Here is a 203,858-nt window from a genome sequence, read left to right on the forward strand (position 1 = left end):
TCTGATCCGAGGATCAGCTCGCTTCCATCAAGCGCCCACACTTATCGGCTGTTAATTTTTAAAGAGCGTTTCTGCGAGGAACTTCGTGTTTCTCAGCAGCGCTGCGTTTTCAGCAGCAGAGAAGCGAAATTATGAACCGTGTTTCGCATTTCGTCAACAACTTTTTTCACTACATCGTTGCGACTGCGGGGCTCAACTTCCAGGCCAGTGGCGCGCTTCAGACTTCAGCACACCGCCAACCTTGCTTCCCTCTTCCGCGCCGTGTTTCCGTTAGCGCGAAAGAGGCGTGATTCTAAGCACCCGCCCCCAACTACGCAAGCCCCTTTGTGAAAATATTTTGAAAAAGCCCCCGTGCGCTACCGCGCACGGGGGCTTGGGGCTCGACAGGCCGGGCAATCACGCCGACAACCGATACCGTTCAGTCGCCGACCGCCACCCAGGCAGCCCGATCAGCGGTGCTTGAATACCGGCTTCCGTTTTTCGACGAATGCCGCCATCCCCTCCTTCTGGTCTTCGGTCGCGAACAGCGAATGGAACAGCCGACGCTCGAAGTGGACACCTTCGGCAAGCGTCGTCTCGTACGCACGATTCACCGACTCCTTGACCATCATGACCGCCGGCAGCGAAAACTCGGCGATCGTCGCCGCAGCGGCAATCGCCTCGTCGAGCAGCGTGTCGGCCGGCAGCACGCGCGACACGAGCCCCGCGCGCTCCGCTTCGGCGGCATCCATGAAGCGGGCCGTCAGGCACATGTCCATCGCCTTCGCCTTCGACACCGCGCGCGGCAGACGCTGCGTGCCGCCCGCACCCGGCATGACACCCAACTTGATTTCCGGCTGGCCGAACTTGGCCGTGTCCGCCGCGAAGATGATGTCGCACATCATGGCCAGTTCACAGCCACCACCCAGCGCAAAGCCCGAAACCGCGGCAATGATCGGCTTGCGGATCTCGCGAACCGTCTCCCAGTTGCGCGTGATGTAGTCGCCCCGGTAGGCATCCATATAGGAGTAGGTCGCCATCATGCCGATGTCAGCGCCGGCCGCGAACGCCTTCTCGCTGCCGGTCACGACGATCGCGCCGATGCCATCGTCCGCATCGAACGCCTTCAGCGCGTCACCCAGTTCATCCATCAGCGCATCGTTCAGCGCATTCAGCGCTTTCGGGCGATTCAGCGTAACCAGCCCGACACGCCCCCGGGTCTCCACCAGGATGTTCTCGTAAGCCATCTATTTCTCCTCGATCAATGAAATGAGAAACGCCTCGCACATGCGAATAGTTTGATGCTACCATTCTCCGACCAACCGGTCGGTTAATTAATCGATCCAACCCCTCTCAACGTCCATCAGGCTGCCGCCATGACCCATGCACTGTTCACGAAGCACGAAGACACGCTGAAGCACGCACTCGCCGCCATCGAGAGCCGCGGGTACTGGAGCCCGTTCGCCGAAATGCCGAGCCCCAAAGTGTACGGGGAAAGCGCGAACGCAGATGGCGAGGCCGCGTTCAAGTCGCACCTCGACCAGACGTTCGCGCTCGATCAGCCGGCGTCCGGGGAAACGGTCGGCGCAGAGCGGTCGCCGTACGGCATTGCACTGGGCATCCGGTATCCGAAGTCGACACCTGACGAACTGATCGCCGCCGCTGCCGCCGCGCAACGCGCGTGGCGCGAAGCCGGCCCGAGCGCCTGGATCGGCGTCAGCCTCGAAATCCTCGCGCGCCTGAATCGCGCAAGCTTCGAGATCGCCTACAGCGTGATGCACACCACGGGGCAGGCATTCATGATGGCGTTCCAGGCCGGCGGCCCGCACGCACAAGATCGTGCGCTCGAGGCAGTCGCCTATGCCTGGGACGAACTGCGCCGCATCCCGGCCGACGCGCACTGGGAAAAGCCGCAAGGCAAGAACCCGCCGCTCGCGATGCACAAGCGCTACACGATCGTCCCGCGCGGCACCGGGCTCGTGCTCGGCTGCTGCACGTTCCCGACCTGGAACGGCTACCCGGGCCTGTTCGCCGATCTGGCAACCGGCAATACCGTGATCGTCAAACCGCATCCGGGCGCGATCCTGCCGCTCGCCATCACCGTCCGGATCGCTCGCGACGTACTGCGCGAAGCCGGTTTCGATCCGAACGTCGTCACGCTCCTCGCGACCGAACCCAACGACGGCGCACTCGTTCAGGATCTCGCGCTGCGCCCCGAGGTCAAGCTGATCGACTTCACCGGCAGCACGCAAAACGGCACGTGGCTCGAACGCCATGCCCATCAGGCACAGGTCTATACCGAGAAGGCCGGCGTCAATCAGATCGTGATCGACTCGACCGACGATTTGAAGGCCGCCGCCAAGAACATTGCATTCTCGCTGGCGCTGTACTCCGGCCAGATGTGCACGGCGCCGCAGAACATCTATGTGCCGCGCGACGGCATCCGGACGGCGGACGGCCATGCGAGCTTCGACGAAGTCGCACAGGCAATCACCGTTGCCGTGCAAAAGCTCACCGGCGACCCGGCACGCTCGGTCGAACTGATCGGCGCAATCCAGAACGAAGGCGTGACCGCACGCATCGACGACGCCCGCCAGCTCGGCCGCGTGCTCGCCGACAGCCTTACCCTCCAGCACCCTGCGTTCCCCGATGCCCGCGTGCGCACGCCGCTCGTGCTGCAACTCGACGTGGCCGATCGCGAGAAATTCACGCAGGAGTGGTTCGGCCCGATCTCGTTCGTGATCGCGACCGACTCGACCGCGCAGTCGCTCGATCTCGCCGGCGAAATCGCGGCGGAACATGGTGCGCTGACGCTCTCCGTTTACAGCACTGACGATGCGATGGTCGACGCCGCCCACGATGCGGCGGTGCGCGGCGGAGTCGCACTGTCGATCAACCTGACGGGCGGTGTGTTCGTGAACCAGTCGGCCGCATTCTCGGATTTCCACGGCACGGGCGCGAACCCGGCAGCCAACGCAGCGCTGGCCGACCCGGCGTTCGTCGCCAACCGGTTCCGCGTGGTGCAAAGCCGCGTCCATGTTGCGCCGAAAGCGGCACCTGCGGAAGCCGGCCAACCGGCATAACCCGATTGGTCGACGTGCAAACGCCGCCACGTTCTCTACCATGAACGAATCCGCCACCCGGCGGGTCCGTTGCTCATCGATACGCTCATGACAGACGCCTATATCTGCGACGCGATTCGCACCCCCATCGGCCGCTACGGCGGCGCCCTGAAAGATGTCCGCGCCGACGACCTCGGTGCGGTACCGCTCAAGGCGCTCGTCGAGCGCAACCGCAACGTCGACTGGACGGCGATCGACGACGTGATCTACGGCTGCGCGAACCAGGCCGGCGAGGACAACCGCAACGTCGCGCGCATGTCAGCGCTGCTCGCAGGCCTGCCGACCGACGTGCCCGGCACGACACTGAACCGGCTGTGCGGCTCCGGGATGGACGCGATCGGCACGGCCGCGCGCGCGATCAAGGCGGGCGAGGCGCGCCTGATGATCGCCGGCGGCGTCGAGAGCATGACGCGTGCGCCGTTCGTGATGGGCAAGGCCACGAGCGCGTTCGCGCGCCAGGCAGACATTTTCGACACGACGATCGGCTGGCGCTTCATCAATCCGCTGATGAAACAGCTGCACGGCGTCGATTCGATGCCCGAGACGGCCGAGAACGTCGCGGTCGACTACAACATCAGCCGCGCCGACCAGGATCTGTTCGCGCTGCGCAGCCAGCAGAAGGCCGCGCGTGCGCAGCAGGACGGCACGCTCGCCGACGAAATCGTCGCGGTCACGATTCCGCAGAAGAAAGGCGATCCGGTGGTCGTCTCGCGCGACGAGCATCCGCGCGAGACGTCGCTCGAAGCGCTTGCGAAGCTCAAGGGTGTCGTGCGTCAGGACGGTTCGGTGACGGCCGGCAACGCATCCGGCGTCAACGACGGTGCGTGCGCGCTACTGCTCGCCAATGCGCAGGCAGTCGACCAGTACGGCTTGCGCCGCCGCGCACGCGTCATCGGCATGGCGACGGCCGGCGTCGCACCGCGCGTGATGGGCATCGGCCCCGCGCCGGCCACGCAGAAACTGCTGCGCCAGCTCGGCATGACCATCGACCAGTTCGACGTGATCGAACTGAACGAGGCGTTCGCCTCGCAAGGCCTCGCGGTACTGCGCATGCTCGGCGTCGCCGACGACGATCCGCGCGTGAACCCGAACGGCGGTGCGATCGCACTGGGCCATCCGCTCGGTGCATCGGGCGCCCGGCTCGTGACCACGGCACTCCACCAACTCGAGCGTACGGGCGGTCGCTTCGCGCTCTGTACGATGTGCATCGGCGTCGGCCAGGGTATCGCGCTCGCGATCGAACGCGTGTAACCCACGCACCGCGCGCCTATAACGAAGTCATGAAGGAGACACTGCATGTCCTATCAGGCGATTCAGTTGGATATCGATCAGGCCTCGAACGTGGCCACGATTACCCTCAACCGCCCCGACAAGCTGAACAGCTTTACGCGGGCGATGCATCGCGAGCTGCAATCGGCACTCGATGATGTCGAGGCGGCCGGCGCACGCGCGCTGATCCTGACAGGTGCGGGGCGCGGCTTCTGCGCAGGCCAGGACCTGGCCGATCTCGACTTCACGCCGGGCGCGTCCACCGACCTCGGCACGCTGATCGACGAGCACTTCAATCCGCTGATCCGCCGCCTGCAGCGTCTGCCGATTCCGGTAATCGCCGCCGTCAACGGCACGGCGGCCGGCGCCGGCGCGAATCTCGCGCTCGCTTGCGATCTCGTGTTCGCCGCCCGCTCGAGCAGTTTCATCCAGGCCTTCGTCAAGATCGGGCTCGTACCCGATTCGGGCGGTACCTGGTTCCTGCCGCAACGCGTCGGGATGGCACGCGCGCTCGGGCTCGCGCTGACCGGCGACAAGCTCGGCGCCGAACAGGCCGAGCAATGGGGCTTGATCTGGCGCGCGGTCGACGACGACGCACTCGTCGCGTCAGCCCGCCAGCTCGCCACCCAGCTCGCGCAGCAGCCGACGCTCGCGATCGCATCGATCAAGCAATCGATGCGCGACGGTGTCACGAACACGCTCGACCAGCAGCTCGACCTGGAACGCGACCTGCAGCGCAAGCTCGGCCAGTCGCACGACTATGCGGAAGGCGTGACGGCATTCATCGAGAAGCGTGCGCCGCGCTTCGAGGGGCGTTGACATGACGAACGCCACTGCCACGCTCGACCCCGATTCGCTGGCCCGCGCCACCGCACGGGCGATGTACGACGCCGACGCATGCAGCCGCGCGTTCGGCATGGAAATCGCCGAAGTACGCGCCGGCTACGCGCGCCTGCAGATGCGCGTGCGGCCCGAATTCCTGAACGGGCACCAGACCTGCCATGGCGGGATCATCTTCACGCTGGCCGATTCGACGTTCGCGTTCGCGTGCAACTCGTACAACGTGAATACCGTCGCGGCCGGTTGCTCGATCGAATTCCTGCGCCCCGTGCACGGCGATGACGTGCTGACGGCCGAGGCGATCGAGCAGGCACGCGCCGGCCGCCAAGGCATCTACGACATCCGCGTCACGAACCAGACCGGCGAAACGGTCGCGATGTTTCGCGGCAAATCCGCCCAGATCAAGGGCACGGTCATCCCGGAAGACCGCTGACGTCGACGGCTCGCACATAACAAACACTGGAGACAGGCATGACTACCCCGCTACCGCTCGAGCCGATCGAGACCGCCTCACGCGACGAGCTGACCGCGCTGCAGCTCGAGCGCCTCAAGTGGTCGCTCCGGCATGCGTATGACCACTCCCCCGTCTATCGTCGCAAGTTCGACGACGCGGGTGTCCACCCGGACGACCTGAAGACGCTCGCCGACCTGTCGCGCTTCCCGTTCACGACGAAGAGCGACTTGCGCGACAGTTACCCGTTCGGGATGTTCGCGGTGCCGCAGGACCAGATCTCGCGCATTCATGCGTCGTCAGGCACGACCGGCAAGCCGACGGTCGTCGGCTATACGGCCGGCGACATCGACACATGGGCGAATCTCGTCGCTCGTTCGATCCGCGCCGCCGGGGCGCGCCGTGGCGACAAGGTGCACGTCAGCTACGGCTACGGCTTGTTCACGGGCGGGCTTGGCGCGCACTACGGCGCCGAACGCGCAGGGTTGACCGTGATCCCGTTCGGCGGCGGCCAGACCGAGAAGCAGGTACAGCTGATTCAGGATTTCCGGCCCGACATCATCATGGTGACGCCGAGCTACATGCTGTCGATCGCCGACGAAATCGAGCGCCAGGGTCTCGATCCCGTGCAGAGTTCGCTGCGCATCGGCATCTTCGGTGCGGAACCCTGGACCAACGACATGCGCGTCGCGATCGAAAAGCGGATGGGCATCGACGCGGTCGACATTTACGGGTTGTCGGAAGTGATGGGCCCCGGCGTCGCGTCCGAATGCGTCGAGACCAAGGACGGCCCGACCATCTGGGAAGACCACTTCTATCCGGAAATCATCGATCCTGAAACCGGTGAAGTGCTTCCGGACGGCGAACTCGGCGAGCTTGTATTCACGTCGCTGACGAAGGAGGCGCTGCCGATCGTCCGTTACCGGACCCGTGACCTCACGCGGCTGTTGCCCGGCACGGCCCGCACGATGCGTCGGATGGAGAAGATCACGGGGCGTTCGGACGACATGATGATCGTGCGCGGCGTCAACGTGTTCCCGACGCAAATCGAGGAACAGTTGCTCAAGCAGCGCGCGCTCGCACCGCACTATCAGATCGTGCTGACGAAGGAAGGCCCGCTCGACGTGCTGACGCTCAACGTCGAGCCTTGCCCCGAGACCGCACCCGATACGGCGGCGATCCATGCGGCAAAACAGGCGCTCGCCTACGACATCAAGTCGCTGATCGGCGTGACGGCCGTGATCATCGTGCTGCCCGTGAACGGGATCGAGCGCTCGGTCGGCAAGGCGCGGCGCGTCGTCGACAAGCGCAAGGGCTGACGACAATCGCTGCGCGTGCATGACGCGCGGTCAATCCGTGGCTGCAAATGAAACAGCCCGATCGGCCAATGCCGATCGGGCTGTTTCATTCCGGGACACCGTTGGGGCCCCCGTCGACGCGACACGCGCATCACGAAGACTGACACCGCACTGGAGCCCTCGCGATCAGCGCGACGTCCCGCAAGCACACCGTCGCACCCACGAATACCGCATCTGATGCATCGGCGGCGACCCGGGCAACCCGGGCCGCCTCATGTCACGAATTCGGGAACAGCAGCCACATCCGGCCGACCTGCTTCATCCGCCCGGCCTGATCGCCTGCGTCGTCGCCGAGCCCCCAGAAATAGTCGGCCCGCACGCCGCCCTTGATCGCGGAGCCCGTATCCTGCGCAAACACGAGCCGGTTCATCGGCGTATTCGTCAGCGGGCGCGTGGTCTGCAGGAACACCGGCGTGCCGAGCGGGATCGACGACGGATCGACGGCGATCGAACGCTCCGGCGTCAGCGGTACGCCGAGCGCGCCGATCGGGCCGTCCGAGCCGCCATGCGGTGCATCTTCCTTGGTGGGCATGTCGCGGAAGAACACGAACCGCGGGTTCGTGTCGAGCAACGCGTCGACGCGGTTCGGGTTCGCCTTCGCCCACGCCTTGATGCCCTGCATCGTCGCCTGAGCCGGCGTCAGCTCGCCGCGATCGAGCAGCCACTTGCCGATCGAGCGATACGGCTGGTTGTTGGTACCGCCGAAGCCGACCCGCATCACCGAACCGTCGTCGAGCAGCACGCGCCCCGAACCCTGCACCTGCAGGAAAAAGGCTTCGATCGGATCGTCGACCCACACGAGTTCGTTGCCGTTCAGGATGCCGGCGCGTTCGAGCTGCGAGCGTGCCGGCAGCGCGGCGCCCGCGCGATAACCGGCCGGCCAGCGGTAGAGCGCGTACTGATACGGACCGCGACGCACGCGCGAACCATGCAGCAGCGGCTCGTAATAGCCGGTCACGAGCCCGTCGAGCGTACCGTCGGTGTTCGCGAGCTGGAACGGCGTGAAATACGTTTCGAAGAACGTACGGGCACTGCTGACGTCGAGCTCGTCGAGCCGGTCGGCAGCCGCGCAAGCGCGCTGCCAGGCCGGCTGGCGCGCGAGCCGCACGCAGTTCTGCCGCAGCGCGGCCGCCGCGCCGATCAGCGAATCGTCCTGCCAGCCCGGTACCTGTTGCCACGCGACCGGCGTGAGCCGCTTCGCGGCGACCTGCCCCGGCACGATCGCCGCGCCGGTCGGCGGCTTCAGCGACGACGTCCGCGTCGGCGCACCGCCGCACGCGGCAAGCAGCGCCGCCGCTGCGGCCGCCGCCACCCACCCGGCCAACCGGGGCCCAAACCACATACAATGTCCGTTCTTGATGGAAACCGCCATGTCAGATTTTCTCGACCAATATCCGATGCTCATCTTCGCGCTCGAAGCCTTCGTAGCGCTTGCCCTGCTGATCTTCATCGTCGTGTGGACGTCGTCGGGCAGAAAGAAGCACGCCCGCAGCAACAACGACCGCCAGCCGCGCTAACGCACTGACGCGCTCCGCACGCTCAATGCAGCGTGCGCGGCATGTGCAGTGCGAACTCGTCGACCGGCGCCTCGAAGCGCTCGCCGTCCTCCGCCACGCAGAAGTACGCGCCACGCATCGTGCCGACCGGCGTCGCGATCACGGCCCAGCTCGTGTACTCGAAGTGCTCGCCCGGCTGCAGCAGCGGCTGGTGCCCGACGACGCCGAGCCCCTTCACTTCCTGCACGTGGTTCTCGCTGTCCGTGATGATCCAGTGACGCGCGATCAGCTGCGCCGCGACCTGTCCCGTGTTGCGGATCGTCAGCGTGTACGCGAATGCGTATTGACGGCGATCGGGGTCGGATTGTTCCGGCAAGTAGCTGGTTTTCACCGAAACGGTGAACTGATACTGACTCATGATGTTTCCGGTGGAAGGTGACTGCCCGTGCCGGCAGGGGCAACGGGGCCGCGGGCGCGCCGCATTGGTTCGGCATTCTATGCGCAATCGGGCCTCGGCCGCACGGCCCGCCGCCGCGCACCGGGTCGCCGGACGGTAGAATGACGGTTTTGCGCCGCAACGTCCCCGCTCCCCTGCCATGACCCAATTCCGTATCGCTCCCAGCATCCTGTCGGCCGATTTCGCACGGCTCGGCGAAGAAGTCCGCAACGTCGTCGCCGCCGGCGCCGACTGGATCCACTTCGACGTGATGGACAACCATTATGTGCCGAACCTGACGATCGGCCCGCTCGTGTGCGAAGCGATCCGCCCGCACGTCCAGGTGCCGATCGACGTGCACCTGATGGTGCGCCCGGTCGACCGGATCGTGCCCGATTTTGCGAAGGCTGGTGCAAACCTGATCAACTTCCACCCGGAAGGCTCCGATCACATCGACCGCACGCTGTCGCTGATCCGCGACCACGGCTGCAAGGCCGGCCTCGTGTTCAACCCGGCCACGCCGCTGAACTACCTCGACCACGTGATGGATCGCCTCGACTTCGTCCTGCTGATGTCGGTCAACCCGGGCTTCGGCGGCCAGTCGTTCATTCCGGAAACGCTGAACAAGCTGCGCGAAGCACGCGCACGCATCGACGCGTACACCGAGCGCACCGGCCGCGAGATCCTGCTCGAAGTCGACGGCGGCGTGAAGACCGACAACATCGCGGAAATCGCGGCGGCCGGTGCCGACACCTTCGTCGCGGGTTCGGCGATCTTCGGCAAGCCCGACTACCGCAAGGTGATCGACGAGATGCGCGCTGCGCTCGCTACCGTCGAGCGGAGCTGACGCCGTGGCCGATTCGTCGCTCGCCGGCCATGCGCCGGCCGGGGCCGCAACGCACGCCGCCCCAATCCGCTTCGCCGCGCCGCGCATCGACGCGGCGCTGATCGATCTCGACGGCACGATGGTCGATACGGCCGACGACTTCACGGCCGGCCTGAACGGGATGCTTGCGCAGCTCGGCGCGCCGGCCACGTCGCGCGACGAGGTGATCGGCTACGTCGGCAAGGGCTCCGAACACCTGATCCAGAGCGTGCTGAAGCCGCGCTTCGCGGCCGACGAAGCGCACGCGCGCTTCGACGACGCGCTGGCGATCTACCAGACCGAATACGCGAAGATCAACGGCCGCCACACGCGCCTCTATCCAGACGTGGCGGCCGGACTCGACGCGCTGCGCGCGGCCGGCATCCGGCTCGCGTGCGTGACGAACAAGCCGCACCGCTTCGCGGTCGAGCTGCTCGAGCAATACGGACTGGCCGATTGCTTCGGCATCGTGCTCGGCGGCGACAGCGTCGCGCGCAAGAAGCCCGATCCGCTGCCGATGCTGACGGCCTGCAACGCGCTCGGCGTCGCACCCGATACGGCGGTCGCAATCGGCGACTCGGAAAACGATGCGCTGGCAGGCCGTGCGGCCGGGATGGCAACGCTGACGGTGCCCTATGGCTACAACCACGGCAAAGCTATACAAACGATAAATTCGGATGGTATAGTCGATTCGTTGCTGGTCGCAGCTCGCGCAATTTCTGCGCACAACGCCGGCCGGCCAACCATCTGATTATTTCTTCCATCCGCATGTTTCTGAATAAAAAACGGAGTCTGAGCAGCATCGACCGGGGAGCCTGGCCCTGGCGTCGCTGGTCGCGCTAACCTCTTCGATGAGGTACGCTGAAGCACGTCTTCAGCGCCGTTTTTTATCTCGCTGCGCATCCGCGCGTCGACCGTCGCACCACCTCGAGTTCTACCGCGTCCGAACGCTTGCGTTCAGGCTCGGCCGCAGGCTCGCGACGTTCACGCCCGGAGTGCCGGCCGGCAACAGGCACTTCTCGATCGACCGCCCTTTCGCCGACGGCAACCCGCGCAGCGTCAAGTGATCCCTGGCGCACGCGCCGCTCGTCCCGAACAGGACCGGAACATGACCGAACTCGAATTTCAATCGCTCGCGAACGAAGGCTACAACCGCATCCCGCTGATCGCGGAAGCCCTCGCCGATCTCGAAACGCCGCTGTCCCTCTACCTGAAGCTGGCCCAGCCCGAACGCTCGGGCGCCAACTCGTTCCTGCTCGAATCGGTGGTCGGCGGCGAACGCTTCGGCCGCTATTCGTTCATCGGCCTGCCCGCCCGTACGCTCGTGCGTACCCGCAACGGCGTGTCGGAAGTCGTGCGCGACGGCCAGGTCGTCGAGACGCATGACGGCGACCCGTTCCAGTTCATCGAATCGTTCCAGGCGCGCTTCAAGGTGGCGCAGCGTCCGGGCCTGCCGCGCTTCTGTGGCGGTCTCGCCGGCTATTTCGGCTACGACGCGGTGCGCTACATCGAGAAGAAGCTCGCGAACACCGCGCCGCGCGACGATCTCGGCCTGCCCGACATCCAGTTGCTGCTGACCGAGGAAGTCGCGGTCATCGACAACCTCGCCGGCAAGCTGTACCTGATCATCTACGCGGACCCGAGCCAGGCCGAAGCCTATACGAAGGCGAAACAGCGCCTGCGCGAACTGAAGCAACGCCTGCGCACGACCGTGCAGCCGCCCGTCACGTCGGCGAGCGTGCGCACCGAGACGTTCCGCGAGTTCAAGAAGGACGACTATCTGGCCGCCGTGCGCCAGGCGAAGGAATACATCGCGGCCGGCGAGCTGATGCAGATCCAGGTCGGCCAGCGCCTGACGAAGCCGTATCGCGACAATCCGCTGTCGCTGTATCGCGCGCTGCGTTCGCTGAACCCGTCGCCGTACATGTATTACTACAACTTCGGCGATTTCCACGTGGTCGGTGCGTCGCCGGAAATCCTCGTGCGCCAGGAAAAGCGCGGCGAAGACCAGATCGTCACGATCCGCCCGCTCGCCGGCACGCGTCCGCGCGGCAACACGCCCGAGCGCGACGCGGAACTCGCGACCGAACTGCTCAACGATCCGAAGGAGATCGCCGAGCACGTGATGCTGATCGACCTCGCGCGCAACGACGTCGGCCGCATCGCGGAAATCGGCTCGGTGCACGTGACCGACCAGATGGTCATCGAGAAATACTCGCACGTGCAGCACATCGTCAGCTCGGTCGAAGGCAAGCTGAAGCCCGGCATGACGAACTACGACGTGCTGCGCGCGACGTTCCCGGCCGGCACGCTGTCCGGCGCGCCGAAGGTCCGTGCGATGGAACTGATCGACGAACTCGAGCCGGTCAAGCGCGGGTTGTACGGCGGTGCCGTCGGCTACCTGTCGTTCTCGGGCGAGATGGATCTCGCGATCGCGATCCGCACGGGCCTGATCCACAACGGCAACCTGTATGTGCAAGCGGCGGCCGGCGTCGTCGCGGATTCGGTGCCCGAATCCGAATGGCAAGAGACCGAGAACAAGGCGCGCGCGGTGCTGCGTGCGGCCGAACAGGTCCAGGACGGCCTCGATAGCGACTTCTGACCGGAGACTGACCATGCTGCTCATGATCGACAACTACGATTCGTTTACCTACAACCTGGTCCAGTACTTCGGCGAACTCGGCGAGGACGTGCGCACCTACCGCAACGACGAAATCACGCTCGACGAGATCGCGCGCCTGAATCCCGACGCGATCTGCCTGTCACCCGGCCCGAGCAACCCACAGCACGCAGGCATCACGCTCGACGTGCTGAAAGAATTCGCGGGCAAGAAGCCGATCCTCGGCGTCTGCCTCGGCCATCAGGCGATCGGCGAGGCGTTCGGCGGCCGCGTCGTGCGTGCGAAGACCATCATGCACGGCAAGGTGAGCAAGATCGAAACCGACTGCCGCGGCGTGTTCGCCGACCTGCCGAAGCACTTCGACGTCACGCGCTATCACTCGCTCGCGGTCGAGCGCGAATCGCTGCCCGACTGCCTCGAGGTTTCCGCGTGGACCGACGACGGCGAAATCATGGGCCTGCGTCACAAGACGCTGCCGATCGAAGGCGTACAGTTCCATCCGGAATCGATCCTGTCCGAGCACGGCCATGCGCTGCTCGAAAACTTCCTGAAGCAGGCCCGCGCGGCCGCGCACGCAGCCTGACGGGAGCCTCACGATGACGATTACCCCGCAGGAAGCGCTGCAGCGCACGATCGAACACCGCGAGATCTTCCACGACGAGATGCTGCACCTGATGCGGCTCATCATGCGCGGCGACATGTCGCCCGTGATGGCGGCCGCGATCATCACCGGGCTGCGTGTGAAGAAGGAGACGATCGGCGAGATCGCCGCCGCCGCGACCGTGATGCGCGAATTCGCGAACCACGTCGAGGTGCAGGACAACTCGAACTTCGTCGACATCGTCGGCACCGGCGGCGACGGCTCGCACACATTCAACATCTCCACCGCGTCGATGTTCGTCACGGCGGCGGCCGGCGCGAAGGTCGCGAAGCACGGCAACCGCGGCGTGTCGAGCAAGTCCGGCAGCGCCGACGTGCTCGAGGCGCTCGGCGTGAACATCGACCTGCAGTCCGACCAGGTTGCCGCGTCGATCGCCGAAACGGGCATGGGCTTCATGTTCGCGCCGAATCATCACCCGGCGATGAAGAACATCGCGGCCGTGCGCCGCGAGCTCGGCGTGCGCACGATCTTCAACATCCTCGGCCCGCTGACCAATCCGGCCGGCGCGCCGAACCAGCTGATGGGCGTGTTCCACGCCGACCTCGTCGGCATCCAGGTGCGCGTGATGCAGCGTCTGGGCGCGCAGCACGTGCTGGTCGTGTACGGCAAGGACGGGATGGACGAGGTATCACTCGGTGCGGCGACGCTCGTCGGCGAACTGCGCGACGGCAAGGTGCATGAATACGAGATCCATCCGGAAGACTTCGGCCTGCAGATGGTGTCGAACCGCACGCTGAAGGTGGAAAATGCCGACGAATCGCGCACGATGCTGCTCGGCGCGCTCGACAACCAGCCGGGCGTCGCGCGCGAGATCGTCACGCTGAACGCGGGCACCGCGCTCTATGCGGCGAACGTCGCCGAATCGATCGCGGACGGCATCCAGCTCGCCCGCGAAGCGATCGCAAGCGGCAAGGCCCGCGCGAAGGTCGACGAACTCGTGCGCTTCACGCAGCAGTTCAAGCGCTGACTCCCCTTACGAATCAAGCAGGAATCCACATGAGCGACATTCTCGACCGAATCATCGCCGTCAAGCGCGAAGAAGTCGCGGCGGCCATGCGCAGCGCGCCGCTCGAGGCACTGAAGCTGGACGCATCCGCGCGCGACCTGCGCGACTTCGTCGGCGCACTGCGTGCGAAGCACGCGGCCGGCCACGCGGCCGTGATTTCCGAAATCAAGAAGGCGAGCCCGTCGAAGGGCGTGCTGCGCGAGCATTTCGTGCCGGCCGACATCGCACGTTCGTATGCGGCGCACGGCGCCGCGTGCCTGTCGGTGCTGACCGACGAGCAGTTCTTCCAGGGCAGCGTCCGCTACCTCGAGGAAGCGCGCGCAGCCTGCACGCTGCCGGTGCTGCGCAAGGACTTCATCGTCGACGCGTACCAGATCGTGGAAGCGCGCGCGATGGGCGCCGACGCGATCCTGCTGATCGCGGCCGCGCTCGACACGCCGCTGATGCAGGATCTCGAAGCGTACGCACACTCGCTCGGCCTCGCGGTGCTGGTCGAAGTACACGACCGCAACGAAATGGAACAGGCGCTGACGCTCAAGACGCCGCTGCTCGGCATCAACAACCGCAACCTGCGCACGTTCGAGACGTCGATCCAGACAACGCTCGACATGCTCGACATGATTCCGGCCGACCGGATCGTCGTGACCGAATCGGGCATCCTGTCGCGTACCGACGTCGACACGATGCGCGCGGCGAACGTGAACACGTTCCTCGTCGGCGAAGCGTTCATGCGCGCCGACCAGCCGGGCGAAGAGCTCGCACGGATGTTCTTCTGATGGCGATCGAAAAGGAAATCAAGCTCGCGCTGCCGGCCGGCCAGGCCGACGCCGCGCGACGCTTCTTCGAGACGCTGACCGGCGAACCCGGGCACGACATTACGCTCGCGAACGTCTACTACGACACGCCCGATCTCGCGCTGGCCCGCTCGAAAAGCGCGGTGCGCGTGCGTCGGGCGCCGCACGGCTGGCTGCAGACGTTCAAGACGGTCGGCAGCGCCGAAGGCGGCCTGCATCGCCGCCACGAATGGGAACTTCCGGTCGCCGGCGACGCGCTCGAGATCGATGCGCTCGTCGCGGCCTGCGACGTGCCGGAAGCCGCCGCCGCGCTGAATGACGCGGCCGGCACGCTGTCCGCACTGTTCCGCACGGATTTTTCGCGTACGCTGTGGCGCATCGCAATCGGCGGCGCAACCGTCGAAGCCGCGGTGGACCTCGGCGAGATCGTCGTCCAGGCGGAACACGAAACGCGCCGCGAACCGATCAGCGAAATCGAACTCGAACTGATCGACGGCCCGGAAGCGGCGCTCGCAACGCTCGCCGCCGAACTGCAGCAGGCGCTGCCGGGCCTCGCTCCCGACAACATCAGCAAGGCGCAGCGCGGCTACCGGCTGCGCGCGCAATAATCACGCATCACGCATGGCAACCCGCAAGACTTCCCGCGCGCCGCAACAGGCGTCGCTGTTCGACGATCTCGTGCCGGAAACGGCACCGGCCGACAATCCATCCCCGCCTTCCGAGCCGCCCGCGGCTGGGCGCAAGCCCGCAAAGAAAACCGCCGCACCGGCTGCGGCCCCGACGGCACCGCAGCCTGTTGCCGCCAACGTTCCGCACCTCGCCGCGCAATTCGACGCGCTGCCGGCCGTCTGGCGCGACGTGCTGAAACCCTTTACCGACAGCGACGCATACGCGCCGCTGTGCCGCTTCGTCGACGACGAGCGCGCGGCCGGCAAGATGGTCTATCCGACCGACGTGTTCCGTGCACTGCGCCTGACGAGCCCGGACGACGTGAAGGTCGTGATCCTCGGCCAGGATCCGTATCACGGCGACGATCGCGGCACGCCGCAGGCGCACGGGCTCGCATTCTCGGTGCCGCCGGCCGTACGCACGCCGCCGTCGCTGCGCAACATCTTCAAGGAAATCGCCGCGAACTTCGGTCATGACACGCCGCGCCACGGCTGCCTCGACACCTGGGCACGCCAGGGCGTGCTGCTGCTCAACACGGTGCTGACGGTCGAGCGCGGCGCCGCTGCAAGCCATGCGAAGCGCGGCTGGGAGCAGTGCACGGACACGCTGATCCGCGAACTCGCCGGCCGCCATCGCGGGCTCGTCTTCATGCTGTGGGGCGCACACGCGCAGGCGAAGCGCGCACTGTTCGACGCAAGCGCGCATTGCGTGCTCGAGGCGCCGCATCCGTCGCCGCTGTCCGCGCACCGCGGCTTCCTCGGTTGCCGCCATTTCGCGCTGGCGAACGACTATCTGGTCGATGCAGGCCGCGAACCGATCGACTGGCGCCTGCCGGAAGTGGCCGAAACGCTCGCCTGACGGCTGCGCCGCCGCTTATTTCGCCACGCCGCCAGGCATGCAAAAACGCCACGCCCCTTTCGGGACGCGGCGTTTTTTTATCGGACGATGCAGCGGGTGCGACGCACCCGCATCGACCTTACGCGGCGGCGATCGCTTCGCGTGCGCTTGCGAGCGAGGCGCTCTGCGCATCCGGCCCGAGGTTCAGGCCTTCCGCGAAGATGAAGCTCACGTCGGTCATGCCGACGAAGCCGAGGAACGTGCGCAGGTACGGGGTCTGGCTGTCGTTCGGCGTACCGGCGTACTTGCCGCCACGGGCCGCCACCACGTGAACCTTCTTGCCCTTGATCAGGCCTTCCGGACCATTCTCGGTGTAGCGGAACGTGACGCCTGCACGTGCGATCCAGTCGAAGTACGTCTTCAGTTGCGACGAGATGCCGAAGTTGTACATCGGTGCGCCGATCACGATGATGTCGGCGGCTTGCAGTTCGGCGATCAGTGCATCGCTCTTCGCGACGATCGCATTCTGTTCCGCGGTGCGCTGGTCGGCCGGCGTGAAGAACGCGCCGAGCACCGATTCGTCGAGGTGCGGCAGTGCATCGGCCAGCAGATCGCGAACCACGACCTTCGCGCCGGGGTTCGATTGTTGCAGCTTTGCCGTCAGTTCATTGGACAGCAGCGTGGATTGCGCACCTTGCGAACGCGCCGCGGAATTGATTTGCAGAATGGTCGTCATGTCAGGCTCCAGTAGGGTTGCGCTTCGGTAGCGCGAGTGACGCCATTGTGCGCGGCCGCATGACCGCGAAAAAGCGGGTTCAGGGCGACGGATTGTTGCAGCAGCAGAACGATCCTCGATCGCGCCCCGATACCCGCTTCAGACGGTTCAACCCTTCAGCCAGGCCTCCCGGGCCTTCGATACCGCAACCGGCTTCGCGGCCGCCGTCAGCCGGTAGCGCGTGACTTCCGGGCCGTCGAGCTTCAGTTTCGCGGTGCGCAGCTCGTCGCGGCGGAACGCGTGCACCTCGACCTTGTCACCCGGCCGGTAGCGCGCGAGCAGTGCGTCGAGGTTGGAGCCCGTGACGCGCAGCCCGTCGATCGCGATCAGCGTGTCGCCGGCCGACAGCCCCGCGCGATGTGCGGCACCGCCTTCGTAGACGGCCGCGAACGTGCAGTCCGCGCCGCCGCGCAGGCGCGCGCCGATCGTCGGCTTCGCGGCCGCGCCGTTCGCGACATCAGGCGTGAGCGTCACGCCGAACGGTGCGAGCAGCTCGGCGAGCGGCAGGTCGCGCGTGCCGTGCACGGCATCGGCGAACAGGCGGCCGAGCGCGACGCCGGTCGCCTCTTCGATCAGTGCCTCGACTTCGTTTTCCTCGACGCCCGCCTGCTTGCCGCGGTAGAAGTCACGGCCATAGCGTTGCCACAGCAGGCGCATCACGTCGTCGAGCGACTTCTTGTTGCGCGTCTGCGCACGGATCGCGAGATCGAAGGCGAGTGCAACGAGCGAACCCTTCGTGTAGTAGCTGACGATCGCGTTGGTCGCGTTCTCGTCCTGGCGGTAGTACTTGATCCACGCGTCGAACGAGCTCTCCGCGACACTTTGCTTGAGCCGGCCCGTGCCGCGCAGCACGCCGGCGACGGTACGGCCGAGCGCCGCGAAATATTCGTCCTGCGACATCAGCCCGCTGCGCACCAGCATCAGGTCGTCGTAATACGACGTGAAGCCTTCGAACAGCCACAGCAGCGACGTGTAGTTTTCCTTCGACAGGTCGTACGGCACGAACGCGGCCGGCTTGATCCGCTTCACGTTCCACGTGTGGAAGTATTCGTGGCTGCAGAGGCCGAGATACGTGCGATAGCCCTCCGTCGTTTCGGGCCGCCCCTTCACCGGCAGGTCGGTGCGGTTGCAGATCAGCGCGGTCGACGCGCGATGCTCGAGGCCGCCGTAGCCGTCGCTGACCGCCAGCGTCATGAACACGTAGCGGTCCATCGGCGCCTTCTTCGATTTCGGCTCGAACAGCGCGATCTGCGCTTCGCACACGCGCTTCAGGTCGGTACGCAGGCGCTCCATGTCGAGCTGTGTCACACGCCCCGCGATCACGATGTCGTGCGGCACGCCGTGAGCATCGAAAGTCGCGAGCGTGAATTCGCCGATCGTCACCGGATGGTCGGAGAGCTCGTCGTAGTTCGACGCGCGGTACGCACCGAACCCGTAGCGCTTCGTGCCGCGCGCCTCGGGCAACGCGGTACCGACGCGCCACGCGCGGAACGCCGCGCCGGCCGGCTTCGCGATGTCGACTTCACACGGCGCGCTTTCGCGGCCGGCGACGCTCAGGAACACGGCCGTCGCGTTGAAGAAGCCGCCCGATTCGTCGAGATACGCAGAGCGCACCGACAGATCCCATGCATACACGTCGTAGCGCAGCGTCAGCGCGCCGTTCACGGGCGCGGCCTGCCACGTGTGCTTGTCGGTCTTCGCGATCCGCACCTTGCGGCCCGCGTCGTTGTATGCGCCGAGCGTCACGATGTTGCGCGCGAACTCGCGCACCAGGTAGCTGCCCGGAATCCACACCGGCAACGAAAAGCGCTGGCCTTCGGGATCGGGATCGGCGACCGTCACCGTTACTTCGAACAGGTGCGCGGCAAGATCTTTCGGGGCAATCGAATAGCGGATCGGCTGGGTCATCGTGGCAATCGGTCGGTCGAATACGGCGGCGGAAACGAAGAGAGGCGCCGGCAGATCACGCGGGCGCCCCTCGCTGGCCGGGCCATGCGGCCCGGCGTGTGGTCGGTTACTTGCTCGAAGCGAGCGCCTGGTTGAGCTGGTCGGCCGACACCGCGCCCGGCAGGCGGCGACCGTCCGGCAGGAAGATCGTCGGCGTGCCCGTGACGTTCATCCCGCGGCCGAGCGCGAGGTTCTTGTCGAGCGCAGTGGTATCGCAGGTACCGGCGCCGGACGGGGCACGATGGTCGAGCATCCAGCCCTGCCACGTTTTCGCGCGGTCGGTCGCACACCAGATCGCCTTCGACTTCGCGGTCGAATCCGGCGACAGAACCGGGTACAGGAACGTGTAGACGGTCACGTTGTCGACCGACTGCAGCGTCGTCTCGAGTTTCTTGCAGTACGGGCAGTTCGGATCGGAGAACACCGCGATCTTGCGGGCGCCGTTGCCCTTGACGACCTTGATCGCATTCGCGAACGGCAGGCTCGCGAAGTCGATCTTGTTGATTTCGGACAGGCGTGCGTCGGTCAGGTTCTTGTGTGTCTTGGCGTCGACGAGATCGCCGAGCAGCACGTAGTCGCCCGCCGCATCGCTATAGATGATCTGCGAGCCGAGGTTGACTTCATAAAGGCCCGCGACCGGCGATTTCGACACGCTCTTGATCGGCGCGTCGTTGCCGAGACGGGCCTGCAGCGTGGCTTTCAGCTTGTCGGTGGTCTGGTCGGCCTGCGCGGTGCAGCCAAGCGTCGCCATCGTGACGGCCAGCGCCAGCGACGCGATGCGGATCGGTTTTTTCATCGAAATCTTCCTTCAGCTCAATCGGTGTGCACGGCACAGTGTACGCCGTAACGGAACCGTGTCCGACCGGCGAAACGGCCGAAGGTTCGATCAGCCAAGCGCGGCCGACACGAGCCAGCGCTTCACGAGCGGCTGCGCGCCGACGAAGGCCATGCCCGCATTGCGCACGGCCTTCGCGAGCGAGCCCGGCACCGCGAACAGCCGCTGCAGCCCGTCGGTTGCGACCATCAACGCGCGGATGTCCTCGCGCCGCGAACGCTCGTAGCGGCGCAGCAGCACCGTATCGCCGAGGTTGCGGAAGCTTTCCTTGCCTGCAATCGCGTCGGCAAGCGCCGCGACGTCGCGCAGCCCGAGGTTCATCCCCTGCCCCGCGAGCGGGTGGATCAGGTGCGCGGCATCGCCGACCAGCGCGACGCGCGGCGCGATCAGCTTGTCGACCGTCTGCAGCGCCAGCGGGAAGCCGGCGGCCGGCGTCACGCAGTCGAGCGTGCCGACCTGGCCATGCGACACGCGCTCGACTTCGGCCGCGAGCTGCGACGGATCGAGGGTGAGCAATTCGTCCGCATGCGCGGTGTGCGCGGACCAGACGAGCGACACATGACCGTCCGGCAGCGGCAGCAGCGCGACGATCTCGCCTTCGTGGAACCACTGGTAGGCCGTCTCGCGATGCGGCAGCGACGCCTTGAAGTTCGCGACGACGCCCGTCTGCCGGTAGTCGCGCCGTTCGACCTTGGCCCCCATTTGCGAGCGCACCCATGAATGCGCGCCGTCCGCGCCGACGACGAGATCGGCTTCCAGCACCTGCCCCGACGACAGCGTGAGCACGGCCGCGTCGTCGCGCACGTCGAAGCCCTGCGCGCGCGCATCGAACCACGTGAGGTTCGGCTGGAACCGCAGCGCGGCGTCGAGCGACGCCTCGACCAGCGACGATTCGGCGATCCACGCGAGTTGCGGCACGGAAGCCTGGTACGCGGAGAAATGCAGTTCCGCGTGCGCATCGCCGTACACGCGCATGTCGTAGACCGGTGCGAGCCGGTCGTGGTCGAGCGCCTGCCAGACCCGCAGCCGCTCGAGCAGGGCCTGCGAACTGGAGGACAGTGCGTAGACGCGCGTGTCGAACGCGAGATCGGCGGGGCGCGGCGTGGCCGGCTGGGCAAGCAAGGCTGTCTTGTAGCCGGACTGGGTCAGCGCGAGCGCGGCCGTCTTGCCGACGAGCCCGCCGCCGACCACGGCGACGTCGAAGGTGTGGTGGGCAGTCATGGCGGGCATTATAGCCGCGGGGCCAAACCCTTACGCGGCCGGACTTTGCGGGAAATCAGCAGAATCGCAGGCCGATGCGGCGGCGCGGCGGCCCGCCGCATCGGCCGTTCGGCGCCAGCCCGGAATCCGGGGCGTCGGCACGGTACAATAGCGTCTTTGACCGTCGGCCCGCCGCGCCCCAAGCGCCGGCCGCCCTTTTTTCCCGCGCCGCCGTGCCCTGTCCGGCCGCGCCGCCTTACCCGTTCGAAGGATTCCATGAGTCTCAAATGCGGCATCGTCGGCTTGCCCAACGTCGGCAAGTCCACCCTGTTCAATGCGCTGACCAAGGCCGGCATCGCCGCCGAGAACTACCCGTTCTGCACGATCGAGCCGAACGTTGGCATCGTCGAAGTGCCCGATACGCGCCTGAAGGCGCTCGCTGAAATCATCAGCCCCGAGCGCATCGTGCCGGCCGTCGTCGAATTCGTCGACATCGCGGGCCTCGTCGCGGGCGCGAGCAAGGGTGAAGGCCTCGGCAACCAGTTCCTCGCGAACATTCGCGAAACCGACGCGATCACGCACGTCGTGCGCTGCTTCGAGGACGAGAACGTCATTCACGTCGCCGGCAAGGTCAGCCCGATCGACGACATCGAAGTGATCAACACCGAACTCGCGCTCGCCGACCTCGGCACCGTCGAGAAGGCGCTCACGCGCTATTCGAAGGCCGCGAAGTCGGGTAACGACAAGGAAGCGGCGAAGCTCGTCGCGGTGCTCGAGAAGGTGCGCGCGCAGCTCGACCAAGGCAAGGCCATTCGCGGCCTCGCGCTGTCGGACGACGAACAGGCGGTGCTCAAGCCGTTCTGCCTGATCACCGCGAAGCCGACCATGTACGTGGCCAACGTGAAGGACGACGGTTTCGAGAACAACCCGCACCTCGACGCGGTACGCAAGTACGCGGAAAGCGAGAATGCGCCGGTGGTCGCCGTGTGTGCGGCGATCGAGGCGGAAATCGCCGATCTCGACGACGCGGACAAGGAAGCGTTCCTCGCCGACATGGGCATGGAAGAGCCGGGCCTCGACCGCGTGATCCGCGCGGGCTTCAAGCTGCTCGGCCTGCAGACCTACTTCACCGCGGGCGTGAAGGAAGTGCGCGCGTGGACGATCCATATCGGCGACACGGCCCCGCAAGCCGCCGGCGTGATTCACACCGACTTCGAGCGCGGCTTCATCCGCGCGCAGACGATCGCGTTCAACGACTTCGTCACGTACAAGGGCGAGCAAGGCGCGAAGGAAGCCGGCAAGATGCGCGCGGAAGGGAAGGAATATGTCGTGCACGACGGCGACGTGATGAACTTCCTGTTCAACGTCTGAGCGTTGCTTCGGCACTTTGATGAAAAAAGCCCGCTTTCGCGGGCTTTTTTTGGTGCGTTTGTCTCGTTACAGCCGGTTCCGCAAGCTCGAATTCAATCCAGTAGCGCTTGTGGCCTTCCGCCCGTTCGACGCCAAACTCATTGCATGGCGCAAATCTATACACCCTCGGTACGGTTGCGCGGATGATATCCCGACCAGACAAACTGACTGAAATAAGTCTCAGCAACCTCCGTCCACGTCCGGAGCCCGTCGTCCTCCTGCAGCACATGCCTGGCGTTGACCAGCAACCACGACATCACCGCCTGGCTGTCACGGCACTTCGCACACTCCCCTGACGTATAACAACGCGCCAGCGAAACGAAGTCGGCACGATACGCATTGAACTTGGGCAATGCGGGCCAACCCGAAGCGAGCCGATCCGCGTTCTGCGGATGATCTTCACTAACGCTCGGGCAGCTTGCGCCATCGAATACTCCCCAAGAGGTCGCCCCGCGCATCAGAGCGGCTAGATAATAGGGATGGCTTGCAATGGTTTCAGGGTATCTCGCCTTCAAATCGAGCAACTCATTCAACAGCCGCTCCTCTCCACGTCGGCGAAGCGGGCCGTCGACGTCGTATGGGCTGTAGTAATTGAACAGCAGCCGGTTTCCGTTGTCCCGAATCTTGCGTACTGTTTCCTCGATATACGCGAGGCCATCCATCGTCACTGCGTAGACGAAACCCGCCCGCTCGTCGTCCCGGTAGTTCGCCAGTGCCTTGTCAAACAAGCCCGTAAACCGCTTGCCGTTCGGACCGATCGCACGCAACTCGTCGTCGAGTGGCCCACCACCAAATACAGAAATAGCGATGGTGATGTCTTCGAAGCCTTCATACGGAATTTTTCGAAGACCATTCGTCGACACGGATACTTTCGGCATGTATTTCCGAAACATCCGTATCCGATCGAGATACAACGCGGGTTCGCCACCAATCAAGAGCGGCGCGTTGATCCCGCGCGCCGCCTCCTCCTTCACGCGTTGCTCGAGACGAAGCGTATCGTTCAGTTCGCGCGACGCCGTATCGAACTCGTTCTCGAAGAACCAGCAGCCCTTGCAGCGCAGATTGCATTGATTCGTGAGGTGGTAAAGCGAAGCACGCGTCTCCTTCGCCTCGTTTCTAACCGCCTTGAAGCGCGCTTTCATGTCGATTGAATCATCCATCGTGGTCTCCTGATACGAGGGCGCCAGCGACACGTACTGTCAGCGCGGCAATCCTCTGATGAGTTCAGGCCACAGCGACGAATGCTCGCGGCGGAACATGCCGACGTGTCCGATTGCTCGGCCGTCGGGGTTTTCTCGATGGATGAAATGGACGCCGTGCTCTGCTCTCGGCAGCAGGCGCAGCCAGTCTTCGACATTGGCCGGCGTGGCGAGCGGATCGTCGGTTGCGGCCACGACGGTGACGGGCGCTGTAAACTTGTCGTAGTAGTGATGCGTCACCCCTGCTCCGAATTCGTTTGCCACATATCCGGGTCGACGACACCACCGAGCCCATTGAAGCCCAACGCGCGGCGGCAAATCATCGCCCCAGCCCAGCACCCGGGCTGGAACGTAGCCGAGCAACCGCGCGGCAATCGGCACGTACGCATTCGCAAGCAGCAATGCCGCGAAACGCTGTGGCCAGCGGATGTTGCCGATATATCCGGACGACGCGGAGACAGCGCACAAAGAGCGAACCGATGCGTGATTCGGCATTAGGCCAATGAGTTGCGCACCTGCGCTATGCCCGATCAAATGTGCGTGGCCCGCGCCGGTCTTGCCGAGGAGCCAATCAAGCGCTGCGGGCATATCGAGTTCCCCCCAGTCCTGTTTCCGCACGCGTGACTGACGAACATGACGCGTATCGAGCGACGCGCCGATTCCCCGATAGTCGAATACGAACGTCGAATAGCCGTCGCGACGCAACCAATCCGCAAACGGGAAATAAAAGGATTGGCGAATCCCTGTTGCGGGACAGATGAGTACGGGGGAACGATCGTCGTTGACTGCCGGGAAATAGGTTCCGCTCAACTGGAATCCGTCGCGGGCGACGAAATCGATGCAGACGCGAGTTGTTGAACGCTCACTCATCGCATCGACCTCAAGACCGTCGATGAACGAGCAGGTGTATCGATCGACCGATTGGACAGAGAGTGCTGCCTGTTAATGTGAAGCAACAACAAAGGAATCCAAATCGATTTATTCATCGATTCACCCCGATAGTCAGAGCGATCAATGTAAGAGCAAATCTTTGTCGATGAAATCAGACAAGTTCGAATATTCCGCGCTAATTGCGCGCTGTTCCTTGTCTCTCGCGATAACCTCCGCGCCCCTCCCAGCAGCCGCGTCCGCCACAAAAAACAAATGGCCTGACCGGCAAACGCCGGTCAGGCCATTTTTCGTGCGGGGTTTTCCCGTCATCCGGCAGCGAGCGCTTGCCCGCCGCCTCGTTTCACCTTCATCACGTCGCCGACACACGCCGCCCTTCGCTCGCCTGCGCATCGCGACCACGCTTGTTCAGCCACGACGCGAGCAGCACGATCAACGCCAGCACGGCCGTCGCGCCCACTTCCATCCGGTGATCCTCGCTCACGAGCATCACGGTCAGCGTGCCGCAGATGAACAGGATCACCAACCACGTGAGCCACGGGAACAGCCACATCCGCAAAGTCAGGTCCGCGCCGGTCGACTCGAGCGTCTTGCGCATCCGCAGCTGCGAGATCGCGATCACGAGATACACGAGCAGCGCAATCGCGCCCGACGTCGCGAGCAGGAAGCCGAACACCTGCTCCGGCATCAGGTAGTTCGCGATCACGGTCAGGAAGCCGAATGCGGTCGACGCGAGCACGGCCGCGCGCGGCGTGCCGGTCGAATCGGTGCGGTGCAGGAACGCCGGCGCATCCTTGCGCTTCGACAGCGAGAACAGCATCCGCGACGCGGTGTACAGCGCCGAATTCAGGCAACTCGCGACCGACACGAGCACGATCACGTCGATGATCGCCTTCGCATTCGGAATGCCGATCAGCTCCATCGCGCGCTGATACGAGCCGTGCGTCGGCAGCAGCGGATCGTTCCACGGCACGATGGCCGCGACGACGAGAATCGAGCCGAGATAGAACAGCGTGATGCGCCAGATCACCGAGTTGGTCGCACGCACGATCTGGCGTTGCGGGTTGTCCGATTCGGCGGCCGCGATCGTCACGATCTCGGTGCCGAGGAACGAAAACATCGTGGTCAGCATCGCCGCGAGCACCGCGCTCGCGCCGTGCGGCATGAAGCCGCCATGCGCGAACAGGTTCGATACACCCGACACGGCCGGCGCAGGGATGATGCCGACGATCGCCGCCCCGCCGATGCACAGGAACACGACGATCGCGACGACCTTGATCAGCGCGAACCAGAATTCGAATTCGCCGTAGTTCTTGACCGAGAAGAGGTTGGTGACCGTCAGCACCAGCGTGATGCCGAGCGCGAAGATCCAGGTCGCGACGGAGGGGAACCACGCATTCAGGATGGTCGCGGCGGCCGTCGCCTCGATCGGGATCACGAGCACCCAGAACCACCAGTACAGCCAGCCGATCGAGAAACCGGCCCAGTGGCCGATCGCGCGATCGGCATAAGTGGAGAACGAACCGCTGTCCGGATGCGCGACGGCCATCTCGCCGAGCATGCGCATCACCAGCACGACCAGCACGCCCGCGATCGCATACGCGAGGATCGATGCCGGGCCTGCCTCCGCGATCGCGTGGCCTGAACCGACGAACAAGCCCGCGCCGATGACGCCGGCAATCGACATCATCGTCACGTGCCGCTGCTTCAGGCCCGTACCGAGGCCTGTGTTGCTTCCACTCATCTGTCTCTCTCCAAAAAACGGTTCCGGTATGGCCGGGTATCGCGTGAAGGCAGCACGGGGGATTGTGGTTCTTGAGCCGGGCCGGATGCGGCGCCTGCACGGGATGCAGACACGGGACCGGATCGGGGGCCGTTCCGGAACGGTGCGCCATGCAGTCTGCGAAGCTGCGGGTGCGATGCGGCGCGCAGCGCGCCGACGCATCGCGTGCGCCCTTTCCGTCGGCTTTCGTCAGCTGCCTTCGAGCGAAGGAGTGTAAGCATCAAACGGTTCTTCACTAAGAACCAATTGAAGAACTTCGATGGAACCACTTGTTGTATCGACGTCGATCGATGCAACGCTTGTACCATTCGCGGCGTCTCGCGAGCGCGCCTGCAGCGCCCGTCGAGCCGGGCAGCAAGCTGCGGCAACCCGTGCGTCAGCTCGCGCCGCGCGCCATCTCGTCGCGCCATTTCGCGGGAACGACAGCCTGCCATTCTCGCAGAAGCAGGTTTTTCACGGCGTCCGGACGGGCCGCCGACAGCCGCACCAGCACGATCGGCCAGCCGACATAGTGATCCGTCACGTAATACACGTCAGGTTCCGATTCGATCAGCCACGCGCGCTCGTCGGGGCCGACGCCCTTCACGACGAGCGTGTCGCCGTCCTCGCGCAGCCGCGCGAGCATCTTGCCCCTCACCTTGAGTGCGGGCGTGCCGTACGACGTACCTTCCTCCACGCCCCGCCACGCCAGTGCGATCTGCCGGACTTCGTCGAATGTCATCGGGCCTCCCTGCTGCACGCCTTCGTTTGACGATCCGGCCACCCTACCGGAATTCGCGACGACGCGCCGGGCGAAGCACGCCTATCCGCGCGCCGCACGGGTGGCCGTCGCTGCACGCCCTGTCGTCGCGACGATCGCGAAGGCGATCGCATTCGCGGCGGCGCTGGCCAGGATCGGCACGAGATAGCCGCCGCCCGCGTCGTAGATGAAGCCGGCCGCGGTCGGCCCGATCAGCGTGCCGAATGCGATGCTTGTATAGAGCACGCCGATGATTCCGCTCACGTTGCGGCCGCCGAAGGAGTCCATCACGACCGCCGGCAGCACGGCGACCCAGCCGCCGTAGAACACACCGAACACGAGCGCGAACGCGGCGAGCGTCGCGACGGTGCCGGCACCGGCCCACGCGACGAGGGCGACGGCCATGCCGGCGAACATCGCGAGCAGCGATGTGCGGCGGCCGAAGCGGTCGGCGAGGCCGCCGAGGAAGAAGCGGCCGGCCGTGCTGCCGACGCCGATCGCGCCGAGCAGCAGCACGGCCGTCGACGACGCGACGCCATGATCGAGCGCGTACGGCACGAGGTGAACGAACGGGACGAACACGCCGAACGAGCAGATGAGGCATGCCGCGTAGAGGCTCGCGAACGGCCGCGACGTGACGGCTTCGCGCACCGTCGCGCCGGCAGACGCCGAAGCGGCGCCCGGCTTGCGGCCGGCGGCTGCCCCGGACACCGGATGCCCCGCATCGCGCCCGGCGGCTTTCGCGCCGCCGCCTTCGACGGGCTCATGCGCCGCGTCCCCGTCCGGCAGCAGCCCACGCCCGCGCGGGTCGTTCTCGATCAGCAGCGACATCCCCGCGCCGATCACGACCGCGATCACGGCCAGCGTGAAATACGCACCGCGCCAGCCGACATGCGCAATCAACGCGGACGCGAGCGGCGGCATCACCAGCGTGCCGACACCGATCCCCGCGACCGCGAGCCCCGACGCAAAACCGCGCCGGCGCACGAACCAGCGCTGCACCGCGCCGACGGCCGGCACGTACGCGCAGCCGATGCCGAAACCGACACCGAACCCGTACGCGACATAAACCTGCACCAGCGTATGCGCGGCGCCGGCAGCCGCGAGCCCGGCGCCCGTCAGCAGCATCCCGGCGATGGCGAGCCGCCGCGAGCCGAAGCGGTCGGCGAGCGGCCCGCTGATGATGCCGAAACCGAAATACAGGAAACCGGCGAGCGAGAACACGAGTGAGATCTGCCCGCGCGACGCGGCGAAATCCCGCTGCAGCGATTCGACGAACGCGCTGAACGTATACGCGCTGCCGAAACCGACGAACGTGACGGCGAACGCGGCTGCAACCACGTACCAGCCGTAAAAAAGGCGCGATGCGCCCGGGCGGTTCATGACGATGCTCCTCTCAGGTTCCACCGGCCGCCGGCAGCAACCGGATTGCCTCATGGATATAGTTGAACTATGTTGATCGCATCGGCCGCCGACAGGCAGTCGCGAAGCACGCGATCCGATGCGTCAACGGTACTCGCGCGTACGCATCGTCTCAAACGATATTTCATCGGACTTTCGATTTAGAAAAACTCAATGAATCGTTCCCGCTTGCCGCCCCTCAATGCGCTGCGCGCATTCGAAGCGGCCGCCCGCCACCTGTCGGTGAAGGCGGCGGCCGAGGAGCTGTCGGTCACGCCCGGTGCGGTAAGCCAGATGATTCGCACGCTGGAGGCACATCTCGGCGTGCAGCTGTTCGAGCGCGTCAACCGCGGCATCCTGCTCACGGCCGCCGGCCGCGACTACCTGCCGCCGGTGCGCAACGCGTTCAGGCAGATCGCCGACGCGTCGCAGCGCGTGTCCGGCGCCGCCGACAGCGGCGTGCTGACGGTAAGCGTCACGCCGTTCTTCGCATCCGCATGGCTCGTCCCGCGCCTCGCCCGGTTCCGGGAGGCTTGCCCGGACGTCGACCTGCAGGTCAGCACGAGCCATGCACTCGCGGATTTTTCACGTGACGGTGTCGATGTCGCGATCCGTCACGGCCTCGGGCGCTACATCGGCCTGTGCAGCGAACGCCTGCTGACGGTGGAGATCGTCGCGCTCGCGTCGCCCGAACTCGTCACGCGACTCGGCATGCCGGCAACGCCCGCCGATCTCGTCGGTTGGCCGCAGTTGCACGATGCCGAGCGCAAGGGCTGGCACATCTGGTTCGGCGCGCAGCGGATCGACGACTTCGGTCCGCCGCGCGGCCCCGCGTTCGACGACTCGGGCCTGCTGCTGCAGGCGATCGTCGCCGGCCAGGGCGCCGGGCTGCTGCCGGCCGCGATGGTGCGCGGCGAGCTGGCAAGCGGCCGGCTCGTGCAGCTCGCCGACGTCGCGTGGCTCGACGATTTCGCGTACTACCTCGTCTATCCACCGCATCATGCGGAACGGCCGAAGGTCGCCGCTTTTCGCCGGTGGATCCTCGACGCCGCGCAGGCCGACGGCGCGGCGTCGATGTCCGGCGCGGCGTAGCGCCACGCCCCCGCGCGGCGCCGATCCGCGGCCGGTCGGCTAACATGCGGCCCGGCACCGATAACAACAGACCGAGAGAGACCATGCCTGCCCTGCTCCGCCGCGCGACGCGCATCGCGACCCTGTCCGCCGCGTTCTTCGTCGCGTGCGCCGCGCTGCCCCATCCGGCGCACGCGTATCGCGCCCCGCCCGGCTACGGCAACGAAGCCGATCTCGACCGTCACGACACGTACCGCAACCGCGACGGCGAAACCGTGCACGCGCCCGCACATTCGAAATCGGGCCGCGTGCCCGACAGTGCGAGCGCGCGCTGCCGCGACGGCACGTACAGCTTCAGCCGTCACCGGCGCGGCACGTGCTCGGGGCACGGCGGCGTCGCCGCGTGGCTGTGAGCATGGCCCTGGCCAAAAGGCCGGCATCGCGCCAGCGGCAGGCGGCGGCGAAGTACAATAGCCGCTCTCGCCGCCGACACGCGGCGACGCCGCCGCGCCATGCGCGGCACGCTCCGTACCGAATCCCCCGACGCCGCCCCGCCCGCGCGCTGCGCGGCCGTCTCAACCACTTCTGACTTTCACACCCAAATGGCCCAATACGTTTTCACGATGAACCGGGTCGGCAAGATCGTGCCGCCCAAGCGCCAGATCCTGAAGGACATCTCGCTGTCGTTCTTTCCCGGCGCGAAGATCGGCGTGCTCGGCCTGAACGGCTCGGGCAAGTCGACGCTGATCCGCATCATGGCGGGCGTCGACAAGGACATCGAAGGCGAAGCGACGCCGATGCCGAACCTGAACATCGGCTACCTGCCGCAGGAGCCGCAGCTCGACCCGACGAAGACGGTGCGCGAAGCCGTCGAGGACGGCCTCGGCGACCTGTTCCAGGCCAACAAGAAGCTGGAAGAAATCTACGCGGCATACGCGGAGCCGGACGCCGACTTCGACGCGCTCGCAGCCGAGCAGGCGAAGTACGAAGCGATCCTCGCGTCGAGCGACGGCGGCAGCCCCGAGCAGCAGCTCGAAGTGGCCGCCGACGCACTGCGCCTGCCGTCGTGGGACGCAAAGATCGAGCACCTGTCGGGCGGTGAAAAGCGCCGCGTCGCGCTGTGCAAGCTGCTGCTCGAAAAGCCGGACATGCTGCTGCTCGACGAACCGACCAACCACCTCGACGCCGAATCGGTCGACTGGCTCGAGCAGTTCCTGGTGCGCTTCCCGGGCACCGTGGTCGCCGTCACCCACGATCGCTACTTCCTCGACAACGCAGCCGAGTGGATTCTCGAACTCGACCGCGGCCACGGCATTCCGTGGAAGGGCAACTACAGCAGCTGGCTCGACCAGAAGGAAGAGCGCCTGAAGCAGGAAGAAGCATCGGAATCGGCACGCCAGAAGGCGATCAAGAAGGAACTGGAGTGGGTGCGCCAGAACCCGAAGGGCCGTCAGGCGAAGTCGAAGGCCCGTATCGCGCGCTTCGAGGAACTGAACAGCCAGGAATACCAGAAGCGCAACGAAACGCAGGAAATCTTCATTCCGGTCGGCGACCGCCTCGGCAATGAAGTGATCGAGTTCAAGAACGTCAGCAAGGCGTTCGGCGACCGCCTGCTGATCGACAACCTGAACCTGAAGATCCCGGCTGGCGCGATCGTCGGCATCATCGGCCCGAACGGCGCCGGCAAGTCGACGCTGTTCCGGATGCTGACGGGCAAGGAACAGCCGGATTCGGGCGAAGTCGTGATGGGGCCGACCGTGAAGCTCGCGTACGTCGACCAGAGCCGCGACGCGCTCGACGGCTCGAAGACGGTGTTCGAGGAAATCTCGGGCGGCGCCGACGTGCTGACGGTGGGCAAGTACGAAACGCCGTCGCGCGCGTACATCGGCCGCTTCAACTTCAAGGGCGGCGACCAGCAGAAGATCGTCGGCAACCTGTCCGGCGGTGAACGCGGCCGCCTGCACCTCGCGAAGACGCTGATCTCGGGCGGCAACGTGCTGCTGCTCGACGAACCGTCGAACGACCTCGACGTCGAAACGCTGCGCGCGCTGGAAGACGCGCTGCTCGAATTCGCGGGCTCGGTGATGGTGATCTCGCACGATCGCTGGTTCCTCGACCGGATCGCGACGCACATCCTCGCGTTCGAAGGCGATTCGCAGGTCACGTTCTTCGACGGCAACTACCAGGAATACGAAGCCGACAAGCGTGCGCGCCTCGGCGAGGAAGCCGCGAAGCCGAAGCGTCTGCGCTACAAGCCGATCAGCCGCTGACCGGTACGGCCCGGGTGCCCGGCGCTGCGGCAACGCAGGGCCAGGCACCAAGGGTGGCCGCTTCAGGAGCGGCACAACAAAAAAGCGGGCCGCTGGCCCGCTTTTTTTATCTGACGGCTGCTGCTCGCTCGCCGCTTACGCGAGCGCGCCCAGTTCGCGCAGCCGTGCCTCGGTCGCTGCCGCACTCGTGTGATGAACGCCGTGCCAGCCGAGCGCCGTCGCGGCCGCGGCGTTCTTCGCGTTGTCGTCGATGAACACGAGTTCGTGCGGCGCGATGCCCGGCAGGTGCGGCTCGATTCGCGCATGCATCTCGCGATAGATCGCCGGATCGGGCTTCACGAGCTTCACGCGGCCCGACACGACGATCTCCTTGAAACGCCGCAGCACCGGGAAGTTGTCCCACGCATACGGAAACGTCTGCGCGGACCAGTTCGTCAGCCCGAACAGCGGCATCCCCTGTGCCTCCAGCCGGTCGACGAGTGCGGCCCCCTCTTCGAGCACGCCGCCGATCATCTCGTGCCAACGCGCATAGAACGCACGGATCAGCGCCTCATGCTCCGGAAACTTCGCGACGAGCTCGGCCGTCCCCTCTTCGATCGTCTGCCCGCCGTCCTGGCGGATCACCCAGTCCATCGCACACACGTGCGTGAGGAACCAGCGACGCTCCGTGTCGTCGGGAATCAGCTCCCGGTAAAGGTACTCGGGGCTCCAGTCGATCAGCACGCCGCCGAAATCGAACACCACGGCCTTGATCGTCATGCGAACTCCGTTGCCAGGACGTCCACGAGCGGGCGCGGCGTCACCGGATTGCCCGACAGCGTATTGTTTTGCCATACGAAGTGATGGTGCGCGACGATCTGCGCGGCCGACAGGTGCGTGCGCTCGTTCGTCGTGTGCAGGTCGGACACGACGGTCGTCCGGTAGCCGAGCAGCGCCGCGCGGCGTGCGGCCGAATCGACGCAAAACTCGGTCGCATAGCCGCAGATCAGCACCGAACGGATGCCGTGGCGGTCGAGCTGCGCCGCGAGCGGCGTGTCGTGAAACGAATCGCTCACCTGCTTGCGCACGCGCCAGTCGTCGTTCCCGACGACCAGCCCCGCATGCAGTTCCCAGCCCGGCGTGCCGGGCACGATGTCGTCGTCCGCATCGCCGTCGTGCTGCACGAAGCACACGGGCGCGTTCGCCGCGCGCGCCGCCGCCGTCAACCGGTTGATGCCCGACACCACGTCATCGAGCCGGTAAGCGGGCTGCGCCCGCTCCACCAGCCCGCGCTGCATGTCGACCACGATCACTGCGGTGTCCGCCATTGCTTGCCCTCGGTTTTGTCGTTCGGCCGTTGTCCGGCCGTTATCACGTGTTGTTTCAGATCGGCTGCGTGCGCGTGTCGAGCCACGCCTTCGCATCGCCGCTCAAGTGCCGGCCGACGCGCTCGCGCACCGTTGCGTGATACGCGTTCAGCCACGCGCGTTCTTCTTCGTGCAGCATCTCGATCAGCACGCAGCGCGTGTCGATCGGGCACAGCGTGAGCGTCTCGAACGCGAGGAAGTCGCCGAACTCGGTCTGCCCGGCCGCGCGGTTCACGACCAGGTTCTCGATCCGGATGCCCCACTGGCCGGGACGGTACACGCCCGGCTCGATCGACGTGATCATGCCCTCTTCCATCGCCGTGTACGGCTCGGCCGGCGCGTAGTGCGAGATGACCTGCGGGCCTTCGTGCACGTTCAGGAAGTAGCCGACGCCATGCCCCGTGCCGTGGCCGTAGTCGAGCCCGGCCGACCACATCGGCGCACGCGCGATCGCGTCGAGCATCGGCGAACGGATGCCGCGCGGGAAACGGGCGCGCGACAGCGCCATCATCGATTTCAGCACGATCGTGAAATCGCGCCGCTGCAGGTCGCTGACCGTGCCGACCGGCACGACGCGCGTGATGTCGGTCGTGCCCGTCACGTACTGGCCGCCCGAATCGATCAGCAGCAGACCGTCGCCGGCGATCGTCGCATGCGACTCGCGCGTTGCGTGGTAGTGCGGCATCGCACCGTTCGCATTGAAGCCCGCGATCGTCGCGAAACTCGCCGACACGTAACCGGGGCGCCGCGCGCGCGCGGCCGTGAGTTTTTCCTCGATCGTCAGCTCGGTGATCGTCTCGCGGTTCACGGCCTGCTCGAACCAGGTGAAGAATTCCGCGAGCGCGGCGCCGTCGTGTTCCATCGTCACGCGCACGTGCTCGATCTCGGCGGACGTCTTGCGCGACTTCGCGAACGTCGACGGATTCACGGCCTCGACCAGCTTCACGCCGGCCGGCACGGCCTCGAGCGTGCCGAACGTCACGCGGCGCGGGTCGATCAGCAGCGTCGCGCCGTCGGGCAGCGCCGCAAGCGCGGCGCGCGCGGCGTCGTAGGCACGAACGTCGACGCCGTCCTGTGCAAGCGACGCAGCCAATGCCGGCGACACCTTGCCGTCGGCGACGAACAGCGTCGCGCGATCGGCGCCGATCATTGCGTGCGCAACGAATACGGGATTGAAGTTGACGTCGGCGCCGCGCAGGTTGAACAGCCATGCGAGGTCGTCGAGCGTCGACACGAAATGCCACTGTGCGCCCTGCGCACGCATCGCGCGGCGCACTTCGGCCAGCTTGCTCGCGCGCGTCGTGTCGGCCTGCGGCGCCGCGTGCTCGAACACCGCGTCGCCGGGCAGCCCCGGCCGCTCGGGCCAGATCGCGTCGAGCAGGTCGAGGTCGGTGCGCAGCGCGATGCCGCGTGCATTCAGCGCGCCCGTCAGCCCGCGTGCGGCCGCGACGCCGAGCACCGCGCCGTCGACGCCGACCGTCGCACCCGCCGCCACGTTCTGCGCGAGCCAGTCGACGTGCGGCGCGCTCTGCTGCCCGCCCGTCATCTTCATCAGTTGCACGCCCGTGCCGGCCAGTTCGGCGTCGGCCTGCACCCAGTAGCGGCTGTCGACCCACAGCCCCGCGAAATCCGCGGTCACGACCAGCGTGCCGACCGAGCCCGTGAAGCCGGACAGCCAGCGGCGGGCCTGCCAGCGCTCCGGCAGATACTCGGACAGATGGGGATCGGCGGACGGCACGAGATAGGCGGCCAGGTTCTCGCGGGCCATGGCGCCACGCAGCAGCGCGAGGCGGGCCGGCACTGGCGAGACTTCGGGAAGACGGGCATTCATGATTTCACCTGAGAGCATTCAGCGACGGGCCGACAGCGCGACCGTCACGGCTACGGCGAGGAGCGCGACGCCGGTGCAGACCGGCCATTCGAGCGTCTCGCCATCGTAAAACAGTCCCGAGAGATTGCCGGCCATGCGGGCCGCGGCCGCGCCGACGATGCCGGCGAGCACCGCGATCCACCACGCCGGCCGGCCCGTGCGCCGCATCGGATGCAGCCATCGGCCGAACAGCCCGACGGCCGCTCCCAGGACAAGGATTCCAAACCAGTTCATTCGACGCCTTCTATAAATTCAGATTCGTCCCATAGGCGTGAACGTTGCCAGCGGCTAGCATCGATTTATCCATCGAACCCGAGACCAGCCGGGTACCGCGAACATTCGAGTGTAGGGGCCGACTCGACGTTATGGCAAGCGCGCACCGGCTACCGTATTGAAGAAATTCTCATGCGAATCACGCTGATCGATCCGGACGCGCGTCATGCCGCGCTCCTGAACCGTCTGCTCTTTGCGGGCGGTCATGTGTGCCACGCGTTTCCGTCCAGCACGGCATTCTTCGAGTGGCTCGCCGCCGACAACACCTGCGACATGCTGATCACCGGCCACTGGGCCGGCGACCAGCCTGCCGAGGAAGTCATCCCGCGCGCGCAGACGATCCTGCCCGGGCTGCCGGCCATCGCCGTGATGCAGTTGCCGCGCGAAAGCGAAATCGTATCGTGCCTGCACGCGGGCGCCGACGATTGCCTCGTGCGCCCCGTGAGCGGGCCCGAGCTGCTTGCGCGCGTCAACGCGCTGAGCCGGCGCGCCGGCGTGCGCCGGCCGCCGACCCGCTCGCGCGAAATGTATGGCGAATACGCGTTCGACGCGACGCACTGCCTCGTTCGCTTCGGCGACGCAATCGTTTCACTCACGCCGAAGGAGTTCCGGTTCGCGCAGTTGCTGTTCACGAACCTGTCGCGGCCGGTGTCGCGTGCCCATATCCTCGAAACGGTGTGGGCGCGCCGCCGCGACATGAAGTCGCGCACGCTCGATACCCATGCGTCCCGGCTGCGCAGCAAACTGCAGCTGCTTCCGGAGCGCGGCTACCGGCTGCTGCCGCTCTACGGCTACGGCTATCAGCTCGACCGCGTACCGATCGAGCCCCCAAATTCCCGGCCCCGGCACGCTGATGCCCGGTATGCGGCGAGTGAGGAAATCGCTGAAACGCTATAATATGGGGCTAAACGATAGCCCTCGATATGCAACTCCTCACGATCGGAATCAATCACCACACTGCGCCTGTCGCCTTGCGCGAACGCGTGGCGTTTCCGCTCGAGCAGATCAAGCCGGCTCTCGTCACGTTCAAGAACGTGTTTCTCGGCCCCCAGGCGCCCAATACGCCCGAAGCGGCGATCCTCTCCACCTGCAACCGCACCGAACTGTATTGCGCGACCGACGATCGCGCGGCACGCGAAGGTGCGGTCCGCTGGCTGTCTGAGTATCACCGGATTCCGGTCGACGAACTCGCGCCGCACGTCTATGCGCTGCCGCAGTCGGAAGCGGTCCGGCACGCATTTCGCGTCGCATCCGGCCTCGATTCGATGGTGCTCGGCGAAACGCAGATTCTGGGCCAGATGAAGGACGCCGTCCGCACCGCGACGGAAGCCGGCGCGCTCGGCACCTATCTGAACCAGCTGTTCCAGCGCACGTTCGCGGTGGCGAAGGAAGTGCGCGGCACGACCGAAATCGGCACGCAGTCGGTATCGATGGCCGCCGCCGCGGTGCGCCTCGCGCAGCGCATCTTCGAAAAAGTGTCCGATCAGCGCGTGCTGTTCATCGGCGCCGGCGAGATGATCGAATTGTGCGCGACGCACTTCGCCGCGCAAGGCCCGCGCGAACTCGTCGTCGCGAACCGTACGGCCGAACGCGGCCAGCGGCTCGCTGAACGCTTCAACGGCCGTGCGATGCCGCTCGCGGACCTGCCGACTCGCATGCACGAATTCGACATCATCGTGTCGTGTACGGCGTCGACGCTGCCGATCATCGGCCTCGGTGCCGTCGAGCGCGCGGTAAAGGCACGCCGCCACCGGCCGATCTTCATGGTCGACCTCGCGGTACCGCGCGACATCGAGCCCGAAGTCGGCAAGCTGAAGGACGTGTTCCTCTACACCGTCGACGATCTCGGCGCGATCGTGCGCGAAGGCAACGCATCGCGGCAAGCCGCGGTCGCACAGGCCGAAACGATCATCGAGACGCGCGTGCAGAATTTCATGCAATGGCTCGACACGCGCAGCGTCGTGCCGGTGATCCGTCACATGCATACGCAGGCCGACGCGCTGCGCCGGGCCGAAGTCGACAAGGCGCAGAAGCTGCTCGCGCGCGGCGACGATCCGGCCGCCGTGCTCGAAGCGCTGTCGCAGGCGCTGACCAACAAGCTGATCCACGGCCCGACGAGCGCGCTCAACCGCGTGAACGGGGCCGATCGCGATTCGCTGATCGACCTGATGCGCGGCTTCTACCAGCACGCACCGCGCTCGAACGACCAGTCCGGCCACTAGCGCCGGCCGATCGCCCTGCCGCCGGCCGCGCGCCGGCCTATCCTTTCCGAATACCCCTTGCCCGGGAGCGCCGCTCCACACCATGAAGACGAGCATGCAACGCAAGCTCGACCAGCTGTCCACACGGCTGGCCGAACTGAACGACCTGCTGAGCCGCGAAAACGTCACGGCCGACCTCGACCAGTACCGCAAGCTGACGCGTGAACATGCGGAACTCGGCCCCGTGGTCGAACAGTACGCGCTGTGGCGCCAGTCGCGCAGCGACGAGACGGCCGCGCAGGAGCTGCTCGGCGATCTGTCGATGCGCGACTTCGCGGAAGACGAGATCCGCAGCGCGCGCGAGAGCATGACCCGCCTCGAAACCGAGCTGCAGAAGATGCTGCTGCCGAAGGATCCGAACGACGATCGCAACATCTTCCTCGAAATCCGTGCGGGCACGGGCGGCGACGAATCGGCGCTGTTCGCGGGCGACCTGCTGCGCATGTACCTGCGCTTCGCGGAACGCCAGCGCTGGCAGATCGAAATGATGTCGGAAAGCGCGTCGGATCTCGGCGGCTACAAGGAAGTGATCGTGCGGATCGCGGGTCAGGGCGCGTTTTCGCGCCTGAAGTTCGAATCGGGCGGCCATCGCGTGCAGCGTGTGCCCGCGACCGAAACGCAGGGGCGCATCCATACGTCCGCGTGCACGGTCGCGGTGATGCCGGAAGCCGACGAAATCGGCGAGGTCGAGATCAATCCGGCCGACCTGCGGATCGACACGTTCCGCGCGTCCGGCGCAGGCGGCCAGCACATCAACAAGACCGATTCGGCGGTGCGCGTCACACACATCCCGACCGGGATCGTCGTCGAGTGCCAGGACGACCGTTCGCAGCACAAGAACAAGGATCGCGCACTGAAGGTGCTCGCCGCGCGCATCAAGGACAAGCAGTATCACGAGCAGCACGCGAAGGAAGCCGCGACCCGCAAGAGCCTGATCGGCTCGGGCGACCGCTCGGAACGGATCCGCACGTACAACTTCCCGCAAGGCCGGATGACCGACCACCGGATCAACCTGACGCTGTACCGGCTCGAAGCGCTGATGGACGGCGATCTCGACGAACTGATCAGCGCGCTGGTCAGCGAGCATCAGGCCGAGCTGCTCGCGTCGCTCGGCGACGCCGACTGAGGCCGTGATGCCCGACACCACCGCCGACGAACTGCTGCGCGCGTCACCACTCGATCCGGTTGATGCGCGCGTGCTGCTCGCGCATGCGCTCGGCTGGACCCGCACGCAACTGATCACGCGCGGCGACGCGCCGCTCGACGCGGCCGCGGTCGAACGCTACCGTGCGCTCGAGGCGCGCCGCCTGGCCGGCGAGCCCGTCGCGCAGCTCGTCGGGATGCGCGAATTCTTCGGCCGGCCGTTCGACGTAACGCCCGACGTGCTGATCCCGCGCCCCGAAACCGAATTGCTCGTCGAAGCCGCACTCGATGCGATCGACGGACTGCCGCATCCGGCCGTGCTCGATCTCGGCACGGGCAGCGGCGCGATTGCCGTCTCCATCGCTGCCGAGCGGCCCGATGCGCGCGTGTGGGCGCTCGATCGTTCGCCGGCCGCACTCGCAGTCGCGCAACGCAACGCCGGCAAGCTGCTCGACGCGCACCGCCCCGGCGGCCCGCTGCACTGGCTGCAAAGCGACTGGTACGCGGCGCTCGAGCCGTCACTCGCATTCGACACGATCGTCAGCAACCCGCCGTACATCGCGCAGCACGATCCGCACCTCGCGCGAGGCGACCTGCGTTTCGAGCCGCGCGGCGCACTCACCGACGATGCCGACGGCCTCAGCGCGATCCGCACGATCGTCGCGGGCGCCGGCACCTATCTGAAACCGGGCGGCACGCTCTGGATCGAGCACGGCTACGACCAGGCCGAAGCCGTGCGCGCGCTGCTCGCATCGCACGGCTTCGTCGCAGTCGAATCGCTCGCCGATCTGGCTGCGATCGAACGCACGACAGGCGGCCGCCTGCCGGGCTGATGCCCGGCCCGCCCGGTTGAAATCCGCTATCATTTCGATCTAACGCCCCGCAAACACGCAAGGTCAGTCATGGACACCCAACAACGTATCAAGCAAATCGTCGACGAAAACCAGGTCGTGCTCTTCATGAAGGGCAACGCACAATTCCCGATGTGCGGCTTCTCGGGCCGCGCCATCCAGGTGCTGAAAGCCTGCGGCGTCGACCAGTTCAAGACGGTCAACGTGCTCGAAGACGACGAGATCCGCCAGGGCATCAAGGAGTTCTCGAACTGGCCGACCATCCCGCAGCTCTACGTGAAGGGCGAATTCGTCGGCGGCTCGGACATCATGATGGAGATGTACCAGTCGGGCGAACTGCAGCAACTGTTCGCCGCCGCGTAAGCCTCCCCTTTCGATGGCATCTCCCAGCGCGCCGCCACGCCGGCTGATCGTCGCGATCACCGGCGCCACCGGCGCGATCTACGGCGTACGGCTGCTCGACCTGCTGCGCGCCGCCGGCGGCGTCGAAACGCACCTGCTGATTTCGAACGCCGGCTGGCTCAACATCCAGCACGAACTGAAGCTGTCGAAGACCGATGTCGAAAGCCGTGCGGACGTCGTGCACTCGGTGCGCGACGTCGGCGCGACGATCGCATCGGGATCGTTCGCGACCGACGGGATGGTGATCGCACCCTGCTCGATGAAGACGCTCGCCAGCGTCGCGCACGGGCTGTCCGACAACCTGATCACGCGCGCCGCCGACGTCACGTTGAAGGAGCGCCGCCGCCTCGTGCTGATGGTGCGTGAAACGCCGTTCAACCTCGCGCATCTGCGCAACATGACGGCCGTTACCGAAATGGGCGGCATCGTCTTCCCGCCGCTGCCCGCGTTCTACGCGATGCCGAAGACGATCGAGGAACTCGTCGACCAGACCGTCACGCGCGTCCTCGACCTGTTCGCGCTCAACGCCCCGCTGACGACGCCGTGGGCCGGCATCCGGCACGCGCAGTAAGCGCACTCCCGCAGATTCGATCTGCGCGCATCTTCGCGAATTTTCGGCGAAATACATTCGATTTCACAAATACAACGGCCATCAGCCGCGGTGTGCGCCACATCACCCCGATTATCAACAAACAAGCGCCAATCAAATTCCATGGCGTGGATTTATCAATGCGCAGTACGCGCCTATAGTCACTGGCAAATCCCTTTGCAGGCCACCGCCATGAACCGCTTGCCTTCGCTCTACCTGTCCCACGGCGCCCCGACGCTGCCGATCGACCCGACGCTGCCGTCCGGTGCATTCACGTACCTCGCTGCCGAATTGCCGCGCCCGCGCGCGGTGCTGATGCTGTCCGCGCACTGGGGCACGCAGCGGCCCGTCGCCAGCATCGCCGCGCATCCGGACACGATCCACGACTTCTACGGCTTTCCGCAGGCGCTGTACGACATCCGCTACCCGGCGCCCGGCGCGCCTGACGTCGCCGAGCGCGCGGCCGGGCTGCTGAACGCGGCCGGCATCGAGACCACGACGACCGAGCACGGCCTCGACCACGGCGCGTGGGTACCGATGCTGCTGATGTTCCCGGAAGCCGACGTGCCGGTGGCGCAGTTGTCGATCCAGCCTCGCGCGGATGCCGCCCACCACTTCGCGCTCGGCCGCGCGCTGCGACCGCTGCGCGACGAAGGCGTGATGGTGATCGGCTCGGGCCAGATCACGCACAACCTGCGCGCCGCCGATTTCGGTGCGGCACCGGAGGATGCGGATCCGCGCGTCGCTGAATTCACCGACTGGTTCGAGGCAAAGCTGGCCGCGCGCGACATCGACGCCCTGCTCGACTACCGCCGGCAGGCGCCGCACGCGGCGCTGATGCATCCGACCGACGAGCATCTGCTGCCGGTGTTCACGGCGCTCGGCGCGGCGGACGACGACTACCAGCTCGGCATCCAGTCGCTCGGCACGTACCAGCGCGTGCTCGCGATGACGAACTACGTGTTCGCGAGCACGGCCGCCTGAGCGGCACGGCGCCAACCGGCGCGCGGCACCCGCATCAACGAAAAAGCCCGCCCGAGCGATGCTCGGGCGGGCTTTTTCTTGCCTTGGCTGCCGCCGCCGATTCCGGCGGCAGGTCGGGCGTCGTCAGGCACCGACCCCTTCGAGGATCTCGTCGTGCGACTCGCGCTCGTCGAGATACTTGGTGCGGTAGCCGGTGCTCACGCCCCAGAAGTAGAACACCAGCGCGATTGCCGCGACGACCAGCATGTCCCAGCCGTACGGCAGCACGCCGTGACCGCCGAACTCCTTGCTGCCGATCAGCGACAGCACGGCCATCGTCGGCAGGTACGCGACCAGCCACCAGGCGGCCTTCAGGTCGTCACCCCAGCCGGTCCAGCCCGACTTCGCCTGGAAGTAGAAGTACACCGGCAGCGCGACGATCATCAGCAGGATGATCTCGCCCGTCAGCGGCCACTTCGCCCAGTACAGGATCAGCGATGCGCAGACGAATGCGAACGGCGCGATCAGCTTCATCAGCGGAATCGACAGCGGACGCTCGATGTCGGTCGCCGCACGGCGCAGCGCCATCAGGCTGATCGGGCCGGTCAGGTACGAGATCACCGTCGCAACCGAGATCACTGCCGCGAGCGAGCTCCAGCCGCGGAAGAAGAACAGGAAGATGAACGAGACCAGCAGGTTGAACCACATCGCCTGACGCGGCACGCCGTAGAGCGGGTGCACGTTGCCGAACATCTTCGGCATCGTGTTGTTGCGCTCCATCGCGTAGATCATGCGGGTGGTCGTCGCCATGTACGTCGTACCGGTGCCGCTCGGGCTGACGAATGCGTCGACGTACAGCAGGATCGCAAGCCAGTTCAGGTTCAGCGCGATCGCCAGTTCGGCGAACGGCGACTTGAAGTTGAAGTGCGACCAGCCCTGTGCGACGTCGGCCGGATTCACCGAGCCGATATACGCCATCTGCAGCAGCACGTAGATCACGAGCGCGATCAGGATCGACGTGATCACCGCGAACGGCACGCTGCGCGACGGATTGCGCGCTTCGCCCGCGAGGTTCACCGGGCTCTGGAAGCCGTTGAACGCGAACACGATGCCGCTCGTCGCGACCGCGGTCAGCACCGCCGACCAGCCGTACGGCGCGAAAGTCGCGTTCGACGCCGTGCCGAGGTTCTCCGGATGGTAGCTCGTCAGCATCAGGCCGAGGATCGTGAGGCCGGGGATCAGGAACTTGAAGATCGTGATCGTGGTGTTCGCACGGGCAAACGCCTTCACGCCCCAGTAGTTCAACAGGAAGTAGATGACGACCAGCACCGCGGACAGCAGCAGGCCGGGTACCGTCAACTCACCGTTCACGAACAGCGCGTGCGCCCAGGGATACGGCCACGTACTCATGTACTGGATCGACGCTTCAGCCTCGATCGGGATCACGGATACGATCGCAATCCAGTTCGCCCACGCGCTGATGAAGCCGACCAGCGAACCATGCGAGTAGCGCGCGTAGCGCACCATCCCGCCCGACTCGGGGAACATCGCGCCCAATTCCGCGTACGTCAGTGCAATAGCAAGAATCACGACAGCGCCGATGATCCATGCGCAGATCGCCGCCGGACCGGCAATCTTCGCGGCCTTCCAGGCGCCGAACAGCCAGCCCGAGCCGATAATCGAACCCAGCCCCGTCAGCATCAATGCAAACGGGCCGATGTTCCGTTGAATAGAACTCTTCACATCCTCTCCTGTGTCTCAAAAAGCATGGTCGGCCCGCGGTCCGGGATCGGCTCGGACAGCACCGCGCACGCAATTTTGGGGGGGCAAGTCACCCGATCAGGGCAACCCGTCCACGCGGCGCGTAGTTTAACGGTTGCACCTGAAACGTGGCGCCAAAATCGATCGGCCCCTACAAAAAATTCGCGTCGTTTGCAAGCTTTGTAAACCTGATCTACGCAATAACCCTGAGTCAATGGAAATACGGTTGACCACGCGGTTGATAAGCCGTATAAAGGACTTCGCAGGATTTCAAGTGGCGAGTGAATTGGTTCTTTCGTAGTTCGCCCATCAACGGTACTCCGGTTGGTCCTATTACCCCTTCCTTGATTTTCCGCACCCCATGGGCTTCGGCCCCGTTTTATCTTTTTAGGAACAAGTAACATGGCAACCGGTACCGTCAAGTGGTTCAATGACGCAAAGGGCTTCGGCTTCATCACCCCGGAAGGCGGCGGCGACGATCTGTTCGCGCACTTCTCGGAAATCCGCGTCGAAGGCTTCAAGACGCTGCAAGAAAACCAGAAGGTTGAATTCGAAGTGAAGACGGGCCCGAAGGGTCTGCAAGCTGCGAACATCCGTCCGGTCTAAGCTTGGCGCGATTATTCGTGTAAAAAGCCCCGCTTCGGCGGGGCTTTTTGTTTTTCGGCGCCGGTCGCCCGGCATGGCGGCCTTTTAGCCGCTCGCATTCAACCGAATAGTCGCTGCGCGTGAATGCCGAGGCCCGTCGCGACACTCGCGAGGCGGTCGCCGAACACCGGTTGCGCATCCGGGAACGCACCCGCGAGCGCGCCCGACAGGAACGCGAGCCCCGTCGAACCGCCGGTGAAATACAGCGCGCCGACGTCGCGCGGCGCAACGCCCGCGAGCCGCACCGTCTCGCGCGCGGCGTCGACGATGCGCGCGGTGTCGTCGTGGCTCGCGTCGACGAGGCGGCCGGCATCGAACGCGATCTGCAGATCTTCTTCCACGTCGTTCAGGTCGATCATCGTCTCCCCGCCCGCCGCGACGCCGATCTTCGCTTCTTCCGCACGCGCCATCAGCGCATGTCCGAGCCGCTGTTCGACCACGCTCGTGAGCCGGTCGTATTGCCGCACCTCGCGATACAGGTGCTTCATCAGCTTCAGCTCGCCGAGCCGCTTCGGCGTGTAGACCGTGTTGATCAGGTGCCAGGTGGCGAGATCGAAGTAGATCTTGTTCGGCAGCTCGCGCCCTTCGGGGTCGAGCGAACGGTAGCCGAATGCGGGCAGGATCGCCGCCAGCTCGACACGCCGGTCGTAGTCGGTGCCCGCGACGTGCACGCCGTGGTGGGCCAGCACGTCGTCCTTGCGCTCGAGCCGCGCCATCCGCTCGGGCCCGACGCGTACCAGCGAGAAGTCGGACGTGCCGCCGCCGATGTCGGCGACGAGCACGAGCCGCTCCGCCTGCTGGCGCGATTCGTAGTCGAACGCGGCCGCGATCGGTTCGTACTGGAATTGCACGTCCGCGAAGCCGACCGACCGCGCGGCGGCTTCGAGTTGATCCTGTGCGAGGCGGTCGGCGCGCGGATCGTCGTCGACGAAGAACACGGGCCGGCCGAGCACCGCACGGCCGATCGGCGCCCCCGCGCGGGTTTCGGCCTTGCGCTTCAGGTGCGTCAGGAAGCGCGCGATGATTTCGGTGTACGCGATCGCGCTGCCGTCGCCGAGATCGGTCGTCGTTTCCGCGAGCGGCGAGCCGAGGATGCTCTTCATCGAGCGCATCAGCCGGCCGTCGAAACCGTCGATGTAGGAAGCCAGCGCCGCACGGCCGTATTCGACCGTCTCTTCGTCATTGTTGAAGAAGATCGCGGTGGGCAGCGTCAGGTGGTCGCCCTCGACGGGCGCGAGGCGCATGCCGTCGCCGTCGGGCAGCGCCACGGCGGAATTGGACGTGCCGAAATCGATCGCGCAGTAAGTCATGGGAAGTTGCCGCAGCAGGGCCGGCGCGAAAACGGAAAGGACGGGCTTTTTAACATGAAGCCCGCGGGATCACAACCGGGGCTGGCCATCGGTGCCGCGCAACGAGCCCCGATCGCGACGGCACGCAGCCTGGCGCGCCGGGAGACACGCGGGGCGGGACGCGCGACGCAGCCCGCCCGCCTGGCGGTCAGGCTGCCGCGTCGAAGCCCTTCTTCCACGCGCTCGCATAGACGACCTCGCCGAGCGCATGACGCGTGCGCGGCGCCTTCTCGCGATCGCGCAGCACGGGATCGAGCTTGTCGACGTTGCCGTAGTGGCCGAGCGCGATGATCGCCGGAATCGCGACGTCGGCCGGAATCGCGAACGCGTCGCGGAACGCCTTCGCGTCGAAGCCGCTCATCTGGTGGGCGGCCAGGCCCAGCGCGTGCGCCTGCAGCACCAGCGACATCGCGGCGGCGCCCGCGTCGTACAGCGCGGTCGGCGCCGGTTCGCCCTTCGACGTGAGCGTATGCGCGGTCACCGCGATCAGCACGGGCGCCGGCGCATTCCAGCCCTGGTTGAACGGTACCAGCGTCGCGAACGCGCGCTTGAACGCGTCTTCGTCCTGCGTGCGGTCGAATACGATGAAACGCCACGGCTGCGAGTTGTACGCGGACGGCGCCCAGCGGGCGGCTTCGAATACCGCGTGCAGATCGCCGGCGCTGACGGGTTCATCCGAATACGCGCGCGGGCTCCAGCGGCCCGCGATCAGATCGTGAATCGAAACAGTGGTAGGAGCAGGTTTGACGGACATGCGGATCCTCGCTGACATCGATGAAGGGGCGCGAACGCCTGGCGAACCGCAAGCATACCCGCTTGAGCCGATGCGCGCCCGATCCTCCCGCGCTATGCAAATCTGCGTGCGTGCATTGGCCGGCGGCCCGCGGCGCGGCCAGCCGGGCCACCGGATTGCCGCGCTCAGGCCGCCTGCGCGGCTGCGCGCGACGGGCCGCGGTTGATCCGCAGCACGATCAGCGCGCCGACGATGCACAGCCCGCCCGAGATCATCGACGCGATCGTGTAGGTACCGAGGCTCGCGCGTAGCAGCCCGGCGCCGAGCGCCGCGAACGCCGCGCCGAGCTGGTGGCCGGCGACGATCCAGCCGAACACGACCGGCGCCGCGGCCTTGCCGAACACGTCGGTCGCAAGCCGCACGGTCGGCGGTACGGTCGCGATCCAGTCGAGGCCGTAGAACATCGCGAACAGCGGCAGCCCGAAGAAATCGATCCCGAACGCGTGCGGCAGGTAGATCAGCGACAACCCGCGCAGCCCGTAGTACCAGAACAACAGCACGCGATTGTCGTAACGGTCGGACAGCCAGCCCGACAGCGTCGTGCCGAACAGGTCGAATACGCCCATCGCGGCGAGCAGCGATGCGCCCTGCACTTCCGTCATCCCGTAATCGCTGCACATCGCGATCAGGTGCGTGCCGACGTAACCGTTGGTGCTCGCACCGCAGATGAAGAAGCTGAAGAACAGCAGCCAGAAATCGCGCGAACGGCTCGCCGTCAGCAGCGTACGGAACGCGACCGTGAGCGGGTTCTCCTTCGCCGCCTCGGGCGCGGGCGGCGCATCGGCCGGCTCGCCGTACGGGCGCAGTTGCAAGTCGGCCGGCCGTTCGGGCAACAGGAACGCCACGAGCGGAATCACGATCGCGGCCGCGACCGCGACGACCAGCACGACCGGCCGCCAGCCATGGCGCTGCGCGATCGCCGCGAGCATCGGCAGGAACACGAGCTGGCCGGTGGCCGTGCTCGCGGTCAGGATCCCCATCACGAGGCCGCGCCGCGCATGGAACCAGCGCGTGACGAAGGTTGCGGACAGCGTCAGCGCGACGACGCCCGTCGAGCAGCCGACCATCAGGCCCCAGATCACCACCATCTGCCAGCTCTGCGTCATCATCGACGACAGCGCGACGCCCGCGCTCATCGTCACGAGCGCGACGAGAATCGTCGGGCGCAGCCCGAAGCGCTGCATCGCGGCGGCCGCGAACGGGCCCGTCAGTCCGTACAGCGCGATGTTCACCGAGATTGCCAGCGAGATCGCCGCGCGGCTCCAGCCGAGTTCGCGCTCGAGCGGCACCATCAGCACGCTCGGCGTCGCGCGCGTGCCGGCCGCCGCCAGCAGGATCAGGAATACCACCGCCGCCGCGAGCCATCCATAGTGGAAGCGCCCGCCGATTCGTGTCACCGCCCAGTTCATCTTCGCGTTCTCCTGTTGGCGGCTCCGGCGCATCCGCACCCGTTCCGCCCCGCCCAGCCAGGCCACCTCCGCCGCACGCTGCATCGGCTGACCCGGGCCGACGCTTGGCATTTGTCTGTCGATCCGATCGGCATTGTTACCGACCGGTCACAAGTGTGTTGCGATCGTAGTGACCAATCGGTAACATGTCAAGCAATTCACTATGCAGTCGAGGGTCATCATGTCGAGCATCGAGATCGCCAAACCGCTGGCGCGCCGCACGCGCCGGCCGATCGACGGCGCTACCGCGCAAGAGCACCTGCTGCGCGCCGCCGAGGAGCTGTTTTACAAGGAAGGCGTTCGGACGGTGGGCGTCGAGGCGGTCGTGGAGCGCGCGGGCGTCAACAAGATGAGCCTGTATCGCCAGTTCTCGTCGAAGGACGAGCTGATCCTCGCGTATCTGGAGCGGATGGATGCGTGCTTCTTCGACCGCTTCAATACGAGCGTCGCGAAACACCCGGGCCAGCCGAAAGCGCAGCTGATCCAGTATTTCGTCGATCTCGCCGAGCGCGCAACGCAGAAGGATTACCGCGGCTGCCCGTTCGTCAACGTCGCCGCCGAATTCCCGGATGCGTCGCACCCGGCGCGCGAACGCGTCGCGCAGAACAAGGAACAGCTGATGAAGCGGCTCGTCGCATTGTGCGAAAGCGCCGGCGCGCGGCAGCCGCAGGCGCTCGCCGACTCGCTCGCGCTGGTGATCGAAGGCATCTACGCGGCAAGCCAGACCTATCGGCACGGCGAAACGCCGATCGGCGTCGCCCCCGCACTCGTCACGCAGTTGATCGAAGCCGCCTGCGCGTGACGGCGCGCCCGCTACAATGCGGCCCTCGCCGCCCTTCCGCCCGACTGGTTTCACGATGACCGACACCCGCCCCGAATCGCACGACGACATCCTCGCCGCCACACGGCACTGGCTCGCGCGCGCGGTGATCGGGCTCAATCTGTGCCCGTTCGCGAAAAGCGTCTATGTGAAGGAACAGGTGCGCTACGCGATCAGCGAAGCGACGACGCTGGAAGACGCGCTCGCCGAACTCGAAACGGAGCTGCGCGCGCTCGACGCGGCCGACCCGCAGCAGGTCGACACGACGCTCGTGATCTTCCCGCATGCGTTCGCCGATTTCATCGACTACAACGATGCGCTGTTCTTTGCCGACCGGCTGGTGCGGCAGCTGCGGCTCGACGGCGTGCTGCAGATCGCGAGCTTCCATCCGGACTACCGGTTCGAAGGCAGCGAGCCCGACGACATCGAGAACTACACGAACCGCGCGCCGTATCCGATCCTGCACCTGCTGCGCGAGGACAGCATTGCGCGCGCGGTCGACGCGTTCCCGGACGCGTCCGCGATCTACGAAAAGAATCAGGAAACGCTGCGCCGCCTCGGCCACGATGGCTGGCGCGAATGGATGGACCGGCCGGGCGACGACGTCTGACGCGGCGGGCAACGTGCACCGCGCGACGCATTGACAGCGACGCGGCGCGGCGTGCCCGCCCCCGCGTGTCAGCCTGCGGCCGGTTCGACGGCCTCGCCGCCCGCCGCCGCTTCCGGCACGAAGAAGCGCTCGTTCAGCTCGGCGAGCCCGAACATCCCGAGAATCTCGTTCAACCGCTCGCTGGGCCGCCGGCGCGGCAGGTTCTTGTACTGCGCGATGATCAGCTCGTTCTTCATCGAGTGCTCCCAGCCGACCAGCTCGGTCACGCTGACCTGGTAACCGTGCGCTTCGAGCTGCAGGCAGCGCAGCACGTTGGTGATCTGGCTGCCGAATTCGCGCGTATGGAGCGGATGCCGCCACACTTCCGTCAGCGCGTTCGCGAGCGACTTGCCCTTGTTCTTGCGCAGTACACCCGCGACCTCCGCCTGGCAGCACGGCACCAGCACGATGTGCTGCGCGCGCTTCGCGAGCGCGAAGCGGATCGCGTCGTCGGTCGCCGTGTCGCACGCGTGCAGCGCGGTGACGACGTCGACCGTTTCAGGCAATGCCGGCGACGTGATCGAATCGGCCACCGACAGGTTCAGGAACGACATGCCGCCGAACCCGAGCCGGGCGGCCAGCTCGGCCGAGCGCGTGACCAGCTCCTCGCGGGTCTCGATCCCGTACACGTGCGACGCGAACGCCGGCGTGCCGTGCCCCGGCTGCTGCTTGAAGAACAGGTCGTACAGGATGAAGCCGAGATACGACTTGCCGGCGCCGTGATCGACGAGCGTCACGCTGCCATGGTCGGCCTGCACGCCGGCGAGCAGCGGCTCGATGAACTGGAACAGGTGATAGACCTGTTTCAGCTTGCGGCGGCTGTCCTGGTTCAGCTTGCCGTCGCGGGTGAGGATGTGCAGTTCCTTCAGCAGCTCGACGGACTGCTCCGGGCGGATTTCGTGGGTCTTGTTCGACATCGTGATGCGGCGCCGGGCCACGGTCGGCTGACCACGGCCCGGCGGCGGGAATTCGTGAGGAATGGCGATAGTTTACCGAAAATGCGCGATCAGGCTCGTGCGCCGAGCCGCCAGAGCGACGTGACCTCGGCCTGGCGTGCCGCGTGCAGCGGATCGTCGGCGTCCATCGCCTTCGGGTGCGCGGGGCGGATGTCGTCGCGGCCGAGCACGACGAGGCCCGCTTCGTCGATCCATTGCAGCAGCGTGTCGCGCGGCCGCAGGCCGAGATGCTCGGCGAAATCGGACAGGATCAGCCAGCCTTCGCCGCCAGGCTCGAGGTGCGCGGCGAGCCCCGCGAGGAAGCCACGCAACATGCGGCTGTCCGGATCGTAGACCGCGTATTCGATCGGTGCGCTCGGCCGGGCCGGCACCCACGGCGGGTTGCAGACCACGAGCGGTGCTCGGCCGGCCGGAAACAGGTCGGCTTCGACGATCTCGACGCGATCCGCGTGACCGAGCCGGTCGACGTTCTCGCGCGCACAGGCGAGCGCCCGCGGATCCTGGTCGGTCGCGACGACGCGCGCGACGCCTCGCGACGCCAGCACGGCCGCCAGCACGCCGGTGCCCGTACCGATGTCGAACGCGAGCGACGTCGCCGGCAGCGGCGCGCGCGCGACGAGATCGACGTATTCGCCACGCACCGGCGAGAACACGCCGTAGTGCGGGTGGATCGCCGCGCCGCCGAGCGCCGGGATCGCCACGCCTTTCTTGCGCCATTCATGCGCGCCGACGAGGCCGAGCAGTTCGCGCAGCGACACGACCGACGGCGCGCCGCCAGGCCCGTACGCCTCTTCGCACGCGGCACGCACGTCGGGCGCACGGCGCAGCGGGATCGTGTAGTCGGCATCGAGCGGAATCAGCAGCATCCCGAGCGTGCGGGCGCGCTGCGACTGCGCGAGACGATGCAGGTTGAATGCGTCGACGCCGGCCGCGGCTTTCGCCTTCTTCGGCTTGCGCTCGACACGGCGCGCCATCGCCTGCACGAGCTGGCGCGCATTCTGGAAGTCGCCCTGCCAGACGAGTGCGGTGCCCTCGCAGGCAAGGCGGTAGGCCGCGTCGGCCGTGAGGCGGTCGTCGGCGGGCACCGCGCGCTTCGGCGGTTGCACGCCGGCTTCGGAGCGCCAGCGCACGGCATGATCGGCGCCGTCGGCGTCGGTCCAGTGGAAAACAGGGAAATCGGTCACGCGAACTCGGTTACGGTTGGCTTCAACGGGCGGCGCGACCGTATTTCGGGCGCCGCGCGGCTCACACCATACCGCGCTTTGCCCGCGCGGCAAAGCGCGGGGGCCGGCCCGCGCCGCCCGCCGCCGCGCTCGCCCGGCTCAGCCGCCCCACCCCGGCATCGCGGGCAGGCGCAGCGTACCGGCATCGTTGAAGTGCACGGTGCCGAGCACGCCGCCCGCGAGCCGGCCGCGCAGCGCATACGGCAGCTCGCCGTTCGCGGCCGCGCCGGGCAGGTTCCACGCCTGTCGCGCGGCGGCAAAGGCCGACACGGAAACCGGCACGTCGAGCACGGCCTCGCCGAAACGCGGCACGGTACCCGAGCGATCGCTGACGCCGCTCGCGAACGGCGTGCCGTTCAGGTCGAGCGCGACCGAGATGCCGTCGTATTCGATCGGCGCGTCGTTCGGGTTCTGCACGCGCAGCTTCAGGCTGAAACGCATCTCGAGGCCCTGCCCGACGAGCGGGTCGAGCCCGGCGACCGACACGCGCACGGAATCGCGCGTCAGCCCCGCGCAACCGCCGAGCAGGAGCACGGCGGCGAACAGCATCAGCGCGGCGCGCAGCGGCGCGATACGGAACAGGGCTGGTGACATGGGAGGGCCTCCTCGCGGCAATCAGTAAGCGGATCGTCACTGCATTGTACCGAGCACCCCATACGCCGGGTTTCGTAGTTTTCGCAGCCACGCGAGATCGTTAATAGATTAAAACTACGAAAATACCAGTCAAACGGAAAGCGCATTAATGCTTTCCAGCATTCAATGAAGCGCGCCGAATTCAATAGATGCAATTTCTAAATTTTTCGTTTCCTTTACCTAAAACCATCAAGTATATTTACGCATCCTTCGAGCAAGCCGACAAACCTTGAAGCCGCATGACGGTGATTTTACGGAATGGCGACACGCCTTCCTGCCATCCTGCGGCCAGGCCCGGCCAGCCCCGTAGGTCGTCTGTTCAAGGAGATTGCGCGCCCGCACCAGGCGTGCGGCTCCGTGTCGTGCACGCGAAATCAATTCAGTACAACACGCGCCCGGCCATTTTGAACCGGCAAGTTAACCGACATCCGGAAATCCAGAGGGGGCAGTAAACCATGATTACCTTCACGTAGTCGGCCGCCGTCTTTTCGAATAATCCGTCATTGGCATTTTTATCGCTGTTGATTAACGGCGAGGGGATTGCTTTTGCCGGCGTTTTCGCAGCACTGAACGATTCTTTCAACAATCGAGGTTTCAGTCATGTCGATCGACATTCGCAAGATGCGTTATCTGCCGCTCGTCGCCGCACTCGCGCTCGCCGGGTGCGGCGGTGACGACGGCGGCCCGGGCTCGGCTTCCGCGCTCAGCTCCGCCGGCGCGCCGCAATCGGGCTCGTCGCCCACCGTCACCGCGCCGCCGAGCGCATCCAACGTCGACAAGAGCGTATCGCCTGTCGAGTTGCCGGACACCGTGGTGCCCGTGAACTACCGGCTGTGGTTCCGCCCGAACGAAGCGCTGAACGCGTTCGACGGCCGCGCCGACGTCGAGATCAAGGTGCTGAAGCCGGTCAACAACATCGTGATCGCCGGCCACCGGATCAAGTTCACGAACGGCCGCCTCACGCTGCAGCCGGGCAACATCCAGCTGATCGCGACGCCGCAGGACAAGGGCGACTACTATCAGCTGCGCCCCGTGAGCGGCTCGATCGCGCCGGGCAACTATTCGCTGCACATGGAGTGGTCGGGCATCATCAACTTCAAGTCGTATGACGATCCGGTCGCGAAGACGGGCGGCAGCTGCGGCGACGATCCGTATCCGGGCTGCTCGGCCGCGGAAGGCATCTTCCGCGTCGACCTGAAGGGCACCGACGGCAAGACGAGCGGCGCGATCCTGACGCAAGGCGAAACCAACCTGTCGCGCCAGTGGTTCCCGGGCTGGGACGAGCCGGCGTTCCGCCCGACCTATGAAGTGACGGCCGAAGTGCCGCAGAGCTGGCGTGTCGTGTCGAACGCTGCCGAGAAGCCGTCGACCAACGTCGGCGGCGGCTACAAGCTCGTGCAATTCGACAAGACCCCGCCGATGCCGTCGTACCTGCTGTTCTTCGGCGGCGGCCTGTTCGACACCTACGAGGACGACTTCACGAGCCCGCTGCCGGGCGGCAAGGGCGGCCTGCACCTGCGCGTGTTCACGCCGCCGGGCATGAGCGACTGGGCGAAGCCGGCAATGGACCGCACCAAGCAGGCGCTCGACTTCTACTACCGCTACACGGGCATTGCCCTGCCGCTCACGAAATTCGACACGGTGGCCGCGAACGACGCGTTCAAGGCGCAGAAGGACCTGAACTTCGGCGGGATGGAGAACTGGGGGTCGATCCTCGAGTTCGCCGACGACATCCTGCCGCAGCCGGGCCAGCCGATGTCGCACTACGGCAACGAGGTGCTGACGCACGAAGTCGCGCACCAGTGGTTCGGCGATCTCGTCACGGCCGACTGGTGGGACAACGTGTGGCTCAACGAGTCGTTCGCGACGTTCTTCGAGACGAAGACGACGATCCAGTTCTTCCCCAACGAGTTCAGCTGGCTCGACCAGGTGAAGAACAAGTACCGCGTGATCAATCGTGATATCGGCCCGAACGCGTTCCCGGTCGCACCGAACTTCAACGGCTGGGCGTCGAACGACTTCGTGCTGAGCGCCAGCGCGTTCACGTACGACAAGGGCGGCCACGTGCTGAAGACGCTCGAGAACTATCTCGGCGAACAGACGCTGCGCAAGGGTCTGCAGCAATACCTGGTCGACTACTCGTTCGGCAACGGTACGCCGAAGCGCTTGTGGGATGCGCTGTCGAAGGAAAGCGGCCAGGCAATCGGCCCGATCGGCGACAGCTACGTCCGCCAGACCGGCGTGCCGCTGATCTCGCTCGACACGCAGTGCGACCTGACGAAGAACCAGACGATCGTCACGCTGAAACAGCAGCCGTTCCCGAACAAGAACGCGTATCCGGGCCTGCAGTGGACGGTGCCGATCACGCTCGCGTACGGCCAGGGTCTCGCCAAACGCACGACGCTCGCGCTGAAGGATACGCAGACGCAAACGCGCATCGACGGTTGCACGGGCGTGGTGGCCGACCCGAGCGGGCTCGACTACTACGTCGTGAACTACAGCGACGCGGCCTGGAGCGGGCTGCTCACGCAGATCAACCGCTCGACCGATCCGGTGCTGCTGTCGAACCTGCAGAGCGAGGCCGCGCTGCTCGTCTCGAACAACCTCGCGCCGGCTTCGCGCTCGACGTCGATCGGCTCGGTCGCTTCGCCGGCCGCGATGAAGCTGCGCCAGACGCCGACCTTCGACGGCATCGAGCCGGTGACGAAGGAACGCCCGGCACTGCACTACCAGGGCATCTTCAAGCCGCGCAAGGTAGTGACGCAGTAACGGTGCGCATCCGGCCGGCGCCGCGCAGTCTGCAGCTGCCGGCCGGCGTACCGGCTTCTCCGACCTTTGACGGGCCTCGCATGCGGGGCCCTTTTTTATGCCCGGCGTTTTTATGCCCGGCGCTTATCCGGCCCCGCAACGCGACACCCGCACCCGCCGTCATGCCCACGCGGCATCCCACGCCGGCTGCGCGAACCAGGTCGCGAGGAACGCGACGAGCCGCGCCGCGCGTGCGGTGCCGCGCGCCTGCTGGCGCAACACGTGGATCGTCGCCTGCTCGGGCGCCGCCGCGAACTGCGGCAGCACCGCGCGCAAGCGCCCGTCGCGCAGCGCGTCGCCCGCGAGCCAGGTCGGCAGGTGCGCGAGGCCGAGCCCGTCGATTGCGGCTTCGAGCAACGCTTCCGAATGATTGCTGCGAAACCGCGGCTGCGCCGGCGCGTGGCGGCGCTCGCCGAAGCGCCACGCGCCCGGTGGCGGCGCACCGTGCCAGGCGAGGCAGTCGTGCCCGGCGAGCGCGTCGGGCGACTCGGGCTCGCCGCGCCGCGCCAGATACGCCGCGCTCGCGCACAGCACGCGCCGCTGCGGTGCCAGCACGGTCGCAACGAAGCGCGTGTCCTCGATCGGGCCGATGCGCACCGCGAGATCGACGTCGGAGCCGAGCCGCGCGCCCTGCAGATCGACCATGCTGTCGGTCAGCACCAGGTCGACCTGCAGCGCCGGATGACGCTGCATGAACGCGGCCAGCGCGGCCATCAGGTGCCGCCGGCCGAACGGCGCCGGACAGTCGACGCGCAACAGCCCGCTCGGCTCGTCGTGCTGGCTGTGCAGGTCTTCCTGCAGGCCGCGCAGCTCGGCCAGCATCCGCATCGCGCGCCCGTACAGCAACTGCCCGGCCTCGGTCGGCCGCAGCGCGTGCGTGGTGCGATGCAGCAGACGGATGCCGAGCTGCGTCTCGAGCCGGTCGATGCGCCGCGTGACCGACGACGCGGCGACGCCCAGCCGGCGTGCGGCCGCCGAGAAGCTCTGCTGGTCGACCACGTCGACGAACAGCGCCAGATGCGGGGAAAGGAAATCGTCCATTCAGGGCCCTCGGAGTTGGCTATGCGTCTATCGCAAAACAATCATCCGCCTTTGCGGGTTTCCGCGTCAAACCGGGCCGACTAGACTGCATTCATCCTTTTCACCCGCTGCACGCACCGGCCCGACCGGCCGCGCGGCAGCCAACCGCCACGGAGATCATCATGCGCAGCATCCGCTTCGACGCCCCCGCCGCCGACATCGACTCGCTCGACGCGCGTGTGAGGGAAATCGACACGCCCGTCCCGGCCGACGGCCAGATGCTGATCGAGGTACGCGCGGCCGGCGTGAACCCGAGCGACGTGAAGGCTGCGCTCGGGCGCATGCCGCACGCGGTGTGGCCGCGCACGCCCGGGCGCGACTGGGCCGGCATCGTGCGCAGCGGCCCGGACGACTGGATCGGCGCGCCGGTGTGGGGCTCGGGTGGCGATCTTGGCGTGCATCGCGACGGCTCGCATGCGGAGTGGCTCGTACTCGACGCGTCATGGGTGCGCCGCAAGCCTGCCGTGCTGACGCTCGACGAAGCGGCCGGCGTCGGCGTGCCGTTCGTCACCGCGTACGAAGGCCTGCGCCGCGCCGGCATGCCGACGGCCGGCGACGTCGTGCTCGTGTTCGGCGCGAACGGCAAGGTCGGCCAGGCCGCGATCCAACTCGCGACCGCGCACGGCGCGACCGTGATCGGCGTCGAGCGCAGCCCCGGCGGTTATCGCGGCCATGCATCGGGCGACGTACACATGATCGACGCGTCGAGCCAGTCAGTGGCCGACGCGGTGCGCGCGGCGACCGGCGGCCACGGTGCGGACATCATCTACAACACGGTCGGCAGCCCGTATTTCGAAGCCGCGAACGCGTCGATGGCGATCGGTGCGCGGCAGATCTTCATCTCGACGATCGACCGCAGCGTGCCGTTCGACATCTTCGCGTTCTATCGCGGCCAGCACACGTTCGTGGGCGTCGATTCGCTGCAGCTTGGCGGCGCCGCGGTCGCGCAGATCCTCGACACGCTCGCGCCCGGCTTCGGCAACGGCACGCTGCGCCCGTTCCCGATCGGCGACGACTACGTGTACCCGCTCGAGCGCGCCCACGACGCGTATCGCGCGGTGCTGGCCGGTGCGCGCGAGCGCGTCATCGTCAAACCCTGACGCCGGACCGCACGGGAGACTGCCATGACGGATTATGTGATTTCGCTCGCGGTGGGCCTCGGCGTCGGTGTGCTGTACGCGCTGCTGCACGTGCGCTCGCCGGCCCCGCCGCTCGTCGCGCTGGTGGGCCTGCTCGGGATGGTGATCGGCGAACGCGCGATCGCGCTGCTGCACTGACGGATCGACGCGGCGCCGGCGCTAGCGGTCGTTGCGCCGACGGAACGCCCACCACGCGGCGAGCCCCGTGAAGCCCGCGACGAGCAGCACCATCAGCCAGAAGCCGTGCTTGTTCTCCGAGAACGGCACACCGCCGACGTTCATCCCGAAGAACCCGGCGACGATGTTGATCGGCAGCGCAATCACGGTCACGAGCGTCAGCGTGAACAGCGTCCGGTTGTTCTGCTCCTCGAGACGCGAACCGATCTCTTCCTGCAACAGCTTGATCCGCTCGTTGAGTCCGGCAAGATCGGCGAGTACCAGCGAGAACTCTTCGGTCGACTCCCGCAGCTCCTGCACGTCTTCCACGTGCAGCCAGGCCGGCGGCTTCGCGAGCAGCCGGAAGATCGACCCGGGCTCGGGCGCGAGCATGCGCTGCAGGCGCGTCAGCGTGCGGCGCATCGTGCCGAGCTCGATGCGGCTCGACGTGAGCCGCTGCGACAGGAAGCGATCCTCGATGCGGTCGACGTCGACGCTCGTGCGCCGCATGATCTGGATCAGCAGGTCGGCCTGGTCGCGCAGCAGGTGCACGAGCAGTTCCGCGGGCGACCTGAATTCCTCGCCGTCGCGCACACATGCGCGCAGCGTGTCGACCGAGCGCAGCGGCTTGAGCCGCGCGGTGACCATGATGCGCCGCTCGACGTGGACGAACAGCGTCGCGATCTCCGACGGCGTCAGTTCGAGGTTGAACATCACGTCGTTGACGATCGCGCGCAATGCGCCGTCTTCCTGCTCGATGCGCGTCGAGCGCGACCCTTCGTGGAGGAATGCGAAGAAGCTGTCGGGCAGCCCGAGATGGGTGCGCATCCAGCGCTCGCTCGCGCCGTGCGCGAGATTGAAGTGCAGCCAGACGAAATCGCCCGATCCGGCATCGTGCTCGCGGCACGTGCGCAGCCACGTAGCGGCCGCGTCCGCATCGAGCATCGCGCCGGATCCGCCGGGAACGAAGCGGAATCCGCACACCATGCCGGACGTATCGGCGCCGTAAGTCTGTACGATCAGGTCCATCGTGTAGAAGGTCGTGCGGCGCGCGGCGCGCCGCGCATCGCGGGTCGCGCGCCCGCGCCGGAAAAGGAAAAGAGACGTATGCCCGACGGGCATGACGCGCCGGTGACAACGTCACGCCGCATCATACCGGCACGATTCCGTGCCCTCAAAGCAACGCGCCGCCCAACGGGCGGCGCAGGTGCGGCGGACGGCGTGCACGAGACGTTACTGCCGCGTCTCCGACTGCGCGGCGCTCGGGCACGCAGGATCCTTGCCCCAGTGGCCTTCACAGACGCGCCAACGGCACAGTTGATCCTCGAAGAAACCGCGCTCCGAACACTCCTTCACGCGCGACGCCAGCGAGCCGGTCGTCGCGGCCGTCTTGGTCGGCACGGCCTGCACCTTCTGCGCGGCGAGTTTCTTGTCGGCCGGCTTCGTGCGCGCGACGAGCGCCGCGAGCAGATCCGCATCCGGATCGTCCTTCCCGCCAGCCTTCCCGGTACGGGTCGGCGTGGCGTCGCGATGCTTCTTCGCCTGAGCGAGCTCGGCCTGCTGTTCCTTGTGATGCTTGCGGGCGTCAGCCTTCGCATCGGCCTTCGTGTCGGTCTTCGCATCGGCCTTGCCACGCGCCGCGACCTTCGCGCCCTTCGCGGCGTCGGCCTTCGCGGTCTTGGTCGTCGCAGCGGCAGCAGCAGCGGCCGCACCGGCTGTGGCCGCGCCCGATGCGTCATCGGCGCCATTGGCGAGCGCGCGCGACAGGCGGCTGTTGTCCGCGGCAGACGCGGACGATGCGGACGCAACGGTTCGGGACGCCGCGTCGTCGTTGACGATCGTGGCCGGTTGCACGGCGGATGCAGCGGACGCGGCATTCTGCGCGACCTGCACGGCGGTGTCGCTGGCCGCTGCGACCTTCGCCGGTGCAGCCGCTGCAGGTGCGGCCTCGGCCGCCACGACGGGGGCCTGCTCGCTCGCATGCTGCATGCGCCAAGCGCCCCAGCCGCCAACGGCGACCACCAGGGCCACGACGGCGGCGATCGGCGCCTTCAGCGAACGGCGCGGCGGTTCGGCCGGCGGCGTGACACGTCCTTCCAGATTCGCGAGAATGCGCGACTGCTGAGCTCCGTCGCCTGCCGGTTTGGTATCGGACAGCAGGCTGGGCGGAGATTTCGAATTTGAATTTTCCGGCGCACTCATTCAGCGTCTCATTGAATCCTGGTTTAATTCACCGCGATAATATAGCCCGGCCTCTCGAAGCAGCCTGATTCTAAGAGCAAGCATTGCAAAACACAATCAATTCCAATTTCCGGGGATTTCGTTGATTGCCGTCGCACTCGTCGCCTATTTCGCCCTTGCCGTAGCGGTTGCGGCACTGTTGCTTTTACCGGGTATCCGCGCGACCGTTTTCGAATCCGTCGCCCAGTTTCACGGCCGTCTCACGCGCCGTGCGAACGATCGCGCCACGCGTACGCGAAGTCAGATTGTTAAATCGGCAAGCATTACGCGCGGCGCTTTAAACGACGTGCAAAATTTACTGATTCGGCGGCGCTTGATGATTATGGTATCGGCAGGTATTCTTGCGACGCCGCCATTGGTCGCCATTGCGTTACGCGGCCGGCAATTGTTCCAGTACGACGACACGGCGCGCGTGCCCGACGAGAAGATCGCCGCGCTGCTGCAGGGCGAACAACTCGTGCCGCCCCCGCCGCTGCCGCCGGAAGTCTTCGCCACCAAGGAAGTCGAACAGGTACGCCCGGCGCTGAAGGATGCGAGCCGCGACTGGAACCTGCTGGATCCGGATTTCCGTACGCGTTTGCTGCTGGTCTACAAGATCATGCACGAACAATATGGCTATGAAATGGCGTTGCTGGAAGGTTATCGGAGCCCGGAACGGCAGAACCGGCTCGCGCAGATGGGCGGTAGCGTGACCAACGCGGCGGCCTTCCAGAGTTATCACCAATTCGGGCTGGCGGCCGACAACGCATTCCTGCGCGACGGCAAGCTGGTCATTTCCGAGAAAGATCCGTGGGCGATGCGCGGCTATCAGTTGTACGGCCAGGTCGCCGAACAGGTCGGCCTGACCTGGGGCGGCCGCTGGAAAATGATGGATCTCGGGCACGTGGAATACCATAAACCCGGTTTTAAACTGGGACGCGGCAGCTAGCCAAGGCTGCCGGACAGGAAATAATGAGGGCGGCATGGGGCTTTTTAATATCCCGGCAGGAAACGATATGGGCGGCGCAAAAAATCATGCATTCCGGTGCGCGATTTTTTCCGGCCGCCGCTTCCGTTTTAAATCTCACAGCGTCCTTTCATTAATGCGCGCGCCTTCTCCGATGCCGCGGGCGCATTGATGCCAGCCCCCTTCATCCCGTTTGACAGCATGGCGACACATCGCGGCGCCACCCTTGCCGCTCGGCGCGCCTGCGTCGCCTCACCGAATCGCACCGGAACCTGAACGTCCTATGCAACGCATCCTCAACGTGCTGACTCATCCGCGTACGCTCTCGATCGTCGGGATCGTCGCGCTAGCGGCCATCCTCTTCATCGTCGCGGACATGCTGCAGTTGCCGCTCCTGTGGGCGGCAACCGCATTCGCGACGATCCTCGCGCTGTGGCTCGTCGTCGCGCTGTGGCGCCGCTGGCGCGTGAAGCGCGCGAACCAGCAGCTCGGCCAGGTGCTGGAAGAGCAGGCGGAAACCGGCAAGATCGCCGCGCCCGCCGCCGCCGCACTCGCCCCCGACGCGAAGACGGCCGACCTCGACGTGCTGCGCACGCGCCTGTCGGACGCGGTGAAGACGATCAAGACGTCGAAGATCGGCCAGGTGTCGGGCGGCTCCGCGCTGTACGAACTGCCGTGGTACATCGTGATCGGCAACCCGGCCGCGGGCAAAAGCAGCGCCGTGCTTAATTCCGGCCTGCAGTTCCCGTTCGCGGACAAGAACAGCGCGGTGATCCACGGCATCGGCGGTACGCGTAACTGCGACTGGTTCTTCACGACCGAGGGGATCCTGCTCGACACGGCCGGCCGCTATTCGGTGCACGAGGAAGACCGCAGCGAGTGGCTCGGCTTCCTCGGCCTGCTCAAGCGCTATCGCCCGAAGGCGCCGATCAACGGCATCATCGTCACCGCGAGCATCGCCGAACTCACCGGCAACCGCCCCGAATTTGCGATCAACCTCGCGAAAAACCTCCGCCAGCGCGTTCAGGAGCTGACGGAGAAGCTCGAAGTGTTCGCGCCGGTCTACGTGATGTTCACGAAGGCCGACCTGATCACCGGCTTCACCGAATTCTTCAGCAGCAGCGACAAGCACGAGTACGACCGCGTGTGGGGCGCCACCCTGCCCTACGAGCCCGACGACAAGCGCGACGTCGTCGCGCAGTTCGACACGCACTTCGAGGAACTCTACGAAGGGCTGAAGGAGATCAGCGTCGCGCAATTGTCGCTGTCGCGCGGCAACCAGCTGTCGCCGGGCCAGTTGAGCTTCCCGCTCGAATTCTCGACGATCAAGCCGTCGCTGCGCGCGTTCCTCGCGACACTGTTCGAGAACAACCCGTTCCAGTACAAGCCGATCTTCCGCGGCTTCTACTTCACCAGCGCGCTGCAGGAAGGCGAAACCAACAGCGCGGCCGCGCAGCGCATCGCGCATCGCTTCGGCCTCGACGGCGCTGCGCTGCCGAAGCCGCACAGTGCCTTCTCGAAGAACGGCTTCTTCCTGCGCGACCTGTTCTCGAAGGTGATCTTCGCGGATCGCCAGACGGTGCGCCAGTTCGCGAGCCCGACCAAGACGCGGCTGCGCTACGCAACCTTCTTCGGCTTCGTCGCGGCGCTCGCGCTCGCGCTCGGCGGCTGGACGTGGTCGACGATCGGCAACCAGCAACTCGTCACGAACGTGCAGGCCGACCTCGACAACGTCACGCGCCTGCAGCAGGGCCGCAACGACCTGCAGTCGCGCCTGCAGGCGATGGACATCCTCGAAGACCGGATCGAGCAGCTCGAGCAGTTCCGCCGCGACAAGCCGCTGTCGGTGTCGCTCGGCCTGTACCAGGGTGACCGTCTCGAGCAGCACCTGCTGACCGAGTATTACAACGGCGTGCGCCAGATCCTGCTGGCCCCGGTGTCGCAGAACCTCGCATCGTTCATGAAGGACGTGAACGCGCACCCCGAACAGCTCGTCCCGATGACGCGCCCGCCCGAATCGGGGGCCGTGCAGGGTGGCGCGATGCCGGTCTCGACGAACGCGGCAGGCGCCGCGCCGCTGGCCGGGGCCGCACTGGCCGCGTCCGGCACCGCACCCGTCGCAGCCGCGCAGCAGCCGGCCGCACCGCAGGGCGGCCTCTACAGCGATGCGTCGCCGACCAACGTGCAGGACGCGTACAACGCGCTCAAGACGTACCTGATGCTGTCCGACAAGCGCCACGTCGAGCAGGCGCACCTGACCGACCAGCTCGCCCGCTTCTGGCGCGGCTGGCTCGAGACGAATCGCGGCAACATGCCGCGTGACGAGATGATCAAGAGCGCGGAGCGCATGATCTCGTTCTACCTGTCCCGCGTGAACGACGACGACTGGCCGATGATCGACGCGAACCTCGCGCTCGTCGACCAGACCCGCGAAAACCTGCGCCACGTCGTGCGCGGGATGCCGGCTCGCCAGCGCGTGTACGAGGAAATCAAGGCGCGCGCGTCGACCCGCTTCGCGCCGATGACCATCGCGCGCATCGTCGGCGACGGCAACCAGGGCCTCGTGGCAGGCAGCTACGCGATTCCGGGCACGTTCACGCGCGAAGCGTGGTTCGACTACGTGCAGCCGGCGATCCGCGACGCGGCGACCAAGGAACTGCAGGCGAAGGACTGGGTGCTGAACACGTCGACGCAGGATGACCTGACGCTCGAGGGCAGCCCCGAGCAGATCCAGAAGACGCTCGTCGGCATGTACAAGACCGAGTATGCGCAGCACTGGCAGAAGTTCATGCAGGGCATCGCGGTGCAGGGCTTCAGCAGCTTCGGTCAGGCCGTCGACGGGATGAACCGCCTCGGCGACCCGCAGGATTCGCCGATCCGCAAGATCCTCGAGACCGCGTACGACCAGACCTCGTGGGACAACCCGTCGCTCGCGAACGTGGCGATCAAGAAGGCGCAGACGGGCGTCGTGAACTGGGTCAAGCAACTGTTCTCGCGCTCGCAGGCCGGCCAGGTGGCGGCGGCCAACATCGACATCAACGGCAATCCGGCCGAGGTGCCGATGGGTCCGATCGGCCAGGAGTTCATCGGGCTCGCGCGGATCGTCGCGGTGCATGACGGCACGTCGATGCTCAAGGGCTACATGGATTCGCTGTCGAAGGTCCGCACGCGCTTCAACGTGATCAAGAACCAGGGCGATCCGGGCCCGGGCGCGCGCCAGCTGATGCAGCAGACGCTCGACGGCAACGGTTCGGAACTCGCCGATTCGCTGAAGCTCGTCGACGAGCAGATGCTGACGGGCCTCACCGATTCGCAACGCAAGTCGCTGCGTCCGCTGCTCGTGCGGCCGCTGATGCAGGCGTTCGCGGTCGTGATCCAGCCGGCCAGCGCCGAAGTCAACAAGGTGTGGAACGCGCAGGTCTACCAGCCGTTCCAGAACTCGCTCGCGACGAAGTACCCGTTCGCGGCGAGCGCGAAGGTCGAAGCCGGCGCCGGTGAAATCGCGCAGGTGTTCGGCCCGGACGGTTCGATCGCGAAGTTCGTCGGCACGACGCTCGGGCCGCTCGCGGTGCGCCGCGGCGACACCCTCGCCGCCCGCACGTGGGGCGACATGGGCATCGGCCTCACGCCGGACTTCACGAACGGCTTCGCACGCTGGGTCGCACCGCTCGCCGGCGGGGCGGCAGGCAGCGCCGCCGCGTCGTCCGAGCCGCAGACCGTGTTCCAGATCCTGCCGCAACCGAGCACGGGTACGACGGAATACACGATCGCGATCGACGGCCAGCAACTGCGCTACCGCAACACGCCGCCGCAGTGGACCAACTTCGTGTGGCCGAACCCGCAGGGCTCGCCGGGCGCGACGCTGTCCGCGACGACCTTCGACGGCCGCACGGTGCAGCTCGTCAACGAGCCGGGCCGCTACGGTCTCGAGAAGCTGATCAACTCGGCGCAACGCAAGCGTCGACCGGACGGCACCTTCGACCTGACGTGGGCGCAGGGCAGCGTGAACGTGTCGGTGACGATGCGCATCATCAGCACGTCGCAACCGTCCGCCGGTGGCGGCGACCAGCCGCAGCAGCAGAGCCTGCGCGGCCTGCAGTTGCCGTCGTCGGTCGCCGACGCGAGCGCGGGTGCCGCGCAGAACGCGACCCAGTCCGCCGGCACGGGCACGCCGGCCGCAGCGCCGGCCGTCGCGGCCGCCAACGCAACGAATGCCCAGGGGGCGCAATGACGCAAACCGTCCAGGCGCAAGTCGCCTACTTCGGCAAGATTCCGTCGCGTGGCGACTTCGTGAAGAGCCCGCACAACCCGCAGTTGCTGCAGACGCTCGACCGCTGGATCGCGCAGGCGCTCGAACTGCTCGCGGAAGATCCGCGCTGGAAGCTCGTCTACGAGGAGGCGAAGCCGATGCATTTCGCGTTCCTCGGCTCGCGCAGCAAGCTCGCGATCGCGGGCCACATGGTCGCGAGCCACGACGTGTCGATGCGCCGCTTCCCGTTCCTCGGCGCAACCGCGCTCGAGGTCGACCGGCCGCTCGCGTTCCTCGCGCGCAGCCCGCTCGCGTTCGCGCGGCTGTGGTCGCGCGTCGCCACGCAGATCCCGCCGCTGCTCGGCAAGGACGAGCCGCCCGGCGCGCTGCAGGCGCTCGGCGACACGCAGGTGCCGATCGACGTCGGCGGCCCCGGCACGTCGCATGACGGCACCTTCAACGATTTCGTCGAACACCAGTCGCTGTATGGCCTCCAGGAGATGCTGCTCGAAAGCGGTCATCCCGTGCGGCTGCGCGGCGCGATGCTCGCGCTCGGCTCGCTGCTGCGGCCGGTGATGCAGAGCGGCTCGTCGCACATCGAGCGCGGCCTCACGCTGCCGCTGCCGGTCGATCCGTTCTACCGCAGCCTCGTCGCCGCGTTCTGGCTCGAACTGATCGCGCCGTTCGTCGCGCAAGCCGACTTCGAGCTCGCGATCTTCATCGGCACGATCGCCGAGCGCGAACGGCTCATCATCGGCTTCAACGGCGCGTCGGCGAAGACGCTGCTGAGCGTCGTCGACCCGCAGACCTACGCCGCCCACAACATCGACATCGACGATCCCGAATGGATCGACGCCCATGCGCAAAACGATCACCAGATCAGCAAGCTCGTCAGCTACCTCGACCAACCGCAACTCTCGCTGCGCGTCGCCATCGACGCGTTCCGCGAAGCGTTCATCGGAGGCTGACGGGATGCATCGCACGATTCACGTCCGGCGCACACGCTTTTCGGCCGCGCTCTCGCCCGCCGTCGCCGCCCTCCTCGCTGTCGGGCTCTTCGCCAGTGGCGCGGCGTTCGCGCAGAACACCGGCGCGACCGTCACGCCGGTCGGCAACGGCACGGTCGCGACGACCGCGCTGTCCGCGAACACCGGCGCCGCACCGGGGACGGCCTCCGGTGCCATCGTGCACGGCACGGCCGGCACCGCGAGCACCCTCACGCCGCCGCCCGCGACCGCGACGCCCGGCCAGGTGGTCGTCGGCGGCAAGGTGCCCGACGAGGCGACCAAGGCCGCCGTGCTGCAGAAGCTGCGCGATACCTACGGTGCGACGAACGTCGTCGACCAGATCGAGGTCGGCGACGTTGCAACGCCGCCGAACTGGAGCGCGAACGTGCAGAAGCTGCTCGGCGCGCAGCTCAAGCAGATCAGCAAGGGGCAGTTGAAGATCAACGGCACGCAGATCGAGATGAAGGGCGAAGTGCACAACGAGGCGCAACGCCAGCAGCTCGCGAGCGACATGGCGAACACGCTGAACCCGACGTACACGATCAAGAACGGGCTGCGCGTGTCGGCGTCCGAACAGGGCGTGCTCGACCAGACGCTCGCCAACCGGACGATCGAATTCGAGACCGGCAGCGCGACGCTCACGCCGCAGGGCAAGCAGATCCTCGACCAGATGGCGGCCGCGCTCGCGAAGATGCAGAACCGCACGGTCGACATCATCGGCCACACCGACAACTCGGGGAACCGTACGTCGAACATCGCGCTGAGCCAGGCGCGCGCGGATGCGGTGAAGGGCTACTTGATCACGAAGAGCATTCAGCCGCAGCAGATGACCACGACGGGCGTCGGGCCGGATCAGCCGATCGCGCCGAACGATACGGCGGATGGACGGGCACGGAACCGGCGCATCGAGTTCCGGGTGGGACAGTAACGGACCTCCGCTGCCGCTCCTCCCGGAGCGGCGCGGCAGGCAACAACGGGCGGCAGCAGCGATGCACCGCCCGTTTTGCGTTTACGACTGCTCGTCGGGCCGCACGCCCAGCAGCTCGCGAATATGCGACAGCGAACCGTCGTCCTTGACGACGCTCTCGAGCCACTTGTGCAGCGGCATGTCGGCCCATTCGGCCGCCTTGTCGGCGAGATACGCGACCGGGCTGTGCGGCTCGGTCTGGCGGAAATAGCGGGCGACCGCGCGCAACTGGTCGACGGCCTGCGCACGGTTCTGGATGCCGGCGATCATCTGCGGCACCGGGGCGCGCGGAACGGGCTGCGGCTGCACGTGAGTCTCCTCGGTCTGGATCGGATTGCCGAACACCGGCTCGATGCGTTCGGGCTGCGCCTGCGATGCCGACTGCGAGTGCGGTGCGCTGCCCGTATAGCCCTGCTCGCGCGCAAAGCGCTCGGCGAGCCGGTACACGGTCTCGAACGCGTCGCGCGCCTGCCGGAAGCTCGGCGCCGAATCGCCCGCGCGCTCGACGAGCCGCTCCTCGAACGCATCGAGCGCGAATTCGAACGCCTTCAGGTTCGCGAGCAACGCCGTGTAGAACGCGATCGACGTCACGCGCCGCGACGAATCGATCTGCTCGATCGACGGCTTGCCGCGTGCGATGTCGTCCGCGTGTTCCGGGTCGCGCTTGATCGCCTGCGCGACGTGCTGCGCCACTTCCCAGTCAAGCGTGCTGAACGCGTTCGACGCGCCGTCGGTCATCGGCACCGCGCGCAGCAGCTCGGCCGTGCGGCCGGACAGCCACGCGACGTTGCCGAGCCGGTGCTCGATGTCGTCGTCTTCGGGCAACGGGTGCACGGTGTCCCAAAATTCGCGGCACAGGCCCTCTAGCAGCGCATAGCCTTCGTTGAGGCCGGTGATGCCGTCCTCGAGCGCGAGCGCCTCGGTCAGCCACACGGCGAGCCGCAGGTCCTTCGTGCGTGTGCGCAGCAGTTCGCCCGCATGGTCGACCACGAAGCCCCAGTCGGCCTCCTTGATCTCGGTCACCCACTCGCCCTGGTCGAGCGTCGGATCGTCGTAGCGCCGCGCGTCCTGGATCGCGTCGAATTCGTTCGAAAACAGCAGGTCGTCGCCGCTGGGCGACGCATCGCTGATCGGCGTCAGCAGCTCGGGGAGATTGATCGGCATGGTTCGGTCAGTTCATCAATGCTTGTGTTGCGCGGCCGCGCTCATTCGACGGTGTACGTGAATTCGCCGGCCTCGTCCGCGCGCACCGCGATGCGCGCGATGGCCTCGCCGTCGGCGATCCGGCCGAGCACGTGGCCCGCGATCTCCGGCAGCAGCGTGCCGTTCAGGATATGGTCGACGTTGCGGGCGCCCGAATCGACCTCGGTGCAGCGCGCGAGCACCGCATCGACGAGCGATTCGTCCCATTCGAACGCGGCCTTGTGGTTCGCCTCGATCCGGCGGCGGATCCGCTCGAGCTTCAGCTCGATGATCTCGGCCAGCACGTCGTCGGAAATCGGGTAGTACGGCACGACCTTCATCCGCCCGAGGAACGCGGGCTTGAAGGTCTTGTACAGCTGCGGGCGCAGCGTCTCCGCGAGCGCGTCCGGATCGGGCAGCTCCTCGGCCGGCTTGTTCAGGCACGCCTGCATCACCGCGGCGGAACCGACGTTCGACGTCAGGATGATCAGCGTGTTGCGGAAGTCGATCTCGCGCCCTTCCGCATCGTCCATCGCGCCCTTGTCGAACACCTGGAAGAACATCTCGAGCACGTCCGGGTGCGCCTTCTCGACCTCGTCGAGCAGCACGACGGAATACGGGTTGCGGCGCACGGCCTCGGTCAGCACGCCGCCTTCGCCGTAGCCCACGTAGCCCGGCGGCGAGCCCTTCAGGCCCGACACGCTGTGCGCTTCCTGGTACTCGCTCATGTTGATCGTGACCATCTTGCGCTCGCCGCCGTACAGGATGTCGGCCAGCGCAAGCGCCGTCTCGGTCTTGCCGACGCCCGACGGCCCGACGAACATGAACACGCCGCGCGGCTTGTTCGGATCCTCGAGGTTCGCGGTCGCGGTGCGCACGCGCTGCGCGATCGCGTCGAGCGCATGGTCCTGGCCGATCACGCGCGCGGTGAGCAGCGGCTGCAGGTTCAGCACGGTGTCGATCTCGTCCTTCACCATCCGGCCGAGCGGAATGCCCGTCCACGCGGCGACGATCTCGGCGACGACATGGCCGTCAACCTGCAGCGGCACCATCGGCTCGCCGCCCTGCAACGCATGCAGCGCCGCGACGCGTTCGGCGAGCTTGTCGCGGGTCGCCTGCACGTCGACCGGCTGGCCGTCTTCCGACGGGCCGCGTGCCTTGTCGAGCGCTTCGCGCAGTTCGGTGATCTCGGCGACGATCGCGCGCTCGGCTTCATAGCGCGCTTCGTCCTTCGCAAGCTGTTCGAGCGCCGTGTCGCGCGTGCCGCGCAACTCGCCGAGCCGCTCGTCGTGCGGCGCGCCGCCGGCTGCCTCACGCTCCAGCGACGCGATTTCCGCGTCGATCCGCTCGATGCGCTTCTTCGTGTCGTCGATCGCCGCCGGCGTCGCGCTGTGCGCGAGCGCGACCTTCGCGCACGCGGTGTCGAGCACGCTGATCGCCTTGTCCGGCAGCTGGCGGCCGCTGATGTAGCGGTGCGACAGGCGCACGGCCTCGGTGATCGCGTCGTCGAGGATCCGCACGTTGAAGTGCTTCTCCATCAGGCCGGACATCCCGCGCAGCATCGCGGCCGCGAGCGGCTCGCTCGGCTCCTCGACCTTCACGACCTGGAAGCGCCGCGCCAGCGCCGCATCCTTCTCGAAGTACTTCTTGTATTCGCTCCACGTCGTCGCGGCGATCGTGCGCAGCTCGCCGCGCGCGAGCGCCGGCTTCAGCAGGTTCGCCGCGTCGTTCTGGCCGGCCTGGCCGCCCGCGCCGATGATCGTGTGCGCCTCGTCGATGAACAGGATGATCGGATACGCGCTCTTCTTCACCTCGTCGATCACGCTCTTCAGGCGGTTCTCGAATTCGCCCTTCACGCTCGCGCCGGCCTGCAGCAGCCCCATGTCGAGCACGTGCAGCGCGACGCCGCGCAACGGCGGCGGCACGTCGTCGGCGGCGATGCGCAGCGCGAGGCCCTCGACGACCGCCGTTTTGCCGACGCCGGCCTCGCCGGTCATGATCGGGTTGTTCTGGCGGCGGCGCATCAGGATGTCGATCGCCTGGCGGATCTCGGCTTCGCGGCCGATCACCGGGTCGATCTTGCCGTCGCGTGCGCGCTGCGTGAGGTTGGTCGTGTACGTGTCGAGCGCGGGCGTCTTCGACGGGCCCGCCGCAGGTGCCATGCCGTCGACGGCCGGCGCGACGTCGCTACCCTCGTCGTCCGCCTGACGCGGCTCGGCTTCGCTCGAGCCGGCCATGATCTCGTCGAACTTGTGCTTCAGGTCGGTCACGTTCATTTCCGCAAACTGCGACGACATCCGTTGCGCGAACTGCGCGAGATCGGGCGCAGTCAGCAGCGCGAGCAGCAGGTGCCCCGAACGGATACGGCCAAGCTGCGAGTCGAGCGACGCGATCAGCCATGCCTGTTCGAACAGCGCGATCAGGTGCACGGAAAACACCGGCGTGCGCGTGTTGCCCGTCTTCAGGCGCGTCAGTTCGCGCTCGAGATCGGCATGCAGCGCGTGCGGATCGACGCGGCTCGCGCGCAGTGCGAGCGGCAGGTCGCCCGTCGCTTCGTCGAGCAACGCGAGGAACAGGTGCTCCAGATCGACCTCGTAGTGGCCGCGCGCCAGGCACGCGCTTGCCGCACGCTCGGTCGCGTGGCGGCACAGCGGGTTCAGTTTCGTGATCAGGGTCTTCAGAGGCGTGCTCATGGCGTCGATCTCAGGTTCGAATGCGTGTTTGTTGTCGTTCGGAATCAGTGAATCACGTGCAGTTCGTAACGCGCGTCGGAGCGGTCCTCGATCGCGTCGCGCGTGCACAGGAACGCGTCCCAGCCGAGCCGCGAGCCCGCGCCGAGCACGCTCGCACCCACCTCGGTGCGCTTGAGCACGAGCTTCACCTCGTACTCGAGCGTGACGCCGGCGAGCAGCGTCAGCATCCGCTCCAGTGCGACCGCCTGCGCGCCGCCGGGCAGGAACGCCTCGTAGTCGCGCTTGGACAGCGGACCGATGACGATCCGCGCGCGCATGTCGCGCTGCCACACCCGCTCACCGACGAGCGCCGTCGCACCGAGCACCGCATTGACCTCGCCGAGCACGCTCAGCTGGTCGGGCGGCACGTCGTACCACTTGCCGACGAACTGGTCGATCTTCACCGGCACGCGGAAATAGTCGGACAGCGTGCGCTGCAGGTACGCGGCCGACATCGGCCGGTGCCGCGCGGCCAGCGCATAGCCGGCGACCGCCTCGTCGAGCACGCCGCCCGCGCCGGCCGCGAGGCTGTCGCGCACCTCGTCGCTCGGCACGCCCGCGATCGCGAGCAGCAGCGGCAGGTAGCGCTCGTCGCGGTCGAGCTCGTAATGGAACGGCAGCCGGTATTTCTTCCACGCGGCATAGAACAGCGCGGTCGCGCGGTTCGAGAACACGTCGAAGAATGCGCGCGCCGCATGGTCGCGCTTCAGGTGCTCGCGCGCGACGATCTGCTCGGTGTAATGCAGCGGCAGCGCGCCCTGCCCGCCCAGCAACCCGAAGAACGCGGGCGTCAGCTCGACGTGGCCGAGCTCGCCGGCCGCGAGCGCGGCGCCGCGCTGCTCGCCCGTCTTGAGCTGGGTGCCGTCGTCGTCGAACGAGCGCGCGCCTTCGATTTCGCTCGGCGGAAAGCCGAGCGACAGCGTGTTGCGGAATTCGATGCGCTGCGCGACCACGTCGCCCTGCCGCCACGCGCCGGGCGCATCCGACGCCTGCCGCGCGAACAGCCCTTCGAGCACGCGCACCGCCTGGAAGAACTCGAAGCGGTGCGGTTCGTCGAGCAGCGCGTCGACTACGCCAGGATCGATTCGCCGGTCCGGGGCTTGCATCGGATGATCTCCTCGCCGGTGCGCTTCGACACGACGACTAGTTGAACGAAACTGTTGAGGTGGACGTACAGCCCGAAGAAGCTGTCGAGTACGCGCACGAACGAGGCCAGGCTCGCGCCGACGAAGTGCTCCTCGTCGATCGTCAGGCGGATCTCGATGCCGCGCACGAAGGTCGCGAACGGCTTGCCGGGCAGCCACTGCACCGCGCCGCGCTGCTCGACGCCGGCGAGGCCATCGATCTGGCGCATCGACACGGCGGTGCGCCGCAGGTCGTACAGCGTCAGCATTTCCTTCAGCGGCGCGAGGCCGTGCGCGACCAGCGACACGTGATTGAGCGCGAGGTGCGACACGAGCCGCCAGTGCGCGGCGCGGCCGCGCTCGAAGCGCACGCTCTGGGTCGGGCGGCGCAGCAGCGCGATGCCGCTCGTCTGCGCGCCGCCTTCCTGAAACAGGTCGCCGCCTTCGAGCCCGAACGCGAGCATCGCCGGCAGGTCCCGGTTCGTACAGGTGAGGTCGAGGCTCAGCGTGTCGGTCTGCGGCGACGTCGGCTCGAAATCGATGTCGACGATCGAGATCTCGGTTTCATAGCCGGGGCTCTTCAGCGCGACCCAGTCGTTGCGGCGCGCGAACCAGTAGTGGCCGATCCGCGCCGATTCGCCGTGATGCAGCGAATAGAACGGCCGGAACTCGATCACCGATTCCTCGTGCGCCTGCTGCCGGACGAGCTTCACCGAATCGATCGAATACACCTCGTACGCGAACGCGCGCCGTGCCTCGGCGATCACCGGGTAGGACACCGCGCGGTGCGTGATGCGGATCGGCTCGCCGTGCTGGCGGAACAGGTTGACGATCGGCGTGCAGAACAGCCGGAAGTGGCTCGCCGTCAGCAGTTCGAGCAGCCGCGCGACATGCGAATCGCTGCGCACGTCCTGCAGCACGAGATGCAGCGTCGCGCGCTGGCAGCGGCCGGTCGCGCGCGCGATCGCCGCAAGGTCGAAGTCGACGAAATCGAACTTGTCGGGGAACGCGAAGTATTCGGTAAGCAGGCGATACGCGGGATGCGATTTCGCCGGGTAGTCGATCAGCGCGTCTTCTTCGTCGAAGCCGGCGTGCGCGATCGGCAGCTTGCGCAGCGCGGTCCAGCGGCCGTTGCGTTCGGGCTCGACATACGCGCCGAGCACGTTGACGAACAGGCAGTCGGTCAGCGCGGCGACGAACGACTGTTCGCCGTGCAGGTGCGCGCGCAGCGTCGGCAGCTTCAGCGCGCCGAGATCGAGCTGCGCGGCGAGCGATTCGAACGTGATCGAGATCACGCCCGTCGCGTTCGACGGCAGCACTGTCGCGCTCGGCGCGAGTGCGACCGGCGTGAAGCGGGCTTCCGAGATGCGGATCGGCGCGAGCGTCACGTCGTAGGCCGTGCGGAATCGGCACTGCACGCCGCGGATCGGGCGGCTCTTCAGCTCGGTGCCGCGATCGATCACGACCGGTTCGGTCTGCTGGCCGGGCGACGCCGGCGTGAACTGCGCGATCGAGCACGACGGGAACGGCCGCAGGTAGTGCGGATACAGCACTTCCAGCAGCGCTTCGGTGAATTCGGGGTAATCGTCGTCGAGCTTTTTGTTGATCCGCGCGCCGAGCAGCGCGAACGACTCGATCATCCGCTCGACGTGCGGATCCTCGCAATGCTCGCCCGACAGCGCGAGCCGCGCCGCGATCTTCGGATAGCGTTCCGCGAAATCTCGCGAATAGCGCCGCAAAAACGATAATTCGCGCTCGTAATACGGCAGCAATTCTTCCATCGACGACCCCGAACCTCAATATTTCCTGCCGGACCCTGATCCACCACCGGGCGGTCCGGCCCGCTCGGCGGCATGATTTACTGCATTCTTGCGGCGCGTGCGCGCGTGACCGAATACTGCAGCGTCGACGGCTGCAGCATCGCGTCGAAACTCACCGGCTCCTCGGCCGGGTGCACGACGAGCAGCGCCTGAATCGCGAAGTAGAGCGCGTTGGTGGCCTGCTCGTTCAGCTCGAACGTCACCTGCACCTGCTGCAGCCGCGGCTCGTGACGCGCGATGGCCTGCTGGATCGACTTGCAGATGAACGCGCGATCGTAGTGACTCGCGAGGCTCAATCCCGCGAAATCGTTCAGCCCGTAGGTCAGCACCGACTTCTGGCATTCCGGCAGCGCGGCCAGCTCGATTTCGGTGTGGGCGATACGCGTGTTGAGAATCGCCTCGACGTCGCGGGCGACCGTGTTCTTGAGCTCGTCCAGCGACAATTGCCGCATCGCTGCCGAGGCCGGCAGGTGCGGTTCGTCGTCGAACAGCTTGTCGAGAAAACTGGGTTCGAATCGTTTCATCGGGTCGGTGCGCACAGCGAAAACGGCAACGGGACGCCGCGCGCCCCGTTGCCGCAACCGACCTTAGACCGCGTAGGTCTTGTCGTTCTTCGTCAGACTCCAGGCGCCTTGCGTGTTGCCGCCCTGGTTGCCGCCGATCTTCTGCTGGGTTTGCTTCCACTGCACAGCTGCGTACTTCAGCGAGAACGTCTCGAGCGGCAGACCTTCTTCGCGAACGCTCGGAGCGATGCTCGAGATGATCACGTACTTGAGCTTGACTTCCAGATACTGCACGCGCTTGCCTTCACCGTCAGCGCGCGAGAAATGGACCGTCACCTCGTCGAACGTGGTGCCGCCCGAAGCGTGTTGGTACAGCAGCGGGCTCGACGAATCGATTTCCTTCGTGAAAATCATGTCGCCGTGTTCGCAACGCGTCATCGTGTGACCGCCAGCGGTCGATGCGGTTGCCGAACGCGGCTGAACGATCGAGTGATCCCACGATTTCAGTTCGATCCAGCCCTGGTGGTCCTTGTCCGCGGATTCGCCCTTCACCGCGGGACTACCAAACTGCAAGTGCATATGTAACATGGCCCTTCGACTCCCCAAAGAGGTGGTTTTAACGTCCTACCCAGGCGGCCCGCCCGGGCGATTTACTCGCTTATGAATTTGCCGGTTTGGGCAGATCAGCGACAAGTCGCAGAGAAATCGAGAGTTCGTCGAGCTGAAAGTGCGGGCGCAGGAACGCGACCGAACGATACGAGCCCGGCTTGCCCGGAATCTCCGACACTTGTATGGATGCCTCACGCAGCGGAAATTGCGCTTTCTGTTCCTGCGAGGCGTTATCGTCGAGCAGGACGTACTGCGAAATCCACCGGTTGAGGAAAGTCTCCACGTTCTGCGCCGATGCGAAGCTGCCGATCTTGTCCCGCATCATCGCCTTCAGGTAGTGCGCGACGCGCGATACCGAGAAGATGTACTGAAGCTGGGCGGACAGGACGGCGTTCGCATTCGCGCTGTCGGTGCTGTATTTCTTGGGCTTCTGCACCGACTGCGCAGCGAAGAACGCGGCGTAATCTGAGTTCTTGCAATGGACGAGCGGGATGAAGCCGAGGTCGCTCAGCTCCTTCTCGCGGCGATCGGTGATCGCGATTTCGGTCGGGCACTTCAGCGCGACCTCACCGTCGTCGGTCTTGAACGTGTGGGTCGGCAGGTCCTCGACGAGGCCGCCGCCTTCGACGCCGCGGATCGCCGCGCACCAGCCGAAGTCGTCGAATGCGGCCGTCAGGCGCGCAGCGAACGCCCACGCGGCGTTGCACCACAGGTACTTGTCGTGGTCGGTGCCGTCGACGTCCTCGACGAAGTTGAAGTTCTCCGCGGTCTGGCCGTCCTTCGGATTGAACGGCAGGCGGCCGAGGAAGCGCGGCAGCGTCAGGCCGACGTAGCGCGAATCTTCGGCGTCGCGGAACGACTTCCACTTCGCATATTCGACCGTATCGAACACCTTGCCGAGGTCGCGCGGCTTGCCGAGGTCGGAGAACGACTCGAGGCCGAGCAGCTCGGGCGATGCCGACGCGATGAACGGCGCATGCGCAGCCGCCGCGACGTGCGACATCTGCTCGATGAAGTACATGTCTTCCGGCTGGCGCGAGATCTCGTAATCGCCGATCAGCGCACCGAACGGCGAGCCGCCGAACGTGCCGAACTCTTCTTCGTAGACCTTCTTGAACAGCGCGCTCTGGTCGAACTCGCTCGCGCCCTTGAAATCGCGCACGAGGTCGCGCTTCGGTGCGTGCAGCGCCTTGATCTTGATCGTCTGGCCGGTGTTGCTTTCCTTGACCAGATAGTCCATCCCGCGCCACGTGCTTTCGAGGCGCTGGAATTCCGGCGCGTGCATCACGGCGGAAAGCTGCGTGGAAATCAGGCGGTCGAGTTCCGCGACGCGCGCGTCGATCGTGGCCGACAGGTTGTCCGACACGATCACCGTGCCGTCGAGCACCTGGTGCACGAGTTCGCCGATCAGGTCCTTCGCACGCGCATGCTCGGAATCGGATTTCGCGACCTTGCTCTTCTCGACGATGTCGTCGAGCAGCGAGGTCCCGGCGGCGTAGTCCGCGCCGCTCGCTTGGGCCGCAGCCGTTTGCTGGTTCATCTCAACACTCCGTCGTCATTCGCCGTCTTTGTCGCCGCCCGTGCCCTTCGCGAGCTCCTGCAGCTGCTGCGTGTTCTTCAGCACATCGGACAGCAGATCCTCGAGCTTGTCGTTGCCGGCGAGCTTGTTGCGCAGGTCGGCGAGCTTCGAGCGCGCCTCGAGCAGGCGGCGCAGCGGCTCGACCTGTTCGACGACTTCGTCCGGGCTGAAATCCGACAGCGAACGGAATTTCAGGTCGACCGCGAACTTGCCGCCTTCCGGGCTCAGGCGGTTTTCCACCTGGAACGCGGCACGCGGCTCGATCGCCTTCATCACGTCGTCGAAATTATCGCGATCGATGTTGACGAATTTACGGTCGCGCAGCTTCGGCTGCTCGATTTCGGACTGGCCCGCCAGATCGCCGACGACCCCGACGACGAACGGCAGTTCCTTCACCTCGATCGCATCGCCCTTCTCGACCTCGTAGGTCAGTTGGACGCGCGGCGGCCGTATTTTCTGCAAGCTTTTCTGAATGCTTTCTTTCTTGGCCATCTCGACGGCTCCCAGGTTAGTTGTGGTTATCGCGTCAGTTTGCGGTCAGTTGCGCAGTGCGCCGAACGGGTCACCGCCCTTCGCCCCGCCGCCCGACGACGTGTTCGTCGGCGCCACCGTAGCAGTGGCTTCAGAGGTCTGCGTCTGGCTGGGCTTCTTGTGCACGACCGTGCGGACCCGCTTGGTCCGGACAGTGGCGCGGGCATTCGTCTCCGGCGGGAACAGCGCCGATTCGCCCAGCGTATCGCGCAGCTGCTTCGCGAGCGCCTGCGCGTCGGACTTCGCATCGCCCGCGAGCGACGAATCCTGGCGCAGCTCGCCGAGCGACTGCGTCGCGATTCGCAGGCCGGCCACGGCCAGCACGCTCTTTGCCTGACGATCGGTCGCGTCGCGCTGCAGGGCTTCCTGCGCGGCAACGATTGCCTGACCGTAGTGGTTCTGGGCGAACTGGATTTGCGCGATGCGCGACCACGGCTCCTCGCGCGTCGGATCCGACTTGGCGAGCTGCTGGTACAGGCCGAGTGCCTTGTCCTGGTCACCCGCCTTCGCAACTGCGTCCGCATCGGCCAGCGACTTGTTGAACACCTCGGCAGTCGGCGGCGCGGGAGGCTGGCTCGCACAACCGGCGATCACGCCGCAAGCCACTACTACCCCAGACAGTTTTGCGAAGAGACGGTCTTTCATCGTTATATCCACCGGCGCGTGAGTTTTAAATCGTTGAGAATCTGGTTCTTTTGCTTTGCAAGAAGCGCGCGGGTATAGTACCGATCAATTTTTCATAATTCAATCGTCGTGTGAAGAGTAATTCCTTTTAAAACCGGGCGCTACCCCCTCCAATGGCCTCCCGCTGCGGGCTCGCAGCGATTTTGCTATCGGTCGGAATGGGCAAGTTTTACTGATTGCGCGACGCACCGCCCGAATGGCGGAAAAATTTTCCGGACGCTTGCCACGACGCGGGCGTGCTTAATAGTTGAATGGTGCAATGTCGGGGATACGCAGCGAACGCGGCAATACCCGGCAGATTTGACAGGGATAAAAGGCGGCACGCCGGAAATACGATGAGATCGCTGATGATTCGCTATGCGCTGCCACTGCTTGCCTGCGCGCTTCTGGCCGGATGCGCGGCCGCCCCGCTGCTCGGCTCGGCCGCGAGCGCCGTGATGTCCGCGGCCGGCATCGGCAAGCCCGAGGTACCCGACGCGCAGAAGCCGCCGCGCAACCTCGGCATCACGCTCGCCGCAGCGCCGAACCTGAATGCCGCGACCGACAACAAGCCGCTCGCACTCGTCGTGCGGCTCTATACGCTGAAGGATCCGACCTCGTTCCAGCAGGCGCCGTTCGACGCGTTTACCGACCCGACCAAGGAAAAGGCCGCGCTGGGCGCCGACCTGCTGAACGTGCGTGAAATCACGCTGATTCCGGGCCAGCGCTACACGGCGACCGAGAAGGTTTCGCGCGAAGCGCAGGCATTCGGCATCGTCGCGCTGTTCCGCGATCCCGCACTACAACGATGGAAACTGACGTTCGATCCGGTGAAGTCGGAGAAATCCGGCATAATCATCGGCCTGCATAATTGCGCGATGACGGTCACCGACGGCACTGTCATCGCACCGCAACAGGGTGCGCCTTCGCAACCGCTGAATTTGCTTTCTTCGGTCTCCTGCGGTTAAACAATGACGCACGAATGTCAATTAACAAGAGTTAACAATTGGCGATTTAATTCGGGCACGAACAAATCGATTACATCGCAACGCGACATTAACCGGATTTGACATGAGTTATTCGGCCAAGGTGCTGTGGGGGGAAGGGCTGTTCCTCCGGCCTCAACACTTTCAGCGACAGGACGCGTACCACGAAGCGCGCCTGTTCGAATCGATCCAGGCGATCCAGCCGTACAACTGGGGCGTGCGCTCGGTGCGCATCGACCGCGATGCGCTCGGCAGCAACGTGCTGCGAGTGGCCGAGCTCGCGCTCGTGTTCCAGGACGGCGCACTGTATGCCGCGCCGCAGGCCGACGACCTGCCGCCGCCGATCGCGCTGGACACGCTGCCTGACGGCATCAACGAATTCGTGTTCTATCTCGCGCTGCACCCGCTGCGCGAGAACGCCACCAACTACAGCGACGATCCGGCCGCCGGCTTCATGACGCGTTTCGTCAGCGAGCAGACGAGCGTCGCCGACAACTTCACCGACGCGGCCGAAGCCGACATCACGTTCCTGAAGACGCAGGTCAAGCTGATCGCGCACAGCGAACCGCGTGACCAGCTGCTGTCGGTGCCGCTCGTGCGCGTGCGCCGCACCGCGACGTCCGGTTTCGAGATCGACGACAGCTTCGTGCCGCCGTGCCTCGCGATCGACGCATCGCCGATCCTGCACCAGCGGCTGCGCCAGCTCGTCGACGCGCTGCAGGCGAAGGTGAACGCGCTGTATGGCTTCCACCGCGAGCCGTCGAAGAACATCATCGAGTTCCGCTCGGGCGACATCGCATCGTTCTGGCTGCTGCACACCGCCAACGCCGCGTTCGCGACGCTCGCGCACCTGCACCAGCATGCGGCGCTGCATCCGGAGCGGCTGTTCCAGGAGCTGCTGCGCCTCGCGGGCCAACTGATGACGTTCTCGAAGGGCTATACGCTCGCCGACCTGCCGGTGTACCGCCACGACGATCCGGGCCCGAGCTTTGCGCGTCTCGACCTGATGCTGCGCGAACTGCTCGACACCGTGATCTCGACGCGCTACTTCGCGATCACGCTCGACGAAGTGCGCCCGTCGTTCCACCTCGGCCGCCTCGATTCGGGCAAGATCGACGACAAGACCGAGTTCTACCTCGCAGTGTCCGCGGACATGCCGAGCGTCGAGCTCGTCGATGCGGTGCCGGCCCGCTTCAAGGTCGGCGCACCCGACGACGTCGACAAGCTCGTGCTGTCGGCCATGCCCGGCGTGCGGCTCTCGTACACGCCGCAGGTGCCGCCCGCGATTCCGGTGCGCCCCGGCGCCTGCTACTTCGCGCTCGATTCGCGCGGCGCGCTGTACGAGCGGATGTTGCAGGCCCAGTCCGCGATGATCTACGCGCCGACTGGCATCAATGACCTGAAATTCGAACTGATCGCGGTCACATCATGAGCTACGCGCCTTCCCTGTTCGGCGACAACGCGCCGGCCCCCCTGCATAGCCCGGCGTCGACGGACGCGTCGTTCCAGGCCCGTTCGCTGCTCGACCTGCTGTACGACGGCTTCTTCATGCTGTTCCTGCTCAAGAACGGGCGGGAGCCGGAGAGCGCGGGCGAGTTCAGCACGCGGATCCAGGAATTCCTGTCGGACTTCGAGCGCGGGGCGAAGAAGCTGAATATCGCGGCTGAAGATGTGTACAGCTCGAAGTTCGCGTTCTGCGCGGCCATCGACGAGATGGTGCTGTCGTCGCAGTTCAAGATCCGCACGGACTGGGAACGCCGGCCGCTGCAGCTCGTGCTGTTCGGCGAGCAGCTCGCGGGCGAGAAGTTCTTCCAGTATCTCGAGGAATGCCGCGCGCAGGGCGCGGCGCGGCTGCAGTCGCTCGAGGTGTTTCACATGTGCCTGCTGCTCGGGTTCCAGGGCAAGTATCTGCTCGAAGGGCCGGAGAAGCTGGCCTACCTCACGGCGCGGCTGGGGGACGAGATCGCGCATATGAAGGGCAAGCGGGCGCCGTTCGCACCGCATTGGCCGCTGCCGGACCAGATCGCACACCGGTTGAAGCGCGAGGTGCCGGTTTGGGCGATCGGGGCGGTGTTCGCGCTGGTTGCGCTGCTCGGCTATCTCGGGCTCAACACGTATCTGAAGGACAAGACGCTGCAGGCGCTGGCGCCTTATTCGCAAGTGATCAAGGTCGGGCCGGAATCGGCGAATCTGACGATTTCGTTGCCTTGAGGACGCGTTTTCTGCGCGTCGCTTCACGATAAAAAAGGACCGCCGAGCGGTCCTTTTTCATTGCGGCGCTCCGTTCAGTCATGCTCGCGACTGCATGCCGTTCGGGCCCAGATCGAGAAAGTCGTCGTGGCGATCGAAATGGTTGAGGCAGCGGACGACGTCCTCGATCGATGCGTCCGGTTTCTGGCGATAGGCGAGATCGACGACGTCCTGAAAGTGCTCGCACGAGTACTGGAATACGTAACCCAGCTCGGCGACCCTTTCAGGGTAGATCTCGCGATCCTCGTCGTCGACCTGGACCGTATCGCCGATGTAAATCGTCTGTTGCGGATGCAGCGCTGCGTCGCCGTCCTTTCCGTAAACATCGTATAGCCAAGCGGGATCGTAGTGCTCCTGCCGTTCGGCCTTCGCGCGGACGACGGCGATGAACTCGGCAAGCGTGAAGGTTCTGTGCTTGAAATCTTCCGGGCCGCGAATCTGCAATCCGATGCGCTCGCATTCGATACGCGCCAGCCATTGTTCGGCCTTGTCACGCTCGACCGCCAGCAGGTCGGCATCCGGGTCGCTTGCCGCCGCAAGCGCCCGCTCCAGGAACGGCCGTGCCGATACGCCACGTGAGGTTTCACACAACAGTTCCCCGAGCGCAACGAGCGACTGCACGAGCGCCACGCGATCGCCCTCCTGCTCGGCCTCTGTCTGCGCCAGACACAGCGCGGCTTCGCCACGATCCGTCATGCCTCGATCGAGCAGCATCAATGCCTTGCGGAAGGTTTGCCGCGCACTCACGCCGATGCCTCGTTGTCAGGCAGATCCATCCAGATGTCCTCGTAACCGGTGTCGTCGATGATGAAACGCGCGCCGGCCGGCAGCATCAGATAAGGCAGAACCAGCGGCAGGAACGTAGACAGATGCGTGACATGCAGCGGTTGATAAAAATCGTCCGCATCCGAGTATTCGCCGCAATGAAAAAACCAGCTTACGTTGCGACCTTCGGACAGCATCACGCGCGTGCCGTAGACAGGCGCTTTTCCGAGCGTCGACATCGCGACGGCAACCATGTCCTCGGGTTCGGCTGCTCGCAGACCGTATCGCGCACACACCGCCTCCTGGCGTTCACGCATCGCAACGGGATCATCGGTCACGTTCAATTCGCTCCTTCTCCCGCATGGCCCCGCATCGACAGAAAGGTGGCGAAATCGTCGGCCACGTGTGCCGTCTCGCCCGTCTCGTGCGACCAGAGGACGATGGCCGGCTCCCACGACGCATCGATCCGGTCGTAATCGAAGCAATAGTAGTCACCCGTCCCGAACTCGGCAAACGGCAACAGGTTCGAGAAATCGGCATCCGTGTGGTCGAAGTTGTCTCGCCACTCGCGCCAACCCTCGTTGTAGTGCCGAACGATCGAATTCCACGTCTTGCGCGGATTGCGCGCATCGAAGACGGGGAACACCGGCATTCCGCCGAGCGACCGGCCATTGTTGAGCAGCAGCCATGCCGCGAACGCGTGCGGCAACGCGCGGCCGAGCGCTGCTTCGGCCGCTTCGATTTCCACCGTGGTCGTACCGATGGTTGCTGTTCGGATCATCGATCGGTCTCCGTCAATACTCGCCGCGTTTGTATCGGCGTATCAGCCGGGTTGCCAACATAGCGCGGGATCGGCGCCGCCGCGCGAGACGAAATAAATCGCTGCTTGCACGGCCGTCGCGCGATCCACGCAGTCTCGCGCCCGATAGCTGCCGCGCTGGCCACCCGCGACCAGTTCGATCGTTTCGCCAGCCGGCGCAGTGGGTGCCGTCAGATTCAGCAACGCGGCGTCGACGTGCGAGGCAATGAACACGACATACCGATCGTCACTACCGCCGCCTATCGTCATCAGCATCCCATCGCTCGTCTCGAATGCGACAGTCGAGCGATCGCGCCCGTTCAGCCGTTCGACTGCCGCGATGGCTTGCGCAACGCTGTCGCATTGCGCTTCCGTCACGTGCGAGCGGTTGCCGGTATACGTTTCTTCGATCACCTTCGTGGTTCGCATTCGATGTCCTTCGACGCTGAATCAAACAGACGGGTTACGTTGTCCGAGCGAAGTTCGGCGCTTCACGCTCGACCGGATCCGTTACTCGATACTCGTCACCCAATAGAAATCGGAAGCGGCCAAACCGAGCCGCGTCTTCACGACCTCTACCGCCTGCGCTGTTTTCACCTTCGAATCGACGCTGATGACCACGCCCTTTATCGGTGCGTTGAGGTAATACATGAACTGCATCGGCCCGACCATATCGTCGAGCAGAATGCCCGCAAAGTATTCGTCCAGATCGTCGACACCCTTCTCGAATGGAATCCCGGTCCGCGCCGAGCATTCAGAATGGTCGAATCCGAGCATGCAGACAGGCTTGCCATTTCCACTGGGCCAAACACGGGGCTTGTTCATTGTCGGCGGACCTTCATTACTGTGGTTCGTTACACCCCGGCTCTCGAATCCCGCACAAGCGCCTGCCTGGCATCGATGGTTTGCGGTCACCTTCGGCGAGCAGTACGCGTCGGTATGGCTTCACGACCGGTCGAGCCACCCGTCGAGCAGGTCGTAGTCGTGCAGGTCATGTTCGCCGCGCGTGGGACCGGGTTCCGGTCAACAGCGGGTGTCTGCCAGGCCATCCGTGTCGTGACCGTCCAATCTCATGACATGACACGACTCGCCCGCACTCACCCATCGACCCTCTCCATGAACACCGCCGCTTCCGCATCCGGCAGCGCGTCGCTTATCCGCGACCGGACCTCCGCAACGAATGCCGGCCGGATTTCATCCGTGTCGTCGAAGATATCGCGCGCATGCTTTCCGACGTACAGATCGCACCATATCCACAACGCGTGCGCGAAATGCGTGAGGGATGGCGCGACGCGCAATGGTGTCCAGGCGCCCGCGCCGTGGCGGTCGAACAGCACGTCTCCTTCCGGCACGACGATAACAGGATCGCCGCCCATCTGACCCAACACGATCCAGTCGTCGTGCCATCCGGACAGCCGCCGGCCCGATGCGTCGACGCGATAGCCGGTCTGGCCGATCGCGAGGCTCGCCGGGTTGCCGTATAACAGGAGGTTGTCAGCGGTCCAGGGGATCGACAGATCGACGTTGTCGAGCGCGTTGAACCATGCGGCAATTTCCGCGCTGACCGAGACGGATCTCGCGTGTGCTGGATGATCGGGAGCACGTGCACCGATGCTTGCGCGTGTGCCCACCGTGCCGCGAATCCGGACGATGAACCGATTCAGATCCCGATTGGACATATCGTGCCTCCCGTCGACATTGCGCGTTGCCAAATCGCTTGTGAACGATGCCGGCGGTGCGTCTTTCTGTGTGCCGCCTGCCAACACCTGAGTCAATCCTCGATCCCGGAGATCGACGACGCCATCAGTCGAATTTCAGGTGTCCATCGAGCCACTTCCCGACCGCGTTCCTGCCGAGATCGGACGCGAATTGCTTCAAACGAAGCGCCTCGTCGCGGCTCACCTCAACCCCTCTGCGCAACAACACATTCAGCCCCGCTATCGCGGCGTCTTCCCCGTCAAGGCAATAGAGCGCCTGCCGGATCGGTGTGAGACCGTTTGCCGCCACCGTCGACATGTTGGCACCGGCATCGATCAGTTTCTCCGCTCGCGCGATCAATCCGAATTTCAATGCCGCCGATAGCGCCGTGATACCGCTGCGGTTCGGCTCGTCAAGCAGGCTCCGTGTCGCATACCACGCCACCGTTTTCTCGAAGAGCGCCGCATCGCGATCCAGCGTCGCGCAATGCAGAAACGTATCGCCGGTACGCTCGTTCCTCTGCAGGAAATTCACGTGACTGCCGTCCAGAAAATCGAAGATCGCTCGACTTCTTGCGACATGGAACAGAATGGGCATTCCCTCAAGCACATCCTGTCTTGCAATGTTGGGCAGCAGCCGCTGAATCGGAGCCAGGTCACCCTCCGAGAACGCACCGGCCGCCTCGAAAATATCAACAAGGAATTCTGCATTCATACTCGGTCACCCTCTGGTTCTCGACCCACGTCGCGTCGTGCTCCAATCGATGGCGGGGGGCGGCGGGATCTCACGCGTACTGCACCGCATGGCTGCATCCGGTCGCTGGCGCCTTCCGCACCGGCTAGGCATTCGAAAAGACGACCAACCTGCCCGCGGGATGCCGGCCATCCCAGCCACACGGGAAACCACCGTCGAGATAGGCATGCAGAATACTGTCCCAAATCGGCGGGAAGCAATCGTTGGCGTAGCACTGAAACAGAATGCCGATATCCCGGATCATCAGCTCGATCAGCGGACACGACACCGCATTCGTCCACTTGAGATCCGCGCCGTTGAAGTGCTTGCCTTCGATGCCCCAGTGCTGATTCTTCATCAACCGGGATGCAACCTGGCGGCTCCATTCGAAGCCGGCGGGAAACACCTCCTCCGCGTCACTGACCGACTCCCATTCGTCGAAATCGTCGAACGAATCATCGGTCGCGAAGTGACGTGCGATCGCCGCGTCCCGGACAACGTGATGTGCCACTGGATCGCCGCGATAGGCGGCACCAAAAAATGCGTCCTGCTCGAGAAATCGTACGAGCGGATCGGCTGCAATCAACACGTCATGCCAGGATTTCATGGCGACTCGCGGCGGATCACGGCGTCAGGTCAGAACAGGATGAACGCGTCGTTCTCGACGTAAAAAACGAACGCATCGAGCAACTGAAGCACGCTCGGTTCGTCGACCTGATCGTGGGCGTTGATCACGATGTCCTCGATCGTCGCGCTGTCCAACGTGATCCGCCAGCCGGGTTGATTCGCGGCAGCAGGGACAGCGTCGTCCTCCACATCCCGGGTGTCTTCAAAGAACACGCCTTCGGTATCGAGCGTCCATGGCATGGGCGGCAAGTAGAGCCATCCTGCGAAGTCGCCCGGGCGCTCGAGGATCTGTTTCAGCGATGCTTCAGTCACGGAAGTGGTCAACATGGGTAGTGCGGTTGTAGCTGGGGCAAATGCGTCGGGGGCTGGATCGAGGTGGCGAATCGCCTCCTTCTCCGCCACCTGTTACGTAACGGCCGAACGCGCGTGGTTACTGTCTGCCGCGCTCGTGCTGCGAGCCGTAATTATGCCAATTTCATACCCGCGAGATCATGCCGGCCGCTGTTGCCGGTCGAGTGCTCGCGGTCGAGTGCTCGCGGTCGAATGCCGCGCTTGACGACGCCTGCGGCGATGGTCATGCGACGGACCGCATGCCTCGACCAAAGGAGGCTTATATCGGCTCCCCGAAATACACGAAGTCAAAGACCTCAATCCAGTGCGCGAACTCGGCCGGCACCGCGTCACGCCAATGCCGTGCGGAATCGATGCGCTTGTCGGACGCAAACAAGACTGCGTCTCCCTTTGAGGCAGCGTGAATCGTCAACACGATCAGACCGCCTCCTTCCGCCGCAAAGGCCGCACGTCGACAGGCTCCTGGATCCTCGACGTCGTCGAAAAACACAACGCCGGATCGGGTCAGATCCGCTTCCCGACAGCGGATGTACCCCCAATCCGCGATCCTGTCCGGGAGTGCCTGAAACGCGGCGTCGAGCGAGGAAAAGTGGATCGTCACCAATGTCGAAATCAGGGCTCGTAGCGGATCGTTTCGTAGATCCTGGCATCCCTCCTTGCCCCACGGACTGCGTCGCTGCGTTTTCATTGATGGCCACCGGACTTACCAAACTCGATATCGCGTGCCGCCACAAATCTCCACCTCGACATCAACGAACTGGCCTGCAGCCGACACAACGAATCCAGTTGCAGCTGACGTGATGGCGACAAGAAATTGCAGAGAAATCGAAATTACTTCGCGAGAACTCCGGTGCCACCTCGCAACTACACCTCCTTCAGCACCATCGCCGCGAGTTTCTTCTCGCTCACGAGCCGTCTTATCGATTTTCGATCACCACTCTTCTCAACAAACTCCGTGATACCTGAAAAAGCGTCGAACAAAATCCCCTCCAACCTTGGTGCATCACGCTCTGCAACGCACTTGTCCACCTCAGCCTGGAAATCCCCTCGAACGCCTGGACAACCCCCCATTCTAAAATCAACGTGCGGCCAAACCGAGGCCCCCTTTTTGAATACCATTTTCATTTCAGGCTCGCGAAAATCACCCGCCAACAGCTCCTTATAAAATATCCCAACATTCACATAAAATAATTTACTGTAGGATGACTTTTGGTGATTGATCACGAGCCAGAGATCCGTCAACTCGATAAAACGAGTCACCCCAGCCCCCTGAAATCCGGCAGCCACAGCCGCTTGCCCGAACACCTTTCCCGTTGAAAATTCAGCCTCTTTCATTGCATGCTCTTGCAAAGATACTGCGCAGCATCTGAACAACGACGTCCGGGTTCAGTCCTTCGAACGCGGATTTGTCAGCCTGGATACTGACGCCTCGACCATCGGTGTCCTTGAGCGGATCGTCCGCCGTGATCCGCCACGGGAAGCTCAGGCCGTTGGATTGGAAGCGCTTCAGATGAGCCAAGTCGGGGGCGGCTCCGGCTCTCAGTCGGAAATCATCGGCATATGAGGTTGCTGCGAGCGAGAAAAGACGGACGGGCACGAGAACGGTTCGCATAACGCTGGTGAAACGAGTCTCCATACTTCACATCAGCGCAATCAGCTGAAGTAGAGATGAACCAATTTCCCGTACTCGGGAGAATATTTCCTGAAACTACCCAACGGCTTCTCATCGAGCCGATCCATTGTGGCCTCTATATTCCACGTTATCAATTTTTCATTTCCAACGGATGCATAATCCACCCCCAGGACCGCATACCCCGACCTTACACTTCTTCGGCCGAACCGGATAACAGAACACTTACCCATCAAAATGGCGCCATCTTTTCTGTCATCAGAGAAATAGAGATGGGTATCATCCCTCAGCGAATTGAATTTACGACCACCCAAAATTTTCTTGAGCAAAGCCATCAACCCTACACCCGGGCCAAAATCGACCGAACTTCCAACACAGTCCGCCCCAAGGTAATATAACTTATACAGCGAAGCAATCTCCCTATTCCCATGATTAACATGTATATTTTTTTCACACGCATGAAAATCAGAACCTTCCCCCACAACATCGAAATCCCCATCCTCGAGCAGCCGCTTGCTTTCATCTTCACCGCGAATCAACCTACCTGGATCACCACCATTAAACTGCAGCAGCGCATCAATAATTTCAGGAAACTGGATCACCATCGCTGTTTACTTAGAAATATGAGTCGCACCAGATTCCCCACTATTGCCGAGAATCTCTGCAACCTTTTTGAGTTCTGATACCCGATTTGCATTTGGATATGCATCCGCACCGGCCAGTGCAGCCTTGGCCACCGTCTACACGTTCAACGTCACCCCATCCAGCTACACGGCGGCCATCGCGTGCACCCATAGAGATGCCGTACCTGATGCAACAGTTTCTGCTGTCTTCAGCAAGCTCGCAGTCTTCGGAAAGGCATCCCTCATCTGTTGAACTGCAGCAGGAACAACAACCAGGCAGGACGGAAATCCCTGGGGATTGAGCTTATTTCCGGCTCTTTCAAACGGTGGTTATCGATCGAGTTACCTCCAGCGGCCCCGGGGAAGAGGCTGACCATTCAGCCCAAGCGGATCGATCCACTGCACAGGATTGGGTGCGTACTGGAAGACGTTGCCCCTTCGCGAGTCCGATCGGATCCTTCGACACGCAGCGCCACGACACCGGATCATCGTACCGGTGTCAGTTATCGCGCCGCCCTGTCTATTTCGCTCTCCGGAGCCCGCTTCACGGCACCAGTATGTCGTACAGATACAGCGTCGGCTGTGCCGCGTTGTCCTTCTTTACTCGAAAGATCATGAACGCGTCCGAACGCCCCCCTTCCGAGAAGATGGGTACCTCGATCGATAGCCCGTCCGATTGGTGTCCGCCAATTTCGAATACGTAACCATTCATCAGCGCCTCATCCGGGATCGGACGAACCGCCTCCCCACACAAGCAGGATCTCAGCGCAGCTCGGTACTCCGATGCCGTGCCTGGTGCGGCGAGTCCCTGGCGCACCAGTTCCTCAAAGTGATCATGGATCAATGCGTCGTAGATATGCCTCACTAACGGGGCATGCATCGGATAGTCCACCAATTTACGTTCCACGCTCCCTCCTATCTCCGATTCTTTTCGGTTCGCATTGGCGTCTTTCCATTGAACCCGATGTTTTCGAAATAGGGAACGTGGGGTGGGCAGCCGCCACGCCAGCCGTCCGCCGCATCCATGAAATCGATCTCAATCAGGGCCAATTCGACTTCCAGCGCGGCGCGGTTGCGAGTAGTGTCTACGTGCCCGTATTGCTGCCCGCCGCGCCCGACCGGCGCCCGGCGCTTACCCCACACCCCGCTGACCACTGGAGATCTGCGATGAAACGTTCGAAGTTCCTGCTATCGGGCCTGCTGCTCGCGTCGGCCCTCGGATTCACGGCCGTCGCCGCGCACGCGGACGACCTGCTCGACTCGGTCAAGAAAGCCGGCGTGCTCCGGGTCGGCCTCGAAGGCACCTATCCGCCGTTCAACTCGCGCGGCACGTCGGGCCAGCTCGAGGGCTTCGACGTCGACGTCGCGAACGCTGTCGCCGGCAAGCTCGGCGTGAAGACGCAGTTCGTCCCGACCGAATGGAGCGGCATCATCGCCGGCCTGCAGGCCGGCAAGTTCGACGTGATCGTCAACCAGGTCACGATCACGCCGCAGCGCAAGGAAGCGCTCGATTTCAGCCAGCCGTACACGTACTCGGCCGCGCAGCTGATCCAGCGCAAGGACGACACGCGCAACTTCAAGTCGCTCGACGACTTCAAGGGCAAGAAGCTCGGTGTGACGCTCGGTACCAACTATGACCAGATGGCACGCACCGTGCCGGGCATCGAGGTGCAGACGTATCCGGGCGCGCCGGAGAAGCTGCGCGACCTCGCCGCGGGCCGGATCGAGGCGACGCTCGACGATCGCCTGATGCTGCCGTACATGATCAAGACGTCCAACCTGCCGCTGCGCGCGGGCGCGGTGCTGAACGGCGGCAAGCAGGAAATGGCGATCCCGTTCCGCAAGGGCAACCCGAAGTTCGAGAAGGCGATCAACGACGCGCTCGACTCGCTGCGCAAGGACGGCACGCTGAAGAAGATCTCGATGCACTGGTTCGGCAGCGACGTGACCGTGCCGGTCGCGCAGTAAGCGGCCCGGCACTGCAACGCGTCACGCCCTTCGTCTCGATGAAGGCGTGACGCGTCCCCTCAGGCCGCTTCGTCGAAGCGCGCCAGCAGCATCTGGCCGATCGGCGTCAGCGCCGGGCGCGCCGCCACGGCATTCATGCGCACCTGCGTATCGTCAACCAGCCGCTTCTCGACCAGCACGGCGAAGGCCGGATTCGACGGATCGACGCTGTCCGGCGCACGCGCGACGCGCAACAGCATCGAGAATTCATGCGGACTCAGCATGGTCTCTGTCTCCTGATCGTCCGCGGTCCGGTTCGAGCCGGCGTCGATCGTATTTTCGAATGAAATCGCGCGATGCATGACCACTGCGCCGTCGGGAGCGAGATCCCGATCGGCCCCCGACTGCGACGCGGGCACGTCGTCGCGAGCAGGTTGCGCACGTTCCCGGTCCGGCGGTGCCGCCGCGACGGGAACGTGCAACGTTATGGGCGCACCATGACGTGACCGTGACAGGAAAACGGGGCGCAAATCGATGCGCGTCATATGCCGTTTCGGTTCGATGCCCCTACGATTGACGAAGACGAGCCGCATCGCTTGTCAGGCCGTCAGTTGCCCGCTCGCGCGCCGTTTCGCGCCCTTCATCGCGGATCGACCGAATACGGGAAACCCCCACGCCCCGATCCGTTCGCATGGCGCATGCAGCGCACAACCACGTTCACCGCGCGCCCAAGTGTCATCCCGATGAGCACGCCCCATACCGCGAACGACAGCATCACGAAGCCGCTCGTCGCCGCCCACGGTGCATGCACGGCGACCGCGTAATGGATGCCCGTTTCGGCGACGAACGTCAGCATCAGCGTGACGAGCAGGCTCGCGTCGCCGGGCAGGCGCACGCGCAGGCCCGACGACGCCGGACGGTACTCGAGCCGCCACCGGCCCGCGTGCAGCCAGCCCAGCGCCGCGCCCCCCAGGACGGCTGCCAGTGCGATCGCGTTCGCGTCGATGCCGGCATGCGGGAAGAGTCCGTTCAGGCTGACGATGCCGAGCATGCCGAAAGCGACCGGCGAGATCAGCGGTCGTGCAGCCGGCACCTCGCGCGGGAAACAGCGCTTGATGCCGATATAGAGCAGCACGCAAAACATGACGTACACGTAAGGCTTCAGGTGAAGGAGCGTGGACATGGTCGGAGTCGCCTGATCGAAGTGGACACGGCGACACCGTACTGCCCGGCCCCGACAGGCGGTACGGCTTGCGACGGGAGGCAGGAATTCGCAGACGAGTTGCGCGTCGCGGCGACGATCGTTCAGCGAATCGGGACGACCGATGCGCGCAGCATCCGGCAACCGGCGTCGTCCGGACCGAAGGTCCGCCTTCGCCGGGACAGTCGGCGCGTCGTGCCCGACGCGAAACCGGCAACACCCCGTGTCCTTCCGCGGCCCCTTCCACTACACTCGTGACGGAAACGGGCCAACCGTCGGCGGCCGAAGCACTTCGTCGAAGCCGCGCGCCGTTCGTCGCAATCCGCACGCGGTCGGCCCGACCGGCAGTAAGGTCAGGCCATCGGCGCATCGCGCGCCTTCCCTCACCCGACACCATGCGAGCCACATCCGACCCATCGCCGATTCCGCAGCCACCCGCCGGCGCCCCGCCGCGGCTGCTGCGCGACCCGGCCGCGCTGCTCGCGTTTGCGTGTTTCAACTCGGTCGTCGGGCTGGGGTTCTGGGCCATCCATTTCAACGAACCGCTGCTGCCCTACCTCGTCGTCGCCAACGCGATCGGTTTCTGCGCGCTGCTGTTCAGCTATGCCGCCGACCGGCTGCTGCCGCGCAAGCCCGGGCTCGCATTGAAGACCCTCGTGATCGCGCCGGCCAGCGTGCTTATCGGTTTCGAGATCTCGGCAACGATCGTCGGCGGGAACGTGCCGCACGTGTTCGGGCGCGCCCGCATCGGAACGTGGGACAACTACGGGCCGTCGTTGCTCATCTCGGCGATCCTGTTCGTGTGCGTGTCGCTGTTCCTGCAGTCCATGCGCATGCGTGCGACGCTCGAGACCGAGCGCCGCGAAGCCGCCGAAGCGCGCCAGGCCGAGACGGCCGCGCGCCTGGCGCTGTTGCAGGCGCAGATCGAGCCGCACTTTCTGTTCAATACGCTCGCGAACGTGCAGAGCCTGATCGAGCGCGATCCGGCTCGCGCATCGACGATGCTCGACAGCCTGAACCGCTACCTCCGTGCGAGCCTGCGACGCACGCGCGATGCGACGTCGACACTCGGCGAGGAGCTCGAACTCGTCGAGGCGTTGCTGAAGATCGCGTCGATCCGCCTCGGCGAGCGGCTTTCGTATGCGATCGACGTGCCGGCGGATCTGCACGCGCGGCCGTTCTCGCCGCTGCTGCTGCAACCGCTCGTCGAAAATGCGCTGCTGCACGGAATCGAGCCGTCGATCGACGGCGGCGTGATCGTGATTCGCGGCCGGATGCGCGGCGACCGGCTCGAACTGAACGTGATCGATACGGGTGTCGGCCTCGGCAACGGCGACACGCGCCTGCATGGCGGCGTCGGTCTGGCCAACGTGATGGCGCGCATCCGGACGCTGCACGGCGAGCGCGGCCGCGTCTCCGTCGAGACGAACACCGCCGCCGCGCATGGCGTCACCGCGACCTTGCTGATTCCGATCGACTGACATGCCGACCGCCCTCATCGCCGATGACGAACCGAACCTGTCCGCGTCGCTCGCGCAGCGGCTGGGCACGCTCTGGCCCGAACTGGACATCGTCGCGATGCCGCGCAACGGCATCGAAACGCTGGCCGCGCTGAACGCGTCGCCGCGCCCGGACATCGCGTTTCTCGACATCCGCATGCCCGGCATCGACGGGCTGAAGCTCGCTGCGCTCGTACCCGACGTGCATGTCGTGTTCGTCACGGCCTACGACGAATATGCGGTCGATGCGTTCGATCGTGCCGCGGTCGACTACCTGCTGAAGCCGGTGACGGACGAGCGGCTGCTGCGCTGTATCGCGAAACTGCAGCGCGGCGGGCCGGCGCTCGCGCAAACCGATGCGCTCACGCAGGCGGCGCAAGCGAGAGAAGCGGCGCCGATCCGCTGGCTGACCGTGGGCGTGAAGGATGCGACGCGGCTCGTATCGGTCGATGACGTGTTGTATTTCCAGGCATCGGAGAAATACACCGAAGTCGTCACGGCTGGCGAACGACTCGTGATTCGCACGCCGTTGAAGGAACTGATGCAGCGGCTCGATCCAGAGCGGTTCGCGCAGGTGCATCGCGGCGTGATCGTTGCGTATGCAGCGATCGATCGTGTCGAGCGCGATCTGCTGGGAAGGTTGCGGATTCGCGTGCACGGACAGCGCGAGATGCTGCCGGTCAGTCGGGCGTATGCGGGGTTGTTCAGGCAGATGTGATGCGGGGCGGCTGGCGGCCGGCGCGACAGGATTACGTTCTGACAGATCTTGGACGACGCGTTGGCAAACCGCGCCGCATCCAACACAATCACGCGAACATCCCGCATTCGGCGGCGTGGCATCGCACAAACACGGCGCCCCATCCGGCAGACCCGTCATGAAAACACTACGTGGAATGACAACGTGCGTAGTCGCCGCGCTCGCGAGCGGCTGCGTGACCACGCCGAATCTCGTCGACGAGAGCGTGGCCGGCATCACGCCGACGCACGCGAGCGGGATCCTGATCGTCGTGGACGGCAAGATCTTCGATTCGCCGTCATTCGGCAGCGAGGGCCGCGCCTATCTGGCAGGACTCGGCGAAGGCATCCAGGGCACGCTGACTGACATCCCGACGCAGCTCGTCGAGCTCGACGTGATGAAGTTCGTCGATCCGATACCGCATGCGCTGGACGCGATGCATCCGAGTCACCTGGTTCGCCTGTACACGGCGTCCGACTTGCGCCGCAACGACACGCCCGTGAGTGCGACGTGGCAGATGACCGTATCCGACGTCAAAATGACGCCAGTCGCGCCGACCGACGAAAAGCCGGCAGGGACGCGCTACACGTTCAAGCCGATCTACAAGGCGCGCGCCGATGGCGACACGTGCGTCGATTCCGACAGTCTCGCGAAGCAATGCGGGGCGGCGATGGGAAAGATACTCGGCGATGCACTGCGCGCCGCGCATGTGATGCAGATCGGCGCAGGGACATAGGCGACATGGCTTTCGCCGCTGACGATCACCTTGTCAACCCGGAAGACCGGGCTCCGTCCGAATCACGAGCGTCCCGACGTCGGCAACGATGAAATCAGCGCGGCGCCGCATGAAGTCTTGTGACCTTCGAACGCCGCATGCGCCCCCTCGATGTCGAACTGCCCATCGCCCTCGACGACAACACACGGTCCATGTAACGGGCACGTACAGCGGTCACCGACGCGTGCAGGTGCACGGCCCATGACATCGCTGTTTGACGCCCCCGTCTCGACATAGCCACCGTGACTGTGGACGTCGCCCACTCGAATGATTCCTCGCATGGTCGGTTGTCCGGTCAGTAGGAATAGCCCTGCATGCCGTAATCCGTGTCGTGGCGACGCCCCCACCACGGCAGATACGCATTGTTCTCGCCCCGCGCGCGGAACCAGTCCTTGTCCGGATCGATCGCCGTGACTTTCGACGGCGGCACCACCACCACCGCCGTCGGATGCTGCGCATCCGTCGTCCCCGCCACCAGCACCTTCTCACCGAAGTGATTCGCTCGCCCGATCGCCAGCACCACGTCCGTCAATGCCGTACCGGCTCCCATCGGACCCAGCAGTGCCGGCGTATTGAACGTCTGCTTGCTGAAGTTGTAGTCCGGCAGCACTTCCGTCAACGTCTGCGACAACGCGCCGATCCGCTCCGACGCCGCCTCGCCTCCGCGACCTGCATCGTGCACCACGAAGTTCAGCGACGGCACCGTCACGCCCGCGTTGCGCGCCGCACTGTCGATCGTGGCCTTCCACGCCTGTACCGTACGCGTGGTGCCGGCCTTCGCCTCGTAGTCCTTGACGTTGCCCGTCGCCGCTCGGCCGATCCACGCCAGCGGTTCACGCTCCGTCTTGAAGTTCGGCCCGACGAGAAACAGCACCACCATGTTCTCGTTGATCTGCGCGTCTTTCGGCGGGAAGCTCGGCGCGTCCCAGTTCATCACCCACGCGCTCTTGTCCGGGTTCGCCTGCAGGTAATCCAGTGCGCGGTTCAGCGACGTAAAGCCGGCGTTTGCACCGCCCTTGTTAACGTGGACGTCGGGGGGCGTGTTCTTGCTCCAGAGATCCAGGAAATATTTATTCCCGATGTTGAATTCACTGACGATGCTCTGTTGCAGATAAGCCTGAGCCTCGCCAGCATCCAATCTATCCGGCACGGCAAACTCCACGCGGATACCTGCCAACTCGCGCCAGTCATCCTTATTCCTGGACTTGACCGTGTAGAAATACTTGGCGTTCATCACATAGCGATCACCGAACAACCCAAGCAGCTTACTGACGTATTTGTGGTAGAAACCTTGGAACGTTTCAGCGCCTTGATTGCCATACGCCACACCTGCGACCGACTGTAGCGTCGTAAACGACTTCGGATCCGTCCGAACCATGTCGTCGTTTTTATTGGGTTTAGCGAGCCCCATGGTCCACAAAACCTGCCATTCAGTTGGATAGTCGCGCCGCTGCAATGGATTCAGCCACTCGAGTCCGACAACTTGCGCTACAAACGGCGCAACACCTTCGTTCGTATTCGACACCGCGGCATCTTTCTGCGTTACGGTATCCGCGCGCGCAGGCGTCACCGTCACGATGATCGACACAACAAACGCCAGAACGGCTTCCAGGGTTGGCACTATCAACAGTCGCTTCATCCATTCTCCCGCGCTCAATTCGCCACGAGGCATATGTGCTGCGAAAACACTCCAGCCGCACATGATACCCATCGTGACAATCCACCTGCAGGACAAGACAAATATCGATCTTGATTCATCCACCCGATTTTTATGAATATCTCAGTAGAACCAAGCAATTATTTTAAAGAAATGAGCGCCCGAAAAAACATCGACACGAATATTCACGCGCGCTACCGGACGCGTCCCTAGCAAAGGAAACTTGAATACGACAAAGGGCCATGCATACATTGCGTCGCCCTATGTTTCGGAATATTGCGCGTGAATACAGTCGAACCTCGCGGAGCCGGCAAGATTCGAGCACGAGCGCGCCGCGCCGCGCCCCCGTACGCAATCAGCCGCCCCAAGATCCGTCGACAGGTCCTTCAACCCTGAATTGCAGATCACCGCGGCAATCGTCTTGCCACGCACCTCGTCGGCCAACCGGTGTTGGCTTGCGACCGGGGCAACAGGATCACGTTCCGACAGAACATGGACGGCGCATTTGCAAAGCCGCGCCACACCCAGCACGTTCGCACGAACACGCTGTATCCACCGCCCCGCAGATCAGCCGTCGGAAGCGCCTGACGACACCCGTCAAGCCATCGACGGCCGGGCAAGGCGGCGCGCTAAGTGCGAGGCGCTTGCCCCGGAAGATCGTCGCGCCGATCGTCGTTGCTCCGCGGCCGACGTCCTGGCAGCACCGGCAAGCAACGTTGCAACGCGTCGAACACGTGCAGCAGCCCACGTTTGAGCGGGCCCGCAATGGGCTTCTCGACGACCACGTGCACCAACAGCGCGGCCACGATCGCCGCTACGACCACGGCCCAAAACATCGCGACCGGATCGACAGCCGTGCCCACTCGATTGAACAGCATGTAGCCGACGTGCTGATGAATCAGGTACAGCGGATAGCTGACCGCGCCGAACCAGACCCACCGCGGGCTGGCGAGCATCGGCGTGCGACGCAACGCGAGCACGAGCATCACGACGAAGAACGCGGTCATCACGATCGCCACGATTGCCGGATTCAGCGGATGCTTGAGGTGCTCGCTGAAATACGGCAGGAGTCGGGATTCGTGGTAAAGCGACAGCACCCAGGCCGCACCGACGAGCAGGATGCGCGACGGCGACAGGCCACGCTCGCGGATCAGGAAGATGGCGGCACCCGCGATGAAGAAGCCCGCATAATCCGTGACCAGGAACGCCTGGAGCTTGACGATCTGGTGCCACTCGACCCACACCGTCGCAATCAGCCACGCGAACAGCCAGCGCTCGGCGCGACGGATCTGGCCAATGAGGAGCAGGATCCCGACCAGCCGGTAGAACCGCAGCTCCGCCCCCAGGGACCAATACGCGCCGTCGATCGAGTCGGTGCCGAATCCGCCGCCGAGCATCACCATGTTCACGAGGTATTGCAGCCACGTCGCAACGAAACGATCGCCGCCGATCGCGAGCGTCACGAGAAAGGTGATCGTGCAGCAGGCCCAGAAGGCCGGCAGCAGGCGGGAGGCGCGCGACGCGATGAACCGCTTGATGCTTCCGTCACCCGCCGTCATCAGGATCACGAAACCGCTGATCATGAAAAACAGGTGCACACCGAGGTAGCCGTACTTCGCGACCGGCTCGAGTGCCGGATAGTGCATGGTGGTCATGTCGTCGGCCGCGTATCCCCGGAACGCGTAGTGAAAGAACACGACGGCCACTGCGGCAACGAAGCGAAACAGGTCAAGCTCGGGAATTCGAGAGGACTTCACGGTCGATTCCTGTCGGAATTGTCGTTGCGGAGTGCGCCGGCCCGGCGACGGCTGGTCTTCGCACCGCGACCCATTCGTGCCCGTTCGTAATCGCGAACGAGCTGGCCTGCGAGCACCGCCACGCCGTGCTGGACAGGCGAGCGATGTTCCGGAAACGCGAAGGGGCTACGCAAACATCGCGTAACCCCTTGTCAGATATGGTGCCGGCTGCAGGACTCGAACCCGCCACCTGATGATTACAAATCAACTGCTCTACCAGATGAGCTAAGCCGGCGTAGCGCGAGATTCTACCTCATTTCACAATCTTGAGGCGAGGTCTGTTGCCACCTTTCGAGCCGTCGCCGTCAGTTTTCGGCGGTTCGTCGGCACCTTCGGACGGCTCCTCGTTCGCGCCGCGCTCGGCAACCGGTGTCAGCGTCGACGAAGACTCATCACGCTGCACGTCGTCGGCCTGCGCAGCTTCGTCGTCGAACGCGCCAGAATCCTCGCCTTCGCCCGCGACCGCATCGACCTGGAACGCCATGCCCTGCCCGTTCTCGCGCGCATAGATCGCGAGCACGTTGGCAACCGGAATCTCGATCTTGTGCGCTTTCCCGGAGAACCGGGCCGTGAATTCGATCCACTCGTTGCCCATCTGCAACTGGCTCGTCGCCTCGAAGCTGATGTTGAGCACGATCTCGCCGTCACGCACGAACTGACGCGGCACGCGCGTCGAGTTGTCGACCCTCACCGCGATATGCGGCGTGTAACCGTTATCGGTGCACCACTCGTACAGTGCGCGCAGCAGATAAGGCTTCGTTGAAATCTCTTGCATCACAATCCTCGAACCCGGAGCGGGGGCGCGGCACGCCGCGCCGCCCTCTCCGTCATGCCTGCAACATTAACGACGCATGACCTTTTCGGACGGCGTCAGTGCTTCGATATACGCCGGACGGCTGAAGATCCGTTCCGCGTACTTCATCAGCGGCGCGGCGTTCTTCGACAGCTCGATGCCGTAGTGATCCAGACGCCACAGCAGCGGTGCGATCGCGACGTCGAGCATCGAGAACTCTTCGCCGAGCATGTACTTGTTCTTCACAAAGATCGGCGCGAGTTGCGTCAGGCGATCGCGGATCGCGAGGCGTGCCTTCTCGTGGTTCTTCTCCGCTGCCTTGCCCTTCTCGTTCTCGAGCGTGCTGACGTGGACGAACAGTTCCTTCTCGAAGTTGAGCAGGAACAGGCGTGCACGTGCGCGCTGCACGGGGTCGGCCGGCATCAGTTGCGGATGCGGGAAGCGCTCGTCGATGTACTCGTTGATGATGTTCGATTCGTACAGGATCAGATCGCGCTCGACCAGAATCGGCACCTGACCGTACGGGTTCATCACCGAAATGTCTTCCGGCTTGTTGAACAGGTCGACGTCACGGATTTCGAAGTCCATGCCCTTCTCGAACAGCACCAGCCGGCAACGCTGGGAGAACGGGCAAGTTGTGCCGGAATACAGAACCATCATGTTTGCGTTTCCTCAAAAAAGCCGAGGGCCGGCACGCGGCGAACCCCTTCCGGGGTTCCACCTTGCGCCGGCCCCACGCCGGTCAGGCGTGATTACTTGATATCTTTCCAGTATGCGGCATTGAGCCGCCAGGCCAGGAAAGTCAGGACACCGAGAAAGATCAGCACCCATACGCCGAGGCGTTTGCGGGTCTGCTGAGCCGGCTCGGACATCCAGGTCATGTACGCCACCAAGTCGGCAACCGCAGCATCATAATCCACCGCGGACAGTGTCCCCGGCGTGACCTGCTGGAAGCCGACGAGCGTATGGACCTTCTCGCCCGTCTCCTCGTCCGTCTTGTCTTCGAATTTGGCGGTGCGCTGCCCCTGCATCTGCCACAGGACATGGGGCATGCCGACGTTCTCGAACACCGCGTTGTTCCAGCCGGTCGGCCGTGTATCGTCGCGATAGAAGCTGCGCAGATACGTATACAGCCAGTCGCGGCCGCGCGCCCGCTCCTCGACCGACAGGTCGGGCGGCGAGGTGCCGAGCCAGTTCTTCGCGTCTTCAGGGCGCATCGCGACGGACATCGTGCTCCCGACCTTGTCGGTCGTGAACAGGAGATTCGTTTCGATCTCCTTCTGGGATATGCCCAGATCCGTCAGACGGTTGTAGCGCATCAGGTTCGCGCTGTGGCAGTTCAGGCAATAGTTTACAAACAATTGCGCGCCGTGCTGAAGCGAAACGAGATTTTCCGTGTTATCTGGCGCCCGGTCGAGCGGAAAATTACCTTCCGCCCGAACCGCCGGCGCCACCAGCAGCGCACACGCGGTCGCCCCGATCAGCGCGAGTGTCGAAAGCAGTTTCTTCATGTCGTTCTCTCCTCGCTCACGTTAATGGGGCTTGAAGCGCACCCGCTCCGGCGGCTGCTTGAACGTGCCAAGCGGCGTCCAGACGGGCATGCCGAGGAAGAACGCGAAGTAGATCAGCGCGCAGCCCTGCGCGATCAGCGTCGCGACCGGCGATGGCGGCCGTGTGCCGAGGAACGCGAGGGTCAGGAACGCGGCGACGAAGATCCCGAGGAACACCTTGTGGAACAGCGGCCGGTAGCGGATCGACTTCACCGGGCTGCGGTCGAGCCACGGCAGGAAGAACAGCGTGATCACCGCCGAACCCATCACGACGACACCCCAGAACTTCGACTCCGTCAGGTACATGAATACGACGATCGCCGCGGCCAGCACCGGCAGCCCGGCCTTCCACTTGCCGCGCGCGCGGATCAGCGCGAGCACGCCGAGCAGCGCGATCACGATCATCAGCACGATCTTGAACGGGTCGGTGGTTGCGCGCAGCATCGCGTAGAACGCGGTGAAGTACCAGACCGGCGCGATCTCGGGCGGCGTCTGCAGCGGGTTCGCCGGGACGAAGTTGTTCGCCTCGAGGAAGTAGCCGCCCATCTCCGGCGAGAAGAACACGATCAGCGCGAACACCATCAGGAACACGCACACGCCGAGGAAATCGTGCACCGAGTAGTACGGATGGAACGGAATGCCGTCGAGCGGCACGCCGTTCGCGTCCTTCTTCGCCTTGATCTCGATGCCGTCCGGGTTGTTCGAGCCCACTTCATGCAGCGCGACCAGGTGCGCGATCACAAGGCCGACCAGCACGAGCGGAATCGCGATCACGTGGAACGCGAAGAAGCGGTTCAGCGTGACGTCCGACACCACGTAGTCGCCGCGAATCCACAGCGACAGGTCGGGGCCGACGAACGGGATCGCCGAGAACAGGTTCACGATCACCTGCGCGCCCCAGAACGACATCTGGCCCCACGGCAGCAAGTAGCCGAAGAACGCCTCGGCCATCAGGCACAGGAAGATCGCGCAGCCGAAGATCCACACGAGTTCGCGCGGCTTGCGGTACGACCCGTAAAGCAGCCCGCGGAACATGTGCAGATAGACGACCACGAAGAACATCGACGCGCCCGTGGAGTGCATGTAGCGGATCAGCCAGCCCCACGGCACCTCGCGCATGATGTACTCGACCGACGCAAACGCGAGCGTCGAGTCGGGCTTGTAGTTCATCGTCAGGAAGATGCCCGTGACGATCTGGTTGACGAGCACCAGCAGCGCGAGGGAGCCGAAGAAGTACCAGAAGTTGAAGTTCTTCGGCGCGTAGTACTCGGAAACGTGCTTCTTCCAGGTGGACGTGAGCGGGAAGCGCTGATCGATCCAGCCGGTGAGACCTGTCGTGGAGACTTCCTTGTTGTCGGCCATCACGCTTCTCCTTTCTCGTCCTTGCCGATCACGAGGGTCGTCGCCGACGTGAACATGTAGGGCGGGATGTCGAGATTCTGAGGCGCCGGCTTGTTCTTGAACACACGGCCGGCGAGGTCGTAGGTCGAACCATGGCACGGGCACAGGAAGCCGCCCGGCCAGTCGTCCGGCAGGTTCGGCTGCGGACCCGGCGTGAAGCGTTGGCTTGGCGTGCAGCCGAGGTGCGTACACACGGCCATCACGACGAGAATGTTCTTGCGATCGGCCCGCGAGCGATATTCGTTCGCGCAATACGCGGGCAACGGCATCGTATAGGGCTTTTCGGTGGTCGGATCGGCCACTTCCTTGTCGGCCTTGACCACGTCGGCCAGCATCGCGTCGGTGCGGTTCAGGATCCACACCGGCTTGCCGCGCCACGGCACGGTGACCATTTCACCGGGCTTCAGCCCGCTGATGTCGACTTCGACCGGTGCACCGGCCGCTTTCGCTTTCGCGGACGGCGCAAGCGACGCCGCGAAAGGTATGACGGTGGCTACGCCTCCTACGCCACCTGCTACGGATGTCGCAATCAGCCAGGTACGGCGGCCGCTGTCGACGCGTTTCTCTTCCTTGTCTCGCATCACACGCCCCACTTCTGAGTTGGATTTTCCGTCACGACTTTCCATTCCGCCGCTAGTTTGCTCGAATGGAGTCGCCATTTACAAGGCCCGGAGATGAAAATCCCTTCGAAGTGATTGATAGTTAAGGGTTTTCCCCCACTATCGGAGCGATTAAATCATTTCACTTTTAAGCATCCGCTACATTGCAAAATTTCGATGCGCTGCCGCAAATCCGGCATTCAGACCGGGTTATGGATATCGATAAAAAGGTGTTCGATATCGAATTCTTCGGACAAGTGGGCGCCCAGCGCCTGGATTCCGTAGCGTTCGGTCGCATGGTGCCCTGCCGCAACGAACGCGACGCCGCTCTCGGCGGCCGTATGCGTCACGTATTCGGACACCTCGCCGGTCAGGAACACGTCGGCGCCGGCATCGATCGCCGCATCGAAATAGCTTTGCGCGGCGCCCGTGCACCACGCAATGCGACGCAGCTGCGTGTCCAAATCACCGAGCACGAGCGGCGTGCGGCCGAGCGTGCGCTCGACCTTCGCGACGAAGTGCTCGAGCGTGACGGGCATCGGCAGCGTCGCCATCCAGCCGAGGTCGCCTTCGCCGAAACGCTGCTCGCCGATCAGCCCGAGCCGCTCGCCGAGCTGCGCGTTGTTGCCGAATTCGGGATGCGCGTCGAGCGGCAGGTGGAATGCGAACAGATTCAGGTCGTTCGCGAGCAGCAGCTTCAGCCGCTGGTACTTGCGGCCCGTGATCTGTGGCGGCTCGTTGCGCCAGAAATAGCCGTGATGGACGAGCACGGCATCCGCCCCCCATTCGAGCGCGGCTTCGAGAAACGCGACCGACGCCGTCACGCCGGTGGCGATCTTCTCGATCTTGCGGCGCCCCTCGACCTGGAGGCCATTCGGGCAATAGTCCTTGAAGCGCGCGGTTTCAAGGGTATTGTTCAAGTACAATTCAAGTTCGATCCGATCCATATAAACCTCTAATCCATTCAGATGCTTAGACGCTTCTGGCTGTTCTTCGCGCAGGCGGTTACCGTACTGCTCGCGCTGATGTTCATCGTCGTGACGCTCAAGCCGCAATGGCTGCAACGGCAAGGACAGCTCGGCAAGCAGCTCGCCACGCCGATCGTTGCGCTGCGGGAAGTCGCGCCGGGCATCGGCGGCGCGCCGGCGACCACGTCGTACGCCGAGGCCGCGCAAAAGGCGATGCCGGCCGTCGTCAACGTCTTCTCCAGCAAGGACGGCTCACTGCCGCCCGACCCGCGCGCGAAAGATCCGCTGTTCCGCTACTTCTTCGGCGACCGCAACGCCCGCAAGCAGCAGGACGAACCGGCCGCCAACCTTGGCTCGGGCGTTATCGTGAGCCCTGAAGGTTACATTCTAACGAACCAGCACGTCGTGGACGGCGCCGACCAGATCGAAGTCGCGCTCGCGGACGGCCGCACAGCCACCGCGAAGGTGATCGGCAGCGATCCCGAGACCGATCTCGCGGTGCTGAAGATCAACATGACGAACCTGCCGACGATCACGCTCGGCCGCTCCGACCAGTCGCGCGTCGGCGACGTCGTACTCGCGATCGGCAACCCGTTCGGCGTCGGCCAGACGGTCACGATGGGGATCATCAGCGCGCTGGGCCGCAACCACCTCGGCATCAACACGTTCGAGAACTTCATCCAGACCGACGCGCCAATCAACCCGGGCAACTCGGGCGGCGCGCTGGTCGACGTGAACGGCAACCTGCTCGGCATCAACACGGCGATCTACTCGCGCTCGGGCGGCTCGCTCGGGATCGGCTTCGCCATCCCCGTGTCGACCGCTCGCACGGTGCTCGAAAGCATCATCACGACGGGCTCGGTCACGCGCGGCTGGATCGGCGTCGAGCCACAGGACGTCACACCGGAGATCGCCGAGTCGTTCGGGCTGTCGCAGAAATCGGGCGCGATCGTCGCCGGCGTGCTGCAGGGCGGCCCGGCCGACAAGGCCGGCATCAAGCCGGGCGACATCCTGGTCTCGGTCAACGGCGACGAGATCACCGACACGACGAAGCTGTTGAACACCGTCGCGCAGATCAAGCCGGGCACGCCGACCAAGGTGCACGTCGTACGCAAGGGCAAGGAGTTCGACGTGAACGTCGTGATCGGCAAGCGTCCGCCGCCGCCGAAGCAGACGCTCGACGAGCAGGACAGCGATACCGAATGACGTCGGGCGAGCGGCGCACTGCCGCATGCCGAGCACCGTCGAAAATGAAAAAGGGCAGCCGCTTGGCTGCCCTTTTGTTTTGTATCGAAAGACCTTCGTTGCCGGGAAGGTGGCCTCGCCACGTGCTTTCCAGCTAACCCAGCACCACCGGGCCCGTTCAGGTGCGGCCGGAAGACCGACCCCGCCGCGCACCGCCCCGGCGCGCTGCCGTCAACTCGCGGCTTCGCCGTTCTCCGCGTCGCCCTCTTCGGCCGGCTTCTTCGGCACGAAGAACCGCGCAGCCAGCAGCCCGATCTCGAACAGCACGACCAGCGGCAACGCGAGCATCAGTTGCGAGAACACGTCCGGCGGCGTGACGACCGCCGCGACGATGAATGCGCCGACGATCACGTACGGCCGCATCTCCTTCAGCTTCTTCAGCGACAGCACGCCCATCCGGACGAGCAGCACGACGACGATCGGCACCTCGAACGTGACCCCGAACGCGATGAACATCCCGAGCACGAAGCTCAGGTAGTTGTCGATGTCGGTGGTCATTTCCGCCCCGAGCGGCGCGTTGTAGTGCGCCATCACGCGGAAGATCGTCGGGAACACGAGGAAGTACGCGAACGCCATCCCGCACAGGAACAGCACGTAGCTGCTGCCGACGAGCGGCGCGACGAGCTTCTTCTCGTGCTGGTACAGCCCCGGCGCGACGAACGCCCAGATCTGGTACAGCACGATCGGCAGCGCGATCACGAGCGCGACGAGCATCGTGACCTTCATCGGCACGAAGAACGAGCCGGTGACATCGGTGACGATCATCTTGCCGTCTTTCGGCAGGTTCTGCATCAGCGGCCGCGCGAGCAGCCGGAAGATGTCGGGCGCCCAGTAGACGAGCCCGAGGAACACGACGATCACGGCCGCGCCCGCGCGAATGATGCGATCGCGAAGCTCGACGAGATGGGAAATGAAGGTTTCTTCCGGGGCGTCGCCCGGGTTCTGCTGGGGGTCGCTCACGCCGGCCCTCGGTAGGATTGACGAGCGAGCATGCGCTCGGCTCAGAAGAAGCGCGTCGGCCGGCGCAGGCTGGCCGGCTGGTGGCGCGCAACGCGCGCGGCGCCCGACTGCACGTGCGTGCGGCGCGTGGTCGCGCGCTTGTACCAGACAGGCGCAGCCGCCTGCTTGACGCGCCAGTTGCGGCGCTTCGGCGCGAGCGCGGCCGAACTACCGCGCCAGGACGGCGCCGCGGGCGTGTCGGAACCGGTCGAACCGGCGTCGCCCGCCGCTTCATTGAGACCGCCGACCGCGGAATGCCACGTGTCGTTCAGTTCCTTCTCGTGCTCGCGCAGGTTGTCGTGAATCGTCGTCTCGACATTGCGCGCGGCCGCTTCGAAATCGGTCTTCATCGTCCGCAGCGCGTCGAGTTCGATTTCGCGCGAGACCTCGGCCTTCACGTCATTGATATACCGCTGCGCGCGGCCGAACAGCGCGCCTGCCGTACGCGCAACGCGCGGCAGGCGCTCGGGGCCGAGCACCACGAGCGCGACGACGCCGATCAGCGCCATCTTCGAAAGACCGAGATCCAGCATCGCGAATGCCTGTCAGCGTGCCGGCGTTACGCCTTGTTCGAGTCGGAACGCGTCGTTTCCTTCGCGTTGACGTCGACCGGGCCCGAGCGCGGCAGTTGCTGCGCGTCCGCCGGTGCTTCGCCGTCCTTCATGCCGTCCTTGAAACCCTTCACGGCGCTGCCGAGATCGTTACCGATGTTGCGCAGCTTCTTGGTACCGAAAACCAGCGCGACGATCAGCAGCACGATCAGCCAGTGCCAAATGCTCAATCCACCCATGATGAAACCTCTCCTCAACCACGCCGCGATGCAGCGTAAATCGCCGGCAACGCGCCGGCTTCGACCATCGATGCGGGGATACGCCCCGCGCCGTCAACCCATCCGCTGCCAGGGGCGCGGACCCGCCAGGATATGCGCGTGCAGGTGGTAGACCTCCTGCCCGCCGCCCGGGCCCGTGTTGATCACCGTACGGAAACCGGTTTCGCCACCCGTATAAGCGACGCCGAGCTGGTCGGCCAGACGCGAGACGAGCAGCATCAGCCGGCCGAGCATCGGCGCATCGGTCTCGCTCGCCGCCGACAGCGTCGGCAGATGCTGGCGCGGAATCACCAGCACGTGCGTCTCGGCCGCCGGGCGGATGTCGCGGAACGCGACGAATTCGTCGTCCTCGTGCACCTTCGTGCTCGGGATCTCGCCTGCTGCGATCTTGCAGAACAGGCAATTCGGATCGTGACTCATGTTGCTCCTGCAGACGCCCGCGCGCAGCCGGTCAGAACCAGGCCTGCGGATCGAGCGGCTTGTTGTCGTTCAGGTACAGCCAACCCTTGATGATACGGTACAGCGTCCAGATCCATGTGACAAACATCACTGCGAATCCGACCACCACGAACATCAGCGCGAACCCGATCACGTACGCGATCAGCGCGCGCCAGAACGTGCGGATCTGCCACTCGAAGTGGGCCGCATACGGCGTGCCGGCCACGTCGTCGCGCTTCACGTAGTTGATGATGATCGCGATGATGCCCGTGACGCCGCCCGTCAGCCAATGAAACGCATAGAGGCCGTAGAGCACGTGAGTCAGCGTGCGCAGCCCGTTCAGGCGTTCGGCGTCCGCAGCCCCCGGCACCGCAGGCGTCGGAAACTGGTTCGACGTATCGTTCATGATGCTACCCCCGTTAGATGACAATTCTTACAGCTTACCGCACTGTTGCCACCGCGGCGGGACGCTACATGTCAGCCGCCGTTTTCCTCGCGCTCGCGACGCTTGCGCAGGGCCTTCTCTTCGATACCCGACAGCCCTTCACGGCGCTCGAGCTCGCCGATCACATCGGCCGGGCTCAGGTCGAAATGCGACAGCATCACGAGGCAGTGGAACCACAGGTCGGCCACCTCGCCGACGAGCGCGGTCGGCGCGCCGCCCTGGCGCACGTCCTTCGCGGCCAGCACGACTTCCGTCGCCTCTTCGCCGATCTTCTTGAGCACCGCGTCGTCGCCCTTGTGGAACAGGCGCGATACGTACGATTGATCGGGATCGCCGCCCTTGCGGCTATCGATCACGGCCGCGAGGCGCAGCAGCGTGTCTTCGGTCGATTGCGTCATTTGTAGATGTGTTCGGGATCTTTCAGCACCGGTTCGACCGCGACCCAGTCGCCGCTGTCGACGGTGCCTTCGAATTTCTGGAAGAAGCACGAATGCCGGCCGGTGTGGCACGCGATGCCCGACACCTGCTCGACCTTCAGCAGCACGACGTCCTCGTCGCAGTCGAGCCGCACCTCGTGCACGTGCTGCACGTGGCCCGACTCCTCGCCCTTGAACCACAGGCGCTTGCGCGAACGCGAATAATAGACCGCGCGCTGCGTCTCGATCGTCTTCGCCAGTGCCTCGCGGTTCATCCACGCGAACATCAGCACGTCGTTCGTCGACGCTTCCTGCGCGATCACCGGCACGAGGCCGTTGTCGTCCCAGCGGACTTTATCCAGCCACGCGGGCAATGCATTCGTTTCCGTATTCATCACAGCCTCACCGGGATGCCCTGATTGGCCATGAAGCGCTTCGCCTCGCCAACCGTGTGCTCGCCGTAGTGGAAGATGCTCGCGGCCAGCACCGCATCGGCGCGGCCGTCCTTGATGCCGTCGGCCAGGTGCTGCAGCGAGCCGACACCGCCCGACGCGATCACCGGCACCGGCACCGCGTCCGACACGCCGCGCGTGAGCGCGAGGTCGAAGCCCGACTTGGTGCCGTCGCGGTCCATGCTCGTGAGCAGGATCTCGCCCGCGCCGAGCTCGGCCATCTTGCGCGCCCATTCGATCGCGTCGAGGCCCGTGTTCTTGCGGCCGCCGTGCGTGAAGACTTCCCAGCGCGGCGTCTCGCCGTCGGCCGACACGCGCTTCGCATCGATCGCGACGACGATGCACTGCGAGCCGTACTTGTCGGCCGCATCGCGCACGAGCTGCGGGTTCGCGACCGCCGACGAATTCATGCTGACCTTGTCCGCGCCCGCGTTCAGCAGGCGTCGCACGTCCTCGACGGCGCGCACGCCACCGCCGACGGTCAGCGGAATGAAGACCTGCGACGCAACGGCTTCGATGATCGGCAGGATCAGGTCGCGCTGGTCGGACGTCGCGGTAATGTCGAGGAACGTCAGTTCGTCGGCGCCCTGGTCGTCGTAGCGGCGGGCGATCTCGACGGGGTCGCCGGCGTCGCGCAGCTCGACGAAGTTGACGCCCTTGACGACACGCCCGGCAGTCACGTCCAGGCAGGGGATGATGCGTTTAGCTAGAGCCATGATGTTGCGCCAAATGCCGCGATGGGACGGCCGGTTACGGAAAGCCTCGCGCGAGGCTTCCGGTCGGGGCCGCCTGCTGGCAGCCCCGGCGAGCGGGACAACCGCGGTTACGCGTTGTCGAGTTCGCCGTTCAGTTCGTCCGCGCGCTTTTGCGCGGCCGCGAAATCGAGATCGCCGGAGTAGATCGCACGGCCGCAGATCACGCCTTCGACGCCGTGCTCTTCCACTTCGCACAGATTCTCGATGTCCGTGAGGTTCGACAGGCCGCCGCTGGCGATCACCGGGATGCCGACCGCCTGCGCGAGCTTCACGGTCGCCTCGATGTTGATGCCCTGCAGCATCCCGTCGCGGCCGATGTCCGTGTAGACGATCGATTCGACGCCGTAGTCCTCGAACTTCTGCGCGAGATCGATCACTTCGTGGCCCGTCAGCTTGCTCCAGCCGTCGGTCGCGACCTTACCGTCCTTCGCGTCCAGCCCGACGATGATGCTGCCGGCGAACGCGGTGCACGCATCCTGCAGGAAGCCCGGATCCTTCACGGCCGCGGTGCCGATGATCACGTAGGACAGGCCCGCATCGAGATACTTCTCGATCGTCTCGAGGCTGCGGATGCCGCCGCCGAGCTGTACGGGGATTTCATCGCCGACTTCGTCGAGGATCGCTTCGATCGCCTCGAGATTCTTCGGCTTGCCGGCGAACGCGCCGTTCAGGTCGACGAGATGGAGCCGCCGGGCGCCGAGATCGACCCACTTGCGGGCCATCGCCGCCGGGTCCTCGGAGAAAATCGTGGCCTGGTCCATATCGCCTTGTTTGAGGCGCACACACTGACCGTCTTTGAGATCGATGGCCGGAATCAGCAACATAGCAATCGGGTGTCGTCGTGGAAAAAGAAAAGAATCCGGCGCGTACCGGCCAATCCGGTACCGCGCCGTCTCGCTAGTTTAGTACAACTCTTTCGGTGCTTAGGCGGGCGAGCCCCGTAAGACGGGCCTCTCCGGCCCGCCGACTGTGGCACGCACGCGACGTTCACGGCTTCCAGTGTACGAAGTTGCGATACAGACGCAACCCGACCTCCGCGCTTTTCTCGGGGTGGAATTGGGTCGCGAAGAGATTGTCCCGCGCGACCGCGGACGTAAACGGCGCACCGTAGGCCGTTTCGCCAACCGTATGTGCCGGGTTGTCCGGCGTCACGTAATAGCTGTGCACGAAGTAGAAATACGCGTCGTCGGGCACGCCGTCCCACAGCGGGTGCGGCTGCGACTGACGCACGCGGTTCCAGCCCATCTGCGGCACTTTGAAGCGCGAGCCGTCGTCCTGCAGGCGACCGTCGAGCTCGAAACGCACGACCTTGCCGGGCAGCAGGCCGAGGCCCTTCGTGTCGCCCTCCGCGCTCCAGTCGAACAGCATCTGCTCGCCGACGCACACGCCGAGCAGCGGCTTCGTGCGCGAGGCCTCGATCACGGCCTCCTGCAAGCCCGATTCGCCGAGGGAGCGCATGCAGTCGGGCATCGCGCCCTGGCCTGGCAGCACGACACGGTCGGCCGCGCGGATCGCGGCCGGCGTGTCGACGATCGCCACGTCGGCGGCCGGTTCAGCCTTCTTGAGCGCCTGCGCGACCGAGCGCAGGTTACCCATCCCATAATCCACAATCGCAATCGAAGTTTTCATCTCAGTGCAGGCAGTAGCGCCCTCAGTCCATTGACGATGAATTCCACCGCCAGCGCCGACAGCATCAGACCCATCAGCCGCGTGGCGATGTTGATGCCCGTGCGGCCGATCCAGTTCGCGATCGGCTCGGCGAGCCGCATCGCGACGAAACACAGAAAAGCCAGGACCGCGCCGATCGCGACCAGCCCGGCCCGCTCATACCAGTGATGCGAGTTCGCCGCATAGATGATCACCGTGCTGATCGAGCCGGGGCCCGTGAGCAGCGGAATCGCCAACGGCACGACCGCGATGTTGTCCTTCAGCTCGGCCTCGTGGCGCTCCTCCGGCGTCGATCGCGTGTTGCCGATCTGCGCGTTCAGCATGTTGATCGCCATCAGCAGCATGATGATCCCGCCGCCCACTTCGAGCGACCCGACCGAAATGCCGAAGAAGTTGATGATCTGCTGCCCGAGCAGCGTCGTCACCGTGATCACGCAGAACACCGATACCGACGCGATCCGGATCGTGCGCCGCCGCTCGGCATCCGTCTGCTGCGCCGTCAGGCTCAGGAAGAACGGTACCGCACCGACCGGGTTGATCAGCGCAAGCAGCGAAATGAACGATTTGAGCAGATCCATCGCAAGCCGGCGCCGCGCGCCGAAGCCGTGAGGTTGTCCTTGACGCTCCGGTCAGTTCAGGTTCAGAGGCTGCCCTTCGTCGACGGGATCTGCCCCGCCGCACGCTCGTCCAGCTCCACCGCCGCACGCAGCGCGCGGCCGAATGCCTTGAACACGGTTTCGAGCTGATGGTGCGCGTTGATCCCGCGCAGGTTGTCGATGTGCAGCGTGACGCCCGCGTGGTTCACGAACCCGCGGAAGAACTCGATCGACAGGTCGACGTCGAACGTGCCGATCCGCGCCCGCGTGAACGGCACGTGGAATTCGAGGCCCGGCCGGCCCGAGAAGTCGATCACGACGCGCGACAGCGCTTCGTCGAGCGGCACGTACGAATGGCCGTAGCGGCGGATGCCCTTGCGGTCGCCGATCGCCTTCGCGACGGCCTGCCCGAGCGTGATGCCGACATCCTCGACCGTGTGGTGGTCGTCGATATGCGTATCGCCATGCGCTTCAACCTCGAGATCGACCAGACCGTGTCGAGCGATCTGGTCGAGCATATGGTCGAGGAACGGCACGCCGGTGGCCAGCTTCTGCTGGCCCGTGCCGTCGAGATTGAGCTTCACACGGATCTGCGTTTCGCTGGTATTGCGAACGACTTCCGCCACACGCATGGCAATTCCTTGACTGAGTCGATGTAAATGGGGATTGATCGTTTCGCGCTGCGGCGCCCAGAGGCTCAACCGGGCAGCGCGAGTTTCAAAGCGGCCAGCAGGCGCGCGTTTTCGTCGGGAGAACCGACGGTCAGCCGCACGCATTCAGCCAGCAACGGATGCATTTTACTCACGTTTTTGACCAAAACCCGCTCGGTGAGCAGCGCGTCGAACACGGCAGCCGCGTCCGGCACGCGCACCAGCAGGAAATTGCCGGCACTCGGGAACACCGTCGCGCCCGGCAGCGCGGCCACTTCCTGTGCGAGACGCGTGCGTTCCGTACGCAGATCGGCCGCCTGCGCGTCAAGCACGTCGAGGTGGTCGAGCAGGAAATCGGCGGTCGCCTGGGTCAGCACGTTGATGTTGTACGGCGGGCGCACCTTGTCGAATTCGGTCAGCCACGCGGGCGAACCGACCAGATAGCCGAGGCGGATGCCCGCGAGACCGAGCTTCGACACCGTGCGCATCACGACGACGTTGTCGAACTCGGCGGCGCGCGGCAGCCACGAGCGAACGGCGAACGGCTGGTACGCCTCGTCGATCACGATCAGGCTGTGCCGCGCGGCCGCGATGATCCGTTCGATGTCGGCATCGTCGTACAGCGTGCCGGTCGGGTTGTTCGGGTACGCGAGATAGACGAGCGCCGGACGATGCTCGGCGATCGCCGCAAGCATCGCGTCGACGTCGAGCGTCAGGTCGGCCTTCAGCGGCACGCCGACGAATTCGAGCTGCGCGAGCTTCGCGGACAGTTCGTACATCACGAAGCCCGGCACCGGCGCGAGCACCTTCGCGCCCGGCTTCGCGCAGGCCACCGACATCATGCTGATGATTTCGTCCGAGCCGTTGCCGAGCAGCACGTCGCAGGCGGCCGGCACGCCCATCGCGTGGCGCAGCTTCTCGAGCAGCGCGGCCGGGCGCGGCGCCGGGTAGCGGTTCAGCGCGACCTGCGCGAGACGCTCGCCGAGTGCCGCGGCGAGCGGTTCGGGCAGCGGGTACGGGTTCTCCATCGCGTCGAGCTTCACGAACCCGCTCGCGTCCGGCACCGGGTAGCTCGTCATCGCGAGCACGTCGCGGCGGATGATGTCTTGTGGCGTCGTCATGGTCTCAAGCCGGCGTGCGTCGCGCCGGCGTCAAATGATCGGCAGAGCGGCGGCTGCCGCCCTGCGCAGGTGTCTCCAGCCCCGGCCTTCGGGGGCAGGCCGGGCGGCGCATCGGCGCCAGCCGCGGCCCCAAGCAGCGTACGGTCAGTTCTTCATCCGGAACTCGGCGCTCTTCGCGTGCGCCTGCAGCCCCTCGCCGTACGCGAGCTCGGATGCGATCTCGCCGAGCGTCTGCGCGCCTTCGGCGCTGACCTCGATCACGCTCGAGCGCTTGATGAAGTCGTACACGCCGAGCGGCGACGAGAAGCGCGCGGTACGCGACGTCGGCAGCACGTGGTTCGGGCCTGCGCAGTAGTCGCCGAGGCTCTCGCTCGTGTAGCGGCCGAGGAAGATCGCGCCCGCATGGCGGATCTGCTGGCCCCATTGCTGCGGCTCCAGCGCGGAAATTTCCAGGTGCTCGGGCGCGATGTCGTTCGCGATCCGACAGGCTTCGGCCATGTCGCGCACCTTGATCAGCGCGCCGCGGCCTTCGAGCGACGCGCGGATCACGTCCCGGCGCGGCATCGACGGCAGCAGCTCGTCGATCGCCTTTTCGACGCGCTCGAGGAACGCACCGTCCGGGCACAGCAGGATCGACTGCGCGAGTTCGTCGTGCTCGGCCTGCGAGAACAGGTCCATCGCGACCCAGTTCGGATCGGTCGTGCCGTCGCACAGCACGAGGATTTCCGACGGCCCGGCGATCATGTCGATGCCGACCGTACCGAACACGCGGCGCTTCGCCGACGCGACGTACGCATTGCCGGGGCCGCAGATCTTGTCGACGGCCGGCACCGTCGCCGTGCCGTACGCGAGCGCGCCGACCGCCTGCGCGCCGCCGATCGTGAACACGCGATCGACGCCGCCGAGCAGCGCCGCGGCGAGCACGAGGTCGTTCTTCACGCCGTCCGGCGTCGGCACGACCATCACGATCTCGCCGACGCCCGCGACGCGCGCGGGAATCGCGTTCATCAGCACCGACGACGGATACGCGGCCTTGCCGCCCGGCACGTACAGGCCGACGCGGTCGAGCGGCGTGATCTTCTGGCCGAGCACCGTGCCGTCCGCTTCCGTGTATTGCCAGCTATGCGTGCCGCACTCGATCTTCTGCTTCTCGTGGTACGCGCGCACTCGCGCCGCAGCGGCTTCCAGCGCCGCGCGCGCCTTCGGCGCGAGGCCGTCGAGCGCCGTCTGCAGCGCGTCCTGCGGCAGCTCCAGCGCGGCGACGCTGTTCGCGCTCAGCCGGTCGAAGCGGTTCGTGTACTCGAGCACCGCGGCGTCGCCGCGCGACTTCACGTCGGCGAGGATCTGCGCGACCGATTGCTCGATCGCCGCGTCTTCGCTCGCCTCGAATGCGAGCAGCGCGCGCAGCTCGGCGCCGAAGCCTTCGCTCGTCGAATCGAGCTTGCGGATGGTGATGGACATGGGAGTTCCGTTACGGTGATGCGCTCAACCGCCATTCTGCGACGCGCGTTCGAACGCGTCGAGGATCGGCTTGAGCGCCGTGCGCTTCAACTTCAGCGCAGCCTGGTTCACGACGAGGCGCGACGAGATCGCCATGATCTCCTCGACCTCGACCAGATTGTTCGCCTTCAGCGTGCCGCCCGAGCTGACGAGGTCGACGATCGCGTCGGCCAGCCCGACCAGCGGCGCAAGCTCCATCGAGCCGTACAGCTTGATCAGGTCGACGTGCACGCCCTTCGCGGCGAAGTGTTCACGTGCCGTTTCGACGTACTTCGTCGCGACGCGCAGGCGCGCGCCCTGGCGCACGGCGCTCGCGTAGTCGAAACCGGCCGGCACGGCCACCGACATCCGGCAGCGCGCGATGTTCAGATCGATCGGCTGGTACAGGCCCGAGCCGCCGTGTTCGACCAGCACGTCCTTGCCGGCCACGCCGAAATCGGCCGCGCCGTATTCGACATAGGTCGGCACGTCGCTCGCGCGCACGATGATCACGCGCAGGTCGGGGTTCGTCGTCGGCAGGATCAGCTTGCGCGACGTTTCCGGATCCTCGGTCACCTGCACGCCGGCCGCGGCCAGCAGCGGCAGGGTTTCCTCGAAAATCCGGCCCTTCGACAGGGCGAGGGTCAGCGGCGCGGTCATGCTTGGCTCCCGGAAAGGCGGCGCACGTTCGCGCCGACGGCGGTCAGTTTGGCTTCCATGCGGTCGTAGCCGCGGTCCAGGTGATAGATGCGGTCGACGAGCGTCTCGCCGTCGGCACGCAGCCCGGCGATCACGAGGCTCGCCGACGCACGCAAGTCGGTCGCCATCACGTTCGCGCCCGACAGCTTCTCGACGCCCGTCACGAGCGCGGTGTTGCCGTCGATCGTGATGTTCGCGCCAAGCCGGTTCAGCTCCTGCACGTGCATGAAACGGTTCTCGAAAATGGTTTCGACGACCTGCGCGGTGCCCGTCGCGACCGTATTGAGGGCCATGAACTGCGCCTGCATGTCGGTCGGGAACGCCGGGTATTCCGACGTGCGGATCGTGACCGCCGACGGGCGGCGATCCATCTTCACGCGCAGCCAGCTGTCGCCTTCCTCGATCGACACGCCGGCTTCGCGCAGCTTGTCGATCACCGCGTCGAGGATGTGCGGGCGCACGCCCGTCAGCATCACGTCGCCGCCGGCCGCCGCGACCGCGCACAGGAACGTGCCGGCCTCGATGCGGTCGGGGATCACCGAATGGCGCGCGCCGTGCAGCCGCTCGACGCCCTGGATCACGAGGCGATCGGTGCCGATGCCGTCGATTTTCGCGCCCATCGCGACCAGCAAGTGTGCGAGATCGCTCACTTCCGGCTCGCGCGCGGCGTTTTCGATCACCGTCTCGCCGTCAGCCAGCGTCGCGGCCATCAGCAGGTTCTCGGTGCCCGTCACCGTGATCATGTCGGTCACGATGCGCGCGCCCTTCAGGCGCTTCGCGCGGGCTTCGATGAAGCCGTGCTCGATGCTGATCTCGGCGCCCATCGCCTGCAGACCCTTGATGTGCTGGTCGACCGGACGCGCGCCGATCGCGCAGCCGCCCGGCAGCGACACCTTCGCCTCACCGAAGCGCGCGAGCAGCGGCCCGAGCACGAGGATCGACGCGCGCATCGTCTTCACGAGCTCGTACGGCGCGACGAGGTTGTCGACGCGCGACGCGTCGAGCTGCACGCGGCAGCCGTCCGTCTCGCTCTTCACGCCCATCTGGTTCAGCACCTTCAGCGTGGTACGCACGTCCTTCAGGTTCGGCACGTTGTCGAGATCGACCGGATCGGCAGTGAGCAGCCCCGCGCACAGGATCGGCAGCGCGGCGTTCTTCGCGCCCGACACGACGATCTCGCCCGACAGGCGGTGGCCGCCTTCGATCACGAGCTTGTCCATCCCCTGGCCATGCGATTCCCCGTTGGCGGCCGGGTGTGCCGTGGCGACGCTCTGGACGGCGTCGCGCTCGTTGACGGTGACTTGCACTCAGTGATTTCCGGTTATGCGTTCTGCCATTCGGCGGGCGTCAGCGTCTTCATGCTGAGCGCGTGAATTTCCTGTTTCATGCGATCGCCGAGCGCCGCATAGACCAGCTGGTGCCGCTGGATCGGCCGCTTGCCTTCGAAGGCCGCCGACACGATCGTCGCGAAGAAATGCTGGCCGTCGCCTTCGACTTCCAGATGCGTGCAGGCGAGACCGCCGGCGATGTATTGCTTGACCTGTTCGGGAGTCGGCAACATGGTGTAAGGCTCCTGTCGGCGCGCGCCGCCCCGATGGCGGCCGCTGCCTGTCGATATCAATGACGCAGTTTGTAGCCGGTCGCGAGCAGCCGCATCGCGATCAGCGCGAGCAGCACGAAGAAACCGGTGACAATCGCGAGGCTCGCGAACGGGTTGATGTCGGACGCGCCGAAGAACCCGAAACGGAAGCCGTCGATCATGTAGAAAAACGGATTGAGACGCGAGATCTCGCGCCACACGGGCGGCAGCGAGTGCGTCGAATAGAACACGCCGGACAGGAACGTCAGCGGCATGATCAGGAAGTTCTGGAACGCGGCGAGCTGGTCGAACTTCTCGGCCCAGATCCCGGCGATCAGGCCGAGCGTGCCGAGGATCGCCGAGCCGAGCAGCGCGAACGCAATGATGAACAGCGGCGCCGCGAAATGCATCGGGATAAACCAGATCGTCACGACGAACACGCCGGCGCCGACCGCGAGGCCGCGCACCACGGACGCGAGCACGTACGCGCCGAAGATGTCGCGGTACGACAGCGGCGGCAGCAGCATGAACACGAGGTTGCCGGTGATCTTCGACTGGATCAGCGACGACGAGCTGTTCGCGAACGCGTTCTGCAGCACGCTCATCATCACCAGGCCCGGCACGAGAAAGCTCACGTACTCGACGCCCGGATAGACCTCGACGCGGCCCGACAGCGCGTGGCCGAAGATCGTCAAGTACAGCAACGCCGTGACGATCGGTGCGCACACCGTCTGGAACGACACCTTCCAGAAACGCAGCAGTTCCTTGTAGAACAGCGTTTGAAACCCACTCATGCCAATCCCTCGATGACGTCTGCCCCGTTCATCACCTGGACGAACACATCTTCGAGGTCGGCCTTGCGGACCTCGATCTCGTCGAACGTGCAGCCCGCCGCGCGGCATTGCGCGAGGATGCGTTCGACATCGTCGTAGCTCGTGAGGCGCAGCAGGTGCTCGCCCGGCGCGCGTGCGGCCGGGTCGGACTCCAGCCCGCGCAGCTCGGACGGCAGCGCGCCAGTCGCGAGGCGCAGGTACAGCTGCAGCCCTGCGAAACGGCGCAGCAGCGCGTCGGTGCGATCGAGCGCGACCACTTCGCCACGGCGCAGCATCGCTATGCGGTCGCACAGCGACTCGGCTTCCTCGAGGTAATGGGTGGTCAGCACGATCGTGTGGCCCTCGCGATTCAGCCGCGAGATGAATTTCCACAACGTCTGGCGCAATTCGACGTCGACGCCGGCGGTCGGTTCGTCGAGCACGATCACCGGCGGCCGGTGCACGAGCGCCTGCGCGACCAGCACGCGGCGCTTCATCCCGCCCGACAGCGCGCGCATGTTCGCATCGGCCTTCTCGGTGAGGTCGAGATTGGCCATTACTTCGTCGATCCAGTCGTCGTTGCGGCGCAGCCCGAAATAGCCGGACTGGATCCGCAGCGTCTCGCGGACGGTGAAGAACGGATCGAACACGAGTTCCTGCGGCACGACGCCGAGTGCGCGGCGCGCGCCACGGAAGTCCTTGACGACGTCGTGACCGCGCACCGAGATACTGCCTTCGTCGGCCCGGGCGAGCCCGGCGAGGATACTGATGAGCGTGGTCTTGCCTGCGCCGTTGGGGCCGAGCAGACCGAAAAACTCGCCTTCCTCGACCGACAGGCTGACGCCTTTGAGCGCCTGAAGCGATTTGTAGCGCTTCTTGACGTGACGGATTTCTATGGCTGACATGACTGTGCGCGACGCCAGGGCCGCGACGCCTATTCTGTGCTTGCTGCGAAAGAAAATGGGGGCCGGACGCCGATTGGCTGCCCCGCAAAACGCTTGATTATAGGGCAAACCGGCTGGTGGAGCCGGTGCGGGAGGCACGCGGCCTGAAGCTTGCGCGCGCCGGGCGGCGCGGCAGGCTCCGGTCGGACAGGGTCAATGTCGCCCGGTGCCTTCGATGAGCGCGTCGACGCCGTAGGCGCGCGCGAGGCTGGCGAGCTTCGGGGGGAGATTGAGGATGTCGAGGGTCGCACCGCGCGCTTTGGCGGCACGTTGCCATGCGAGCAGCACGGCGAGCGCGGACGAGTCGAACTGCGTCAGCGCCGCGCAATCGACGGCGGTTGCGCCCGCGCCGATGCGCACAAGACCGTCCGCGAGCGCGGACTTCGCGCTCGCGACGGTCAGCGAGGAGCCGGCTTCGAAGCCGCTCACGACGCTTGCTTGCCAGCGGCAAGTTGCTGGTTGCGCTGCGTGAGGAACTGGATCAGGCCGTCCACGCCGCTTTGCTGGATCTTCTCGTTGAACTGCTGCTGGTACGTCTGGATCAGCCACGCGCCGAGCACGTTCAGGTCATACACCTTCCAGCCGCTCGCCGACTTGTACAGGCGGTAATCGATCTGGACCGGCTGACCGTTGTTCATCGCCACCGTCTTGACCACGACATCGGTATCGGCCGGATCGGCGCGGAACGGCGGGTACTGGATCTGCTGGTCCGGCTTCAGTTGCGCCAGCGCGCCCGAATACGTGCGGATCAGCAGCAGCTTGAACTGCTCCTGAACCTGCTGCTGCTGCTCGGCCGTCGCCGTGCGCCAGTTGCGGCCCATCGCGAGCTGCGTGGTACGGCGGAAATCGGTGTACGGCAGGATGTCCTTGTTGACGATCGTAATGATGCGGTTGGTGTCGCCCTGCTTGATCGTCTGCTGCTTGACTTCGTCGAGCACCTGCTGCGTCGCCGTCTTGATCAGCACCTGCGGGTTCGACTGGTCGACTTGCGCTTGGGCCGCGCTGCCGAACGAGAACAGCGCCGCGAAAACGGGGATCAGGAACAGTTTTTTCATCATGGTGACCTGCATATGAGTCGATGCGTAGGTTGGAGCAGGTAGCTTACGCGCAAGTTCGCGCACGCTACCGACTGAATCGTTTCCGGCTGTAACGAATGTAAATCCGTCAGTGCAGCCGGATGCTCGGGAAGCGGAACCCACCCGGTGACGGCGGCGCCACCTGCATCGGCGGCACGGTCGTTGCGCTGGCCGGGTTCGGCGATTCGGCCGTGCCCGACGCCGGGGCGGCCACCGCCGCGCCCGACGCGCCTGCCGGTGCCGTCGCTCCGCCCGCTGCTGCCGCGCCTGCCGCCGGTGCCGCACCGTCTTCCGGCAGGTCGTACTTCGGCAGCGCATCGTTGCTCGACGTCGCGGCGGCTTCACCGCGCGCGTTGCTGATCAGCATCTGGCGGCGTTGCAGGTACGCGTTACGTACGAACGAATACTTGTCGAGCGCCGCGGCATCCAGCACGTCGCCCGCGCCGAGCAGGTTCGAACGCGTGTTGACGAGGTTGACACCGAACAGGCCCCAGCTCAGGCCGTCCGGCTTCACGTAGGTCAGCGGGTTGCCGACGTAGTCGACGCCCAGGCCGGCCGTGTCGCGCAGCGTGCTCGGGCCGAGCAGCGGCAGCACGAGATACGGGCCCGACGGCATGCCGTAGCGGCCCATCGTGATCCCGAAGTCGGCCGTGTGCTTCGGCAGCTTCGCGATCGTCGCGACGTCGAACAAGCCGCCGACGCCGAACACCGTGTTGATCACGACGCGCATGATGTCGCCGACACCGTCCGCGATCCGCAGCTGCACGATGTTGTTCGCCGCGATGTAGACGTCGCCGATGTTCGAGAAGAAGTTCGTCACGCTGTCGCGCACCGGCTGCGGCACCACGTACTGGTAGCCCTTCGCGACCGGCTTCAGCGCATACGTATCGACCGTGTCGTTGAACTTGTACATCGACCGGTTGAAGCCTTCGAGCGGATCGCCCTTGGTCGGCGTCTGCACGGTCGCGCAGCCGCTCAACGCGGCGACTGCCGCTACCGCCAGTGCGGCGTGCCTGATGCGGATCGTCTGCATGGTCATTACCCTCTGTATTCTCTCGTGTGGTTATTGGGCCGCCGAACCGGACGCGGCGGACACCGCCGACGCCGCCACCGGTGCAGGCGCGGCCGGCGCACCGGCTGCCGGCTTCGCACCGCCCGCGTCGGCGGCCTTGCTGTACAGGAACTGGCCGATCAGGTTCTCGAGCACGATCGCCGATTGCGTCATCGTGATCGTATCGCCCGACTTCAGCATTTCGGTGTCGCCGCCCGGATCGAGGCCGATATATTGCTCGCCGAGCAGGCCCGACGTCAGGATCTTCGCCGACGAATCCTTCGGGAACTGATACTGGCCGTCGACATCGATCGTGACAAGCGCCTGGTACGTATTCGTGTCGAAGCCGATCGACTTCACGCGGCCGACCACGACGCCGGCGCTCTTCACGGCCGCACGCGGCTTCAGCCCGCCGATATTGTCGAATTTCATCCTCACCGAATAGGTCGGCTGAAACGACAGCGAGCTCATGTTGCCGACCTTCAGCGCCAGGAACAGCACCGCGAGGAAGCCCACCACCACGAACAGGCCGACCCAGAAGTCGAGAGCAGTCTTTTTCATCGTCATCCCAAAATTTGGCTTGGCTGAGGCTTAGCTGAACATCAGCGCGGTCAGCAGGAAATCGAGGCCGAGTACGGCGAGCGATGCGAACACGACCGTCTTGGTGGTCGCGCGCGACACGCCTTCGGGCGTGGGCTTCGCTTCATACCCCTGATACAGCGCAATGAAGGTCACGGCGAACCCGAACACGATGCTCTTCAGCACGCCGTTGCCGACGTCGGCCCAGACCTGCACGCCGCCCTGCATCTGCGACCAGAACGCACCCGGGTCGACGCCGATCAGCACGACGCCGACGAAGTAGCCGCCGAGCACGCCGACCGCATTGAAAATCGCCGCCAGGAGCGGCATCGCGATGATGCCCGCCCACATGCGCGGCGCGATCACGTTCTTGATCGGATCCACCGCCATCATTTCGAGCGCGGTGAGCTGCTCGCCGGCTTTCATCAGACCGATCTCGGCCGTGAGCGACGTGCCCGCGCGGCCCGCGAACAGCAGCGCGGTGACGACCGGCCCGAGTTCACGCACGAGCGACAGTGCAACCAGCAGGCCGAGCGCCTGCTCGGAACCGTAGCGGTTCAGCGTGTAATACCCCTGCAGGCCGAGCACGAAGCCGACGAACAGCCCCGACACGGCAATGATCACGAACGAATAGTTGCCGAGGAAATGGATCTGCTTCGTGACCAGCCGCGGCCGGCGCAGCAGCGGGAAGAATTCCAGCACGAGGCGCACGAACAGCCGCGTGCCGTAGCCCGCGCGCTCGAGGCCGCCGATGACGTAACGTCCGATCGCGCTGATCATGCGCGCCCTCCGCCGAGCCCGAAATCCGCTGCGAGCGGCGGGCTCGTGTAATGAAATTTGAACGGGCCGTCCGGCGCGCCGTCGATGAACTGCCGCACGCTCGGATCGGTCGATGCGCGCAGCTCGTCGGGCGTGCCCTGCGCGAGCACGCCGCCGTTGGCCAGGAAATACACGTAGTCGGCGATCGCGAACGATTCGGGCACGTCGTGCGTCACGAGGATCGACGTGGCGCCCAGCGCCTGGTTCAGCGTGCGGATCAGGTTCGCGGTGATGCCGAGCGAGATCGGATCGAGACCCGCGAACGGCTCGTCGTACATGATGAGCTGCGGGTCGAGCGCGATCGCGCGTGCCAGCGCGATGCGGCGCGCCATCCCGCCCGACACCTCGGACGGCATCAGGTCGCGCGCGCCGCGCAGCCCGACCGCGTTGAGCTTCATCAGCACGAGATCGCGGATCAGGTCTTCAGGCAGGTCGGTATGCTCGCGCAGCGCGAACGCGACGTTCTCGAACACCGACATGTCGGTGAACAGCGCGCCAAACTGGAACAGCATGCCCATCTTGCGGCGCAGCGCGTACAGGCCGTCGCGCGTTTGCGCGCCGACATCGGCGCCGTCGAACAGCACCTGGCCGCGGCGCGCACGCACGAGGCCGCCGATCAGGCGCAGCACGGTCGTCTTGCCGCAACCCGACCCGCCCATGACCGCGACCACCTGCCCGCGCCCGAAGCGCAGGTTCAGGTTGGACAGGACGAGGCGGTCGCCGTAGCCAAAGTCGACGTCGCGAAGTTCCAGCAGTGTCTCGGTAGGAGTGGGGCTCACGGAGCTGACAGTCCTTTTACGCAGAACGCCGAATTATAGGGCCTGCCTTGGAATGATGTCGTGACGCCGCTTCAGCCCCTCCGGTCAATGATTGTCAAATTGTCCGGGAAAGCATTGTTGCAACGCGGCAATGGCGGCCCGATAGTCGGCCGCCCCCGTCACCGCACTGACCACCGCGACACTGCCGACGCCCGTTGCCAGTACGGCCGGCAGCGCGTCGAGCCCCACCCCGCCGATCGCGACGAGCGGCGCCCGCGCGCCCGCGAAGCGCGCATAACGGGCGATCCGCGCGAGGCCCTGTGGCGGCGCAGCAACGGCCTTGGTCGCGGTCGCGTACACCGGGCCGAGCGCGAGGTAGCTCGGGCGCTCGTGCAGTGCCCGCAACATTTCGTAATAACCGTGGCTCGAAAGTCCGAGCCGCAGGCCCGCGCGCGCGATCGCGGCCAGATCGGCCGTTTCGAGGTCTTCCTGGCCCAGATGAACGCCGTACGCCCCCTCTTCTACAGCGATCTGCCAGTGATCGTTGATGAACACGCGCGCATCGGGATAGCGGCGCCCGGCCGCGACCGCGCGCGCGATGTCCCGCCGCAAGGCGTCCGGCGTTGCGCCTTTCACACGCAACTGCACGGTCCGCACGCCGCAATCGAGCACGCGCTCGACCCATTCGGCGTCCGGCACGACCGGATAAAGGCCGAGTTGCGCGGGGCACGGCGCGAATGCCGGTTCGGGCGCGGCCGGCAGCCCGGCGACACGCGGGAACCGCGCGGCATCGACCGGCCACGCATCGGCGGCGCGCGTTTCGTCGCCGTCGCGCCAGGCCAGCGCCAGCACCAGCGCATCGACCGGCGCAAAGCCGCAATCGAGGAACGCGGCGAGCGCGGCAATCCAGTCGTCCGCGAGCGGATGCGCGGCGTCGAGCGCGTGGCGCGCGCCCGCCGTGCGCAGCACCGCGCCCTGCTCGTCGAATTCGATCGCGACCGCGCCCGGCGCCGCGGGCCGCGATGCGGCCGACGCACGCGCCTGCGCGGCGCGGTCGCCGGCCGATACGATCAGCACGTCGCCGTCGGCCGGCGCGTCGGGCACCGCAACGCAGAGCCGCCACGGCGCGGCGCCGCCCGGCCAGTCGCCGAGCCGCGCGCGAATCCGTTCGGCCGCTTCGGCCAGTTCGTCAGCCGGCGGCCAGAATGCATCCGCGAAACGCGTGCTCATGCGCCGCCTCCGTCCTGGTGCCAGAACGGCATCCCGACGACCGGGGTGCTCGCGTGCGCGGTCTCGCGCGCGTCCATCGGTCCGGCGAGATACGCGGCACGACCGGCCTCGACCCCCTGCGCAAACGCGCGCGCCATGATCTCGGGATGCGTGGCCTGCGACACGGCCGTGTTCAGCAACACGCCGTCGAAGCCCCACTCCATCACCTGGCACGCGTGCGACGGCACGCCGAGCCCCGCATCGACGATCAGCGGCACGTCGGGCAGCCGCTCGCGCAGCACACGCAGGCCGTACGGGTTCACGACGCCCTTGCCCGTGCCGATCGGTGCGCCCCACGGCATCAGCGCCTCGCAGCCGACGTCCAGCAGGCGCCGGCCGATCACCAGATCTTCGGTGCAGTACGGCAGCACCTTGAATCCGTCCTTGACCAGTTGCGCGGCCGCTTCGATCAGGCCGACCGGGTCGGGCTGCAGCGTGTAGTCGTCGCCGATCAGTTCGAGCTTGATCCAGTCGGTGCCGAACACCTCGCGCGCCATGTGCGCGGTCGTCACGGCTTCGGCGACGGTCTGGCAGCCGGCCGTGTTCGGCAGCAGCGGCACCGCGTGGCGCTTCAGCAGGTCGAAGAAGCCGGCTTCGGCCGTACCGCCCGTCATCTGGCGGCGCAGCGCGACCGTCACCATCCCCGGCCGCGACGCGGCGATCGAATCGGACAGCGACTGCAGCGACGGATAGCGCGACGTGCCGATCAGCACGCGGCTTGCGAAGGTTTCGCCGTACAGCGTCAACGCGTCGGCGGAGGTGTGGGACGTCATGTCGTTTTCCTGGAAGAGCGGGGACGATCCGGCGGCGCTCAGCCGCCCGCGACGGGGTGCACGACGTCGAGCTTGTCGCCCGCCGCGAGTGCGCGCGCCGCGTGCTGCGTGCGCGCGACGAAGTTGCCGTTCAGCGCGACCGCGTACGGCGGACGCGCGCCGTACGCGGCGAGCGCGTCGGACACCGTTGCGCCGTCGGGCAACGTCAGGGTCTGTTGGTTGATCTGGATATCCATGAGGCTTCGTCGAATTCGGTCGGCGGCGCGCGTCAGGCCGGCTGGCGCGCGTCGTTGCGGTGATGAAGGAGCGTCGGCCAGCGCGCCGCGTCGCGCCACGCGGCAAACGCGTCGGCGTCGCCGAACGTGCCGCCGAGCGCGGCTTCGGCGACCGCGACCGCCGCGTGCGCGACTTCCGGCGCGATCATGAAGCCGTGCCGGTACAGGCCGTTGACGGCGAGCGTCGACGCGCCGTCCCAGATCACCGCCGGGCGATGATCGGGCAGCGTCGGCCGGCACTGCGCATTGAGCTCGAGGATGCGCGCCTCGCCGAACGCCGGATGCACGGAGAACGCCGCGCTCAGCAGTTCGAGCGCGGAGCGCACGCTGACGGGCGACATGTCCTCGCCCTCCACTTCGGTCGCGCCGATCACATAGAGATCGTCCTGCTTCGGTGCGATGTACAGCGGGTAGCGCGGATGCAGCAGCCGCACGGGCCGGGTGAGCCCGATGCCGGGCGCGCGCACGCGCGCGACTTCGCCGCGGATGCCGCGCAACGCGGGCAGCGCGGGTTTCGCGCCGAGCCCGCGGCAATCGATCGTGAAATGCGCGGCGGGCAGGTTCGCGTCGTCGATCGTGACGTGCCAGTGCAGGTCGACGCCGCGCTCGGCGAGGCCGGCCGCGAGCGCGCGCAGCGCCTGGCGATTGTCGAGCTGGCCTTCGTTCGGCAGCAGCAGGCCGCGCGCGAAGCGGCCCGCGAGCACCGGCTCGGCCGCATCGACCTGCGCGCCGGCGAGCGTCACGAACCCGCTGTCGAACAGGTCGGCCGGCGCGTTCGCGCGCACGCGCCGCTCGAACAACGGCGCCTCCGCGCGATCCGCGTGATGCCAGACGACGAGCGTGCCGTGATGCTGGAAGAAGACGGGTTCGGGCAGTTCCGCGAGCCACTGCGGCCAGCGCGCGAGCGACGCGGCGCCGAGCTCGGTGATCAGCAGCTCCGCGCTCGCCGCTTCCGCGAGCGGCGCGAGCATCGCTGCCGCGATCCACGCAGCCGACTGCTCGCCGTCGGGGCCGCCGCGCTCGTAAAGCGCGACACGATGCCCGTCGCCAGCGAGCCGCCATGCGATCAGGCGGCCGACGAGGCCGCCGCCGAGCACCGCGAAGTCGGGGCGGGAATCCCGGGTGTTCATCGCGCACCCTCCGCGCAAGCGCGCACGACGAACGTCGATGCGCACGCACACGCGCCGCCGTGCGCGAACGCACGCGACATCGGGCCGGGAACCATGCAAAAGACTGAAGATTGTGCGGTCATCATTCCTTCCGTAACGCGCAAAGCGCGTACCCAAAAGGACGAAACCGGCAGCAAAGGCCGGCCGGGCGGGACAAGGGCGCTGACCATGTGGGATGGCAGCCAGCGCGACCCGGCGGGATCAGAAACTTCCCTCGCCGGTATTACCCGGATCGGGTGCGAAGGGTCTTTCTCAGCCTCATCGCGCTGGCTGGAACATCTGCCGGCCGCGCCACAAAGCACCCCTGTTTCGTCGTTGGCCATTAGACCATAAAAGCGGAAAGCGCCGCAAACTGTCCCCCTTGCGGCAAATTCGCCGTCGTGCCGCGCCGCTCTGGCACAATGCCCGCAGGCCGGCCGCGCGAGCGGCCGGTTGCCGCGTCACCGCCGGCCTTAAGTGCCGTTTAAGACGCGCGGGCGACCATCCGGACGCCCGCCGTCAGTCGGCGCCGCGTCCCGGCATGCCGTATCGCGGCGCGCGCCCGGCTTCGCCCGGCCCGCGCGCCGGCTACTCATCAGGAAGCACATGACCCAATCGATCGATCCCGTCCGCTCCGCCTCCGACGCGCCGCAGGACGAGCGCCCGGTATCCGCATGGAGCCTCATCAAGCCCTACTGGGTATCGTCCGAATGGAAAATCGCGTGGGGCCTGCTGGTCACGATCATCGCGATCAACCTCTGCGTGGTCTGGATCAACGTCCGGCTGAACAAGTGGAACGCGGAGTTCTACAACGCGCTGCAGTCGAAGGACGTCCACGACTTCCCGAACCTGCTGATGCAGTTCTCCGCGCTCGCGTTCGCCTTCATCATCCTCGCCGTATACGGCCGCTACCTGCGGCAGATGCTCGGCTTCCGCTGGCGCCAGTGGCTCACCGACCGCTTTCTCGGCCAGTGGCTCGGCGATCGCGCGTTCTACCGGATCGAACGTGACCGCCTCGCCGACAACCCCGACCAGCGGATCACCGACGACCTCCAGTCGTTCGCGACGACCACCCTCGCGCTGTCGCTCGACCTGCTGTCGACGGTCGTCACGCTCGTGTCGTTCATCACGATCTTGTGGTCGCTCGCCGGCGCGCTGACGATTTCGCTCGGCGCGACGCCGATCGCGATCCCCGGCTACATGGTGTGGGCGGCCGCGCTGTACGCGGTGATCGGCTCGCTGATCATCCAGAAGGTCGGCCATCCGCTCGTGTCGATCAACTACCAGCAGCAGCGCGTCGAGGCCGACTTCCGCTTCGGGCTGATCCGCGTGCGCGAGAACGCCGAGCAGATCGCGTTCTACGACGGCGAGAAGACCGAGACCGGCAACGCGCAAAACCTCTTCATGCGCATCCGCGACAACTGGTGGCGCGTGATGAAGTACACGAAGCGGCTCACGTTCGTGCTGAGCTTCTACGGGCAGATCGCGATCATCTTCCCGCTCGTCGTCGCCGCGCCGCGCTATTTTGCGGGCGCGTTCTCGTTCGGCGTGCTGATGCAGATCTCGTCCGCGTTCGGCACCGTCAGCGATTCGTTCTCGTGGTTCATCAACAGCTACTCGACCCTCGTCGAATGGCGCGCCACCGTCAACCGTCTGCGCGAATTCAAGCGCGTGATGGGCACGTCGCACCTGAAGGAAAGCCTGTCGCCCGCGACCGAGCACGGCGGCATCAACCTGCACTACGTCGACGACACGACGCTGTCGACGTCGTCGCTCAAGCTCGCGCTGCCGAACGGCAACGCGCTCGCGAACATCGGCAGCGTCACGATCGAGCCCGGCTCGCGCTGGCTCGTGATCGGCAAGTCGGGTTCCGGCAAGAGCACGTTCATGCGCGCGCTCGCGGGCCTGTGGCCGTTCGGCGACGGCGCGATCGATGCGCCGGTCGGTGCGCGGATGATGTTCGTGCCGCAGACGAGCTATCTGCCGATCGGCACGCTGAAGGCCGCGCTCACCTATCCGGCGATGGCCGACGCGTTCAGCGACGAAGCCTGCCGCGACGCGCTGCGCGCATGCCGCCTCGAGGATTACGTCGAGCGCCTCGGCGAGACCGCGCACTGGACCCGCGTGCTGTCGCCGGGCGAACAGCAGCGCCTGGCTGGCGCACGCGTGCTGCTGCACAAGCCCGACTTCCTGTTCCTCGACGAAGCGACGAGCGCGCTCGACGCCGACAACGAGGCACGCCTCTATCACCTGTTCGCCGAACGGCTGCCGAAGGCCGCGATCATCAGCATCGCGCACCGCGAGTCGCTGGCCGCGTTCCACGTCGGCACGATCAACGTCGAGCGCGTGAACGACAGCGACAAGGTCGCCGCGTAAGCGCACGCACCGCGCGCGGAGCGCGCTGATCACCGGCGCCGGTTCGGGGATCGGCGCGGCGTGCGCGCGGCGGCTCGCGGCGCCCCGCATGGCATTAGCGCTGCACGCGGACAAAGCGGCACGCGCCCGGCGCGCCGAAGTCGCCCGCGCGTACACCACGGCCGGCGCGGCATGTGTCACGCGCTCCAGCGATCTCGGTGAGCCCGGCTGGGCGATGTCGATGGGGTCGGGGAAGGTGGTGGCGGATCTCGTCACCGGGAGAGAATCTAAGCTCGGTCCATCGGGATTGACGCTCGCCCGCCGCGGATAGCAGGCCGGACGTCGCGCGACGTCGCCGAACCGATGCAGCGGCAAGCCCGCCTGCCGCATGACAAGGATGGCGGCCGGCCTTCGCCGGGCCTCGCCGAAGCGGCTCAACCCGCAGCCGCGCCGTCCGCCCGTGCAATCGGCGCCGACACGATCGGCCGATGCGACACCCCTTCGTGCGACAACCGGCTTTCGAACAGCGTGAGCGCGTCGAACCGCAGCGCGACCGGCCGCTTCACCGCACCGCCGTGCGCCGGCTGCCCGACCGCATCGTGCGGCAGCCGGGCAAGCGTCACGTGCGGTCGGAACGGCCGCCGGTCAGCCGGCACGCCGAGCTCGCGCAGCTTCGCGGACAGCGCGACATTCAACGCCGCACACGCCGGCTCGGCGGCCAGTTCCGCGACGATCAGCCGCGCGCGCGGCAGGCTCGGCCACCACGCGATCCGTTCGACCGGCACCAACGGCAGCGCATGCGCGGCCGCGAGCGCCGGCAGGTATGCGGCCAGCGCGTCGCAGCACGCCCGCTCGATCGCGCCGACGAACGCGAGCGTCACATGCAGTTGCGCGGGCAGCGGACGCCGCGCGCCACGGGTAACCGGCAACGCGTGCAGCGCGTCGCGCGATGCCACATCGGGCATCAGCGCGACGAACACGCGCAGCCGGTCGCCGTTCATGACTCGCGCACCACCGTACGCGGCACGCTGTCGGCATCGGCCACGGCCGGACGCTGCGGCAGCGGGCCATGCTCGCCCCACACGTCGGTCGGCAGCACGTTCGCGAGTTCCGGAATCGTGTTGCGCGTGAACACCGGATCGGCAACGCCTGCCGCGCGCTGGCGGCGATAGTCGGCCCACGCGGCGTGCGCATACTTGCCGAGCGCGAGGATCGCGATCAGGTTGATGATCGCCATCAGCCCCATGCTCGTATCGGCCATCGCCCACACGAGCGGCAGTTGCCCGACGCTGCCGAACATCACCATGCCGAGCACCGCGATGCGGAACAGCGGCAGCACGCCGCGCCGCTTCGTGATGAATTCGACGTTGCCTTCCGCATAGGCGTAGTTGCCGATCACCGACGAGTATGCGAAGAAAAAGATCGCGAACGCCATGTAGATGCCGCCCCAGCCGCCGACGTGGCTCGCGATTGCGCGCTGCGTGAGCGCCGCGCCTTCCATGCCGGTGCCCAGTTCGTACTGGCCCGACAGCAGGATCACGAAGGCGGTCGCGCTACAGATCACGATCGTGTCGACGAATACGCCGAGCATCTGGATCAGCCCCTGCACGACCGGATGCCGCGTGCTGGCGGTCGCCGCCGCATTCGGCGCGCTGCCCATGCCGGCCTCGTTCGAGAACAGCCCGCGCTTCACGCCCATCGCGACCGCCTGGCTGACCGCATAGCCCGTCAGGCCGCCCGCTGCCTGCTCGAGACCGAACGCGCTCTTCACGATCAATTCGATCACGCCCGGCACCAGCGCGATGTGCGTCGCGACCGCATAGACCGCGAGCGCGAGGTAGCCGATGGCCATCAGCGGCACGATCACCTGCGCAACCGCCGCGATCCGACGGATCCCGCCGAAGATGATCGGCGCGGTCAGCAGCACGAGCCCAAGACCAACGCTCGCGCGGCTCCAGCCGAACGACGTGTCGAACGCATCGGCGATCGCGTTGGCCTGCACCGCGTTGAACACGAAGCCGAACGCGAGGATCAGCGACAGCGAGAACAGCACGCCGAAGCCGCGCGAGCGCAGGCCCGTCTGGATGTAGTACGCGGGGCCGCCGCGATAGCTGCCGTCCGGGTGTGACACCTTGAAGATCTGCGCGAGCGTCGCCTCGACGAACGCGGACGACATCCCGACGAGCGCCGTCATCCACATCCAGAAGATCGCGCCCGGCCCGCCGACCGTCAGCGCGACCGCGACGCCGGCGATGTTGCCGGTGCCCACGCGGCTCGCGAGCCCGGTCGCGAACGCCTGGAACGACGAGATGCTGCCCGGCTCGCCCTTGCTGCCGACCAGCTTCATGCTGAGGAACAGCGCCTTCAGCTGGATCATCCGGAACCGCAGCGTGAACCACGCGCCCACGCCGAGCAGCAGCGCAATCAGCACGTAGTTCCACAACACGCCGTTGACGGTGTCGATCAGCCCTTGCACGAGTGCTTCCATCCAGAATCCTTGTAAATAGGGTCAGTCATATGTGACGGCCGCTCGCTTCACGGCCGGAGGGGCGACATGATATGACAATTTGCAAGGATCATTACAAAAACGAAAGATTTGTGATGCCGGGAAATCGCCGCCGGATGTGATCAGATTAGGCGACGCTTCGCGAAATTGCGGGGGCACCAGGATCTCGAAGCCGCGACACCGGGCCATGTCGCGATGCGCGCGGCGCGGTAGCAGCGCGCCGAAACGCCGGGTGCTCGCCCGCTACGGAGCGCGCTGCGCACGCGCGGTACGACACCGAATCGCACGCATAAAAAAAACCGGGCGCCCTTTCGGACGCCCGGTTTCTACGACGGCTACCGACCTGCGCTTATCGCGGCAGGCTCGAATGCCCCATCAGGTACGCATCGACCGACCGCGCACACTGGCGGCCTTCGCGGATCGCCCACACGACGAGCGACTGGCCACGGCGCATATCGCCCGCCGCGAACACCTTGTCGACCGACGTGTAGTACGAACGATCGCCTTCGGTCGCAGCACGTGCGTTGCCGCGCGCGTCCTTCGCGACGCCGAACGCTTCGAGCACGGGTGCCGCCGGCTGCGTGAAGCCCATCGCGAGCAGCACGAGGTCGGCCTTCATCTCGAACTCGGAGCCCGGCACTTCCTGCATCTTGCCGTCCTTCCACTCGACGCGCACTGCGATCAGCTTCTCGACCTTGCCGTTCTTGCCTTCGAGGCGCTTCGTCGCGACCGCCCAGTCACGCTCGCAGCCTTCCTCGTGCGACGACGACGTGCGCAGCTTGATCGGCCAGTACGGCCACACGAGCGGCTTGTTCTCTTCTTCCGGCGGCTGCGGCAGCAGCTCGAACTGCGTGACCTGCTTCGCGCCGTGACGGTTCGACGTGCCGACGCAGTCGGAACCCGTATCGCCGCCGCCGATCACGATCACGTGCTTGCCCTTCGCGAGCAGCTGGTCGACCAGCTTGTCGCCCGCGTTCACGCGGTTCTGCTGCGGCAGGAAGTCCATCGCGTAATGAACGCCCGCGAGTTCGCGGCCCGGCACCGGCAGGTCGCGCGGCGTTTCCGAACCGCCGGCGATCACGACCGCATCGAATTCTTCCTTCAGCGTCTCCGGCGAGATGGTTTCCTTCGCGAGGCTGCCGATCGACTCGGGCAGCGGATCCTTGCCGATGAACACGCTGGTGCGGAACGTCACGCCTTCCGCTTCCATCTGGCGCATGCGGCGGTCGATCAGCCACTTCTCCAGCTTGAAGTCGGGAATCCCGTAACGCAGCAGGCCGCCGACGCGATCGTTCTTCTCGAACACCGTCACGTCGTGGCCGGCACGCGCGAGCTGCTGCGCGGCGGCGAGGCCCGCGGGGCCCGAACCGACGACCGCGACCTTCTTGCCCGTCTTGTGCTCGGCCGGCAGCGGCTTCACCCAGCCTTCCGCCCAGGCCTTGTCGATGATCGCGTGCTCGATCGACTTGATGCCGACCGGATCGTCGTTGATCCCGAGCGTGCATGCCGACTCGCACGGCGCCGGGCAGATGCGGCCCGTGAATTCCGGGAAGTTGTTGGTCGAGTGCAGGACTTCGATCGCCTGCTGCCAGTCCTGGCGGTAAACGAGATCGTTGAAATCCGGAATGATGTTGTTGACCGGGCAGCCGTTGTTGCAGAACGGGATGCCGCAATCCATGCAGCGCGCGCCCTGGACCTTCGCGTCCGCGTCGGTCAGTGCCGCGACGAATTCCTTGTAGTGCTTCACGCGCGTGAGCGGTGCTTCGTACGCCTCGTGGCGGCGTTCGAACTCCAGAAAACCGGTTGCCTTGCCCATAAGGTGCTCTTCTGTTCGGTGTATCGGGTGGGGGAGCCGCGCGCGGCAATCATGCGCGCGCGGCCTTCGCTATGTCGTTCGTCGCTCAGGCGGCCAGCACTTCCTTCGCCGCCTTCTTCGCACCGATCTCGCCCAGCGCGCGCTTGTATTCGTGCGGGAACACCTTCACGAACTGGCGGCGCGCCGCGTCCCAGTTTTCCAGCAGCGACTTCGCGCGCGGCGAACCCGTGAACTGGAAATGACGCTCGACGAGCCCCTTGAGCAGCGCTTCGTCCGTCGTGCCCGCATGCCAGAGCGCGCGGTCGACCGTGCGCTCCTGCTCGGCCTGCTGCAGCACCGGCTCGAGCGCGACCATCGCCTTGTTGCACTTCGCCGCGAACGTGCCTTCCGGATCGTAGATGTACGCGAGACCGCCCGACATGCCGGCCGCGAAGTTGCGCCCGGTCTCGCCGAGCACGACGACCGTGCCGCCCGTCATGTATTCGCAACCGTGGTCGCCCGTGCCTTCGACGACCGCCGTCGCACCCGAGTTGCGCACGCAGAAGCGCTCGCCCGCGACGCCGCGGAAGAACGATTCGCCTTCGATTGCGCCGTACATCACCGTGTTGCCGCAGATGATGTTTTCCTCGGACTTGCCGCGGAAGTCGTTGGTCGGACGGATGATGATCCGGCCGCCCGACAGGCCCTTGCCGACGTAGTCGTTGCCGTCGCCGACGAGGTCGAGCGTCACGCCCTTCGCGAGGAACGCGCCGAAGCTCTGGCCGGCCGTGCCCTTCAGCTGGATGTGCACCGCGTCGTCGGCCAGGCCGTCGTGGCCGTGCTTCTTCGCGATCACGCCCGACAGCATCGCGCCGACCGTCCGGTTCACGTTGCGCACCGGCTGGATGAACGACACATGCTCGCCGTTCTCGATCGCGGCCTTCGCCTTCTCGATCAGCACGTGGTCGAGCGCGCGCTCGAGGCCGTGATCCTGCACGTCGACGTGACGCGGCGCGACGTCCTCGCACTCTTCCGGCTGGTAGAACACGCGCGAGAAGTCAAGGCCCTTCGCCTTCCAGTGCTCGATGCCCTTGCGGGTGTCGAGCAGGTCGGCGCGGCCGATCAGATCGTCGAACTTCGCGACGCCGAGCTGCGCCATGATCTCGCGCACTTCCTCGGCGACGAAGAAGAAGTAGTTCACGACGTGCTCGGGCTGGCCCTTGAACTTCGCACGCAGCACCGGATCCTGCGTCGCGACGCCGACCGGGCACGTGTTCAGGTGGCACTTGCGCATCATGATGCAGCCCTCGACGACGAGCGGTGCCGTCGCGAAGCCGAATTCGTCCGCGCCGAGCAGCGCGCCGATCACGACGTCGCGGCCCGTCTTCATCTGGCCGTCGGCCTGCACGCGGATGCGGCCGCGCAGGCGGTTCAGCACCAGCGTCTGCTGCGTTTCGGCCAGGCCGAGTTCCCACGGCGTGCCCGCGTGCTTGACCGACGACAGCGGCGACGCGCCCGTGCCGCCGTCATGGCCGGCGATCACGACGTGATCGGCCTTCGCCTTTGCGACACCGGCCGCGACCGTGCCGACACCCACTTCCGACACGAGCTTCACGGAGATGCTCGAGCTCGGGTTCACGTTCTTCAGGTCGTGGATCAGCTGCGCCAGATCCTCGATCGAGTAGATGTCGTGGTGCGGCGGCGGCGAGATCAGGCCGACACCCGGCACCGAGTAACGCAGCTTGCCGATGTATTCGGACACCTTGTGACCCGGCAGCTGGCCGCCTTCGCCCGGCTTCGCGCCCTGCGCCATCTTGATCTGGATCTGGTCGGCCGATGCCAGGTACTCGGCGGTGACGCCGAAGCGGCCCGACGCGACCTGCTTGATCTTCGAGCGCAGCGAATCGCCGTCCTTCAGCGGAATGTCGCTGACGATCTCGTCGCCGATCACCGACTTCAGCGTCTCGCCGGCCTTGATCGGAATGCCGCGCAGTTCGTTGCGATAGCGCTTCTGGTCCTCACCGCCTTCGCCGGTGTTCGACTTGCCGCCGATCCGGTTCATCGCAACCGCGAGCGTCGCGTGCGCTTCGGTGCTGATCGAACCGAGCGACATCGCGCCCGTCGCGAAGCGCTTGACGATGTCCTTCGCCGATTCGACGTCGTCGATCGGGATCGCCTTGGTCGGCTCGACCTTGAACTCGAACAGGCCACGGAACGTCATGTGACGCTTGGTCTGGTCGTTGATCAGGTGCGCGTATTCCTTGTACGTCTGGTACGAATTGCTGCGCGTCGCGTGCTGCAGCTTCGCGATCGAATCCGGCGTCCACATGTGGTCTTCGCCACGCACGCGGTACGCGTACTCGCCGCCCGCGTCGAGCATGTCGCGCAGGACCGGGTTGTCGCCGAACGCATCGCGGTGCAGGCGAATCGCTTCTTCCGCCACTTCGAACAGGCCGATACCGCCGACCTTCGACGCGGTGCCCTTGAAGTACTTCTCGACGAGGTCGCTCGACAGGCCGAGCGCTTCGAAGATCTGCGCGCCCGTGTACGACATGTACGTCGAGATGCCCATCTTCGACATCACCTTCTGCAGCCCCTTGCCGACCGCCTTCGTGAAGTTGTAGACGGCCTTCTCCGGCGACAGGTCGCCCGGCAGCCCTTCGGCCATCTTCGCGAGCGTTTCCATCGCGAGGTACGGGTGCACGGCTTCCGCGCCGTAGCCCGCGAGCAACGCGAAGTGGTGCGTTTCACGTGCGGAGCCCGTCTCGACGACGAGGCCCGTGCTCGTGCGCAGACCTTGCTGGACGAGGTGCGTGTGGATCGCCGACGTGGCGAGCAGCGCCGGAATCGCGACATGCTCGGCGTCCGTCTTGCGGTCCGACACGATCAGCATGTTGTAGCCCGACTTCACCGCGTCGACGGCTTCCGCACACAGCGACGCGAGGCGTGCCTCGATGCCTTCCTTGCCCCAGGCAACCGGGTAGCAGATGTTCAGTTCGTACGCGCTGAACTTGCCGCCCGTGTACTGGTCGATCGCGCGGATCTTCGCGATGTCCTTGAAGTCGAGCACCGGCTGCGACACTTCGAGACGCATCGGCGGGTTGATGTTGTTCGTGTCGAGCAGGTTCGGCTTCGGGCCGATGAACGACACGAGCGACATGACCATGTTCTCGCGGATCGGGTCGATCGGCGGGTTCGTGACCTGTGCGAACAGCTGCTTGAAGTAGTGATAGAGCGTCTTGTTCTTGTTCGACATCACCGCGAGCGGCGAATCGTTGCCCATCGAACCGACGGCTTCCTCACCCTGCTGCGCCATCGGCGCCATCAGGAACTTCAGGTCTTCCTGCGTGTAGCCGAACGCCTGCTGGCGGTCGAGCAGCGCGGCGCCCTGCGTGCGGCCGGCCGCGACTTCCTCGGCCTTCGGCTCGATCTCGTCGAGCTTGATGCGCACGGCGTCGATCCAGCTCTTGTACGGCTTCGCGTTCGCGAGGTTGTCCTTCAGTTCCTTGTCGTCGATGATGCGGCCGTGTTCCATGTCGATCAGGAACATCTTGCCCGGCTGCAGACGCCACTTCTTGACGATCTTCGATTCGGGGATCGGCAGCGTGCCGGCTTCCGACGCCATGATGACGAGGTCGTCGTCGGTGACGAGGTAGCGCGCCGGGCGCAGGCCGTTACGGTCGAGCGTCGCGCCGATCTGGCGGCCGTCGGTGAACGCGATCGCGGCCGGGCCGTCCCACGGCTCCATCATCGCGGCATGGTATTCGTAGAACGCGCGGCGGTTCTCGTCCATCAGCGTGTGCTGTTCCCACGCTTCCGGGATCATCATCATCACCGCGTGCACGAGCGGGTAGCCGGCCATCACCAGCAGTTCGAGACAGTTGTCGAACGACGCGGTATCCGACTGGCCCGGGTAGATCAGCGGCCACAGCTTCGGCAGATCGTCGGCGAGCACGTGCGACGCGATCGCGCCGGTACGCGCGTTCAGCCAGTTCACGTTGCCCTTCACGGTGTTGATCTCGCCGTTGTGCGCGATCATCCGGTACGGGTGAGCCAGCTCCCACGCCGGGAACGTGTTGGTCGAGAAGCGCTGGTGCACGAGCGCGAGCGCCGACACGACACGCGTGTCCTGCAGGTCGCGGTAATACACGCCGACCTGGCCCGCGAGCAGCAGCCCCTTGTAGACGATCGTGCGCGCCGACATCGACGGCACGAAGTATTCCTTGCCGTGCTTGAGCTTCAGCGCCTGGATGCGGTGGCTCGCCGTCTTGCGGATCACGTACAGCTTCCGCTCGAGCGCGTCCGTCACCATGATGTCCTTGCCGCGGCCGATGAAGATCTGGCGGATCAGCGGCTCGCTCGCCTTCACGGTCGGCGAAATCGGCATCGCATGGTCGACCGGCACGTCGCGCCAGCCGAGCACGACCTGGCCCTCTGCCTTCACCGTCCGCTCGAGCTCCTGCTCGCACGCGAGACGCGATGCGTTTTCCTTCGGCAGGAAGATCATGCCGACCCCATATTCGCCGGCTGGCGGCAGCATCACGCCCTGCTTCGCCATTTCCTCGCGATAGAACGCGTCCGGGATCTGGATCAGGATGCCCGCGCCGTCGCCCATCAGCGGATCGGCGCCGACCGCGCCACGGTGATCGAGGTTCTCGAGGATCTTCAGACCCTGCTGAATGATCTCGTGGCTCTTCTTGCCCTTGATGTGAGCGACGAAGCCGACGCCACAGGCGTCGTGTTCGTTTTGCGGGTCATACAGACCTTGTGCGGCGGGCACCGCGGCGAGCGGCTGCTGGTGGTCGTTCATGGGGACACCGTCGTAAAGGGGGCCTGGAGGCCGTTGAACCATTTTCTTGTTGCCGTCGATCCCGCTCCCGACGGGAGACGGCGCGGCCGACAGTGGATGGGCAAGCTTCGCCCGGGCCACCGGAATTCGGAATATACGCGACGAATCAAAGGAATAGCAACAAAAACCGCTTGATCGAACCCCAATTAAACGGATGCCTCGATCTGGTGCCATTTTATTGGGGCCGTATCGTTTTGGTGCAAAAAGAAGCGGCGCCCGCAGCGCCGCCTCCTGAACCGCCGTTCCCGGATTACTGCTGGATCGGCGGCGTGTTTTCACGCACCTTTCTGGGGCGTCCGCGCGGCAGCGGCGACACGCGCCGGTTCGCGGTACGCGCCGCCCACTCGCGATAATTCTCGCCGCCGAGCACCCAGCCCTTCAACGTCGCCTGCTGCAACTGGTCGGCCTGCCGCTCGTCGAGCGGCTGCTCGCACAGCTCCTTGTACGCGCGCTGGCGGTCGAACGGCGTATTGCCGAGCGCCCAGTAGAGCGGATGGTCGGTGATCAGGCTGTCGACGGTGAGCCCGACGTGATGCCGGTAGCTCGACCAGCGATAAGCCTCGGGCGTCGCGACGAGCTGCGCGCGCACCGGGCTCATCTCGACCACGCGGCTCGCGAGCAGGAAATAGCGCTCGCCTTCGATGACCGTCGCGCGGTAACGGCCTTCCCACAGGGTGCCGCGCCGCGAATAGCGCCGGTTGAAATGCGCGACGTAGCGCCTGCCGACAGCCTGCATCGCTTTCGGCAGGCTCGCCTCGTCGCTCGGCGTCACGAGCAGTTGCACCTGGCGCGGCAGCAGCACGTAGGCGTGCACCGACAGGTGATGATCGCGCGCGGCGGCCTTCAGGCAATCGATGAAGAGTTCGTAGTCCTGGTCGTCGACGAACGCGGGTTGCTGATCCAGGCCGCGCAGTATCACGTGCTGCGGCTGGTCGGGAACGTAGAGTCGTGCTAACCGTGCCATGCTGAATGTCCGTTTGAACGCGTTAGGAAATACCCGGGGGTCCGATAGTGCGCACCTGCGTAGAATGCCTGTCCCGACAGGGCGCGGAAGCGTACGGTCGTACTAATCCTAGGGTGAAAACTCTAACTTACGAGCTTGTTTGGTTTTAAACGCAGTCGTCATAATGAGCACGCCTTAGATCGGAGGAGACACAATGAAACGAAAACTGGCCATTACGGGGGCTGCAGCGCTCGCATTCACGTTCGCGGGCGGTACGGCACATGCACAATCCGCAGGTGATTTCTACGTCAGCACCGGCTGGCTGCACCTCGCGCCGCAGGACAGCAGCGACCCGCTGTTCGTCTACGGCGTAGGCGGCACGCCCGTCAACCAATCGGTTCCCAACACGGGCGCCGGCATCAGCGACGCCGACACGCTCGCACTGGCGACCGGTTACTTCGTGACCGACCACATCGCCACCGAGTTCATCGCCGGCATTCCGCCGAAGTTCGACATCACGGGCAAGGGCCAGTTCGCGAATTTTGGTACGCTTGGCCGCGCGTACCAGTGGAGCCCCGCGCTCCTCCTCAAGTACTACTTCAACGACGCCAACGCGAAGTTCCGTCCGTATGTCGGCGTCGGCGCAACGTATATCTGGTTCACCGGCGCGAAGATCACGAACAGCGCGTTCGAAAACGGCGTGCTCGGCGGCCCGACCACCGCCCAGACCAGCAACCAGTGGGCGCCCGTGTTCAACGCCGGCTTCACGTACAACTTCACGAAACACTGGTTCGCCGGCTTCTCGATGTCGTACATCCCGGTCAGCGTGACCGCGACCTTCACGACGGCCCGCCGGACACCGGTCGGCACGCTGACGGAAACGTCGAAGGCCCACATCTCGCTGAACCCGATCGTGACGTACCTGAACGTCGGTTACCGCTTCTAAGCGTAGTCGAATATTTGGGGAATGGTTAATCCTGCTGCAATTTGTAGCGGATTTTTCCTGGCGTAACGTCTCCACGATGCAAAACGCCCCGGCGGGAATCCCGCCGGGGCGTCGTTTTTTCGCGTCAGGCACGTTCTTGCAAGGGCCAGGCCGGGCGCTGAAGCGGCTGCTAGACGATGTCGATGTCGTCCAGCGCATCGGGGGCAATCAGGTCGATGCGGTCCGTGCAGACCGCATCGACGCCCCAGCGCGCGAGTTCGCGCGCCCGTTCAAGGTCGTTCACCGTGTAAACCAGGATGCACAGCCCGGCCGCCTTGATCGCGCGCACGAGTGGTTCGTCGAGCCGGCTGTGGTCTGCATGCAACGATCGGCAGTCGAGCGCACCGACGACCTGCGCATGCCAGTCGTCCGGCACGGCTTCGTAGAGCATCCCGCGCGGCAGCGCCGGCACGGTCGCGCGCGCCTGCTGCAGCGCATCGAACGAAAACGACGACAGCAGCGGCGGAATGGCGGCATCGCGCCAGTACGCGGCCGCGTCGGCCGCCACGCGCTGCCCGGTCTCGCGCTCGCGTCCCGGGCACGGCTTGATCTCGACATTGGCGGCCAGCCCGTGGGCGAGGCAGCGCGCCGCCGCGGCCTCGAGCGTCGGCATCCGCTCGCCCGCGAAGCGCGCGTCGAGCCACGCGCCCGCGTCGAGCGCGGCCAGCGCGTCATAACGCATGCCCGCCGCCGCGCCATGACCGTTCGACGTGCGGTCGACCGTGTCGTCGTGCAGCAGGAACGTCACGCCGTCGGCCGACAGCTTCGCGTCGAACTCGACCATCAGGTGGCCACGACGCGCGCCTTCGTCGAGCGCGGCGAGCGTGTTCTCCGGTGCGAGCGTGCCGCCGCCGCGATGGGCGACGACGCGCGGATACGGCCAGTCGGTACGGGTTGTCATCGTCGGTCTCTCGGCAGGTGCAGCAGGTTCAGGCGGCACGCTTGCCGGTCTCGGGATCGAAGAAGTGCAGCCGGTGCGCCGGCAGCGCAGCCGCCAGCGCCGTGCCGCGCGCGGGGCGGTCTGCGTGCGGCAGGCGCACCGCAACGTCGTGATTGCCCCAGCGGCCGTGCGCGAGATTGTCCGCGCCGAGCAGCTCGCACGAATCGACCGGCAGCGTCGCCTGCGCGACGCCCGGCTGCGGCGTCATGTGTTCGGGACGCACGCCGAGCACCCAGTCGCGCCCGGTGGCGATCGCCGTCCCGATTCCGGGCGCGCCGGCAACCGGCAGCGCGGGGCCGCCGCCTGCAACCGTAAATGTCGCGCCGTCGTCCGACAGCCGGCCGTGCATCAGGTTCATCGCGGGCGAGCCGATGAAGCCCGCGACGAACACCGTCGCCGGCTTCTCGTACACGTCAACCGGCGCGCCGATCTGCTCCGCGTAGCCGCGGTTCATCACGATCACGCGCTGCGCGAGCGTCATCGCCTCGATCTGATCGTGCGTCACGTAGACGCTCGTCGTCGCAAGCCGCGCATGCAGCCGCTGGATCTCGAGCCGCATCTGCACGCGCAATTTCGCGTCGAGGTTCGACAACGGCTCGTCGAACAGGAACACCGACGGCTCGCGCACGATCGCACGCCCCATCGCGACGCGCTGCCGCTGGCCGCCCGACAGCTCGCGCGGCCGCCGCGCGAGCAGCGGCTCGAGTTCGAGGATCTTCGCGGCCGCGGCCACCCGCGAGTCGATCGTCGCGCGCTCGAGCCCGCGGATCTTCAGCCCGTAGCCCATGTTCTGCGCGACCGTCATGTGCGGATACAGCGCATAGTTCTGGAACACCATCGCGATGTCGCGATCCTTCGGCTCCAGCGCGTTGACCACGCGCTCGCCGATCGCGATCTCGCCATCCGTCACCGTCTCGAGCCCCGCGATCATCCGCAGCAACGTCGACTTGCCGCAGCCCGACGGGCCGACCAGCACGATGAATTCGCCGTCCGCGATCTCCACGTCGATGCCGTGCAGCACGTGCTGCTTGCCGTCGTAGGATTTCCTGACGCCCTTCAAGCTCAACGCAGCCATACCTGGTCCTTCTCCCGGTTACCGTCCGTTGTTTATTTCTCGGAATCGACGAGGCCGCGCACGAACCAGCGCTGCATCGCCAGTACGACGACGAGCGGCGGAATCATCCCCAGCAGCGTCGCCGCCATCACGTATTGCCATTCGGTCGCGGCGTCGCCGCTCGCGATCATCGTCTTGATACCCACCACCGCCGTCGACAGCGATGCCTCCGTCGTGATCAGGATCGGCCACAGATACTGGTTCCAGCCGTAGATGAACGTGATCACGAACAGCGCCGCGATACTCGTCTTCGACAGCGGCAGCACGACGTCCCAGAAGAACCGCAGCGGCCCCGCGCCGTCGATGCGCGCGGCATCCATCAGCTCGTCGGGCAGCGTCATGAAGAACTGGCGGAACAGGAACGTCGCGGTCGCCGACGCGATCAGCGGCAGCGTGAGCCCCGCATAGGTGTTCGTCAGGTGCAGCGTCGACACGACCTGCACGGTCGGGAAGATCCGCACCTCGACCGGCAGCATCAGCGTGACGAAGATCAGCCAGAACGCCGTGTTGCGGAACGGGAAGCGGAAATAGACGATCGCGTACGCGGACAGGATCGACACCGCGATCTTGCCCACCGCGATGCCGAGCGCCATCGCGAAACTGTTCACGAGCAGGCGGCCGAACGGCGCCGTCGTGCCGCCGCTGCCGTGCCCCCAGATGTACGCGACGTTCTCGAACAGGTGCGTGCTCGGTACCAGCGACAGCGGCACCGTGAATACTTCCTGCGCATTCATCGTCGCCGCGCAGAACGCGACGTAGACGGGAAACACGATCAGCACGACACCCGCGATCAGCACCGCGTGGCAGAACAGGTCGAAGCCCTTGCGATTCTCGATCATGCGTATTGCACCCTGCGTTCGACGAAGCGGAACTGGATCACCGTGAGCCCGACGACGATGATCATCAGCACGACCGACTGCGCGCCCGAGCTGCCGATGTCGAGCCCCTGGAAGCCCTCCGCGAAGATCTTGTAGATCAGCGTCTTGGTGCTCTGCGCCGGGCCGCCGCCGGTGGCCGCGTCGATCACCGGGAAGGTGTCGAAGAAGGCGTACACGAGGTTCACGACCAGCAGGAAGAAACTGGTGGGCGACAGCAGCGGCAGCACGATGTTGAAGAAGCGCCGCACCGGCCCGGCGCCGTCGATCGCCGCCGCCTCGATCAGCGAGCGCGGAATCGCCTGCAGGCCTGCGTAGAAGAACAGGAAGTTGTAGCTCACCTGCTTCCACACCGACGCGAGCACGACCAGGAACATCGCCTGGCCGCCGTTCAGCGCGTGGTTCCACACGATGCCGCTCTTTGCGAGCGCATAGGTGATCAGGCCGATGCTCGGATTGAACAGGAACGCCCACAGCACGGCGGCGATCGTCGGCGCGACCGCATACGGCCAGATCAGCAGCGTGCGGTACACGCGCGCACCGCGGATCACGCGATCGGCGCACGCGGCGAGAATCAGCGACACGACGAGCCCGCTCGCCGTGACAAGCGAACTGAACACGAGCGTCGTGCGGAAAGAATCGAGATACAGCGGATCGGCGAACAGGTGCGTGAAGTTCGCCAGGCCGACGAATTCGCTCGAGGTGCCGAACGCATCCTGCATCTGCGTCGACTGCCACAGCGCGACGCCGGCCGGCCACAGGAAGAACACGGCGGTGATCGCGAGCTGCGGCGCGATCAGCAGGTACGGCAACAGGCTCGTACCGAAACGGGAACGGGATTGCATCGCGGATATCCGGTCAGGCGCAACGGAAAGATGGCCGTGCCGCCGGCCGGCGCGCGCATCCGTACAGGATGCGACGCGGCCGGCGGCACGGTGCGATGCGGGCTCAGCCGCCCGACTTCTCGAAGCGGCGCAGCAGTTCGTCGCCGCGCGATGCGGCCGAATCGAGCGCGTCCTTCGGCGACTTCTTCTGCGCCCAGACCTGCTCGAATTCCTCGTCGACCACCGTGCGGATCTGCGGCATGTTGCCGAGGCGCAGCCCCTTCGTGTACGGCAGCGGCGGCTTGTTCAGCATCTGCTTGATCGCGGTTTCGGCGCTCGGGTTCTTCGCGTAGAAGCCCTGCTGGCGCGTCAGGTCGTACGCGGCCGTGGTGACCGGCAGGTAGCCCGTGTCCTGGTGCCACTTCGCGGCGACGGCCGGCGAGGCCAGGTACGCGAGGAATTTCGCGACGCCCTTGTAGGTCGCCGGATCCTTGCCGGCCAGCACCCACAGGCTCGCGCCGCCGATGATCGCGTTCTGCGGTGCGCCCTTCACGTTCGCGTCGTACGGCATCATGCCCGTGCCGTAGCTGAACTTCGCGAACTTCTGCACGTTCGCGAGCGCGCCCGACGTCGTCGTCATGATCCCGCAGTCGCCGCTGTAGAACTTCGCCGACGCTTCATCCTTGCGGCCCGCGTACGTGAACGTGCCGTCCTTCGCCATCTGCTGCAGGAACGCGACGTGCGCGATCTGCTGCGGCTTGTTGAATTCGAGCACCGCGTCGCTACCGTCGAAGCCGTTGTTGCGGCTCGAGAACGGCAGCCCGTGCCACGCGCTGTAGTTCTCGAGCTGGACCCAGCCCTGCCAGCCGGTCGTGAAGCCGCACGCCATCCCCGACTTGCGCAGCTTCTCGGCATCGGCCTGCACGTCGGCCCACGTCTTCGGCGGCTGGTTCGGATCGAGCCCGGCCTTCTTGAACGCGTCCTTGTTGTAGTACAGCACCGGCGTCGAGCTGTTGAACGGCATCGACACGAGATGACCCGTCTTCGCGTCGCTGTAGTAGCTCGCGATGGTCGGCACGAACGCCTTTTCGTCGAGCGGCACGCCGGCCTGCTTGAACACGTCGTAGACGGGCACGACGGCCTTCTTCGCCTGCATCATCGTGGCCGTGCCGACTTCATAGACCTGGAGGATCGCCGGCGCGTTGCCGCTACGATAGGCGGCGATGCCGGCCGCGAGCGCCTGGTCGTAGGTGCCCTTGAAGACCGGCACGATCTTGTAGTCGCTCTGCGACGCGTTGAACTGGTCGGCGATCGCATTGACCCGCTCGCCGAGCGCGGCCTCCATCGCATGCCAGAACTGGATCTCCGTCGCGGCGAACGCCACGTGCTGCGCCCCGAACATCAGCGCGCCGCCGAGCGCGATCGAACGAACCATGGTCCCCGCAGGCTGCTTCTTCATCGATCTCTCTCCTATGAAAACGTTACCAACAGCGTGTGCAACATTCCCGTCGCCATTGAACCGGCGAAGTCTAGTGATCGTTTGTGACAGTCAGTTGTCGCTGATGACGAACAGGCGCTGGTACTCCTTCAGCGCGAAGCGGTCGGTCATGCCGGCGATGTAGTGCGCGACGAGACGCGGCTGCTGTGCGGCGTCGTCGGACTGGTATGGCGGCGGCAGCAGGCGCGGATCGTCGATGAACGCATCGAACAACCCGGTGACGACGCGTTGCGCCTTGCTCGCCATGCGCATCACCTTGTAGTGGCGATAGAGGTTCTTGAAGAGGAAGCGCTTGAGGGCGGCCGCCTGGGCGGCGACCGTCTCGCTGTGCGACACGAGCGGCGGCGCGGCGCGCACGTCGTCGAGCGACGCGGGCGCGACGCGCGCGAGGTTGCGCGTCGTCTCGTCGATCAGGTCGACGATCAGCGTGTTGATGATGCGGCGCACCGTCTCGTGCACGAGACGACGGCCTTCGAGGTGCGGGAATTCGGCGAGCGCCGCCTCGTAGTGGCGCTGCCACAACTCGACTTCCGCGAGCTGTTCGATCGTGATCAGACCGGAACGCAGGCCGTCGTCGACGTCGTGGTTGTTGTAGGCGATCTCGTCCGCGATGTTGGCAAGCTGCGCTTCGAGCGACGGCTGGCGGCCCTGCAGGAAGCGCTCGCCAAGCGCGCCGAGCTTGCGCGCATTCTCGCGCGAGCAGTGCTTCAGAATGCCTTCGCGCGTCTCGAAGCACAGGTTCAGCCCGTTGAACGCGCCGTAATGCTCCTCGAGCTCGTCGACGACCGCCAGGCTCTGCAGGTTGTGCTCGAAGCCGCCGTGCTCGCGCATGCAGGCATTCAGCGCGTCCTGCCCCGCATGGCCGAACGGCGTATGGCCGAGATCGTGCGCGAGCGAGATCGCCTCGACGAGATCCTCGTTCAGGCGCAGGTTGCGCGCGACCGAGCGTGCGATCTGCGCCACTTCGAGGCTGTGCGTGAGGCGTGTGCGGAACAGGTCGCCTTCGTGATTGACGAAGACCTGCGTCTTGTATTCGAGCCGGCGAAATGCGGTCGAATGAACGATGCGGTCGCGGTCGCGCTGGAATTCGGTGCGCGCCGCCGGTGGTGTTTCCGGATGGCGACGGCCGCGCGACTGCGATGCGTGAGCGGCATACGGAGCGAGATGGGCTTCCAGCGCCGCCAGTGTCGGCGGCTCGGCCACCGGCGCAGTGGATGCGCTGCCGGCTTCGTGCAGTGTGCTGCTGGATGTCTCGCTCACGTCTCCTCCATGTCAGGGGCGCCGGGGCATCCGGGCCGCCGTTAGCCGGTCGTCTGTGCCAGTGTAGCGAACACGGCTTCGTCCGGCGCCTGCGTGATCAGCGTATCGCCGAATCGCTTCAGCAGGATGAACTTGATCGCGCCGGCCTCGGCCTTCTTGTCGACGCGCATCAGGTCCATGTAGCGCGCGTCGCCGAGCGCGGGCCCGCGGGTCGGCAGGTGCGCGGCCGCGATCACCGCATCGAGGCGCTGCCGCGACGCTTCGTCGAGCAGGCCGAGCCGCACCGACAGGTCGCCCGCCATCACCATCCCGCAGCCGACCGCCTCGCCGTGCAGCCATTCGCCGTAGCCGAGCCCGGCCTCGATCGCGTGGCCAAACGTATGGCCGAAGTTCAGGATCGCGCGCAGGCCGCCTTCGCGCTCGTCGGCCGCCACCACGCTCGCTTTGATCTCGCACGAGCGCTTCACCGCGTGTGCGAGCGCAGCCGGGTCGCGGCGGTTCAGCGCGTCGACGTTCGCCTCGATCCAGTCGAAGAATTCCGCGTCGGCGATCGCACCGGTCTTGATGACCTCGGCGACGCCGGCCGCCAGCTCGCGGTCAGGCAGGGTCGTCAGCGCGCCGATGTCCGCGATCACGGCCTGCGGCTGGTAGAACGCGCCGATCATGTTCTTGCCGAGCGGGTGGTTGATGCCCGTCTTGCCGCCGACCGACGAGTCGACCTGCGACAGCAGCGTCGTCGGCACCTGGATGAACGGCACGCCGCGCATGTAGCACGCAGCAGCAAAGCCCGTCATGTCGCCGATCACGCCGCCGCCGAGCGCGACGAGCGTCGTCTTGCGGTCCGCGCGGTCAGTCAGCAGGCCGTCGAAGATCAGGTTCAGCGTTTCCCAGTTCTTGTACGCCTCGCCGTCCGGCAGCACGACCGTTGACACGCGCTTGCCGAGCGGTGCAAGCGCCGCGCGCAGTGCATCTCCGTAGAGCGGATCGACCGTCGTGTTCGTGACGATCGTGACGGACGAACCCTTGATGTGCGGGGCGAACAGCTCGGCGCGGCCGATCAGGCCGGCGCCAATGTGAATCGGGTAGGCGCGGTCGCCCAGATCGACGTTGACAGTAATCATGCTTGTAGCGGCTTGGCGATGACGCCGGCCAGTTCGAGTTGCATCAGCACCATGTTGACGAGACCGTTGACCGACGGACGACCGGTCTCGATGACGAAATCCGCGCATTCGCGGTACAGCGGGTCGCGCACTTCGTACAGCGCTTCGAGACGCCCCTTCGGATCTTCGGTCTGCAGCAGCGGGCGGTTCTTGTCCTTGCGTGTACGCAGCCACAGATCGTGCGGATTGGCGCGCAGGTAGACGACGATGCCGCTGCTTTTCAGGTAGTCGCGATTTTCCGGGCGCAGCACCGCGCCGCCGCCCGTCGCGAGCACGATGTTCTCGCGCTGCGTGAGCTCGGCGATCACCTGCGTTTCGCGATCGCGAAACCCGGCCTCGCCCTCCATTTCGAAGATCACCGGAATGCGCGCGCCCGTGCGGGCCTCGATTTCGTGGTCGGAGTCGAAGAACGTCCTGTCGAGACGACGCGCGACCGCACGGCCCACGGTGGTCTTACCCGCTCCCATAAGGCCGACGAAAAATACGTTTGCATGTGGGTCCCGCGCTTGCAACGGCTTCCTCTGCTTCAATCTTGCTGGTGTGTGGCGCAGCTTACTGGCAAAGCGGCTGCCTTGTCGAGCCTGCGCCGGCGGCTTCCGGCCCTGTTTTTCCGTCATCCGCGCTGCCCGCGCCGCGCGCATCGCAGCGCGCATCGACGACGGTCGGCGTGATGAAGACGACCAGTTCGTTGCGCTGGTCGCGCTGCGCGCGGTGCCGGAAAAGCGCGCCCAGAAACGGTATTTTGCCCAAGAGTGGCACGCGCGTCACATCGTTCCGGTTCAGTTGCTCATAGATCCCGCCGATCGCGACCGTCCCGCCGTTCTCGACCTCGACGCGCGTCTGGACATGCTTCGTGTGAATCGCCGGGCCGGCCGCCGTCGGCTCGCCGATGCTGTCTTTCGTCACGTCCAGGTCGAGCACCACGCGCCCGTCCGGCGTGATCTGCGGCTCGACCTCGAGCTTGAGCGTCGCCCGGCGGAACTGCACGCCGCTCACGCCGTTGCCGACCTTCGCCTGGTACGGCAGCTCCGACCCCTGTTCGACGATGGCCTTGACGCGATCGGCGGTCACCACGCGCGGCCGCGAAACGATCTGACCCCGCCCCTGCGCCTCGAGCGCGCTCAGTTCGACGTCGAGCACGCGGCTGAGCGGCGCGGCGAACAACGTGAAGCCCGCGGTTGCCGCTTCGAAGCCGCTGAGCGGCCGCGCAGCAAGGTCGAGCGCGTTGCGCGCGCCGGCTGTGAACGTGGCGCTCTCGCCCGATGGCGGCCTCTCCTGCGCCCGCAGCGCAACGCGAGCGCCGAGGTTGCGCGAAAAACCCTGCTCGCCCTCGACGATGCGGGCCTCGATCCGGACCTGCCGCGACGGCCGGTCGATCGCATCGATCAGGCTCGCGATCTGGTCGAGACGCGGCGCGAGATCAGTGACGAACAGCAGGTTCGTACGCGGATCGGCCGCCGCGGCGCCACGCTTCGACAGCAGGCGCTGGCCCGTCGCGCCGGCCAGCAGCCGTTGCACGTCCTGCGCGCGCGGGTAGTGCAGCGCGAACGTACGGCTCGCGAGCGGCTCCAGATCGGCTGCCCGCGCGTGCATTTCGAAGCGCTCGCGTTCGCGCGCAGCCAGCTCGGCCGCCGGCGTGACCCATATCACGTTGCCCCGCCGGGACATCGCGAGCCCGTGCGTGTCCAGCAGCGTGTCGAAGGCGTCGCGCCAGCGCACATTGTTCAGACGTAACGTGACGGTGCCGCGCACCTGTTCGCCGACGACGATATTGAGCCCGGTGAACCGCGCGAACGCATCGAACGCGGCCGCGAGCCCCGCGCCCTGCAGATTCAGCGAGATCCGCCGCGCGTCGTCCGCATCGCCGGGTTGCCGTGCCGCGGCGTCGCCGATCCGGGCCGGCGGCGCCAACGGGATCGGCGGCCCCTCCAGCCCGGGTGCCGGAGTGGCGGCCGCCGCCTGAAGCGCCGCGCGAGCTGCCTGGTCGAACGGAGGTGGGCCCGCCTCCGCCGATACGGTGCTGTCCGCACCGTCCACCGTACCTTGGGGCAGCGGCAGGCCAGGCAGCGGCATGTCCATCGATGCAGCGGCAGGCCAGACGGCCGGCAGCGGCGGCAACGAGGCGCTTGCGCCGGCCGCCGTCAAGCCGGCCCAGACGGCGAGTGCCCGACATCCATGCTTCATCATGGCCGCCTCCCGTCGTCCAGCGTGACGCGGTACGCGCCGTCCGCCGTCGCGAGCGTCACGGCGACGGGCTCGACTCGCACCACCCGCGCGGCCCCGAGGGCTTCGCCGGGCACCACGGCCGCGAACGCGCCGTCACCGTCGTCGAACAGCGCGAGTCCGGCGCGCCCGGCGCGAATCGTGCCGGCCAGACGAGCAGCCGCCCCCTCCGCTTCAGACGTGCCGGTGACGCCGAACGGATCTGCGCCAGGTGCGTCAGCCAGAACCGGCACCTCCCCAGCCGTAGACGTCGCCGCCGGCAACCCCGGAAACACGTCGACAGACATTTCCACGCGCGCCGCCGCCTTTCCCCGTTCGACACGCAGCGCGGTCGGCACCGCCAGCACCGGGAAACGCGCCAGCCCGCCGACCATCTGCAGCAGCGCGCGAAAGCCGCCATCCGCGACGATGCGCACCGTGCGCCGGCCGTCCTGCGCGGCACCATCGGCACGCAGCGGTTCGATCGATACGTCGCGCAGCCCGCTCGACGCGGCGCGATCTGCCAGTTCCAGCATCAACACGGCCCACTCCGGCGCACGCGACAAGCGATCGCCGTGTGCCGCCGCCGGATACACGTCCCGTTGCCGTACAGCGGCTGCCAGGACACGCTGCGCGTCGGCCTCACGCATCTGCGCCGCTGCCAGCAATGCGCGGCCGTGTGCAAGCCCGCTCCAGTCAGCGGCATTCGCCAGATGAATGCCGCCCGCCAGCACAGCCGCGAACGCGACCACGCAGCCTGCGATGTGCGTAGCCGCCGGCGACACGCGCCGCATGCCGCCGAGCCACCTGCCGCCGTGCGGTGCGGGCCGATGGACGAGCGCCGTCATGCGCCACCTCCCGACGCTTTCCGGGACGGCAGCGCATCGTGCCAGCGCAACTGGGCCGAGAACCGGAACGGCATCCCGCCCGTCGCGACCGGCGCATCCGAAGCAGGCTTCAACGCATCGATATCGATCCGCCAGCCACGCTGCTCGCGCGCCATCGCCGCGAGCCATCGCGCCGCCGCCGGGTAGCTCACGGCACGCACATCGAGCACGGCACCGGCCGACGTCGTGCGCAGCGCGTCGAGCCGGACGGTGCCGGCGCCCACCTGCGCCAGTGTCGCCAGCAGCCCCGCGACGTGCCGGTAAGGCTCGGCAAGCTCAGCCGCCTGCGCGTCGCGCTGCGCGGTAACAGCCGCTGCGTTGGCGGCGCGCGTCGCAGCACCCACCTGCGGCTGCAACTGCCGCAGCCGCGCCTCCACGCTTGCGCGCTCGGCATCCACCCGCCACCGCGCCCCGGTAGCAGCGCCCGTCCACAGGCCGGCGCCAAGCACGCCGAACAGAATCGCCATGCCGCACTGCGCGGCCCGACGACGCCGCAACGCCTGCGCCAGCCGCTCGCGATACGGCAGCAGGTTGAAGCCGCCCTGCTCCGCGCGATGGACCGTCACTCCCACACCCCGCGCAATGCCAGCCCGAATGCGACAGCCAGCGCCGGACCGCCCGGCATGCCGGCGGGCAGGCATGGCTGCCCGCTCCAGCCCGTACAGTTGAACGACACCGCAACCGCGCCGAGCACGTCGCCAATCTCGGCGACGGACGTATCGAAGCGGGCGATGCACCGCTCGTCCCCGGCCACGAGTACGCAATGCACGGCCCCGAGCGCGCGCCGGCGCAGTGCATCGGGAAACGCCCCCGGCGCGGCGCCGGACAGCGTCAGCACCGGTACGGCCAACGGGCCGTCGATTCGCCAGCCGTGCACGCCCGCGTCGTGAAACCAGAGCGCCGCGTAGGGACCCGCCTGCGCGTCGGGTTCGAACTGCGCGGCGTAGCGCAACGCTCGCAGCGCGGCGGCCGACTCGCCGTCGACCACCGTCAGGTCGACACCGGCCTGCGCAGCCACGTCGATCCGGCGCTCGAGCAGCGCCAGCGGGGCCACGGCAACCTCGATCTCGCCCGCCTCCGCGCCGCCATCCTGCCGCCAGTCGAACGCGAGGCTGTCCGGCGCCAGCCCCGAGATGCGTTCGGCCGCCTGCCGCGCGGCGTCCGGGATGTCGTCCCGCCCGGCCAGATCGAGCGTCGCGGTGCGCATCTCGTCATCGTGCAACGCCATCACCCCGCGCGCATCGCACCGCACATCGGCCACCGACAGCCTCGACACGGCTGCAGCCAGCGCACGCGCGACCGCCGCCCAACGCGCATCCTCCGGCCCGCCCGCCAACCCAACCGGCTCCCGCTCGAGCCCCTCGACGCACACCTCCGCGCCCCGGCCGCGCCGGCTCAGCACGACCACCCTCACCTCGTCCGAACCGACGTCGATTCCCGTCGACCGGTGCCCGCCCCGCGCAAACCGCGCTCCCCATCGTCCTGCCATCGCAGCCTCCCGAGATCGTCGCGGCCCACGCCGCGTTTCCGAGACCTGATTCTGCAAAACGGCGCGTGCGGCCGACAGTCGGCCTAACGGCCAGTATCCGCTCGCGACGGCCGTGCGCGGGCTATGCTGGAAGCACGCCAGCCCGCAGCTGCGCGGCGGGCGGCCCCCACGTCAGGACCGGTCTTACCGGGCAGCTATAATCGCGGGACTGTTTTCCGGTATGCCTATGCAATCCACGACTCCTACGTCCCCGCCTCCTGCCCCGGAGCCGAAGAAGCGGCCCTGGTGGCAAAAAGTCCTGCTCGGATTCGCCACGATGTGCGTGGCGCTCGTCGTGGCCGGCGGCCTCGTGCTCGGCTACGCGCTCGTCGTCGCCTGGCCGAACATGCCGTCGCTCGACGCGCTGACCGACTATCGGCCGAAGGTGCCGCTGCGCATCTATACGTCCGATCACGTGCTGATCGGCGAATTCGGCGAAGAGCGCCGCGACGTCGTCCATTTCAAGGACGTGCCCGCCTCGCTGAAGAACGCGATCCTCGCGATCGAGGACGCGCGCTTCTACGATCACGGCGGCGTCGACCTCACCGGCATCGTCCGCGCCGGTTTCGTCGCGCTGACGAACGGCCATGCGTCGCAGGGCGCGAGCACGATCACGATGCAGGTCGCGCGCAACTTCTTCCTGTCGAGCGAGAAGACCTACACGCGCAAGATCTACGAGATGCTGCTCGCGTACCGGATCGAGCGTGCGCTGACGAAAGATCAGATTCTCGAGGTCTACATGAATCAGATCTATCTCGGCCAGCGCGCGTACGGCTTCGCGAGCGCCGCGCGGGTCTACTTCGGCAAGGACCTGAAGGACATCACACTCGCCGAAGCAGCGATGCTCGCCGGGCTGCCGAAGGCACCGTCCGCGTATAACCCGGTCGTGAACCCGAAGCGCGCGAAGGTGCGCCAGGAATACATCCTGCAACGGATGCTCGAGCTGAATTTCATCACGCGCGAACAGTACGACGAGGCCGTCGCACAGCCGCTCGTCGTCAAGGGTCCGGGCCGCGATTTCAGCGTGCACGCCGAGTACGTCGCGGAAATGGTCCGACAAATGATGTACGCGCAGTACCGTGAGGAAACCTACACGCGCGGCTTCAACGTCGTCACGACGATCGACTCCGCGGACCAGCAGGTCGCATACACCGCGCTACGCAAGGGCATCATGGATTACGAACGCCGGCACGGCTATCGGGGGCCGGAAGGCTTCATCGAACTGCCGGCCGGTGCCGACGACCGCGAACAGGCGATCGACGATGCGCTGCTCGAACACCCCGACAACGGCGAACTGATTGCCGCGGTCGTCACGGCTGCCACCCCGCGCCAGATCACGGTTGCGTTCATCGACGGCAGCAATGCGACGATCGAAGGCGACAACCTGCGCTTCGCGTCGGGCGCGCTGTCGGCCAATGCGCAGCCGAATCGCCGCATCCGCCCGGGCGCGATCGTCCGCGTCGTGAAGAACGACGCCGGCAAGTGGTCGATCACGCAGTTGCCGCAGGTCGAGGGGGCGTTCCTGTCGATCGTCCCGCAGGACGGCGCGATCCGCTCGCTCGTCGGCGGCTTCGATTACAACAAGAACAAGTTCAACCACGTCACGCAGGCGTGGCGACAGCCGGGTTCGTCGTTCAAGCCGTTCATCTATTCGGCGTCGCTCGACAAGGGCCTCGGGCCGGCAACCGTGATCAACGACGGCCCGCTGTATTTCAGCGCCGCCGAAACGGGCGGCCAGCCGTGGGAACCGAAGAACTACGGCGGCGGCTTCGAAGGCCCGATGTCAATGCGCACCGCGCTGCAGCGCTCGCGCAACCTCGTGTCGATCCGGATCCTGAACCACATCGGCACGAAGTACGCGCAGCAGTACATCACGCGCTTCGGCTTCGACGCCGAACGCCATCCGGCCTACCTGCCGATGGCACTCGGCGCGGGCCAGGTCACGCCGCTGCAGATGGCGGGCGCGTACTCGGTCTTCGCGAACGGCGGCTACCGCGTCAATCCGTACCTGATCGCCGAAGTCACCGATCCGAACGGGGCAATCGTCGTGCGCGCGCAGCCGCTCGTCGCCGAGCAGAACGCACCGCGCGCGATCGACGCGCGCAACGCGTACGTGATGAACAGCCTGCTGCAGAGCGTCGCGCAGCGCGGCACGGGCGCACGGACCAACGTGCTGAAGCGCACCGACCTCGCGGGCAAGACCGGCACGACGAACGACTCGCACGACGCGTGGTTCGCCGGCTACCAGCACACGCTCGCCGCGATCGCGTGGATCGGCTACGACAACCCGCGCAGCCTCGGCGATCGCGAAACGGGCGGCGGCCTGTCGCTGCCCGTCTGGATCGAATACATGGGCGCCGCGCTGAAGGGCGTGCCCGAGTTCAAGCCGACGGTGCCGGACGGCGTCGAATCGCTCGGCGGCGAGCTGTACTTCACCGAGTTCGCGCCGGGTCACGGCTTCGTGTCGACGGTCGGCGTACCGCAGGCACCGGCCGCGCAGAACGTCGATGCCACCGTGCCGCACGTCGACGAGCAGGAAAAGCAGGACATCATGAACCTGTTCGCGCACTGACCACCGGCCCGGACATGAAAAAAGCGCCCCCACGGGGGCGCTTTTTCTTTGGCACGACAGCTCGGGGCGCGGCCCCGGCTTCGGCCGTGGCCGTTACGGCGCGCTGAACGTGATAGCCAGGCCGGCCTGCTGCGTCGCGTATTCGGTGAGCGCAGAGAAAAACTCGGTGCCCGTGCGCGTATCGCGCCATTCGCCGTCGATGAAACGGTAGTGGAAACCGCCCGCCTTCGCGGCAATCCACACTTCCTTCATCGGCGGCTGCAGGTTGACGATGATCTTCGAGCCGTTCTCGAACGTCAGCGTCAGGACGCTGCCGTTGCGCTCCAGATCGATGTCGTGATCGCCGTCGTTGGCGTCGTCGACGGTACGCTCGACGGCCGCCAGCACGGCCTCGGCACGGGTCAGGTATTCGGTATCGGACATGCTAAACTCTATCGGTTCAATTGTTCAGGGACGATCATGCGAGTCGTTTTCCGGATGAGCGCGATTGTAGCGGCTTTGGCGATTCTTGCCGGCTGCGGTCAAAGCGGCGCGCTCTATCTGCCCACCGTGCCTCCGATGCCCAAGCCACTCCAGCAGCAGGACGCGCCGCCGTCGGACGTGAAGCCGACCGATGAAAACGCGTCGTCCGACAGTGTGCCCGATTCGTCCGGTACGCCGCTCACGCTGTCGCCCGAATTGTCGAGCGGCGCATCGGCCAAGCCCGCACCGGCATCGAGCCCGGCCGTCGCAAAGTAACGGCGCGCCGCCTGCACCGCTCGTGAAACAAGGCGATGACTTCCCGGTCATCGCCTTTTGTTTTTCCAGGCTGCGCCGTCACGCGCGCACGCGCCGCCATCCCCATGCAATGACCCGCCAGCCAAGCAGCGCGGCAACGATCGCCGCATAAAGCTTCGGCTGCGCAAGATTGTGCTTGCCGGCCCTCATCCACCAGAAGTGCAGCACGCCGAACAGCGCGATCACGTAGATCGCGCTGTGCAGCGTCGCCCAGTGGCGGCCGAGCCGGCGCACCATCGCGCGCGGCGAGGTTGCCGCGAGCGGAATCAGCAGCACGAACGCGGCGAAACCGACCGTGATGAACGGGCGTTTGCCGACGTCCTTCAGGATCGCAACGACGTCGAACCACTTGTCGAACCACAGGTAGGTCGTGAAGTGCAGCGTCGCGTAAAAGAACGCGAACAGCCCGATCATCCGGCGAAAACGCAGCAGCGCGGCGAACCCTGTCATGCGCCGCAGCGGCGTGACAGCGAGCGTGATGCACAACAAGACGAGCGTCCAGAGGCCCGTCGAACGCGTGATGAACTCGATCGGATTCGCGCCGAGCCGGTCGGTCAGCCCGAACAGCACGAGACGCGCGAGCGGATAAAGGCCGGCCGCGAAAACCAGCACCTTGGCCGGCGCGAGCCAGCGCGGCGCGGCGGGACGGACCGCACCGCACCGCGCGGCACGTGCAGCCGAACCGGCGCCGGCTGCGCGCGCGGGTGTCAGCGTCGAAGGAGGCATGTCGTTTCTCACCGTCACGCTCAGAAGTTCTTCTTCAGGTCCATGCCCTGATACATCGACGCAACCAGATCGCCGTAGCCGTTGAACATCAGTGTCTTGCGCTTCGGCGTGAAAAAGCCGTCCTCGCCGATGCGCCGCTCGGTCGCCTGGCTCCAGCGCGGATGATCGACGTTCGGGTTCACGTTCGAATAAAAGCCGTACTCGCTCGCCGCATACGTGTTCCAGCTCGTCTTCGGCTGCTTGTCGACGAAGCGGATCTTCACGAGCGACTTCGCGCTCTTGAAGCCGTACTTCCACGGCACGACGATCCGCACCGGCGCGCCGTTCTGGTTCGGCAGCACCTGCCCGTAGACGCCCATCGTCAGCAGCGTCAGCGGATTCATCGCCTCGTCCATCCGCAGCCCTTCCGAGTACGGCCAGTCGAGCACGGGCGTCGAGAGGCCGGGCATCTGCGACGGATCGGCCAGCGTGATGAACTGCACGTATTTCGCGTTGCCGGTCGGCTGCACGCGCTTGATCAGCTCGGACAACGGCACGCCGATCCACGGGATCACCATCGACCAGCCCTCGACGCAGCGCAACCGGTACACGCGCTCCTCGAGCGGCGCGAGCTTCAGCAGTTCGTCGAGATCGAACACCTTCGGATGCAGCACCTCGCCTTCGACGCTCACGCGCCACGGGCGCGGCCGCAACGTGCCGGCGTTCTGCGCGGGGTCACTCTTGTCGGTGCCGAACTCGTAGAAGTTGTTGTAGGACGTGATGTCCTTGAACGGCGTCACCTTGTCGGCCGCGACGAACTTCGCATTCGTCTTCGCCGCGAGCTTCGCGGCCCGCGCATCGGGCGACGCATAGGCGGCCCATGCTGCGCCACTGCCGCCGAGCAGCCCGCCCGCCGCCGCGAGGCCGGCCGCCTGCAACGCGCGCCGCCGGTTCTCGAAGACCGCACGCGGCGTGATTTCGCCGGGCGCAATATCGCCGCCGGTCAGTACGTTCCGCAAAGGGCGTTTGATCCACATCGTGCTGCTCCTCCTGCATGCGCCGCGCGCAGCTTCATGAGCGTTCGACCCGACCCGTCTTGCGCCGTTCGACGCCCGGACCGCCCGCCCGTTACAAAAGAAAACCGCCGGGCACACGGTGCACCGGCGGTCTCATAGTCGGACGAACAGCGGAAATCTTACAGCTTGCCGTAGCTGTGCAGCCCGGACAGGAACATGTTGACGCCGAGGAACGCGAAGGTCGTCACGAGCAGGCCCGTGAGCGCCCACCATGCGGCCACCGAGCCGCGCAGGCCCTTCATCAGGCGCATGTGCAGCCACGCCGCGTAGTTGAGCCATACGATCAGCGCCCAGGTTTCCTTCGGGTCCCAGCTCCAGTAGCCGCCCCAGGCTTCAGCGGCCCACAGCGCGCCGAGGATCGTCGCGATCGTGAAGAACGCGAAACCGACCGCGATCGACTTGTACATCACGTCGTCGAGCACTTCGAGCGTCGGCAGGCGATCCGCGAGCACGCCGCGCTCCTTCATCAGGTACGCGACCGACACCATCGCCGACAGCGCGAAGCTGCCATAGCCGATGAAGTTCGCCGGCACGTGAATCTTCATCCACCAGCTCTGCAGCGCCGGCACGAGCGGCTGGATCTGCTGCGCATCGCGCGCGACCGAATACCACATCAGGAAACCGACGGCTGCGCTGATCACCAGCAGCACGAACGCGCCCAGCGCGCGCGTGCCGTAATGGCCTTCGTAATACAGATAGAGCAGCGCCGTGATCAGGCTGAACAGCACGAACACTTCATACAGGTTCGACACCGGAATGTGCCCGACGTCCGCGCCGATCAGGTAGGACTCGTACCAGCGCACCATCAGGCCGGTGAAGCCCATCAGCACGGCGACCCACGTGAGCTTCTGGCCGATCGCGGAGCCCGACTCCGAGCGTGCGAGCAAACCGATCCAGTAGAAGATCGTCGCGAGCACGAACAGCGCGCTCATCCACAGGATGGCCGACTGGCTCGACAGGAAGTACTTGAGGAAGAACGCCGAATCGGCGCGCGCGAGATCGCCCTGGTAGATCTGGATCGACAGCAGCGCCAGCACGGTGATCGACGCCATCATCAGTCGCGCGGGCTTCCAGCGCCAGCCGAGCGTGATGAGCGCCGGCACGGTGCCGATCATCACGGCCTTGTCGTAGTAATTCATGTGCTCGTTGTAGTGCACGAGCGCATAGCCCGCGCCCACCACGAGCGCCAGCGCGAACAGCCAGTCGAGCAACGACAGGCGCGCGAGGAACGGACGGTCGTCGAACAGCGGCGCCACAACTGGAGCCTGGGCCGACGCCCGATGGGAAGAGGAAACTTGCGTGAGATCCATGATGTTACCGGGTGGAATTCTCGGAATCGGAACCGCCGCCGGCAGGCGGACGGGCCGTCGATGCCGCACGGGCCGGCGCGGCGTCGCGAGGTGCGGCGTGCAGGGCGGCACCGGCCGCGTCGCGCGTCTGCACGAATTCTTTCTCGAAATCGAAGGTCTTGCGGGCCGTGGACATTGCCATCACCACATCGACGCCCGAACCGGCGTCCTTCAACCAGAACCAGAGGCGCCGCTCGCGCACGTAGAACATCGAGAAGATGCCGGCGACCAGCAGCAGGCTGCCAAGATACACCAGATTCTTGCCGGGTGCGCGCGTCAACTGAAATACCGAAGCTTGCACCTGCTTGAATGAGTCAAGCTGCAAATAGACCGGCGATCCATACAAAAAGCTGTCAGATAGCGCATTGATCGCGTTCTGCACGAAGCGGATCGTGTCGGTGCCCTGCTGCGCCGCCGGCTCGCCGGCACGCTCGCGCGCGATCTGCCAGACCTCCCACATCGAGCCTTCGAGCATCCGCAGCAGCAGGCTCGCGGCCTTCTCCTGCTCTGCCTTGGGCACCGAGCGGTCGATGAACGTCGCCACCGCCTGGAAGCCGCCGATCGGCTGGCCGTCGGCGCCGCGGCCGACGCTGTCGTCACTCGCCGCAAACAGGGTCAGCACCTTCGATGCGCTGTCCTGCAGGCGGCCGCGCAGCGATGCGTCGGTGCCCGGCAGCGAACGTTGCGCGAAGCGCGCGGCGGCTTCGGCGCGCACGGTCGGATCCTCAAGCGCGGCGCGCAGGCGCATCCATTCGCCGATCGAATCCTGGCTGTCGGCCGGAATCCGCATGTAGCGGAACGGGTCGTTCGGGCTCGCGCGCACGCCGGCGAGGAACACGCGCACGCCATTCATGTCGACGGGCAGCATGTAGTTGTTGAACTCGCGCGCCTGGCCGTCCTTGCCGCGGATCTTGTATTGCACGGACGGGCCGATGTTGTGGAGCTGCGTCGGCTTCGACGTCTTCGCGCCGGAGCCGAGCCGTTCGTCGAACGCTTCCTTCAGCGAGCTCGTCGTCGCCACGCCGCGTACGTCCGGCTTGCCGTTCGCGTCGGCCATGTTCTCGACGTTGATCGCGCGGAAATCGGAGAACTCTATCGTGTCGCCATCGTTGCCCGGCATCTGCAGCGGCGCCGAACTGCCGATCGTGCCCTGCACGGGGAAGGTCTTCGCGTTGCCACCCGTCATCGGGTAGGCCGTCATCTGCATCTGCGAGCCGCCGTCCTGGAAGCTCGACTGGTAGATCGACACGCCCTTGTACGTGAACGGCTTGTTGACCTCGACGCGCGCCGGGATCTTCTGGCCGGTCTCGCGATCGATCACGACGATGTCGCTCGCGAACAGCTTCGGCATGCCCGTCGTGTAGTAATCGACGATGAACTTGTTGAGCTGGATCGAGAACGGCAGATCCTGGATCAGCGAGCCGCTCGGCTGGTTCAGGATCGCGGTCGACACGAACTGGCCCTCGGGCACCCACGCGTAGCCGCGGAACGTCGGGTTCGACACGGACAGGCGATGATCCGGCGAGATCTCGCTGATCGTCGCGCTCGTGTTGACCGGGCTCTTGCCGAACATCCACATCTGGAATTTGATCGGCAGGTTGCTGTCGAGCAGGCCGCCGATACAGATCACGACGATCGCGAGGTGAGCGGAGATGTAGCCCCACTTGGTCATCGCGCCGCGCTTCGCGGAGATCAGCGTCGCACCGTCGTTTTCACGCACGACGTGCTTGTAGCCGGCCTTGGTGACGAACGTGGCGAGCGTCGCCGCGACGGTCGCGCGCGTGCCGGACGCCGTGTACTCGGCCTTGTGGTGGAACGCGCGCAGGCTGCCTTCGCGAACCTTGTCCTTCCAGCTCTTCGCATCTGCGAGCATCTTCGGCGCGTTGCGGATCACGCACAGCGAGATCGACACGACGAGGAAGATCAGGATCAGCATGAACCACCACGCGCTGTACACGTTGTACAGGCCGAGCGAGCGGAAAATGTCCGCCCAGAACGGCCCGAACTGGTTCACATAGTTCGGATACGGATCGTCCTGGGTCAGGACCGTGCCGATGATGCTCGCGATCGACAGCACCACCAGCAGCGCGATCGCGAAGCGCATCGAGCTCAGCAGCTCGACCGCGCGCTTGGACGCACCCTGACCCGACTTCGACTGCAACCCCGACGTGGTAACGCTCATTCAAACTCCGACTCAGGGGAAACAGCCCCCAACGCTCACTTTGTTCGCTTGGGGAGCGCAGCCCCCCATCTCCGGCAAGCCGCTCCATCCTGACTTGGCCTGGCGCGTGCCGACAAAAAAGAAGGGCGAGGCAACCGCAACGATGCGGCGCCCCACCCTTTTCTTGTTCTGACTCCGGCCGCCCTTCGGGCGCCCGGTCATTCTCGCGGCTGACCGCTCAACGCAGGCCCGCGATGTAATCCGCGACGGCCTTGATCTCGTTGTCCGACAGCCGCGTCGCGATCTGATGCATCGCCTCGTTGTTGTTGCGCGCGCCGGCACCCTGCTGGAACGCGGTCAACTGCGCGACCGTGTAATCGGCCCATTGCCCCGACAGACGCGGGTACTGGACCGGGATCCCCTGCCCTGTCGGCCCGTGGCAGCTCGCGCAGGCGGGGACGCCCTTCTCCGCGATGCCGCCGCGATAGATCTTCTGGCCGATCGGCACGGTTGCCGCATCGCGTGCGGTGCCGAGCTTCGTCGACTGCGACCCGTAGTACGCGGCGACGTTGCGCATGTCGTCCGCGCTCAACGCGCTCGCGAATCCGACCATCACCGCGTTGTTCCGCACCGGCCCCTTCGCGCCCGGCTGCGTCTTGAAGTCGTTCAACTGCTTGACCAGATATTCGGGATGCTGGCCGGCAAGCTTCGGGAAACTGCCCGACGCGCTGTTGCCGTCGGCGCCGTGACACGACGCGCAGACCTGCCCGGCAATCGCCTTGCCGCGGTCGAGATCCGGCTTTGCCGCGTCTGCCGCGTTTGCCGCGTTTGCCTCCGCTACGAAACCTACGAACCCTGCTGCAACCTGAAGCACCATCAGAGACTTGCACAGTCGATTCATTCGCACACCCTGTTTCGTCTTGTGGGAATTTGAGGTTCTGCAAAAAACGACGGCGTTCAGTCTACCGCAGAAGCTACATAAAAGCGCGAGGCAGGCGCCCGGTAGCCTTCGGTAAAACCGCCGTATTGTACAATATCGTGTTGAAAGCTCCGGCGCCTATCGGGGCTACCCCGCCTCCACCAAGCGGCTTGCGCCGCCCGTCCTTCCGGTTCCCATGGCCTTTCTGCTCCATCAAGCCCGCTTCTACACGACCGTCAACCATCTGCGCGACCTGCCGCCGACGGTCCAGCCGGAAATCGCGTTCGCGGGACGCTCGAATGCCGGCAAGTCGACGGCGATCAACGTGCTGTGCAACCAGAAGCGGCTCGCCTTCGCGTCGAAGACGCCCGGCCGCACGCAGCATATCAACTACTTCTCCGTCGGCCCGGCCGACGAGCCCGTCGCGAACCTCGTCGACCTGCCCGGCTACGGCTACGCGGAAGTGCCCGGCGCCGCCAAGGCGCACTGGGAAATGCTGCTGTCGTCCTATCTCGCGACCCGCTCGCAGCTTTGCGGCCTGATCCTGATGATGGATTCGCGCCGTCCGCTGACCGACCTCGATCGCCGCATGATCGAGTGGTTCGTGCCGACCGGCAAGCCGATCCACACGCTGCTGACGAAGTGCGACAAATTGACGCGGCAGGAAAGCATCAATGCGCTGCGGACCGCGCAAAAGGGGCTCGATGCGTATCGTGACCAGGGTGTCCAGGGCAAGCTGACGGTTCAGCTGTTCTCGGCAATGAAGCGCACGGGGCTCGACGAGGCGCACGCGCTGATCGAGAGCTGGGTGCGGCCGTCCGCCGCCGACGAAAAAAGCGAGCCTGTAGCACAATGATCGGGCAACGCGCGGCCGGGATCGGCGGCGCGCACCTGACGGCACCTGCGATTTCGGCCGGCTCATAAAAAAACCCGCCGTTGAACGGCGGGTCAAACAGCCTAATCGAAAAACGACAGGCACCCGCTCAGGGAGGAGAAGCGGGGAGCTGCACGCAACGCGCGCCGCTCGATCGCTATCATATACCAACGCTCCCGAAAATGACCGAAGGGTTCCGTAAGGTTCTTACTGCCCTGATTTCTACCCAATCGCCATGAGCTTCCATCCGCTTCATCGTCCGCGCCGGATGCGCCGCGACGACTTCTCCCGCCGCCTGATGCGCGAAAACCGCCTGACCACCGACGACCTGATCTATCCGGTATTCGTCGTCGAAGGCACCAACGAAAGGCAGCCGGTGCCGTCGATGCCGGGCGTCGAACGCGTGTCCGTCGATCTGCTGATGCAGGTCGCCGAGCAATGCGTCGAACTCGGCGTGCCCGTGCTGTCGCTGTTCCCGGCCATCGAGCCGTCGGTGAAGACGCCTGACGGCCGCGAGGCAGCCAATCCGGCAGGCCTGATCCCGCGCGCGGTGCGCGAGCTGAAAAAGCGCTTCCCCGAGCTCGGCGTGCTGACCGACGTCGCACTCGATCCGTACACGAGCCATGGCCAGGACGGCGTGCTCGACGAAAATGGCTACGTGATCAACGACGACACGATCGAGATCCTGATCGATCAGGCGCGCGCGCAGGCTGAAGCCGGTGTCGACATCGTCGCCCCGTCGGACATGATGGACGGCCGCATCAGCGCCATCCGCGAAATGCTGGAAAGCGACGGCCATATCCACACGCGGATCATGGCCTATTCGGCCAAGTTCGCATCGGCGTTCTATGGTCCGTTCCGCGACGCAGTCGGCTCGGCCTCCAATCTGGGCAAGGGCAACAAGATGACCTACCAGATGGATCCGGCGAACAGCGACGAAGCGCTGCGCGAAGTGCGCCTCGACATCGACGAAGGCGCCGACATGGTGATGGTCAAGCCCGGCATGCCGTACCTCGACATCGTGCGCCGCGTGAAGGACGAGTTCCGCTTCCCGACCTACGTGTACCAGGTGAGCGGCGAATACGCGATGCTGAAGGCCGCCGCGATGAACGGCTGGCTCGACCACGACAAGGTCGTGCTCGAATCGCTGCTCGCGTTCAAGCGGGCGGGCGCCGACGGCGTGCTCACGTACTTCGCACTCGACGCCGCGCGTCTGCTGAAAGCGCAAAGCTGATTGCCCGCCGGCAGGCGGAAAGAAAAACGGCGGGACACTTCGGTGCCCCGCCGTTTTTTGTTTGCCGTCGACCGGAGCCGTCTGCTCGTGTCGATCGTCCGCTCATGCCGCACGAGCGCGCCGCTTCGCCACCGGCACGCCCCCGACAGGCATGGTCATACCGTCGGAACGGCAGCCCGGTCCAGGCTGCGCAGGAACGTCTCGGCCGCCTGATAGCCAACCACACGCCCGATCTCGTTACCGTTGCGATCGAAGAAGATGATGCCCGGCGGCCCGAACAGGTTGAAGCGCTTCAACAGCGCCTGGTCGTCCGGGTTGTTCGCGGTGACATCCGCGCGCACGAGGTGAAGCTGCGCGAGCCGCGCCTGCACGCGCGCGTCGGTAAACGTCAGATGCTCCATCTCCTTGCAGCTCACGCACCAGTCGGCGTAGAAGTCGAGCATCACGGGCTGGCCGGACGTCTTCAGCAGCGCGTCGAGTTCGCCACTCGAGCTCACCGAGGCGAACGCGGGGCCACCTTGCGCTGCGGCCGCGCCTGCCGTCGCAGCGCCGCCGGACGCAACCGTGCGTGCCGCCAGCACCGCCAGCGGCTTGACCGGATCGGTCGACCCCGCGGCCAGGCCGACGAGCAGCGTGGCCGCCCAGATCGCGAGTGCAGCACCCACGCCACGGCCGAGGCGACGCCAGATAGACGTGGCGCCGGCATTCGGCGTGAACAACCCGAGCGCCGCGGCCGCGATCAGCAGCCACAACGCAGCGAGCACCATCTTCAGGCCACCGGCCAGCACCGGCCACACGATCCACAGCGCGGCTGCGAGCAGCACGATGCCGAAGAACACCTTCACGCCATCCATCCAGGCGCCGGCGCGCGGCAGCACGGTCCCGGCGCCGACGCCGACGACCAGCAGCGGCACGCCAAGCCCCAGCCCCATCGCGAACAGCGCGGCACCGCCGAGCAGCGCATTGCCCGTGTGGGCGATGAAGGCCAGCACCGCGAATAGCGGCGCCGTCATGCACGCACCGACGACCAGCGCGGACAGCGCGCCCATCGCCGCGACCGCGACGAAATGGCCGCCCTGGCGCGCGCCCGATGCCTCGGCCGCGCCGTTCTGCCAGCGTGCGGGCAGCGCGATGTCCTTGCCCGAGATCAGCGAGACGGCAAACGCGGTCAGCAGCACGCCGAACGCACCGAGCACCCATGGGTTCTGCAGCCATGCACCGAGGCTCTGGCCGACCAGCGCCGCGGCGATGCCGAGAACCGTGTAGACCAGCGCCATGCCGACCACGTAGGTCAGCGACAGCGCGAAACCGCGCGCATGCGTCGCGCGCGTGCCCTGGCCGATGATGATCGCCGACACGATCGGGATCATCGGGTACGAACACGGCAGCAGGCTCAGCACGACGCCCGCGACGAAATACAGTGCGACGATCGTGAAGAAGCCGTGCCCTTCGAGCAGCGACTGCGCGAAATCGGCGCTGGTGACCTTGTCGAACCAGCTGCCCGCAGCGGCCGTATCGCCGGACGACGAGGCGGCACCCAGCGCGGCGCCGTCGACCTTCACGACGTGCTCGGCCGGCGGATAGCAGATGCCCTCGTCCGCGCACCCCTGCGACGTCACCGCGAGCTCGAACGGCCCCGACGCCTGCTTGACGGGCACGTGAACGATGACTTCGTCGCGGTAGGTCTCGACGTTCTTCTGGAACGTCTGGTCGAACTTCACGTGGCCGGCCGGGAATTGCGGCTCGCCGAGCGTCGCCTGTCCGCTCTTCACCGCGAACGCGAACCGCTCGCGGTACAGGTAATAACCGTTGGCGACCTTGAAGCGGACGTCCACCTGTCCCGGCGATTCGCTCGCACTGAACTTGAACGCAACCGACGGATCGAGGAAATCGTCGGCCGCGCGCGCGACCGACAGGCCGCCCAGCACGAGCATGAACGACAACAGGACTGCGAGGAATCGCAGCGCGCGCACGCGCACGGGAAGCGCCATACCGTTAAACATGAAATAGACGTTGAGTTTCGTTGATCACCCATTGACCGTACGCGGCCGATGCCGTCGTCTGCCACGAGACGATTTCGGGCGTCTCGTAAGGATGATGCGCGAGAATAAATCGCTCCAGTTCGAGCGCCCGCACGGGGCTCGTCTTGAACAGCAACTGGATCTCGTCGGCCGTTTCGACCTTGCCCTGCCAGTGATAGCGCGATTTGATCGCACCGAGCTCCGACACGCACGCGGCAAGCCGCGCATCGAGCGCACCGTCTGAAAGCGCCTGAGCGGTCGCGGCATCGGGCACCGTCGTCAGCATCAGCACCACTATCATCCGCGCCCTCCTGGCTGGTCTATCGGCTCCTGCCGACGCGGATTGCCCACCTGGGGAGCGCGTTGGCTGCCCCGTATCGTAGCGCAGCCCGCGCAACGCTGCCGGCACCGCCCTGCGACAATCGATCGCAGCCGGCGCCTGAAAAACAAAAAGGGCCAAGCAATCGCTCGGCCCCTTTCAGATACTGCTGCGTACCGGAAGCTTACTCAGCTTCTTGCACGTTTTCCGTTTCGTCGACTTCCGGACGATCGAGCAGCTCGACCAGTGCCATCGGTGCGTTGTCGCCCACGCGGAAGCCGAACTTCAGCACGCGCAGGTAGCCGCCCGGACGGTTCGCGAAACGCGGACCGAGCACGTCGAACAGCTTCGCCACCGAGTCACGATCGCGCAGGCGGTTGAACGCCAGGCGACGGTTTGCCAGCGACGGCTTCTTGCCGAGCGTGATCAGCGGCTCGACGACTTTACGGAGTTCCTTCGCCTTCGGCAGCGTCGTCTTGATGACTTCGTGCTCGATCAGCGAGTTGGACATGTTACGGAGCATAGCCAGACGGTGGCTGCTCGTGCGGTTCAGTTTCCGCAGACCATGACGATGGCGCATTTCAGTTTCCTTGATTCAAAGTTTTGATCCAGCTCTTCTATCGCACGTCGAAGCGTGCACGGGCCGGTAACGAAAAAAAGCAAGATGCGGATTTTAAAGGAAAATCCGCATCTTTGCCAACTACAGCAACAACCAGGCTTACTTGTCGAGACCAGCCGGCGGCCAGTTTTCGAGCTTCATGCCCAGCGTGAGACCGCGCGAAGCGAGCACTTCCTTGATCTCGTTGAGCGACTTGCGACCGAGGTTCGGCGTCTTCAGCAGCTCGTTTTCCGTGCGCTGGATCAGGTCGCCGATGTAGTAGATGTTCTCGGCCTTCAGGCAGTTCGCCGAACGAACCGTCAGCTCGAGATCGTCCACCGGACGCAGCAAGATCGGATCGATCTGCGGAGCACGCGACGGCGCTTCGGCTGCCGTTTCCGTGCCTTCCAGCGCCGCGAACACGGACAGCTGGTCGACCAGGATGCGGGCCGATTGGCGGATCGCTTCTTCCGGCGTGATCACACCGCTCGTCTCGATGTTCATCACGAGCTTGTCGAGGTCGGTACGCTGCTCGACACGTGCGCTTTCGACAGCGTAGCTCACGCGGCGAACCGGCGAGAACGATGCGTCGAGGACGATGCGGCCGATGATCTTGGCCGTGTCTTCGCCGTAGCGACGAACGTTGCCGGGCACATAGCCGCGACCCTTTTCGATCTTGATCTGAACGTCGAGCTTGCCGCCCTTCGACAGGTGCGCAATCACGTGATTCGGGTTGATGACTTCGCAGTCGTGAGCCAGCTCGATATCGCCGGCCGTGACAACGCCTTCACCTTCCTTGCGCAACGTAACCGTCACTTCGTCACGGTTATGCAGCTTGAACACCACGCCCTTCAGGTTCAGCAGCAGGTTGACGACGTCTTCCTGCACGCCATCCAGCGTCGAGTACTCGTGCACCACGCCCGCGATCGTCACTTCGGTCGGCGCGTAGCCAACCATCGACGACAGCAGCACGCGACGCAGCGCATTGCCCAAGGTATGGCCGTAACCGCGTTCGAACGGTTCCATGACCACCCTCGCGTGGTTCTCGCCCAGCGATTCCACGGCGATGATCTTGGGTTTCAGCAAACTGGTTTGCATGGGCTTTCCTTTTCAATACCCTCGGCTCGTTACACCGATAAGGCTGACCGGTAACAACCAGAAAATAAACAGCCGAGGGCCCTCCTTGCGTAACGCAATCGGGGTACCTCGGCCGTCAATCGGATTAACGCGAATACAATTCGACGATCAGGCTTTCGTTGATGTCGCCTGCGATTTCAGCGCGTTCCGGCATTTGCTTGAACGTGCCTTCGAACTTCTTCGCATCGACTGCAACCCAGCTCGGCATGCCGCCTTGCTCGGCCAGCGACAGCGCTTCGACGATACGCGCTTGCTTCTTCGCCTTTTCGCGGATCGCGACGACGTCACCCGACTTCACTTGCTGCGACGGGACGTTCGCAACGACGCCGTTCACGGTGATCGACTTGTGGCTGACCAGCTGACGCGCTTCAGCGCGGGTCGAGCCGAAGCCCATGCGATACACGACGTTGTCGAGACGCGATTCGAGCAGTTGCAGCAGGTTTTCACCAGTGTTGCCCTTGCGGCGGTCGGCTTCAGCGAAGTAGCGGCGGAACTGACGCTCCAGCACACCGTAGATACGCTTGACCTTCTGCTTTTCGCGCAGCTGCGTACCGTAGTCGGACGTACGTGCGCCCGAGGTACGGCCGTGCTGACCCGGCTTGCTGTCGAGCTTGCACTTGTCGGCGAGCGAGCGGCGTGCGCTCTTCAGGAACAGGTCGGTGCCTTCACGGCGGGACAGCTTGGCTTTGGGGCCGATATAACGTGCCACGTTGCATTCCTTTATCAATCAGTCACGCGGATCGAAATCCGCGCTAGTCCGCTCCCTTTGGGGCGAACGGTGGGCTTAGTCAATCAAAAAAGCAACGCCCGTCGACGCTGAGCGGCGACAGGCAATGTGCTAGCACGAACGTGCCAGCACATCTTTAGATACGACGACGCTTCGGCGGACGGCAGCCGTTGTGCGGAATCGGGGTGACGTCCGAAATCGCGGTGATCTTGATGCCGAGGCCGTGCAGTGCGCGCACTGCCGACTCACGACCCGGGCCCGGGCCCTTGATCCGCACTTCCAGATTCTTCACGCCGTATTCCATCGCGACGCGGCCAGCCGACTCGGCTGCGACCTGGGCAGCGAACGGCGTCGATTTGCGCGAGCCCTTGAAGCCCTGACCGCCCGACGTCGCCCATGCCAGTGCATTGCCTTGGCGATCGGTGATCGTGATGATCGTGTTGTTGAACGACGCGTGAACGTGAACCACGCCTTCAGCGACGTTCTTCTTAACCTTCTTGCGAACGCGTTGCGCCGCGGTGTTCGAAGCCTTAGCCATTACGTTTTCCTGTAACTGTCAGTTCCGCTTACTTCTTCAGCGCTTGCGCTGCACGACGCGGACCCTTGCGAGTACGTGCGTTCGTACGCGTACGCTGACCGCGCATCGGCAGGCCCTTGCGATGACGAACACCACGGTAGCAACCGAGGTCCATCAGGCGCTTGATGTTCATCGTCACTTCACGGCGCAGATCGCCTTCGACGACAAACTTGCCCACTTCTTCACGCAGCTTTTCCAAGTCTGCGTCGGTCAAGTCCTTGACCTTCTTCGAAAAATCGACGCCAGCTGCCACGCAGATGCTGCGCGAACGGGTGCGGCCGACACCGAAGATTGCCGTCAGGCCAATCTCGGTGTGCTGGTGATTCGGGATGTTAACCCCTGCGATACGAGCCATTGTTTTTCCTCAAACAAAAAGCGCAAACAAACGCGCGGTCAGCCTTGGCGCTGCTTGTGGCGCGGATCCGAGCTGCAGATCACGCGAACGACGCCTTTGCGCTTGATGATCTTGCAATTGCGGCAAATGCGCTTAACCGATGCCATCACTTTCATGATAATACCCTTTTTTCAAATCACTTCGCCCGGAACACGATCCGCGCACGAGACAGATCGTAAGGCGTCAACTCAACCGTCACCTTGTCGCCCGGCAGGATGCGGATGTAGTGCATCCGCATCTTTCCGGAAATATGACCCAACACGACATGGCCGTTTTCCAGCTTCACACGGAAGGTCGCATTCGGGAGGTTTTCAATCACCTCACCCTGCATCTGGATTACATCGTCTTTGGCCATAGTTCTTTCAACGCATCGGGATGTTGCCGCCCTTGAAGTTCGCCTTCTTGAGCAGTGACTCATACTGTTGCGACATAACGTACGACTGCACCTGCGCCATAAAGTCCATCGTGACGACGACAATGATCAGCAGCGACGTTCCACCAAAATAAAACGGCACGTTCCAGCGCAGCACCAGAAACTCCGGCAGCAGACACACGAAGACGATGTAGATCGCACCGGCCAGCGTCAGACGCGTGAGGATGCGGTCGATATATCGTGCGGTCTGATCGCCCGGACGGATGCCCGGAACGAACGCGCCGCTCTTCTTCAGGTTGTCTGCGGTTTCCCTGCTGTTGAACACCAGTGCGGTGTAGAAGAAGCAGAAAAACACGATCGCCAGCGTGTACAGCAGCACATAGACCGGCTGGCCCGGCTTCAGCGCTTCCGCAACGTTATGCAACGTATTGGAAATCCAGCTTCCCGTCGGCTGACCGGTACTGAACCAGCCGAGAATCGTTGCCGGGAACAGAATGATCGACGATGCGAAGATCGGCGGAATCACGCCCGACATGTTCAACTTCAGCGGCAGATGCGACGACTGCCCACCGTAGATCTTGTTGCCGACCTGGCGCTTCGCGTAGTTCACGAGGATCTTGCGCTGACCGCGTTCGATGAACACGACCAGGTAAGTCACCGCGGCAATCAGAACGACGATGATGATCGCCGAAATGATGCTCATCGAACCCGTACGCACCAGCTCGAACAACCCACCGACGGCATTCGGGAACCCTGCTGCGATCCCGCCGAAGATGATGATCGAGATACCGTTGCCCAGACCACGCTCGGTAATCTGCTCGCCGAGCCACATCAGGAACATCGTGCCGGTAACCAGCGTCACGACCGTCGTCAGACGGAACAGCATGCCGGGGTCAGTGACGAGGCCGGGCTGGTTTTCCAGCGCAGCCGCGATACCGAACGCCTGGAAGGTCGCGAGCACCACGGTGAAATACCGCGTGTACTGCGTGATCTTCCGTTGCCCTGCCTGCCCTTCCTTCTTCAGCGCCTCGAGCTGCGGCGAGACAATCGCCAGCAACTGCATGATGATCGACGCCGAAATGTACGGCATGATCCCCAGCGCAAAGATCGTGAAGCGGGAAAGCGCACCACCCGAGAACATGTTGAACATGCCCAGGATGCCGCCCGCCTGGCTCTGGAACAGCTTTGCCAGTTGATCCGGATCGATGCCCGGCACGGGAATGTGCGCGCCGATGCGATAGACGATCAGCGCCAGGAGCAGGAACATCGCTCGCCGGCGCAGATCGCCGAATTTCGCCGTGCTTCGACCGGGTTTTGCAAGACTCGGGCTGTTAGCCAAGTACCTTCTCCGATGAATGCAAGTGACGACGCGCTACGCGTGTCACTCGGCGAACGAACCGCCAGCCGCTTCGATCGCAGCGCGCGCACCCTTGGTGGCACCGAGACCCTTCACGACGATCTTGCGCTTCAGTTCGCCCGTCGCGATGATCTTTGCGCTCTTCGTCAGCTCGCCGACCAGGCCGGCTTGCTTCAGTGCGAGCAGATCGATCTCATCGACCGGCAGCTTCTCGAGGTCGCTCAGGCGCACTTCACCGACGAATTCCTTCGTCAGCGACGTGAAGCCGCGCTTCGGCAGACGACGTTGCAGCGGCATCTGACCGCCTTCGAAACCGACTTTGTGGAAGCCGCCCGAACGCGATTTCTGACCCTTGTGACCACGGCCAGCCGTCTTGCCGAGGCCCGAACCGATGCCGCGGCCGACGCGACGCTTGGCGTGCTTTGCACCAGCGGCCGGCTTCAGGTTATTCAATTCCATATCAACTCCTTGATCCGTAGGGCCGCTTACGCGATGACCTTAACGAGGTACGAGACCTTGTTGATCATGCCGCGGACCGCCGGCGTGTCCTGCAGCTCGCTAACCGAATTGAGTCGGCGCAGGCCCAGGCCACGCACGGTAGCGCGGTGCGATTCGCGGGTCCCGATCAGGCTCTTCACGAGCTGAACCTTGACAGTTTTTTCAGACATGGTGACCACCCGGGCTTAGCCCAAAATATCTTCGACGGACTTGCCGCGCTTCGCCGCGATGTCTGCCGGGGTGGACTGCTTGCGCAGACCGTCCAGCGTGGCGCGAACGAGGTTGTACGGGTTCGTCGAACCGTGGCTCTTCGCCACGACGTTCTGAACGCCCATCACGTCGAACACTGCGCGCATCGGGCCGCCGGCGATCACGCCCGTACCTGCCTTCGCCGGAGCGAGGAGGACAGCGGATGCGCCATGCTTGCCGTGCACTTCGTGCTGCAGCGTGCCGTTCTTGAGCGGCACCTTGAACATGTTGCGGCGAGCTTGTTCCATTGCCTTCTGGACAGCGACCGGCACTTCCTTCGCCTTGCCCTTGCCCATACCGATGCGGCCATCACCATCGCCAACCACGGTCAGTGCGGCGAAGCCGAGAATACGGCCACCCTTCACGACCTTGGTCACGCGATTGACCGAAATCATCTTTTCACGAAGGCCGTCGTCGCGCTCGTCAGCCTGAACTTTCGCTTGCATCTTTGCCATGACGAATTCCTTCCTTAGAACTTGAGCCCAGCTTCGCGAGCTGCCTCAGCCAGCGCCTTGACGCGGCCATGGTAGCGGAAGCCCGAGCGGTCGAAGGCGACGGATTCGATGCCGGCAGCCTTTGCCTTCTCGGCAATACGCTTGCCGATCAGCGTCGCGGCATTAACGTTGCCGCCCTTGCCCGACTTGTCGGCCAGTTCGGCGCGCACTTCTGCTTCGAGCGTCGACGCGCTGGCGAGCACCTTGGTGCCGCAGGGCGAGAACACTTGAGCGTAGATGTGCGTGTTCGTGCGATGCACGGCGAGACGCGCGACCTGCAGCTCAGCGATCTTGATACGCGTCTGGCGAGCGCGGCGCAGGCGAGATTGAGTCTTATCCATGATTGCGCACCCTTACTTCTTCTTCGTTTCTTTGAGGATCACAACCTCGTCGGAATAGCGCACGCCCTTGCCCTTGTAGGGCTCCGGCGGACGGTAACCGCGAACTTCCGCAGCCACTTGACCGACTTGTTGCTTGTTGATCCCCTTGATCACGATTTCGGTTTGCGTCGGGGTTTCTGCCTTGACGCCTTCCGGCATCTGGTGCACCACGGGGTGCGAGAAACCCAGCGACAGGTTCAGCTTGTCGCCTTGCGCTTGCGCACGATAACCGACGCCAACCAGCGTCAGCTTGCGCTCGAAACCCTTGGTCACGCCGTGCACGGCATTCGCGATAATCGCGCGCATCGTGCCCGACAGTGCATTTGCTTCGCGGCTTTCGTCCACCGGCGACAGGTTCAGCGTGCCGTCGTTGTTCGCCACGTTCACGAGCGGATTGATCGCTTGCGTGATGGTGCCCAGCGGGCCCTTGACGGTGATTGCACCGTCGGCCAGCTTGACTTCCGCGCCTTGCAGCGCGATCGGGCTCTTACCTACTCGAGACATGTTTCTCTCTCCTCGGCTTTAAGCGACGTAGCAGATGACTTCGCCGCCGACGCCGGTAGCGCGCGCCTTGCGGTCGGTCATCACGCCCTTCGGCGTCGACACGATTGCCACACCGAGGCCATTCATGACCTGCGGAATGTCGTTACGGCCGCGGTACACGCGCAGGCCAGGCTTCGACACGCGTTCGATGCGTTCGATAACCGGACGGCCAGCGTAGTACTTCAGCGCGATATTCAGTTCGGACTTCGCACCTTCCGCCTTCACGGCGAAATCGTCGATATAGCCTTCGTCTTTCAGGACTTGCGCGATTGCAACCTTGACTTTCGACGAGGGCATCGACACCGATACCTTCTCGACCATCTGCCCGTTGCGGATGCGAGTCAGCATATCGGCGATAGGATCACTCATGCTCATTTACGTTTCTCCTATTACCAGCTCGCCTTGGTCAGGCCAGGAATCTCGCCACGGAATGCGATTTCACGAATCTTGTTACGCGCGAGGCCGAATTTACGGAACGTGCCACGCGGACGGCCCGTGATCGCGCAGCGGTTACGCTGGCGGGTCGGGTTTGCGTTGCGGGGCAGTTGCTGCAGCTCCAGGCGTGCTTCGTAGCGCTCTTCTTCCGACTTGCTTTGGTCTTCGACGATCGCCTTCAGCGCATCGCGCTTTGCTGCGAACTTCGCGACCAGGCGGGCGCGCTTCTTTTCACGTTCGATCAGTGCCAGTTTAGCCACGGTAACCTCAGTTTCTGAACGGGAACTTGAAGCTGGCGAGCAGAGCCTTTGCTTCGTCGTCGGTCTTCGCAGTCGTCGTGATGCTGATGTTCAGCCCACGCAGTGCGTCGATCTTGTCGTAGTCGATTTCGGGGAAAATGATCTGCTCTTTCACACCGATGTTGTAGTTGCCACGGCCATCGAAAGCACGACCCGACACGCCGCGGAAGTCACGCACGCGGGGCAGGGCAACCGTCACGAAACGGTCGAGGAATTCGTACATTGCTTGGCCACGCAGCGTCACCATCGCGCCGATCGGGTAACCCTGGCGGATCTTGAAGCCTGCGATTGCCTTGCGTGCCTTCGTGACGACCGGCTTCTGACCAGCGATCTTCGTGAGGTCGCCAACGGCGTTCTCGATGATCTTCTTGTCAGCGATCGCTTCGCCAAGACCCATGTTCAGCGTGATCTTGGTGATGCGCGGCACTTCCATGACCGACTTGTAACCGAACTTCTCGATCAGGCCGGGCACAACCTTTTCTTTGTAAAACTCTTGAAAACGAGCCATTTTTTACTCCGCTGCGTCAGGCGCTCAGTACGGCACCGGTCGTCTTCAGGAAGCGAACCTTCTTGCCTTCCTCGACCTTGATGCCAACACGCGACGCCTTGCCATTCGCGTCGACCAGTGCGACGTTCGAAATATGCAGGGGCATCGTCTTCGCTTCCACGCCACCCGTCGTACCCTTCATCGGGTTCGGCTTCACATGCTTCTTGACGAGGTTGATACCTTCAACCGTCACATGTTCAGCACCGACAGCCAGCACGACGCCGCGCTTGCCCTTGTCTTTGCCAGTGACGACGATGACTTCGTCACCTTTGCGAATCTTGTTCATCGCGACTCCTTACAGCACTTCCGGCGCCAGCGAAACGATCTTCATGAATCGTTCGCTACGCAGCTCACGCGTGACCGGCCCGAAGATACGGGTGCCGATCGGCTCGAGCTTGTTATTCAAAAGCACAGCGGCGTTGCCGTCGAACTTGATCAGCGAGCCGTCTTGACGGCGCACGCCCTTGGCGGTGCGGACCACCACGGCGTTGTAAATTTCGCCTTTCTTCACGCGCCCGCGCGGCGTTGCCTCTTTGACGCTCACCTTGATGATGTCGCCAATGCCGGCGTAACGACGCTTCGAGCCGCCGAGCACCTTGATGCACAGAACTTCACGTGCACCCGTGTTGTCGGCTACTTCGAGCCGAGATTCGGTCTGGATCATGGTTTGTCTTTCCCAACTTAATCCGGATGCACCACCATGATGCATTCGGTCAGTCTTGGTCCCGTCAGCCAATCGGCTGCTTGGGTTGGAACAGCAGCGACGGCAAACGAAACCCGCCATCGCAATTCGGTGAATCTTTCGGACAGGCAGGCGCCAGTCCGCTTCCCCCACCAACTTCGCCCGCGACGGGGCTCCCATAAAGAGGGAAGACCAGGATTATAACAAATAATCCTGGTCACGCAAGCAAAAACTTTGCGATTTCAAGCACTTCGCGGAGAAGTGCCTGTTACTGCCTACTACGCTGCCCGCTTAGATGACGCGAGCGGCTTCGACGAGGCGCGACACCGTCCAGGCCTTCGTCTTCGACAGAGGACGAGTTTCCTGGATTTCAACGAGGTCACCCTCGTTGTAGGTGTTCGCTTCATCGTGCGCGTGGTACTTCTTCGAGCGCACGACGTACTTGCCGTAGATCGGATGCTTGACGCGGTGCTCGATCAGCACGGTGACGGTCTTGTCCATCTTATTGCTGACGACCCGACCGACCAGCGTCCGCTTCAGCGAGGTTTTCACGCTATCGTTCATTTCTGGTTCGCCTTCTGAGTCATGACGGTCCGCACACGTGCGATGTCGCGACGAACCTTCTTCAGCTGGCTCGTGTTCGTGAGCTGCTGGGTCGCGAGTTGCATGCGCAGGCCGAATTGCGCCTTCAGCAGGTCCGCCAGCTCCTTGTTGAGCGCGGCCTGGTCTTTCTGGAGAAGTTCGGAAGCCTTCATATTTTCTCCTTAGGCGCCGAGCTGGCGCACGATGAATGCCGTCTTCAGCGGCAGCTTGGCTGCAGCCAGACGGAACGCTTCGCGTGCCAGTTCTTCGGTTACGCCGTCCATTTCATAGAGCATCTTGCCCGGCTGAATCTCGGCGACGTAGTACTCCGGGTTACCCTTACCGTTACCCATACGCACTTCGGCCGGCTTCTGCGAAATCGGCTTGTCCGGGAAGATCCGGATCCAGATGCGGCCGCCACGCTTGATGTGACGCGTCATTGCACGACGCGCCGCTTCAATCTGGCGTGCGGTCAAACGACCGCGACCGATAGCCTTCAGGCCGAAGTCACCGAACGACACTGCGTTGCCGCGCGTCGCCTTGCCGGTGTTACGACCCTTCTGCTCTTTACGATACTTCCTGCGTTTCGGTTGCAGCATCGTTATTCTCCAGTCTTGCCGTCTTCGGGCTTGCCGGCGCCACGGCGCGGTGCGCCACGGCGAGCACCCGGAGCGCCGCCTTCGCCGTCACGGCGCGGACGACGGTCGCCCGGACGCGCATTGCGACGCGGACGCTTGTCTTCGGCTACTTCTTCCACCACCGGTGCGTCGTTGCGGCCGAGCGTGTCGCCCTTGTAAACCCACACCTTGACGCCGATGATCCCGTAGGTCGTCTTCGCTTCCGAGGTCGCGTAGTCGATATCGGCACGCAGCGTGTGAAGGGGCACGCGACCTTCGCGATACCACTCCGTACGAGCGATTTCGATACCGTTCAGACGGCCCGCGCTCATGATCTTGATGCCTTGAGCACCCAGACGCATCGCGTTCTGCATCGCACGCTTCATCGCGCGGCGGAACATGATCCGGCGCTCGAGCTGTTGCGTGATCGAGTCAGCGATCAGCTGAGCATCGGTTTCCGGCTTGCGGATTTCTTCGATGTTGACGTGAACCGGAACGCCCATGCGGCGTTGCAGTTCCGTCTTCAGCTGCTCGATATCCTCGCCCTTCTTGCCGATGACCACACCCGGACGCGAGCTGTAAATCGTGATGCGCGCGTTCTTCGCCGGACGCTCGATGACGACCCGACCGACCGAAGCGTTCTTCAGCTTCTTCTTCAGGTATTCACGAACACCGATGTCTTCCTGCAGCATCGCCGCGAAATTGTTGTTGTTCGCGTACCAACGCGAAGCCCAATTGCGGCTGACAGCCAGGCGGAAGCCAGTCGGATGAATTTTCTGTCCCATCGTATGGCTCCTTAATTCCCGACCGTCACAGTGATGTGACAGGATTGCTTCTCGATGCGGTTACCGCGGCCCTTGGCGCGCGCGGTGAAACGCTTGAGCGATGCAGCCTTGTCGACGTAGATGCTCTTGATCTTGAGCTCGTCGATATCGGCGCCTTCGTTGTGCTCCGCATTCGCGATTGCCGACAGCACAACCTTCTTCACGATGCCAGCCGCTTTCTTCGGCGAGAACGTCAGAACGTTCAGCGCCTTGTCGACCGGCAAACCGCGGATCTGGTCAGCCACAAGGCGCGTTTTTTGCGCCGAGATGCGGGCACCGCGATGAATTGCTTTCACTTCCATCTTGATTGCCCCTTATTTCTTGGCCTTCTTGTCGGCTGCGTGACCCTTGAACGTACGGGTCAGTGCGAACTCGCCAAGCTTGTGGCCGACCATGTTTTCCGAGATGTACACCGGAACGTGTTGACGGCCGTTGTGAACAGCGATCGTCAGGCCGATGAAATCCGGCAGAATCGTCGAGCGACGCGACCAGGTCTTGATCGGCTTTTTGTCGCGCGAAGCTGCAGCCGCCTCAACTTTCTTCAGCAAATGGGCGTCGCAGAACGGACCTTTTTTAACAGAACGTGCCATTGCCTACTCCTTAACGCTTGTGACGGCGCTGGACGATCATCGTCGTCGTGCGCTTGTTGCTACGGGTGCGATAACCCTTAGCCGGCGTACCCCACGGGCTAACCGGATCGCGACCTGCAGCCGTCTTGCCCTCACCACCACCGTGCGGGTGATCAACCGGGTTCATCGCAACGCCACGCACCGTCGGGCGGATACCGCGCCAGCGGTTCGCGCCAGCCTTGCCGATCTGGCGCAGGCTATGCTCTTCGTTGCCGACTTCACCGATCGTTGCACGGCACTCGATGTGCACGCGGCGGATTTCGCCCGAACGCAGACGAACCTGCGCGTAGACGCCTTCACGTGCGAGCAGCATGGCCGACGTACCAGCCGAACGCGCCATTTGCGCGCCCTTGCCCGGCAGCATCTCGATGCAGTGGATCGTCGTACCGACCGGAATGTTGCGGATCGGCAGCGTGTTGCCTGCACGGATCGGCGCTTCCGAACCCGACATCAGCTGTTGGCCGACGGTCAGGCCCTTCGGGGCGATGATGTAGCGACGTTCGCCGTCTGCGTAGAGCACCAGCGCGATGTTCGCGCTACGGTTCGGGTCGTACTCGAGACGCTCGACCTTTGCCGGGATGCCATCCTTCGTGCGACGGAAATCGACGATACGATAGTGTTGCTTGTGACCACCACCCTTGTGACGCGTGGTGATACGACCGTTGTTGTTACGGCCGGCGGTCGAGCTCTGCGAGTCGAGCAGTGCCGCGAACGGCTTGCCCTGGTGCAGATTCTTGTTGACCACCTTGACCATCGCGCGGCGACCCGGCGATGTCGGCTTAACTTTAACGATTGCCATGATTACTTGGCCTCCGCTTCAAAGTTGATTTCCTGGCCGGGCTTCAGGCAAACGTACGCCTTCTTCACGTCCTTGCGGCGGCCCATCGAACGGCCAAAGCGCTTCTGCTTGCCCTTCTGAACCAGCACGTTGACGGAATCAACTTCAACCTTGAACAGCAGCTCGACCGCTGCCTTCACTTCCTGCTTCGTGGCATCCGGTGCGACTTCGAACACGACTTGCTCGTTCTTGTCGGCAACCAGCGTCGCCTTTTCCGAGATGACCGGCGCGAGCAGGACCTGCATCAAACGATGATCGTTCTTGCGAATCTCGCTCATGACAGCAACTCCTCGATCTGGGCGACCGCAGCCTTCGTGACCAGCACTTTCTTGAAGTAGATCAGCGACAGCGGGTCAGCGTAGCGCGGCTCGACAATCGCCACGTGCGGCAGGTTGCGCGAAGCCAGGTACAGGTTCTCGTCGACCGTATCCGTAATGATCAGCACGGAGTCGAGACCCATGGTCTTGAATTTTTCGGCCAGCAGCTTGGTCTTCGGCGCTTCGAGGATGATGTCCTCGACGACCGACAGACGGCCTTCACGGGCCAGCTGCGAGAAGATCGAGCAGAGACCTGCGCGATGCATCTTCTTGTTGACCTTGTGCGAGAAGTTTTCTTCCGGCGAATTCGGGAAGATACGACCACCGCCACGCCACAACGGGCTCGACGACATACCGGCACGAGCGCGGCCCGTACCCTTCTGGCGCCACGGCTTCTTCGTCGTGTGCTTGACTTGCTCACGGTCCTTCTGTGCGCGGTTACCCTGGCGAGCATTCGCCTGGTAAGCGACGACGACCTGGTGGATCAGCGCTTCGTTGTAGTCACGACCGAACACGACGTCCGATGCGTTGACCACTGCACCTTCCTGACCATTTTCGTTCAGGAGCTTGAGTTCCATTATTTCGCCCCCTTGGTCTTGACGGCCGGCGTCACGAAGACTTTGCCGCCCTTCGCGCCCGGAATCGCACCCTTCACGAGCAGCAGCTTGCGCTCTGCGTCGATACGAGCGATTTCGAGGTTCTGCACCGTCACCGTCACGTCACCCATGTGACCCGTCATGCGTTTACCCGGGAAAACACGACCCGGATCCTGCGCCATACCGATCGAGCCCGGCACGTTGTGCGAGCGCGAGTTACCGTGCGTAGCACGGCCGGAGGAGAAGTTGTAACGCTTGATCGTACCGGCGTAGCCCTTACCGATCGACACGCCTTGCACGTCGACCTTCTGGCCCACTTCGAAAAGATCTGCACCGACCACGGCGCCATTCGACAGCTCAGCTGCCTTGGCCGCGTCAATGCGGAATTCCTTGAGGATTTCACCGGCTTCGACACCGGCTTTGGCGAGATGACCTGCCAGCGGCTTCGTCACGCGCGAGGCACGACGGGAGCCGAATGCAACCTGCACGGCCGTGTAGCCGTCGGTTTCAACAGTCTTGATCTGCGTCACGCGGTTGTCCGACACGTCCAGCACGGTGACGGGAATCGAATCCCCTTCCGCCGTGAAGATACGGGTCATGCCAACCTTGCGACCTACGAGTCCAAGGCTCATCATTTTCTCCATTCCCGACTGCGATTGGTCGGGGCTGATTTACAAAATGCCGGGCACGCAAGGCCCAACTTTTTTTCGCGAATACACGAAAAGCCAAGCATTATAGCCCGACCTCGCGTTTTCCGCAAGCAATCAAAGACTTAGCGCCACCCGGCAAGCCGATCGGCGCTGGAAGCCTTATTGCAGCTTGATTTCCACGTCGACGCCAGCCGGCAAGTCGAGCTTCATCAGCGCGTCAACCGTCTTGTCGGTCGGATCGACGATGTCCATCAGGCGCTGGTGGGTACGGATTTCGAGCTGATCGCGCGACGTCTTGTTGACGTGCGGCGAACGCAGGATGTCAAAACGCTGAATGCGCGTCGGCAGCGGCACCGGGCCACGGACGATTGCGCCAGTCCGCTTCGCGGTATCGACGATCTCGGCAGCCGATTGATCGATCAGACGATAGTCGAAAGCCTTCAGGCGAATGCGGATTTTCTGTTGCTGCATGACGATTCCTTGAAAAGAGCGAGGCGATGTTGCATCGCCGAACACTAAAAGAACGCGAAACATGACGCCTGCGGGGAGCGAGACACCACGTTCCGAACGGTACTTCCACTGCTAAGCCCGCGATTCTACACGAAATTCTGGAGCGATGGTGCGAGTTTCTCGCCCCACGCAACGGCGCGCCGGAAAAACAAAACCGGGTGCCAGCGCAAGCTGGACACCCGGTTTCGACGGTACAACTGCATACCGCGGAATCGCGGACCCCGTCGGGATCCGCGGATCGTCGATATTACTCGATGATCTTGGCGACGACGCCGGCGCCGACCGTACGGCCGCCTTCGCGGATTGCGAAGCGCAGACCTTCTTCCATCGCGATCGGAGCGATCAGCTTCACCGTGATCGACACGTTGTCGCCCGGCATCACCATTTCCTTGTCCTTCGGCAGCTCGATCGAGCCCGTCACGTCCGTCGTACGGAAGTAGAACTGCGGACGGTAGTTGTTGAAGAACGGCGTGTGACGGCCGCCTTCGTCCTTGCTCAGCACGTACACTTCAGCCGTGAAGTGCGTGTGCGGCGTGATCGAACCCGGCTTCGCCAGAACCTGGCCACGCTCCACGTCTTCACGCTTCGTGCCGCGCAGCAGGATACCAACGTTGTCGCCTGCTTGACCTTGGTCCAGCAGCTTGCGGAACATTTCAACGCCCGTGCAGGTCGTCTTCACCGTCGGCTTGATACCGACGATTTCGATTTCTTCGCCGACCTTCACGATGCCGCGCTCAACGCGACCCGTCACAACCGTACCACGGCCCGAGATCGAGAACACGTCTTCCACCGGCATCAGGAACGCGCCGTCAACTGCACGCTCCGGCGTCGGGATGTACGTGTCCAGCGCGTCGGCCAGGCTCATGATCGCCACTTCGCCCAGCTCGCCCGTGTCGCCTTCCAGCGCCAGCTTTGCCGAACCCTTCACGATCGGCGTGTCGTCGCCCGGGAAGTCGTACTTCGACAGAAGTTCGCGAACTTCCATCTCGACCAGCTCGAGCAGTTCAGCGTCGTCCACCATGTCGCACTTGTTCAGGAACACGATGATGTACGGAACGCCAACCTGACGTGCCAGCAGGATGTGCTCACGCGTCTGCGGCATCGGGCCGTCAGCTGCCGAGCAAACCAGGATCGCGCCGTCCATCTGCGCTGCGCCCGTGATCATGTTCTTCACATAGTCAGCGTGGCCCGGGCAGTCGACGTGTGCGTAGTGGCGGTTAGCCGTTTCGTACTCGACGTGTGCCGTGTTGATCGTGATGCCGCGCGCCTTTTCTTCCGGTGCCGCGTCGATCTGGTCGTATGCCTTCGCTTCGCCGCCGAACTTCTTCGTCAGAACCGTCGTGATCGCTGCCGTCAGCGTCGTCTTGCCGTGGTCAACGTGACCAATCGTACCAACGTTCACGTGCGGCTTGGTCCGCTCGAATTTACCTTTTGCCATGATTCTCTTCTTTCAAAAATAATCGATTGTGATAACGAATTACTTCGTCTTCGCGCTGATGATCGCTTCTGCAACGTTCTTCGGAGCTTCAGCGTAGTGCTTGAATTCCATCGTGTACGTTGCGCGACCCTGCGTCAGCGAACGCAGCGACGTCGAGTAGCCGAACATTTCCGACAGCGGCACTTCGGCGCGCACGATCTTGCCGCCGCCCACCATGTCGTCCATGCCCTGGATGATGCCGCGACGACCCGACAGGTCGCCCATCACGTTACCCATGAAGTCTTCCGGCGTTTCCACTTCCACGGCCATCATCGGCTCGAGCAGAACCGGATCCGCACGACGCATCGCTTCCTTGAACGCCATCGAACCAGCCATGCGGAACGCATTTTCGTTCGAGTCGACGTCGTGGTACGAACCGAACGTCAGCGTGACCTTCACGTCGACAACCGGGAAGCCTGCCAGCACACCGCTCTTCAGCGTTTCCTGGATACCCTTGTCAACCGACGGGATGTATTCACGCGGAATCACGCCGCCCTTGATCGCGTCGACGAACTCGTAGCCCTTGCCCAGTTCGCTGCGCTCGAGCGTAATGACCGCATGGCCGTACTGACCACGACCACCCGACTGCTTGACGAACTTGCCTTCGACGTCCGCGGCCGACTTGCGAATGGTTTCGCGGTACGCCACCTGCGGCTTGCCGACGGTCGCTTCCACGCCGAATTCGCGCTTCATCCGGTCGACCAGAATTTCGAGGTGGAGCTCGCCCATGCCCGAAATGATGGTTTGACCCGATTCTTCGTCGGTCTGCACGCGGAACGACGGATCTTCCTGAGCGAGACGGTTGAGCGCCAGGCCCATCTTTTCCTGGTCAGCCTTCGTCTTCGGCTCGACGGCCTGCGAAATCACCGGCTCCGGGAAAATCATGCGTTCGAGCACGATCGGATGTGCCGGATCGCACAGCGTGTCGCCCGTGGTCGCTTCCTTCAGGCCGACCGCAGCAGCGATGTCGCCTGCGCGAACTTCCTTGATTTCTTCGCGCTGGTTCGCGTGCATCTGCAGAATACGGCCGAGACGTTCCTTCTTGTCCTTGGTCGCATTGAGCAGCGTGTCGCCCGAATTGACGACGCCCGAGTAGACGCGGAAGAAGATCAGCTGGCCGACGAACGGGTCGGTCATGATCTTGAACGCGAGTGCCGAGAACTTCTCGTCGTCGGACGCACGGCGTTCCGTCTTCTCGCCATTTTCGAGTTCACCCGTAACCGGCGGGATGTCGACCGGCGACGGCAGGAAATCGATCACGGCGTCGAGCATACGCTGCACGCCCTTGTTCTTGAACGCGGTACCGCACAGCATCGGCTGGATTTCGCACGCGATCGTACGGTCACGCAGACCCTTCACGATCTCGGCTTCGGACAGCTCGCCCGCTTCGAGGTACTTGTTCATCAGGTCTTCGTTCGACTCGGCAGCCGCTTCGACCATCTTTTCGCGCCATTCATTGCACGTGTCGACGAGTTCAGCCGGGATGTCCACGTAGTCGAACTTGGTACCTTGCGATGCCTCGTCCCAAATGATCGCCTTCATCTTGATCAGGTCGACGACACCCTTGAAGCCTTCTTCCGCGCCGATCGGCACCACGACCGGAACCGGGTTCGCCTTCAGGCGCAGACGGAGCTGGTCGTAGACCTTGAAGAAGTTCGCGCCGGTACGGTCCATCTTGTTGACGAACGCGAGACGCGGCACCTTGTACTTGTTCGCCTGGCGCCACACCGTTTCCGACTGCGGCTGCACGCCGCCCACTGCGCAGTACACCATGCACGCGCCGTCGAGCACGCGCATCGAGCGCTCGACTTCAATCGTGAAGTCGACGTGGCCCGGGGTGTCGATGATGTTGATGCGGTGTTCCGGATAGTTGCCGCCCATGCCCTTCCAGAAGGCGGTGGTAGCAGCGGACGTGATCGTGATGCCACGCTCCTGTTCCTGCTCCATCCAGTCCATCGTGGCTGCGCCGTCGTGGACTTCACCGATCTTGTGGTTCACACCGGTGTAAAACAGAATGCGCTCGGTCGTCGTCGTTTTGCCGGCGTCGATGTGAGCGCTAATACCGATATTGCGGTAGCGCTCGATAGGAGTCTTGCGAGCCACTTTGATCCTCTACTGGGATGACGCGATGCAGCGCCGCTGCATCGTGCTTCAACACAAACGGGCGAGGCGCCTGAAAAGCGCACCCGCCCGGAATTTATTTCCGCTAAAAGCCCAGCCAGGCGCTTAGAAACGGAAATGCGAGAACGCGCGGTTGGCTTCTGCCATGCGGTGAACTTCGTCGCGCTTCTTCATCGCGCCGCCACGGCCTTCGGCCGCTTCGGAGAGTTCACCTGCCAGGCGCAGGGCCATCGACTTCTCGCTACGCTTCTTCGCAGCCTCACGCAGCCAGCGCATCGCCAATGCCATACGACGCGACGGGCGCACTTCGACCGGAACTTGATAGTTGGCACCACCAACGCGACGGCTCTTCACTTCGACCACCGGCTTGACGTTGTTGAGCGCAACCGTGAACACTTCCAGCGGGTCCTTGCCACCCTTGGTCTGGATTTGTTCGAATGCGCCATAAACGATGCGCTCTGCGACCGACTTCTTGCCGGACAGCATCAGCATGTTCATGAACTTGGCTACATCAACGTTACCGAACTTCGGATCCGGCAACACTTCCCGCTTGGGGACTTCGCGACGACGCGGCATGATTCTTCCTTTACTTGTTCAGTTGGAGCTGGTTCCAGCTCCGCGGCCACCAACAAACCCGATCACATCTTCACGACTAACCAGCTTGGCCGGGTGACCACTTACTCGACAGCACCGGCAATCCGGCACTCCCGCCTTGACCGCCCTGCGGCGATCCCTGATCAAAAACTGCTTACTTGGCAGCCTTTGCACGCTTCGCGCCGTACTTCGAGCGCGCTTGCTTACGGTCCTTGACGCCCTGGGTATCCAGCGAGCCGCGAACCATGTGGTAACGCACACCCGGCAAGTCCTTGACACGGCCGCCGCGGATCAGCACAACCGAGTGTTCCTGCAGGTTGTGGCCTTCACCGCCGATGTACGAAATCACTTCGAAGCCGTTCGTCAGACGAACCTTGGCGACCTTACGGAGTGCCGAGTTCGGCTTCTTCGGCGTCGTCGTGTACACACGGGTGCACACGCCGCGACGCTGGGGGCAGTCCTGCAGGGCCGGGCTCTTGCTCTTCGTCGTTTCCGACTGACGGCCTTTGCGAACCAGTTGGTTGATGGTTGGCATTGTTTATTCCTGAAATTGAACAAAATCTGCGCATCGATTTCGGGCAAAGCGAGAATCGGCGCACAGTTGACTTCCGAACCGGCGAAACGGGGCGAACTTTCGAACGCAACTCGGCCCACCGAATACCGGAACCCAGCATCATATTCCGGAAATACCAACTAAGTCAACGGCTTGCGTGATTCGCCGGCCGGACATGCGGTTTACCGGAAGGGTCGGAACACCTGTGTCAGGCCGACTCGACGACGTCGATGATCTCGTCGCCGAAGCGCTCCAGCTTGCGCACGCCCATGCCGGGGATATGGCGCAGGTCGTCGATCGACTCTGGCGCATTGCGTGCGATCTCGGCGAGCGTCGCGTCGTGGAAGATCACGTAGGCCGGCACGCCGTCCGTCTTCGCGGTTTCCGCACGCCATGCGCGCAGCGCATCCCACCGTGCGCGCTCACGCGTGCCCATGCCGGCCGTCGGATCGACGCGCGTACCGCTGCGGCTCGACGACTGGCGCGTACGCTGCGGCTTCACGTAGCGGCGCAGCGTGACCTTCTCCTCGTTCTTCAGCACGGGCTTCGCGGCCTCGGTCAGCACGAGCGCGCCGAAGCCGCCATGATCGACGGCCAGGTAGCCGTACGCGACGAGCTGCCGGAAAATCGCGCGCCACTCCGGCTCCGACAGCGACGCACCGATGCCGAACGTCGTGAGCTGGTCGTGGCCGCGCTGCAACACCTTCTCGGTGCGCCCGCCGCGCAGGATCTCGATCAGGTGGCTCGAACCGAAATTGAAGCCGCTCGCGCGCTGCGCGCGGAACACGCACGACAGCGCCATCTGCGCCTCACGCGTTGCATCCCACGAAGCGGGCGGCTCAAGGCACGTGTCGCAGTTGCCGCACGGCTTGCTCTCTTCGCCGAAGTAGTTCAGCAGCCGCACGCGGCGGCACGAGATCGTCTCGCACAGCCCGAGCAGCGCGTCGAGCTTCGACGTCTGGACGCGCTTGTGTGCGTCGTCCGCATCGGACTCGTCGATCATCTTGCGCTGCTGGACGACGTCGCCGAGACCGTACGCCATCCACGCATTCGCGGGCATCCCGTCGCGGCCGGCGCGGCCCGTTTCCTGGTAGTACCCTTCGACGCTCTTCGGCAGATCCAGGTGTGCGACGAAGCGCACGTCCGGTTTGTCGATGCCCATGCCGAACGCGATCGTCGCGCACATCACGATGCCTTCCTCGCGCTGGAACATTTCCTGGTGCTTCTGCCGCACCTCGAACTCCATCCCTGCGTGATACGGCAGCGCACGCACGCCCTGCGCCTTCAGCCATTCGGCCGTTTCCTCGACCTTGCGGCGCGACAGGCAATAGACGACGCCCGCATCCGTCGTACCGTCGGCATTCGTGTGTTCGGCGCGGATGAAATCGAGCAGCTGCGAACGTGCGTTGTCCTTTTCGACGATCCGGTAGCGGATGTTCGGGCGATCGAAGCTCGACACGAACACGCGCGCGTCGTCGAGCGCGAGACGGTGGATGATCTCGTCGCGCGTGATGGCGTCGGCCGTGGCGGTCAGCGCGACACGTGGAACCGACGGGAACCGCTCGTGCAGCACCGACAGCTGGATATATTCCGGGCGGAAATCGTGCCCCCATTGCGACACGCAATGCGCCTCGTCGATCGCGAACAGGCCGATCTTCGCGCGCTCGAGCAGGTCGAGGAAGCGCCCCGTCATCAGCCGTTCCGGTGCGACGTACAGCAGGTCGATTTCGCCTTCGCGCAACGCGCGCTCGGTCGCCGCGGCCTCGGCACCCGACAGCGTGGAATTGAGGTACGCCGCGCGCACGCCGACTTCGCTGAGTGCGGCGACCTGATCCTGCATCAGCGCGATCAGCGGCGACACGACGATGCCCGCGCCCTGCCCGGCCTCGCGGCGCAGCAGCGCCGGAATCTGGTAGCACAGCGACTTGCCGCCGCCGGTCGGCATCAGCACGAGGCAATCGCCACCGCCGGCGACGTGTTCGACGATCTCGCCCTGCTGGCCGCGAAATGCGGGGTAACCAAATACTTCGTCGAGGATTTCGAGGGCGCGGGACATGAATGAGGACAGGGGCGGCTAAACGATGACCGCAATTTTAACAACCCGCTCGCGCGACGCGTGGCGAATCGTGCAGTTTTGGCCGGTTGGCCAGGGTTCGTTCGCGCGCATGACGGGCCTGCCAGGGCCACGCTGCGAGTGATTGCGATGGCTGCGGCGGCACCTGCAGCCAGGCGGCGCCTGGCTCGCAAGCAACCTCCGGCGGCACGGTACAAGTCCGTCATGCGCGAGAACGACAGATGAAAAAAAACCGCCCGGCAGAACCGGGCGGTTTCGATGACAGCGATGACAGCAAGGCAAGGCGGCTCGCGCCGCCCGCGCTTACTCGGCTGCCGGGTGTTGCTGCGGCTCTTCTGCCGGCGCGCTCGGCGTGCCGAAGTCGAATGCCTCTTCCGCTGCGATCTGGTCGAAACGCTCGCGATCCGACGATTCCTTCGCCTTGCGTGCCTTGTGGAACGCGAGACCCGTACCGGCCGGAATCAGACGGCCGACGATCACGTTTTCCTTCAGGCCGCGCAGATCGTCGCGCTTGCCCATGATCGCCGCTTCGGTCAGCACGCGGGTCGTTTCCTGGAACGATGCCGCGGAGATGAACGAGTCGGTCGACAGCGATGCCTTCGTGATACCGAGCAGTACGTTGTCGTACGAAGCCGGACGCTTGTCCTCGGCGATCATGCGATCGTTCTCGTCCAGCATGTCGGAACGCTCGACCTGTTCGCCCGGGATGAAGCGCGTATCGCCGTTGTCGGTGATCTGCACACGACGCAGCATCTGGCGAACGATCACCTCGATGTGCTTGTCGTTGATCTTCACGCCCTGCAGACGATACACGTCCTGCACTTCGTCGACGATGTAGCGCGACAGCGCCTCGATACCCTGCAGACGCAGGATGTCGTGCGGATCGGCCGGACCGTCCACGATCATTTCGCCCTTGTTGACGACCTGAGCATCGTGAACCAGAACCTGCTTTTCCTTCGCGATCAGGAACTCGTGCTGGTTGCCCTCGAGATCCGTGATGACGAGACGCTGCTTGCCCTTCGTGTCCTTACCGAACGACGTCGTACCGGTGACTTCCGCGAGAATGCCGGCATCCTTCGGCGAACGCGCTTCGAACAGTTCCGCCACCCGCGGCAGACCGCCGGTAATGTCACGCGTCTTCTGCGCTTCCGTCGGGATACGTGCGAGCACTTCACCGACCTGCACTTGCTGACCGTCCTTCACGGTGATCAGTGCGCCGACCTGGAAGCCGATCTGCACCGCATGCTCCGTGCCCGGGATCTTCACTTCGTCGCCGTTCGCGTCGAGCAGCTTCACCTGCGGACGCACGCTCTTCGAAGCCTGCGAACCGCGGCGCTTCACGTCGATCACGACCAGCGTCGACAGGCCGGTCACGTCGTCGATCTGCTTCGCGACCGTCACGCCTTCCTCGACGTTCTCGAACTTCACCGTACCGCCGTACTCGGTGATGATCGGACGCGTCATCGGATCCCACGTCGCCAGCTGCGTGCCGGCCTTGATCGCCGCGCCGTCGAGCTGCAGCAGCGTCGCGCCGTACGGGACCTTGTGACGCTCGCGCTCGCGGCCGTAATCGTCGGTGATCAGCGCCTCGCCCGAACGGGAGATGACGATCTGCTCGCCCTTCGCGTTGGTGACGTAACGCATCGTCGCCGTGAAGCGCAGGATACCGTTGCTCTTCGCTTCGACCGACGAAGCCACTGCCGCACGCGATGCCGCACCACCGATGTGGAACGTACGCATCGTCAGCTGCGTGCCCGGCTCACCGATCGACTGTGCCGCGATCACGCCGACTGCTTCGCCGACGTTCACGAGCGAGCCGCGGCCGAGGTCACGGCCGTAGCAGGCTGCGCACAGGCCGTAACGCGTTTCGCAGGTCAGCGGCGTGCGCACGCGCACTTCGTCGATGCCGAGGCGTTCGATTTCCTCGACCGCCGTTTCGTCGAGCAGCATGCCCGATTCGTACACCGTTTCCTGCGTTTCCGGGTTCACGACGTCCGCGACCGCAACGCGGCCGAGGATACGGTCACGCAGCGCTTCGACGACTTCACCGCCTTCGACGAGTGCCTTCATTGCCACGCCGTTCGACGTGCCGCAATCGTCTTCCACCACGACCAGATCCTGCGTGACGTCGACGAGACGACGCGTCAGGTAACCCGAGTTCGCGGTCTTCAGTGCCGTATCAGCCAGACCCTTACGTGCACCGTGGGTCGAGATGAAGTACTGCAACACGTTCAGACCTTCGCGGAAGTTCGCGGTAATCGGCGTCTCGATAATCGAGCCGTCCGGCTTCGCCATCAGGCCACGCATACCGGCCAGCTGACGAATCTGCACCGCCGAACCCCGGGCGCCCGAGTCGGCCATCATGTAGATCGAGTTGAACGACTCCTGGCGGGTGGCGTTGCCGTCGCGGTCCGTCACCGGCTCCGTCGACAGCTGCTCCATCATCGCCTTGCCGACCGCTTCCGACGTTGCCGACCAGATGTCGACCACGTTGTTGTAGCGTTCCTGCGCGGTGACGAGACCCGACATGTACTGGCGGTCGTACTCCTTCACCTTCTTCGCGGCGTCGCCGACGATCGTTTCCTTCTGCGGCGGCACGAGCATGTCGTCCACGCAGATCGAGATGCCGGCGCGCGTCGCGAGACGGAAACCCGACTGCATCAGCTGATCGGCGAACACCACCGTCGCGCGCAGACCGCACTTGCGGAACGCCGTGTTGATCAGGCGCGAGATTTCCTTCTTCTTCAGCGGCTTGTTCAGCACCGAGAACGGCAGGCCGTGCGGCAGGATCTCCGACAGAATCGCGCGACCGACGGTCGTCGCGTACAGCGAGATCTTCGGCACGAATTGCGGCGCGCCTTCCGACGTGTCTTCGTTGTGGACCATTTCGGTGATCCGCACGTTGACGCGCGAGGCCAGCTCGACTTCCTTGTTCTCGTACGCGCGGAGCACTTCCGACACGCCGGTGAACGACAGGCCTTCGCCCTTCGCATTGACCGCTTCGCGGGTCGCGTAGTACAGACCCAGCACGATATCCTGCGACGGCACGATCGACGGATCGCCGTTCGCCGGGAACAGCACGTTGTTCGACGCCAGCATCAGCGTGCGCGCTTCCATCTGCGCTTCGAGCGACAGCGGCACGTGAACAGCCATCTGGTCACCGTCGAAGTCGGCGTTGAACGCCGCGCAGACGAGCGGGTGCAGCTGGATTGCCTTACCTTCGATCAGCACCGGCTCGAACGCCTGGATACCGAGACGGTGCAGCGTCGGCGCACGGTTCAGCATCACCGGGTGCTCGCGGATCACCTCTTCGAGGATGTCCCACACCACCGGCGTCTGGTTCTCGACTTCCTTCTTCGCAGCCTTGATGGTCGTCGCGACGCCCATCACTTCCAGCTTGTTGAAGATGAACGGCTTGAACAGCTCGAGCGCCATCAGCTTCGGCAGACCGCACTGGTGCAGCTTCAGCGTCGGGCCGACCACGATGACCGAACGGCCCGAGTAGTCGACGCGCTTGCCCAGCAGGTTCTGACGGAAACGACCGCCCTTACCCTTGATCATATCGGCGAGCGACTTCAGCGGACGCTTGTTCGCGCCCGTCATCGCCTTGCCGCGACGACCGTTGTCGAGCAGCGAGTCGACAGCTTCCTGCAGCATCCGCTTTTCGTTGCGGACGATGATTTCAGGGGCCTTCAGCTCGAGCAGACGCTTCAACCGGTTGTTACGGTTGATCACGCGGCGATACAGGTCGTTCAGGTCCGACGTCGCGAAACGGCCGCCGTCCAGCGGCACGAGCGGACGCAGTTCCGGCGGCAGCACCGGCAGCACTTCGAGGATCATCCACTCGGGCTTGATGCCCGAGCGCTGGAATGCCTCGAGGACCTTCAGGCGCTTCGCGTACTTCTTGATCTTCGCTTCCGAGCCGGTGTTCTTCAGCTCGGTGCGCAGCGTCTCGACCTGCTCGTCGATGTTGATCGCGCGCAGCAGTTCACGCACGCCTTCCGCGCCCATTTCGGCACGGAATTCGTCGCCGTATTCCTCGACCTTGTTGTAGTAATCCTCTTCGGTCATGATCTGCCGCGCCTTCAGCGGCGTCATGCCCGGTTCGATCACCACGTAGGCTTCGAAGTACAGCACGCGTTCGATGTCGCGCAGCGTCATGTCGAGCACCATGCCCAGACGCGACGGCAGCGACTTCAGGAACCAGATGTGAGCGACCGGCGAGGCCAGCTCGATGTGGCCCATGCGTTCGCGACGCACCTTCGCCAGCGTCACTTCGACGCCGCACTTCTCGCAGATCACGCCGCGGTGCTTCAGACGCTTGTACTTGCCGCACAGGCACTCGTAGTCCTTGATCGGCCCGAAGATCTTCGCGCAGAAGAGACCATCGCGTTCCGGCTTGAACGTACGGTAGTTGATGGTCTCCGGCTTCTTCACCTCACCGAACGACCACGAACGGATCTTGTCCGGCGAGGCCAGACCGATCTTGATCGCGTCGAAAACTTCTTCCTGTTGGACTTGCTTGAATAGATCGAGCAGAGCTTTCATTGCTTTCTCTCCGTAGTCCGATTAATTGCGGTCGAGATCGATATCGATACCGAGCGAGCGGATTTCCTTCACGAGCACGTTGAAGGATTCCGGCATGCCTGCATCGATCACGTGATCGCCCTTGACCAGGTTCTCATAGACCTTGGTCCGGCCGTTCACGTCGTCCGACTTCACCGTCAGCATTTCCTGCAGCACGTAGGACGCGCCGTACGCTTCGAGTGCCCACACTTCCATTTCACCGAAACGCTGGCCACCGAACTGCGCCTTACCACCCAGCGGCTGCTGCGTGACGAGCGAGTACGGGCCGGTCGAACGCGCGTGCATCTTGTCGTCGACCAAGTGGTGCAGCTTCAGGTAGTGCATGTAGCCGAGCGTCACGCGACGTTCGAACATTTCACCCGTGCGGCCGTCGTACAGACGGACCTGGTTCTTCGACGGGTTCATGCCGAGCTGTTCAGCGATGTCGTCCGGGAACGCGAGGTCGAGCATCTTGCCCATTTCTTCCTCGGTCGCACCGTCAAACACCGGCGTTGCGAACGGCACGCCTTCGCGCAGGTTCTTCGCGAGTTCGAGGATCTCTTCGTCGGTGAAGCTTTCCAGGTCTTCCTGGCGGCCCGAGTCGTTGTAGATCTTCGTGAGGAACACGCGCATTTCCTCGATCTTCGCCTGACGCTGCAGCATTTCGCCGATACGCCAGCCGAGGCCCTTCGCGGCCCAGCCGAGGTGCACTTCCAGAACCTGACCCACGTTCATCCGCGACGGAACGCCCAGCGGGTTCAGCACGACGTCTGCCGGACGGCCATCGGCCATGTACGGCATGTCTTCGATCGGGACGATCTTCGACACGACACCCTTGTTACCGTGACGGCCTGCCATCTTGTCGCCAGGCTGCAGGCGACGCTTGACCGCGAGGTACACCTTGACCATCTTCAGCACGCCCGGCGGCAGTTCGTCGCCTTGCGTGAGCTTCTTGCGCTTCTCTTCGAACGCGAGGTCGAACTGGTGACGCTTTTCTTCGATCGAGTTCTTGATCGCTTCGAGCTGCGCCGCTGCTTCGTCGTCCGCGAGGCGGATGTCGAACCAGTGGTAGTGGTCGAGGTCTTCCAGGTAAGCCTGGTCGATCTTCGTGCCCTTCGCGAGCTTCTTCGGACCGCCGTTCGCGACCTTGCCCACGAGCATGCGTGCGAGACGCTGGAACGCGTCGCCTTCCACGATGCGCAGCTGGTCGTTCAGGTCGAGACGATAGCGCTTCAGTTCGTCGTCGATGATCTGCTGCGCACGCTTGTCGCGCTGGATGCCTTCACGCGTGAACACCTGGACGTCGATCACGGTGCCGCTCATGCCCGACGGCACGCGCAGCGACGTGTCCTTCACGTCCGAAGCCTTCTCGCCGAAAATCGCGCGCAGCAGCTTCTCTTCCGGCGTCAGCTGGGTTTCGCCCTTCGGCGTGACCTTGCCGACCATCACGTCACCCGCTTCGACTTCCGCACCGATGTACACGATGCCCGATTCGTCGAGACGGCCGAGCTGGACTTCCGCCAGGTTCGAGATGTCGCGCGTGATTTCTTCCGGTCCGAGCTTGGTGTCGCGTGCAACGACGTTCAGCTCTTCGATGTGGATCGACGTGTAGCGATCGTCCGCAACGACCTTCTCCGAGATCAGGATCGAATCCTCGAAGTTGTAGCCGTTCCACGGCATGAACGCGATCAGCATGTTCTGGCCGAGCGCGAGCTCACCCAGGTCCGTCGAGGCGCCGTCGGCCAGCACGTCGCCGCGCGAGACCTTGTCGCCCATCTTCACGATCGGACGCTGGTTGATGTTCGTGTTCTGGTTCGAACGCGTGTACTTGATCAGGTTGTAGATGTCGACACCGACTTCACCTGCGACTGCTTCGTCGTCGTTCACGCGAATCACGATACGGCCTGCGTCGACATAGTCGACGACGCCGCCACGGAACGCCTGAACCGTCGTACCCGAGTCGACCGCACAGGTGCGCTCGATGCCCGTACCGACGACCGGCTTTTCCGGACGCAGACACGGCACGGCCTGACGCTGCATGTTCGAACCCATCAGTGCACGGTTCGCGTCATCGTGCTCAAGGAACGGAATCAGCGAAGCTGCCACCGACACGATCTGCGACGGCGCAACGTCCATGTACTGGATACGGTCCGGCGTGACCATCATCGTTTCGCCTGCTTCACGCGACGACACGAGTTCGTCGATCAGCTGGCCGTTCTCGTCGATCGCGGCGTTCGCCTGCGCGATCATGTAACGGCCTTCTTCGATCGCCGACAGGTAGTCGATCTGGTCGGTCACCTTGCTGTCCACGACCTTGCGGTACGGCGTCTCGAGGAAGCCGTACTCGTTCAGGTGCGCATACAGTGCGAGCGAGTTGATCAGACCGATGTTCGGACCTTCCGGCGTTTCGATCGGGCACACGCGGCCATAGTGGGTCGGGTGCACGTCGCGGACTTCAAAGCCTGCGCGCTCGCGCGTCAGACCGCCCGGGCCCAGTGCGGAAACACGGCGCTTGTGCGTGATTTCCGACAGCGGGTTGGTCTGGTCCATAAACTGCGACAGCTGCGACGAACCGAAGAACTCGCGGATCGCCGACGAAATCGGCTTCGAGTTGATCAGGTCGTGCGGCATCAGGTTTTCGCTTTCGGCCTGGCCGAGGCGTTCCTTGACCGCGCGTTCGACACGCACGAGACCCGCGCGGAACTGGTTTTCCGCCAGTTCGCCGACGCAACGCACACGACGGTTGCCGAGGTGGTCGATGTCGTCCACTTCGCCCTTGCCGTTGCGCAGCTCGACGAGAATCTTGATCGTCGCGAGGATGTCGTCGTCCTGCAGCGTCATCGGGCCGGTGATCTCGTCACGGCTGACGCGGCGGTTGAACTTCATGCGGCCGACCTTCGACAGGTCGTACGCTTCTTCGCTGTAGAACAGACGGTTGAACAGTGCCTCGACCGCTTCTTCGGTCGGCGGCTCGCCCGGACGCATCATGCGGTAGATCGCGATGCGCGCGGCAGTCCGGTCGGTCGTTTCGTCGACACGCAGCGTCGACGAGATGTACGGGCCCTGGTCCAGGTCGTTCGTGTAGAGCGTCTGGATGTCCTTGATGCCCGCTTCGCGCAGCTTCTCGAGCACGCTTTCCGTGACTTCGTCGTTCGCGCTCGCGATCACTTCGCCGGTATCGCCGTCGACGACGTTCTTCGCCAGCACGCGGCCGAGCAGATAGTCTTCCGGCACCGAGATGAATTTGGTCTTCGCGGCTTCGAGGTCGCGAATGTGCTTCGCGTTGATCCGCTTGTCCTTCTGGACAATGACCTTGCCATCACGATCCGTGATGTCGAAACGCGCGACTTCACCACGCAGGCGCTCGGGCACGAACTCGAGTTGCGCGCCTTCGTCCATCAGCGTGAAGTTGTCGAACACGAAGAAGTTCGCGAGGATCTGTTCCGGCGTGAGGCCGATGGCCTTCAGCAGGATCGTGACCGGCATCTTGCGGCGACGGTCGACGCGGAAGTACAGGATGTCCTTCGGGTCGAATTCGAAGTCGAGCCACGAGCCGCGGTACGGAATGATCCGTGCCGAGAACAGCAGCTTGCCCGAGCTGTGCGTCTTGCCCTTGTCGTGTTCGAAGAACACGCCCGGCGAACGGTGCAGCTGCGAGACGATGACACGCTCGGTGCCGTTGATGACGAACGAGCCCGTCGGCGTCATGAGCGGCATTTCGCCCATGTACACTTCCTGCTCTTTCACTTCCTTGACGACCGGCTTGTTCGGCGATTCCTTGTCGAGGATGACAAGGCGGACCTTCGCGCGCAGCGCGGAGCAGTACGTCAGGCCACGCTGCTGGCATTCCTTGATGTTGAATGCCGGCGCGGACAACGCATAGCTCACGAACTCGAGGCGCGCGAAACCGTTGTGCGAAACAATGGGAAATACCGATGTGAACGCGGCCTGCAAACCTTCAGGCTTGCGTTGCGTGGCCGGCACATCGGCTTGCAGAAACGTGCTGAATGATTCAAGCTGGGTAGCCAGCAAGAAAGGAACTTGGTGAACGATGGGGCGCTTCGCGAAACTCTTGCGAATGCGCTTCTTCTCGGTGAAGGAATATTGCATACGATCTCCGAATCACGGCGGGTGCTATCGAGGCGGAATACCTCGACGTTTCAAACCCGAGTGTTCACCGACTGAGACCCGATGGCCGTCCGACGGCTTGAACGAGCCGAGAAGCTTGGTGGTTGGCCGCTACCAACCGCTGGCTGACGGCAGCGGATGCCTGTGTTGCCCGCTACCCGACCAAACTTGCCTTCTGCAGTCGCTTCAGAAGACAAAGAGAACCGCCATTCGTGATCAATGACAACGATCAGGCGGTTTTCTTTGGCTTCTGGGGCCGATTATTCGGGCTCCCGAATGAGTGCCAGAATAACGTCCCCACAAAGCACAAAAAGGCCGGCGGTGTAAATACCGCCAGCCTTCGCACAGCGCGCCGAAACTTACTTGACTTCGACCTTCGCGCCTGCGTCTTCCAGCTTCTTCTTGGCTTCTTCAGCAGCAGCCTTGTCGACGCCTTCCTTGACAGCCTTCGGTGCGCCGTCAACGACGTCCTTCGCTTCCTTCAGGCCCAGGCCCGTCAGTTCGCGAACTGCCTTGATGACTGCAACCTTGTTGCTGCCTGCTTCAGCCAGAACGACCGTGAATTCGGTCTTCTCTTCTGCTGCAGCAGCTGCGCCGCCGCCTGCCGGGCCAGCGACTGCCACTGCAGCTGCCGACACGCCAAACTTCTCTTCGAATGCCTTGACCAGTTCGTTCAGTTCCAGAACGGTCATCCCTTCGACTGCTGCCAGGATGTCTTCTTTTGCGATTGCCATTTGAAATACTCCTAAATTGAATTCGGATACAGCCAGCGATCAATGACGCTGATGCACGTTCGATTACGCAGCTTCCGCTTGCTTCTTCTCGGCCAGCGCGGCCAGAGCACGCGCGAAGCCCGAAACAGGCGATTGCATAACGAACAGCAGCTTCGAGAGCAGTTCTTCGCGGCTCGGGATGCTTGCCAGCGCTTGCACGCCAGCCTTGTCCATCACCTTGCCATCGAACGAACCAGCCTTGATGACCAACTTGTCATTGCTCTTGCTGAAGTCGTTGACGACCTTAGCAGCAGCAATTGCATCTTCCGAGATGCCGTAGATCAACGGGCCAGTCATCTGCTCTGCCAGCGGAGCAAACGGCGTACCTTCAACAGCGCGACGCGCCAGCGTGTTCTTCAACACGCGCAGGTAAACCTGTTGCTCACGCGCTTTCGCGCGCAGCTTGGTCAGATCGCCAACCGCAATTCCACGATACTCAGCCAGCACAACGGTCTGGGCCTTCGCGACTTGCGCGGAAACCTCAGCGACGACGGCTTGCTTGTCTTCTCTATTAAGCGGCACGGTTAGCCTCCAGAAACGATACGCTCGGCACGAAACCTCACGTACCTCGTTCAACAACGGCGTCCGACCTCGTTAGGAGTATTTCCACCTCACGCCGGGAATCGCTTCACGGCCTGCGGCTTCACCACTGCAAAACTTTTTCGGGTTCGCCATCTGCGTTGGCTTGAATTAAGGGATCACCTGACTGCTGCGCCCCACCAACGGTCTTTGATAACCGGTTGTTCGCCCTGCTGCACGAACAACCGCCCAAAGCCCATGTAGGCCGCTTCGCGAACGAAGCGGCCCGAATACTTGCTTACTGTGCTGCCAGCGTAGCCTGGTCGACACGCACGCCAACGCCCATCGTGCTCGACAGTGCGATCTTGCGCAGGTAGACGCCCTTGCTCGTTGCCGGCTTAGCCTTCTGCAGCGCTTCGATCAGCGCCGACAGGTTCGAACGCAGTGCGGTCGGCTCGAACGATGCACGGCCGATGGTCGCGTGGATGATACCGGCCTTGTCGACACGGAATTGCACCTGACCAGCCTTCGCGTTCTTGACGGCGGTTGCGACGTCCGGCGTGACCGTACCGACCTTCGGGTTCGGCATCAGGCCGCGCGGGCCGAGGATCTGACCGAGCGTACCGACGATACGCATCGTGTCCGGCGAAGCGATCACGATGTCGAAGTCCATCTGGCCAGCCTTGATCTGCTCTGCCAGGTCTTCCATACCGACGATTTCCGCGCCTGCGGCACGAGCTTGCTCAGCCTTTTCGCCTTGCGCGAACACAGCAACGCGAACCGACTTGCCCGTACCTGCCGGCAGAACGACCGAACCACGAACGACCTGGTCCGACTTCTTCGCATCGATGCCGAGCTGGACTGCGACGTCGATCGACTCGTCGAACTTCGCGCTCGCGCATTCCTTCACGAGGCTCAGTGCGTCTTCGATCGCGTACAGCTTCTGACGATCAACCTTGGCGGCAAATGCCTGACGGCGCTTGGAGATCTTAGCCATTTACACGCCCTCCACAGTGATGCCCATCGAGCGTGCGCTACCAGCGATGGTGCGAACGGCTGCGTCCAGATCAGCTGCCGTAAGGTCCGGCATCTTGGTCTTCGCGATTTCTTCAGCTTGAGCGCGCGTGATCGAACCGACCTTGTCGGTGTGCGGCTTGCTCGAGCCCTTGTCCACCTTCGCCGCCTTCTTGATCAGGACGGTCGCCGGCGGCGTCTTCATCACGAACGTGAAGCTCTTGTCAGCGAATGCCGTGATGACCACCGGCACCGGCAGACCCGGCTCCATGCCTTGAGTCTGCGCGTTGAACGCCTTGCAGAACTCCATGATGTTCAGGCCGCGCTGGCCCAGTGCCGGACCGACCGGCGGCGACGGGTTGGCTTTACCTGCAGGGATCTGCAGCTTGATAAAGCCGATAATCTTCTTTGCCATTTGTGAACCTCATTGGAACGCCAGAGAAGGCGTTCGGTGAGTAATAACGCGCTTTCGCCGCTGGCTACTGACGCTCCTCAACGGCCATGACGCGGACCGTAAGCGCGAAGGTGGGCAGCCGAGGCTGCCCACCGAATCGGGATCAAACTTTTTCGACCTGGCCGAACTCGAGTTCGACCGGAGTGGATCGGCCAAAGATGGTGACCGACACACGCACGCGCGATTTTTCGTAGTTGACTTCTTCGACGGTGCCGTTGAAGTCCGTGAACGGGCCTTCCTTGACACGCACCATCTCGCCGACTTCGAACAGGGTCTTCGGGCGCGGCTTTTCGACGCCTTCCTGCATCTGCGACATGATCTTTTCGACTTCCTTCGGGGAAATCGGGGTCGGGCGGTTACGCGCACCGCCGACGAAACCGGTGACCTTCGCGGTGTTCTTCACGAGGTGCCACGTTTCGTCCGTCATTTCCATCTCCACCAGCACGTAGCCAGGGAAGAAACGACGCTCGGTCACAGCCTTGTGGCCGCCTTTGACTTCGACCACTTCTTCGGTCGGAACCAGGATCTGACCGAATTTGTCCTGCATGCCAGCACGTTCGATGCGCTCTTGAAGCGCGCGTTGCACGCTCTTCTCCATACCGGAGTAGGCGTGCACGACGTACCAACGCTTTCCGCTCGGGGATGCCGGAGTATCGCTCATATCATTTCCAACCCAGAATCGCCGAGAAAATCACCCATTCGATCGATTTGTCACTCAACCAGAGGAAAATCGCCATCACGAGCACGAAACCGAACACGACGAGTGTGGTTTGCGTTGCTTCCTTGCGGGTGGGCCAAACGACCTTCCGGACTTCCTTGTACGAATCCTTGGCAAAGGCGATGAGGCTCTTGCCAGGGGCGGACATCAGCCCGACGGCCACGCCGGCGATGATACCTACCGCCAACGCGGCACCGCGGACATACCACTGCTGATTGGCCAGCCAGAAGAAGCCCACGAATCCGGCCAAGACCAGCAATACGCCCAGGGCCAGCATCAGCTTATCGCCGGAGGTATTTACAGTTTCGACGGATGGATTCGCCATAACACCTTAAAACAAATGCCACGTAGGACACGTGGCTATTTTTTGGCAGGGGCAGAGGGAATCGAACCCCCAACCTTCGGTTTTGGAGACCGACGCTCTGCCAGTTGAGCTATACCCCTAAACCATGCTGGGGCTGGCTGTTGCCAGCCCCAAAACTGTCGATCAACGAATAACTGGCTTACTCGATGATCTTGGCGACGACGCCGGCGCCGACCGTACGGCCGCCTTCGCGGATTGCGAAGCGCAGACCTTCTTCCATCGCGATCGGAGCGATCAGCTTCACCGTGATCGACACGTTGTCGCCCGGCATCACCATTTCCTTGTCCTTCGGCAGCTCGATCGAGCCCGTCACGTCCGTCGTACGGAAGTAGAACTGCGGACGGTAGTTGTTGAAGAACGGCGTGTGACGGCCGCCTTCGTCCTTGCTCAGCACGTACACTTCAGCCGTGAAGTGCGTGTGCGGCGTGATCGAACCCGGCTTCGCCAGAACCTGGCCACGCTCCACGTCTTCACGCTTCGTGCCGCGCAGCAGGATACCAACGTTGTCGCCTGCTTGACCTTGGTCCAGCAGCTTGCGGAACATTTCAACGCCCGTGCAGGTCGTCTTCACCGTCGGCTTGATACCGACGATTTCGATTTCTTCGCCGACCTTCACGATGCCGCGCTCAACGCGACCCGTCACAACCGTACCACGGCCCGAGATCGAGAACACGTCTTCCACCGGCATCAGGAACGCGCCGTCAACTGCACGCTCCGGCGTCGGGATGTACGTGTCCAGCGCGTCGGCCAGGCTCATGATCGCCACTTCGCCCAGCTCGCCCGTGTCGCCTTCCAGCGCCAGCTTTGCCGAACCCTTCACGATCGGCGTGTCGTCGCCCGGGAAGTCGTACTTCGACAGAAGTTCGCGAACTTCCATCTCGACCAGCTCGAGCAGTTCAGCGTCGTCCACCATGTCGCACTTGTTCAGGAACACGATGATGTACGGAACGCCAACCTGACGTGCCAGCAGGATGTGCTCACGCGTCTGCGGCATCGGGCCGTCAGCTGCCGAGCAAACCAGGATCGCGCCGTCCATCTGCGCTGCGCCCGTGATCATGTTCTTCACATAGTCAGCGTGGCCCGGGCAGTCGACGTGTGCGTAGTGGCGGTTAGCCGTTTCGTACTCGACGTGTGCCGTGTTGATCGTGATGCCGCGCGCCTTTTCTTCCGGTGCCGCGTCGATCTGGTCGTATGCCTTCGCTTCGCCGCCGAACTTCTTCGTCAGAACCGTCGTGATCGCTGCCGTCAGCGTCGTCTTGCCGTGGTCAACGTGACCAATCGTACCAACGTTCACGTGCGGCTTGGTCCGCTCGAATTTACCCTTGGCCATTTTCGACTCCCAAAAGGAATTTCACAGGTTGCGCCGCGCGCAAACAAGACACTGACTTTTTACTGCTGGTGCCCATGGGCAGGATCGAACTGCCGACCTCTCCCTTACCAAGGGAGTGCTCTACCACTGAGCCACATGGGCGCTTTAAGCTTCAACTTCGCGGTCTGGAGCGGGTGAAGGGAATCGAACCCTCGTCGTAAGCTTGGAAGGCTTCTGCTCTACCATTGAGCTACACCCGCACGGGCCACAAACGATTCCGTTACCGCTCACTGCACTGATATCTTGGTGGAGGAGGTTGGATTCGAACCAACGTAGGCGTAAGCCAACAGATTTACAGTCTGCCCCCTTTAGCCACTCGGGCACCCCTCCGTAGAGAACTGACGATTATGGGGGTGCATCGCACATCTGTCAAGCACATCCGGAAGATTATTTTCACTCTCTTCCCGACACTTGCTTGACCACCGATCTCCCGCCCTTGCCCGGCTAAGGCAAGCATGGGTACCACCGATCAGCGCCACATCTTCGTCAGACTCCGCCCTCAACGTCGATCTGCATCTACGCTGAAAACGAAAGACCGCCATCATACGACCTCTTGAGCACTCTGCCAAGCGGGTAGATGCAAATTTTTCGCAAATATCGTGCCGGGGGCTCCGCCGACGCTGCTTCCGGTATTCGTAGGGGCTTTAGCGACATTGCTTGCGGGACACCGGAGCCTCGCGTCGAATGCCTCGATGTCGCCTGGCCGCAGGAAACGGGAGAGATGCGCGGGCGGGTTTGCGCGCGCGTCCGGTCGTTGCGCCGGACAGCGAAGCCTTGCTTCCGGTACTGAATCGCGGTTGGCGCTACGAACGCTCGAGCTCGGCGGCGAGACAGCGAACTTCGCCGTGTTTGCCCCGCGCGCCGAGACCAGTTGCGAGGCGCTTACGATCACTGCTTCTCCGACTTTTTGTCGAGCTTGTCGAGTTTCCTGGAAATCGCTTTGACGGCTCGATTGAAATTGCCGATTGCCGTTTCGAGCGCGTAACTCGGCATATGTGTGCGCCGCACAAAATCTCGAATGCGCTTTGTTATTTCGCCTGGCTCGAAATCCCATGCCCGTACTGTAGAATCGTCCAGTCGCGCTGCACCTCTGAGCGGCGCCGGAGGTAGGCGAGGACTGCGTCCGAGTCACTCAAGATAGCGCACCCGACTTCGGCGAGCGCCTCAGTATCCAGCAGAAATCCCGTAAAAAAGCCGCCCGAAGGCGGCGGTTAAATCTATTCATCGTTATTCTTCGAGCAGCCAACAAGCCATAACACCGTCTGGACTTTCAAACTCCTGCGTTACCTCCGAGGAACTGCATGAACTCGATAATCTCAAAAGTCAAAAGAGCCTTTGAACGACGAGCGGCAACCCGGTCAGGCATAATCGACTGGAAAAACGAGCGAACTTACAGGCTTTGGTTTGAAGAACCCGACGCGTTAACGCGAGTTCCAGAAATCGCGGATCGGTGGGGGCTCAGCTCAGATGAGCGCGATTTGCTATCTAAATGGGTAACAGACGGCTACTTCACGATGCCGGACGTATTTGGCCTCGCTGACCTCGAAGCCTATGCGTCAGAAGTCGATAGCGCCTGGTTCGCCGACAAAGCGATCGACGGCCTGACCATCTCGGACGTCATCGTCGACGGAGTCAAGACGACTCACATGCCGCACAGCGACCTACTTGCCCTTCCGCGCGAAACTCGCAGTCAAGCGAGAGAGGAATCGAACTGGCGCATCGGCGAGTTCCATCTGTATAACCAGGCCGCCGCGAAGATCTTTCGCAACAAGCAGGCTATCCGCATCTGTTCCGCGCTACTCGACCGCGCAGCCGTGCCGCACTTTTCGCTGACCTTTTCAAAGGGAAGCATGCAACTTCTGCATCAGGACACATGCGTCTTCCACACATGGCCGATGAATGCGCTTATCGGCGTGTGGGTCGCACTCGAAGACATCAAGCCAGGCTCTGGCCCGCTCGTCTATTTCCCGAAGTCGCACCGCGAGCCACTTTTCAGCGAGTTCGACAACTACCCGCAGACACAACGCCGCACATCACCCCCCGAGCAATCAGATCGGTATCAAGAGTACATTGAACAGGTTGCGTCGAAATACGAGCGCAATGAGTTCCTCGCGAAGAAGGGCGAGGTCCTTTTCTGGCACGGGATGCTCGTGCACGGCGGCGCCGATTATGTCGCCCCAGGGAGCACGCGCAAGTCATTCGTGATCCACTACATGCCGGAAGGCGGAAACGTCGCACACCGCGTTCAAGGTCCCTTCAACTGGTGATCATTTCCAATGCCTCCCCATTCGGCGAGGGCATTGGCGATCAGGTTCCCAGGGGAATGACGACACCTTCGGAAACGACGAAGTCGGGCGCCGGTCGCAGCACGGACTATCGCGTGCAACGACTTTCGATACGCAACTCAAACCTTCGGAACGGAAACGTTGCTTTCGGGACAACGGAGTAGCGTTACATCCGACTTCGACAGCCGGCCCTTTGCTCGGCCGCGGCACATCGGCATGCCCCTTTTAACAACATCCGCCTCTGCTGGCTGAGAAGACGTAGCCCTTAACCGCGCCGATAGGAGCTGCTCCGCTCCGCAAGAGGGAGGGTGATCCGGCCGGTGGCGGTGGTGTGCAATGAGTGCAATGCCCTTCCCCCGCACGCACGCATTTCCGTCGCTCAAATGCAAAAACCCCCGCCTTTCGGGCGGGGGTTCTTGGCTTAGGGAGCCTGACGATTACCTACTTTCACACGGGAATCCGCACTATCATCGGCGTAGAGTCGTTTCACGGTCCTGTTCGGGATGGGAAGGGGTGGGACCGACTCGCTATGGTCATCAGGCAAAAGGGGTTGTTGTGCTGGCTTCGCAGCACAACCAATCTTGGAAGAAGCAGTAATTTTAAGTTGTGTGTATCACACACGAGAATCCAACCAGTCCTGGCTCACACGCATGGAGCCGAAACAGACTTGTTATAGGATCAAGCCTTACGGGCAATTAGTATCAGTTAGCTGAACGCATTACTGCGCTTACACACCTGACCTATCAACGTCCTGGTCTCGAACGACCCTTCAAGGGGA

Annotated in this window: 206 protein-coding genes, 5 tRNA genes, 2 rRNA genes, 1 pseudogene and 1 riboswitch; of the genes and pseudogenes, 50 read left to right on the top strand and 164 right to left on the bottom strand. The window is 64.8% G+C overall.

Going from position 1 to position 203,858, the window contains the following annotated elements; genetic code table 11:
- Positions 1-449 precede the first annotated feature (449 nt).
- Positions 450-1,226 carry an enoyl-CoA hydratase gene (locus QZM67_RS22410; RefSeq protein ID WP_021156980.1) on the bottom strand — a complete coding sequence of 259 codons (777 nt, stop codon included), beginning with the start codon at positions 1,224-1,226 and terminating at the stop codon, positions 450-452.
- Positions 1,227-1,355: 129 nt separating this feature from the next.
- Between QZM67_RS22410 and paaN the strand changes: the two genes are divergently transcribed.
- From paaN to paaK, 5 genes are all read left to right on the top strand, one after another.
- Positions 1,356-3,062: a phenylacetic acid degradation protein PaaN gene (paaN, locus tag QZM67_RS22415; protein WP_301806741.1), complete on the top strand. Its 1,707-nt coding sequence runs from the start codon at positions 1,356-1,358 to the stop codon at positions 3,060-3,062.
- Between the two features lie 87 nt (positions 3,063-3,149).
- Positions 3,150-4,352, top strand: coding sequence for a 3-oxoadipyl-CoA thiolase (pcaF, locus tag QZM67_RS22420; protein ID WP_301806743.1), 1,203 nt, complete (start codon positions 3,150-3,152; stop codon positions 4,350-4,352).
- Between the two features lie 45 nt (positions 4,353-4,397).
- Complete coding sequence (paaG, locus tag QZM67_RS22425; RefSeq protein WP_089449838.1) at positions 4,398-5,189, top strand: 2-(1,2-epoxy-1,2-dihydrophenyl)acetyl-CoA isomerase PaaG; 792 nt, start codon at positions 4,398-4,400, stop codon at positions 5,187-5,189.
- Between the two features lies 1 nt (position 5,190).
- Positions 5,191-5,643 (top strand): hydroxyphenylacetyl-CoA thioesterase PaaI, encoded by a 453-nt coding sequence (gene paaI, locus QZM67_RS22430; protein ID WP_043191528.1) that lies wholly within the window; start codon positions 5,191-5,193, stop codon positions 5,641-5,643.
- Positions 5,644-5,681: 38 nt separating this feature from the next.
- Positions 5,682-6,980 carry a phenylacetate--CoA ligase PaaK gene (gene paaK / locus QZM67_RS22435; protein ID WP_301806744.1) on the top strand — a complete coding sequence of 433 codons (1,299 nt, stop codon included), beginning with the start codon at positions 5,682-5,684 and terminating at the stop codon, positions 6,978-6,980.
- Positions 6,981-7,236: 256 nt separating this feature from the next.
- Here paaK and QZM67_RS22440 read toward each other — a convergent pair whose 3' ends face one another.
- Complete coding sequence (locus QZM67_RS22440) at positions 7,237-8,469, bottom strand: murein transglycosylase A (RefSeq protein ID WP_043191900.1); 1,233 nt, start codon at positions 8,467-8,469, stop codon at positions 7,237-7,239.
- Positions 8,470-8,558: 89 nt separating this feature from the next.
- On the bottom strand, positions 8,559-8,933 hold the full coding sequence (apaG, locus tag QZM67_RS22445) for a Co2+/Mg2+ efflux protein ApaG (RefSeq protein ID WP_011350820.1): 375 nt from the start codon (positions 8,931-8,933) through the stop codon (positions 8,559-8,561).
- Between the two features lie 178 nt (positions 8,934-9,111).
- On the opposite strand from apaG, the gene rpe reads away from it, so the two are divergent.
- The 8 genes from rpe to QZM67_RS22485 all read left to right on the top strand — a co-directional run bounded on the left by rpe (position 9,112) and on the right by QZM67_RS22485 (position 16,424).
- Positions 9,112-9,798, top strand: coding sequence for a ribulose-phosphate 3-epimerase (rpe, locus tag QZM67_RS22450; RefSeq protein ID WP_301806746.1), 687 nt, complete (start codon positions 9,112-9,114; stop codon positions 9,796-9,798).
- Positions 9,799-9,802: 4 nt separating this feature from the next.
- Positions 9,803-10,567, top strand: a complete 765-nt coding sequence (locus QZM67_RS22455) for a phosphoglycolate phosphatase (protein WP_301806748.1) — start codon at positions 9,803-9,805, stop codon at positions 10,565-10,567.
- Between the two features lie 357 nt (positions 10,568-10,924).
- Positions 10,925-12,418: an anthranilate synthase component I gene (gene trpE, locus QZM67_RS22460; RefSeq protein WP_039362349.1), complete on the top strand. Its 1,494-nt coding sequence runs from the start codon at positions 10,925-10,927 to the stop codon at positions 12,416-12,418.
- Between the two features lie 13 nt (positions 12,419-12,431).
- Positions 12,432-13,019 (top strand): aminodeoxychorismate/anthranilate synthase component II, encoded by a 588-nt coding sequence (locus QZM67_RS22465; RefSeq protein ID WP_043191542.1) that lies wholly within the window; start codon positions 12,432-12,434, stop codon positions 13,017-13,019.
- A 13-nt stretch (positions 13,020-13,032) separates the two neighbouring features.
- Entirely contained in the window at positions 13,033-14,064 is a 1,032-nt protein-coding gene (gene trpD / locus QZM67_RS22470) for an anthranilate phosphoribosyltransferase (RefSeq protein WP_175023494.1), read from the top strand.
- 29 nt (positions 14,065-14,093) lie between these two features.
- Positions 14,094-14,879 (top strand): indole-3-glycerol phosphate synthase TrpC, encoded by a 786-nt coding sequence (gene trpC, locus QZM67_RS22475; protein WP_089449835.1) that lies wholly within the window; start codon positions 14,094-14,096, stop codon positions 14,877-14,879.
- Positions 14,879-15,505 (top strand): CYTH domain-containing protein, encoded by a 627-nt coding sequence (locus QZM67_RS22480; protein WP_089449834.1) that lies wholly within the window; start codon positions 14,879-14,881, stop codon positions 15,503-15,505. Before trpC ends, QZM67_RS22480 begins: the two co-directional genes overlap by 1 nt.
- A gap of 13 nt (positions 15,506-15,518) precedes the next feature.
- Positions 15,519-16,424, top strand: coding sequence for a uracil-DNA glycosylase (locus tag QZM67_RS22485; RefSeq protein ID WP_301806751.1), 906 nt, complete (start codon positions 15,519-15,521; stop codon positions 16,422-16,424).
- 118 nt (positions 16,425-16,542) lie between these two features.
- Here the strand turns inward: QZM67_RS22485 and QZM67_RS22490 are convergent, their stop codons facing one another.
- From QZM67_RS22490 to QZM67_RS22505, 4 genes are all read right to left on the bottom strand, one after another.
- Positions 16,543-17,139 carry an FMN-dependent NADH-azoreductase gene (locus QZM67_RS22490; protein ID WP_043191557.1) on the bottom strand — a complete coding sequence of 199 codons (597 nt, stop codon included), beginning with the start codon at positions 17,137-17,139 and terminating at the stop codon, positions 16,543-16,545.
- Between the two features lie 147 nt (positions 17,140-17,286).
- On the bottom strand, positions 17,287-19,086 hold the full coding sequence (locus QZM67_RS22495) for a M61 family metallopeptidase (protein WP_301806753.1): 1,800 nt from the start codon (positions 19,084-19,086) through the stop codon (positions 17,287-17,289).
- 106 nt (positions 19,087-19,192) lie between these two features.
- Positions 19,193-19,921: a DsbC family protein gene (locus QZM67_RS22500; protein ID WP_301806755.1), complete on the bottom strand. Its 729-nt coding sequence runs from the start codon at positions 19,919-19,921 to the stop codon at positions 19,193-19,195.
- Between the two features lie 90 nt (positions 19,922-20,011).
- Positions 20,012-21,190: a UbiH/UbiF family hydroxylase gene (locus tag QZM67_RS22505; RefSeq protein ID WP_301806757.1), complete on the bottom strand. Its 1,179-nt coding sequence runs from the start codon at positions 21,188-21,190 to the stop codon at positions 20,012-20,014.
- A gap of 246 nt (positions 21,191-21,436) precedes the next feature.
- Here QZM67_RS22505 and ychF point away from each other — a divergent pair, with 246 nt between their 5' ends.
- On the top strand, positions 21,437-22,531 hold the full coding sequence (ychF, locus tag QZM67_RS22510) for a redox-regulated ATPase YchF (protein ID WP_175023499.1): 1,095 nt from the start codon (positions 21,437-21,439) through the stop codon (positions 22,529-22,531).
- A 155-nt stretch (positions 22,532-22,686) separates the two neighbouring features.
- On the opposite strand, the gene QZM67_RS22515 is transcribed toward ychF, so the two are convergent.
- From QZM67_RS22515 to QZM67_RS22535, 5 genes are all read right to left on the bottom strand, one after another.
- The gene (locus tag QZM67_RS22515; protein ID WP_301806760.1) at positions 22,687-23,730 is read right to left on the bottom strand and encodes a radical SAM protein; all 1,044 of its coding nucleotides are present in this window, start codon (positions 23,728-23,730) and stop codon (positions 22,687-22,689) included.
- Positions 23,731-23,769: 39 nt separating this feature from the next.
- A complete protein-coding gene (locus QZM67_RS22520; RefSeq protein WP_301806763.1) occupies positions 23,770-24,639 on the bottom strand; it encodes an alpha/beta fold hydrolase in 870 nt (289 codons plus the stop codon).
- A gap of 370 nt (positions 24,640-25,009) precedes the next feature.
- Positions 25,010-26,401, bottom strand: a complete 1,392-nt coding sequence (gabP, locus tag QZM67_RS22525; protein ID WP_043191570.1) for a GABA permease — start codon at positions 26,399-26,401, stop codon at positions 25,010-25,012.
- A gap of 415 nt (positions 26,402-26,816) precedes the next feature.
- Positions 26,817-27,161, bottom strand: coding sequence for an MmcQ/YjbR family DNA-binding protein (locus tag QZM67_RS22530; protein ID WP_089449826.1), 345 nt, complete (start codon positions 27,159-27,161; stop codon positions 26,817-26,819).
- A gap of 81 nt (positions 27,162-27,242) precedes the next feature.
- On the bottom strand, positions 27,243-28,562 hold the full coding sequence (locus QZM67_RS22535; protein WP_301806767.1) for an MFS transporter: 1,320 nt from the start codon (positions 28,560-28,562) through the stop codon (positions 27,243-27,245).
- 192 nt (positions 28,563-28,754) lie between these two features.
- Between QZM67_RS22535 and gcvA the strand changes: the two genes are divergently transcribed.
- The 3 genes from gcvA to ettA all read left to right on the top strand — a co-directional run bounded on the left by gcvA (position 28,755) and on the right by ettA (position 31,921).
- A complete protein-coding gene (gcvA, locus tag QZM67_RS22540; protein ID WP_301806770.1) occupies positions 28,755-29,672 on the top strand; it encodes a transcriptional regulator GcvA in 918 nt (305 codons plus the stop codon).
- 83 nt (positions 29,673-29,755) lie between these two features.
- Positions 29,756-30,064, top strand: coding sequence for a DUF3761 domain-containing protein (locus QZM67_RS22545; protein WP_175023505.1), 309 nt, complete (start codon positions 29,756-29,758; stop codon positions 30,062-30,064).
- A gap of 189 nt (positions 30,065-30,253) precedes the next feature.
- Entirely contained in the window at positions 30,254-31,921 is a 1,668-nt protein-coding gene (gene ettA, locus QZM67_RS22550; protein WP_175023506.1) for an energy-dependent translational throttle protein EttA, read from the top strand.
- Between the two features lie 135 nt (positions 31,922-32,056).
- Here the strand turns inward: ettA and QZM67_RS22555 are convergent, their stop codons facing one another.
- From QZM67_RS22555 to QZM67_RS22570, 4 genes are read right to left on the bottom strand one after another with little or no spacing between them, the layout of a single operon-like run.
- Positions 32,057-32,680, bottom strand: a complete 624-nt coding sequence (locus tag QZM67_RS22555; RefSeq protein ID WP_301806773.1) for an HAD family hydrolase — start codon at positions 32,678-32,680, stop codon at positions 32,057-32,059.
- Complete coding sequence (locus QZM67_RS22560; protein WP_175023508.1) at positions 32,677-33,228, bottom strand: cysteine hydrolase family protein; 552 nt, start codon at positions 33,226-33,228, stop codon at positions 32,677-32,679. The genes QZM67_RS22555 and QZM67_RS22560 overlap by 4 nt, the downstream gene beginning before the upstream one ends.
- A 55-nt stretch (positions 33,229-33,283) precedes the next feature.
- Positions 33,284-35,098 (bottom strand): aminopeptidase P family protein, encoded by a 1,815-nt coding sequence (locus QZM67_RS22565; protein ID WP_175023509.1) that lies wholly within the window; start codon positions 35,096-35,098, stop codon positions 33,284-33,286.
- Between the two features lie 18 nt (positions 35,099-35,116).
- Positions 35,117-35,371 (bottom strand): hypothetical protein, encoded by a 255-nt coding sequence (locus tag QZM67_RS22570; RefSeq protein ID WP_043191589.1) that lies wholly within the window; start codon positions 35,369-35,371, stop codon positions 35,117-35,119.
- 171 nt (positions 35,372-35,542) lie between these two features.
- Between QZM67_RS22570 and QZM67_RS22575 the strand changes: the two genes are divergently transcribed.
- The 7 genes from QZM67_RS22575 (at position 35,543) to QZM67_RS22605 (ending at position 41,640) form a co-directional block, all read left to right on the top strand.
- A complete protein-coding gene (locus tag QZM67_RS22575) occupies positions 35,543-36,307 on the top strand; it encodes a response regulator transcription factor (RefSeq protein ID WP_175023510.1) in 765 nt (254 codons plus the stop codon).
- Between the two features lie 26 nt (positions 36,308-36,333).
- Positions 36,334-37,632, top strand: coding sequence for a glutamyl-tRNA reductase (gene hemA, locus QZM67_RS22580; RefSeq protein ID WP_175023511.1), 1,299 nt, complete (start codon positions 36,334-36,336; stop codon positions 37,630-37,632).
- Between the two features lie 82 nt (positions 37,633-37,714).
- A complete protein-coding gene (gene prfA, locus QZM67_RS22585) occupies positions 37,715-38,797 on the top strand; it encodes a peptide chain release factor 1 (protein WP_301806780.1) in 1,083 nt (360 codons plus the stop codon).
- A gap of 7 nt (positions 38,798-38,804) precedes the next feature.
- Positions 38,805-39,647: a peptide chain release factor N(5)-glutamine methyltransferase gene (gene prmC / locus QZM67_RS22590; RefSeq protein WP_301806782.1), complete on the top strand. Its 843-nt coding sequence runs from the start codon at positions 38,805-38,807 to the stop codon at positions 39,645-39,647.
- Positions 39,648-39,716: 69 nt separating this feature from the next.
- Positions 39,717-40,028 (top strand): Grx4 family monothiol glutaredoxin, encoded by a 312-nt coding sequence (grxD, locus tag QZM67_RS22595; protein WP_175023513.1) that lies wholly within the window; start codon positions 39,717-39,719, stop codon positions 40,026-40,028.
- Positions 40,029-40,041: 13 nt separating this feature from the next.
- Positions 40,042-40,638: a UbiX family flavin prenyltransferase gene (locus tag QZM67_RS22600; RefSeq protein WP_175023514.1), complete on the top strand. Its 597-nt coding sequence runs from the start codon at positions 40,042-40,044 to the stop codon at positions 40,636-40,638.
- 210 nt (positions 40,639-40,848) lie between these two features.
- Positions 40,849-41,640 carry a class III extradiol ring-cleavage dioxygenase gene (locus QZM67_RS22605; protein WP_301806788.1) on the top strand — a complete coding sequence of 264 codons (792 nt, stop codon included), beginning with the start codon at positions 40,849-40,851 and terminating at the stop codon, positions 41,638-41,640.
- Positions 41,641-41,763: 123 nt separating this feature from the next.
- On the opposite strand, the gene QZM67_RS22610 is transcribed toward QZM67_RS22605, so the two are convergent.
- Positions 41,764-43,362 carry an APC family permease gene (locus QZM67_RS22610; protein ID WP_043191605.1) on the bottom strand — a complete coding sequence of 533 codons (1,599 nt, stop codon included), beginning with the start codon at positions 43,360-43,362 and terminating at the stop codon, positions 41,764-41,766.
- Positions 43,363-43,782: 420 nt separating this feature from the next.
- Here QZM67_RS22610 and QZM67_RS22615 point away from each other — a divergent pair, with 420 nt between their 5' ends.
- Positions 43,783-43,986 carry a cold-shock protein gene (locus tag QZM67_RS22615; protein ID WP_006477070.1) on the top strand — a complete coding sequence of 68 codons (204 nt, stop codon included), beginning with the start codon at positions 43,783-43,785 and terminating at the stop codon, positions 43,984-43,986.
- A 98-nt stretch (positions 43,987-44,084) separates the two neighbouring features.
- Here the strand turns inward: QZM67_RS22615 and QZM67_RS22620 are convergent, their stop codons facing one another.
- From QZM67_RS22620 to QZM67_RS22630, 3 genes are all read right to left on the bottom strand, one after another.
- Positions 44,085-45,335 carry an Hsp70 family protein gene (locus QZM67_RS22620; RefSeq protein ID WP_089449817.1) on the bottom strand — a complete coding sequence of 417 codons (1,251 nt, stop codon included), beginning with the start codon at positions 45,333-45,335 and terminating at the stop codon, positions 44,085-44,087.
- Positions 45,336-45,522: 187 nt separating this feature from the next.
- Complete coding sequence (locus tag QZM67_RS22625; RefSeq protein ID WP_301806793.1) at positions 45,523-46,128, bottom strand: nitroreductase family protein; 606 nt, start codon at positions 46,126-46,128, stop codon at positions 45,523-45,525.
- Between the two features lie 164 nt (positions 46,129-46,292).
- Complete coding sequence (locus QZM67_RS22630; protein ID WP_089449815.1) at positions 46,293-47,576, bottom strand: MFS transporter; 1,284 nt, start codon at positions 47,574-47,576, stop codon at positions 46,293-46,295.
- Between the two features lie 220 nt (positions 47,577-47,796).
- On the opposite strand from QZM67_RS22630, the gene QZM67_RS22635 reads away from it, so the two are divergent.
- Both QZM67_RS22635 and QZM67_RS22640 read left to right on the top strand, forming a co-directional pair.
- Entirely contained in the window at positions 47,797-48,417 is a 621-nt protein-coding gene (locus tag QZM67_RS22635) for a TetR/AcrR family transcriptional regulator (protein ID WP_301806795.1), read from the top strand.
- 55 nt (positions 48,418-48,472) lie between these two features.
- On the top strand, positions 48,473-49,045 hold the full coding sequence (locus QZM67_RS22640) for a DUF1415 domain-containing protein (RefSeq protein ID WP_301806796.1): 573 nt from the start codon (positions 48,473-48,475) through the stop codon (positions 49,043-49,045).
- A gap of 68 nt (positions 49,046-49,113) precedes the next feature.
- Here the strand turns inward: QZM67_RS22640 and QZM67_RS22645 are convergent, their stop codons facing one another.
- The 3 genes from QZM67_RS22645 to QZM67_RS22655 form a co-directional block, all read right to left on the bottom strand.
- The gene (locus QZM67_RS22645) at positions 49,114-50,001 is read right to left on the bottom strand and encodes an SAM-dependent methyltransferase (protein WP_301806798.1); all 888 of its coding nucleotides are present in this window, start codon (positions 49,999-50,001) and stop codon (positions 49,114-49,116) included.
- A gap of 89 nt (positions 50,002-50,090) precedes the next feature.
- Positions 50,091-51,224 carry a class I SAM-dependent methyltransferase gene (locus tag QZM67_RS22650; RefSeq protein ID WP_301768822.1) on the bottom strand — a complete coding sequence of 378 codons (1,134 nt, stop codon included), beginning with the start codon at positions 51,222-51,224 and terminating at the stop codon, positions 50,091-50,093.
- A gap of 138 nt (positions 51,225-51,362) precedes the next feature.
- Positions 51,363-51,857 (bottom strand): LEA type 2 family protein, encoded by a 495-nt coding sequence (locus QZM67_RS22655; protein WP_301806801.1) that lies wholly within the window; start codon positions 51,855-51,857, stop codon positions 51,363-51,365.
- A gap of 639 nt (positions 51,858-52,496) precedes the next feature.
- Between QZM67_RS22655 and QZM67_RS22660 the strand changes: the two genes are divergently transcribed.
- On the top strand, positions 52,497-54,665 hold the full coding sequence (locus QZM67_RS22660; RefSeq protein WP_175023520.1) for a M1 family metallopeptidase: 2,169 nt from the start codon (positions 52,497-52,499) through the stop codon (positions 54,663-54,665).
- Positions 54,666-54,824: 159 nt separating this feature from the next.
- Here QZM67_RS22660 and QZM67_RS22665 read toward each other — a convergent pair whose 3' ends face one another.
- Positions 54,825-55,745: a LysR family transcriptional regulator gene (locus QZM67_RS22665; protein WP_301806804.1), complete on the bottom strand. Its 921-nt coding sequence runs from the start codon at positions 55,743-55,745 to the stop codon at positions 54,825-54,827.
- Between the two features lie 161 nt (positions 55,746-55,906).
- On the opposite strand from QZM67_RS22665, the gene QZM67_RS22670 reads away from it, so the two are divergent.
- Both QZM67_RS22670 and QZM67_RS22675 read left to right on the top strand, forming a co-directional pair.
- Complete coding sequence (locus tag QZM67_RS22670; protein ID WP_301806807.1) at positions 55,907-56,884, top strand: zinc-binding alcohol dehydrogenase family protein; 978 nt, start codon at positions 55,907-55,909, stop codon at positions 56,882-56,884.
- Between the two features lie 24 nt (positions 56,885-56,908).
- The gene (locus QZM67_RS22675) at positions 56,909-57,061 is read left to right on the top strand and encodes a DUF1427 family protein (RefSeq protein WP_301806810.1); all 153 of its coding nucleotides are present in this window, start codon (positions 56,909-56,911) and stop codon (positions 57,059-57,061) included.
- Positions 57,062-57,082: 21 nt separating this feature from the next.
- Here the strand turns inward: QZM67_RS22675 and QZM67_RS22680 are convergent, their stop codons facing one another.
- Both QZM67_RS22680 and QZM67_RS22685 read right to left on the bottom strand, forming a co-directional pair.
- Positions 57,083-58,108 carry a transporter gene (locus QZM67_RS22680; RefSeq protein ID WP_089449844.1) on the bottom strand — a complete coding sequence of 342 codons (1,026 nt, stop codon included), beginning with the start codon at positions 58,106-58,108 and terminating at the stop codon, positions 57,083-57,085.
- Between the two features lie 204 nt (positions 58,109-58,312).
- Positions 58,313-59,281 carry a phage tail protein gene (locus tag QZM67_RS22685; RefSeq protein WP_175023523.1) on the bottom strand — a complete coding sequence of 323 codons (969 nt, stop codon included), beginning with the start codon at positions 59,279-59,281 and terminating at the stop codon, positions 58,313-58,315.
- A 121-nt stretch (positions 59,282-59,402) separates the two neighbouring features.
- Between QZM67_RS22685 and QZM67_RS22690 the strand changes: the two genes are divergently transcribed.
- From QZM67_RS22690 to QZM67_RS22705, 4 genes are all read left to right on the top strand, one after another.
- On the top strand, positions 59,403-60,248 hold the full coding sequence (locus QZM67_RS22690) for a M15 family metallopeptidase (protein WP_043191629.1): 846 nt from the start codon (positions 59,403-59,405) through the stop codon (positions 60,246-60,248).
- A 301-nt stretch (positions 60,249-60,549) separates the two neighbouring features.
- Positions 60,550-64,497, top strand: coding sequence for a type VI secretion system membrane subunit TssM (tssM, locus tag QZM67_RS22695; protein WP_301806814.1), 3,948 nt, complete (start codon positions 60,550-60,552; stop codon positions 64,495-64,497).
- Positions 64,494-65,483 (top strand): type VI secretion system-associated protein TagF, encoded by a 990-nt coding sequence (gene tagF / locus QZM67_RS22700; protein ID WP_175023525.1) that lies wholly within the window; start codon positions 64,494-64,496, stop codon positions 65,481-65,483. The genes tssM and tagF overlap by 4 nt, the downstream gene beginning before the upstream one ends.
- A 4-nt stretch (positions 65,484-65,487) precedes the next feature.
- Positions 65,488-66,450 (top strand): OmpA family protein, encoded by a 963-nt coding sequence (locus QZM67_RS22705; RefSeq protein WP_175023526.1) that lies wholly within the window; start codon positions 65,488-65,490, stop codon positions 66,448-66,450.
- 81 nt (positions 66,451-66,531) lie between these two features.
- Here QZM67_RS22705 and tssA read toward each other — a convergent pair whose 3' ends face one another.
- From tssA to QZM67_RS22750, 9 genes are all read right to left on the bottom strand, one after another.
- On the bottom strand, positions 66,532-67,653 hold the full coding sequence (gene tssA / locus QZM67_RS22710) for a type VI secretion system protein TssA (RefSeq protein ID WP_301806819.1): 1,122 nt from the start codon (positions 67,651-67,653) through the stop codon (positions 66,532-66,534).
- A 41-nt stretch (positions 67,654-67,694) separates the two neighbouring features.
- Positions 67,695-70,364: a type VI secretion system ATPase TssH gene (gene tssH, locus QZM67_RS22715; protein ID WP_301806822.1), complete on the bottom strand. Its 2,670-nt coding sequence runs from the start codon at positions 70,362-70,364 to the stop codon at positions 67,695-67,697.
- Positions 70,365-70,408: 44 nt separating this feature from the next.
- On the bottom strand, positions 70,409-71,509 hold the full coding sequence (gene tssG / locus QZM67_RS22720) for a type VI secretion system baseplate subunit TssG (RefSeq protein ID WP_301806826.1): 1,101 nt from the start codon (positions 71,507-71,509) through the stop codon (positions 70,409-70,411).
- Positions 71,473-73,308, bottom strand: a complete 1,836-nt coding sequence (gene tssF / locus QZM67_RS22725) for a type VI secretion system baseplate subunit TssF (RefSeq protein ID WP_301806829.1) — start codon at positions 73,306-73,308, stop codon at positions 71,473-71,475. Before tssF ends, tssG begins: the two co-directional genes overlap by 37 nt.
- Positions 73,309-73,385: 77 nt before the next feature.
- Positions 73,386-73,871: a type VI secretion system baseplate subunit TssE gene (gene tssE / locus QZM67_RS22730; RefSeq protein ID WP_043191646.1), complete on the bottom strand. Its 486-nt coding sequence runs from the start codon at positions 73,869-73,871 to the stop codon at positions 73,386-73,388.
- A gap of 63 nt (positions 73,872-73,934) precedes the next feature.
- On the bottom strand, positions 73,935-74,438 hold the full coding sequence (locus QZM67_RS22735; protein ID WP_006477093.1) for a type VI secretion system tube protein Hcp: 504 nt from the start codon (positions 74,436-74,438) through the stop codon (positions 73,935-73,937).
- Positions 74,439-74,508: 70 nt separating this feature from the next.
- Positions 74,509-75,999 (bottom strand): type VI secretion system contractile sheath large subunit, encoded by a 1,491-nt coding sequence (gene tssC / locus QZM67_RS22740; protein ID WP_011350759.1) that lies wholly within the window; start codon positions 75,997-75,999, stop codon positions 74,509-74,511.
- A gap of 15 nt (positions 76,000-76,014) precedes the next feature.
- A complete protein-coding gene (tssB, locus tag QZM67_RS22745; RefSeq protein ID WP_043191648.1) occupies positions 76,015-76,530 on the bottom strand; it encodes a type VI secretion system contractile sheath small subunit in 516 nt (171 codons plus the stop codon).
- Between the two features lie 45 nt (positions 76,531-76,575).
- Positions 76,576-77,214: a M48 family metallopeptidase gene (locus tag QZM67_RS22750; protein WP_043191651.1), complete on the bottom strand. Its 639-nt coding sequence runs from the start codon at positions 77,212-77,214 to the stop codon at positions 76,576-76,578.
- 374 nt (positions 77,215-77,588) lie between these two features.
- Between QZM67_RS22750 and tssJ the strand changes: the two genes are divergently transcribed.
- The 3 genes from tssJ (at position 77,589) to icmH (ending at position 80,429) form a co-directional block, all read left to right on the top strand.
- A complete protein-coding gene (tssJ, locus tag QZM67_RS22755) occupies positions 77,589-78,200 on the top strand; it encodes a type VI secretion system lipoprotein TssJ (RefSeq protein ID WP_043191653.1) in 612 nt (203 codons plus the stop codon).
- A 103-nt stretch (positions 78,201-78,303) separates the two neighbouring features.
- Positions 78,304-79,650, top strand: a complete 1,347-nt coding sequence (gene tssK / locus QZM67_RS22760; protein WP_175023530.1) for a type VI secretion system baseplate subunit TssK — start codon at positions 78,304-78,306, stop codon at positions 79,648-79,650.
- Positions 79,647-80,429 (top strand): type IVB secretion system protein IcmH/DotU, encoded by a 783-nt coding sequence (icmH, locus tag QZM67_RS22765; RefSeq protein ID WP_043191659.1) that lies wholly within the window; start codon positions 79,647-79,649, stop codon positions 80,427-80,429. Before tssK ends, icmH begins: the two co-directional genes overlap by 4 nt.
- Before the next feature lie 78 nt (positions 80,430-80,507).
- Here the strand turns inward: icmH and QZM67_RS22770 are convergent, their stop codons facing one another.
- From QZM67_RS22770 to QZM67_RS22835, 14 genes are all read right to left on the bottom strand, one after another.
- On the bottom strand, positions 80,508-81,185 hold the full coding sequence (locus tag QZM67_RS22770) for a hypothetical protein (RefSeq protein WP_301806836.1): 678 nt from the start codon (positions 81,183-81,185) through the stop codon (positions 80,508-80,510).
- Positions 81,186-81,211: 26 nt separating this feature from the next.
- Positions 81,212-81,571, bottom strand: a complete 360-nt coding sequence (locus QZM67_RS22775; RefSeq protein ID WP_175023531.1) for a hypothetical protein — start codon at positions 81,569-81,571, stop codon at positions 81,212-81,214.
- A gap of 2 nt (positions 81,572-81,573) precedes the next feature.
- Positions 81,574-82,014: an SMI1/KNR4 family protein gene (locus QZM67_RS22780; protein ID WP_175023532.1), complete on the bottom strand. Its 441-nt coding sequence runs from the start codon at positions 82,012-82,014 to the stop codon at positions 81,574-81,576.
- Between the two features lie 42 nt (positions 82,015-82,056).
- On the bottom strand, positions 82,057-82,461 hold the full coding sequence (locus QZM67_RS22785) for an Imm1 family immunity protein (RefSeq protein ID WP_301806841.1): 405 nt from the start codon (positions 82,459-82,461) through the stop codon (positions 82,057-82,059).
- Between the two features lie 81 nt (positions 82,462-82,542).
- Positions 82,543-82,857 (bottom strand): hypothetical protein, encoded by a 315-nt coding sequence (locus tag QZM67_RS22790; RefSeq protein ID WP_301806843.1) that lies wholly within the window; start codon positions 82,855-82,857, stop codon positions 82,543-82,545.
- 272 nt (positions 82,858-83,129) lie between these two features.
- Complete coding sequence (locus QZM67_RS22795) at positions 83,130-83,807, bottom strand: hypothetical protein (protein ID WP_301806845.1); 678 nt, start codon at positions 83,805-83,807, stop codon at positions 83,130-83,132.
- 28 nt (positions 83,808-83,835) lie between these two features.
- Positions 83,836-84,444 carry an ankyrin repeat domain-containing protein gene (locus QZM67_RS22800; protein WP_175023537.1) on the bottom strand — a complete coding sequence of 203 codons (609 nt, stop codon included), beginning with the start codon at positions 84,442-84,444 and terminating at the stop codon, positions 83,836-83,838.
- 124 nt (positions 84,445-84,568) lie between these two features.
- On the bottom strand, positions 84,569-85,069 hold the full coding sequence (locus QZM67_RS22805) for a hypothetical protein (RefSeq protein WP_301806849.1): 501 nt from the start codon (positions 85,067-85,069) through the stop codon (positions 84,569-84,571).
- Positions 85,070-85,098: 29 nt separating this feature from the next.
- The gene (locus QZM67_RS22810) at positions 85,099-85,416 is read right to left on the bottom strand and encodes a hypothetical protein (RefSeq protein WP_301806851.1); all 318 of its coding nucleotides are present in this window, start codon (positions 85,414-85,416) and stop codon (positions 85,099-85,101) included.
- A 283-nt stretch (positions 85,417-85,699) separates the two neighbouring features.
- On the bottom strand, positions 85,700-86,128 hold the full coding sequence (locus QZM67_RS22815; protein WP_301806853.1) for a hypothetical protein: 429 nt from the start codon (positions 86,126-86,128) through the stop codon (positions 85,700-85,702).
- A 176-nt stretch (positions 86,129-86,304) separates the two neighbouring features.
- Positions 86,305-86,775, bottom strand: a complete 471-nt coding sequence (locus QZM67_RS22820; protein ID WP_301806855.1) for a DUF4304 domain-containing protein — start codon at positions 86,773-86,775, stop codon at positions 86,305-86,307.
- Complete coding sequence (locus QZM67_RS22825) at positions 86,762-87,076, bottom strand: hypothetical protein (RefSeq protein ID WP_301806858.1); 315 nt, start codon at positions 87,074-87,076, stop codon at positions 86,762-86,764. Before QZM67_RS22825 ends, QZM67_RS22820 begins: the two co-directional genes overlap by 14 nt.
- 17 nt (positions 87,077-87,093) lie before the next feature.
- A complete protein-coding gene (locus QZM67_RS22830; protein ID WP_301806860.1) occupies positions 87,094-87,675 on the bottom strand; it encodes a hypothetical protein in 582 nt (193 codons plus the stop codon).
- A 562-nt stretch (positions 87,676-88,237) separates the two neighbouring features.
- The gene (locus tag QZM67_RS22835) at positions 88,238-88,600 is read right to left on the bottom strand and encodes a hypothetical protein (protein WP_301806862.1); all 363 of its coding nucleotides are present in this window, start codon (positions 88,598-88,600) and stop codon (positions 88,238-88,240) included.
- A 260-nt stretch (positions 88,601-88,860) separates the two neighbouring features.
- On the opposite strand from QZM67_RS22835, the gene QZM67_RS22840 reads away from it, so the two are divergent.
- Positions 88,861-89,661, top strand: coding sequence for a transporter substrate-binding domain-containing protein (locus tag QZM67_RS22840; protein WP_089449787.1), 801 nt, complete (start codon positions 88,861-88,863; stop codon positions 89,659-89,661).
- Between the two features lie 59 nt (positions 89,662-89,720).
- Here the strand turns inward: QZM67_RS22840 and QZM67_RS22845 are convergent, their stop codons facing one another.
- A complete protein-coding gene (locus QZM67_RS22845) occupies positions 89,721-89,924 on the bottom strand; it encodes a hypothetical protein (protein ID WP_011350748.1) in 204 nt (67 codons plus the stop codon).
- 356 nt (positions 89,925-90,280) lie between these two features.
- Positions 90,281-90,823 (bottom strand): hypothetical protein, encoded by a 543-nt coding sequence (locus QZM67_RS22850; RefSeq protein ID WP_043191701.1) that lies wholly within the window; start codon positions 90,821-90,823, stop codon positions 90,281-90,283.
- Positions 90,824-91,095: 272 nt separating this feature from the next.
- Here QZM67_RS22850 and QZM67_RS22855 point away from each other — a divergent pair, with 272 nt between their 5' ends.
- From QZM67_RS22855 to QZM67_RS22865, 3 genes are all read left to right on the top strand, one after another.
- A complete protein-coding gene (locus QZM67_RS22855) occupies positions 91,096-92,322 on the top strand; it encodes a sensor histidine kinase (protein ID WP_301806866.1) in 1,227 nt (408 codons plus the stop codon).
- A 1-nt stretch (position 92,323) separates the two neighbouring features.
- On the top strand, positions 92,324-93,058 hold the full coding sequence (locus QZM67_RS22860; RefSeq protein WP_301806868.1) for a LytTR family DNA-binding domain-containing protein: 735 nt from the start codon (positions 92,324-92,326) through the stop codon (positions 93,056-93,058).
- A 175-nt stretch (positions 93,059-93,233) separates the two neighbouring features.
- Positions 93,234-93,812, top strand: coding sequence for a hypothetical protein (locus QZM67_RS22865; protein ID WP_301806871.1), 579 nt, complete (start codon positions 93,234-93,236; stop codon positions 93,810-93,812).
- A 62-nt stretch (positions 93,813-93,874) separates the two neighbouring features.
- Here QZM67_RS22865 and QZM67_RS22870 read toward each other — a convergent pair whose 3' ends face one another.
- From QZM67_RS22870 to QZM67_RS22915, 10 genes are all read right to left on the bottom strand, one after another.
- A complete protein-coding gene (locus QZM67_RS22870) occupies positions 93,875-94,132 on the bottom strand; it encodes a PAAR domain-containing protein (protein WP_301806875.1) in 258 nt (85 codons plus the stop codon).
- Positions 94,133-94,146: 14 nt separating this feature from the next.
- Positions 94,147-95,553, bottom strand: coding sequence for a virulence factor (locus QZM67_RS22875; protein WP_301806968.1), 1,407 nt, complete (start codon positions 95,551-95,553; stop codon positions 94,147-94,149).
- 584 nt (positions 95,554-96,137) lie between these two features.
- Positions 96,138-97,265, bottom strand: a complete 1,128-nt coding sequence (locus QZM67_RS22880) for an acyltransferase (RefSeq protein ID WP_301806877.1) — start codon at positions 97,263-97,265, stop codon at positions 96,138-96,140.
- A 198-nt stretch (positions 97,266-97,463) separates the two neighbouring features.
- A tRNA-Thr gene (locus QZM67_RS22885) sits at positions 97,464-97,539 on the bottom strand.
- 18 nt (positions 97,540-97,557) lie between these two features.
- A complete protein-coding gene (locus tag QZM67_RS22890; RefSeq protein WP_301806879.1) occupies positions 97,558-98,079 on the bottom strand; it encodes a ClpXP protease specificity-enhancing factor in 522 nt (173 codons plus the stop codon).
- 66 nt (positions 98,080-98,145) lie between these two features.
- Positions 98,146-98,757: a glutathione S-transferase N-terminal domain-containing protein gene (locus tag QZM67_RS22895; protein WP_006400565.1), complete on the bottom strand. Its 612-nt coding sequence runs from the start codon at positions 98,755-98,757 to the stop codon at positions 98,146-98,148.
- 92 nt (positions 98,758-98,849) lie between these two features.
- Positions 98,850-99,608, bottom strand: coding sequence for a cytochrome c1 (locus QZM67_RS22900; protein WP_043191744.1), 759 nt, complete (start codon positions 99,606-99,608; stop codon positions 98,850-98,852).
- Positions 99,609-99,629: 21 nt separating this feature from the next.
- Entirely contained in the window at positions 99,630-101,012 is a 1,383-nt protein-coding gene (locus tag QZM67_RS22905; protein WP_175023552.1) for a cytochrome bc complex cytochrome b subunit, read from the bottom strand.
- Positions 101,009-101,629, bottom strand: coding sequence for a ubiquinol-cytochrome c reductase iron-sulfur subunit (gene petA, locus QZM67_RS22910; RefSeq protein WP_011350741.1), 621 nt, complete (start codon positions 101,627-101,629; stop codon positions 101,009-101,011). Before petA ends, QZM67_RS22905 begins: the two co-directional genes overlap by 4 nt.
- Before the next feature lie 218 nt (positions 101,630-101,847).
- A complete protein-coding gene (locus QZM67_RS22915) occupies positions 101,848-102,594 on the bottom strand; it encodes a Nif3-like dinuclear metal center hexameric protein (RefSeq protein ID WP_089449776.1) in 747 nt (248 codons plus the stop codon).
- Between the two features lie 21 nt (positions 102,595-102,615).
- Here QZM67_RS22915 and QZM67_RS22920 point away from each other — a divergent pair, with 21 nt between their 5' ends.
- Positions 102,616-103,821, top strand: a complete 1,206-nt coding sequence (locus tag QZM67_RS22920) for a Do family serine endopeptidase (RefSeq protein ID WP_043191754.1) — start codon at positions 102,616-102,618, stop codon at positions 103,819-103,821.
- 210 nt (positions 103,822-104,031) lie between these two features.
- On the opposite strand, the gene tatC is transcribed toward QZM67_RS22920, so the two are convergent.
- From tatC to QZM67_RS23065, 29 genes are all read right to left on the bottom strand, one after another.
- Positions 104,032-104,820 carry a twin-arginine translocase subunit TatC gene (tatC, locus tag QZM67_RS22925; RefSeq protein ID WP_175026496.1) on the bottom strand — a complete coding sequence of 263 codons (789 nt, stop codon included), beginning with the start codon at positions 104,818-104,820 and terminating at the stop codon, positions 104,032-104,034.
- A 41-nt stretch (positions 104,821-104,861) separates the two neighbouring features.
- Positions 104,862-105,392 carry a Sec-independent protein translocase protein TatB gene (gene tatB / locus QZM67_RS22930; RefSeq protein ID WP_175026497.1) on the bottom strand — a complete coding sequence of 177 codons (531 nt, stop codon included), beginning with the start codon at positions 105,390-105,392 and terminating at the stop codon, positions 104,862-104,864.
- Positions 105,393-105,418: 26 nt separating this feature from the next.
- Complete coding sequence (gene tatA / locus QZM67_RS22935; protein ID WP_301806884.1) at positions 105,419-105,649, bottom strand: Sec-independent protein translocase subunit TatA; 231 nt, start codon at positions 105,647-105,649, stop codon at positions 105,419-105,421.
- A gap of 93 nt (positions 105,650-105,742) precedes the next feature.
- Positions 105,743-106,108, bottom strand: a complete 366-nt coding sequence (locus QZM67_RS22940) for a histidine triad nucleotide-binding protein (RefSeq protein WP_043191762.1) — start codon at positions 106,106-106,108, stop codon at positions 105,743-105,745.
- A 31-nt stretch (positions 106,109-106,139) separates the two neighbouring features.
- Entirely contained in the window at positions 106,140-106,532 is a 393-nt protein-coding gene (locus tag QZM67_RS22945) for a membrane protein (protein ID WP_043191763.1), read from the bottom strand.
- A gap of 71 nt (positions 106,533-106,603) precedes the next feature.
- A complete protein-coding gene (locus QZM67_RS22950; protein ID WP_006751798.1) occupies positions 106,604-106,969 on the bottom strand; it encodes a phosphoribosyl-ATP diphosphatase in 366 nt (121 codons plus the stop codon).
- Positions 106,966-107,382, bottom strand: a complete 417-nt coding sequence (hisI, locus tag QZM67_RS22955; RefSeq protein ID WP_039366640.1) for a phosphoribosyl-AMP cyclohydrolase — start codon at positions 107,380-107,382, stop codon at positions 106,966-106,968. The genes QZM67_RS22950 and hisI overlap by 4 nt, the downstream gene beginning before the upstream one ends.
- Complete coding sequence (gene hisF / locus QZM67_RS22960) at positions 107,382-108,155, bottom strand: imidazole glycerol phosphate synthase subunit HisF (RefSeq protein ID WP_301806886.1); 774 nt, start codon at positions 108,153-108,155, stop codon at positions 107,382-107,384. Before hisF ends, hisI begins: the two co-directional genes overlap by 1 nt.
- A gap of 107 nt (positions 108,156-108,262) precedes the next feature.
- Positions 108,263-109,018 (bottom strand): 1-(5-phosphoribosyl)-5-[(5-phosphoribosylamino)methylideneamino]imidazole-4-carboxamide isomerase, encoded by a 756-nt coding sequence (hisA, locus tag QZM67_RS22965; protein ID WP_043191766.1) that lies wholly within the window; start codon positions 109,016-109,018, stop codon positions 108,263-108,265.
- 163 nt (positions 109,019-109,181) lie between these two features.
- The gene (gene hisH / locus QZM67_RS22970) at positions 109,182-109,823 is read right to left on the bottom strand and encodes an imidazole glycerol phosphate synthase subunit HisH (RefSeq protein ID WP_011350730.1); all 642 of its coding nucleotides are present in this window, start codon (positions 109,821-109,823) and stop codon (positions 109,182-109,184) included.
- The gene (locus tag QZM67_RS22975) at positions 109,820-110,440 is read right to left on the bottom strand and encodes a YchE family NAAT transporter (protein WP_011350729.1); all 621 of its coding nucleotides are present in this window, start codon (positions 110,438-110,440) and stop codon (positions 109,820-109,822) included. The genes hisH and QZM67_RS22975 overlap by 4 nt, the downstream gene beginning before the upstream one ends.
- Positions 110,441-110,502: 62 nt before the next feature.
- Positions 110,503-111,090: an imidazoleglycerol-phosphate dehydratase HisB gene (gene hisB / locus QZM67_RS22980; RefSeq protein ID WP_011350728.1), complete on the bottom strand. Its 588-nt coding sequence runs from the start codon at positions 111,088-111,090 to the stop codon at positions 110,503-110,505.
- Positions 111,091-111,155: 65 nt separating this feature from the next.
- The gene (hisC, locus tag QZM67_RS22985) at positions 111,156-112,229 is read right to left on the bottom strand and encodes a histidinol-phosphate transaminase (RefSeq protein ID WP_301806890.1); all 1,074 of its coding nucleotides are present in this window, start codon (positions 112,227-112,229) and stop codon (positions 111,156-111,158) included.
- Positions 112,230-112,373: 144 nt separating this feature from the next.
- Complete coding sequence (hisD, locus tag QZM67_RS22990) at positions 112,374-113,690, bottom strand: histidinol dehydrogenase (protein WP_301806893.1); 1,317 nt, start codon at positions 113,688-113,690, stop codon at positions 112,374-112,376.
- A gap of 24 nt (positions 113,691-113,714) precedes the next feature.
- The gene (hisG, locus tag QZM67_RS22995) at positions 113,715-114,368 is read right to left on the bottom strand and encodes an ATP phosphoribosyltransferase (protein WP_043191773.1); all 654 of its coding nucleotides are present in this window, start codon (positions 114,366-114,368) and stop codon (positions 113,715-113,717) included.
- A complete protein-coding gene (gene murA / locus QZM67_RS23000) occupies positions 114,365-115,714 on the bottom strand; it encodes a UDP-N-acetylglucosamine 1-carboxyvinyltransferase (RefSeq protein ID WP_301806896.1) in 1,350 nt (449 codons plus the stop codon). The genes hisG and murA overlap by 4 nt, the downstream gene beginning before the upstream one ends.
- A 14-nt stretch (positions 115,715-115,728) precedes the next feature.
- Positions 115,729-115,968 carry a BolA family protein gene (locus tag QZM67_RS23005; protein WP_006477131.1) on the bottom strand — a complete coding sequence of 80 codons (240 nt, stop codon included), beginning with the start codon at positions 115,966-115,968 and terminating at the stop codon, positions 115,729-115,731.
- A 56-nt stretch (positions 115,969-116,024) separates the two neighbouring features.
- A complete protein-coding gene (locus tag QZM67_RS23010; RefSeq protein WP_089460352.1) occupies positions 116,025-116,780 on the bottom strand; it encodes an ABC transporter permease in 756 nt (251 codons plus the stop codon).
- Entirely contained in the window at positions 116,777-117,703 is a 927-nt protein-coding gene (locus QZM67_RS23015; RefSeq protein ID WP_011350722.1) for an ABC transporter ATP-binding protein, read from the bottom strand. The genes QZM67_RS23010 and QZM67_RS23015 overlap by 4 nt, the downstream gene beginning before the upstream one ends.
- Before the next feature lie 192 nt (positions 117,704-117,895).
- Positions 117,896-118,171 carry a lipid asymmetry maintenance protein MlaB gene (locus QZM67_RS23020; RefSeq protein WP_043191779.1) on the bottom strand — a complete coding sequence of 92 codons (276 nt, stop codon included), beginning with the start codon at positions 118,169-118,171 and terminating at the stop codon, positions 117,896-117,898.
- Positions 118,168-118,797 carry a phospholipid-binding protein MlaC gene (locus QZM67_RS23025; RefSeq protein WP_175026504.1) on the bottom strand — a complete coding sequence of 210 codons (630 nt, stop codon included), beginning with the start codon at positions 118,795-118,797 and terminating at the stop codon, positions 118,168-118,170. Before QZM67_RS23025 ends, QZM67_RS23020 begins: the two co-directional genes overlap by 4 nt.
- A gap of 109 nt (positions 118,798-118,906) precedes the next feature.
- Positions 118,907-119,851 (bottom strand): VacJ family lipoprotein, encoded by a 945-nt coding sequence (locus tag QZM67_RS23030; protein ID WP_089449840.1) that lies wholly within the window; start codon positions 119,849-119,851, stop codon positions 118,907-118,909.
- 30 nt (positions 119,852-119,881) lie between these two features.
- Positions 119,882-120,430 carry an outer membrane lipid asymmetry maintenance protein MlaD gene (gene mlaD / locus QZM67_RS23035; protein ID WP_175026503.1) on the bottom strand — a complete coding sequence of 183 codons (549 nt, stop codon included), beginning with the start codon at positions 120,428-120,430 and terminating at the stop codon, positions 119,882-119,884.
- Positions 120,431-120,460: 30 nt separating this feature from the next.
- Positions 120,461-121,228, bottom strand: coding sequence for a lipid asymmetry maintenance ABC transporter permease subunit MlaE (gene mlaE / locus QZM67_RS23040; protein WP_006477137.1), 768 nt, complete (start codon positions 121,226-121,228; stop codon positions 120,461-120,463).
- Entirely contained in the window at positions 121,225-122,046 is an 822-nt protein-coding gene (locus tag QZM67_RS23045; protein ID WP_006477138.1) for an ABC transporter ATP-binding protein, read from the bottom strand. Before QZM67_RS23045 ends, mlaE begins: the two co-directional genes overlap by 4 nt.
- An 84-nt stretch (positions 122,047-122,130) precedes the next feature.
- Positions 122,131-123,255 carry a thiamine phosphate synthase gene (gene thiE / locus QZM67_RS23050; protein ID WP_301806905.1) on the bottom strand — a complete coding sequence of 375 codons (1,125 nt, stop codon included), beginning with the start codon at positions 123,253-123,255 and terminating at the stop codon, positions 122,131-122,133.
- On the bottom strand, positions 123,252-124,067 hold the full coding sequence (locus QZM67_RS23055; protein ID WP_043191787.1) for a thiazole synthase: 816 nt from the start codon (positions 124,065-124,067) through the stop codon (positions 123,252-123,254). The genes thiE and QZM67_RS23055 overlap by 4 nt, the downstream gene beginning before the upstream one ends.
- A 38-nt stretch (positions 124,068-124,105) precedes the next feature.
- Complete coding sequence (thiS, locus tag QZM67_RS23060) at positions 124,106-124,303, bottom strand: sulfur carrier protein ThiS (RefSeq protein ID WP_043191789.1); 198 nt, start codon at positions 124,301-124,303, stop codon at positions 124,106-124,108.
- 32 nt (positions 124,304-124,335) lie between these two features.
- Positions 124,336-125,472 (bottom strand): FAD-dependent oxidoreductase, encoded by a 1,137-nt coding sequence (locus QZM67_RS23065; protein ID WP_301806908.1) that lies wholly within the window; start codon positions 125,470-125,472, stop codon positions 124,336-124,338.
- Between the two features lie 231 nt (positions 125,473-125,703).
- A riboswitch (TPP riboswitch) is annotated at positions 125,704-125,827 on the bottom strand.
- Positions 125,828-126,096: 269 nt separating this feature from the next.
- Between QZM67_RS23065 and QZM67_RS23070 the strand changes: the two genes are divergently transcribed.
- Together QZM67_RS23070 and QZM67_RS23075 are read left to right on the top strand one after the other, a co-directional pair.
- Positions 126,097-127,866, top strand: coding sequence for an ABC transporter ATP-binding protein/permease (locus QZM67_RS23070; RefSeq protein WP_301806909.1), 1,770 nt, complete (start codon positions 126,097-126,099; stop codon positions 127,864-127,866).
- A 25-nt stretch (positions 127,867-127,891) separates the two neighbouring features.
- Positions 127,892-128,074: pseudogene (locus tag QZM67_RS23075) on the top strand (short-chain dehydrogenase); the annotation flags it as partial.
- Positions 128,075-128,279: 205 nt separating this feature from the next.
- Here the strand turns inward: QZM67_RS23075 and thpR are convergent.
- From thpR to QZM67_RS23100, 5 genes are all read right to left on the bottom strand, one after another.
- Positions 128,280-128,846 carry an RNA 2',3'-cyclic phosphodiesterase gene (gene thpR / locus QZM67_RS23080; RefSeq protein WP_043191798.1) on the bottom strand — a complete coding sequence of 189 codons (567 nt, stop codon included), beginning with the start codon at positions 128,844-128,846 and terminating at the stop codon, positions 128,280-128,282.
- Complete coding sequence (locus QZM67_RS23085) at positions 128,843-130,333, bottom strand: sodium:alanine symporter family protein (RefSeq protein ID WP_301806911.1); 1,491 nt, start codon at positions 130,331-130,333, stop codon at positions 128,843-128,845. Before QZM67_RS23085 ends, thpR begins: the two co-directional genes overlap by 4 nt.
- 367 nt (positions 130,334-130,700) lie before the next feature.
- Positions 130,701-132,167: a glutamate synthase subunit beta gene (locus tag QZM67_RS23090; protein ID WP_043191801.1), complete on the bottom strand. Its 1,467-nt coding sequence runs from the start codon at positions 132,165-132,167 to the stop codon at positions 130,701-130,703.
- Between the two features lie 85 nt (positions 132,168-132,252).
- On the bottom strand, positions 132,253-136,956 hold the full coding sequence (locus QZM67_RS23095) for a glutamate synthase-related protein (RefSeq protein WP_301806913.1): 4,704 nt from the start codon (positions 136,954-136,956) through the stop codon (positions 132,253-132,255).
- Positions 136,957-137,245: 289 nt separating this feature from the next.
- On the bottom strand, positions 137,246-137,959 hold the full coding sequence (locus QZM67_RS23100) for a transposase (RefSeq protein WP_006477151.1): 714 nt from the start codon (positions 137,957-137,959) through the stop codon (positions 137,246-137,248).
- 193 nt (positions 137,960-138,152) lie between these two features.
- On the opposite strand from QZM67_RS23100, the gene QZM67_RS23105 reads away from it, so the two are divergent.
- Positions 138,153-138,884 carry an OmpW family protein gene (locus QZM67_RS23105; protein ID WP_301806916.1) on the top strand — a complete coding sequence of 244 codons (732 nt, stop codon included), beginning with the start codon at positions 138,153-138,155 and terminating at the stop codon, positions 138,882-138,884.
- 169 nt (positions 138,885-139,053) lie between these two features.
- On the opposite strand, the gene ugpQ is transcribed toward QZM67_RS23105, so the two are convergent.
- From ugpQ to QZM67_RS23165, 12 genes are all read right to left on the bottom strand, one after another.
- A complete protein-coding gene (ugpQ, locus tag QZM67_RS23110; protein ID WP_301806920.1) occupies positions 139,054-139,824 on the bottom strand; it encodes a glycerophosphodiester phosphodiesterase in 771 nt (256 codons plus the stop codon).
- 28 nt (positions 139,825-139,852) lie between these two features.
- On the bottom strand, positions 139,853-140,938 hold the full coding sequence (locus tag QZM67_RS23115; protein WP_175024562.1) for a sn-glycerol-3-phosphate import ATP-binding protein UgpC: 1,086 nt from the start codon (positions 140,936-140,938) through the stop codon (positions 139,853-139,855).
- A gap of 32 nt (positions 140,939-140,970) precedes the next feature.
- Positions 140,971-141,816, bottom strand: a complete 846-nt coding sequence (gene ugpE / locus QZM67_RS23120) for a sn-glycerol-3-phosphate ABC transporter permease UgpE (RefSeq protein ID WP_039366729.1) — start codon at positions 141,814-141,816, stop codon at positions 140,971-140,973.
- Positions 141,813-142,697, bottom strand: a complete 885-nt coding sequence (gene ugpA, locus QZM67_RS23125) for a sn-glycerol-3-phosphate ABC transporter permease UgpA (RefSeq protein ID WP_301806926.1) — start codon at positions 142,695-142,697, stop codon at positions 141,813-141,815. Before ugpA ends, ugpE begins: the two co-directional genes overlap by 4 nt.
- Before the next feature lie 103 nt (positions 142,698-142,800).
- Positions 142,801-144,135, bottom strand: coding sequence for a sn-glycerol-3-phosphate ABC transporter substrate-binding protein UgpB (gene ugpB, locus QZM67_RS23130; protein ID WP_301806929.1), 1,335 nt, complete (start codon positions 144,133-144,135; stop codon positions 142,801-142,803).
- A 90-nt stretch (positions 144,136-144,225) separates the two neighbouring features.
- Positions 144,226-145,410, bottom strand: coding sequence for a deoxyguanosinetriphosphate triphosphohydrolase (locus tag QZM67_RS23135; protein WP_230624516.1), 1,185 nt, complete (start codon positions 145,408-145,410; stop codon positions 144,226-144,228).
- A gap of 65 nt (positions 145,411-145,475) precedes the next feature.
- Positions 145,476-146,555 carry a 3-dehydroquinate synthase gene (gene aroB / locus QZM67_RS23140; protein WP_175024567.1) on the bottom strand — a complete coding sequence of 360 codons (1,080 nt, stop codon included), beginning with the start codon at positions 146,553-146,555 and terminating at the stop codon, positions 145,476-145,478.
- On the bottom strand, positions 146,552-147,106 hold the full coding sequence (aroK, locus tag QZM67_RS23145) for a shikimate kinase AroK (protein WP_175024578.1): 555 nt from the start codon (positions 147,104-147,106) through the stop codon (positions 146,552-146,554). The genes aroB and aroK overlap by 4 nt, the downstream gene beginning before the upstream one ends.
- Positions 147,107-147,146: 40 nt before the next feature.
- Positions 147,147-148,781 (bottom strand): type IV pilus secretin PilQ, encoded by a 1,635-nt coding sequence (locus QZM67_RS23150; RefSeq protein WP_301806932.1) that lies wholly within the window; start codon positions 148,779-148,781, stop codon positions 147,147-147,149.
- Positions 148,778-149,644 (bottom strand): pilus assembly protein, encoded by an 867-nt coding sequence (locus QZM67_RS23155; RefSeq protein ID WP_301806934.1) that lies wholly within the window; start codon positions 149,642-149,644, stop codon positions 148,778-148,780. The genes QZM67_RS23150 and QZM67_RS23155 overlap by 4 nt, the downstream gene beginning before the upstream one ends.
- On the bottom strand, positions 149,641-150,249 hold the full coding sequence (locus tag QZM67_RS23160) for a fimbrial protein (protein WP_301806935.1): 609 nt from the start codon (positions 150,247-150,249) through the stop codon (positions 149,641-149,643). Before QZM67_RS23160 ends, QZM67_RS23155 begins: the two co-directional genes overlap by 4 nt.
- Positions 150,246-151,172, bottom strand: coding sequence for a competence protein ComA (locus tag QZM67_RS23165; protein ID WP_301806937.1), 927 nt, complete (start codon positions 151,170-151,172; stop codon positions 150,246-150,248). Before QZM67_RS23165 ends, QZM67_RS23160 begins: the two co-directional genes overlap by 4 nt.
- Before the next feature lie 220 nt (positions 151,173-151,392).
- Between QZM67_RS23165 and QZM67_RS23170 the strand changes: the two genes are divergently transcribed.
- A complete protein-coding gene (locus QZM67_RS23170) occupies positions 151,393-153,783 on the top strand; it encodes a penicillin-binding protein 1A (RefSeq protein WP_301806941.1) in 2,391 nt (796 codons plus the stop codon).
- A 93-nt stretch (positions 153,784-153,876) separates the two neighbouring features.
- Here QZM67_RS23170 and cyaY read toward each other — a convergent pair whose 3' ends face one another.
- Complete coding sequence (cyaY, locus tag QZM67_RS23175) at positions 153,877-154,206, bottom strand: iron donor protein CyaY (protein ID WP_043191836.1); 330 nt, start codon at positions 154,204-154,206, stop codon at positions 153,877-153,879.
- A gap of 36 nt (positions 154,207-154,242) precedes the next feature.
- Between cyaY and QZM67_RS23180 the strand changes: the two genes are divergently transcribed.
- Complete coding sequence (locus QZM67_RS23180; protein ID WP_043191837.1) at positions 154,243-154,521, top strand: lipoprotein; 279 nt, start codon at positions 154,243-154,245, stop codon at positions 154,519-154,521.
- 78 nt (positions 154,522-154,599) lie between these two features.
- On the opposite strand, the gene msrQ is transcribed toward QZM67_RS23180, so the two are convergent.
- The 5 genes from msrQ to QZM67_RS23205 all read right to left on the bottom strand — a co-directional run bounded on the left by msrQ (position 154,600) and on the right by QZM67_RS23205 (position 160,752).
- Positions 154,600-155,286: a protein-methionine-sulfoxide reductase heme-binding subunit MsrQ gene (gene msrQ, locus QZM67_RS23185; RefSeq protein WP_301806945.1), complete on the bottom strand. Its 687-nt coding sequence runs from the start codon at positions 155,284-155,286 to the stop codon at positions 154,600-154,602.
- Positions 155,287-155,306: 20 nt separating this feature from the next.
- Positions 155,307-156,302 (bottom strand): protein-methionine-sulfoxide reductase catalytic subunit MsrP, encoded by a 996-nt coding sequence (gene msrP / locus QZM67_RS23190; RefSeq protein WP_301806947.1) that lies wholly within the window; start codon positions 156,300-156,302, stop codon positions 155,307-155,309.
- 158 nt (positions 156,303-156,460) lie between these two features.
- On the bottom strand, positions 156,461-157,651 hold the full coding sequence (gene ccsB, locus QZM67_RS23195; protein WP_089449756.1) for a c-type cytochrome biogenesis protein CcsB: 1,191 nt from the start codon (positions 157,649-157,651) through the stop codon (positions 156,461-156,463).
- 4 nt (positions 157,652-157,655) lie between these two features.
- Positions 157,656-159,872 (bottom strand): cytochrome c biogenesis protein ResB, encoded by a 2,217-nt coding sequence (locus QZM67_RS23200; protein WP_301806950.1) that lies wholly within the window; start codon positions 159,870-159,872, stop codon positions 157,656-157,658.
- A gap of 217 nt (positions 159,873-160,089) precedes the next feature.
- Positions 160,090-160,752, bottom strand: coding sequence for a cytochrome c (locus tag QZM67_RS23205; protein WP_301806972.1), 663 nt, complete (start codon positions 160,750-160,752; stop codon positions 160,090-160,092).
- Between the two features lie 214 nt (positions 160,753-160,966).
- Here QZM67_RS23205 and yihA point away from each other — a divergent pair, with 214 nt between their 5' ends.
- Both yihA and hemB read left to right on the top strand, forming a co-directional pair.
- The gene (gene yihA, locus QZM67_RS23210; RefSeq protein ID WP_043191851.1) at positions 160,967-161,626 is read left to right on the top strand and encodes a ribosome biogenesis GTP-binding protein YihA/YsxC; all 660 of its coding nucleotides are present in this window, start codon (positions 160,967-160,969) and stop codon (positions 161,624-161,626) included.
- A 253-nt stretch (positions 161,627-161,879) separates the two neighbouring features.
- The gene (gene hemB, locus QZM67_RS23215) at positions 161,880-162,878 is read left to right on the top strand and encodes a porphobilinogen synthase (RefSeq protein WP_301806952.1); all 999 of its coding nucleotides are present in this window, start codon (positions 161,880-161,882) and stop codon (positions 162,876-162,878) included.
- A 155-nt stretch (positions 162,879-163,033) separates the two neighbouring features.
- On the opposite strand, the gene dsbD is transcribed toward hemB, so the two are convergent.
- The 49 genes from dsbD to QZM67_RS23460 form a co-directional block, all read right to left on the bottom strand.
- Positions 163,034-164,881 carry a protein-disulfide reductase DsbD gene (gene dsbD, locus QZM67_RS23220; RefSeq protein ID WP_301806956.1) on the bottom strand — a complete coding sequence of 616 codons (1,848 nt, stop codon included), beginning with the start codon at positions 164,879-164,881 and terminating at the stop codon, positions 163,034-163,036.
- The gene (cutA, locus tag QZM67_RS23225) at positions 164,874-165,200 is read right to left on the bottom strand and encodes a divalent-cation tolerance protein CutA (protein ID WP_043191857.1); all 327 of its coding nucleotides are present in this window, start codon (positions 165,198-165,200) and stop codon (positions 164,874-164,876) included. Before cutA ends, dsbD begins: the two co-directional genes overlap by 8 nt.
- 202 nt (positions 165,201-165,402) lie before the next feature.
- Positions 165,403-165,798 carry a 50S ribosomal protein L17 gene (rplQ, locus tag QZM67_RS23230; protein ID WP_006477175.1) on the bottom strand — a complete coding sequence of 132 codons (396 nt, stop codon included), beginning with the start codon at positions 165,796-165,798 and terminating at the stop codon, positions 165,403-165,405.
- Between the two features lie 138 nt (positions 165,799-165,936).
- Entirely contained in the window at positions 165,937-166,914 is a 978-nt protein-coding gene (gene rpoA, locus QZM67_RS23235; RefSeq protein WP_006477176.1) for a DNA-directed RNA polymerase subunit alpha, read from the bottom strand.
- A gap of 124 nt (positions 166,915-167,038) precedes the next feature.
- Complete coding sequence (gene rpsD / locus QZM67_RS23240; RefSeq protein WP_011350679.1) at positions 167,039-167,662, bottom strand: 30S ribosomal protein S4; 624 nt, start codon at positions 167,660-167,662, stop codon at positions 167,039-167,041.
- A 154-nt stretch (positions 167,663-167,816) separates the two neighbouring features.
- Positions 167,817-168,218 (bottom strand): 30S ribosomal protein S11, encoded by a 402-nt coding sequence (gene rpsK / locus QZM67_RS23245; RefSeq protein ID WP_004197937.1) that lies wholly within the window; start codon positions 168,216-168,218, stop codon positions 167,817-167,819.
- Between the two features lie 28 nt (positions 168,219-168,246).
- The gene (rpsM, locus tag QZM67_RS23250) at positions 168,247-168,612 is read right to left on the bottom strand and encodes a 30S ribosomal protein S13 (protein ID WP_006477178.1); all 366 of its coding nucleotides are present in this window, start codon (positions 168,610-168,612) and stop codon (positions 168,247-168,249) included.
- A 38-nt stretch (positions 168,613-168,650) separates the two neighbouring features.
- Entirely contained in the window at positions 168,651-168,767 is a 117-nt protein-coding gene (rpmJ, locus tag QZM67_RS23255) for a 50S ribosomal protein L36 (protein WP_004199844.1), read from the bottom strand.
- A 20-nt stretch (positions 168,768-168,787) separates the two neighbouring features.
- Positions 168,788-169,006, bottom strand: a complete 219-nt coding sequence (infA, locus tag QZM67_RS23260) for a translation initiation factor IF-1 (protein ID WP_004521905.1) — start codon at positions 169,004-169,006, stop codon at positions 168,788-168,790.
- Positions 169,007-169,013: 7 nt separating this feature from the next.
- A complete protein-coding gene (gene secY, locus QZM67_RS23265) occupies positions 169,014-170,363 on the bottom strand; it encodes a preprotein translocase subunit SecY (RefSeq protein ID WP_006482915.1) in 1,350 nt (449 codons plus the stop codon).
- Positions 170,364-170,405: 42 nt separating this feature from the next.
- Positions 170,406-170,840: a 50S ribosomal protein L15 gene (rplO, locus tag QZM67_RS23270; protein WP_006477180.1), complete on the bottom strand. Its 435-nt coding sequence runs from the start codon at positions 170,838-170,840 to the stop codon at positions 170,406-170,408.
- A gap of 26 nt (positions 170,841-170,866) precedes the next feature.
- Positions 170,867-171,049, bottom strand: coding sequence for a 50S ribosomal protein L30 (gene rpmD, locus QZM67_RS23275; protein ID WP_006400644.1), 183 nt, complete (start codon positions 171,047-171,049; stop codon positions 170,867-170,869).
- Between the two features lie 15 nt (positions 171,050-171,064).
- Positions 171,065-171,583, bottom strand: coding sequence for a 30S ribosomal protein S5 (gene rpsE / locus QZM67_RS23280; RefSeq protein ID WP_006752931.1), 519 nt, complete (start codon positions 171,581-171,583; stop codon positions 171,065-171,067).
- Between the two features lie 14 nt (positions 171,584-171,597).
- Positions 171,598-171,963 (bottom strand): 50S ribosomal protein L18, encoded by a 366-nt coding sequence (gene rplR / locus QZM67_RS23285; RefSeq protein WP_006477183.1) that lies wholly within the window; start codon positions 171,961-171,963, stop codon positions 171,598-171,600.
- 12 nt (positions 171,964-171,975) lie between these two features.
- Positions 171,976-172,506: a 50S ribosomal protein L6 gene (gene rplF / locus QZM67_RS23290; protein WP_006758786.1), complete on the bottom strand. Its 531-nt coding sequence runs from the start codon at positions 172,504-172,506 to the stop codon at positions 171,976-171,978.
- An 18-nt stretch (positions 172,507-172,524) separates the two neighbouring features.
- Positions 172,525-172,920, bottom strand: coding sequence for a 30S ribosomal protein S8 (gene rpsH / locus QZM67_RS23295; RefSeq protein ID WP_011350677.1), 396 nt, complete (start codon positions 172,918-172,920; stop codon positions 172,525-172,527).
- Between the two features lie 14 nt (positions 172,921-172,934).
- Positions 172,935-173,240, bottom strand: a complete 306-nt coding sequence (gene rpsN / locus QZM67_RS23300) for a 30S ribosomal protein S14 (RefSeq protein WP_011350676.1) — start codon at positions 173,238-173,240, stop codon at positions 172,935-172,937.
- Between the two features lie 7 nt (positions 173,241-173,247).
- A complete protein-coding gene (gene rplE, locus QZM67_RS23305) occupies positions 173,248-173,787 on the bottom strand; it encodes a 50S ribosomal protein L5 (protein WP_006477186.1) in 540 nt (179 codons plus the stop codon).
- 16 nt (positions 173,788-173,803) lie between these two features.
- The gene (rplX, locus tag QZM67_RS23310) at positions 173,804-174,112 is read right to left on the bottom strand and encodes a 50S ribosomal protein L24 (protein WP_006477187.1); all 309 of its coding nucleotides are present in this window, start codon (positions 174,110-174,112) and stop codon (positions 173,804-173,806) included.
- Positions 174,113-174,121: 9 nt separating this feature from the next.
- A complete protein-coding gene (gene rplN / locus QZM67_RS23315; protein ID WP_006482918.1) occupies positions 174,122-174,490 on the bottom strand; it encodes a 50S ribosomal protein L14 in 369 nt (122 codons plus the stop codon).
- 309 nt (positions 174,491-174,799) lie between these two features.
- Complete coding sequence (rpsQ, locus tag QZM67_RS23320) at positions 174,800-175,072, bottom strand: 30S ribosomal protein S17 (RefSeq protein WP_043191859.1); 273 nt, start codon at positions 175,070-175,072, stop codon at positions 174,800-174,802.
- The gene (rpmC, locus tag QZM67_RS23325; protein WP_006400652.1) at positions 175,069-175,263 is read right to left on the bottom strand and encodes a 50S ribosomal protein L29; all 195 of its coding nucleotides are present in this window, start codon (positions 175,261-175,263) and stop codon (positions 175,069-175,071) included. The genes rpsQ and rpmC overlap by 4 nt, the downstream gene beginning before the upstream one ends.
- Before the next feature lie 9 nt (positions 175,264-175,272).
- A complete protein-coding gene (gene rplP, locus QZM67_RS23330; protein WP_006752927.1) occupies positions 175,273-175,689 on the bottom strand; it encodes a 50S ribosomal protein L16 in 417 nt (138 codons plus the stop codon).
- 2 nt (positions 175,690-175,691) lie between these two features.
- Positions 175,692-176,492 (bottom strand): 30S ribosomal protein S3, encoded by an 801-nt coding sequence (rpsC, locus tag QZM67_RS23335; protein ID WP_006482899.1) that lies wholly within the window; start codon positions 176,490-176,492, stop codon positions 175,692-175,694.
- A gap of 11 nt (positions 176,493-176,503) precedes the next feature.
- Complete coding sequence (gene rplV, locus QZM67_RS23340) at positions 176,504-176,833, bottom strand: 50S ribosomal protein L22 (RefSeq protein WP_004199272.1); 330 nt, start codon at positions 176,831-176,833, stop codon at positions 176,504-176,506.
- A gap of 12 nt (positions 176,834-176,845) precedes the next feature.
- Entirely contained in the window at positions 176,846-177,121 is a 276-nt protein-coding gene (gene rpsS / locus QZM67_RS23345) for a 30S ribosomal protein S19 (RefSeq protein WP_004199273.1), read from the bottom strand.
- Positions 177,122-177,131: 10 nt separating this feature from the next.
- Positions 177,132-177,959 (bottom strand): 50S ribosomal protein L2, encoded by an 828-nt coding sequence (gene rplB, locus QZM67_RS23350; protein WP_006482900.1) that lies wholly within the window; start codon positions 177,957-177,959, stop codon positions 177,132-177,134.
- A 2-nt stretch (positions 177,960-177,961) separates the two neighbouring features.
- Positions 177,962-178,276 (bottom strand): 50S ribosomal protein L23, encoded by a 315-nt coding sequence (rplW, locus tag QZM67_RS23355; protein WP_004199275.1) that lies wholly within the window; start codon positions 178,274-178,276, stop codon positions 177,962-177,964.
- A complete protein-coding gene (gene rplD / locus QZM67_RS23360) occupies positions 178,273-178,893 on the bottom strand; it encodes a 50S ribosomal protein L4 (protein WP_011350675.1) in 621 nt (206 codons plus the stop codon). Before rplD ends, rplW begins: the two co-directional genes overlap by 4 nt.
- Positions 178,893-179,543, bottom strand: a complete 651-nt coding sequence (gene rplC / locus QZM67_RS23365; protein ID WP_006482922.1) for a 50S ribosomal protein L3 — start codon at positions 179,541-179,543, stop codon at positions 178,893-178,895. The genes rplD and rplC overlap by 1 nt, the downstream gene beginning before the upstream one ends.
- Positions 179,544-179,720: 177 nt before the next feature.
- Entirely contained in the window at positions 179,721-180,032 is a 312-nt protein-coding gene (rpsJ, locus tag QZM67_RS23370) for a 30S ribosomal protein S10 (RefSeq protein ID WP_004199280.1), read from the bottom strand.
- Between the two features lie 286 nt (positions 180,033-180,318).
- Positions 180,319-181,509: an elongation factor Tu gene (tuf, locus tag QZM67_RS23375; protein WP_011350666.1), complete on the bottom strand. Its 1,191-nt coding sequence runs from the start codon at positions 181,507-181,509 to the stop codon at positions 180,319-180,321.
- 39 nt (positions 181,510-181,548) lie between these two features.
- On the bottom strand, positions 181,549-183,651 hold the full coding sequence (fusA, locus tag QZM67_RS23380) for an elongation factor G (protein WP_011350673.1): 2,103 nt from the start codon (positions 183,649-183,651) through the stop codon (positions 181,549-181,551).
- A gap of 123 nt (positions 183,652-183,774) precedes the next feature.
- Entirely contained in the window at positions 183,775-184,245 is a 471-nt protein-coding gene (rpsG, locus tag QZM67_RS23385) for a 30S ribosomal protein S7 (RefSeq protein ID WP_006477195.1), read from the bottom strand.
- Positions 184,246-184,417: 172 nt separating this feature from the next.
- Positions 184,418-184,798 carry a 30S ribosomal protein S12 gene (rpsL, locus tag QZM67_RS23390; RefSeq protein WP_006400662.1) on the bottom strand — a complete coding sequence of 127 codons (381 nt, stop codon included), beginning with the start codon at positions 184,796-184,798 and terminating at the stop codon, positions 184,418-184,420.
- Positions 184,799-185,024: 226 nt separating this feature from the next.
- Positions 185,025-186,872, bottom strand: a complete 1,848-nt coding sequence (gene recQ, locus QZM67_RS23395; protein WP_043191862.1) for a DNA helicase RecQ — start codon at positions 186,870-186,872, stop codon at positions 185,025-185,027.
- A gap of 321 nt (positions 186,873-187,193) precedes the next feature.
- On the bottom strand, positions 187,194-191,438 hold the full coding sequence (rpoC, locus tag QZM67_RS23400) for a DNA-directed RNA polymerase subunit beta' (RefSeq protein ID WP_301806961.1): 4,245 nt from the start codon (positions 191,436-191,438) through the stop codon (positions 187,194-187,196).
- Between the two features lie 21 nt (positions 191,439-191,459).
- Positions 191,460-195,566, bottom strand: coding sequence for a DNA-directed RNA polymerase subunit beta (gene rpoB / locus QZM67_RS23405; protein ID WP_175024576.1), 4,107 nt, complete (start codon positions 195,564-195,566; stop codon positions 191,460-191,462).
- Between the two features lie 377 nt (positions 195,567-195,943).
- Positions 195,944-196,318 carry a 50S ribosomal protein L7/L12 gene (gene rplL / locus QZM67_RS23410; RefSeq protein WP_009687178.1) on the bottom strand — a complete coding sequence of 125 codons (375 nt, stop codon included), beginning with the start codon at positions 196,316-196,318 and terminating at the stop codon, positions 195,944-195,946.
- 63 nt (positions 196,319-196,381) lie between these two features.
- Complete coding sequence (gene rplJ, locus QZM67_RS23415) at positions 196,382-196,879, bottom strand: 50S ribosomal protein L10 (protein WP_021161756.1); 498 nt, start codon at positions 196,877-196,879, stop codon at positions 196,382-196,384.
- Positions 196,880-197,174: 295 nt separating this feature from the next.
- A complete protein-coding gene (rplA, locus tag QZM67_RS23420) occupies positions 197,175-197,873 on the bottom strand; it encodes a 50S ribosomal protein L1 (RefSeq protein ID WP_006482906.1) in 699 nt (232 codons plus the stop codon).
- Positions 197,874-198,305, bottom strand: coding sequence for a 50S ribosomal protein L11 (rplK, locus tag QZM67_RS23425; protein ID WP_006477201.1), 432 nt, complete (start codon positions 198,303-198,305; stop codon positions 197,874-197,876).
- 142 nt (positions 198,306-198,447) lie between these two features.
- Positions 198,448-199,005 (bottom strand): transcription termination/antitermination protein NusG, encoded by a 558-nt coding sequence (nusG, locus tag QZM67_RS23430; RefSeq protein WP_006400672.1) that lies wholly within the window; start codon positions 199,003-199,005, stop codon positions 198,448-198,450.
- A gap of 1 nt (position 199,006) precedes the next feature.
- The gene (gene secE / locus QZM67_RS23435) at positions 199,007-199,387 is read right to left on the bottom strand and encodes a preprotein translocase subunit SecE (RefSeq protein ID WP_006482892.1); all 381 of its coding nucleotides are present in this window, start codon (positions 199,385-199,387) and stop codon (positions 199,007-199,009) included.
- A 43-nt stretch (positions 199,388-199,430) separates the two neighbouring features.
- Positions 199,431-199,506 (bottom strand) — tRNA-Trp (locus QZM67_RS23440).
- Positions 199,507-199,565: 59 nt separating this feature from the next.
- The gene (gene tuf / locus QZM67_RS23445; protein ID WP_011350666.1) at positions 199,566-200,756 is read right to left on the bottom strand and encodes an elongation factor Tu; all 1,191 of its coding nucleotides are present in this window, start codon (positions 200,754-200,756) and stop codon (positions 199,566-199,568) included.
- A 66-nt stretch (positions 200,757-200,822) separates the two neighbouring features.
- Positions 200,823-200,897, bottom strand: a tRNA-Thr gene (locus QZM67_RS23450).
- Between the two features lie 24 nt (positions 200,898-200,921).
- A tRNA-Gly gene (locus tag QZM67_RS23455) sits at positions 200,922-200,995 on the bottom strand.
- A 44-nt stretch (positions 200,996-201,039) separates the two neighbouring features.
- Positions 201,040-201,125, bottom strand: a tRNA-Tyr gene (locus QZM67_RS23460).
- Between the two features lie 971 nt (positions 201,126-202,096).
- Between QZM67_RS23460 and QZM67_RS23465 the strand changes: the two genes are divergently transcribed.
- Positions 202,097-203,062, top strand: a complete 966-nt coding sequence (locus QZM67_RS23465) for a phytanoyl-CoA dioxygenase family protein (protein WP_301806966.1) — start codon at positions 202,097-202,099, stop codon at positions 203,060-203,062.
- 446 nt (positions 203,063-203,508) lie between these two features.
- Here QZM67_RS23465 and rrf read toward each other — a convergent pair.
- Positions 203,509-203,621 (bottom strand): 5S ribosomal RNA (rrf, locus tag QZM67_RS23470).
- 133 nt (positions 203,622-203,754) lie between these two features.
- Positions 203,755-203,858, bottom strand: a 23S ribosomal RNA gene (locus QZM67_RS23475); the annotation flags it as partial.

This window comes from Burkholderia sp. AU45251 (assembly GCF_030482905.1).
Lineage (GTDB): Bacteria > Pseudomonadota > Gammaproteobacteria > Burkholderiales > Burkholderiaceae > Burkholderia > Burkholderia aenigmatica.

Bases quoted from the DNA above. Each gene is read 5' to 3' on its own strand.
- QZM67_RS22410 (WP_021156980.1), bottom strand. From the start codon at position 1,226: ATGGCTTACGAGAACATCCTGGTGGAGACCCGGGGGCGTGTCGGGCTG.
- paaN (WP_301806741.1), top strand. From the start codon at position 1,356: ATGACCCATGCACTGTTCACGAAGCACGAAGACACGCTGAAGCACGCA.
- pcaF (WP_301806743.1), top strand. From the start codon at position 3,150: ATGACAGACGCCTATATCTGCGACGCGATTCGCACCCCCATCGGCCGC.
- paaG (WP_089449838.1), top strand. From the start codon at position 4,398: ATGTCCTATCAGGCGATTCAGTTGGATATCGATCAGGCCTCGAACGTG.
- paaI (WP_043191528.1), top strand. From the start codon at position 5,191: ATGACGAACGCCACTGCCACGCTCGACCCCGATTCGCTGGCCCGCGCC.
- paaK (WP_301806744.1), top strand. From the start codon at position 5,682: ATGACTACCCCGCTACCGCTCGAGCCGATCGAGACCGCCTCACGCGAC.
- QZM67_RS22440 (WP_043191900.1), bottom strand. From the start codon at position 8,469: ATGAAGATCAGCAGGGCAAGCGCTACGAAGGCTTCGAGCGCGAAGATG.
- apaG (WP_011350820.1), bottom strand. From the start codon at position 8,933: ATGAGTCAGTATCAGTTCACCGTTTCGGTGAAAACCAGCTACTTGCCG.
- rpe (WP_301806746.1), top strand. From the start codon at position 9,112: ATGACCCAATTCCGTATCGCTCCCAGCATCCTGTCGGCCGATTTCGCA.
- trpE (WP_039362349.1), top strand. From the start codon at position 10,925: ATGACCGAACTCGAATTTCAATCGCTCGCGAACGAAGGCTACAACCGC.
- QZM67_RS22465 (WP_043191542.1), top strand. From the start codon at position 12,432: ATGCTGCTCATGATCGACAACTACGATTCGTTTACCTACAACCTGGTC.
- trpD (WP_175023494.1), top strand. From the start codon at position 13,033: ATGACGATTACCCCGCAGGAAGCGCTGCAGCGCACGATCGAACACCGC.
- trpC (WP_089449835.1), top strand. From the start codon at position 14,094: ATGAGCGACATTCTCGACCGAATCATCGCCGTCAAGCGCGAAGAAGTC.
- QZM67_RS22480 (WP_089449834.1), top strand. From the start codon at position 14,879: ATGGCGATCGAAAAGGAAATCAAGCTCGCGCTGCCGGCCGGCCAGGCC.
- QZM67_RS22485 (WP_301806751.1), top strand. From the start codon at position 15,519: ATGGCAACCCGCAAGACTTCCCGCGCGCCGCAACAGGCGTCGCTGTTC.
- QZM67_RS22490 (WP_043191557.1), bottom strand. From the start codon at position 17,139: ATGACGACCATTCTGCAAATCAATTCCGCGGCGCGTTCGCAAGGTGCG.
- QZM67_RS22495 (WP_301806753.1), bottom strand. From the start codon at position 19,086: ATGACCCAGCCGATCCGCTATTCGATTGCCCCGAAAGATCTTGCCGCG.
- QZM67_RS22500 (WP_301806755.1), bottom strand. From the start codon at position 19,921: ATGAAAAAACCGATCCGCATCGCGTCGCTGGCGCTGGCCGTCACGATG.
- QZM67_RS22505 (WP_301806757.1), bottom strand. From the start codon at position 21,190: ATGCCCGCCATGACTGCCCACCACACCTTCGACGTCGCCGTGGTCGGC.
- ychF (WP_175023499.1), top strand. From the start codon at position 21,437: ATGAGTCTCAAATGCGGCATCGTCGGCTTGCCCAACGTCGGCAAGTCC.
- QZM67_RS22515 (WP_301806760.1), bottom strand. From the start codon at position 23,730: ATGGATGATTCAATCGACATGAAAGCGCGCTTCAAGGCGGTTAGAAAC.
- QZM67_RS22520 (WP_301806763.1), bottom strand. From the start codon at position 24,639: ATGAGTGAGCGTTCAACAACTCGCGTCTGCATCGATTTCGTCGCCCGC.
- gabP (WP_043191570.1), bottom strand. From the start codon at position 26,401: ATGAGTGGAAGCAACACAGGCCTCGGTACGGGCCTGAAGCAGCGGCAC.
- QZM67_RS22530 (WP_089449826.1), bottom strand. From the start codon at position 27,161: ATGACATTCGACGAAGTCCGGCAGATCGCACTGGCGTGGCGGGGCGTG.
- QZM67_RS22535 (WP_301806767.1), bottom strand. From the start codon at position 28,562: ATGAACCGCCCGGGCGCATCGCGCCTTTTTTACGGCTGGTACGTGGTT.
- gcvA (WP_301806770.1), top strand. From the start codon at position 28,755: ATGAATCGTTCCCGCTTGCCGCCCCTCAATGCGCTGCGCGCATTCGAA.
- QZM67_RS22545 (WP_175023505.1), top strand. From the start codon at position 29,756: ATGCCTGCCCTGCTCCGCCGCGCGACGCGCATCGCGACCCTGTCCGCC.
- ettA (WP_175023506.1), top strand. From the start codon at position 30,254: ATGGCCCAATACGTTTTCACGATGAACCGGGTCGGCAAGATCGTGCCG.
- QZM67_RS22555 (WP_301806773.1), bottom strand. From the start codon at position 32,680: ATGACGATCAAGGCCGTGGTGTTCGATTTCGGCGGCGTGCTGATCGAC.
- QZM67_RS22560 (WP_175023508.1), bottom strand. From the start codon at position 33,228: ATGGCGGACACCGCAGTGATCGTGGTCGACATGCAGCGCGGGCTGGTG.
- QZM67_RS22565 (WP_175023509.1), bottom strand. From the start codon at position 35,098: ATGAATGCCCGTCTTCCCGAAGTCTCGCCAGTGCCGGCCCGCCTCGCG.
- QZM67_RS22570 (WP_043191589.1), bottom strand. From the start codon at position 35,371: ATGAACTGGTTTGGAATCCTTGTCCTGGGAGCGGCCGTCGGGCTGTTC.
- QZM67_RS22575 (WP_175023510.1), top strand. From the start codon at position 35,543: ATGCGAATCACGCTGATCGATCCGGACGCGCGTCATGCCGCGCTCCTG.
- hemA (WP_175023511.1), top strand. From the start codon at position 36,334: ATGCAACTCCTCACGATCGGAATCAATCACCACACTGCGCCTGTCGCC.
- prfA (WP_301806780.1), top strand. From the start codon at position 37,715: ATGAAGACGAGCATGCAACGCAAGCTCGACCAGCTGTCCACACGGCTG.
- prmC (WP_301806782.1), top strand. From the start codon at position 38,805: ATGCCCGACACCACCGCCGACGAACTGCTGCGCGCGTCACCACTCGAT.
- grxD (WP_175023513.1), top strand. From the start codon at position 39,717: ATGGACACCCAACAACGTATCAAGCAAATCGTCGACGAAAACCAGGTC.
- QZM67_RS22600 (WP_175023514.1), top strand. From the start codon at position 40,042: ATGGCATCTCCCAGCGCGCCGCCACGCCGGCTGATCGTCGCGATCACC.
- QZM67_RS22605 (WP_301806788.1), top strand. From the start codon at position 40,849: ATGAACCGCTTGCCTTCGCTCTACCTGTCCCACGGCGCCCCGACGCTG.
- QZM67_RS22615 (WP_006477070.1), top strand. From the start codon at position 43,783: ATGGCAACCGGTACCGTCAAGTGGTTCAATGACGCAAAGGGCTTCGGC.
- QZM67_RS22620 (WP_089449817.1), bottom strand. From the start codon at position 45,335: ATGACTTACTGCGCGATCGATTTCGGCACGTCCAATTCCGCCGTGGCG.
- QZM67_RS22625 (WP_301806793.1), bottom strand. From the start codon at position 46,128: ATGTCCGTCAAACCTGCTCCTACCACTGTTTCGATTCACGATCTGATC.
- QZM67_RS22630 (WP_089449815.1), bottom strand. From the start codon at position 47,576: ATGAACTGGGCGGTGACACGAATCGGCGGGCGCTTCCACTATGGATGG.
- QZM67_RS22635 (WP_301806795.1), top strand. From the start codon at position 47,797: ATGTCGAGCATCGAGATCGCCAAACCGCTGGCGCGCCGCACGCGCCGG.
- QZM67_RS22640 (WP_301806796.1), top strand. From the start codon at position 48,473: ATGACCGACACCCGCCCCGAATCGCACGACGACATCCTCGCCGCCACA.
- QZM67_RS22645 (WP_301806798.1), bottom strand. From the start codon at position 50,001: ATGTCGAACAAGACCCACGAAATCCGCCCGGAGCAGTCCGTCGAGCTG.
- QZM67_RS22655 (WP_301806801.1), bottom strand. From the start codon at position 51,857: ATGTCACCAGCCCTGTTCCGTATCGCGCCGCTGCGCGCCGCGCTGATG.
- QZM67_RS22660 (WP_175023520.1), top strand. From the start codon at position 52,497: ATGTCGATCGACATTCGCAAGATGCGTTATCTGCCGCTCGTCGCCGCA.
- QZM67_RS22665 (WP_301806804.1), bottom strand. From the start codon at position 55,745: ATGGACGATTTCCTTTCCCCGCATCTGGCGCTGTTCGTCGACGTGGTC.
- QZM67_RS22670 (WP_301806807.1), top strand. From the start codon at position 55,907: ATGCGCAGCATCCGCTTCGACGCCCCCGCCGCCGACATCGACTCGCTC.
- QZM67_RS22675 (WP_301806810.1), top strand. From the start codon at position 56,909: ATGACGGATTATGTGATTTCGCTCGCGGTGGGCCTCGGCGTCGGTGTG.
- QZM67_RS22680 (WP_089449844.1), bottom strand. From the start codon at position 58,108: ATGGACCTGATCGTACAGACTTACGGCGCCGATACGTCCGGCATGGTG.
- QZM67_RS22685 (WP_175023523.1), bottom strand. From the start codon at position 59,281: ATGAGTGCGCCGGAAAATTCAAATTCGAAATCTCCGCCCAGCCTGCTG.
- tssM (WP_301806814.1), top strand. From the start codon at position 60,550: ATGCAACGCATCCTCAACGTGCTGACTCATCCGCGTACGCTCTCGATC.
- tagF (WP_175023525.1), top strand. From the start codon at position 64,494: ATGACGCAAACCGTCCAGGCGCAAGTCGCCTACTTCGGCAAGATTCCG.
- QZM67_RS22705 (WP_175023526.1), top strand. From the start codon at position 65,488: ATGCATCGCACGATTCACGTCCGGCGCACACGCTTTTCGGCCGCGCTC.
- tssA (WP_301806819.1), bottom strand. From the start codon at position 67,653: ATGCCGATCAATCTCCCCGAGCTGCTGACGCCGATCAGCGATGCGTCG.
- tssH (WP_301806822.1), bottom strand. From the start codon at position 70,364: ATGAGCACGCCTCTGAAGACCCTGATCACGAAACTGAACCCGCTGTGC.
- tssG (WP_301806826.1), bottom strand. From the start codon at position 71,509: ATGCAAGCCCCGGACCGGCGAATCGATCCTGGCGTAGTCGACGCGCTG.
- tssF (WP_301806829.1), bottom strand. From the start codon at position 73,308: ATGGAAGAATTGCTGCCGTATTACGAGCGCGAATTATCGTTTTTGCGG.
- tssE (WP_043191646.1), bottom strand. From the start codon at position 73,871: ATGAAACGATTCGAACCCAGTTTTCTCGACAAGCTGTTCGACGACGAA.
- QZM67_RS22735 (WP_006477093.1), bottom strand. From the start codon at position 74,438: ATGTTACATATGCACTTGCAGTTTGGTAGTCCCGCGGTGAAGGGCGAA.
- tssC (WP_011350759.1), bottom strand. From the start codon at position 75,999: ATGAACCAGCAAACGGCTGCGGCCCAAGCGAGCGGCGCGGACTACGCC.
- tssB (WP_043191648.1), bottom strand. From the start codon at position 76,530: ATGGCCAAGAAAGAAAGCATTCAGAAAAGCTTGCAGAAAATACGGCCG.
- QZM67_RS22750 (WP_043191651.1), bottom strand. From the start codon at position 77,214: ATGAAAGACCGTCTCTTCGCAAAACTGTCTGGGGTAGTAGTGGCTTGC.
- tssJ (WP_043191653.1), top strand. From the start codon at position 77,589: ATGAGATCGCTGATGATTCGCTATGCGCTGCCACTGCTTGCCTGCGCG.
- tssK (WP_175023530.1), top strand. From the start codon at position 78,304: ATGAGTTATTCGGCCAAGGTGCTGTGGGGGGAAGGGCTGTTCCTCCGG.
- icmH (WP_043191659.1), top strand. From the start codon at position 79,647: ATGAGCTACGCGCCTTCCCTGTTCGGCGACAACGCGCCGGCCCCCCTG.
- QZM67_RS22780 (WP_175023532.1), bottom strand. From the start codon at position 82,014: ATGATCCGAACAGCAACCATCGGTACGACCACGGTGGAAATCGAAGCG.
- QZM67_RS22785 (WP_301806841.1), bottom strand. From the start codon at position 82,461: ATGCGAACCACGAAGGTGATCGAAGAAACGTATACCGGCAACCGCTCG.
- QZM67_RS22790 (WP_301806843.1), bottom strand. From the start codon at position 82,857: ATGAACAAGCCCCGTGTTTGGCCCAGTGGAAATGGCAAGCCTGTCTGC.
- QZM67_RS22800 (WP_175023537.1), bottom strand. From the start codon at position 84,444: ATGAATGCAGAATTCCTTGTTGATATTTTCGAGGCGGCCGGTGCGTTC.
- QZM67_RS22805 (WP_301806849.1), bottom strand. From the start codon at position 85,069: ATGAAATCCTGGCATGACGTGTTGATTGCAGCCGATCCGCTCGTACGA.
- QZM67_RS22810 (WP_301806851.1), bottom strand. From the start codon at position 85,416: ATGTTGACCACTTCCGTGACTGAAGCATCGCTGAAACAGATCCTCGAG.
- QZM67_RS22815 (WP_301806853.1), bottom strand. From the start codon at position 86,128: ATGAAAACGCAGCGACGCAGTCCGTGGGGCAAGGAGGGATGCCAGGAT.
- QZM67_RS22820 (WP_301806855.1), bottom strand. From the start codon at position 86,775: ATGAAAGAGGCTGAATTTTCAACGGGAAAGGTGTTCGGGCAAGCGGCT.
- QZM67_RS22825 (WP_301806858.1), bottom strand. From the start codon at position 87,076: ATGGAGACTCGTTTCACCAGCGTTATGCGAACCGTTCTCGTGCCCGTC.
- QZM67_RS22830 (WP_301806860.1), bottom strand. From the start codon at position 87,675: ATGGTGATCCAGTTTCCTGAAATTATTGATGCGCTGCTGCAGTTTAAT.
- QZM67_RS22840 (WP_089449787.1), top strand. From the start codon at position 88,861: ATGAAACGTTCGAAGTTCCTGCTATCGGGCCTGCTGCTCGCGTCGGCC.
- QZM67_RS22845 (WP_011350748.1), bottom strand. From the start codon at position 89,924: ATGCTGAGTCCGCATGAATTCTCGATGCTGTTGCGCGTCGCGCGTGCG.
- QZM67_RS22850 (WP_043191701.1), bottom strand. From the start codon at position 90,823: ATGTCCACGCTCCTTCACCTGAAGCCTTACGTGTACGTCATGTTTTGC.
- QZM67_RS22860 (WP_301806868.1), top strand. From the start codon at position 92,324: ATGCCGACCGCCCTCATCGCCGATGACGAACCGAACCTGTCCGCGTCG.
- QZM67_RS22865 (WP_301806871.1), top strand. From the start codon at position 93,234: ATGACAACGTGCGTAGTCGCCGCGCTCGCGAGCGGCTGCGTGACCACG.
- QZM67_RS22870 (WP_301806875.1), bottom strand. From the start codon at position 94,132: ATGCGAGGAATCATTCGAGTGGGCGACGTCCACAGTCACGGTGGCTAT.
- QZM67_RS22875 (WP_301806968.1), bottom strand. From the start codon at position 95,553: ATGTGCGGCTGGAGTGTTTTCGCAGCACATATGCCTCGTGGCGAATTG.
- QZM67_RS22890 (WP_301806879.1), bottom strand. From the start codon at position 98,079: ATGCAAGAGATTTCAACGAAGCCTTATCTGCTGCGCGCACTGTACGAG.
- QZM67_RS22895 (WP_006400565.1), bottom strand. From the start codon at position 98,757: ATGATGGTTCTGTATTCCGGCACAACTTGCCCGTTCTCCCAGCGTTGC.
- QZM67_RS22900 (WP_043191744.1), bottom strand. From the start codon at position 99,608: ATGAAGAAACTGCTTTCGACACTCGCGCTGATCGGGGCGACCGCGTGT.
- petA (WP_011350741.1), bottom strand. From the start codon at position 101,629: ATGCGAGACAAGGAAGAGAAACGCGTCGACAGCGGCCGCCGTACCTGG.
- QZM67_RS22915 (WP_089449776.1), bottom strand. From the start codon at position 102,594: ATGGATCGGATCGAACTTGAATTGTACTTGAACAATACCCTTGAAACC.
- QZM67_RS22920 (WP_043191754.1), top strand. From the start codon at position 102,616: ATGCTTAGACGCTTCTGGCTGTTCTTCGCGCAGGCGGTTACCGTACTG.
- tatB (WP_175026497.1), bottom strand. From the start codon at position 105,392: ATGCTGGATCTCGGTCTTTCGAAGATGGCGCTGATCGGCGTCGTCGCG.
- tatA (WP_301806884.1), bottom strand. From the start codon at position 105,649: ATGGGTGGATTGAGCATTTGGCACTGGCTGATCGTGCTGCTGATCGTC.
- QZM67_RS22940 (WP_043191762.1), bottom strand. From the start codon at position 106,108: ATGAGTCACGATCCGAATTGCCTGTTCTGCAAGATCGCAGCAGGCGAG.
- QZM67_RS22945 (WP_043191763.1), bottom strand. From the start codon at position 106,532: ATGAACGATACGTCGAACCAGTTTCCGACGCCTGCGGTGCCGGGGGCT.
- QZM67_RS22950 (WP_006751798.1), bottom strand. From the start codon at position 106,969: ATGACGCAATCGACCGAAGACACGCTGCTGCGCCTCGCGGCCGTGATC.
- hisI (WP_039366640.1), bottom strand. From the start codon at position 107,382: ATGAATACGGAAACGAATGCATTGCCCGCGTGGCTGGATAAAGTCCGC.
- hisF (WP_301806886.1), bottom strand. From the start codon at position 108,155: ATGGCTCTAGCTAAACGCATCATCCCCTGCCTGGACGTGACTGCCGGG.
- hisA (WP_043191766.1), bottom strand. From the start codon at position 109,018: ATGTTGCTGATTCCGGCCATCGATCTCAAAGACGGTCAGTGTGTGCGC.
- hisH (WP_011350730.1), bottom strand. From the start codon at position 109,823: ATGAAAACTTCGATTGCGATTGTGGATTATGGGATGGGTAACCTGCGC.
- QZM67_RS22975 (WP_011350729.1), bottom strand. From the start codon at position 110,440: ATGGATCTGCTCAAATCGTTCATTTCGCTGCTTGCGCTGATCAACCCG.
- hisB (WP_011350728.1), bottom strand. From the start codon at position 111,090: ATGCGTGTGGCGGAAGTCGTTCGCAATACCAGCGAAACGCAGATCCGT.
- hisC (WP_301806890.1), bottom strand. From the start codon at position 112,229: ATGACGACGCCACAAGACATCATCCGCCGCGACGTGCTCGCGATGACG.
- hisD (WP_301806893.1), bottom strand. From the start codon at position 113,690: ATGTCCATCACCATCCGCAAGCTCGATTCGACGAGCGAAGGCTTCGGC.
- hisG (WP_043191773.1), bottom strand. From the start codon at position 114,368: ATGACCGCGCCGCTGACCCTCGCCCTGTCGAAGGGCCGGATTTTCGAG.
- QZM67_RS23005 (WP_006477131.1), bottom strand. From the start codon at position 115,968: ATGTTGCCGACTCCCGAACAGGTCAAGCAATACATCGCCGGCGGTCTC.
- QZM67_RS23010 (WP_089460352.1), bottom strand. From the start codon at position 116,780: ATGAGTGGGTTTCAAACGCTGTTCTACAAGGAACTGCTGCGTTTCTGG.
- QZM67_RS23015 (WP_011350722.1), bottom strand. From the start codon at position 117,703: ATGTCAGCCATAGAAATCCGTCACGTCAAGAAGCGCTACAAATCGCTT.
- QZM67_RS23025 (WP_175026504.1), bottom strand. From the start codon at position 118,797: ATGAAAAAACTGTTCCTGATCCCCGTTTTCGCGGCGCTGTTCTCGTTC.
- QZM67_RS23030 (WP_089449840.1), bottom strand. From the start codon at position 119,851: ATGCAGACGATCCGCATCAGGCACGCCGCACTGGCGGTAGCGGCAGTC.
- mlaD (WP_175026503.1), bottom strand. From the start codon at position 120,430: ATGAAAAAGACTGCTCTCGACTTCTGGGTCGGCCTGTTCGTGGTGGTG.
- mlaE (WP_006477137.1), bottom strand. From the start codon at position 121,228: ATGATCAGCGCGATCGGACGTTACGTCATCGGCGGCCTCGAGCGCGCG.
- thiE (WP_301806905.1), bottom strand. From the start codon at position 123,255: ATGAGCACGCGTTTCGCGGATGCATTCTGGCCGCCGGCTGACGAACTG.
- QZM67_RS23055 (WP_043191787.1), bottom strand. From the start codon at position 124,067: ATGACGTCCCACACCTCCGCCGACGCGTTGACGCTGTACGGCGAAACC.
- thiS (WP_043191789.1), bottom strand. From the start codon at position 124,303: ATGGATATCCAGATCAACCAACAGACCCTGACGTTGCCCGACGGCGCA.
- QZM67_RS23065 (WP_301806908.1), bottom strand. From the start codon at position 125,472: ATGAACACCCGGGATTCCCGCCCCGACTTCGCGGTGCTCGGCGGCGGC.
- QZM67_RS23070 (WP_301806909.1), top strand. From the start codon at position 126,097: ATGACCCAATCGATCGATCCCGTCCGCTCCGCCTCCGACGCGCCGCAG.
- thpR (WP_043191798.1), bottom strand. From the start codon at position 128,846: ATGAACGGCGACCGGCTGCGCGTGTTCGTCGCGCTGATGCCCGATGTG.
- QZM67_RS23085 (WP_301806911.1), bottom strand. From the start codon at position 130,333: ATGGAAGCACTCGTGCAAGGGCTGATCGACACCGTCAACGGCGTGTTG.
- QZM67_RS23090 (WP_043191801.1), bottom strand. From the start codon at position 132,167: ATGGGCAAGGCAACCGGTTTTCTGGAGTTCGAACGCCGCCACGAGGCG.
- QZM67_RS23095 (WP_301806913.1), bottom strand. From the start codon at position 136,956: ATGAACGACCACCAGCAGCCGCTCGCCGCGGTGCCCGCCGCACAAGGT.
- QZM67_RS23100 (WP_006477151.1), bottom strand. From the start codon at position 137,959: ATGGCACGGTTAGCACGACTCTACGTTCCCGACCAGCCGCAGCACGTG.
- QZM67_RS23105 (WP_301806916.1), top strand. From the start codon at position 138,153: ATGAAACGAAAACTGGCCATTACGGGGGCTGCAGCGCTCGCATTCACG.
- ugpQ (WP_301806920.1), bottom strand. From the start codon at position 139,824: ATGACAACCCGTACCGACTGGCCGTATCCGCGCGTCGTCGCCCATCGC.
- QZM67_RS23115 (WP_175024562.1), bottom strand. From the start codon at position 140,938: ATGGCTGCGTTGAGCTTGAAGGGCGTCAGGAAATCCTACGACGGCAAG.
- ugpE (WP_039366729.1), bottom strand. From the start codon at position 141,816: ATGATCGAGAATCGCAAGGGCTTCGACCTGTTCTGCCACGCGGTGCTG.
- ugpA (WP_301806926.1), bottom strand. From the start codon at position 142,697: ATGCAATCCCGTTCCCGTTTCGGTACGAGCCTGTTGCCGTACCTGCTG.
- ugpB (WP_301806929.1), bottom strand. From the start codon at position 144,135: ATGAAGAAGCAGCCTGCGGGGACCATGGTTCGTTCGATCGCGCTCGGC.
- aroB (WP_175024567.1), bottom strand. From the start codon at position 146,555: ATGATTACTGTCAACGTCGATCTGGGCGACCGCGCCTACCCGATTCAC.
- QZM67_RS23150 (WP_301806932.1), bottom strand. From the start codon at position 148,781: ATGATGAAGCATGGATGTCGGGCACTCGCCGTCTGGGCCGGCTTGACG.
- QZM67_RS23155 (WP_301806934.1), bottom strand. From the start codon at position 149,644: ATGACGGCGCTCGTCCATCGGCCCGCACCGCACGGCGGCAGGTGGCTC.
- QZM67_RS23165 (WP_301806937.1), bottom strand. From the start codon at position 151,172: ATGGCAGGACGATGGGGAGCGCGGTTTGCGCGGGGCGGGCACCGGTCG.
- QZM67_RS23170 (WP_301806941.1), top strand. From the start codon at position 151,393: ATGCCTATGCAATCCACGACTCCTACGTCCCCGCCTCCTGCCCCGGAG.
- cyaY (WP_043191836.1), bottom strand. From the start codon at position 154,206: ATGTCCGATACCGAATACCTGACCCGTGCCGAGGCCGTGCTGGCGGCC.
- QZM67_RS23180 (WP_043191837.1), top strand. From the start codon at position 154,243: ATGCGAGTCGTTTTCCGGATGAGCGCGATTGTAGCGGCTTTGGCGATT.
- msrQ (WP_301806945.1), bottom strand. From the start codon at position 155,286: ATGCCTCCTTCGACGCTGACACCCGCGCGCGCAGCCGGCGCCGGTTCG.
- msrP (WP_301806947.1), bottom strand. From the start codon at position 156,302: ATGTGGATCAAACGCCCTTTGCGGAACGTACTGACCGGCGGCGATATT.
- ccsB (WP_089449756.1), bottom strand. From the start codon at position 157,651: ATGGATCTCACGCAAGTTTCCTCTTCCCATCGGGCGTCGGCCCAGGCT.
- QZM67_RS23200 (WP_301806950.1), bottom strand. From the start codon at position 159,872: ATGAGCGTTACCACGTCGGGGTTGCAGTCGAAGTCGGGTCAGGGTGCG.
- QZM67_RS23205 (WP_301806972.1), bottom strand. From the start codon at position 160,752: ATGAATCGACTGTGCAAGTCTCTGATGGTGCTTCAGGTTGCAGCAGGG.
- yihA (WP_043191851.1), top strand. From the start codon at position 160,967: ATGGCCTTTCTGCTCCATCAAGCCCGCTTCTACACGACCGTCAACCAT.
- hemB (WP_301806952.1), top strand. From the start codon at position 161,880: ATGAGCTTCCATCCGCTTCATCGTCCGCGCCGGATGCGCCGCGACGAC.
- dsbD (WP_301806956.1), bottom strand. From the start codon at position 164,881: ATGTTTAACGGTATGGCGCTTCCCGTGCGCGTGCGCGCGCTGCGATTC.
- cutA (WP_043191857.1), bottom strand. From the start codon at position 165,200: ATGATAGTGGTGCTGATGCTGACGACGGTGCCCGATGCCGCGACCGCT.
- rplQ (WP_006477175.1), bottom strand. From the start codon at position 165,798: ATGCGCCATCGTCATGGTCTGCGGAAACTGAACCGCACGAGCAGCCAC.
- rpoA (WP_006477176.1), bottom strand. From the start codon at position 166,914: ATGCAAACCAGTTTGCTGAAACCCAAGATCATCGCCGTGGAATCGCTG.
- rpsK (WP_004197937.1), bottom strand. From the start codon at position 168,218: ATGGCTAAGGCTTCGAACACCGCGGCGCAACGCGTTCGCAAGAAGGTT.
- rpsM (WP_006477178.1), bottom strand. From the start codon at position 168,612: ATGGCTCGTATCGCAGGGGTTAACATCCCGAATCACCAGCACACCGAG.
- rpmJ (WP_004199844.1), bottom strand. From the start codon at position 168,767: ATGAAAGTGATGGCATCGGTTAAGCGCATTTGCCGCAATTGCAAGATC.
- infA (WP_004521905.1), bottom strand. From the start codon at position 169,006: ATGGCCAAAGACGATGTAATCCAGATGCAGGGTGAGGTGATTGAAAAC.
- rplO (WP_006477180.1), bottom strand. From the start codon at position 170,840: ATGGAATTGAATAACCTGAAGCCGGCCGCTGGTGCAAAGCACGCCAAG.
- rpmD (WP_006400644.1), bottom strand. From the start codon at position 171,049: ATGTCTGAAAAAACTGTCAAGGTTCAGCTCGTGAAGAGCCTGATCGGG.
- rpsE (WP_006752931.1), bottom strand. From the start codon at position 171,583: ATGGCAAAGATGCAAGCGAAAGTTCAGGCTGACGAGCGCGACGACGGC.
- rplR (WP_006477183.1), bottom strand. From the start codon at position 171,963: ATGGATAAGACTCAATCTCGCCTGCGCCGCGCTCGCCAGACGCGTATC.
- rplF (WP_006758786.1), bottom strand. From the start codon at position 172,506: ATGTCTCGAGTAGGTAAGAGCCCGATCGCGCTGCAAGGCGCGGAAGTC.
- rpsH (WP_011350677.1), bottom strand. From the start codon at position 172,920: ATGAGCATGAGTGATCCTATCGCCGATATGCTGACTCGCATCCGCAAC.
- rplE (WP_006477186.1), bottom strand. From the start codon at position 173,787: ATGGCTCGTTTTCAAGAGTTTTACAAAGAAAAGGTTGTGCCCGGCCTG.
- rplX (WP_006477187.1), bottom strand. From the start codon at position 174,112: ATGAACAAGATTCGCAAAGGTGACGAAGTCATCGTCGTCACTGGCAAA.
- rplN (WP_006482918.1), bottom strand. From the start codon at position 174,490: ATGATCCAGACCGAATCTCGGCTCGAAGTAGCCGACAACACGGGTGCA.
- rpsQ (WP_043191859.1), bottom strand. From the start codon at position 175,072: ATGAACGATAGCGTGAAAACCTCGCTGAAGCGGACGCTGGTCGGTCGG.
- rpmC (WP_006400652.1), bottom strand. From the start codon at position 175,263: ATGAAGGCTTCCGAACTTCTCCAGAAAGACCAGGCCGCGCTCAACAAG.
- rplP (WP_006752927.1), bottom strand. From the start codon at position 175,689: ATGCTGCAACCGAAACGCAGGAAGTATCGTAAAGAGCAGAAGGGTCGT.
- rpsC (WP_006482899.1), bottom strand. From the start codon at position 176,492: ATGGGACAGAAAATTCATCCGACTGGCTTCCGCCTGGCTGTCAGCCGC.
- rplV (WP_004199272.1), bottom strand. From the start codon at position 176,833: ATGGAAGTGAAAGCAATTCATCGCGGTGCCCGCATCTCGGCGCAAAAA.
- rpsS (WP_004199273.1), bottom strand. From the start codon at position 177,121: ATGGCACGTTCTGTTAAAAAAGGTCCGTTCTGCGACGCCCATTTGCTG.
- rplB (WP_006482900.1), bottom strand. From the start codon at position 177,959: ATGGCAATCGTTAAAGTTAAGCCGACATCGCCGGGTCGCCGCGCGATG.
- rplW (WP_004199275.1), bottom strand. From the start codon at position 178,276: ATGAGCGAGATTCGCAAGAACGATCATCGTTTGATGCAGGTCCTGCTC.
- rplD (WP_011350675.1), bottom strand. From the start codon at position 178,893: ATGGAACTCAAGCTCCTGAACGAAAATGGTCAGGAAGGTGCAGTGGTC.
- rplC (WP_006482922.1), bottom strand. From the start codon at position 179,543: ATGAGCCTTGGACTCGTAGGTCGCAAGGTTGGCATGACCCGTATCTTC.
- rpsJ (WP_004199280.1), bottom strand. From the start codon at position 180,032: ATGCAGCAACAGAAAATCCGCATTCGCCTGAAGGCTTTCGACTATCGT.
- tuf (WP_011350666.1), bottom strand. From the start codon at position 181,509: ATGGCAAAAGGTAAATTCGAGCGGACCAAGCCGCACGTGAACGTTGGT.
- rpsG (WP_006477195.1), bottom strand. From the start codon at position 184,245: ATGCCGCGTCGTCGCGAAGTCCCCAAGCGGGAAGTGTTGCCGGATCCG.
- rpsL (WP_006400662.1), bottom strand. From the start codon at position 184,798: ATGCCAACCATCAACCAACTGGTTCGCAAAGGCCGTCAGTCGGAAACG.
- recQ (WP_043191862.1), bottom strand. From the start codon at position 186,872: ATGTCCCGCGCCCTCGAAATCCTCGACGAAGTATTTGGTTACCCCGCA.
- rpoC (WP_301806961.1), bottom strand. From the start codon at position 191,438: ATGAAAGCTCTGCTCGATCTATTCAAGCAAGTCCAACAGGAAGAAGTT.
- rpoB (WP_175024576.1), bottom strand. From the start codon at position 195,566: ATGCAATATTCCTTCACCGAGAAGAAGCGCATTCGCAAGAGTTTCGCG.
- rplL (WP_009687178.1), bottom strand. From the start codon at position 196,318: ATGGCAATCGCAAAAGAAGACATCCTGGCAGCAGTCGAAGGGATGACC.
- rplA (WP_006482906.1), bottom strand. From the start codon at position 197,873: ATGGCTAAGATCTCCAAGCGCCGTCAGGCATTTGCCGCCAAGGTTGAT.
- rplK (WP_006477201.1), bottom strand. From the start codon at position 198,305: ATGGCAAAGAAGATTATCGGCTTTATCAAGCTGCAGATCCCTGCAGGT.
- nusG (WP_006400672.1), bottom strand. From the start codon at position 199,005: ATGAGCGATACTCCGGCATCCCCGAGCGGAAAGCGTTGGTACGTCGTG.
- secE (WP_006482892.1), bottom strand. From the start codon at position 199,387: ATGGCGAATCCATCCGTCGAAACTGTAAATACCTCCGGCGATAAGCTG.
- tuf (WP_011350666.1), bottom strand. From the start codon at position 200,756: ATGGCCAAGGGTAAATTCGAGCGGACCAAGCCGCACGTGAACGTTGGT.
- QZM67_RS23465 (WP_301806966.1), top strand. From the start codon at position 202,097: ATGAACTCGATAATCTCAAAAGTCAAAAGAGCCTTTGAACGACGAGCG.